This is a genomic window from Nocardia sp. NPDC050630 (assembly GCF_044457245.1).
Classification (GTDB): domain Bacteria; phylum Actinomycetota; class Actinomycetes; order Mycobacteriales; family Mycobacteriaceae; genus Nocardia.
Genome location: NZ_JBITGN010000001.1, coordinates 882,315 through 1,113,000, shown reverse-complemented (window position 1 = coordinate 1,113,000; position 230,686 = coordinate 882,315). Strand labels below are relative to the sequence as shown.

General features: G+C 65.2%; 169 protein-coding genes (2 of these 169 only partly in view). 76 read left to right on the top strand and 93 right to left on the bottom strand.

The window, feature by feature from the left end; all coding sequences use genetic code 11:
• The 8 genes from ACIBG0_RS04795 to ACIBG0_RS04760 all read left to right on the top strand — a co-directional run.
• On the top strand, positions 1-617 hold the 3' portion of the coding sequence (locus ACIBG0_RS04795) for an SDR family oxidoreductase (protein WP_397029253.1). It extends 322 nt beyond the left edge of the window; only the last 617 of its 939 coding nucleotides appear in the window; its start codon lies off the left edge, out of view; it ends in the stop codon at positions 615-617.
• A gap of 53 nt (positions 618-670) precedes the next feature.
• Entirely contained in the window at positions 671-1,054 is a 384-nt protein-coding gene (locus tag ACIBG0_RS04790) for a 2Fe-2S iron-sulfur cluster-binding protein (RefSeq protein WP_397029251.1), read from the top strand.
• A complete protein-coding gene (locus tag ACIBG0_RS04785) occupies positions 1,051-1,173 on the top strand; it encodes a hypothetical protein (RefSeq protein WP_397029249.1) in 123 nt (40 codons plus the stop codon). Before ACIBG0_RS04790 ends, ACIBG0_RS04785 begins: the two co-directional genes overlap by 4 nt.
• Before the next feature lie 19 nt (positions 1,174-1,192).
• Positions 1,193-1,402: a hypothetical protein gene (locus tag ACIBG0_RS04780; RefSeq protein WP_397029247.1), complete on the top strand. Its 210-nt coding sequence runs from the start codon at positions 1,193-1,195 to the stop codon at positions 1,400-1,402.
• 77 nt (positions 1,403-1,479) lie between these two features.
• On the top strand, positions 1,480-3,798 hold the full coding sequence (locus ACIBG0_RS04775) for an ATP-binding protein (protein WP_397029245.1): 2,319 nt from the start codon (positions 1,480-1,482) through the stop codon (positions 3,796-3,798).
• Between the two features lie 223 nt (positions 3,799-4,021).
• Positions 4,022-4,987, top strand: coding sequence for a LysR family transcriptional regulator (locus ACIBG0_RS04770; RefSeq protein ID WP_397029243.1), 966 nt, complete (start codon positions 4,022-4,024; stop codon positions 4,985-4,987).
• Positions 4,988-5,144: 157 nt separating this feature from the next.
• Positions 5,145-6,365, top strand: a complete 1,221-nt coding sequence (locus ACIBG0_RS04765; protein ID WP_397029241.1) for a cytochrome P450 — start codon at positions 5,145-5,147, stop codon at positions 6,363-6,365.
• A 5-nt stretch (positions 6,366-6,370) separates the two neighbouring features.
• Positions 6,371-7,354, top strand: a complete 984-nt coding sequence (locus ACIBG0_RS04760) for a PDR/VanB family oxidoreductase (RefSeq protein ID WP_397029239.1) — start codon at positions 6,371-6,373, stop codon at positions 7,352-7,354.
• Positions 7,355-7,382: 28 nt separating this feature from the next.
• On the opposite strand, the gene ACIBG0_RS04755 is transcribed toward ACIBG0_RS04760, so the two are convergent.
• Genes ACIBG0_RS04755 through ACIBG0_RS04700 form a run of 12 tightly spaced genes read right to left on the bottom strand, consistent with a single transcriptional unit; the run spans position 7,383 to position 19,232 of the window.
• Complete coding sequence (locus tag ACIBG0_RS04755) at positions 7,383-8,438, bottom strand: maleylacetate reductase (protein ID WP_397029237.1); 1,056 nt, start codon at positions 8,436-8,438, stop codon at positions 7,383-7,385.
• Complete coding sequence (locus ACIBG0_RS04750) at positions 8,435-9,301, bottom strand: dioxygenase (RefSeq protein WP_397029235.1); 867 nt, start codon at positions 9,299-9,301, stop codon at positions 8,435-8,437. Before ACIBG0_RS04750 ends, ACIBG0_RS04755 begins: the two co-directional genes overlap by 4 nt.
• 26 nt (positions 9,302-9,327) lie before the next feature.
• Positions 9,328-10,137: an HpcH/HpaI aldolase/citrate lyase family protein gene (locus ACIBG0_RS04745; protein ID WP_397029234.1), complete on the bottom strand. Its 810-nt coding sequence runs from the start codon at positions 10,135-10,137 to the stop codon at positions 9,328-9,330.
• A 35-nt stretch (positions 10,138-10,172) separates the two neighbouring features.
• A complete protein-coding gene (locus tag ACIBG0_RS04740; protein ID WP_397029233.1) occupies positions 10,173-11,336 on the bottom strand; it encodes a CaiB/BaiF CoA transferase family protein in 1,164 nt (387 codons plus the stop codon).
• Between the two features lie 35 nt (positions 11,337-11,371).
• Positions 11,372-12,577: an FAD-dependent oxidoreductase gene (locus tag ACIBG0_RS04735; RefSeq protein WP_397029231.1), complete on the bottom strand. Its 1,206-nt coding sequence runs from the start codon at positions 12,575-12,577 to the stop codon at positions 11,372-11,374.
• Between the two features lie 59 nt (positions 12,578-12,636).
• Positions 12,637-13,860 carry an NAD(P)/FAD-dependent oxidoreductase gene (locus ACIBG0_RS04730; RefSeq protein WP_397029229.1) on the bottom strand — a complete coding sequence of 408 codons (1,224 nt, stop codon included), beginning with the start codon at positions 13,858-13,860 and terminating at the stop codon, positions 12,637-12,639.
• A 4-nt stretch (positions 13,861-13,864) separates the two neighbouring features.
• Positions 13,865-14,683 (bottom strand): mesaconyl-C4 CoA hydratase, encoded by an 819-nt coding sequence (locus tag ACIBG0_RS04725; RefSeq protein WP_397029227.1) that lies wholly within the window; start codon positions 14,681-14,683, stop codon positions 13,865-13,867.
• Between the two features lie 13 nt (positions 14,684-14,696).
• Entirely contained in the window at positions 14,697-16,067 is a 1,371-nt protein-coding gene (locus tag ACIBG0_RS04720) for an MmgE/PrpD family protein (RefSeq protein WP_397029225.1), read from the bottom strand.
• Positions 16,068-16,080: 13 nt separating this feature from the next.
• Positions 16,081-17,265 (bottom strand): cytochrome P450, encoded by a 1,185-nt coding sequence (locus tag ACIBG0_RS04715; protein WP_397029223.1) that lies wholly within the window; start codon positions 17,263-17,265, stop codon positions 16,081-16,083.
• Positions 17,262-17,450: a ferredoxin gene (locus tag ACIBG0_RS04710; protein WP_364357716.1), complete on the bottom strand. Its 189-nt coding sequence runs from the start codon at positions 17,448-17,450 to the stop codon at positions 17,262-17,264. The genes ACIBG0_RS04715 and ACIBG0_RS04710 overlap by 4 nt, the downstream gene beginning before the upstream one ends.
• Before the next feature lie 46 nt (positions 17,451-17,496).
• A complete protein-coding gene (locus ACIBG0_RS04705; protein WP_397029221.1) occupies positions 17,497-18,030 on the bottom strand; it encodes a flavin reductase family protein in 534 nt (177 codons plus the stop codon).
• An 8-nt stretch (positions 18,031-18,038) separates the two neighbouring features.
• Positions 18,039-19,232 carry an acyl-CoA dehydrogenase family protein gene (locus ACIBG0_RS04700; protein ID WP_397029219.1) on the bottom strand — a complete coding sequence of 398 codons (1,194 nt, stop codon included), beginning with the start codon at positions 19,230-19,232 and terminating at the stop codon, positions 18,039-18,041.
• Between the two features lie 205 nt (positions 19,233-19,437).
• Between ACIBG0_RS04700 and ACIBG0_RS04695 the strand changes: the two genes are divergently transcribed.
• Positions 19,438-20,337, top strand: a complete 900-nt coding sequence (locus ACIBG0_RS04695) for a LysR family transcriptional regulator (protein ID WP_397029218.1) — start codon at positions 19,438-19,440, stop codon at positions 20,335-20,337.
• Here the strand turns inward: ACIBG0_RS04695 and ACIBG0_RS04690 are convergent.
• A complete protein-coding gene (locus ACIBG0_RS04690; RefSeq protein WP_397029217.1) occupies positions 20,313-21,206 on the bottom strand; it encodes a hypothetical protein in 894 nt (297 codons plus the stop codon). The genes ACIBG0_RS04695 and ACIBG0_RS04690 overlap by 25 nt on opposite strands.
• Before the next feature lie 305 nt (positions 21,207-21,511).
• Here ACIBG0_RS04690 and ACIBG0_RS04685 point away from each other — a divergent pair, with 305 nt between their 5' ends.
• Complete coding sequence (locus ACIBG0_RS04685; protein ID WP_397029215.1) at positions 21,512-21,664, top strand: hypothetical protein; 153 nt, start codon at positions 21,512-21,514, stop codon at positions 21,662-21,664.
• Between the two features lie 85 nt (positions 21,665-21,749).
• Here ACIBG0_RS04685 and ACIBG0_RS04680 read toward each other — a convergent pair whose 3' ends face one another.
• From ACIBG0_RS04680 to ACIBG0_RS04660, 5 genes are all read right to left on the bottom strand, one after another.
• Positions 21,750-22,652, bottom strand: coding sequence for a helix-turn-helix transcriptional regulator (locus ACIBG0_RS04680; protein WP_397029214.1), 903 nt, complete (start codon positions 22,650-22,652; stop codon positions 21,750-21,752).
• Positions 22,653-22,768: 116 nt separating this feature from the next.
• Positions 22,769-50,587, bottom strand: coding sequence for a helix-turn-helix domain-containing protein (locus ACIBG0_RS04675; protein ID WP_397029213.1), 27,819 nt, complete (start codon positions 50,585-50,587; stop codon positions 22,769-22,771).
• Positions 50,588-50,596: 9 nt separating this feature from the next.
• Positions 50,597-52,150, bottom strand: a complete 1,554-nt coding sequence (locus ACIBG0_RS04670) for a hypothetical protein (protein ID WP_397029211.1) — start codon at positions 52,148-52,150, stop codon at positions 50,597-50,599.
• Positions 52,151-52,168: 18 nt separating this feature from the next.
• Positions 52,169-53,563 (bottom strand): hypothetical protein, encoded by a 1,395-nt coding sequence (locus ACIBG0_RS04665; RefSeq protein ID WP_397029209.1) that lies wholly within the window; start codon positions 53,561-53,563, stop codon positions 52,169-52,171.
• A 711-nt stretch (positions 53,564-54,274) separates the two neighbouring features.
• On the bottom strand, positions 54,275-54,829 hold the full coding sequence (locus tag ACIBG0_RS04660) for a hemerythrin domain-containing protein (RefSeq protein WP_397029207.1): 555 nt from the start codon (positions 54,827-54,829) through the stop codon (positions 54,275-54,277).
• Between the two features lie 120 nt (positions 54,830-54,949).
• Between ACIBG0_RS04660 and ACIBG0_RS04655 the strand changes: the two genes are divergently transcribed.
• Positions 54,950-56,410, top strand: a complete 1,461-nt coding sequence (locus tag ACIBG0_RS04655; RefSeq protein WP_397029205.1) for an aminotransferase class I/II-fold pyridoxal phosphate-dependent enzyme — start codon at positions 54,950-54,952, stop codon at positions 56,408-56,410.
• Positions 56,411-56,419: 9 nt separating this feature from the next.
• Here the strand turns inward: ACIBG0_RS04655 and ACIBG0_RS04650 are convergent, their stop codons facing one another.
• Together ACIBG0_RS04650 and ACIBG0_RS04645 are read right to left on the bottom strand one after the other, a co-directional pair.
• Positions 56,420-57,889 carry a bifunctional phosphatase PAP2/diacylglycerol kinase family protein gene (locus tag ACIBG0_RS04650; RefSeq protein WP_397029203.1) on the bottom strand — a complete coding sequence of 490 codons (1,470 nt, stop codon included), beginning with the start codon at positions 57,887-57,889 and terminating at the stop codon, positions 56,420-56,422.
• Positions 57,890-58,361: 472 nt separating this feature from the next.
• Complete coding sequence (locus ACIBG0_RS04645) at positions 58,362-58,841, bottom strand: nitroreductase family deazaflavin-dependent oxidoreductase (RefSeq protein WP_397029202.1); 480 nt, start codon at positions 58,839-58,841, stop codon at positions 58,362-58,364.
• 281 nt (positions 58,842-59,122) lie between these two features.
• Between ACIBG0_RS04645 and ligD (ACIBG0_RS04640) the strand changes: the two genes are divergently transcribed.
• The 5 genes from ligD (ACIBG0_RS04640) to ACIBG0_RS04620 all read left to right on the top strand — a co-directional run bounded on the left by ligD (ACIBG0_RS04640) (position 59,123) and on the right by ACIBG0_RS04620 (position 63,534).
• Entirely contained in the window at positions 59,123-60,013 is an 891-nt protein-coding gene (gene ligD, locus ACIBG0_RS04640) for a non-homologous end-joining DNA ligase (protein ID WP_397029200.1), read from the top strand.
• A 104-nt stretch (positions 60,014-60,117) separates the two neighbouring features.
• Positions 60,118-60,285 (top strand): hypothetical protein, encoded by a 168-nt coding sequence (locus ACIBG0_RS04635; RefSeq protein ID WP_397029198.1) that lies wholly within the window; start codon positions 60,118-60,120, stop codon positions 60,283-60,285.
• Positions 60,286-60,516: 231 nt separating this feature from the next.
• Positions 60,517-61,995 carry a flavin-containing monooxygenase gene (locus ACIBG0_RS04630; RefSeq protein WP_397029196.1) on the top strand — a complete coding sequence of 493 codons (1,479 nt, stop codon included), beginning with the start codon at positions 60,517-60,519 and terminating at the stop codon, positions 61,993-61,995.
• Entirely contained in the window at positions 61,992-62,897 is a 906-nt protein-coding gene (locus tag ACIBG0_RS04625; protein WP_397029194.1) for an SDR family oxidoreductase, read from the top strand. Before ACIBG0_RS04630 ends, ACIBG0_RS04625 begins: the two co-directional genes overlap by 4 nt.
• 13 nt (positions 62,898-62,910) lie before the next feature.
• On the top strand, positions 62,911-63,534 hold the full coding sequence (locus tag ACIBG0_RS04620; protein ID WP_397029192.1) for a TetR/AcrR family transcriptional regulator: 624 nt from the start codon (positions 62,911-62,913) through the stop codon (positions 63,532-63,534).
• Here ACIBG0_RS04620 and car read toward each other — a convergent pair whose 3' ends face one another.
• Complete coding sequence (car, locus tag ACIBG0_RS04615; RefSeq protein WP_397029190.1) at positions 63,535-67,014, bottom strand: carboxylic acid reductase; 3,480 nt, start codon at positions 67,012-67,014, stop codon at positions 63,535-63,537.
• 137 nt (positions 67,015-67,151) lie between these two features.
• On the opposite strand from car, the gene ACIBG0_RS04610 reads away from it, so the two are divergent.
• The 5 genes from ACIBG0_RS04610 to ACIBG0_RS04590 all read left to right on the top strand — a co-directional run bounded on the left by ACIBG0_RS04610 (position 67,152) and on the right by ACIBG0_RS04590 (position 73,566).
• Positions 67,152-67,775 (top strand): peptide deformylase, encoded by a 624-nt coding sequence (locus tag ACIBG0_RS04610; protein ID WP_397029188.1) that lies wholly within the window; start codon positions 67,152-67,154, stop codon positions 67,773-67,775.
• A gap of 79 nt (positions 67,776-67,854) precedes the next feature.
• Positions 67,855-69,306, top strand: coding sequence for an MFS transporter (locus ACIBG0_RS04605; RefSeq protein ID WP_397029186.1), 1,452 nt, complete (start codon positions 67,855-67,857; stop codon positions 69,304-69,306).
• A 128-nt stretch (positions 69,307-69,434) separates the two neighbouring features.
• Entirely contained in the window at positions 69,435-70,502 is a 1,068-nt protein-coding gene (locus tag ACIBG0_RS04600; protein ID WP_397029185.1) for an LLM class flavin-dependent oxidoreductase, read from the top strand.
• The gene (locus tag ACIBG0_RS04595) at positions 70,502-71,863 is read left to right on the top strand and encodes an NtaA/DmoA family FMN-dependent monooxygenase (protein ID WP_397029183.1); all 1,362 of its coding nucleotides are present in this window, start codon (positions 70,502-70,504) and stop codon (positions 71,861-71,863) included. The genes ACIBG0_RS04600 and ACIBG0_RS04595 overlap by 1 nt, the downstream gene beginning before the upstream one ends.
• Before the next feature lie 104 nt (positions 71,864-71,967).
• On the top strand, positions 71,968-73,566 hold the full coding sequence (locus ACIBG0_RS04590; protein WP_397029182.1) for a GMC family oxidoreductase: 1,599 nt from the start codon (positions 71,968-71,970) through the stop codon (positions 73,564-73,566).
• Between the two features lie 507 nt (positions 73,567-74,073).
• Here the strand turns inward: ACIBG0_RS04590 and ACIBG0_RS04585 are convergent.
• Entirely contained in the window at positions 74,074-74,421 is a 348-nt protein-coding gene (locus ACIBG0_RS04585) for a DoxX family protein (protein WP_397029180.1), read from the bottom strand.
• Between the two features lie 102 nt (positions 74,422-74,523).
• Between ACIBG0_RS04585 and ACIBG0_RS04580 the strand changes: the two genes are divergently transcribed.
• Complete coding sequence (locus tag ACIBG0_RS04580) at positions 74,524-75,408, top strand: sigma-70 family RNA polymerase sigma factor (RefSeq protein WP_397029178.1); 885 nt, start codon at positions 74,524-74,526, stop codon at positions 75,406-75,408.
• A gap of 75 nt (positions 75,409-75,483) precedes the next feature.
• On the opposite strand, the gene ilvD is transcribed toward ACIBG0_RS04580, so the two are convergent.
• The 15 genes from ilvD to ACIBG0_RS04505 all read right to left on the bottom strand — a co-directional run bounded on the left by ilvD (position 75,484) and on the right by ACIBG0_RS04505 (position 96,576).
• Positions 75,484-77,190: a dihydroxy-acid dehydratase gene (ilvD, locus tag ACIBG0_RS04575; protein ID WP_397029176.1), complete on the bottom strand. Its 1,707-nt coding sequence runs from the start codon at positions 77,188-77,190 to the stop codon at positions 75,484-75,486.
• A gap of 136 nt (positions 77,191-77,326) precedes the next feature.
• A complete protein-coding gene (locus ACIBG0_RS04570; protein WP_397029175.1) occupies positions 77,327-77,590 on the bottom strand; it encodes a hypothetical protein in 264 nt (87 codons plus the stop codon).
• Positions 77,591-77,616: 26 nt separating this feature from the next.
• Complete coding sequence (locus ACIBG0_RS04565; RefSeq protein ID WP_397029173.1) at positions 77,617-78,090, bottom strand: HAD-IIIC family phosphatase; 474 nt, start codon at positions 78,088-78,090, stop codon at positions 77,617-77,619.
• Positions 78,091-78,254: 164 nt separating this feature from the next.
• Complete coding sequence (locus ACIBG0_RS04560) at positions 78,255-79,031, bottom strand: SDR family NAD(P)-dependent oxidoreductase (protein WP_397029171.1); 777 nt, start codon at positions 79,029-79,031, stop codon at positions 78,255-78,257.
• The gene (locus ACIBG0_RS04555) at positions 79,028-79,960 is read right to left on the bottom strand and encodes a diacylglycerol/lipid kinase family protein (protein ID WP_397029169.1); all 933 of its coding nucleotides are present in this window, start codon (positions 79,958-79,960) and stop codon (positions 79,028-79,030) included. Before ACIBG0_RS04555 ends, ACIBG0_RS04560 begins: the two co-directional genes overlap by 4 nt.
• Positions 79,945-80,667, bottom strand: coding sequence for an HAD family hydrolase (locus tag ACIBG0_RS04550; protein WP_397029167.1), 723 nt, complete (start codon positions 80,665-80,667; stop codon positions 79,945-79,947). The genes ACIBG0_RS04555 and ACIBG0_RS04550 overlap by 16 nt, the downstream gene beginning before the upstream one ends.
• Positions 80,664-82,067, bottom strand: coding sequence for a nucleotidyltransferase family protein (locus tag ACIBG0_RS04545; RefSeq protein ID WP_397029165.1), 1,404 nt, complete (start codon positions 82,065-82,067; stop codon positions 80,664-80,666). The genes ACIBG0_RS04550 and ACIBG0_RS04545 overlap by 4 nt, the downstream gene beginning before the upstream one ends.
• Before the next feature lies 1 nt (position 82,068).
• On the bottom strand, positions 82,069-83,391 hold the full coding sequence (locus ACIBG0_RS04540; RefSeq protein WP_397029163.1) for an aminotransferase class I/II-fold pyridoxal phosphate-dependent enzyme: 1,323 nt from the start codon (positions 83,389-83,391) through the stop codon (positions 82,069-82,071).
• Positions 83,388-86,111, bottom strand: coding sequence for a PEP/pyruvate-binding domain-containing protein (locus ACIBG0_RS04535; protein WP_397029161.1), 2,724 nt, complete (start codon positions 86,109-86,111; stop codon positions 83,388-83,390). Before ACIBG0_RS04535 ends, ACIBG0_RS04540 begins: the two co-directional genes overlap by 4 nt.
• The gene (locus tag ACIBG0_RS04530) at positions 86,108-87,487 is read right to left on the bottom strand and encodes a cytochrome P450 (RefSeq protein WP_397029159.1); all 1,380 of its coding nucleotides are present in this window, start codon (positions 87,485-87,487) and stop codon (positions 86,108-86,110) included. Before ACIBG0_RS04530 ends, ACIBG0_RS04535 begins: the two co-directional genes overlap by 4 nt.
• A complete protein-coding gene (locus tag ACIBG0_RS04525; protein ID WP_397029157.1) occupies positions 87,484-89,199 on the bottom strand; it encodes a fatty acyl-AMP ligase in 1,716 nt (571 codons plus the stop codon). The genes ACIBG0_RS04530 and ACIBG0_RS04525 overlap by 4 nt, the downstream gene beginning before the upstream one ends.
• Positions 89,196-89,450, bottom strand: coding sequence for an acyl carrier protein (locus ACIBG0_RS04520; protein ID WP_397029155.1), 255 nt, complete (start codon positions 89,448-89,450; stop codon positions 89,196-89,198). Before ACIBG0_RS04520 ends, ACIBG0_RS04525 begins: the two co-directional genes overlap by 4 nt.
• Positions 89,447-90,286, bottom strand: coding sequence for a hypothetical protein (locus tag ACIBG0_RS04515; RefSeq protein ID WP_397029153.1), 840 nt, complete (start codon positions 90,284-90,286; stop codon positions 89,447-89,449). The genes ACIBG0_RS04520 and ACIBG0_RS04515 overlap by 4 nt, the downstream gene beginning before the upstream one ends.
• The gene (locus tag ACIBG0_RS04510) at positions 90,283-96,309 is read right to left on the bottom strand and encodes an aminotransferase class III-fold pyridoxal phosphate-dependent enzyme (RefSeq protein ID WP_397029151.1); all 6,027 of its coding nucleotides are present in this window, start codon (positions 96,307-96,309) and stop codon (positions 90,283-90,285) included. Before ACIBG0_RS04510 ends, ACIBG0_RS04515 begins: the two co-directional genes overlap by 4 nt.
• A gap of 3 nt (positions 96,310-96,312) precedes the next feature.
• Positions 96,313-96,576: an acyl carrier protein gene (locus ACIBG0_RS04505; protein WP_397029149.1), complete on the bottom strand. Its 264-nt coding sequence runs from the start codon at positions 96,574-96,576 to the stop codon at positions 96,313-96,315.
• A gap of 828 nt (positions 96,577-97,404) precedes the next feature.
• Between ACIBG0_RS04505 and ACIBG0_RS04500 the strand changes: the two genes are divergently transcribed.
• On the top strand, positions 97,405-98,622 hold the full coding sequence (locus ACIBG0_RS04500; protein WP_397029147.1) for a PucR family transcriptional regulator: 1,218 nt from the start codon (positions 97,405-97,407) through the stop codon (positions 98,620-98,622).
• 63 nt (positions 98,623-98,685) lie between these two features.
• Here the strand turns inward: ACIBG0_RS04500 and ACIBG0_RS04495 are convergent, their stop codons facing one another.
• From ACIBG0_RS04495 to ACIBG0_RS04470, 6 genes are all read right to left on the bottom strand, one after another.
• The gene (locus ACIBG0_RS04495; RefSeq protein ID WP_397029145.1) at positions 98,686-99,651 is read right to left on the bottom strand and encodes an alpha/beta hydrolase; all 966 of its coding nucleotides are present in this window, start codon (positions 99,649-99,651) and stop codon (positions 98,686-98,688) included.
• 360 nt (positions 99,652-100,011) lie between these two features.
• A complete protein-coding gene (locus ACIBG0_RS04490; RefSeq protein ID WP_397029143.1) occupies positions 100,012-100,524 on the bottom strand; it encodes a hypothetical protein in 513 nt (170 codons plus the stop codon).
• A complete protein-coding gene (locus ACIBG0_RS04485; protein ID WP_397029142.1) occupies positions 100,525-100,977 on the bottom strand; it encodes an ABA4-like family protein in 453 nt (150 codons plus the stop codon).
• Positions 100,974-101,930 carry a hypothetical protein gene (locus ACIBG0_RS04480; protein ID WP_397029140.1) on the bottom strand — a complete coding sequence of 319 codons (957 nt, stop codon included), beginning with the start codon at positions 101,928-101,930 and terminating at the stop codon, positions 100,974-100,976. The genes ACIBG0_RS04485 and ACIBG0_RS04480 overlap by 4 nt, the downstream gene beginning before the upstream one ends.
• A 24-nt stretch (positions 101,931-101,954) precedes the next feature.
• Complete coding sequence (locus ACIBG0_RS04475; RefSeq protein WP_397029139.1) at positions 101,955-102,224, bottom strand: hypothetical protein; 270 nt, start codon at positions 102,222-102,224, stop codon at positions 101,955-101,957.
• On the bottom strand, positions 102,187-102,855 hold the full coding sequence (locus ACIBG0_RS04470) for a VOC family protein (RefSeq protein ID WP_397029137.1): 669 nt from the start codon (positions 102,853-102,855) through the stop codon (positions 102,187-102,189). Before ACIBG0_RS04470 ends, ACIBG0_RS04475 begins: the two co-directional genes overlap by 38 nt.
• An 85-nt stretch (positions 102,856-102,940) precedes the next feature.
• Here ACIBG0_RS04470 and ACIBG0_RS04465 point away from each other — a divergent pair, with 85 nt between their 5' ends.
• The gene (locus ACIBG0_RS04465; protein ID WP_397029135.1) at positions 102,941-103,894 is read left to right on the top strand and encodes an AsnC family transcriptional regulator; all 954 of its coding nucleotides are present in this window, start codon (positions 102,941-102,943) and stop codon (positions 103,892-103,894) included.
• Between the two features lie 18 nt (positions 103,895-103,912).
• Here the strand turns inward: ACIBG0_RS04465 and ACIBG0_RS04460 are convergent, their stop codons facing one another.
• Together ACIBG0_RS04460 and ACIBG0_RS04455 are read right to left on the bottom strand one after the other, a co-directional pair.
• Positions 103,913-104,713, bottom strand: a complete 801-nt coding sequence (locus ACIBG0_RS04460; RefSeq protein ID WP_397029133.1) for a VOC family protein — start codon at positions 104,711-104,713, stop codon at positions 103,913-103,915.
• A 363-nt stretch (positions 104,714-105,076) separates the two neighbouring features.
• Positions 105,077-106,285 carry an esterase/lipase family protein gene (locus ACIBG0_RS04455; protein ID WP_397029131.1) on the bottom strand — a complete coding sequence of 403 codons (1,209 nt, stop codon included), beginning with the start codon at positions 106,283-106,285 and terminating at the stop codon, positions 105,077-105,079.
• A gap of 325 nt (positions 106,286-106,610) precedes the next feature.
• Here ACIBG0_RS04455 and ACIBG0_RS04450 point away from each other — a divergent pair, with 325 nt between their 5' ends.
• Complete coding sequence (locus ACIBG0_RS04450; protein ID WP_397029129.1) at positions 106,611-106,847, top strand: YdcF family protein; 237 nt, start codon at positions 106,611-106,613, stop codon at positions 106,845-106,847.
• 23 nt (positions 106,848-106,870) lie between these two features.
• Positions 106,871-107,923: a fused (3R)-hydroxyacyl-ACP dehydratase subunits HadA/HadB gene (locus tag ACIBG0_RS04445; RefSeq protein ID WP_397029127.1), complete on the top strand. Its 1,053-nt coding sequence runs from the start codon at positions 106,871-106,873 to the stop codon at positions 107,921-107,923.
• On the opposite strand, the gene ACIBG0_RS04440 is transcribed toward ACIBG0_RS04445, so the two are convergent.
• Positions 107,884-108,915: an LLM class flavin-dependent oxidoreductase gene (locus ACIBG0_RS04440; protein WP_397029125.1), complete on the bottom strand. Its 1,032-nt coding sequence runs from the start codon at positions 108,913-108,915 to the stop codon at positions 107,884-107,886. The two genes, ACIBG0_RS04445 and ACIBG0_RS04440, sit on opposite strands and share 40 nt — an antisense overlap.
• Before the next feature lie 157 nt (positions 108,916-109,072).
• Here ACIBG0_RS04440 and ACIBG0_RS04435 point away from each other — a divergent pair, with 157 nt between their 5' ends.
• Complete coding sequence (locus ACIBG0_RS04435; protein ID WP_397029123.1) at positions 109,073-111,799, top strand: discoidin domain-containing protein; 2,727 nt, start codon at positions 109,073-109,075, stop codon at positions 111,797-111,799.
• Positions 111,800-111,887: 88 nt separating this feature from the next.
• Here the strand turns inward: ACIBG0_RS04435 and ACIBG0_RS04430 are convergent, their stop codons facing one another.
• The 5 genes from ACIBG0_RS04430 to ACIBG0_RS04410 all read right to left on the bottom strand — a co-directional run bounded on the left by ACIBG0_RS04430 (position 111,888) and on the right by ACIBG0_RS04410 (position 117,077).
• Complete coding sequence (locus ACIBG0_RS04430; RefSeq protein ID WP_397029121.1) at positions 111,888-113,075, bottom strand: ABC transporter permease; 1,188 nt, start codon at positions 113,073-113,075, stop codon at positions 111,888-111,890.
• 67 nt (positions 113,076-113,142) lie between these two features.
• Positions 113,143-114,021 carry an ABC transporter ATP-binding protein gene (locus ACIBG0_RS04425; RefSeq protein WP_397029119.1) on the bottom strand — a complete coding sequence of 293 codons (879 nt, stop codon included), beginning with the start codon at positions 114,019-114,021 and terminating at the stop codon, positions 113,143-113,145.
• A gap of 81 nt (positions 114,022-114,102) precedes the next feature.
• On the bottom strand, positions 114,103-115,113 hold the full coding sequence (locus ACIBG0_RS04420) for an alpha/beta hydrolase (RefSeq protein WP_397029117.1): 1,011 nt from the start codon (positions 115,111-115,113) through the stop codon (positions 114,103-114,105).
• Positions 115,110-116,060 carry an acyl-ACP desaturase gene (locus ACIBG0_RS04415; protein WP_397029115.1) on the bottom strand — a complete coding sequence of 317 codons (951 nt, stop codon included), beginning with the start codon at positions 116,058-116,060 and terminating at the stop codon, positions 115,110-115,112. Before ACIBG0_RS04415 ends, ACIBG0_RS04420 begins: the two co-directional genes overlap by 4 nt.
• A 45-nt stretch (positions 116,061-116,105) precedes the next feature.
• Positions 116,106-117,077, bottom strand: a complete 972-nt coding sequence (locus ACIBG0_RS04410) for a transcriptional regulator (protein WP_397029113.1) — start codon at positions 117,075-117,077, stop codon at positions 116,106-116,108.
• Between the two features lie 401 nt (positions 117,078-117,478).
• Between ACIBG0_RS04410 and ACIBG0_RS04405 the strand changes: the two genes are divergently transcribed.
• Positions 117,479-119,029, top strand: a complete 1,551-nt coding sequence (locus ACIBG0_RS04405) for an acyl-CoA carboxylase subunit beta (RefSeq protein WP_397029111.1) — start codon at positions 117,479-117,481, stop codon at positions 119,027-119,029.
• A gap of 197 nt (positions 119,030-119,226) precedes the next feature.
• Here the strand turns inward: ACIBG0_RS04405 and ACIBG0_RS04400 are convergent, their stop codons facing one another.
• From ACIBG0_RS04400 to ACIBG0_RS04370, 7 genes are all read right to left on the bottom strand, one after another.
• On the bottom strand, positions 119,227-119,835 hold the full coding sequence (locus ACIBG0_RS04400) for a hypothetical protein (protein WP_397029109.1): 609 nt from the start codon (positions 119,833-119,835) through the stop codon (positions 119,227-119,229).
• Positions 119,832-120,479 (bottom strand): TetR/AcrR family transcriptional regulator, encoded by a 648-nt coding sequence (locus ACIBG0_RS04395; RefSeq protein ID WP_397029108.1) that lies wholly within the window; start codon positions 120,477-120,479, stop codon positions 119,832-119,834. The genes ACIBG0_RS04400 and ACIBG0_RS04395 overlap by 4 nt, the downstream gene beginning before the upstream one ends.
• Before the next feature lie 56 nt (positions 120,480-120,535).
• Entirely contained in the window at positions 120,536-121,378 is an 843-nt protein-coding gene (locus tag ACIBG0_RS04390) for an SAM-dependent methyltransferase (RefSeq protein ID WP_397029105.1), read from the bottom strand.
• A 136-nt stretch (positions 121,379-121,514) separates the two neighbouring features.
• Positions 121,515-122,456 carry a helix-turn-helix domain-containing protein gene (locus ACIBG0_RS04385; protein WP_397029103.1) on the bottom strand — a complete coding sequence of 314 codons (942 nt, stop codon included), beginning with the start codon at positions 122,454-122,456 and terminating at the stop codon, positions 121,515-121,517.
• 102 nt (positions 122,457-122,558) lie between these two features.
• Positions 122,559-123,587: a fused (3R)-hydroxyacyl-ACP dehydratase subunits HadA/HadB gene (locus ACIBG0_RS04380; RefSeq protein ID WP_397030200.1), complete on the bottom strand. Its 1,029-nt coding sequence runs from the start codon at positions 123,585-123,587 to the stop codon at positions 122,559-122,561.
• Between the two features lie 97 nt (positions 123,588-123,684).
• On the bottom strand, positions 123,685-125,100 hold the full coding sequence (locus ACIBG0_RS04375) for a lipase family protein (protein ID WP_397030198.1): 1,416 nt from the start codon (positions 125,098-125,100) through the stop codon (positions 123,685-123,687).
• A 263-nt stretch (positions 125,101-125,363) separates the two neighbouring features.
• Positions 125,364-126,542 (bottom strand): lipase family protein, encoded by a 1,179-nt coding sequence (locus tag ACIBG0_RS04370; protein ID WP_397030196.1) that lies wholly within the window; start codon positions 126,540-126,542, stop codon positions 125,364-125,366.
• 355 nt (positions 126,543-126,897) lie between these two features.
• On the opposite strand from ACIBG0_RS04370, the gene ACIBG0_RS04365 reads away from it, so the two are divergent.
• The 5 genes from ACIBG0_RS04365 to ACIBG0_RS04345 all read left to right on the top strand — a co-directional run bounded on the left by ACIBG0_RS04365 (position 126,898) and on the right by ACIBG0_RS04345 (position 129,428).
• A complete protein-coding gene (locus ACIBG0_RS04365) occupies positions 126,898-127,164 on the top strand; it encodes a hypothetical protein (RefSeq protein WP_397029101.1) in 267 nt (88 codons plus the stop codon).
• A 113-nt stretch (positions 127,165-127,277) separates the two neighbouring features.
• A complete protein-coding gene (locus tag ACIBG0_RS04360) occupies positions 127,278-127,775 on the top strand; it encodes a DUF2599 domain-containing protein (protein ID WP_397029099.1) in 498 nt (165 codons plus the stop codon).
• A gap of 83 nt (positions 127,776-127,858) precedes the next feature.
• A complete protein-coding gene (locus ACIBG0_RS04355) occupies positions 127,859-128,554 on the top strand; it encodes an SDR family oxidoreductase (protein ID WP_397029097.1) in 696 nt (231 codons plus the stop codon).
• 32 nt (positions 128,555-128,586) lie between these two features.
• Complete coding sequence (locus ACIBG0_RS04350) at positions 128,587-128,889, top strand: putative quinol monooxygenase (protein WP_397029096.1); 303 nt, start codon at positions 128,587-128,589, stop codon at positions 128,887-128,889.
• A 230-nt stretch (positions 128,890-129,119) separates the two neighbouring features.
• Positions 129,120-129,428, top strand: coding sequence for a hypothetical protein (locus ACIBG0_RS04345; protein ID WP_397029094.1), 309 nt, complete (start codon positions 129,120-129,122; stop codon positions 129,426-129,428).
• 53 nt (positions 129,429-129,481) lie between these two features.
• Here the strand turns inward: ACIBG0_RS04345 and ACIBG0_RS04340 are convergent, their stop codons facing one another.
• Entirely contained in the window at positions 129,482-130,120 is a 639-nt protein-coding gene (locus ACIBG0_RS04340; protein ID WP_397029092.1) for a TetR family transcriptional regulator, read from the bottom strand.
• 57 nt (positions 130,121-130,177) lie between these two features.
• Between ACIBG0_RS04340 and ACIBG0_RS04335 the strand changes: the two genes are divergently transcribed.
• Both ACIBG0_RS04335 and ACIBG0_RS04330 read left to right on the top strand, forming a co-directional pair.
• On the top strand, positions 130,178-130,846 hold the full coding sequence (locus ACIBG0_RS04335; RefSeq protein WP_397029091.1) for a class II aldolase/adducin family protein: 669 nt from the start codon (positions 130,178-130,180) through the stop codon (positions 130,844-130,846).
• Positions 130,843-131,790 carry a carbohydrate kinase family protein gene (locus tag ACIBG0_RS04330; protein ID WP_397029089.1) on the top strand — a complete coding sequence of 316 codons (948 nt, stop codon included), beginning with the start codon at positions 130,843-130,845 and terminating at the stop codon, positions 131,788-131,790. Before ACIBG0_RS04335 ends, ACIBG0_RS04330 begins: the two co-directional genes overlap by 4 nt.
• 5 nt (positions 131,791-131,795) lie before the next feature.
• On the opposite strand, the gene ACIBG0_RS04325 is transcribed toward ACIBG0_RS04330, so the two are convergent.
• Together ACIBG0_RS04325 and ACIBG0_RS04320 are read right to left on the bottom strand one after the other, a co-directional pair.
• Positions 131,796-132,683: a helix-turn-helix domain-containing protein gene (locus ACIBG0_RS04325; RefSeq protein WP_397029087.1), complete on the bottom strand. Its 888-nt coding sequence runs from the start codon at positions 132,681-132,683 to the stop codon at positions 131,796-131,798.
• A gap of 86 nt (positions 132,684-132,769) precedes the next feature.
• Complete coding sequence (locus ACIBG0_RS04320) at positions 132,770-132,994, bottom strand: DUF397 domain-containing protein (protein WP_397029086.1); 225 nt, start codon at positions 132,992-132,994, stop codon at positions 132,770-132,772.
• 360 nt (positions 132,995-133,354) lie between these two features.
• On the opposite strand from ACIBG0_RS04320, the gene ACIBG0_RS04315 reads away from it, so the two are divergent.
• From ACIBG0_RS04315 to ACIBG0_RS04270, 10 genes are all read left to right on the top strand, one after another.
• Positions 133,355-134,152 carry an SAM-dependent methyltransferase gene (locus tag ACIBG0_RS04315; RefSeq protein ID WP_397029084.1) on the top strand — a complete coding sequence of 266 codons (798 nt, stop codon included), beginning with the start codon at positions 133,355-133,357 and terminating at the stop codon, positions 134,150-134,152.
• Between the two features lie 203 nt (positions 134,153-134,355).
• The gene (locus ACIBG0_RS04310) at positions 134,356-134,592 is read left to right on the top strand and encodes a hypothetical protein (protein WP_397029082.1); all 237 of its coding nucleotides are present in this window, start codon (positions 134,356-134,358) and stop codon (positions 134,590-134,592) included.
• Positions 134,593-134,781: 189 nt separating this feature from the next.
• Entirely contained in the window at positions 134,782-134,979 is a 198-nt protein-coding gene (locus ACIBG0_RS04305) for a hypothetical protein (RefSeq protein ID WP_397029080.1), read from the top strand.
• A 503-nt stretch (positions 134,980-135,482) separates the two neighbouring features.
• Complete coding sequence (locus ACIBG0_RS04300; protein ID WP_397029078.1) at positions 135,483-136,742, top strand: PucR family transcriptional regulator; 1,260 nt, start codon at positions 135,483-135,485, stop codon at positions 136,740-136,742.
• 84 nt (positions 136,743-136,826) lie between these two features.
• Positions 136,827-137,261 carry a CBS domain-containing protein gene (locus ACIBG0_RS04295; RefSeq protein WP_397029076.1) on the top strand — a complete coding sequence of 145 codons (435 nt, stop codon included), beginning with the start codon at positions 136,827-136,829 and terminating at the stop codon, positions 137,259-137,261.
• A 217-nt stretch (positions 137,262-137,478) separates the two neighbouring features.
• Entirely contained in the window at positions 137,479-138,687 is a 1,209-nt protein-coding gene (locus ACIBG0_RS04290) for an aminotransferase class V-fold PLP-dependent enzyme (protein ID WP_397029074.1), read from the top strand.
• The gene (locus ACIBG0_RS04285; RefSeq protein ID WP_397029072.1) at positions 138,684-139,976 is read left to right on the top strand and encodes a heavy-metal-associated domain-containing protein; all 1,293 of its coding nucleotides are present in this window, start codon (positions 138,684-138,686) and stop codon (positions 139,974-139,976) included. Before ACIBG0_RS04290 ends, ACIBG0_RS04285 begins: the two co-directional genes overlap by 4 nt.
• Positions 139,973-141,559, top strand: coding sequence for a decarboxylase (locus ACIBG0_RS04280; protein WP_397029070.1), 1,587 nt, complete (start codon positions 139,973-139,975; stop codon positions 141,557-141,559). The genes ACIBG0_RS04285 and ACIBG0_RS04280 overlap by 4 nt, the downstream gene beginning before the upstream one ends.
• Positions 141,559-142,878: a pyridoxal-phosphate dependent enzyme gene (locus ACIBG0_RS04275; RefSeq protein ID WP_397029068.1), complete on the top strand. Its 1,320-nt coding sequence runs from the start codon at positions 141,559-141,561 to the stop codon at positions 142,876-142,878. Before ACIBG0_RS04280 ends, ACIBG0_RS04275 begins: the two co-directional genes overlap by 1 nt.
• An 82-nt stretch (positions 142,879-142,960) precedes the next feature.
• Positions 142,961-143,587 (top strand): TetR/AcrR family transcriptional regulator, encoded by a 627-nt coding sequence (locus ACIBG0_RS04270; protein WP_397029066.1) that lies wholly within the window; start codon positions 142,961-142,963, stop codon positions 143,585-143,587.
• A gap of 29 nt (positions 143,588-143,616) precedes the next feature.
• Here ACIBG0_RS04270 and ACIBG0_RS04265 read toward each other — a convergent pair whose 3' ends face one another.
• Positions 143,617-146,553, bottom strand: coding sequence for a tetratricopeptide repeat protein (locus tag ACIBG0_RS04265; RefSeq protein WP_397029064.1), 2,937 nt, complete (start codon positions 146,551-146,553; stop codon positions 143,617-143,619).
• A gap of 147 nt (positions 146,554-146,700) precedes the next feature.
• On the opposite strand from ACIBG0_RS04265, the gene ACIBG0_RS04260 reads away from it, so the two are divergent.
• The 6 genes from ACIBG0_RS04260 (at position 146,701) to ligD (ACIBG0_RS04235) (ending at position 151,747) form a co-directional block, all read left to right on the top strand.
• Positions 146,701-147,618, top strand: coding sequence for a hypothetical protein (locus ACIBG0_RS04260; RefSeq protein ID WP_397029062.1), 918 nt, complete (start codon positions 146,701-146,703; stop codon positions 147,616-147,618).
• Positions 147,619-147,684: 66 nt separating this feature from the next.
• Positions 147,685-147,918, top strand: a complete 234-nt coding sequence (locus ACIBG0_RS04255; RefSeq protein ID WP_397029061.1) for a hypothetical protein — start codon at positions 147,685-147,687, stop codon at positions 147,916-147,918.
• A 37-nt stretch (positions 147,919-147,955) separates the two neighbouring features.
• On the top strand, positions 147,956-149,056 hold the full coding sequence (locus ACIBG0_RS04250) for an SPFH domain-containing protein (protein ID WP_364340530.1): 1,101 nt from the start codon (positions 147,956-147,958) through the stop codon (positions 149,054-149,056).
• Positions 149,057-149,087: 31 nt separating this feature from the next.
• A complete protein-coding gene (locus ACIBG0_RS04245) occupies positions 149,088-149,486 on the top strand; it encodes a cold-shock protein (RefSeq protein ID WP_397029060.1) in 399 nt (132 codons plus the stop codon).
• A 165-nt stretch (positions 149,487-149,651) separates the two neighbouring features.
• A complete protein-coding gene (locus ACIBG0_RS04240) occupies positions 149,652-150,737 on the top strand; it encodes an ATP-dependent DNA ligase (RefSeq protein WP_397029058.1) in 1,086 nt (361 codons plus the stop codon).
• Positions 150,737-151,747 carry a non-homologous end-joining DNA ligase gene (ligD, locus tag ACIBG0_RS04235; RefSeq protein WP_397029056.1) on the top strand — a complete coding sequence of 337 codons (1,011 nt, stop codon included), beginning with the start codon at positions 150,737-150,739 and terminating at the stop codon, positions 151,745-151,747. Before ACIBG0_RS04240 ends, ligD (ACIBG0_RS04235) begins: the two co-directional genes overlap by 1 nt.
• 29 nt (positions 151,748-151,776) lie before the next feature.
• Here ligD (ACIBG0_RS04235) and ACIBG0_RS04230 read toward each other — a convergent pair whose 3' ends face one another.
• Positions 151,777-152,532: a DUF4190 domain-containing protein gene (locus ACIBG0_RS04230; RefSeq protein ID WP_397029054.1), complete on the bottom strand. Its 756-nt coding sequence runs from the start codon at positions 152,530-152,532 to the stop codon at positions 151,777-151,779.
• A 300-nt stretch (positions 152,533-152,832) separates the two neighbouring features.
• Here ACIBG0_RS04230 and ACIBG0_RS04225 point away from each other — a divergent pair, with 300 nt between their 5' ends.
• On the top strand, positions 152,833-153,201 hold the full coding sequence (locus ACIBG0_RS04225) for a hypothetical protein (RefSeq protein WP_397029052.1): 369 nt from the start codon (positions 152,833-152,835) through the stop codon (positions 153,199-153,201).
• A gap of 14 nt (positions 153,202-153,215) precedes the next feature.
• On the opposite strand, the gene ACIBG0_RS04220 is transcribed toward ACIBG0_RS04225, so the two are convergent.
• The 5 genes from ACIBG0_RS04220 to ACIBG0_RS04200 all read right to left on the bottom strand — a co-directional run bounded on the left by ACIBG0_RS04220 (position 153,216) and on the right by ACIBG0_RS04200 (position 176,726).
• Positions 153,216-153,887, bottom strand: a complete 672-nt coding sequence (locus ACIBG0_RS04220) for a TetR/AcrR family transcriptional regulator (protein ID WP_397029050.1) — start codon at positions 153,885-153,887, stop codon at positions 153,216-153,218.
• Positions 153,871-155,016, bottom strand: a complete 1,146-nt coding sequence (locus ACIBG0_RS04215) for an acyl-CoA dehydrogenase family protein (protein ID WP_397029048.1) — start codon at positions 155,014-155,016, stop codon at positions 153,871-153,873. Before ACIBG0_RS04215 ends, ACIBG0_RS04220 begins: the two co-directional genes overlap by 17 nt.
• A 532-nt stretch (positions 155,017-155,548) precedes the next feature.
• A complete protein-coding gene (locus ACIBG0_RS04210) occupies positions 155,549-173,707 on the bottom strand; it encodes a helix-turn-helix domain-containing protein (protein WP_397029046.1) in 18,159 nt (6,052 codons plus the stop codon).
• A 9-nt stretch (positions 173,708-173,716) separates the two neighbouring features.
• Entirely contained in the window at positions 173,717-175,312 is a 1,596-nt protein-coding gene (locus tag ACIBG0_RS04205) for a hypothetical protein (protein ID WP_397029044.1), read from the bottom strand.
• A 16-nt stretch (positions 175,313-175,328) separates the two neighbouring features.
• The gene (locus ACIBG0_RS04200; protein WP_397029042.1) at positions 175,329-176,726 is read right to left on the bottom strand and encodes a hypothetical protein; all 1,398 of its coding nucleotides are present in this window, start codon (positions 176,724-176,726) and stop codon (positions 175,329-175,331) included.
• A gap of 327 nt (positions 176,727-177,053) precedes the next feature.
• Here ACIBG0_RS04200 and ACIBG0_RS04195 point away from each other — a divergent pair, with 327 nt between their 5' ends.
• The gene (locus ACIBG0_RS04195) at positions 177,054-177,482 is read left to right on the top strand and encodes a helix-turn-helix domain-containing protein (RefSeq protein ID WP_397029040.1); all 429 of its coding nucleotides are present in this window, start codon (positions 177,054-177,056) and stop codon (positions 177,480-177,482) included.
• 30 nt (positions 177,483-177,512) lie between these two features.
• Here ACIBG0_RS04195 and ACIBG0_RS04190 read toward each other — a convergent pair whose 3' ends face one another.
• The 3 genes from ACIBG0_RS04190 to ACIBG0_RS04180 form a co-directional block, all read right to left on the bottom strand.
• Positions 177,513-178,769 (bottom strand): tryptophan 2,3-dioxygenase, encoded by a 1,257-nt coding sequence (locus tag ACIBG0_RS04190; protein ID WP_397029038.1) that lies wholly within the window; start codon positions 178,767-178,769, stop codon positions 177,513-177,515.
• 10 nt (positions 178,770-178,779) lie between these two features.
• A complete protein-coding gene (locus ACIBG0_RS04185) occupies positions 178,780-179,823 on the bottom strand; it encodes an aminotransferase class V-fold PLP-dependent enzyme (RefSeq protein ID WP_397029037.1) in 1,044 nt (347 codons plus the stop codon).
• Between the two features lie 91 nt (positions 179,824-179,914).
• Entirely contained in the window at positions 179,915-180,649 is a 735-nt protein-coding gene (locus ACIBG0_RS04180; RefSeq protein WP_397029035.1) for a tryptophan 2,3-dioxygenase family protein, read from the bottom strand.
• A gap of 511 nt (positions 180,650-181,160) precedes the next feature.
• Here ACIBG0_RS04180 and ACIBG0_RS04175 point away from each other — a divergent pair.
• Genes ACIBG0_RS04175 through ACIBG0_RS04165 form a run of 3 tightly spaced genes read left to right on the top strand, consistent with a single transcriptional unit; the run spans position 181,161 to position 183,057 of the window.
• The gene (locus ACIBG0_RS04175; RefSeq protein ID WP_397029033.1) at positions 181,161-181,379 is read left to right on the top strand and encodes a hypothetical protein; all 219 of its coding nucleotides are present in this window, start codon (positions 181,161-181,163) and stop codon (positions 181,377-181,379) included.
• A gap of 14 nt (positions 181,380-181,393) precedes the next feature.
• Complete coding sequence (locus ACIBG0_RS04170; RefSeq protein WP_397029031.1) at positions 181,394-181,897, top strand: hypothetical protein; 504 nt, start codon at positions 181,394-181,396, stop codon at positions 181,895-181,897.
• The gene (locus tag ACIBG0_RS04165) at positions 181,894-183,057 is read left to right on the top strand and encodes an MAB_1171c family putative transporter (protein WP_397029029.1); all 1,164 of its coding nucleotides are present in this window, start codon (positions 181,894-181,896) and stop codon (positions 183,055-183,057) included. Before ACIBG0_RS04170 ends, ACIBG0_RS04165 begins: the two co-directional genes overlap by 4 nt.
• Before the next feature lie 518 nt (positions 183,058-183,575).
• Here ACIBG0_RS04165 and ACIBG0_RS04160 read toward each other — a convergent pair.
• Positions 183,576-183,953: a hypothetical protein gene (locus tag ACIBG0_RS04160; RefSeq protein ID WP_397029027.1), complete on the bottom strand. Its 378-nt coding sequence runs from the start codon at positions 183,951-183,953 to the stop codon at positions 183,576-183,578.
• Positions 183,954-184,005: 52 nt separating this feature from the next.
• On the opposite strand from ACIBG0_RS04160, the gene ACIBG0_RS04155 reads away from it, so the two are divergent.
• Together ACIBG0_RS04155 and ACIBG0_RS04150 are read left to right on the top strand one after the other, a co-directional pair.
• The gene (locus tag ACIBG0_RS04155) at positions 184,006-185,448 is read left to right on the top strand and encodes an FAD-binding oxidoreductase (RefSeq protein ID WP_397029025.1); all 1,443 of its coding nucleotides are present in this window, start codon (positions 184,006-184,008) and stop codon (positions 185,446-185,448) included.
• Complete coding sequence (locus tag ACIBG0_RS04150) at positions 185,445-186,584, top strand: FAD-dependent monooxygenase (RefSeq protein WP_397029024.1); 1,140 nt, start codon at positions 185,445-185,447, stop codon at positions 186,582-186,584. Before ACIBG0_RS04155 ends, ACIBG0_RS04150 begins: the two co-directional genes overlap by 4 nt.
• Before the next feature lie 92 nt (positions 186,585-186,676).
• Here ACIBG0_RS04150 and ACIBG0_RS04145 read toward each other — a convergent pair whose 3' ends face one another.
• Entirely contained in the window at positions 186,677-189,601 is a 2,925-nt protein-coding gene (locus ACIBG0_RS04145; protein ID WP_397029022.1) for a BREX system ATP-binding domain-containing protein, read from the bottom strand.
• A 198-nt stretch (positions 189,602-189,799) separates the two neighbouring features.
• Between ACIBG0_RS04145 and ACIBG0_RS04140 the strand changes: the two genes are divergently transcribed.
• Positions 189,800-192,358 carry a LuxR C-terminal-related transcriptional regulator gene (locus ACIBG0_RS04140; protein ID WP_397029020.1) on the top strand — a complete coding sequence of 853 codons (2,559 nt, stop codon included), beginning with the start codon at positions 189,800-189,802 and terminating at the stop codon, positions 192,356-192,358.
• Positions 192,359-193,448: 1,090 nt separating this feature from the next.
• Here the strand turns inward: ACIBG0_RS04140 and ACIBG0_RS04135 are convergent.
• Positions 193,449-194,153: a TetR/AcrR family transcriptional regulator gene (locus ACIBG0_RS04135; RefSeq protein ID WP_397029018.1), complete on the bottom strand. Its 705-nt coding sequence runs from the start codon at positions 194,151-194,153 to the stop codon at positions 193,449-193,451.
• A gap of 177 nt (positions 194,154-194,330) precedes the next feature.
• On the opposite strand from ACIBG0_RS04135, the gene ACIBG0_RS04130 reads away from it, so the two are divergent.
• The 4 genes from ACIBG0_RS04130 to ACIBG0_RS04115 all read left to right on the top strand — a co-directional run bounded on the left by ACIBG0_RS04130 (position 194,331) and on the right by ACIBG0_RS04115 (position 198,631).
• On the top strand, positions 194,331-195,266 hold the full coding sequence (locus tag ACIBG0_RS04130) for an alpha/beta fold hydrolase (protein WP_397029016.1): 936 nt from the start codon (positions 194,331-194,333) through the stop codon (positions 195,264-195,266).
• 61 nt (positions 195,267-195,327) lie between these two features.
• Positions 195,328-196,635: a hypothetical protein gene (locus tag ACIBG0_RS04125; RefSeq protein WP_397029015.1), complete on the top strand. Its 1,308-nt coding sequence runs from the start codon at positions 195,328-195,330 to the stop codon at positions 196,633-196,635.
• A 105-nt stretch (positions 196,636-196,740) separates the two neighbouring features.
• The gene (locus ACIBG0_RS04120) at positions 196,741-198,210 is read left to right on the top strand and encodes an SDR family NAD(P)-dependent oxidoreductase (protein ID WP_397029013.1); all 1,470 of its coding nucleotides are present in this window, start codon (positions 196,741-196,743) and stop codon (positions 198,208-198,210) included.
• 31 nt (positions 198,211-198,241) lie between these two features.
• Positions 198,242-198,631 carry a DUF2784 domain-containing protein gene (locus ACIBG0_RS04115; protein ID WP_397029011.1) on the top strand — a complete coding sequence of 130 codons (390 nt, stop codon included), beginning with the start codon at positions 198,242-198,244 and terminating at the stop codon, positions 198,629-198,631.
• Here ACIBG0_RS04115 and ACIBG0_RS04110 read toward each other — a convergent pair.
• Both ACIBG0_RS04110 and ACIBG0_RS04105 read right to left on the bottom strand, forming a co-directional pair.
• The gene (locus ACIBG0_RS04110) at positions 198,571-199,344 is read right to left on the bottom strand and encodes a thioesterase II family protein (protein ID WP_397029009.1); all 774 of its coding nucleotides are present in this window, start codon (positions 199,342-199,344) and stop codon (positions 198,571-198,573) included. The two genes, ACIBG0_RS04115 and ACIBG0_RS04110, sit on opposite strands and share 61 nt — an antisense overlap.
• A gap of 10 nt (positions 199,345-199,354) precedes the next feature.
• Positions 199,355-200,260, bottom strand: coding sequence for a dienelactone hydrolase family protein (locus ACIBG0_RS04105; RefSeq protein WP_397029007.1), 906 nt, complete (start codon positions 200,258-200,260; stop codon positions 199,355-199,357).
• A 44-nt stretch (positions 200,261-200,304) separates the two neighbouring features.
• Between ACIBG0_RS04105 and ACIBG0_RS04100 the strand changes: the two genes are divergently transcribed.
• Positions 200,305-201,651 carry a CoA transferase gene (locus tag ACIBG0_RS04100; RefSeq protein WP_397029005.1) on the top strand — a complete coding sequence of 449 codons (1,347 nt, stop codon included), beginning with the start codon at positions 200,305-200,307 and terminating at the stop codon, positions 201,649-201,651.
• Positions 201,652-201,672: 21 nt separating this feature from the next.
• On the opposite strand, the gene ACIBG0_RS04095 is transcribed toward ACIBG0_RS04100, so the two are convergent.
• The gene (locus tag ACIBG0_RS04095) at positions 201,673-202,245 is read right to left on the bottom strand and encodes a TetR family transcriptional regulator (RefSeq protein ID WP_397029003.1); all 573 of its coding nucleotides are present in this window, start codon (positions 202,243-202,245) and stop codon (positions 201,673-201,675) included.
• Positions 202,246-202,346: 101 nt separating this feature from the next.
• Between ACIBG0_RS04095 and ACIBG0_RS04090 the strand changes: the two genes are divergently transcribed.
• From ACIBG0_RS04090 to ACIBG0_RS04080, 3 genes are read left to right on the top strand one after another with little or no spacing between them, the layout of a single operon-like run.
• Complete coding sequence (locus tag ACIBG0_RS04090) at positions 202,347-203,552, top strand: FAD-dependent monooxygenase (protein WP_397029001.1); 1,206 nt, start codon at positions 202,347-202,349, stop codon at positions 203,550-203,552.
• 49 nt (positions 203,553-203,601) lie between these two features.
• Positions 203,602-204,630 carry a nucleoside hydrolase gene (locus ACIBG0_RS04085; RefSeq protein ID WP_397030194.1) on the top strand — a complete coding sequence of 343 codons (1,029 nt, stop codon included), beginning with the start codon at positions 203,602-203,604 and terminating at the stop codon, positions 204,628-204,630.
• Positions 204,627-205,514: an amidohydrolase family protein gene (locus ACIBG0_RS04080; RefSeq protein WP_397028999.1), complete on the top strand. Its 888-nt coding sequence runs from the start codon at positions 204,627-204,629 to the stop codon at positions 205,512-205,514. The genes ACIBG0_RS04085 and ACIBG0_RS04080 overlap by 4 nt, the downstream gene beginning before the upstream one ends.
• Positions 205,515-205,765: 251 nt before the next feature.
• On the opposite strand, the gene meaB is transcribed toward ACIBG0_RS04080, so the two are convergent.
• From meaB to ACIBG0_RS04065, 3 genes are read right to left on the bottom strand one after another with little or no spacing between them, the layout of a single operon-like run.
• Positions 205,766-206,812 carry a methylmalonyl Co-A mutase-associated GTPase MeaB gene (gene meaB / locus ACIBG0_RS04075; protein WP_397028997.1) on the bottom strand — a complete coding sequence of 349 codons (1,047 nt, stop codon included), beginning with the start codon at positions 206,810-206,812 and terminating at the stop codon, positions 205,766-205,768.
• On the bottom strand, positions 206,809-209,091 hold the full coding sequence (gene scpA, locus ACIBG0_RS04070) for a methylmalonyl-CoA mutase (RefSeq protein ID WP_397028995.1): 2,283 nt from the start codon (positions 209,089-209,091) through the stop codon (positions 206,809-206,811). Before scpA ends, meaB begins: the two co-directional genes overlap by 4 nt.
• Complete coding sequence (locus ACIBG0_RS04065; protein WP_397028994.1) at positions 209,091-210,938, bottom strand: methylmalonyl-CoA mutase family protein; 1,848 nt, start codon at positions 210,936-210,938, stop codon at positions 209,091-209,093. The genes scpA and ACIBG0_RS04065 overlap by 1 nt, the downstream gene beginning before the upstream one ends.
• Before the next feature lie 174 nt (positions 210,939-211,112).
• Between ACIBG0_RS04065 and ACIBG0_RS04060 the strand changes: the two genes are divergently transcribed.
• Positions 211,113-211,796 (top strand): TVP38/TMEM64 family protein, encoded by a 684-nt coding sequence (locus tag ACIBG0_RS04060; protein ID WP_397028992.1) that lies wholly within the window; start codon positions 211,113-211,115, stop codon positions 211,794-211,796.
• Positions 211,797-212,024: 228 nt separating this feature from the next.
• Here the strand turns inward: ACIBG0_RS04060 and ACIBG0_RS04055 are convergent, their stop codons facing one another.
• The 3 genes from ACIBG0_RS04055 to ACIBG0_RS04045 all read right to left on the bottom strand — a co-directional run bounded on the left by ACIBG0_RS04055 (position 212,025) and on the right by ACIBG0_RS04045 (position 214,249).
• Positions 212,025-212,927, bottom strand: coding sequence for a S1C family serine protease (locus ACIBG0_RS04055; RefSeq protein ID WP_397030192.1), 903 nt, complete (start codon positions 212,925-212,927; stop codon positions 212,025-212,027).
• Between the two features lie 452 nt (positions 212,928-213,379).
• Positions 213,380-213,745: a nuclear transport factor 2 family protein gene (locus ACIBG0_RS04050; protein WP_397028990.1), complete on the bottom strand. Its 366-nt coding sequence runs from the start codon at positions 213,743-213,745 to the stop codon at positions 213,380-213,382.
• Between the two features lie 111 nt (positions 213,746-213,856).
• Positions 213,857-214,249, bottom strand: a complete 393-nt coding sequence (locus tag ACIBG0_RS04045; RefSeq protein WP_397028989.1) for a hypothetical protein — start codon at positions 214,247-214,249, stop codon at positions 213,857-213,859.
• A 135-nt stretch (positions 214,250-214,384) separates the two neighbouring features.
• Between ACIBG0_RS04045 and ACIBG0_RS04040 the strand changes: the two genes are divergently transcribed.
• From ACIBG0_RS04040 to ACIBG0_RS04030, 3 genes are read left to right on the top strand one after another with little or no spacing between them, the layout of a single operon-like run.
• Positions 214,385-214,729 (top strand): hypothetical protein, encoded by a 345-nt coding sequence (locus ACIBG0_RS04040; RefSeq protein WP_397028987.1) that lies wholly within the window; start codon positions 214,385-214,387, stop codon positions 214,727-214,729.
• A gap of 4 nt (positions 214,730-214,733) precedes the next feature.
• Complete coding sequence (locus tag ACIBG0_RS04035) at positions 214,734-215,279, top strand: DUF6879 family protein (protein WP_397028985.1); 546 nt, start codon at positions 214,734-214,736, stop codon at positions 215,277-215,279.
• Positions 215,276-216,115: a helix-turn-helix domain-containing protein gene (locus ACIBG0_RS04030; RefSeq protein ID WP_397028983.1), complete on the top strand. Its 840-nt coding sequence runs from the start codon at positions 215,276-215,278 to the stop codon at positions 216,113-216,115. Before ACIBG0_RS04035 ends, ACIBG0_RS04030 begins: the two co-directional genes overlap by 4 nt.
• On the opposite strand, the gene ACIBG0_RS04025 is transcribed toward ACIBG0_RS04030, so the two are convergent.
• The 5 genes from ACIBG0_RS04025 to ACIBG0_RS04005 all read right to left on the bottom strand — a co-directional run bounded on the left by ACIBG0_RS04025 (position 216,116) and on the right by ACIBG0_RS04005 (position 220,409).
• Complete coding sequence (locus tag ACIBG0_RS04025) at positions 216,116-216,919, bottom strand: LLM class flavin-dependent oxidoreductase (protein ID WP_397028981.1); 804 nt, start codon at positions 216,917-216,919, stop codon at positions 216,116-216,118.
• A gap of 69 nt (positions 216,920-216,988) precedes the next feature.
• On the bottom strand, positions 216,989-218,296 hold the full coding sequence (locus ACIBG0_RS04020; protein ID WP_397028980.1) for a YhgE/Pip domain-containing protein: 1,308 nt from the start codon (positions 218,294-218,296) through the stop codon (positions 216,989-216,991).
• Positions 218,297-218,368: 72 nt separating this feature from the next.
• The gene (locus tag ACIBG0_RS04015; protein WP_397028979.1) at positions 218,369-218,608 is read right to left on the bottom strand and encodes a hypothetical protein; all 240 of its coding nucleotides are present in this window, start codon (positions 218,606-218,608) and stop codon (positions 218,369-218,371) included.
• Between the two features lie 38 nt (positions 218,609-218,646).
• Positions 218,647-220,137: an arginine--tRNA ligase gene (gene argS, locus ACIBG0_RS04010; protein ID WP_397028977.1), complete on the bottom strand. Its 1,491-nt coding sequence runs from the start codon at positions 220,135-220,137 to the stop codon at positions 218,647-218,649.
• An 8-nt stretch (positions 220,138-220,145) separates the two neighbouring features.
• Positions 220,146-220,409 carry a hypothetical protein gene (locus ACIBG0_RS04005; RefSeq protein ID WP_397028976.1) on the bottom strand — a complete coding sequence of 88 codons (264 nt, stop codon included), beginning with the start codon at positions 220,407-220,409 and terminating at the stop codon, positions 220,146-220,148.
• Positions 220,410-220,578: 169 nt separating this feature from the next.
• Between ACIBG0_RS04005 and ACIBG0_RS04000 the strand changes: the two genes are divergently transcribed.
• Positions 220,579-221,115: a DUF3558 family protein gene (locus tag ACIBG0_RS04000; RefSeq protein WP_397028975.1), complete on the top strand. Its 537-nt coding sequence runs from the start codon at positions 220,579-220,581 to the stop codon at positions 221,113-221,115.
• A gap of 40 nt (positions 221,116-221,155) precedes the next feature.
• On the opposite strand, the gene ACIBG0_RS03995 is transcribed toward ACIBG0_RS04000, so the two are convergent.
• Positions 221,156-222,403 carry an SPFH domain-containing protein gene (locus ACIBG0_RS03995; protein WP_397028974.1) on the bottom strand — a complete coding sequence of 416 codons (1,248 nt, stop codon included), beginning with the start codon at positions 222,401-222,403 and terminating at the stop codon, positions 221,156-221,158.
• Positions 222,404-222,835: an NfeD family protein gene (locus tag ACIBG0_RS03990; protein WP_397028972.1), complete on the bottom strand. Its 432-nt coding sequence runs from the start codon at positions 222,833-222,835 to the stop codon at positions 222,404-222,406.
• A gap of 424 nt (positions 222,836-223,259) precedes the next feature.
• Here ACIBG0_RS03990 and ACIBG0_RS03985 point away from each other — a divergent pair, with 424 nt between their 5' ends.
• The 4 genes from ACIBG0_RS03985 (at position 223,260) to ACIBG0_RS03970 (ending at position 228,461) form a co-directional block, all read left to right on the top strand.
• A complete protein-coding gene (locus tag ACIBG0_RS03985; RefSeq protein WP_397028970.1) occupies positions 223,260-224,087 on the top strand; it encodes a DUF3097 domain-containing protein in 828 nt (275 codons plus the stop codon).
• Positions 224,088-224,274: 187 nt separating this feature from the next.
• Positions 224,275-225,093 (top strand): hypothetical protein, encoded by an 819-nt coding sequence (locus tag ACIBG0_RS03980; protein WP_397028968.1) that lies wholly within the window; start codon positions 224,275-224,277, stop codon positions 225,091-225,093.
• Positions 225,094-225,193: 100 nt separating this feature from the next.
• Positions 225,194-225,964 (top strand): S1 family peptidase, encoded by a 771-nt coding sequence (locus ACIBG0_RS03975; protein WP_397028966.1) that lies wholly within the window; start codon positions 225,194-225,196, stop codon positions 225,962-225,964.
• Positions 225,965-225,998: 34 nt separating this feature from the next.
• On the top strand, positions 225,999-228,461 hold the full coding sequence (locus ACIBG0_RS03970) for an FHA domain-containing protein (protein WP_397028964.1): 2,463 nt from the start codon (positions 225,999-226,001) through the stop codon (positions 228,459-228,461).
• 28 nt (positions 228,462-228,489) lie between these two features.
• Here the strand turns inward: ACIBG0_RS03970 and ACIBG0_RS03965 are convergent, their stop codons facing one another.
• The 3 genes from ACIBG0_RS03965 to fabG1 form a co-directional block, all read right to left on the bottom strand.
• A complete protein-coding gene (locus ACIBG0_RS03965; protein ID WP_397028963.1) occupies positions 228,490-229,566 on the bottom strand; it encodes a ferrochelatase in 1,077 nt (358 codons plus the stop codon).
• 16 nt (positions 229,567-229,582) lie between these two features.
• Positions 229,583-230,422 (bottom strand): NADH-dependent enoyl-ACP reductase InhA, encoded by an 840-nt coding sequence (inhA, locus tag ACIBG0_RS03960; protein WP_397028961.1) that lies wholly within the window; start codon positions 230,420-230,422, stop codon positions 229,583-229,585.
• A 72-nt stretch (positions 230,423-230,494) separates the two neighbouring features.
• On the bottom strand, positions 230,495-230,686 hold the end of the coding sequence (gene fabG1 / locus ACIBG0_RS03955; RefSeq protein ID WP_397028960.1) for a 3-oxoacyl-ACP reductase FabG1. 525 nt of this gene lie beyond the right edge of the window; only the last 192 of its 717 coding nucleotides appear in the window; its start codon lies off the right edge, out of view — the gene reads right to left on this strand; its stop codon occupies positions 230,495-230,497.

Sequence of the window (230,686 nt, the reverse complement as noted above, 5' to 3'; positions counted from 1 at the left end):
GCGTGCACCCCACCAATCCGGCGCTGTCGGCGAAGGACCACTGTCAAACCGAGATCGACCTCCGCGACTCGGGCATCGCGCACACCATTCTGCGCAGTTCCCTCTACTCCGAAATCGTCAGCCAAATACTGGTCGCGCCCGCCGCGCAAGCCGGAGTGATGGCCCAGGCCACCGGAGATGGATACCTGGCGCCGGTGGCGAAAAGCGATGTGGCCAACTGCGCCGCCGCATGCCTGGTGGAACCCGGCCGGCATGCGGGTGCCGTGTATGAAATCACCGGCCCGGAGCTGTTCAATTTCGAGAACATCGCGCGACTCGGCTCGGAGGTCTTCGGCGTTCCGATCAAATACGAGCGAGTGACGGCTGACGAGCGGCTGGCCTTCTTCGACTCCGTCGGCATTCCCCGCACCTACGACCCGAGCATGCCGCCCAGCCCCGACGGGCACATGTGGGCCAGCGATGAACTGGTTTCCGCCGAAGTCGCGGTGGCCGAGGGATACCAGGCCTTGCTGTCGCACCACGTGAAGCTGATCACCGGGCGTGAGCCCGAATCGCTGCGCACCGTGATGGAGCGCGTGAAGACCCGGCGCTACGACGAGATCGGCGCGCTCTCGTAGCGAGCACGCGCATTCACGCAAACCGAGCTTGTCGGCCGACCAGGAGAGCTCCATTGCACAAGATCATCTTTCACCACGTCGGAGGCGATACCGACATCGTCGAGACCCAGGCCGGCGTCAGCGTGATGCACGCGGCCGTACACAACGGCGTCACCGGCATAGTCGGTGAGTGTGGCGGGCAGGCGATGTGCGCGACCTGCCATGTCCTCGTGCGCGAGCCCTACGTGGACAGACTGCCGCCCATCGGCGAGGACGAGGAGGAGATGCTCCAGTGCACCGCCAGCCCGCGTGACGGTCAGCGCAGCCGCCTGGGGTGCCAACTGCTGATCGGCACCGATCCGCCAACTGAGCGATCCGGCGTTCAGTCTCGAGGCCTTCGCGCAGGCCTCCGTGGCACCCCATCGAGAATCCGCCCTTCCTCGAGGAGCTCTTCATGACAACGAAGTCGACTTCCGCAGTCCCCACCGCCGACTGGGTCGATCCCGCCGCGATGCTGACCGCCCCCTACCCCACCTACCGGCGTCTGCTCGACGAATCGCCCGGGTCCCCGCGCTGAACCAGTACCTGGATCGTCCTTGTTCACCATCGGCTGCGAGCCCACTGCCCTGGCCATCGGCGCGGTGGCTCCGGTGGTGACATTCGCGCTGAACGTCTCTTGGTTCGCTTCGACGGCGCGGCACGCCACGTGGGAGGTCACCAGGCTGCACGTGGATTCGCGTCGTGACGAGGCATGGTTCGGCTGGGTGTTCCGCGGGCTCACCGCGCTGCCGGTGGCCTGGAACTGACATTGCCGCGGCCCGCTGGTTCGCCCGCCCGGAGAAATCCATGACGACCAGTTTGGCGCTGGAGCACAATGGCCGGGATGAGCAAGCAAGTATCTCGTGCTCGCGCACTGGCGCCACCACCAGCCGAATTGTTCGGGCGCCAGCGCGAGCTGGCGAGCGCACGTGAATTGTTTTCCGCTACCCGCCTCGTGACACTCACCGGACCCGGTGGCGTGGGCAAGACCACGTTGTCCGCGGCGTTGTCCGCCACACTCGAGCGGGCATTCCGGGATGGCACCTGGTTCGTCGAGCTTGGTGCGCAACGCAGTTCGGACACCGTCGCCGAGGCCGTGGTGACCCAGCTCGGGCTGAGCGCCCTGGCCACCGTGGATGCCGAAGAACAGCTCTGCCGGCACGTAGCCGAACGCTCGATGCTGTTGATACTGGACAATTGCGAGCATGTCCTGCCCGGATGCCGGCGACTGCTGTCCGCGCTCCTCGCCGCGTCCGCCGCGCTACGGGTTTTGACAACCAGCAGAGAGCCATTGGGAATCAGGGGCGAACGTGTGATCGTCGTCCGCCCGCTGGCGATCCCTCCGAGCCATCGCGACGTTACCGCGGACGAACTGCGCGAATATCCGGCCGCGGCCATGCTGGAAGCCCGAGCGAGGGCCGTCAACGATCAATTCGAGATCACCGCGCGCACCACGGCGGCGGTCGCGAGGCTGTGCGCCACTCTGGACGGAATGCCGCTGGCCATCGAACTCGCCGCCGTGCGGCTGCGGTCGCTGTCGGTGCAGGAGCTGCTTGCCCACATCGACGACCGATTCGCGCTGCTGACCTCCGGCGATCCCACCGCCGCACCGCACCACCGGTCCCTGGACGCGCTGGTGCGGTGGAGCTATGACCTGTGCTCCCCGACCGAACAGCTGCTGTGGGAGAGAATGGCCGTGTTCAGCGGCAGCGCCGATCTCCCCGCGATCCAGGCGGTATGTGGCCTCCCGCCACTGGAAGGAACCAAACTTCTCGACGCGCTCGACGGCTTAGTGTCCAAGTCCATCGTCCTCACCGAGACGACACAGGATGGTATGCGCTACCGGTTCCTGGAAACGCTGCGCGAGTTCGCTCGAGAGCAAGCCCGGGACAGCGAAGACTGCGGCCGCGCCCGCCGTGCCCACACGGAGTACTACCGAACCTGGGCGGCCCGAGCCGCCGAAAACTTCTTCGGCCCGGGCCAACCCGAAATCGTCCGGCGGTGGGAGTCCGATATCACCAACCTCGAGCTGGCTTTCGATGATCTCCTCCACATGGCCCCGGATTCGCATGACGCCCTCGAGTTCGCGGCGAATCTCCGCTTCTCGTGGATGAGCGGCCATCTCCGCGAAGGTCGACGCTGGCTGGAGCAAGCCCTCACCAGTGACACGACCGCCTGTGTCGAGCGTGGCAACGCGCTGTGGGCAGCGGGGTGGTTCGAGGCACTGCACGGCGAAACGCGCACTGCCCGAGACTTTCTCGACGAAGCCGACGGGATAGCCCAGAGATTCGGCGATTCGCGCATGGCCGCGCGCGCCGCCACGTGGACGGGCCTGACCGCCATGGTCGCCGGGGATTTCGAGGGCTGCCGCTCATCTCTCGAAGCGGCCTACTCCGGGCACCGCGAGCACGCGGATGCCGAGGGTCTGCTGATGACCCTGTTCCTACTCGGATTGATCAGGAGCTTGTCCGGAGATCATCAGGGAGCCGCGGCAGCCGGCCGGGAAGCTGTCGAGCGAAGCGAGCGGCTGGGCGATACGTGGGGCCGCTCCTACTCGCTGTGGATGCTGGGATTCGACGCGTGGACGCGCCAAGACCTCGCTGTCGCCGAGGAGTACGCCGAACAGAGTCTCACACTGCGATGGGACTACCACGACGATTTCGGCAGTGCGGTCGTCCTCAATCTGATGGCCGGAATCGCGCTGGACACCGGCGATCCCAAGAAGGCGGCAAAGCTGTTGGGTGTCGTCGCGGAACTGCTGTCCATTGTCGATACCGAGGTCCCGGGCCTGCTGGGCTCGCGCTATCGAGAGATCAAATCCGCCACCCAGGAACGTCTCGGGCAGGACCTGTTCACCCGCCATCACGAGATCGGGCGCCGACTCGACCGCGGGCAACGGATGCGCCTGGCGTTGGGGTCGGCCGCCACCGTCGCAGCGGATCAGGCGGAAGGGGTGGCCTTGGCCGGGCTGCTGACGCCCCGAGAAAGGGAGGTGGCGTCGTTGCTGGCGGAGGGTCTCAGCAACCGCGCTATCGCCGGCAAGCTGGTGCTCTCCCCGCGCACGGTGGAGGCTCACGTCGAGCACATTCTGACCAAGCTCAGCGTCGGCTCCCGCACCGAAGCCGGTGTGTGGGCGGCCACCGCCTTCGGCAAGAAGCCGTGACGCACATCCCCGATACGGTGTCCCACGTCACAGGCTACGTAGATCCCCAATTGCGTAGCGCTTAGGTGTTCGCCCGCATGTCACGGACATGCTCCCGGGGGAAGGTGGAGTTCCCATCCCGAGGCTCAGGTCGAGAGATGGTCCCACAATGATCGGGTCTCCAGCGCTGGACAACCGGTAGGTATCCGCCAGTGACGGCGTCCCTTCCCGAGGTAGGTTGACCATGCAATTGCGCGAGCTCCAGTGGTTCACAACGCTGGCCGAGACCGAGCACATCACGGAGGCGTCGATCCGGCTGAACATCAGCCAGCCGACACTGTCCCGGGCGTTGGCACGGCTCGAGCGCAAGCTCGGAGTGCAGCTTTTCGATCGCCACCAGAACCGGCTGCGGCTGAACAAATACGGCGAGCTCTTCCAGGCCCACGCGTTACGAGCACTGAACGAGATCGACCGTGGGGAACAGCGGATCGCCGCTTTGGTCGATCCGGATCGAGGCTCGGTGTCGCTCGGGTTCGCGCATTCCTTCGGCGGCTGGCTGATACCAGACCTGCTCAATCGGTACCGCGGGATCGCGTCCAGCACTTCCTTCGAATTGCACGGCGGCGCTTGCGATTCCGTAGTCGACAGCGTGCGGCAGGGGCGAATCGACATCGGCTTCGTGGCTCCCGAGCCGGCCGCGGACGATCTCGAGTGGGTACCGCTCGGACGTGAGGCGCTGTGTCTGAGGGTTCCCGCGGGCCATGTGTTCGAAGGCCGCGATCACGTCGCGATGGCGGACGTGGCGGACGAGCCGATGATCGCACTGAAGGCCGGGTACGGCCTGCGTCAGGTCACCGACCGGCTGTGCCGGGAGGCGGGGTTCAGCCCCCGGATCGAAATCGAGGTCACCGAACTCTCCACACTGCACGCCCTGGTCGCGGCCGGAATGGGCGTCGCCGTCGTGCCTGCCGCCCACTCGGGACACGCGTCCACGGTCGGTAACATCCCACTCAGCGACCCGACCGCCTTCCGGTGTTACGGAGCGGTTGTCCGCCGCCATGGTCCGAGGGGCCAGGCCGCACGGCGGTTCCTGAAATTCGTCGCCGGTGTCTCGCCGTTGTCGACACGATCCAATCGCTCGCCGTCCGAAGGCGATCCGAAACGTGTGCTCCGGACCGCGGTACCTGCCGCCTGGCCGGTGTCGGCGTAGTACCGACGAACAGCACGATCACACCGTACGGGCCGCAATCCGATGCGCTACGCGCATCGCTTACCCGAAATTCCTGTTCTTTACACAAAAGCGGATACCTCACATTCTTGATTCAGCGGCCGACCTATGACTTGATTCACGCGCTATGGAGGAATCAATGATTGATTCGCAAGACATTCCGGAGACTCAGCTCGACGAGGAAATCGGCCGACTGAGTTCGCACACCACGACCCCGAAGCGCTCCCTCGAACTCTTCGACGCGGCTCGCAGCCGGTGCCCGGTCGCGCACAGCGAAGAACACGGCGGATTTCACATTCTGCTGGAATACGATGTCGTCAAACGCGGTACCAGCGATCACAAGCTCTTCTCGTCCGAACCGCAGGTGCTGCGGCCGATATTGCCGCGCAACTCGTTTGCGGCACTCGAAATGGATGAACCGCAGCACAAGGAGTGGCGCAGGCTTTTCGACCAGGCGGTGACACCGCATATCGTCAGTGTGCTGGAGCCTTTGGTCAGGGCCGATATCAACAAGCGCATCGATGGCTTCATCGAGCGCGGCACGGCGGATCTGGTCGAGGAGTTGGCCGAGCCGATTCCCGCCGAAGCGATCTGCCGGCTCGTCGGCATCGAGGACGAACTCGTCGCGGAAGTGCGAAATCGAGCCGCGGCTATGTTCGGCGCGCAGGGCGACCCCGCCGAATTCCGCCGTCGCCAGACCGAATTCGCCGAGATCACCCTTGCCCAGGTACACGACAGGAAGACCACACCACGCGACGACTACCTCACATATCTCTCCAATATCGAGGTGGAGGGCAGGTCGCTGGAAGACGACGACTACGTGGCGCTGTTCACCGGATTCCTCGGTGCCGGACACCACACCACCACCTCGGCGATGAGTAGTCTCATCCATGATGTATTCAGCGACAACGATATTTCCGCGCGAATCGCGGCGGATCCGAAGCGATTGATTCCGATCGCCGTCGAGGAGTCGCTCCGGCTGCGGCCCCCGTTCTTCGGCTTCTTCCGCCGGGCGACCGCGGATACGCAGCTCGCCGGCATCGATATTCCCGAGGGCAGTGATGTCTATCTGGGCTGGGCCTCCGCCAACCGGGATCCGGCGGTGTTCGCCGATCCCTGTGAATTCCGTCTGGATCGAGGTCGCAACCGTCACTTGACCTTCGGCTCCGGCGTGCACACCTGTCCGGGCGCAGCACTGGCGCGCATGGAACTTCGCGTCGCGTTGGAGGAGCTGCTGCGGCGGCTGCCCGACCTGACGGTGGAGATCGCGGAGCCCGAGTACGAGTTCAGCGGCGGTGACTATGTGCACATGGGTCGGCTACCCGTTCGATTCACGCCCGGTGTGGTGGAGGGAAATTGACTGCGATGAATGTGGGATTGCCCAGCTGGATGATGGCGCCGACACCGCCCTCGGCGGCTGGGGAGTCGTTCCCATTTCGGTTGGCGAAGAAACGCCCGCTGGCACAGGGTGTGGTCGAATTGGTTTTCGAGCCCGACAGCGGCCGTGCACCGGAATGGGAACCCGGCGCACATGTGGATATTCACCTTCCGAACGGCCTCGTGCGTCAGTATTCGCTGTGTGGTGATCCGGAAGATCGAGGGTCCATCCGCATCGCCGTTTTGCGCGAGGAGGGCGGTCGCGGTGGTTCACAATACATTCACGATTCCGCGGAACTCGGCGATATTGTTGAGGTATCGGTGCCCCGCAATCACTTTCGGCTCGTCGACGCCGAACGCTATCTCTTCATCGCCGGAGGAATCGGTATCACACCACTGCTTCCGATGCTGAATCGGGTCCGCGCGGGTGGGGCCGACTGGAGATTCGTCTATTGTGGGCGTTCACGGTCGGCGATGGCGTACGTCGACGCACTTCCCGACGACCCACGCGTCTCGGTAGTGTCGGGCGACCGCGACCAGCGGTTGAATCTCGATGACCTCCTCCACGAGCCGCGTACCGACACCGCGATCTTCTGCTGCGGCCCGGAGCGACTGCTCGAAGCGGTCGAAGAAGCCGGCCGGCACTGGCCGCCCGGAGCGCTGCACACGGAACGATTCAAGGCACCTGTCATGGATGAGCCCGCCCGCGAATTCGACGTGGTCCTGCAACGGTCGGGTATGGAATTACACGTGCCGGCCGAGGCAAGCCTGCTCGACATCGTCGAAATGGCCGGTATCCCAGTACCGTCCTCGTGCCGGACCGGCACCTGCGGCACGTGTGAAACACCAGTCCTGGACGGACAGCCGGAACATCGCGACGTGGTGCTGTCCCCCGAAGAGCAGGCTGTCGGAGACTGCATGATGGTGTGCGTTTCGCGCGCCCGCACCGATCGGCTCGTGCTGGACCTGTAAAGGGCCCGCAAGCGACCAGGGCGAAAACTCAGTGGATGCCCTTCCAGGCATTGTGGAGGAGTTCGATCAATTCCTCCCGCGTGAACGATCGGGGGTTCGAGTACGGATTACTCACGACCTCGTCAGCGACGCGAGTCAGGTCACTCTCGTTCACACCCAGCTCGAGGAGAGTTCGCGGTGCTCCGAGGTCTGCGGTCAATGCCAGGAGGCCGGTAACCGCATTGTCGGTGCGTAGTGCGCGGGCGAGGGCGGCGGCGGCCGTGCGAGCCGACGGTAGGTTGAATGCCGTGACGTACGGGAGCATTACCGCATGGGTTTCGGCGTGCGGAAGATCCAGCAATCCGCCGAGGACATGGCACAGCTTGTGGTGCAGGCCCATGGTCGTCGCCCCGAGGCAGGCTCCGGACAGCCACGCGCCCTGCAATGCTGTCGCCCGTGCCCGCGCGTCGTTCGGGGCAGCCGATAACGCCGGTAGCGCGTCGGCGAGGTCGCGGATGCCCTGTTCGGCCATGGCGGCGATCACCGGCGAGCCGTCGGGGGCGTAGAGCGCCTCGACCGCGTGCGCCATCGCGTTGATTCCGCTCGTGCAGGACACCGGAACGGGTAGTGTCATCGTCAGATCGGGGTCGTAGATGACGCTGCTCGGAAGGACTTTGCGGTCGCGGCCGGTTGTCTTCTTGTCACCCTTCGTGATCCCCCAGATGGGGGTCATCTCCGAGCCCGCGTAGGTCGTGGGTACCGCCACGATGCCGAGGTCGCTGCCGAGCGCGAGCGCCTTGGCCAAACCGATCGTCGATCCGCCTCCGACCGCGACACAGCCGTCGATCGCGAGTTCGGAGGCCACCGACTCCGCCGCCTCGACCGTCTCGACCGGGACGTGCATCCGTGCCGAATCGAACACTCCCACAGCGGATTTCCCGATCAGGCCGGCGGCTCTGTCGCCGAGGTCGCGCTGCTGCGGGGTCGACAAGACGAGCACGCGCCGCAACCCCAATCGGTCCGTTTCGGCCGCGAGCTGCTCGATGCTCTCGGACCCGAATACCACCCGCATGGGCAGCGCGTCATACGTGAAGGTGCCTGTCATTGCGGTCCGCCCTCTCGGCCAAGTCGAATATCGAAGTGCGCATGGCGGAAAGGTCCGGTCATGCCGTAGTGCTCGAACCCCTCGGTATCGCCGATTTCGGTGAAATCGACAATGAGGCTCTTCTTCACCGCGAACACCGCATCACTGTCGATATACGCGCTGTCCGCGACGAACAGGTGTGTCGTCACCGGCCGGTACCCCGCCGCTTCGGCGATTACGTGAATGTGCGCGGGACGGAATGGATGGCGTCCGGACGCACCGAGCAGATCGCCCACCGGGCCGTCCGTGGGAATCGGATAGTGACTGGGCACTACGGTTCGGAACCAGAAGCGCCCCTGCTCATCGGTCGTGAACAGACCGCGCCCGTTGCCCGGCGGCTGCTTCTCGGGCTCTTGCACGTCGTAGAAGCCGTCCACGCTGCATTGCCAGATGTCGATGGTGGCGCCCGCCAATGGCCGGCCGGCGTCGTCCACTACCGCCCCGGTAACCAAGCAGGGCGTCGAACCGCCCATCAAGTCGATCGAGTCGCCGAGCTCCCGACGTGGCGACTCGGTCATGTGAAAAGGACCGAGAACGGTGCCCTCGGTGCCGTGCTCGTCACCATTGATCGTCTCGACCAACATCGATACGCCGAACACATCGGAGAGGAGAACGAATTCCTGCCTGGTGTCATCGCAGGTGTGACCGACAGCCGTGAGAAAGTCGATGGCCTGCTGCCACTCGGTCTGCGTCGGCCGTAACTCACGAACCAGGGCATGGAGGTGACGCGTCGTCACCTGCAATATCTCTTTCAGTCTCGGGTCGGACGTACCCTCGAAGCTTGCGACGACGGCATCCGACGCGGTCGTCTCATTGAAATCCACAGCGGTTTCCTTTCGCGGTCGCCTCTTCAACGCACATCTCGCAAGATCGCCCGCGCCCGCGCGACGACAGGCGCGTCGACCATCTGCCCCTCAATTCGGACCGCCTTGCCTCCGGCCTCGGACTCGACCACCCGCCGAGCCCAGCGGACTGCCGCCGCGTCGGGCCGAAACGCCGCATGGGTGCCCACCACCTGACGGGGATGCACCAGCAGCTTTCCCGTCATGCCGAGCTCCTTCGCACACCTGAGATCCTCGTCCAGGGCCGTGGCATCGTCCAGAGCGGCGGTCACACCGTCGATCGGTCCCGGAAGCCGCGCGGCCCGCGATGCGAGCACGAGCGCGGACCGAGCATGGAGCATGGCCGGCCGGCCGGTGTCGCACCCCAGGTCGAGCGCATAGTCCAAGTGCCCGAACGCAATTCGCGAAACACCAGGGGCGATGGCTAGAGACTGTGCTCGGACCATCCCCAACGCCGACTCGACCAACGCGATCACGGGTACCCCGACCCGCTCGGCGACGGCCGACAGTTCATCGGGACTTTCGGCTTTGGGGACCATCACGGCGATCAGCCCGGGCAGGCCCTTCAGTGCCGCCACATCGTCCCAAAAGTGTTGACCCGCTGGGGAAGCCACTCGCACACATGCCGGTCCACCGCGGGACAGCCAGTCGACTACCTCCCTTCGGGCGCTGCCCTTGTCCTCGTCCGCGACAGCGTCCTCCAGATCGAGCACGACGACGTCGGTCCCGGACCGAATCGCCTTGTCAAAACGCTCCGGACGATCACCGGGTACGAAGAGAAACGATCTGGCGACCCGAATGGCTTCCTCCCGATTCATGGGTTCTCCGCCTTTCTCGGTTCGCTGGCCGGTGCTCAGTTCGGTAATTCGGCTGCCGCTGAGGCAATTCCGAACTCAGTGAGTACGGCTTCAGTGTGCTCACCGACCCCGGGCACGGGGCCCATCACCGGCTTCATTCCGACAAATGTCGCCGGTGGAACGAGTGCCCGCAACGAACCGACGGGTGACTCGTAGTCGAACCACCGTCCCCTCGCCTCGAGTTGCGGGTGCTCCGCCAGGTCGTGCATGTCCCGCAGAATCGCGTTCGCGATGCCTGCCGCCTCGAGCCGCTTCGCGACCGTTTCGGCGCTCCATGCCGAGAATGCGCGCTCGATCTCCGCTTGCAACTCTCGACTGTGGCTCACCCGCAACGAGTTTCGAAGGAATCGGGGATCCGCCGCTATGGCGGGGTCGTCCAGGATCTCCGCGCAGAACGTCGCCCATTCGCGTTCGTTCTGCAGTCCGAGGAACACCTGATTTCCGTCTCCGCACCGGAACGGGCCGTACGGCGCGATCGACGCGTGCCGCGCACCCGTCCGCTGCGGCGCCGTGCCGCCATACATCGCGTAGTTCAGCGGATAGCCCATCCACTCCGAGAGCGCCTCGAGCATCGAGATCTCGATGGTGGCGCCCTCGCCCGTGCGATCACGCTGGATCAGCGCCGTGAGAACGCCGGAGTAGGCGAACATTCCGGAGGCGATGTCGGCGATGGATATCCCTACCTTCGACGGCTCGTCCGGGGTGCCGGTGATGGAGACCAGGCCCGCCTCGCACTGCACGAGGAGGTCGTATGCCTTCTTCGTCGAGTACGGTCCACCGGGACCATAGCCGGAGATGGAGACATGAATGAGTTCCGGCTTGACTCTTCGCAATTCGTCGCTGCCCAGCCCGAGTCGTTCCGCCGCGCCGGGAGCGAGGTTCTGGACGAACACGTCCGCGTTGCGGACCAGGGTCTGGATGCTGTCCTTGCCGTGCTCGGACTTCAGATCGAGGCAGACCGATTCCTTCGAGCGGTTGAGCCAGACGAAATGGCTGGCCATTCCGCGCACCGTCTCGTCGTATCCGCGGGCGAAGTCGCCGACGTCGGGACGCTCGACCTTGATCACCCGCGCGCCGAGATCCGCCAGCTGGCGGGTGGCGAACGGGGCGGCCACGGCCTGCTCGAGCGATACGACCGTGAGTCCGTCCAGGGGGTTCATAAGAATTCCTTCGTTCGATACGAAACCGGCCACACTCAGTGCGCGATCAGGGAGGGTGTTTCCAGGGTTTTCGTGAAGTAAAGGCGTTCCGCGGCGAACTCGCGGTCGCGGGACATCTTCCGGAACACGTCCAGGTCACGATCGAGTTGGGCCGGATCGGTGGAATGGAACAGCAGCCGCTTGTTGGCGCTGGCTCGTGGACTCGCGACATCGACGAACGCGTGGCGGCGTTCGTCGGAGTAGACGTTGAGGATGCCGTCGTCGGCGCGGCCGGAGACGACCGCGCCCAAGGCTTCGTTCAACAGGTACGCATCGAACAGGCCCATGGTCAACCCGAGCCCGCCGGTGGGATTCGTCGCGTGTGCCGCGTCACCGGCGAGCAGCACCCTGCCCGCGCGGTAGGACCTCGCGCTGCGCTGATGCATCCGGTAGGGCGAGATGGCCTCGAGTTCGGCTGCGGCAGCGATCTTTTCACCGAACACGGTGGTGAGGAACTCGGGCAGGCGCTCGGCCGCCGATTCGGCGGGCAGGGCGTCGTCTTCCATATACGTGTACCGCCACATGCCGTGCGCACCGGACTCGTCGATCTTGGCGATGATCGCGCCGAAGACGTCGTCGACATAGAATGTCGACTGCGCCCAGCCCGAAAGTTCCTCGGCGAAGCGGACATTCGTGGCGACGAACCGCTCAGGCCAGGTCATCCCCTCGAAGCCGAGATCCAGCTCGCTCCGAACCCTGGAGCTCGCGCCGTCGGCGCCGATGAGCCAAGACGCGCGAAGTTCGCTTTCGCCGGTCCCGGATCGGACGCCGACTCGGACTCCGTCGTCATCCTGGGTGATCGCGGTGACCTCGTGGTTCCAGAGCACGCGCGCGTTGTCGTAGGTTTCCAGGCGGTGCAGGATCAGGCGCGCCAGGGTACCCTGCCCCAGGTGCAGGTTGTAGGGACGTTCCACCTTTCCCTCGAGCGCCTGCAATCCGTACTCGATGATTTCGCCGGTCTTGTGCACTCGATAGGCGTAGTCCTGCTTCAGAAATCCGGCCCCAACGGCGTCGTCGAGGAGATCCAACCGGGCCAGACCATCCAGCGCTGCCCAGTGATAGACGATTGCCCGCGGCGCGTCCGAGAGAGTCGGCGCTCGCTCGAGCACAGTGACGACGACACCCTGCTGCGCCAAACCCAGCGCATTCAAGAGTCCCACGGGACCTGCGCCTACGACTATCACTTGCTGTTCTTCTCGCATTAATCCTCCACGGTGAAGATCCCGAATGCCCGTCCGTTACCGGCCGGAGTCTGGGAAGCTCAGACGACGCGCACTTCTTCGTGATCCGGAACATCGGGAACGACTTGGCGCAGTGAGGGATTCTCTCGCCTCAGTGCCGCACGAATTTTGACGAACTCGGACCGCCGCTCGAATGCCAGCACGCCGGTCACCGCCAGGCCGCGCCGGTACAGGAAGAGCGAGCCGTCGGAATTGCGGTTCTCCAGTAATTCCTCGTCGCCCGTCAGATATCCGGCGAATTGAATGCGAATGCCATGCTGGTCGGACCAGAAATACGGCACGTTCGCGCAGACCGCGCCATCGAGGTCCCGAATATGGTTCACGGCGTTCATGGCGGCGATACGCCCTTGTTCCGCCGCATTGGTCCAGTGCTCGACCCGCATGATCGCGTCGAATCGTGGATTAGGCCACCGAACGGCATCGCCGGCGGCGAAAACACCCTCCGATGCCCGCAGCTGGGAATCGCACAGAATCCCGTTGTCGAGGGTCAGACCCGAGCCCTCCAGCCATCGCGTGGAGGGACGCACCCCGGCCCCGACGAGAATGACGTCCGCGCGAACTCGGGTGCCGTCGTCGAGAACCAATTCCCGGCCCTCCGCGATGTGGCCGACATCGGTGACCGCCCTGCCGAGAAACAGCTCGACACCGACGTCTCGATGCAACGCCGCGTAGGTGTCGGCTACCGGAGCTCCGAACCTGCCGAGGGGCTTCGGGGCCATGTCGACGAGCGAGACCGCACGACCCTCCTTGACGAGCGTCGACGCGAATTCACCACCGATGAACCCGGCGCCCACGATCGCCACCGACTTCGAGGTATCGGCGACCGCTGCACGCAGGGCGCGGGCATCCTCGAAACTACGCAGCGGATAAACCTCCGGAAGCCCGGTGAACACAGGCGGTATCACCGGCTCGCAGCCGGTCGCGATGACGAGCGCTAGATACCCCAGTTCGCCCTCGGCGAGGCGGACCCGTCGCGCGGCGAGATCGAGACCCAGGGCCGGGGTTTCGAGCAGGAAGTCGACTCCGTGCCGACCGAGTTCGCCGACCGACTGGTAGACCAGGTCGTCCAGTTCGAGCGGATCGCGCAACGCGACTTTGGACAGGGGCGGGCGCTCGTAGGGCAGGTGAGCCTCATCGCTTACGACCGTCACGCTCAGCTCGGGCGCAAGTCGGACGACGGTTTCCGCCGCCCGCAACCCGGCGATGGAACCACCCACGATGACCACATCGGAGACCGCTGTCATGCTCTCAGAGCTCCGCCAGCGTGCTCACAGCGCAGACGGCGCCGGCGGCACTGCGAGCCTCGGCCCCGTGGATCAACCCTTCGGGGGCGGGTACGACGGTGAAGGTCTGCGGTTTCGTCATGGGTGAGACGAACCGGTATCCGAATGTCTTGCCGCGCAGGTCGATTCCCTCGCGCCGCATATGTTCACCCATCATGAGCGCGAGCAAGGGCCCGTGGATGAGCAGCCCGTCGTAACCCTCTTGCGCTGTCCACCCGAGGTCGTAGTGGATCCGGTGCGCGTTGTATGTCAATGCGGAGAACCGGAACAGCGTTCGCTCGTCCACGGCCAGCTCCAGCGTCGGCCCGCTCGGCGGCGCGGGAGCGGCCGGCGCGGGCGGCAGCGTGCCGGATCCGGGCGCGCGGTAGACGATGTCCTGCTCCTCGCGAATCACCAGCTCGCCGCCCTGGAAGATCTCCTGGAGGACCGTGACCAAGGTCAACGGGCCGCTTCGGCCGTCCTTGTCGAGCGAGCTCTTGACCGAGGTCACTTTGGTAGCGGGCTCGCCGATCATCAAGGAGCCGAGGGTCGTCACGCGTCCACCCCCGAACATCCGTCGGCGGTCGGGCCCGGGAGGGGCCGGTATCCCGGTGACCGGATGACCGTCCGGACCGAGCTCACGTTGTGGACCGCGCTCCAGCAGATACGCCCAATGCCATAGCGGCGGCACCGGATCACCGGCGGCACAGGGCATCTCGATGTCGAGCATGGCGGCGAGCGACTCGGTCGGCTCGGCCGCGATCATTTCCGTTCGCTCGATCGTCTCTGACTTCTGATCAGTCACCAAGGCAGTTGTCTCATCTTTCTGCTCGGAGGGCACTCAGCAGTTCTGAAAGATCGGGAGCGTCTTCCAGGTTCTCGACCGCGTGCACGAGTCGGCGGGGAATCTCGGGGTCGATCGGCGCCAGCAGTGCTTCTGCCTTCGCGACGACCTCCTCGTGGGACATCGGGTTCAGCGCCGAGCCCTTGGCGGTAGTCGGGTTTCCGGCGAACAGGGTGATCGTTTCGCCACTGGTGAACTCCACGTCCAGACGTGGTCCGTCCTCCAGTTCGATGCCGGAGTCGACGTGCATCGAGATCTTCGCGAAGGTCTCCGCCACCAGCGGGTCGTTCATGCGGGGTGGCTCGAACTGGTCCAGTCCCACGCTGCCGTTGCACAGTGCGACACTCATCGCGTAGGCGAGGCTGAACTGGGCATCGAAGACGGTCCCTATCGGGTCGACCGACAGCATGTTCACCGCGGTCTCCGAGGCTTTGATCGAAATGTGGTGTATATCAGCGGGTTTCACGTCGCGTGTGCGAATCATCGCCAGAACCGTGTCGATCGTGGAGTGGCACCCCCGGCAGCAGGCGTAGGGCTTGATGTACGCGGTGGCCACGTTGTAATCCACGCCCAGGTCGGCGAGCGCCTGCTCGGGGAACCCGTGTCCATTGTTGTAGGTGGCATACAGGCCACCCCATTCGGCTTCGAAAACCCTACGCGGACCGGTAATTCCGGCCTGAGCGAGGAGCGCCGCGTCGACGCCGGTCTCCCCCGCTTTGCCGGGATGGATGCGTTTGGTCATGGCGCCGTCGTCTTTGAACGCCCACACACCACCGGTGAACGAGCCGGCGATTCCGAGCGCGTCGGCGAAGCGTTCCGCGTCCAGGTCAAGGGTTTTCGCCGCGGCCGCGGCCGCGGCGAAACTGCCCATGGTGCCGCTCGAGTGCCAGCCTCGGCCGGTATGCGCGGCGAAACCTCCGATCGCCTGCAACGCTCGGTAGCCGATGTCGTATCCGGCGATCGTCGCCGCGATGAGCATTCGCCCGTCTCCGCCCGTCACCTCCGCCACGGCCAGCGCCGCGGGCAGCACCGTCGCCCCGGCGTGGCCCGGCCCACCCCCGTCGTCGAAGTCGCGGGCGTGGGCCGCAGTGCCGTTCGCGAGCGCGGCATGAGCCGGCGAAACCCGAAAGGGGGTGCCCCACACCAGGCTTCCGGACTCGGCGCGCACGCCGGTGAGTGCGGTCCGCACCCGCCGGGCCTCATCGGTGTGGGCACCGGCCATCGCCACGGCCAGGGTGTCCAGAATATTCTTCTTGACACCAGCGACGACTTCACCCGGAATATCGTCGAATTGAATTTTCGCCCAATTGGATGCCAGGCGCTCCGTCAAAGACTCGGCATTCATCACCATATTCCCCTTACACCGGATTCAAGTTCACGGTGAGCGCCTTGACGAGCCAGCGGCCGCCACTCTGTCCGATTTCGGTGCCGTCGTCGACCACCAGCGCATCGGGGTGCTGATCGGCCAGATACCTGACCACTTCTTCCATTTCCACCCTGGCCAAGCTTTGACCGAGGCAGCCGTGACTGCCGGTGCTGAATGTCAGCGGGGAATTGGATTCCCGATCGAGGCGGAATTCGGTGGGGCGTTCGAAGCGCGCCTGATCGCGGTTCGCGGACCAAACCGCCACATGCACATCAGAGCCTTCCGGAATGATGGTTCCGTTCAGCTCGATATCTTCGGTCGCCACCTTGCTCACGATTCCGGGCCGCGGATACAACCTGATGGCCTCTACTACGGCGGCAGGAATCAGTTCGGGATCCTCGACGAGTCGCCGCCAGGTGTCTCGATCACGCAGCAGTGTCCACACGACGAGGCCGGTTTGATGCGAGGTATTGACCGAGCTCGCCTCGAGCATGGCGGCGGCCTCGTTGAGCAGTTCATCCTCCGACAGCTTGCCCGCTTCCTGCTGGCCGATGAGGAAGGACAGCATGTCGTCGCCGAGGGCCTGTTCTCGCTTTCGCGCGATGAGAGCACGCAGATAGGCGAAGAGTTCGGCGTAGGCGTTCACGATCACCGGAGTAAGGGACCGGTCCCGTTGCAGCAGTGAGAGCGTCCGCTCCGACAGGCTGGCGACCAAGGGCTCGTCCGCCGCGGGTGCGCCGGCGAGATAGCAATAGATCCGCGCGGGAATGCGCTGGTCGATCCCGGTGTGGAAATCGACGGGAGCGCTCGTGTCGAGATCCGCGACAATGCCCTCGACGATCTCGCGAACAATTCCGCGAATTTCCTGCACAGTGTGCGGACCCATGAACCGCGCCATCGGCGCGCGCAGTCGGAAGTGACGCGCACCCTCCGCCATGATGACGCTATTGGCACGGAATTCGTGAGCCAGTCCGTCGGTGATTCCGAACTGTTCCATCAGTTCGAGCGCGGCGTTCTTGAAGCGCGTATTGCGCAGGACCGTGGTCGCGAGATCGTAGGTCAGCACCGTGTAACCGGATGGACCGAGCGCCAGTGGGCCGTCCGGCAGGGCTCCGCCCTCGTGCGCCTGGGCCTGCGGAGCGAACGGATCGAAGCGGGGCAGTAGTGTCTCCGTCATCGAGATATCGCTCCCATCGGGCAGCACAGCACGACCTCGTCGAACTCCTCCTGCCGATCGTCCTCGATCCGCGTCTTCAATTGTGCGAGCGAGCCGTCCGCGCCGATCTCGAATACATCGGGCATCAGTGCGGCGCAGGTGCCGTTGGCATCGCAACGGCCGAAATCTACTTTGACATTGATCATCTCGGGGTCCTTCATCTGAGATGCGGCGTAATGCCGAATAATTCGGCTAGCTCCGCTGGGATTTGTCCGAGCCGTCGCTCAAGTCGACGAACCCACCGCGCAGGAAGATCAGCGGTGGTTCGCTGGCACGCAGTTCCAGCGTCTCGACCCGGCCGACTACTTGGTAATGGTCACCGATCAGGTCCACCTTGAATCGCGTGCACTCCAGGGCGACGATCGCCTCGTCGAGCAATGGCACGCCGTTGACCGACTCACTCCAGCCCACGTCGTGGAAGCGGTCGTCACTCGGTCGCGAGAACGTCCGGCACACCTCGCTCTGGTTGTGCCCGAGGATATTGACGCCGAAGCGACTCGCACCGTACAGGCGAGGCCAGCTCCTGGAGGAACGGTCGATGAAGAAGGCGATCAGCGGCGGATCCAGCGAGACCGAGGTGAACGAGCCGATCGTCATACCGACCGGCCCGGACCTGGTGGCCGCGGTGACCACGGCCACACTCGTCGGGACATGGCCGAGAGCGCGCCGGTAGTCGACGGGAGCTGCGGCCGGTTCGGTGTCGAGGGCTTTCACGGTGGTATCCATGGCCGTCCCTACAGAACCGTCGTGGGCTCGTCGTTGCCCAGCAGCACCCGACCGTAGGCTTCCCTGCCGATGTCGGCGCTGACGTAGGCGTGCCGGGCCGCGATCGAGGAGTCCCGCCAAATTCGGCTCAGCACATTGACTTCGGCGAACGAACCCGAGCCATTGGCGTTCATCAGCTCGTCGATCGCTCGCGTGGCCAGCTCGGCGACCACGCCGGTGTCATTCCGGATGCGCGCCCGGGTTTCCAGGTCGAGTCGCCGGCGTTCGGCGGCCGCCTGGTCGATGTCGAGGCAAATCCGATTCAAGGTCATTTCCGCGAGGTGCAAATTCGTGGCTGCCTTAGCGACGGCGATCTGATGAGTGGCCGACAGCTTCGCATGCGGGAAATTCGTGTAGGCTACGGGCTTTTCCGGCAATTTGGCTCGGGTGATTTCCAGCGCGTGCCGAACCATACCGATCTGTGCCGCTACGAGAATGGCCGAGGCGACAGCGGTGAAGCCGATCGATGCCATGTGCTCGTCTTTGTGCGGAGTGAGGTATCGGCCTTCGGCCATTTCTTGGAAGCGCTGTACCCGATGCTCCGGCACGAAATGGTCCTCCACCACAATGGTGTCGCTACCCGAGCCCCGCATTCCGGTGACGAACCAGGTCGGTTCGATGGTGAAGGCCTCGGCGGGAATCAACGCCAGGCCCACCTCCTTGCCACCGTCGAGGGGAATACCCACGGTGGCCCAGTCGGCCGCGAAGGAACCGGATGCGTACGGCCAGCGGCCATTGATGTGATAACCGCCCTCGACCGGCTCCGCCTTACCCGGTGAGAAAATGCCACACGATGTCGCCTTCGGATTCGACCCGAACATGTCTTCCCGTGCCTTTTCGGAGAAGGTCGAGGCGAATCCGGTGGCGGAGGCGAGCAATGCGGCAATCCACGCGGTGGAACCGTCGCCCCGTGCGACCTCGGCGACCGCCTCAACAGTCGTCCGCATGGTGGCCCCGTGCCCGCCGAGTCGCCGATCCACGAGCAGATGGAACAGGCCGGCCTCGGTCATCGCCTTGACCACTTCCGGGGCGATTCGGCGAGCCTCGGAGCCCTGCGCGGCGTATTCGCGGATCAATGGGACCAGATTGGTTGCGCGGCCAACCAACTCCGCGTCCGGAGCGCCGATGTCGGACCTGACAGCGGTCAGCGACGTCTGTGTCATGGTGCCTCTTTCCTGGTGATCATGCGAGAAACTGTCGTGATCGACATCACGGGCCAGCTATTTCAGAATGCGGAATCGGCCGGATGGAGTACAAGACCAGGAACTTCGCACACACTATGCGTCCGGCGCATAGTCACATTCGGGCAGCAACTTACCCAAAAAATCGACTCTCGGCCGCAACGTTTTTCGACGTATCATCCCCGGCATGCAATTGCGTGAGCTCGAATGGTTCATCACTTTGACAGAAACCGGAAATATGACAACTACGGCCGAACAACTGAACATCAGTCAGCCGACGCTCTCACGGGCTTTGGCCCGGCTCGAACGCAAGCTCGGCGTGAAACTCTTCGACCGTAACCAGAATCGGCTGCGGCTCAATAAGTATGGCGAGATTTTTCGCGCGCACGCGGTCCGCGCTATCGATGAGATCAACCAGGGAGAAGAGAGAATCGCCACCCTCGTCGACCCGGACCGCGGAGTGGTCTCACTCGGGTTCCTGCATTCATTCGGCGGATGGTTGATACCGCGGCTTCTGGATCGCTATCGCGCCCTCGCGCCACGCACATCCTTCGAGCTCTGCGGCGGTGCATCCGACGCCGTGGTCGATGATGTCCGCCATGGGCGAATCGATATCGGCTTCGTCGCTCCCCAACCCACCGCGGACGATCTGCATTGGCTGCCGCTGGGCCACGAGGAACTTGGCCTCGGCGTCCCGCCGGGCCACGCGTTCGAGGGCCGCGGCGATATCGCGGTCGCCGACCTGATGGACGAGCCCATGGTAGCGCTCAAAGTCGGGTACGGCCTGCGTCAGGTGACCGACCGCCTCTGCCGCGAGGCGGGATTCAGCCCCAGAATCGAAACCGAGGTGACCGAGCTGTCCACCCTCCGGGCACTCGTGGCGGCGGGAATGGGCGTAGCGATCATCCCGGCCGCACAGCCGGGGCACCCGCCCACGACTCCTACCATCCCGTTTCGCGACCACGCTGTCTTCCGGCAGTACGGTGCGGTGACTCGCACACATGGTCCGAGTGGGCGCGCCGCTCGGCGGTTCCTGGAGTTCGTCGCGGAGCAAACCGAACGTCAGCAGCCCCCCACGAGTCGATGAATCACCGCAACCGCTCGGACGAGGTGGGGCTCCTCGCGGTCGGCGCGATGGGCGACCGCGCTCCCACCTGGAATGGGATGCGGTCGCCGGCGAGCCGTACTAGACGCATTCTTCCGAGCGCTTCGCCGTGAATGACTTCGCCGCTCCGCGCGGTGTGCTGTCGGATAGGTCGGTGGGATGTCTCCCGTTACCGTGACCTTCCTTCCACGCAGTGCTCCTGCCACCCTGCTGGCCATGACAAACCGAGCCCGGTGCGGGTTTACCGCGAGTTCAGCGAGCAAGCTCGGAACGTCGAGCAGGTCGGTCACTATTGTGTCGTCGCACGTCTTGGACAGCGGCAGACCATCGCCGACCACACCAGTCAGGATTGCGACCAGGTCGCGAAGGGCCAGCAGGATGAATTTGCGCCCCGGATCGGTGATTCCGCGCCGTTTAGCGACGACGAATGCCGCAAGCGCATCGTCGTTGCCGCGCTCGATCTCAGCCTCGACCAGCCACGGACCGGGCTCGATCCGGCCGCTGTAGTCCTTGCAGTCGCCGACCAGACGTCCGCCATGGATACGCATCCCGGCGAAGTCGCCGCGGTCCTCGGCGCCGTTCTTCGCGCGTTCGATGCGGTCGTCGACGTGCTCGGTGAGGTAGGCAGCGGTCGCCGATTCGTGGCGGTGCCAGTGGTTTTCGCGCTGCGGCGGGATCGGGTCATTCGGGGGCTCCGTCCGGGTAGTGGACGCGTCCGCCGTCGATGAGGAGCGACGCGGCGGCGAACTCGCGGTCGTTGCCCTGCAGCAGCGGCAGAACGTCGGCAGCACGGAAGATCGGGGGTTTAAGGAGCGGCCAATTGCGTTGGAACGCTTCGACGACTTCGACAATCGTCTTGCCTTTGCACGCGGGCGGGCTGACCGATTCGTTGGGATCAGGCATTGCGGTCCGCTCTCTCGGTGGCGGCGCGGGCGCGCTCGCTGAGTTTGTTGTAACTGGTGGCTGGAACCGTTGCTGCCAGGTTTCATGGATTAGGGAGAATCAGCAGACGGGTTGCACAGTCAGGCAACCGCATGCGCACAGTAGGCCCACTCCCATCCTCCCCACCACTGAGCCGACACCGAAACGCACTACGCCAGTGCGATCTTCGCCGCCGCGATCGGCAACACGCGGATGCTTCACCAGCGAGCAACCGTTGACCGACAACGCCGGGGACCGCCGCGAATGGACCGCCGAAGAACTGGCCTACCTCGACAAGATCCAAGAACAACTCGCCGGCCCCCTCACAGAACGACAACTCGCCATACTGCGCCGCTGGTGGCATGGCGGCTACGCGTCAGACGAATGAGCCCACCTTGCCGCCGACTGTATCCCCACAGACCACGATCTCGACACGATCCACACCCACGGCAGCGAACTCAACGAACCGCCCACTACCCCGCGGCAGCATGATATTGCTCGCGATGCTCGATCCAAGGCCGTTGACGCTCTTCCTCACTCATCGCCAACAACTCACGCAACTTCGCCCACGCCGCCTCATCGACCGGGGTATAGATCTGCATCCACGCATGCGGAACCGAGGGCAGCGACATGCTCGTCAAGAACATCTCCAACTCCCCCACCGCCAAATTACGGATCTGCTTGGTCCGACTCGCCGGAACCGCAACATCATTACGAGCCCACAACGACGCGAAAGTCTCACTCTCAGCACACAACTCAGAGATGAAACCCTCCCAACCCGGATCACCGAGATTCTTCGCATACGAACCACGCAGATAACCGACCATGCGCCGCAAGTCATCCCAATTATGGTGATAGGTATTGCAGCACTCCGGAGTCAGAAACACTCGACGGGCCACATTACGCTCGCCCTTGACGAAACCCGGACACAGCGCCTCATAGGACTTATTGTGCGCCAGCACGTCATAACGCGGGCTGAGCACAACACCCGGCAACGGCTCCAGATGATCCAAAATCACCTGAAGCTCCTCCGGCAGAGCGGTTCCCGCATGCGCAGTCGGCACCGTCGGCACATCCGCCAACCGATACAAATGCGCCTTCTCCGCAGCATCCAACGACAACGTCCGCGCAACCGAATTCAACACCTGAACACTGACATTGATCTCGCGACCTTGTTCTAGCCAGGTGTACCAGGTGATCCCGATTCCGGCGAGCTGTGCCACCTCTTCACGGCGCAGGCCAGGGGTTCGGCGGCGCGGGCCAGGGGGCAGACCGACGTCGGCCGGGGTGATCCGGGCGCGGCGCGACTTCAGGAACGCGCCCAATTCGGCGCGGCGTGCCTTGCGTACCGCACGAACGTCCACAACATCGGTCATGTCGCGATCATCCCGCATCCTGCTAACGGTATCCAGGTGCTACCAGTAATAGCTTCGGCGGCAACGCATACCGCGTACGACGTCGCGCGCCCGGGCCGCACCAGCCGCTGGCCCCATCATCGGCCCGGGAACCCGGACCACGGCGTGGCTCCTGGTGGGCCATCCGGCGGTGGCGTCGAGCGCGAGAACGCTTCGGGTATCCGGAACCCGCTTTCGGCGACCTCCGCGCGCAGGAGTGCGAGATGCTCGCTGCTCCTCGCCCATATCTCGCCGACGCCAAGCGCGATCACCGCACGCATCCTGCCGGAACCGGCCACGCCCGATACGGCCAGACGCATGTCTGCCGCGTCGGCCTGCCGCATGAAGCTCTCGGACAGCAGCGGATACGGGACCGCGATACCGCTGGCCCCGGCACCGCGCACCTCCTCGATGATGGCGTCGATGTCAGTGGCACCCGGCAGCACCGCCCGAGCCATCCAACCGGCGGCGCCGCGCATCCCTCTGGCGGCCACCGTCAGCGAGTTGATCATCGCCACGCGCCGACAATCCGGTGCCACCTCCGCGGCCGCGGCCAATACCCGCAGGTCGACCGCGTGCAGCTCACCTCGCACACCGTGCCGCTCCAGCGCGGCCGCGATCTCTCGCACCCGCGTGCGGACCTCCGCATCGGACCAGGCGGGCCCCGCGGACACCTCCACCGCCAGCGCCGCATCCGCGAAGGCCGCCGACCGGCATACGGCGTCGAGGGCGGCCATGTCGGCGGCGGCCCGGCCCACCTGCGCGACGACCACATGCACGCCCAGTGCGAGCGCGTCGATCAACGCCCGCCCGTCATCTGCCAACCCCCCTGCGCCGAGCTGGATTGCGATCCTGGGTCCCACCCTGGCCGTATCGGAAGCGTCCGCTGCCGCCATACCAGCCTCGACCGGATCCGTCCGTCGTGCACCGAACGGATCGGTCGCCGCGCGCCCGGCGGGCCGGTCGAGTGCGGCGTCCAATTGCGGCGCACGGCGATCACGGGCGGCGTCGACCACAGCCGCGCGAATGCGATGCATCGCGGTCGGGTTGTCGACGGTGGGCCGATGCTGCTCGGTAGGCACCTCGGCACCACGCCCGGCAAGACACCACGCGGCGTAGCGCAACGACTCCGTGGGCTGCGCGGCGCCTACCAATGAATACTGCAGGTACTCGCCATGCCCGTCGAAGGGAGCCAGCGAGTACGGGAAACCGCGTTCGGCACGCACTCGGATCGCGTTGGTGTCGGTCGCTGGATCGGTCCCGAGCCCCAGCGGCCCGTCACCGAGCAACCGGCCACGCGCGTCCGGTGAAACGCCACCCAAACCGGTCACCGTATCGTCGGATTGCGCCAGCACCCAGGTGTGGCGGCAACTGGCATCGGTCGCGCTGTCGTAGCGACGGCCACGCCCGGGCGACCCCACGATCGCGCGGTTGCCGAACACGCCATCCAGTCGCCCGCCCACGGTCGCGTCGGATACGACCGGGGTGCCGTAGCTGTAACCGAGCACGGAAAATCTCGCATTGCTCACCGCGCGCAAGGCCAGCACGTCGCGCGCGAACAGTCGGCCACCGGCCTCGGCGAGTTCGGGTCTGGCAGCCCACGCTTCCTTGTAGTTGGCAGGGGCTTCGTAGCCGATCCAGCACACCACCGCGACCTTGCTCGCACGATCCGCCCGCACCAACTCTTCGTACAGATTCCGCGCACTCCCCAGCCGGGCCGTCGCCGACTGCAGCCGCGTGTTGACGCCATCCACGTACCAGACCACGTGTTCGGCGTCCTCGAGTCGGCAGTTGCCGATGACGAATGTGCCGGATCCGTTGCCGCCGAATGCCTCCGGGTCCAATGCCATCGTTGACACGATCGGCGTGGGGATGTCGCGGTGCACCGTTACCGAGCGGATGAGTGCCTCGTCGACGGCGTAGAGATTCCTGAATACCTGGCGCCCCGTCCGCCCGGCTTTCCTGACACCTTTCGCAAGGATAGCGGCGGCAGTGGCATACCGCCGATAATCGTTCGCGTAGTTCGCTACCTCCGACGGAATGCCCGGAGCAGCGCCGATTTCCGGGTACCGCGCCACGACCGCGCGCTGCTCGTCGCGACGCAGTGCGTCCCACCACCGTTTGTTGTCGACCGCAAGCCGACCGGCTCTGCTGAAATCGTCCGGCAGACCTCGATGCAGTAGGACATCGGGCCCCGCTTCCCGGCCGCCGCGCTTGTCGATCGCACTTCGGGCCAGCGCACCGTCTCCGGCGGTCTCGACCAAGGTGGGCACGCCGGTGTCGGGATCGCGCGGAAGGATAGCACCGTAGACCGAGTCGACCTGCGCGTCGACGTTGCGTTCGATGCAGTCGGTGAAGCGCACCCACGCCTCCTGCGCGTCATCATGGCGCGCGACCAGATCCGGGCGACCGGCCAGAATGCGGCTCATATTGTTCAGCGACTCGGTGGCCGCCTTGGTGCGATCGTCGATATAGAGGAGGAATTCGTCATCGATCGGCTTGCCCGCCTCGAACGGCTCCTTCTCGTATCGCTGCGCCTTATCGCGCATATCCTTCAGCACGGAATTGGTAGTGCCCGCATCACCGGTCGGAAACCGACACGCGAACTGCACGCCTGGCAAATCCAGGGCTTTCGCGGGGCTACTCGCCCGCGATGCGATCCCGTAGTACACGTTGGTGGATGATGCGATATCCGCCAGTGCGTCACGCATCGTCGCGAGATTCGGCTCGCCACAGACCACCACTGTGTCGACCGAATGCGCGGCCGACTCGTGTGACAGTGCCTTCTTCGCAGACCGACCGCCGTTACCGTGCACGACCAGCTGCCGTTGCGGCCGAACCGCCGGATGCGACGCTGCGCCGGTGTGCATGTCGGCGGACAGCGCCGTCATATCCCCGGCCAACCGGTGGCCATCAGTACCGGACCACACCACGACCCGGACCGGGCGATCCGGGTTTTCCCGTACGGCCGCCTCATAGTGATTGCACGCCAACTGCATTCGCTGATCCAGGCGGCGCAGATCGCCAGCGGTGCCGTCCACATGCCACGCCTCCGACAGGGGATCGGCGCTGCCGATCGAGATGATGATCGAGCCAGCGGTCGGTCGGTCCGCATCGAACTGCTCGAGCAGCACGGTCGGTATCGGTACTCCGGGAGTCGCGACCGTCGCGGCCCGCTGGCGGGCCCGGATCAACAAGTCCTCGACATTCAGCAGATACTCCCGCAGCGCCCGCTCCCGTGCGGTCGGCCGCGCCGCGTCCTCGACCGCGGCCCTCGCTTTCGCGAACGCCCACCGATTGGCCTGGTCGCGCACGTCTCGCGGGAATCCCCCCGCTTTGCCGACGAATTCCGGCCACACCAGCACCAGCGCCCGCAGCTCGTCCACGCTCAGACCTCGCGCGAGCCGCGCGTTCTCGGCGGCGTGCGCCGCACGTTCCTCGACGGCGACCGCGCGGTTCCCGGCCGGTCGCCGCCGCCGCCATCGATACACCAGGTCCTTCGGGCTCGCCCCGGACCCCCACTGCTCACGCAGAACCCGCTCGGCCCGCATACGCAGGTCCGCATCGGGCGGGGTGTAATCGGGCAGCCCAGCACGGGCATCGACCGGGCCGATCAGCTGAAGGTGAGCACCGGTTCCGGCACCTTCCAGCCCCTGCGCCCGCACCGGATCGGCTGGCTCGTCACCGCCACCGGGCCGACTGCCGATGAATCCATCAGGCCTGGTGTTTCCTCGCCCGTCGGACGGGAACGGCTCGATCATTTCGCCGCCGGGCCGGAGGAGGGCTTGGGCTAATGCCGTGATCGCCGGGGCGAGGTTCGGGAGGTTCGCGATCGCCCGTCGTTCGGCACCTGCGGCCCGGATCCGATCGGTGACGATGCCGGTTACCGCGGAGGCAAGCACGCGGGCGGTATGTGTGTCGATGGAACCGAGCGCCCTGGCGAAGTGCTCGGCGAGCATGGACCGGTGCCGGTCGTGCAGCGGGCGTGCGCCGGGACCGGGAGCGAGCAGGTCTCGGTGCAGAACACAGGCCTCGTCCGGATGCTCGGCCAGGGCGGTGAGGTAGGCGCGCGTGGCGGTCTCCAGCCGCGACCGTACCCTGCCGTGCGGCTCCGGCATCGCCGCGGCACAGGCCGTCCGCACGCGGTCGATCGCCGCCGCACAGGCGGCCTCGAAGCCGCTCTGCTTACCGGGATACATCTGGAAGTACATCCGGCGCGTCAGCCGGGCGCGCTCCAGGACGAGATCCAGCGACATCGCACCGTATCCCCGGTCGGCCGCGACGGCGATGATCTGCGTCAGAAGGTGTTCCCGCCGGTTGTCTCCCGGCTGTCCGGGCGAGTGGCCGGTCGGCCGCGACACCGCTCGGTCCAGATCGCCGGAGCGGCCGGACATGCGGTCGGTGAGGGTCGGTCCGGTGAGTCGAAGTTGCGAGTAATCGCGTCCGAGCAGCGGTAGCAGGAACCCACCGACCATCACGGCTATCTTCGAGCCCGACGTCTGGCGGTACGCCTCGATGTCGAATTCCGCCAATGACTGCCGGAGCTGATCAATCGACGCCTCGGCTGCTCCGGCCGGATCGAACGTGACGAACCCTGGGCACACGCCCCCGCGGTCGGCCGCGCGAGCCTGTTTCGCCGTTCCGGTGATCGCGACGGACGTGATCGTCTTGTTAGCGGTGTCGAATGCGAAGGCGAACCGCGGCGGGTCGCGCGGCTCGGTGAAGTCGCCCAGTGTGGCGAAGGTGACACCGGCCATCACACTCAGGCGGCTGGCGAATTCCAGGATGCTGTGCTGAATGCTCGCCCACGGCCAGCCCTCGATCACGTCCGCGTGCGCGACGAGGCTCTCGAGATAACCGCGCAACACGATCTGGATGCTGCCCATATTGGTCGCGGCGCTGAGCACCGTCTTGTCGCCGGGTACGGCGAATTCGTCGACCGAATGGGCGGGGAGGCCGAACTCGGCTCGCCGGTGCGGCGGGATCGCGTCCAGGATCGGAGCCCGGTCGCGGGAGCATTCGTCCTTGATGTCCGCGAGTTCCTGCCATACCGGCCCGTCCACCAGATCCCAGACCGCGGTGAGATGCTCGACCGCTGCTTGCATGAATGCGTGCCGACCGCTGTCGCGTGGATAGCCGTCGCGGCCGTGCATGACGTAGTCATCGTCGAGCCACGATGCGAAATATCCCGGCTCGACCTCCGAATATCCCGACTGCAATGCTGTCATCACCCGTTCCGGATGACTCATCATCTGCTGTAGCGCCGTTTCGGTCAGCTTGTACTGCAGGCATCCCGACGCGATCGACCGCTCGAGCGAATACCGCAGGTACGCAAGCTGATCCGGTGGGAACAACTCCGCAAGCCGACGCGTGGCACCACCGACGCGCACCGGGAGATTCGCCTCCGCGAACCGACTGCCGACCTCGGCGATGATTGCCCGTGCCCGCGTCGGCTCCGCGAGCACTTGGGTCATGCCCTTCTTCGACAGCTCGCGAATCAGCGACACGACGGTGCGCGGCACCTGCGCCGATGGCAGCCAATCGATCGGCGCATCGGCAGATTGGTCGGGCTCCGGGGTCGAGTCGCCCGGCACGCGGTGCTCCGGCCCGGCGGGACCGGGCTCGGCCGGTTCGGCATCGGATCGGGGAATCGATTGCCCACCAACGGGTTCGGCACCAGCGGGAGGATGGTCGCCCGAAGCGGCCGTTTGCGCTCCGTGCCGCATGAGATCGGCGATGTGTCGGCGCAGGGCACTGGCGTCGTCGGACAGGGCCCGGTCGGCGAGTATGCCGTGAATGGCCGCCACCAGGTTGCGGCGGGCGAGTCTCGGCTGTTCACCGAATGCGGTCGCCACCATGTCGGCGATGGCTTCCGTTACGGCCTCGTAGCTGCCCGGCCGTAGCGGGTCGGCACCGAATTCCTCGGTCAGCAGCCGCTCCAGTACCGTGCCCGGTCCCCCGCGCATCGGCACCGGCTGCCCCTCGTCCCGATGCAGCGGTAGCAGTGCGGCGAGCTCGGCTCGCAGCGCCGATCTCTCCTGTGATGTCAGCGCCTGCGGCGCGGAATCGGAGGGGTCTGTCGGGCGGCTGCCGATGTAGCCGCGGGGTCCGACAGTGCTGGTCGCGGGTTCGGCGACCACTCGGCCGTTCAGCTGCCTCTGGATGAGGTTCAGCAACCGGCGGCGATGACCGGCATGCAATTGCCGACACCAGTGTGCGAGCACGTCACCCGGGTAGAAGCCGGAGTAGGACGGCACCAGCACACGCCACGTGCCCGATGAGTCTTTCCCCACCGTCACACGCGCCGACATGACACCGAGGTCGAGTACTTCGCTGGAACGTTCCGTCAACGGTGCGGGCTGTTCCAGTATCGGCGCGGGGTGGTCGACATCGTCGGGAGCTTGCAGGACGACCCGACGCAGGGCCGCCAACGCACTGTGCGGCTCGTCGGATTCACTCGTCCGCGGCGGCCTGCACGCCTCCTCGACAGCACGGTCGGTCAGGATGTGGCCGTGGGTCGTCATCGTGTAGAAGGAGTCGCCGGAGCCCTTGAACGCGCTCGGCGGGAGCCCCCGGATCCACTGCTCGAAGGTCGGCCGCTTCGGTGTTCTCCCGGGCTTGGTCCCCGGCTTGTCGAGCGCTCCCGCACTGCACAGACGCAAGTACTCGTCGAGCAGTCGGCCCGGGATGTTCTTGCGGCTCGGGTCGGCATCGTCGGGTTGCAGATGCGCGACGCGCACCTCCCCGTCGATCCGCACCTCTACGTCGTCGTAGACGATCCGCAGGCGGCCGCCGTGGCGCGGAATCGTGTCCAGTAGGTCCGGGCGTTCGGAGAACAGTTTGCGCACGACACGGCCGTGCCCGCCCATGCTCGCGACGCTCAGGCCGGTCGGATTGCCGCCCGGGTCCACCTGTACCGCCACCTGTGGGTGTCCGTCGATCGGCAGCGCACCGCGCGATCGCAGCGCCTCCTCGATCCGCGCACTCGACACGGCCGCATCGACCATCTCGACCAGTCGCGTCGGCGCACCCGCACTACCCTCGGCCCGCTCCCACTCGTCGAACGCGGCTATCAATCGCTGCGTGTCGGGTCGCCGCTGCACCCATTCAGCCACGCCCGGGAACTCACGACGCCAATTCTTCTTGTTGAACGGCCGCAAGATTTGCGATTTCCGGCTGGTTGGCACTCGGAGCTCGCCGCCGATCGCCGATGGCTGCGTCCACGGCCCGGGTCCGAACTCGACGCGTACCGTGTGCGACCAGTTCGCCATTGTTTTGTTGATTTCCGCGATTGTCGTGAGTTCGACCCCGCTCAATTTGGTCCCGCCGCGGCGCGGCTGGGACAGCAGCCAAGAGCAATTGGCGGCGAATGAAAGCACGGCGGGGGAATCAGTCCCGCGATCGGCCTTACCGTCCGCCACCGCAACATGCATCAGCTGCTCTTGTCCACCCGGCTCGGTCGTGCCGAACCACATCACCACGTCACCGTGCTGTGGACGTGCCCCCGTGTCACCGTCGGAGAGGAGTTGCCGTCCAGCCGGAACGAGGAGGTCAGGCAGTTCGTGCCGCCAGCGCCGGTGGAAATCGTCGGGGTCGTTCCAGTTGTAGATCGGGCGGAGCTGCTCGCGGCCGAGCGCACCGGCGGCGACGGCGGCGTACCCCACCATGTCGATGCAGCTGATCGCCATGCCCGGCACCAGGGCGGGAAGCTGTTCATCACTCGACCAGACCCAGTCGGCGAAGAGGCTGTCCGGCTCCAGCTGACACCAGTAGATCGTGTCTCTGCGGGTGAAATACCCGAGCAATGACTCCACGACGCGGCGCGATGCGGGTACCGCAGGTGACTCCACCGTGCTGGCCGGGACCACCTCGTGCTCGGTTCGGAGACCTGGGGATTCGTCGGACGGTGGCCGACGGCCTATGAAACCAGACGGTCGTGCGGGGCCCGGATCATCGGCGCCGGGCTCCGCTGCCGCGTCTGGATAGAACCGTTGCAGGAACGCGGTAGCGATATCTGCCGGTACGGCCAGCGCCTCGAGCGCACGCTGTGCTTGCTCCAGGGTGACCTGGAACTCCTTGGTGCGTGGGTTCATTGCGCGTTCTTTCACCGCCCATTGGGTCAGGCTCAGACCGACATGGACGGCCAAGTCCTTCTGAGAAATCTTCCTGCGCTTGCGCGCGGCCGCGATCCACATGTTGGGGTGCGGGAATTTGGGATCGGCCGGATCGGGTAAGCCAGGAAAGGGCATTTTTACGCCGCGCTCGACCGAGGCGAGATTTGTGGCCGAAGCGGTGCTGTCGGTCGGCCGGGACCACGGAGTGGCACCCGACGGCTCGGGGCGATGGGTGGAATCAGCCGGGTCGGACGCTCTGGCGCGATTGCGCGAGCGTGACCACGGCGTCGACTGACGATCTTTCTGCGCAGGTTCGTGCTGTTCGGGCCCTTCTGACGGCCTGGTGCCGATGAAGCCACGCGGCCCTTGTTCATCTGCCGGTCTGGTGAAAGTCAGCTGATCCGGCGGGCGGTTCCCGATGGACCCAGATGGGCGATCTTCCTCCGGGGCCGAATCCCCTGACTGATCCGGTGTCTCGAATCGGCCGAAGTTCTTGGTGATGTATCCATCGAGTTCCATCCAAGTGGTGGCCAGTTGGATCAGCCGGGCGAACCGCAGATGATCGAGCAGCGCGTTCAGGAGGCGACCAGTGGGGGTTTGCGCCGTCGAGGCGGCGAGGCGTTCGAGTGCCTGCGGTAGATCCAGATCCGCGCCCGCCGCTATGTCGCCGCTGATGGCAGAGCGACCGAGCATGTCGTCGAGATCTCGTGATCGCTGTGTGCGCCTTTCGGCATTCGAGTTGTTGAGTGCGTTGTCCGGTGTTCCTTCGAGTGCCAGTGTCGTGGCACGTTGGAGATCGTCTTCCAGCTGGAGACTGCGACCGATCCAGGGACCGAGTGCTGTCAACAGCTGCTGTCCGGCAGTGCTGAGCAGTCGGTCCCATTCGGGCTGGGTGAGCGCGGTCAACCGCCTGTGCAGCAGGTTGAGCACTTCGCTTATCTGTGTCGTCACCAAGCTGGGATTGGTCCCGGTCAGCGCGGCAATCGTCGCGGCCGAGGCTTTCTGGCCGTGCCGCCATGCTTCGATGGCCGCGGCCTCCGCACCGCGGGCGGGTGGCTGTTCGCCGAATTGCCGTGCCGCCGCGCGTAACTCCGCTGCGGCGTCCGCTCGGTTGCGCGCCAATTCAGCGAAACGGCCGTCCTCCTCGGCAGACTCGGGCGGCCGACTGCCGATGAACCCGAGGGGCCGGTCCGGGCCGGGCGGCGTGATGGTCTCGTCGAACAACGTGGGGACGTCGTAAGCGACACCGTCAGGCAGTTCGACCCCCAGCATTCGCACCCGAAGCTGCCCATCGTGCACCTCGACTGCCAGCGTGCCGGTCCTTTTCAGGCCACCCCAGCGGCGTGTTGCCCGCCCGACCGCAGTGGACACCGCCGAACTCACTTGATCTGCATCGAAACCCATTGCCAGCCCGGCCAACTGCGCAGCGTCGACGTGGCCGATGGTGTTTCGATCTACCCACAGTCGAACTGACCAAGAATCCGTTTCACCTGTCCGCCCCCGCCACTCGAACGTGCCGAACCCCTTGCCCAACAGCTCCGACTCCAGAGCTCTACGGGCACCGACGATGGTTGTTCCGGACAGCATTCCGCCGACCGTGAAACCGTCGTCGTTGTCTCTGCTCGACATAGAAACTTCGACGCTGTCGCCACCCGCGGCTGCTAGACCGTAGTTCACCAGCGACGCAGCGACATCGAGCAGTTCGGTGGGCAGCCCGACCGAAGTGGTGACCACTCCGAGAGAAGTCAGCGACTCCGCTAGTGAAGTACGTACCTGCGGCGCGGGTGTATCCGGCGCGAACACCGCGGATGAATACCGAGTCGGATCGTTCGAACCAGGCGCGGAATCCGTTGGACGGCTGCCGATGTAGCCGTCGGGCTGGTCTCGCTCGGGAGCTGATCGTTCGAGGTGTTGTTCGAAGGTGTGAACTGCCTGGGCGGTGTCGGGGTGCCATTCGGCACCGTCGGATTCAGCCACCCATCGGTTCATGCGCTGATGGAACTCGGCGAATACGGGGGCGACCCGATCGGGTTCGAGACCGGGGTCGGGGTCACGATATTGGACGATCGTGCGGTTGCCCTGCCGGTATACGGCAACCTCGATCTTGCCTGGTTCGTGACGAAGGGGACCGAGGATCAGCGGTACCCGAACCTCATCGGCGCTGCGTGTTGTTCCGCCGCGAACAGGCTTTAGCCAGAAACCATCGTCGTAGACAGCGAACATCGACTCGATGCTTCCTAGGACGCCGAGCGGCTTCATGGTGAACAGCGCCGACACCGGTGTCGAATCGAGGTGCCACAGTTTGCCTTGGCTCGCGTTGTCGAAGGTGGTGTCATCAGGACGGAGCCCGCCACGTGTCAGCGCGTCACGCAGTTGCGCGGTCCCCATGGGGTCGAAAATTTCGTCCACTCGATAGGGACGTAGCGGATCGGCCAGCCGTCCGTCATCGTCGGTGAACAAAACGCCCCAGCCGGACAGTTTGTCTCCCATAACCAACATCAGGTGAAGCAGGGAATCGTGGGTGACCGCGGCTAGCAAACGCCCCCACTGATCCATCACAAAGGAAATACCATCTGATCCAGTCCGCAGCGGCTCTGACGACCGGCCAGTCGATATGATGAAATTTCCGTCTTGCACAGCAAAAGCCTGGGCTCCGAGATTGGGCAAAGTTTCTTCGTCGTAGGCCCCGATCAATTCCTGGGCAGCAATCGGGCGAGCGGTGTAGGTCGGTCGGATCGATCTCGGAGTTTCGGAGCCGTGCTGGGCGAGGGTGCCGAGGTCGAGTGCTATTTGTTCGATTGCCCGCGGTAGCAGCGGATTGTGATCGAGACCCTGCAGGGCGCTGGATCGCATAGCGGGAGCGATCGCCCCGTCAGCGGACGCGATTGCCGCGTGGATGTCCAGGCGCAGCTGAAGCAGTGACAGCCCTGTCTGGGTGGCTGCCCGAGTCGACCCCACCCGATCTACCGCCGCCGCGACCGCGTGGTCCAGTTCGCGAAGCCGGTCGATCGCCTGGTCGGTATCGTGGCTGCGGGTCAGGTAGTACATCGCCGCCCGGTAGGCGTTCGGAATATATCGGCTGGCAACGTCGCCGAAGGCCCGGTCCGAGCTGCTAAGTGCCGCAGCGAATTCCGCTGCATGTACCGGTAGCGAGCGCAGCGACTGGATCACCTCTTGATCCCAGTCGTTGTCGCGCCCCTCGACGAGGTATGCGTCGGCCAGTCTTACCCAATTGGACCCATCGAGGAAACGCGCCGCGCCGAGTTCGGCGACTGCGCGCAGTCGCTCCGGGAATCGGCTCAGGATATCGAGACTGTCTCTGTAGGAAGCCGACGGCGTGTCGCCTACGCGAAGCGCTCCGATTATCTCGAATACATTGCTGGCGGCATCGGCCGCGGCGAGCAAAGATCCAGAACCGCCTGCGGCGCTGCGGTTCAACTGTTCGATCACCAATGCGGTCTGCACTCGTGCCGCTGCAATGGCTGCTTCGAGCGCGGGTGGTTGTCCGCGGTGCAGGTCCGCGATATGTGCCGAAGTCTCGGTCTGGGCCCGAGTGAGGAAGGTTCGCAGGCCGTCGTCGGACAGCTGAGTTGCCCAGTGGGCGAGTTCTTCTCGCGTGGCGTGAACTGCATTGGGCCTGGCGGGCTCGTAGTGCGTAGTGGAATCTTCGCCGGGCTGCCGGTCACTGGGCTCGGATGTGGAATCCGTTGGGCGGCTGCCGATATGGCCTTCCGGACGGTCGTACCCGCCGTGCTCAGCAAGCACCGCACCGAGCTCGCCGGCATCGAACGGCCCGACCTCCGTCGTTCTCAGTTCGGCCCCACCCCCTGGCTCCGATGAGGGCCGACTGCCGATGAGACCGCCCGGTCCGCGCGGTCGAGTGCGCTGTTCCCGCTGGTCGGCCGCGCCCTCGCCGTGCGCGGAATCGCCGCGAGACACCGGCGGAATCGGCGGCTGATCCGGTTCCTCGCTCGCCGTGCTCCACGGCGTCGACTGGTTCTGCTCGCTTGCGATGCCGTCGGACGGTTCACGATCGTCGAACGCACGGCGCAATCGGGCGACCGCCTCGGCGCGAACGTCCGCCGCGGCAGCGGTGGGAAGCCCCAGCCGCTCGGCGGTGCGAGTCAAGGACAAGCCCTCGAACAGATGAAGCATGACCAGCCGCTCCGCGGTGGCGGCATCGTCCATGTCCTCCAGTGCAGCGTGGACCGTCCGCTCGAAGTCGGTGGAGAAGGGCCTTACAGGCACCGGATCGGCGACGACCGAGTGCCGCGACCCGTCGTTGCCGCTGATCGGAGCCTCCAGCGGCAGAGGGGGCAGAATCTCCCGAGCCAGCGCGACATCGTGCACCGTCAATCCCGTTTCCCGCGCGATCTCGGTGTTTTCGAGCGGCGCACCCGCGGCTTTCATCCTGCCGATCTGCGCATTTACCGTGCTCACGAGCCTCCGTGTGCGGTCATCGAGATCGGGGAATCGGAGCGCGAGACGGTACCGTCTCACCGCTTCGCGGCAGCTGGCCCACGCGTGAGCAGCGAACGACGCAGATGGAACGTGATTGCCGATCGCGAGCAGCATCCCGATCCAAGCAGCCTGTTCCGCCTCTTCACGAATATCCGGATGCATGCGACGCGCTACCGCCCTCGGAACCCACGCAAACCTTTTGCTGATCTCGTCTTTGACTGCTTGTTCTTCGGGTGAACCCACCCGAGTCAGGACATACCGCTTGAACAGCTCTTCTTCGTCTCGATAGCCGGACCGCTCGTATCGATCTGCATAGAATCGCTCGACGATCTCCAGCAATAACTCGCCACCGATGCCCTGCGCTCGACACAGTTGCCGCAATTTGCCCAGCCGCGGAAGATAGTCATTGTTTTCGATACTGGAAAGACTGCGGCGAGGAATCCGTATTTGCCGGGCGAGTTCGGTTGTCGACATTTCTTGGTCGTTACGCAGCGCCACAATCCAATTCCCCAGCGCAGTGTGTGAAGCAGGATCGATATCGGCGGTGATATCGCTGTAGAAATCCCGCACCGCCTGGATAAGCAGGCCACCCGAAACTCCCAGCGCCCGGCAGATTCGCCGGAACGTGCTGAACTGCGGCCGCCGGTTCTCGGTCTCGACCTGCGCCAGGTACTTCACGGGCAGACCGGTCACACGGGCGAGTTCGGCGTGGTTGAGGTTCCGGTCGTGGCGCAGCGCGGTGATCCACGTGCCTAGACCCTGTGCGATTGGCTCGAGGTCAAGGATGTGCGGATAGAAATGCCGGGTTGCCACCCGCAGCAGTTCGTCGTCGATCCCGAGTACCTCGCAGATTCGCCGGAAAACCGCGAATCTCGGCATGTATTGTCCGGTCTCGATATCGCCGAGATTACCCCAGCCCGGACCGGTCGCTTTCGCGAGCTCGAGCCTGGTTATATCACTCTCGTGACGCAGAGCCACGATCCAACTGCCGGGTGACGCGGGATCGTGCGCGGTCGGATCGAGATCGAGTTCGAGATCCGGATAGAAATGGTGTGTGGCTGTGCCGAGGAGTTCCGGCGCGACATCCACGGCCCGGCAGAGTCGCCGGAAAATGATCGAATTCGGAGTGTAAACTCCGCTTTCGATTTCGGAGAGGTATGCCGCCGACGTGCCCGACGCGCGCGCCAGCTTGGCCGCCGTGATATCCCGGTCATGGCGTAGTGCCATTATCCAGTTGCCGGGTGACGCGGGATCGTGTGCGGTCGGATCGAGGTCGAGCACGAGATCCCGATAGAGGCTACGCGCAGCCTCCGCCATCGCCTGCCGTTCCATGCCCAACGCTCGAGCAATCCGGAAGAAAATGTTCGGCGGCGGGCGATTGCCGTTCTCGATCTCTTTGAGGAGCGTCACCGACACACCGACCGCGCGTGCGAAGTCCGCTTGGGTCATGCCCCAGATGTTGCGGTGCGCGGCAACCCAGCCACTCACCGAATCATGCGCGGCCGCATCGGTTTCCACCTCGACATCCGGATAGAGCCGCCGGATGGCCTCGGTCAACGCCTCGCCCTCGACTCCCAGCACGCGGCAGATCCGGTGAAAAGTGCGGAGCGTCGTCGACCGTCCGCTCTCGATGTTGTACAGCGCGCGACTGTGCAGGCCTGCGGCTTGCGCAACATCCGTCTGCTTCATCCCCTGTTCGAGCCGCAACGCCTTCAGCCACGCGCCCCGCGAGGCGTCCAACGAATCGGACTGCTCCCCGGGACGGCTACCGATGAGACCGCCCGGTCCGGGTGGTCGAGTGCGCTGTTCCTGCTGGTCGGGTGCGCTGTCCGGGCGGCCGCTCCGGGTCCACGGGGTGCGTTTGATCTGCGATTTCTCCGCGTCACTGACCGGCGCGTGTCGGTCGGTGACAATCAGCCGTTCGATGGCAGGAATGGATGTCGCGTGGTTACCCTGCCGCGTTGTGCCGTGCATATCGAGGGTCTCGAACTGCCGCCCATGCTCGGTGGTCAATGGAACGACGAGTCGATCCGTGTACGTCCCGTCCTCGGCCATCCGCCGCTTGATCTCGTCCTGTGCCTGCCGGATCAGCCTTTGGGTACGGTCGTACTCCCCGTAGAGCATGCGAGTGTCGGGGTCCGCTGCGATGCGTTCCGGCAGCTCGATGACGTGCCGGTCGATCCAGGCCTCGTCGTATCCGGCGCGGCGAAAGGCTTCGCGGATCGGCTCGGCAACCGGACGAACGCTTCGTTCCCCAGTGTCGGGGTCGATGATCAGTCGCTCCTCCCGAGACACCTGCAGGTTGCTGTAACAAGGAATGATGTAGGCGTCGTCGAGGGAGTAGGCGTATCTGGGATTCCCGTCCAATGGACGGAACGTGGCGTCGCTGGCCAGATGAGCCTCGTCCGGTGCTGTCGTCTTGGCCTCGTTGCGTATCGGCGTTGTCTTCATGATCGCGCCGAGCGGCATCACGACGATCGCGCCGAGCGGGTCAGGCAGTACAGCGCTGTTTCCGGGTTCGAGTGTGCGGCGGAGTCCGGCGTATCCGACGTACATATTGAAGTTTTCGGTCCCCTGCCAGTCCCCCGGCTTGATGAAATGCACCCCGACGGAATGGGCGGCCGTTGTGTTGATGACCTCGTCGTGTGCGCCGGATCGGATCATGCCCGCTGTGGCGATGGCGCGAATGTTTGGGGTGAAGTGCAGGTATAACGTGTCGGCCTGATCCACGTAGGTGCCGAAATCGGATCGGTGCTCCGCCGACTTGTCCACTATTCGGGTGTACAGACCGGGGGTTGTCTCAGGAATGCCCAGCATGGTGCGCACGCGGGCTATGGCGTCCGCCAAGGCCCTGACATTCCTTGCGTCGTGATCCCGAAACACGAACCCGCGCAGCGAGGATTCGGCGAATATGCTTACCGCGGACCGTTCGACCATCCGCAGTGCGTCATCAACGATCACCGTGATGTGCCGGGGCCCGGCAATGGCGGCTACTGCTTCGACTACATCTTCTCTGGTACGCAGACCTCGGGCGATCTCTGACAGCAACGGTGCCAGACCGGTATCCGGGATATCGTGCCATCCAACGCTCATATCCCGACGCGCCGCCGATATCTCGGACCGCATCGAATCGATGTCGTCGAGCAAACCCTGGACCGTCCGGCGCGAACCGCGGTCATAGAGCACCTCTGCCGCACGGTCGAGCTGCCCCCGGATTCCACGCCGCAAATGCCTTATCGCGTCCTCGACTCGGAATGACTCCACCCGATGCGCATCCAGCTCCGCAAGCCGAACCCGTGCTGCGGTGTGCAACGCCTGGGCGTAACGCTCTTTCGCCCCGGGAAGCAACCCCGCGAATCTAGTGGGCTCGACCGAGACTATCTCGGCAAGCACTCGAATATCTTTATCGTCGAGACGTGGCTGCGCGGTGAGTTCACGCAGGGTCGCAATCATCTGGTCACGCCGTCCCTCTGGGGTTTCGGCGTATGCGGCCAACCGCTCGTTCAAGAATGTATTCAGCTCATCGCGGACACCGGTCAGAGACACCATGTCTACCGTTCCCGATTCACCGACCAATTGCGCGAGCACGTGCTCCAACTCGCGCACCTGATCGGTGATCCGGTCGACTGCCTGATCGCGTTCGGTCAGCGCATCCGACAGTGCGACAGCATGCTCCTGGGTGAGCAGAAGCTGCTCGGGATCGAGAGCACGCCGCAGCACCTGCTCATCGGTGAGATCCCCCACTTCGACAACCCTGGCGATGTCTTCGTCGGAGCGATCACTCGGATCCGATATCGGCCTGCTGCCGATGTGGCCTGCTATGGAACCGGCGTCCGTACCGCGATTTTCCGGCTCGTCGCGCGACACCGCCGGGCTGGAGTCAACCTCCGGCGGCCGCAGGGTGGTGACGTAGTGGTGGACAACCCATTGCGGGGTGCCGACAACGGGTCCGTTGATCTCCGCGTCGATGAACCCGACCGCGACGGTTTCCGTCGGGGCGAGCGTCTCCTTCGTCGTGCTGGTGAAGGCTGCTTCCGGGAGGTGCCGAAGCCACGCGTCATACGGTTCGGTAATCAGGCGGTGCCGCCGCAGCGCTTCCCAGGCGTCGTGCAGCACGGTTTCGATATTCGCGCTGAGGCGCCTTCCGGTGGCGTAATCGATCGCGTGCGCGAATTCGTGGACGACATCGTCGTGGTAGGGACGTCCACTGGACGGGTGATAACCGGTCGCGCTGTCTTCGCTGTCGGCCTCGATGGCCTGGGCTCGGTTGGCGGCCCTGCGCAGGTTGAACGTCATCCACTGGGTCCGATCGCTGCCGCCGGGAACGGTCTCGGCGTTGATGTCCGGATCGTCGAGGAAGTCGATCCGCAGCCCGCGGATGTTGGTCATGAGCGTGCGGAAGCCGGGCGTGTAGCGGTACTTCGTGAGCAGTTCGTCCAGTGTCTGGAGGATTTCCCGCGCGGTTTCGACGGGCACGAGGGGGTGCTCGAAACCGGCGATCGCAAAGTACGGATGGTTGAGGGTGAACTGTTCCACCAACCGTGCCTTGGCCTGCGCGTCCGCGCTCAACCCGCTGACATGCGAGGTCTCCTCCGGAGTGTGGACAGCGTGCTGCTCGACCCGAGCCAGCGCCGCCAGCGCCCGCTGGTGCGTGTCGTGCAGCATTTTCCGGTGCGTCTGCGGAAGATCGGCGAGCCGCTCCTCCATCAGTTCCCCGACGTAGGACACCTGCTCCCGGATGGCGGTGATGTCTCGCCGGGGGAGGTGGTGGTCTTGCCACACCGTCCTGCCATCGACGCGCTGCACGAACTTCGCGGCGAATGGGCTGGGTCCGCCATCCTCGGCGGTGGTTGCGCCCCGCCCTGCCAGCACAGTGCCGTCCGGGCCGATACTCCAGTGCCGAGTGCTGCGCCTCGTCCCGGTCACGGCGTCGAACAGCCCGAGTAGATCCCCGGGGGCGGCGTCCAGATACCGGCGGTCCAGGGGGCCGAGCGCCGCGGCCAGCTCCCGTTGTTGTTCGTTCAGGTCATCGTGGACAAGTCCCAAGTCGTAGGCTCGGGCCGTGGACTGCGGGAGCACCATATCCGCCGGTCGGCCGGGAATGAGTTCCCGGTACAGGACCGTGTAGTTGCCGGGCTGCAGACATGTGTCGGCAACCGGTGCGCCCATGGCGCCGCCGATCAACGATTTCAGCCATTCCACCGTGGCGTTGGCTGCGGCATCGTAGGTCTCCCTGACGGCCTGGTAGCCGTTGCCGAAGGTCACCAGTTCGCATTTGACTCCCGGCGGACCCGGCAACAAATCGGTGCGTGCCACCCCGGCGTCGAGACCGTCGTCTATCAGCTCTGCGAACCTCGCGCCAGGCGGAGTGCGTCGCTCGGCCGGTCCGTCGTGATGATCCGCGAGCCCGGCGTTCCGGCGGGCGACCGTGCTGTCCGTGCCGGTTTCGTCGGCTCGCCCAGCGCCGTCGATCGGGCCATCCGACGGCCTGCTGCCGATCAAGCCTTCGGGACCGTCCGGCCGGTGCGTTGTGGGTTGTGCCGAAAAGACTTCCGGCGGGAGAAGTTTCGTGACGTACTCGTGGATCACCCATTGCGGGGTGCCGACGACAATGCCGTTGATGTCCGCGTCGGCGAATCCGACGGCGATGGCCTCGCGGTCTTTGAGTGTGGTCTTGGCTGAGTTGGTGAAAGCGTGCCACGGCAGGCGGTTGAGCCATTCCGCGTAACTTTCGATCAGGCCGTGCTCTATCAGCTTCGCGTGAGCGTTGCGCAGCACCGTGGGGAGGTTCCGGCTGAGTTCCCACCCGGTGGCTTGGTCGATCGCGTGGGCGAATTCGTGGCGGACGTCATCAGCATACGGTTGGCCACTGCTCGGATGTGCTCCGTACTGGAGACGACGGTCGCTGTCAGCTCGAGCCTCATCCCGATCGGCCGCGTACTGCAAACTGAATGTCAATTCCGTCCGGACGGTGGAAACCTCGCCATCTTTACCGTGCTTGTCCTGCACGCCGCTGGCCACGGCGCGCGGTCCGAAAAGGAAGTCGATCCGCAGTGTGCGAATGTTGGTCATGAGCTTCTGGAATCCGGGCGCGTACCGGTACCTTCCGAGCAGGTCATCCAGTTTCCCCAGGATTTCCTCGACCGTCGCCACCGGGACGTGCGGACTGTCGAACCCGGCCACCTCGAGATAAGGGTGGTCGAGCACGAAGTCTTCGACCAGCCGAGCCTTGGCCCGTGTTTCGTCGTCGAGCCCGGCCATGCGCAGCGGATCCTCGGCGTGCCGTGCCAGTTCGCGCAGCGCGCGCATCGCCGCCATCTGCGTATCGAGCACTGTCCGCGAGAGCGACCCGGGAAATGCCAGCTGTTCCAGCTCGTCCCCGAGGCGATCCACCTGCAGTCCGATGTCGACGATGTCTTGCCGACCGAGGTGATGGTCCTGCCACACGCTGCGACCGCCGACGTGGCGGACGAAGGCGGCGGCGAACGGGCTCGCCTTGCCGGTGATGGCCGCGAAGATGCCCAGCATATCGGCCGCACGGGGATCGCGAGATGCTCCCTCGTACTGGTAATCCCGATAGAGGACATGATATTCGGGTGGACTCAGACGCACCTCGGCGATCGGCGCTCCCATGACCCGGCCGATCAGCGCCTTCGCCCACTCCCGCATGGCGTGGTCGGCATAGGCGTAGGTCTCACGGAGGACCTGGACACCGTCCTCGAAGGTCATCAGCTCGATCGTGACTCCCGGACGTCCCCGCATCGCCTGGGTTCGCGCCACGTCGGGTGTCTCCTGGGCCGTGTCGCGATCGATTCCGCGGTCGGTGTCCGCCCCGTCGGGCAACGCTGTCCGTGCGTAGTGCACCGGCATCGCGGGCAATTGCGACGGAAATTCCGCCGATGCACCGTCGGCGTCACGATCGCTCAGCGCCTGTGCTACCGCCGCACGAACGTCGGCCACGGACCGGGCGGGCGAAAACACCTTTGATGACCGCCCGGGCGAGCTGTCCGAGGGACGGTTGCCGATGAAACTTGTCGGTCCGTCCGATTGGGTATCAGGACTGCTGCCGATGCGACCGGCGTCGAGGGGCGCGAGCATTTCGATGATCCGGGTCCGCATCGCATCGGCGTTGCGCAGCTCGACTCGCATGCGTTCGGACAGTTCCCGCAGCAAACGCGGGGCATCCGGTCGTTCGGTAGCGTCGAGTTCTCTGCGGATGTCGGCGACCCTGGCCTCGACCATGGCGAGGTCTTCCTCGAGTCGCCGCTTTTCTCTCGCGATCGCTTCGGTGTCACCGCTGCGGGCAATAGCGTGGCTGTCGAGGACGCGCCACGGTACGCCTGCGTTTTCGAGTGCTGCGCGCAACTCCGGATCAGGTGGTTCGGGAAGGTTGATGTGATCGATGTCGGCGAGGGTGATTCCGCCGTGGATATGGCATTCGACGAACTGATGCCGCCGGAAGTGTTGGCCGGAGTAGTCGCGATTCGTTCCGCGTAGGGGTTGATCCTCCACGGTGGCGTTCGCGGACAACGGTGTAACGCCGAAAGATTCCGGCTGCGGGTCGAGCAGCGACGAGGGGACGGTTCGTGTCGGTTTCCCGCCCCACACGGAGCCGGAGTAGACGAGCGAATCACCGACGCAGAACGTCGCCCGTTCGCGGACATCGTCTTTCAACACCAGATCGATTCGGCCGTACATCGCCAGTTTTTCGGTGTGCAGCCTGATATGGCGGTCGGGCAGCCCCGCCGAAACGCTGGCGTCGGACAGCCCAGCCGGGCGCTCGCCGTCGATGAGCACGTGCCCGTAGACCGGCCGCAGCCGCGGATCCACGTCTTCGGGGTTGCCGAACCACCGGTTCTCCATCTGCGCCACATCGGTCTGGCGACCACCGCCGACCGTGCCCTCGAACTGTGTCTTGAACCGGCCGTCGGCGAGCAGGCCGAACAGAGCCTCTTGTCTCATCCGGATCGCCAGCGGCTTGCCCTCGACCAGATCGGTGAGCTCGACGGTCATCTGCGCGCGGAGTTCGGTGACACTCAGGCCGAGGTCGTCTGCCAGATCACTGATCTCGCGTAGCAGGGCGTGGTACTGCACCAGCTGGCCGTGTACGGCTGGCTCACGTGCCTGTGGATATCGGTCGAAGAACTCCTCATTGCGTCGTGCGACCTCGGACGTGCGTGCCGGATCACCCAAAGACGCGCGCCCGAATTCGTACAGCTGTATGTAGTCGTAGAGCATCGCGCGGTCCAGGGCGCGCAAGGCCGGTTGCCGCCGAGCGCGCACCGGTTCGGCGGGCATGACAGACGTCGAATCAGGGACCGGCGGTGCTTCGCCCGGGTCGCCAACCGCATCGACGCCATGCTTGGTCGGCAGCGGGGTTTCGCCGTCCGACGGACGACTGCCGATGAGATCGGGAGGATGGCTGTTCGGCGGCGCGGTCTCCGATATGGCATCCGGATAGAATCGCTGCATGAACACGCTGACGACCTCGTCCGTGGCTGCCAGGGCTTCGAGCGCGCGCTGTGCCTGTTCCCGAGTGATCTGATACGCCCTGGTCCGGGGGTTCGAGGCACGTTCTCTCGGTGCCCATTGGGTCACGCTCAGGCCGACGTGAGCGGCCAATTCCTTTTGCGACATTTTCCGACGCTTACGCGCGGCCACGAGCCAAGCGTTGGGGTGAGGGAATTTCGGATCTGCGGGATCGGGCAGGTTGTCGATTTCCGCTGTGAACGTTTCCCGGAGCACCGCCTCGGCTACGTCGGCCGGTGCATCCAAGGCATCGAGGATGCGCACAATCATTTCGCGGGTCGGCTTGACACCGCGCTCGAATGAACCGATGTATGTGGCCGAACCGGGCACGCCCATGCGGGCGGCCAGTTCCATGCGAGACATGCCCCGGAAATCGCGGGCAGCTGCGAGCCATCGACCGAACGGCTTGACCTCGCCAGGGTCCGGCCACTCGAGCGGTTGCGTCTGTTCCGGGCGCGAGCTCTCCGGCTGTGGCAGCGATCGCAGCGCTCGGATCAGTTCCGAATCCCAGTCGCCGCCACGGTGTTCGGTCAGGAGCGCATCGGCGACTTCTGCCCAATCCGCTGCGTCGACTCCGGCGGCCTGGTCCAGCTCGGCGGCCACTAGCAGTCGCTCCGGGAATCGGATCAGCAGGTCGAGCAGACCGTCGGGATCATCGGCGAAGGCCGATGGCAGCGCCGCTGCCACCGGGAGCGCTCCGATGATATGGAAGACGGCGGTCGCGGCGTCGGCGGCAGTCCGGGCCCCGGTGATCGACAGTTCAGTACTGCCGTCCGTGAGCCGCTGCCATCGCTCGGCCGCCAAGGCGATCTGTGCTCGTGCTGTCCCGATGGCCATGTTGACCGCGGGTGGTCGACCGCGATGCACGGCTGCCACATGAGCTGACGCTTCGGCATGCTTTTCGGCGAGGAAACGCTGTAACTCACGATCCGACAGCTGAGCTGCCCAGACTGTGAGTTCCTGGTGCGTGGCATGCACCGGGTCCGGCATCGAGGGCTCGTCCCGGGCCGCTGGATCTTCTTCGAAGGACTGCCGAGCGACCGGCTCCGGTGTGTAATCCGGTGGGTGACTGCCGATACGATTCCCCGGCTTGTCTTGTCCGGTGGGTGTGGGGCGAGGGGTTGGCGTCTGCTGCGCGGACTGCCTGGACTCTGCCGAGCCGGAGCTTTCCGGTGACGAGCTGTCGCCGCGCGGGCGATGACCGGACAGCGCGTACTGGCCCTGCCGAAGTGGCGGGGCGCGGCTCGACCACCGCGATGGCGAGGTCGAACCGCGGTCCTGGGCGGAGACGACCGGACGCTGCGTCCTGGACAGGCGGACAAGGGGATTGCCCGCACTGTCGAATTCGATCGCCAAGATCTGCCGGTCCGCCTTGTCGAGCTGGTCGATGAATGGCTGCTGTTCGCGATGCCACTGCTGGAACGGGACGGCTTTGTTCAGCAGCGCGCGGGATCCGGCCAGATCGGCGGGGGTGATCGGGGACTCTCCGGGGGCGGCCGCGATGTCCAGGACGACCAGGTTCGGGGCATCTGCCCGGTCACTGTCGTTGACCAGCAGCACCAGGTGGCTTTCGACTTCTCCCTTGTTCATCCACTTGTAGACCAGCGCCTGGCTGCCCCCGGGCGTCGCTTTCAGCGATTCGGCGGCCTCGTCCAACGATTCGAATATGGTGAAGAAACCGCCGAAAGCCCGCTCCGTGGTTTCTTCGTCGTGGCCCCGCAGTGGCATGTCGGCAGGCATTTGGTAGGCCTGCTCGTTGTCGGGATAGAGCACCCGCATCATCGTCACGCCATTGTTGACGCAGCTCTTCGGGCTGCGCTGGTGGATGGCGACGGCGATGTCGAGCAGAGCGGTGACAGCCAGGAAGGCGGAGGCGGCGAAAACGCGGAGTTCGGTGGCCGGGTCGCCGGCGGTTTCGGTGTCGGCGAGCAGGCGGGCGACCGCGTCGGCGAGCACGTCGCGGGCAGTTGCGGCGTTCACCTCGGTGGCGGAAACGTCCAGCAGGGCCGCCAGCTCGGCGCGGGCCGTGTCGACGGCGGCGCCGACCTGGCGCACGCCCTCCGCGCCCGCGAGCTGGGCGGGTTCCCAGCCGAGTTCGGCGGCCAGCCGGTTACGCTGCGGCCTCAGATGATTCAGCGCTTGCTCGTCGGTGAGGGTGTCCGCCTGCATCACTGTCACGGGCGGGGCGTGGTCGAGGTGCTGGTTCAGCGCTTCCACGGCAGCGGAGGAGATGCCTGCTCGTTCCAGCAGTCGGCTCAACGGGTCGTCGTCATCGTCGGTGTCGAATACGGCTGCGGCCGCCTGGACCGATGCGGGTATCCCGAGCCACCCGGCCAGCCGCGCGAACCGGTCCCCCCGCAGGTGCGGTTGGACGGTGTCAGGCCCGGCGTGCACGGCTTCCGTCGCGGCACGGCCCGTGTCTGCCCCCGCGTGGCCGGTGTCCGTCCCAGCCTGACCAGCATCCGCCGCGATTCGGGCAGTGCCCGGCCCGGTGGGGACAGCTCCCGGAGCGACGGTCGGCCGGGGTGCAGTTGCGGAGCTGACAGCGGGATCTCCTGCGGCAGGGGGTGCGTTGGCCTGGCTGACGCGGCGCATCGCACGCTGCAGATAGGCGCGGTCGGCCGCCTCGTTCTGGAGGGGGGACGTCAGGCTGCGCATCTCCCGCTCGGCCGCGGCGACATCGGCCGCGGTGGCCGCGATCTTCGTCCGCGCCGCCTGCACGGCCTCTCCCGGTTGTGCCGCGTTCGTATTGCCCGCCTGCCGGGCCGCTTCGGTGTATTCGGCGGTGGCCTCTGCGTGCTTGGCCACCGCGGCCCGATAGTGGGTGATCGCGACCCGCGCACCGTGATGCTGCGCCTCGCTGTAGAGGCGGTCGGATGCGGCGACGCTGAAACAAAAACTACCGTTGCGGCCGTTGCGGCCCGCTCGCGCCGACCGCTGATGATCCTCGTCCGGATTGGACGGTGAACGCCCCAGCATGTGCGCGTGCGCCCCGCCCAGCCGATTGACCTCGTCGCTGATCGATACGTCGAAACCGCGGCCCAGCATCCCCGTGCCGACGGTCACCGCGCCCCGCAGTCCCGCGGTGTCCTTGACCGACAGCAGGTGCTCCTCGGCGGCATTGTTGTCGCGATGCGCGGCGAACCACTGGCCGTCGATCGCAGTGTGTTCCACGTCCGCCTTGGTCAGCATGAGCGAGAATTTCCGAGCCAGATCGTTGAACGGGCAGATCACCAGCACCGGCCGCCCCTCGGCCTGCAACTGCTGCACCCGGCTTACCGCGTCCCGCAATTTCTCCGGCTCGGTGAGGAATATCCGATCCTGCTCCCCCACCAGTTTCGACCGGCCGAAGTCCTCTACCTTCGCCAGACCACCCTCGACCGGGAAATTCTCCTTGATCTCCGCTGCGGTCCGCTCCAGCGTGCCCGACATCAGATGCAATTTTTCGTACCCGCCGAGGACGTCCTCCACGGTGACCTGTTTCGATCCCGTCCCATCGGAATACACCGGGGCACCGAACATGGCCTCCACCATTTTGTGGCGGCCACCGAACCACCGACTCTCGGTACCGATCTTCGGATCGCTTCGCGGCTTCCCGTACTCGTCGAGAATCTGTACCTTCTTCTCGGAATCTGTTCCGAAGATCTGGAAGTCCCGATTCAGTTTCAACCGGCCCGCCTTGACGTCCAGGAAAGCACGGGCCATCTCGGTTTCCTCGGCGGTGAATTTCCGCCCGGCGTAGCTTTCCCACAACCGGCTCACCGTGTCCAGGCACTGCTCGGGTTGCTCGCGCAGCGACCGCGCCGTCAGCGTCCGTGCCGCCCCGACTTCCTCCGGCGACATCGCCCGTACCGCCCCGGACTCCTCCGCCGTCAACGGTCCGTCGTGGAGTGCCTGTTCGAAATGCACCGCCAGGTCTTTCGCCGCCGTGATTCTGCTGCGCAACACGGCTTTCAAGAAGTCACGCACCCGGCATACCGCGGCAGCCTCCTCCGCCGAGGCGATCTCCCGCTGCCCCTCGGACTGGTAGTGCACCGTCTGGTTGTGCACCAGCACCGCGTCCGCCTCGTCGATGGTCGCGGTCTTCCCGGGCGGCGGCCGGTCGAACAGCTCGGCGGTCGCGCGCTCGTCGTAGGTCATGTAGTACACGGTCGGGCGGTCCACCTCGCCCGGCGGGTTGTGCGGATCCCAGCGCGCGACCTCGTACCCGAGACTGCGCAGCATCGGCGCGAATTCCCGGACCCCCTCGTTGGCCAGCACCTCGGTCGTGGTGATCACATGGTGGACCCGAACCGACTCACCGCTCGCCAGCTCCACCGGCTCCCCGCGCGACAACTGCCACAACGTATCCAGCGCACCGACCATGGACTTGCCCTGGCCCGTGCCCATCTGACGCATGAACCCGTGCTCGCCGAGCAGGAATGCCATGATCTGATTCCACCGCGGTGTCTTCCCGGTCCCCTCCCGCATCGCGTCGATGTATCGCAGCAGCGATTCCACCCGATCGCCATGCTCCATCGCGTGCCTGCGCTGTTCCCACGACTCACCGACCAGTTCCTCCTGCCGCAGCCGATACAACGCCAGCGCCTTCTTCGCCGCGGCCTTGAACTGCGTTTGCTGCTCGGCGGTAAGGTCCTGCTTCGTCGCCGGATCCGCCGACGGCAGCCCCACCAGCTCCTGTGCCAGCGCCTCCGCTGGGCGGTCGGGTCCGTCGTGCGCCGACGGGCGAGCGTCAGTGGGCACCGCATCCTTGGTGTGCTCCACCGCCGACGGCTCATGCGCGGGCGGTACATCCACCTGCTTCGGGGCCGCAACCCGGGCTGGGCCCTCACCACCGGCACCATGGCGGCCGGACGCATTGCCCATCTCCACTGGAGGATCGGCCTTCGCCGCCCCCGGTCCCGGCCGCGGAGCCGCCGACTCGTGCCCAGCCGCACCGTCGCCCGCCGGAGTCACGGCGCTCCGGCCGACACCGACCGAGTGCGCGTCGCCTTCGCCGTGGCTTGCCGATTGCTGCGGTTTCGAACCGGAGTGGTCGTCGCCCGCACCCGCCAGGAGTGCACCAGCAGCCACACCACTCGCAGCCTGCGCACCGCCACCGCCACCGCCACCGCCACCGAGCACACCACCAGTGGCCTGCGCATTGCCGCCACCGGCGGAACCGTGCCCACCGCCACCGGTTTGCGCATCGCCAGCGTGCGCGCCGCCGCCACTACCGGCCTGCCCGCGGTCCCCGGTTCGCGCATCGTTGGCGCCACCGGCCTGCGCACCACCGCCACGCGCATCGGCACCATCCTGCTGCGCATCACCGGTATGGGTACGATCACCGGTCTGCGTAGCGCCACCAGCGCCCTGCACATCCGCACCGGCCTGCGCACCGCCACCGGAACGCTCATCACCACGGTCTGCTGCTGCGTGCTCGCCTTGCCGCGCAGGCGAATCGGGCTCGCCTGGTCGCCCGTCCGCCGCTGCCCTTTTGTTCGCGTCTTCATCCGGGGCAGGAGCCTGCGCACCCGATCCCGCATCGGCGAGGCGCCGCGGAAGGTCTCCCGGCTGGTGCTGTCGGTCGACCGTCGCTCCGGGCGAACCCTCCGATACCAGGTGCCCGCCGAGCAGCGTCGCAGCCTGGCTGGGCGCAGCCGAGTTCGTGAGCTGCGGGATGATGCCCGCATTGCTGTCCACCGGAGCGGGCATCAGCGATGTCGTCTCCTGCGGAGCCCCCGCCAGCCGCATCACGGCATCCTTGCTGAGACTCACCGTGGGAGGATCCGGAGGGACGTAGGCACCGCTGCCGTCGACCACTTCACCGAGGGCGGAACCGGGGTTCGAGTGGGTCCCGCCGTGCACATCAACGACTCCGGCGAATCCGCCGTTGAGCAGCGACGTCAGGACGTCTTCGGAGTTCTCCGGCCAGCCCGTGATCAATGCCGCCGCACCCAGGCCGGACACCGCGCCCGCGACCCCCTGTACCAGCCCGAGTGCCGCGCGGCTGGTCGCCAGGGCGGGAACGACCTTGGGCGCGAACACGCCTGCGGCCATGCCGCCCAACGCACCTCCGGCTCCCGACACTGCTGCGGCCTCGATCGACTTCACATCGATACCCATCGGGTTCTCCCCGTTGGGGCCCTTGACGGTCGAGACCCGGTCGCCGGACCCGACCTGCATGAGCTGTACCCCGAAATCCACACCCGCGGGCAGCGCGGCGGCCGTGCCGACGGCACGAGCGAACCGGTGCGGCCCCAACGCCGACAATCGTGCCGCCGTCTTCGCCGCGCCCACCTTGTAGGCCTTCTCCAGGCCCACGCGCATCAGCGCGACCTTGGCTCGGCCCTCGACCAGCATCGACTCCACCATGGGAGCCGCCGCAACCTCTCCTGCCGGACCGGCTGCGGCGGCTACCGCCACCATCCGGATGATGCGCCAGGCCAGCTCGACACCGAACACCAACATCACGCACAGTGTTTTCTCCGCATCGTTGGCGGCCGCGTGCGCTTGATCGGCCAACGCCAGCGCTTCCTCCCGCAGCCTGACCGCGCCCTCGCGCTGCAGATGCAATACTTCGCGCACTCGGTCACCCAGCGCACCCAGCGAATCCTCTTGCGTCAGTAGCTTTTCCGCGTCTTCCGCATGAGCGTTCATGGCCGCGGCCTTGGCCCGCAGCTCCGCGGCCATCCATCGCATCCCGGACACGTCGGCGCGTGGCAGTTCTCCCCCGAACACCAGCGTTACGATCGGGCGCCGCACTCCCGCGGGCAATTCGTCGAATGCTTTGCGCAGCTCCACGACTGGGTTCAGCGACCACAAACCGTCCACCGGCACCACCTACCGCGACGTCGCGTCGACCAGCACCGCGTGCAGTGCTCGTGCCTGAACGCTCGCCTCGTCGCCGCGCAGCACGACATCGGCGAAGGCGGCGCCGAGGGCCCGGCGCACGTCGAACCCGCGTGCATCCCCGGCGGCCCCGGTCAACTCGTCGCGCCAGCGCCGGTAGCCGCGCACTACCTCAGCGAATGTGCTGTTCCGTACCCCCTCGAGACGCAAATACTCCGCGATCAGAACATGCTGTGCCCGCCTGCTTGCGACACCGCCACCGGCGAAGTCGAGTGCCCGGCCGAATTCGCGCAGCGTCGCCAGGTAGATATCCAGCTCCGCCGATTCGGCGTCGGATTCCGCCGCTCTGGTCGCTCGCGTCGCGGTCCGCTGATCGAGGGTGATCGACCGACCGGCGTCTGTGCCCCGCGTATCGCGTGGTTCGAAACTCCACCGCACCGGCCCCGATTCAGCATCGAGCTCGGCCACCGCGACGACATCGAGCGCGATCACCGGGTAGTCGGTGAGCACCCGGTCCACAGCGGCCGCGAATTCTCGCATGACCGGCACCTGCAAGCCGGGGATATCGAATCCGGTTACCCGTACGTCGTGGTGCTCGGCCAGCGCTCGGGCCAGCCAGCCGATTACGGGATCCGTAGCCGGGCGCGCGTCGGCGCGGCGCTGATCCCGCGATTCGTCGGCGGGCTTCGGCGCCCGCGGCGAAGACGGCAACCGAGGACTCGACGGGCTCGCCTGGGCAGCGGCAGGCGGTCCTGCCGTTCTGGGCGGCTGCCCGGACCACGGGGTATCCCGCCGTCCCACACCGCCCGGTGAGCCTGCCGCCGCCTGCCGCGCGGCGGGGGTACGGGGTGCGTCCCGGGTGGCGGCCGGGGCGAACACCCCGGAGGCCGGAGGACGGTGACCGGAGTCTGCGGTCGGCTTGCCTGGGCTACCGTTGCCCGGTCCGCCTGCTCCCCGCTCCTTCTCTCGGCCTGCTGACCGATTCGAAGGATCCCGCAAGGGACCGCTCTCCGACGTGGTGCGTCCCGCGGACGCTTCCGGTGTCCGGGCCCCGCCGGGGACGGATCGCTCGGTGGGGTCGGCCCGGTCCGTGGGATACGCGGGCGCCCCCTTGGCCGGAAACGTCGTCGCGGGTTCGGACGTAAGTGGCGACTGTGCGCCCGCGGGCGGCGACGTGCCCGGGCTGCCGATCGGCCAAGGCGACGCAGACTCGCCGATCGGGTCCAGGCGGTCGGCGGCAGTGCCGATCCGGCTGGCGCCGAGCATGTCCTGTTCTTCGAATCGGCTTGCGGCGTCCACTATTCCGGCTGCCGTGCTCTTCAAGCTCTGCTCCATCGCCCGCAGATGGGCCAGCAACTGGTCGGCATGCGGCTTGAACTCCTTGGCGAACGCGAGACCGAGATCGTCGTCGCCCCAAGTGCCGTCGGCGTGCGCCAGGGAATCGCGGAGTCCGGCATAGGTTTGCCCCACGCGGTCCCCGAGTTCGGCCAGCCGCGCTCCCCGATTTCGCAGCTGGTCCGGATCCAACCGAACATCATCGTTCACGTCGCGATCGCCCTCCGGTCAGGCTCGGCCGTTGCCGCGCAGCCGGAACCGTCGCTCGAAGCCGGAGACGAACATCGACCACGGCACCGACGTGGTCGAGCGCTCTACAATGCCATCGTCGGCAACATAGAAAACCGCACGGTCCAAAGCGATTTCGCCGTCGGGCACCGGCGAACGCACCATCCAGCCCACGCTGATGCGATCGGCCCGCAGTGACGACAACAGATACCCCGTGGTGTCGTACTGCTGTCTTCGGATGTGATCACGGACGAGGTCGAGCGCATCTGCTTCGCCGATCCCCTCGGCGTGGTTCGCGTCCAGATCCGCGAGCATGAACTGGAACATCGCGCCATCGATGTCGGTGCCGTCACCGTCACCGAAGACCTGCACGATCGCCTGCCGAGTCACCGCGCCGACCTGCGCAGCCGACACCAACAACTCGGCCGCGCCCGACGTACCACCCGACTGGTCGTCCAGCAGGTTGCCGACGACACCCGCCACGGTGCCGACGGTCCACACCGCGGGCAGCGCCGACGCGCATTCCGATATCGGCGCGGACTCACCCCGGTACCACTGGCCTGCCTCCCACCAGTAGCAAAACGACAGCAAACCGGTTGCCGCCCGCGGATTGAGCACCGGATCAGCCACCCAATCCGGCGCTCCCGCAAACAATTCCGGCATTGCCGCACCCGCGTTGTACACGGCGTCCAAGACCGACGCATCCCACACACCACCCGACAGCACGGCCCGGTCACCGGGCAGTAGTGTCAACGTCGAGCCGCTGCGTCCGGCGCCTTCGAAGATGCCAACCGACGGACCGATCCTCGGCCCCTGCCCCGACCCGACCGCCACGAAGGCCGCCGCCAGCACCGCCCACCGGGCCCACAACACAGCCAGCTCCGGCAGCTCGTTATCCACGGCGACCGCCCGCAGACCCGCGCGCTGGTCCGCCCGCGTCGCGGCGGCAGCAGCGCGCGGCGGCCGCGTCCGACGGTCACCGCGCCCGAGGTAGGCCGCCAGCCACACCGGCAGCCGATCCCGCGGATAGCGTTCCAGGTCGGCGAGATAGGCCTCCGGTGCGAACAACTGTTCGCCGGGGAACGGCACCGCACCGTAATCGGCAGCGGTCTCGACACCGTCCGCATCGATGCCGACCAGCCACCGCCACCACGGCCCGCCGTCCGCGTCTGCCGACACCTGCCGATGCCGACGCACCACATCCAACACCGCATCCGGTACGGGGCACCGGATCGACCGGACGCCGTCGTCGACCATCAGGACTGTCGATTCGGCGACCACGGTCATCGCGAAGCGCGCCTCCAGTCGCTGCCATCCGGGCGGGGCTACCTCACGCAGCCCGGCCACGATCCGATCGGCCAACGCCGCGAGGTCCTCATCCCCGGCCTGCGTCAAGGCACTCTCCGTGTTCCGGGAACGACACGCGCGCCGAAACCTCGGAGGCGCCAACGCGCAACATGGATCGCGAACACTTCACGAGCAGTCCCCCCCAATCACCAGGATCGGTACGTCGTCATGATGTGGAAATTCCCAGGCTGAAGATTTCGCATTTCCCGTCCCGGCGCAACGTCGGCATTTACCAGCCATGGCAAGCCCACCGCTCAGTGAACTCCGTCATAACGTGAACGCGACAGCACCCGGCAACGGCTCCGAAGACCCGGGACCATCCGAAGATCTTCCGGCAGAGCCGTTCCCGCATACGCAGGCGGCACCTCGGACCATGATCACTCAGGCATGGGCTGACCAGATCCTGGCATCGGGTACCCCGAGTGGAGTGCCGGTGCGGAATCGAGGTGCGCACTACGGCACGGTGAACTTCTTTGCCTGTCCGGAGACCACGATGCCGTCACGGTCGACGAGCGCCACCCGCACCTGCGCCTCGGAACCCGAAGCCAGCGGTGGTTAGCTGGGGTCCGCCGTCAGGGGAACGGTGGCGGCGAACGCGGGAGCGGCAGCCATCACCGAGGCCGCGGCCATCGCGGCGAAGACAGCCGCGATCGGGGCAGAACGCCGAGAGTTCGGGGTAGTCATCATGGAGCTTCGTTCCTCCTGTGTGGCGGACATAGATGACCGAACACAACGGGAAGAGTTCGAATCCATTCTGTTTCAGCGGGAACGCATGTCGCGCAGGACATCCCGGGCTCGGTCGAATACAGCCAGCGGCGGGCTCGTCACAAGGTTCGCCAGGCCGCTCTCTCCAGCATGCGGGTGCGGCCGGGTCGGGGCGAGGCGCTCGGCGGCGCGCACCATGCCGGCCCAGCGTTCGAGCTGGTTCACCGAGAACTGTTTGAGCAGGAAGGGGAATTCCTCGGTCTCCTCGTGTGCGGCATGTTCGGTGACCTTATCGGCGAATGCGGCGAGCTTGGCATCGAAATCGGGATGGTCGATCCCAATGTCGTACAGTTCGGCCAGTGCGCGCTTCACCGCGTTTTCCTCGGCCAATCTGGGCCCGATAATGTCGTCGGCGCCGAAGGCCGCACGTCGTGCCACCGCATGCACGACCTCCTCCTCGGCGGTCTCGTGCACCGCGAGTAGGCGCACCAGCTCGGTGAACAGTTCCCGCTTATCGTCCTGGCCCGATCTCAGCTTCTCGAGCAGGCGCCGGATCTGCTCGTGCTGGGCGGTCAGCAGATCGATCACGTTCTGATCCAGCTTTCCCATCGTGCACCTCATTTCTGGCGGCGGGGTATTACACATCTTCCTCCGAAGGCCGACCAGCGCGCCACGGGCAAACTCACCACCCAACCGTTTGCCACCTGTGCCCCTGGGTAGGTCGGCAATATGGACCATGCCGTAGCTCCTCTACTCGATGCCCTTGCTCAATACCGTGAGCTGGGACGATACGGTTTCACCCCGCCCGGCCACCGACAGGGCCGCGGCGCGGACGAGCGCGTGCGGCGCATCATCGGCGCCGAGACGTTCGGTTCGGATGTCCTGGGCAACAGCGGGCTCGACGACCGTAAGGCAAGTGGTGGCTATCTGAAGCGGGCCGAGGAATTGATGGCCGACGCGGTCGGCGCCGACTATGCGTTTTTCTCGACCTGCGGTAGTTCACTGTCGGTCAAGGCGGCGATGATGGCAGTCGCGGGCGGCTCACCGGGCCTGCTGGTGGCGCGCGACAGTCACAAGTCGATCGTCGCCGGTCTGATCTTCTCCGGTGTGCAGCCGCGCTGGATCACCCCGCGCTGGGATGCCGAGCAGCACCTGTCGCATCCGCCGTCGCCGGAGCAGATCCGGGAAACCTGGGAGCGCTATCCGGATGCGGCGGGGGCCCTGATCGTCAGCCCGAGTCCGTACGGAACCTGCGCCGATATCCAGGGTATCGCCGAGGTGTGCCATGAGCGCGGCAAACCGCTCATCGTCGATGAAGCATGGGGCGCGCATCTGCCGTTCCACGAGGAATTGCCCACCTGGGCAATGGATGCCGGTGCGGATGTCTGTGTGGTCAGCGTGCACAAGATGGGCAGTGAATTCGAGCAGGGTTCGGTCTTCCATCTGCAGGGCGACCTCGTCGAACGCGAGCGCCTCTCGGCGTGCGCGGATCTGTTGATGACCACCAGCCCGAATGTCATGGTGTACGCGGCGTTGGACGGTTGGCGACGCCAGATGGTCGAGCACGGTCACGAATTGCTCGGCGCCGCGCTGAAATTGGCCGGACAACTGCGTGCCGATATCGAGGCCATTCCGGGATTCCACGTGCTCGAAGACGAGCTGCTCGGCGCCGAGTCCTCGCACGATCTGGACCGTATGCAGGTCCTCATTGATGTCAGCGAACTAGGGCTGTCCGGCTACCAGTGCGCCGATTGGCTGCGCGAGAACGCGCGCATAGATGTCGGTCTCAGCGATCATCGCCGGATCATGGCGACACTGTCGATGGCCGATGACGAGTCGACCACCGGGCGGCTGCTGGATGCGCTGCTGTCGCTCAGCGCGGCGGCATCGGAAATTCCGGCGCCGGAACAGATTCGACTCCCCGATCCCCAAGAACTCGAGCTCGAAACCACCATGCTCCCGCGCGACGCGTTCTTCGGATCGGTCGACACGATCGAAATGAAGTCCGCCGTCGGAAGAATTGTCGCCGAACAGCTCACGCCGTATCCGCCCGGTATTCCGGTCGCGGTACCCGGGGAGCGGCTCAACGAGCCGGTGATCGACTACTTGGTCACCGGTGTGCACGCCGGAATGGTGGTGCCGGACGCGGCCGATAGTTCGATGCGGACGGTTCGCGTGGTCGCCGAGTGACGCACGGTATCAATTCGGCTCCTCCCGGCGCACCAGTGTGAGTGTCGCGGGACGGCTGGTGAAGGTGAAGTCGTCTCCGCGGTAATCGACCTCGCCATCGGTGGCTAGCGCGACCGGGCCGTCGTCGATGTGCACACTGAGCCGGTCGGCATGATGGTTCACGTAGGTCGCGGAGCGATCGAGAGTGCCGGTGAGGGTGGCCCAGATCAGTCGGATTCGGGAAAATGGCAGGTCTGCGCGCAGATAGCGGATATCGAGGGTGCCGTGGCGCAGCGCGGGGCGCGACATCGGGATCTGGTGAGCGGGACGGTAGTGGCCGTTGCCGACGAACAGCATCCAGATGGCGGTGCGGGTGCCATCGATGGTCGTCGGCAGCGGCTGTGCCCGAAACAGCACCCGGAGCATGGCGATTCCCGCGGCGGGCCATTTGCCCAGCCGCGGCTGCCAGTGTTCACGGAAACGGACGAAGTCGGGATAGCCGCCGAGACTGGCGGTATTGACGAAGGTTCGTGGCTCGAGTCCATCGGATCGGACCTCGGCGGTATCGGTTCGCACCGCCTCTCCCGATTCCAACGCGGCGAGGGTGTCGTCGAGGCATTCCACACCGGTATCGCGGGCGAAATGGTTGAGGGTGCCACCGGCGAATACCGCCAAGGGCAGCCGATGCTCGACAGCTGCGGCGGCGACGGCCGAAACCGTTCCGTCACCGCCGAATACGCCGAGTGCGGCGATCTCATCGCGGCCGACTCGCTTGGCGATCTGGGTGGTGAGATCGTCGGCGACTGTCAAAATCTCTGCGGCAGGTAGGCTTTCGTGCAGTAACCGCAGTTGTTCGGAGCCGGTGCCAGCACCCGCGCCCGGATTGATCACCAGCAGAAGCCCGAATCCGTCGCGCATCGGGGTGATTCGTTCATGCGCGCCGAGTTCGGCGGGCTCATCGTCGCGCTGCGCCCACCAGCGCCGGGTGCCCAGTGCGATCGCGCCGCCCAATGCCCCGCCCGCTATCACATCAGAGGGCCAGTGGACGCCGATGTGCACACGCGAGTAGCCCACGGCCAGCGCAATCGGCGCGACGATGGCCGCCGCAGCAGGAGATTCGATGGCGACGCCGGTAGCGAAGGCCGCCGCGGATGCGGAGTGGCCGGAGGGGAACGAGGAGGACACCGGCGGTTTCACCAGCCGGCGCACGAAGGGCACCGATTCATCCGGCGGTCGGCGGCGCGGAAACAACGGCTTCGCGATGCCGTTCGCCACCGAACTGGCCAGCGCGACCGAGACCAGCCCACGCACAGCTGCCCGCCGCGGCGCTCGACCACCCAACGCCATCAGCCCTGCTACCACCAGCCACAACCGACTGTGGTCGGCGCTGATGCTCAGCGTCCGCAGGAACCGATCGGCTGCGCTCGGACGCGCCCGCGCACTGCGCGCCACGAGCCATGCGTCCACGTGACTCGCGAGCTTCCGTGACTGCCTACGCATCCTCACAGGCTATCCACGATTCGTCCTACGAGTATCCGCGAGTCCGGTGAGTCCAGGTCAGGCGCCATTTCGCACCGGCTGGTGTTGCCATGTCCAGCTCGTCCGTGCGCGTCTCGGCACGCTGGAAGAGTCGACATCACCGCTTCTCGGTTCCAGTGGGTCCATGGCCGCACCGATCACCCCAGCGAGCATCCCGTCCCAGACGACCACGTTCGCCGGAGGTAAGTCACCATCCAGCCACAGTTGCGCGTCCTGCCAGACGGGCGCTGCCACGGCATCTCCCAGACTTCCCGCGCTGTCAGCGTTAGTGGACCCGGGCTCCCGATGCGGGTTCAGCTGGAGCTCTTGACTTTTGGTTCGGCCGACGCGAACTGGACGTGCCCGCCCCGGCGAAGCGCGACCAGGTTTGCGGTTCGGGGTGGTGGTTGGGCTATGAGTCGACGAACCGCACGGCTGGTGTTGGGTACTTCCCTCACGTCGGCACGATTTCGAAAACCGGATGGGTGCGGGCGTTTTCGAGGAATTGCTGTGGTGATGAGTCCATATTCACATCCAGGTAGGGCAGCACGAAAAACCGTCGATACAGCGCCACAATGGGTTTGGGAACGTGTGGCGGCCCCGACAGCAGCGACGCGCGGAACACCTGGGCCGCTTGATCGGTGGGCAATTCCACGGCCGTCACCGTCTCGAGGTGCCTGCCCTGGCGCAGTGTCGCCTTGCCTTGTGCCGCGCGCAGGTTGCGTACCCAGTTCACCGTTCCGTAGGACGCCACCAGGTATCGTCGGCCGTCTTGTTCGAACACCGCCAGCGGCGTCTGGATCGCGCGGCGGGTGCGGCGTCCGCGCACGGTGAGGACATGGAAGGTCCACATCGGCAATCCGGCGCGTATCACGGTCCGCATCCACGCGTTGGATGCCCTGACACCCCACCCGGCTCGATATGGCTTGGCCATGAACTCGAGCGTCCCATCTGTCCGTCGGCGCAGACAAGGGGCCCGGGAGCAGCCTCGACGAAGTCGGGTCGCCCAGATGAGCCGGTCGTCGAGCCGACGGCAGCGTTTGTGATCGCGGCCGAGCCAACCGCCGGTTTTCGGTCCCCGTTGGCGGGTACGGCCTGAATGTGACGGTGAAGGAGTATCGGAGCAAGCGGCGGTCCGGGCGCAGCTGCGTCACCCGCGTTACACCGGCTGCGCACCGATAAGGCCGCCGACGGCGTCGTGAGGGAGACACGCTGATGGCTCGCATCGAGATCACCCACGCGGACCGGGTGCTGTTCCCGGCCGACGCAATCACCAAGGGCGAGCTCGTCGACTACTACGGCGAGGTCGCCGCGGTGATGCTGCCGCATCTGAAGGACCGTCCCTTGATGCTGCAGCGCTACCCGCGCGGCATCGAGGCACAGGGTTTCGTGCAGAAGGATTTCGCGGACTCGCTGCCGGACTGGATGGACCGTGCCGAAGTCGCCAAAGCGGATGGCACCGTAGTTCACCCCTGCGCCGGACACCGTCAGGCACTCGAATGGCTGGCCAACCAGGACTGCATCACCCCGCATGCCTGGCTGTCGCGGCGAGACCGGCTCGACGCGCCGGATCGGATCGTGTTCGACCTCGACCCCTCGGACAGTGACTTCGCCGCGGTACGCGCCACGGCCCACACCCTCCGTGACGTACTCAACGAAATCGGCTTGGTCCCCTACCTACAGACGACAGGTTCGCGTGGACTGCACGTCGTCGCGCCGGTGCGAGCCGAGGCCGACTTCGACACGGTCCGGCAATTCGCCCGCGATGTCGCCGAACTGGTCGCCGACGACGATGCCGCGCACCGCACTATCGAGGTTCGCAAGGAAAAGCGCGGCGACCGGATCTACCTCGACATCATGCGCAACGCGTACGCGCAGACCGCGGTCACCCCGTACGCGGTACGGGCACGCCGCGGTGCGCCGGTCGCCACGCCTCTGGAATGGGACGAACTGGACAGCGACGACATCCGGCCGGACCGATTCACACTCCGTGACATACCCAAACGGATCGCCGCGCAGCCCGACCCCTGGGCCCACCTGAACAGGCACGCCCGCTCACTGACCCGCCCGAACCAGCGCTTGTCCAGACTGCAAGGCGACTCTTGACCCGGACAGCGATGACATCAATCGGCGGACCCGATCACGAATAGCACCCGGATCCCACGCGTCGCGACTACGCCGCGACCGTCGTCGACCCTCGAAACCGACCGATGCCCTCACTCAGCGGCATCGCCGCCTGGGTCGCCCGGTTGACGTCGCCCAAGCTGGGCGGCATCACTTACGCTCGCGAAAATTATCAAAGCGGTCGCGCACAGCTCGACATCGATGAACTCCGCCGCGGTGCGCGAATCGACCTCACCGCGCGCTATGGAGCGTGAGACCGACACACGGCCGGGTTCGGACGACGCGGACGAAGGCAGACCGTGGTCCCCGGAGTATGCCCTCGGCGGGATATGCCGCGGCGAGCGAATTCCGGAATCGATTGCTGGCCCGTTGACCTGCGATAACACTGGCGGACCTTGACACAGGAACGGCGGCAGAGGAATCATCTGATTCCAATGGAATCAACCGATTCCCATAAGGGCGCATACTCGTCCGGAGGAGTGCAGATGGATCAGCCGACAACGCGACCCGATCATGTGCCGATCGTTGTCATCGGCGCCGGGTTCGCCGGTATCGGATTGGCGGTGAAACTGCGCGAGGCCGGGTTTCGCGACTTCGTCATCCTCGAACGCGGCTCCGACCTGGGCGGCACATGGAGCGCCAACACCTACCCGGGTTGCGCGTGCGACGTGCCTTCGATGCTGTATTCGTATTCCTTCGCCCCGAACCCGAATTGGTCCCGCCGCTACGGCACCCAGCCGGAGATCCTCGACTACTTGCGCGGCGTCGCGAATAAATACGATGTGCCACAACACATTCGGTACAACACCGAAGTACTCGACGCCGTATGGGACGAGCCTGCTGGACGGTGGCGCATCCGCACGGGGCAGGCAACCCTGACCGCAGATGTGCTGGTCTCGGCGATCGGACCGTTCAGCGAGGCGCAGATCCCCAAGCTACCCGGTATCGCGAATTTCACCGGCACCCAATTCCATTCGCTGCACTGGGATCACGACCACGAGCTGACCGGTGAGCGGGTCGCGGTGATCGGCACCGGCGCGTCCGCGGTGCAGTTCATTCCGGAGATCCAGCCCATCGTGGAACGGCTGACGGTGTTCCAGCGTTCGGCGCCGTGGATCGTGCCGCGCATGGATTGGGCGACCAGCACCGTCGAGCGCACACTCTTGCGCCGGATACCCTTGCTGGGCAAGACGATCCGCGCCGCATACTTCACCGGCATCGAGGGATTCGGCCTGGTCGGGTTCGTGGACAAACGGTTCCGTCATCCGTTCGAGGCACTGGGCCGATTGCAGCTGCGTCGACAGGTTCCCGATCCGCGACTGCGCCACAAGCTGACGCCCGACTACATGATCGGCTGCAAACGCGCGATCTTCTCCGACTCCTACTACCCCGCGCTGTCCAAGCCCAATGTCGAGGTGGAAACCGCCGGGATCGCCGAGATCCGCCCGCGATCGATCGTCACCGTCGACGGCACCGAACACCAGGTCGACACGATCATCTGGGGCACCGGATTCGGTGTGCCGCCACGGATATTCGAGGCCATCCACGACACCGCGGGGCGCACACTGGCACAGCTGTATCGCGAACGCCCACGCAGCTATCTCGGCACCAGTGTTACCGGATTTCCGAACTTCTTCACCACTCTCGGGCCATTCGGCGCGGCCGGGAACCAGTCGGCGATCTTCATGATCGAGGCTCAGATCCGCTATATCGTGGACGCGGTAAAGAATATGCGCGGCAACGGACTTCGCCGTATCGAGGTGCGACCGCAGGCACAGCGGGACTTCGTCGAGGAAATGGAGCAGCGCAGCCGCGATACCGTATGGGTCACCGGCGGCTGCCGTAGCTACTATCAGACCGCCGATGGCCATCACAATGCCGGGCTGTATCCGAACTGGAGTTTCGAATATGCCAGGCGCACCAAGCAATTCGACTCCGACGCCTACCTGATCGAGGCATCATGAACCTGCTACGGCTGCTGCCGACCAATGACACCTTCGATGTGGCCGACAAGGTGGTGGTGATCACCGGTGCCGGACGCGGCATCGGTGCGGAACTGGCGCAGATCCTGCACCGCCGCCGCGCGTGGGTCGTCATGCTCGACGTGGACGAGGCCAAGGTTCGCACTGTCGCGTCGCGACTTGGGTCACGAGCCGTCGCACTGCGCGCCGATGTCGCCGACCGCGACAGCATGGTCGCCGCCATGGCAACGGTCCGCGATCGTTTCGGCCGCATCGACCTGGTGATCGCCAATGCCGGTATCACCCCGATGCCCGCCACGCTGCGCACGATGGATCCGGCCGATTTCGACCGGGTCATCGGTGTCAACCTGACCGGCGTGTTCAATACCGTACGACCGGCGCTCGACGATATCGTCGCCACCCGCGGCCACGTCGTGGTGGTCTCCTCCTGCGCGGCATTCGCGCCCGGTATGGGCGGGTCGCCGTACATGATCAGCAAGGCGGGTGTGGAACAGTTGGGGCGCGCGCTGCGGGTCGAACTCGCCGCTTCCGGCGCCACGGCCGGGGTCGCCTATTTCGGCATCGTCGACACCGCCATGACCCACGACACGCTCGACGACGATGAATTCGGCCGTGCGGCCGATGCCATGCTGCCCTGGCCGCTCAACCAGCGCATCAGCGCCGCTCAGGCCGCTTCAGCCGTGGCCGATGGCATTGCCCACCGGGCCCCGCGCACCATCGCGCCGCGCGTCTGGGAGCCCTATTCGCTGCTGCGTGGTGCGATCAATGTGCTGATGGACCAGTACCTCAGCACCGATGAACAACTGCGTGTTCTGCTTCGCAAGCTGGAGCAACGCCCGCGCAGTGAGTCCAGCCTGGAGCAACGCGAGTCCAGCGGCGCATGACATGATCCAACCCGTGAGTTCGTCAGCCACTACCTGGCGCGGCAGCACCATGGCCAGCCGTGCCGCCGAGCGCCGCGAACAACTGGTGCGCGCGGGCTATGGGCTGCTCGGTGGCGAAGGCGCGGCGGCGACCACCATGCGGGCGGTGTGCCGCGAAGCGGGCCTGAGCCTGCGCTATTTCTACGAGAACTTCGCCGACCGCGAAGCCCTGCTGATCGAGATCTACGACCAGACCGCGCGCGGGCTCGTCGATGCCGTCAGCACCCGGCTCGGCGACGCACCTGCCGACGAAACAGCCCGCGCCCGAGCGGCATTCGATGCGGCGGCACAGTATTTCGCCGATGATCCGCGCCGCGGCCGGATCATGTTCCGCGAGACCCTCGCCGATGACACCCTGCGCGCCCACGGCGCCGACGCACTGCCTGCCTTCGTCACACTCGTCGCCGCCCAGCTCGCTCCGGAGCAGGCCGCACGTTTCACCTCCACTTCGGGCCGGATTCCGATGCCGGTCAGCGCGATATCCGGCGCGCTCGTCGCACTGTTCCTCGATTGGCTCGACGGCGATGTCGAGGCCAATCGCGGCGAGGTCGTCGACTACGCCACCCAGCTCACCATCACCATCCTCGGGCTCACCTGACTACAGCAGTCCACGCAATCGCAGATCGCTGACGTATTTGTCGATGAGCGCCGGGGTCAGATGCGGAATATCGTGTTCGGCACCGACTTTCGCGGCTTGTACGGCAGCGGCGAACCCCTTTGCCGGGATGGCGGCGCCATGGATCGGCCGAGCGGGTCGGCTATAGGCGTGCAGCAGCGGTAGCAGCGAGGCCTGCCGCTGTCTCTCAGGGAGGCCGCGCAGCGCGGTTTCGAATCGGCTCAACCATTCGTAATAGTCATCGATCCGCCGGATGGGATGGCCGGATTCGATGAGCCAGTCGACGAATTCGTCGAGGGAGATGCCGTCATCGTGTGGGTTGAGGACGTCGAAGGTGTGGAAATCCGTGCGCGCCCGGCTGCCGATGGTGGTGATCGCTTCGGCGGTGAAGTCGGCGGGCAGACCGTCGTAGTGTGCGCGTTGGCGTTTGCCGTCGGCGTCGGTTTCGTAGAAGGAGTACGGGGCGATGCCGGTGGACACCAGGCTCAGCAGCAGTCGGGTGAACATGTCCGCAACGTTGAGCTGGCCGTCGAATCGACTGTGCGCCAGGATCATATCGGATCGGAAGACGGCGACCGGAACGCCGCACAGATCGTGCGCTTCCCGCAGCAGGACCTCCCCTGCCCATTTGCTGTTCCCGTAGCCGTTGGCATAGGTGTCGTCGATCGCACGCGTAGGGCTGATTTCGCGGATATCGCCGTCCTCCACGAAGGACGACGGCTGGATCGGGGCGGCGACTGCCACGGTGGACAGATATGTGACGGGCTTGATCCGCGAGGTGATGGCCAGGCGGATGAGTTCGGCGGTGCCGACGACATTGGGGCCGAACAGCTGGTCGTAGGGCAGAACATGGTTGACCAGCGCGGCCGGGTGCACGATCAGGTCGACGGTGTCGGCCAGTCGATGCCATGTCGCATCATCCAGGCCGAGATTTGGTTCGCCGATATCACCCGGCAGCACTGCCAGGCGGCGGGCGGCCAGTTCACAATAGCGCCGCAGCAGCTGCGGATCACCGCTGTCGAAGGCCTCGTCGAGTCGTTTCCGTGCTGCCGCGGCGTCTTTGCCGCGGATGATGCAGATAAGTGTGCCGTCGGTCTTGTCCAGTCGCTCCAGCCATTCCAAGCATAGGAACCGGCCAAGGTAGCCGTTGGCACCTGTGAGCAAGACGGTCTGCGTTTCGGCCGTATGTGGGAGATTGGCTGCGGCGGAGAGTGTTTGCGCATCGATGAACTTGTCCAGCGTCAGTTCATCGGCACGCGCGAGGTTGCCGTGGGTATGGACCGCGGCGAAGGTGGGGCGGATCGCGCCGGTCCCCTGCGCCGATTCGACGTATTCCGCTAACTCGCGCAAACCGTTGGCCGGGCTGACGACAACGCCCACCGGTACCTCGACGGCGAAAATATCGCGGAGCAGATTCGAAAACGACAGCGCGGATAGTGAATCGCCGCCCAGGTCGGTGAAATGCGCATCCGGTCGCAGATCGGTTGTCGCACAACTGAGCAATGCCCGTGCGGCTCGGCTCACGGTTTCCAGAACCGGCCGGTCGGCGGCTTCGCGGCGCAGTGTGAGCAGTTCGCTCGCCTGTCCTTCGGCAAGTTCGACATAGAGTTGCCGCAGCCGCTCGCCGTAGCGCTCGATCAGCTTGGGACGCAATAATTTACCGATGCCGGACAGCAGACCGTTTTCGGTGGTGAAGGGTTCGGTTTCGATCAGGAAATCGCGCGGGATCTCATACGATTCGAGATCGGCTTCCTTGGCGATGCGTTGCAGCGAATCACTCAGTGCCGCTTTGGGATCAGCGCTGCGCAGCGTCTCCTCGGTCGGCACGATCACCGCGAGCAGGTAGGCGCGCTCACTGCTGCCGTAGACGAAGATCTGCTCGAGCAGCGGGCTACTGGCATATACGGATTCCAGGTGTGCGATCGCGACGAATTCGCCCTGGGAAAGCTTCAGCACATTATTGCGACGGTCGAGATAGACGAGTTCATCGGGTCCGAGTTCGGCCACGATATCGCCGGTCCGGTAGAAGCCGTCCGCGTCGAAGATCTCGGCGGTGATCTCGGGACGCTTGTAGTACCCGGGAATCATCGTAGCGGTCTTCAGCAGCAGTTCACCGCGTGGATGTGGCTGGTCGGTGCCGAAATATCCCAGCTCCGGCACGTCCACCAGCTTGTAGTCGAGCACGGGTGGACGGCGGATGACATTGTCGACCATGACGGCACCGCCTGCCTCGGTCGAACCGTAGCCATCGTGCAGATCCATTTCGATGACCGATTCCATGAACGTCTTCATCTCCGTGGCCAGCGGCGCACTACCGACAATGGCAGATATGAATCGTCCGCCCAGGAATTCCTCGCGTAGTTCGGTTTTCACCGCGCGGTCGAGTTCGGCGCGATCGATACCCGGTTCGGCGCGACGTTCCATTTCGCTCTGATAGCGCTGGAAGACCATATCGCACACGCGGGGCACGAAGAACAGCTCGGACGGCCGCACGAGGCCGATATCCTCGAACAGCGTCGAAATATCGTTTTCGGCCGTGAAATACACGGTGCCGCCACGGGCCAGCACGCCGTAGAGCGACATGCGACCGGCCACATGGCTCATCGGCAGATAGCTCAAGCCGATCCCGGCGACCTCGGGCTGCGACAACCACATCGCGGTCACCAACCGGCCGGTGTACATGGCACCCTTGGGAGTTCCAGTGCTGCCGGAGGTGTAGATCAGCAGCTCCAAGGCGTCGTCCTCGGGGACGAACAGCGGCACGGGCGGCAGGGCGCGACCGCGTTCGAGCACCGATTCCAGCGATTCCACCACTATCGGGGTGTGCGCCAGGCGGCTGCGGGCGGATTCGAACGCGTCGCGTTGATCATCGTCCTCAGGGTGGTAATCGAAGACCACGAGGCGTTCCGGCGTCGGCCCGGTAAGGACGCATTCCACTGCGGCGGTGAGGTTTTCGGGAGTCGCGGCGAGAATGCGCGGTTCGGTCTCGGCGATGATCGCCGACAATTGCTTCGGAGCCGCACCGGCCTGCAGCGGTACGGCCACCGCGCCGAGATACAGACACGCCAGATCGAGCGTTGTGTAGTCGCTACTGGTGAAGCCGAGTGTTGCGATGAAATCCCCTGCGTTGATCGGGTTTTCGGGGTCGTAGTGCCAGGCGGCGGCGATCGCACCGACCCGCGCCCACAACTCGCCGTAGGTGATGGTCGCGAATTCGGGCAGCAGTCGCAGCGTGCGCCGCCCCGACTCGTCCGTCGTCGGTTCGCGGACCCGATATCCGAGCGCGGGACGATCGGCGTAGGCCGTCATGACCGTCGCCGCGATCTGCGCGGGCCCTATTCCGGGTTCTCGGATCGCGGCGAAAGTCTCCGGAGTCGGTCGCGCGTCCCGAATGTCCGAATATTTCGCGTACATATCGGCGATGCGATCCATGAGCCGTTCCATCGGAATATTACTCAGCATGGCCAGCCTCCTTCGCACATAAAAGACGCTTATATCCAGTAATACGTTAGCTTGACTAAATATTCCAGCTTCGAGCCGAATCCGGCGACGGACCGGCCAAATCATCGCGCCGCGCGGCGCCTTGCGATCCTGAGACCATGACGATCCCGCTTCCCGATCTTGTCGAAACGCTGCTCGGCGGTCCCCTCTCCATTGTTACCGCAGGCGATCCCGTGCTGCGCACGCCCGCCGCGCGCTACGACGGACAGCTGACGCAGGCGCAATTGGACCGCCTGGTGCGGGCGATGCGGGAGACGATGCATGCCGCGCCGGGTGTCGGACTGGCAGCACCGCAGGTCGGGGTACCGCTGCGGCTGGCCGTACTGGAGGATCCGGCCGAGGTGAGCGAGGAGGTGCGCGCGGTACGCGGCCGGTTCCCGTTACCGTTCCGAGTGCTGATCAACCCGACCTACGAACCCATCGGCGACGCACGCGCCGCGTTCTTCGAGGGCTGCCTGAGCGTTCCGGGCTGGCAGGCCGTCGTCGCGCGCCACACCCACGTACGCCTGCGCGGCCAGGACGAAGGCGGCCACGAACTGGACGAGGAAGTCTCCGGCTGGCCCGCCCGCATCGTCCAGCACGAAACCGACCACCTGGATGGCACCCTCTACCTCGATCGCGCCATCACCCGCTCGCTCACCTCCGCGCAAACCCTGATCGACCGCTGGTCTCAACCAACCCCCACCGCCGCGGCCGAGGCCCTAGGCTTCGACTTACCCTGACAGCCGGTATCCAGGTGTTGCCAGTACCAGTGTTATCGGACTCCTGTTACTGGTGTCGGATCGGTTGCAAGCTCATCGCATGACTCAGACCTTGCAGCCGGGCACCGCTGCGGCCACGTCGGCCGCTGCCGGACCGGCAGATCAACCCGCCGCGTTCGGTGCGCGGCGGACCATCGCGGTGCTCGCGGTGTTGCTCACGGGGCAGTTCATGGCGGTGCTCGATGCCTCGATCGTGAATGTCGCCATTCCTTCTATTCGTACTTCGTTGCATACCAGTGGATCCGCGTTGCAGTTGATCGTCGCGGGGTATGTGATCGCCTACGCAGTATTGCTCGTGACCGGCGCTCGGTTGGGTGATCGGTTCACGCAGCGCCGCACCTTCATTACCGGGCTCGCGGTGTTCACCGTTGCCTCGCTGGCCTGCGGTTCGGCGTGGAACGAGTTCTCGCTCATCGTATTCCGATTCCTGCAGGGTGCCGGGGCGGCGGCGATGATTCCGCAGATCATGACCTTGATCCAGCGCAACTTCACCGGCAACGCCAGGGCCAAGGCACTCAGCGCCTACTCGGCGATCATTTCCGGCGGTATGGTCGTCGGCCAGGTGGCGGGCGGATTGATCGTCAATGCCGACCTGTTCGGGAGCAGCTGGCGCGGTGTATTTCTGGTGAATGTGCCGATCGGTGCGGTGCTGCTGCTGATCGCGCCGCGGGTATTGCCCACGGCGACCACGCAATTCGATCGGAAGCTGGATCTGGCCGGGCTGACCATGCTCACCATCTCGGTACTGCTGCTCGTACTGCCGCTGGTATTAGGACATGAGCAGAACTGGCCGCTGTGGACGTGGCTCGCACTGGGAGCCAGTGTGATCGGTGTCGGGTTGTTCGTGGCGATCGAGCGGGTGGTAGCGGCACGCGACGGTGAACCGCTGTTCGCACAGCGGGTGCTGAAGTCGCCGGGCCTGGCGCTCACCGCGGGCACGCTGTTCACGATCATGGCGACCTTCGGTGGCTGGATGTTCGTCATGGCGATCCACCTGCAGAGCACCCTCGGCTACACCGCACTGCACGCTGGTCTGCTGTTCATTCCGATGGGCGTGACCTTCGCACTGGCCAGTTTGAACTGGGAGCGCATCCCACATCGCCTGCACGCCAGCATGATTCCGTTCGGGCTGGTACTCGGCGCGGCCACCATGGTGGCGCTGGGCACGATGCTGCGCAATGGCGCCGACTTCGGGCCGCTACCGCTGGTCGTCTTCGGGATCCAGGGCATCGGCTTCGGGCTCGCTTTCAGTCCGCTGATGACCCGCACCCTGGCCAGGATTCCGATGGCCCTCGCCGCCGATGCCAGCGGCATTCTGGTGACCAGTGTGCAGCTCGGCATCGTGGTCGGGATCGCCTGCTTCGGGTCGGTTTTCCTCGGCCTCGCGGGCGGTACGATGCTGTCGGCCGCACACGCGTTGGGCGGCACCGCTATTGCGGAGGGCGTCACCGTATTGGTTGCCGCTGCGCTGTCTGCGCGCGCCGCGCGATAAGCGCGACAATCGATCCCGGATTCGCTTCGTCGTGAATCCGGGATCACCGCAATTTCGCGACCGACGGGTTCGGATCATCACGACGCAAATCATGGCGGTGCCGGACAAGTTTGACGATCGTCATACCAATGAGCGGAAAAGTCTTCGCGGTGGGCATCGAATTGGATGGCGAGGGATACCACCCGGCCGCGTGGCGGCGGGCCGCACATGCGCCCGACCAGTTGCTCACCGGCACTACGTTGCGCAAACGAGTGAGCGCGGCCGAGAATGCCGGTTTCACACTAGCCACCTTCGACGATTCGATCCTGCCACCCTCGCCGCATCCGGCCGGGCGAATCGACGGCGTGACGCGGGCTTCGTTCGTCGCGGCGACTACCAGCACCATCGGACTTGTCGCCACGGTCGCGACCACCTACGCGGAGCCGTTCCACACCTCGTCACAACTGGCCACGCTCGATTACGCCTCGCGTGGCCGTGGCGGGTGGATCGCGACGGCCGATCCCGCGGCCGCCACTGCCTGGGGACGACCGCCGCGCACTACCGAAGCGGAACTCGCACGCGAACAACGGGATTCGATCGAGGTCGCGCGGCGGCTGTGGGATTCGTGGGAAGACGATGCCGTGGTGCGCGACTACGCGGCGGGACGGTTCCTGGATCGAGACAAGCTGCACTACATCGACTTCAGCGGCGAAACGTTTTCGGTGAAGGGTCCGGCGATCGTGCCTCGGCCGCCGCAGGGGCAGGTGGTCGTCTTCGCGCACGACACGGGCGATGCCGACGTCATCCTGGTAACCGCAGGTGATCTCGCCCAGACGCTCGCCGCCGCCGATCGCGCGCGGGCCACCGGCGCACTGGTATTCGCCGAACTCGATGTCGCCCTGGACACTCCGGATGCGACGGCCGCCGAACGACTCGCCGAACTGGATAAATACGCAACCCCGAATCGCACCCAGCGCCTGACGTTCACGGGCTCCCCCGCCGAACTCGTACGTCTCATCACCGAACTCGCTCACCACCTCGACGGTGTGCGCCTGCATCCGGCCGTCATCGACGAAGACCTTCCGGCGCTGGCGCGCTACGTCCTGCCCGCACTCATCCGCGCTGGTGTGACCCACCGTCCGGTGCCGGGTTCGACGCTGCGCGCCAATCTCGGCCTGGAGCGGCCGATCAACCGTTATGCGAAGGATCAGCACTGATGTCCGAGGTTCCGTTTCCCGACGCACATGTCCATTTCGGCGTCTTCTTCCAGGGCGTCAACCACAGCACCATCTGGTCGGATCCGAGCAGCGGCTCACAGATCGACTTCGAAACCTTCCGGCATATCGTCACCACCGCCGAGCGCGGACTGTTCGACGCGTTCTTCCTCGGTGAGGGCCTGCGCCTGCGCGAGCAGAACGGACAGCTGCTCGATACCGATATCGCCGGGCGTCCCGATGCCATTGCCCAGCTCGCGGCGCTGGCCGGGATCACCAGCCGGATCGGTCTGGTCGCCACCCAGAACACCACCTACAACGAGCCCGCCGATCTCGCCCGCCGGCTCGCGGGTCTGGATCTGCTGTCCGGTGGACGCGCGGGCTGGAATGCGGTCACCACCGACAATGCCTGGACCGGTGCGAATTTCCGCCGCGGCGGCTTCCTCGACCACGCGCAACGCTACGAGCGCGCGGGCGAATTCATTCGCACGGCCCGCGAGATCTGGGATGCCTGGTCCGATAATGCGATCGCGACCTCGCGCCACGATACCCACTGGGCCGCACCGGATTCGGTTCGGCTGGTGACCCGCGACAACGAGCACTTCCAAGTCTCGATCACACCGACGCTGCCACGAAGCGCCCAGGGGCATCCGGTGATCTTCCAGGCCGGTGATTCACCCGCGGGCCGTGATTTCGCGGCGGCCCATGCCGAGGTCATCTTCTCCAGGCACGGAACATATTTCGAGGCCGCGCTCGCATTCGCGAACGATATTCGGACACGCCTGGAACATGCGGGCCGACCGGCCGATGACATCAAGATCCTGCCCGGCACCCAGATCGTTCTGGCTGAGCGGGAATCCGAGGTCGAGGAGAAGGCGCGCTGGGTGCTGGAGGGCCAATTCACCGGTCAGACCGCGCTGTCCCTGGTCGGGCAGGTGTGGGGTCGTGACCTGTCGGATCTGGATCCGGATGGTCCGCTACCCGCGGATGATCCGCAGCCCCGAGTGATTTCGGGTGCGCGTGGCGCCCAGCGCGACGGTCAGGATCCAGTGGCGATCGCGCGGGAGTGGCGGGCGCTGGCCGAGGCCAAGAATCTCTCGCTGCGCCAAGTCGCCATCGAGACCTCACAGCGGTCCGGATTCGCCGGGACACCGAGCCGAGTCGCCGACGAACTGACCCGCTGGGTCCGCCACGGCGCGACCCACGGGTTCAATATCTCGCCGTATCTGGTGCCCACCGGACTCGACGAGATCGTCGACTGGCTTATTCCGGAATTGCAGGAGCGCGGCTCGTACCGCACCGAGTACACCGGCACCACCCTGCGCGAACATCTCGGCCTGCGACCGCCGTCGACCAGGCGCTGACAACGCGTCCGATCCGCCAAAGATAGCCGGTTTGCCAGGAACCGAACCCGAAACCGCGTCTTACTCGTATGTTTGCCATACGCAGTGCAGATCGGAGTGGGACAGTGCAAGCAGGGGTTAGCGCGGATTATGTGATCGTCGGCTCCGGATCGGCCGGTGCGGTCCTGGCCAACCGGCTCAGCGCCGATCCGAATATTTCGGTGGTGGTGCTCGAGGCCGGACCGCCGGATAAGAACAAGTTCGCCCATATTCCGGCGGCGTTCGCCAAGCTGTTCCGCGCGGAGGTCGACTGGGATTACCTCACCGAACCGCAGCCCGAGCTGAAGAATCGGCAGATCTACTGGCCGCGTGGCAAAATGTTCGGCGGATCATCATCGATGAACGCGATGATGTGGGTGCGTGGCTTCCGGGCCGACTATGACGAGTGGGCGTTGCTGGCCGGGGACGAGTGGGGGTTCTCGGCGGCGGTCGAGCAGTTCCGCAAGATCGAGACCGTCGAGGATGCCCAGTATCCGGATGAGGGCACCACCGGGCCGCTGCATATTTCGCGGCAGCGCAGTCCGCGCGCGCTCACTGCGGCGTATCTGGCCGCGGTCGAGGAATCCGGATTCGCGGTGGAGCCGCCGAACCGGCCGCAGCCGGAGGGGTTCAGCGAGACCATGGTCACCCAGCGCGGTGGCAGGCGGTGGAGTACGGCCGATGCGTATTTGAAGCCAGCGATGCGCCGTCCGAATCTCACCGTATTCGCCGAGGCGCTCGCGTCGCGGATCATCTTCGAAACCTCGCCGGAAGGACGACCGCGCGCTACCGGTGTGGAGTATCGCAAGGACGGCGTCACGCAGACGGTGGCCGCCCGGCGCGAGGTGATCCTCTGCGGCGGTGCGATCAATAGCCCGCAGTTGCTCATGCTCTCGGGTGTCGGCGATGAGGACGAGCTATCGCGTCATCACATTCCGCTTGTGCACCATGCGCCCGAGGTGGGCGCGAATCTGCAGGACCATTTGGTGGCGGCGCTCGGCTACGGCGTCGAATCCGATTCGCTGTTCGACGCGGAGAAGCCGCGTCAGCTGCTCGATTACCTGATCCGGCACCGCGGCATGCTCACCTCCAATGTCGGTGAGGCCTATGGCTTCATTCGCAGCCGGTCCGATCTCGAATTGCCGGATCTCGAGCTGATTTTCGCGCCCGCGCCATTCTTCTACGAGGGTCTCGAGGATCCGACCGAACACGGGGTCGTGTTGGCGACGGTGTTGTTGCGGCCGCACAGTCGTGGACGGATTTCGCTGGGTTCGGCCGATCCCACCGCCAAACCGGTCATCGACCCGCGCTATCTCTCCGATAGCGGCGGTGCGGACCGAACGGCGATCATGTCCGGTCTGCGCGTATGCGCCGAACTGGCCGCCGCTCCGGCGCTGAAGGCGGTACTCGGACCGCTGATCTATCCGCCGCAGGCTCCAGCCGATCTCGAGGGCGCGATGGAGTTGACACTGAACGGCTACTCGCACACGCTGTACCACCCGGTTGGCACCTGCCGAATGGGCACCGACGCGAGCAGTGTCGTCACGCCGCGACTGGAAGTGCGTGGAGTGCACGGACTCCGCGTTGCGGACGCGTCGGTGATGCCGTTGCTGATCCGCGGGCATACACATGCGCCGAGCGTGTTCATCGGTGAGCAGGCGGCTCAGTTCATTCTGCGCGGTTAGTGCGCTGCCGTTGGCGACGGTGCTCGATGGGCGCTGGTTTGTTGCCGGTCGGGTCCGCCGGACTCGCCGCGGCGGCGGAATGTGCCGGGGCGGCAAAGTGGTCAATGGTCCCGCGGGTCCGTGCCGCAAATCGCGCTCGAAATGGCATGCGGTGCAATAGCGCAGTACATGCGTGCGTGCATAACATGCTGCACCGCACCGAGTGTCGAAGCGCCCCGCCCGGCCAATTGTTGCGACGGCGGGGCGGCTCGGGTCGTCGAGGCGAACCAGCTGGGGTCTCCGCCGAAAGGCGGTGCGATACACCTGGCAGGACGATGGCACCAGCCGGAGAGCGGCGCCGCAGCGCTCCCGCGCGACGTCGCCCGGGAGCGCTGCGGTGCCGGACAGCACGCACCCAGCGGCGCAGCGGCACCAGCGACGACGAGCACGCCGTATCCCCGTCAGGCGGCTCACTCGTCGGCGACCGCATCCGACGGCGCAGCGGGGTTGATCTGGGGCACTGCCGAGTCAGGCGTAGGCGAACAGGGCGAGGGAAGCTGCGGACAGGATCAGGTATGGCAAGGGATAAGCGAGGTCGGCGTACCACTTGGCTCGGATGATCGTGATTTCCGCGCCGAGGAAGTACAGGACCAGGCAGAGGGCGGCGGTGAGCCCGAGGGGCGGGAAAGCAAGGCCGATCAGGAGGCCGAGGCCGCCGAGCGCTTTCAGGATGGCCAGCGGGTTGAGAGTCCATTGCGGGAGGCCGTAGCCGCGCATGGTTTCGCGCACCTGATCGGCCTTGACGATATCGAAGCCGGCGGCGCCGCAGGCGGCTACGGCGGCGAGGATGGTGACGACGACATATGCGACAGACATGGGAACTACCCTCCGGGTATCTCGGTTCTGCGGGTCTGCGATCGTAGGATGGGCACCCGATCGCCTATTCACGTGACGGATGCCGACCGCGAAAGGTGACCGATGCACGCACAGGAACTGTTGGCGCGACGATTCGAGACGCACCGCGATCACCTGCACGCGGTGGCCTACCGGATGCTCGGATCGGCGAGTGAAGCCGAGGATGCGGTGCAGGAGGCGTGGCTGCGGCTGGATCGCTCCGACATGAGCGGTGTCGAGAATCTCGCGGGGTGGTTGACCACGGTGGTCTCCCGAATCTGCCTCGATATGCTGCGCTCGCGCACCACCCGACGCGAGGATCCGATCGATCGGCTCGCCGAACTCGGCGATACCGCCTCTGACCGCGATCCGGAAAGCGAAGCGGTACTGATCGATTCGGTCGGGCGCGCGCTACTGGTGGTGCTGGATACACTCGGTCCCGATGAGCGAGTGGCGTTCGTGCTGCACGATATGTTCGCCGTACCCTTCGATCAGATCGCGCCGATCGTCGGACGTACCAGCGCCGCCACCAAGAAGCTCGCCAGTCGAGCCCGCGTGCGGGCGCACGGCGATGCGACCGCATCCACCGCCGAACTCGCGCGGCAGCGGCATGTTGTCGATGCCTTCCTCGCTGCCGCCCGCAGTGGTGATCTCGACGCACTGCTCGCCGTCTTGGCACCCGATGTGGTGCGTACGGCCGAACCGGCCGCACTCCCCTCGGGCATGGCCCCGGTCGTGCGGGGTGCGCAGGCGGTGGCCCGCGAGACCGTCATCCTGGGCCGCCGCTCCCAGGTCGCCGCACTCGCGCTGGTCGATGGCGCGGTCGGCATCATTGTCGCGCCGCGCGGCAAACTGCTTCTCGCGCTCGCGGTTACGGTCCAAGACGATCGAATCGCGGGCTACGAGGTGATCGCCGACCCAGCCCGACTGCGGCAACTCGACCTTGCCGTGCTCCCGCAATTGCCATGAGCCAGAGGAGGTTCAGTTATAACTCGCCTAGGCCGTCGATCGGATCAACCGGCATCGGCAGCTGATGACTCCACTTCAGTCGCAGACTGCACCGTAGGAAGCCGAGCCGACCAACTTCGAGTATTTGGCCAGCACGCCGCGGGTGTAGCGCGGAGGCAATGGTTTCCAACCTTCACGACGGCGGTCGAGTTCTTCCGGGTCGATGAGAAGGTCGAGGGTGCCTGCGGCGACGTCGAGGCGGATCTGGTCGCCATCGTGGACGAAGGCGATCGGCCCGGCATCGACCGCCTCGGGGGCGACGTGGCCCACGCAGAGACCGGTGGTGCCGCCGGAGAAGCGTCCGTCGGTGAGCAGCAGCACGTCTTTACCGAGGCCCGCGCCCTTGATGGCCGCGGTGATCGCGAGCATCTCCCGCATACCGGGACCGCCCTTGGGCCCCTCGTACCGGATGACCACCACATCGCCCGCGGTGATCGTGCCGTCTTCCAGCGCGTCCATCGCGGCCCGTTCACCGTCGAAAACCCTTGCTGTACCGGTGAATACGTCGGAATCGAAGCCCGCTGACTTGACCACCGCGCCGCCGGGCGCGAGCGATCCGGCGAGGATAGTGATGCCGCCGGTCGGGTGGATGGGAGATGCCATGGCCCGCACCACCTTTCCGTCAGGATCGGGCGGGGCGATGGTGGCGAGGTTTTCCGCGACCGTGCCTCCGGTGACGGTCAGGCAGTCACCGTGCAGCAGCCCCGCATCCAGCAGCGCCTTCATCATCACCGGCACGCCGCCGATCCGGTCCACATCGGTCATCACATGACGCCCGAAGGGTTTCACATCGGCGAGGTGCGGTACCCGGCGGCCGATGCGCGCGAAATCCTCGAGTGACAGATCGACTTTCGCGTCGTGGGCGATCGCCAGCAGATGCAGTACGGCATTGGTGGAGCCGCCGAAGGCCATCACCACCGCGATCGCGTTCTCGAAGGCTTCCTTGGTGAGAATGTCGGCCGTCGTGATTCCCCGCCGCAGCAGTTCCACCACCGCCTCACCGCTGCGCCGCGCGTAGCCGTCGCGACGTCGATCGGTCGCGGGCGGTGCCGCACTGCCGGGCAGCGACATACCCAATGCCTCGGCCGCGCTGGCCATGGTGTTGGCGGTGTACATGCCGCCGCAGGCGCCCTCACCCGGACAGATCGCCCGTTCGATGGCATCCACATCCTCGCGACTCATCAGACCGCGCGAGCAGGCGCCGACCGCCTCGAACGCATCGATAATCGTCACTTCGCGCTCGGTACCATCGCTGAGTTTCGCGATACCGGGCAGGATCGAGCCCGCGTACAGGAACACACTCGCCAGGTTCAGCCGCGCCGCCGCCATCAGCATGCCTGGCAAGGATTTATCGCATCCGGCCAACAGCACCGAACCGTCGAGCCGCTCGGCCTGCATCACGGTTTCCACACTGTCGGCGATCACCTCCCGCGATACCAGCGAGAAATGCATGCCCTCATGTCCCATGGAAATGCCGTCGGAGACCGAAATGGTCCCGAATTCCATCGGATACCCGCCGCCCGCGAACACTCCCTCCTTGCAGGCCTTGGCGAGCCGGTCCAGCGACAGATTGCACGGCGTGATCTCATTCCACGAGGAGGCCACACCGATCTGTGACTTGCCCCAGTCGCCGTCGTCCATGCCCACCGCCCGGAGCATGCCGCGCGCGGCCGTCTTCTCCAGACCATCGGTGACATCGCGACTGCGCGGCTTGATATCGGGACCCTTCGGATCATTCGCCATGGTCACATCATTCCCCGCCGGTGTCCCGACCCGCTGCCGACCACGCCGATCGGCATGGAATTCGACCGCGCCCAGCAGGCTCGACGTCCCGATAGACCTCGGCCACTCGCGCCCGGGAGAGCCAGCGTCTCGACGATCAACGATGATCGCCCAAGCGAAGGTATCCGCAGACGAAGACGAGCCGTGCCATCAGTTGTATCGCGGCGGTGACGCTGACCACCGCTGCCAGGGAAGGCGTGTAGAGGAGCGCTAACAGGGCAGATCCTGCGAAGGCGGCCGAGCCCGATCCGGCGGCGAAAACACCGTAGGCGGTGCCGCGTCGATGAGCTGGGACCACCTCGGCGACGGCCACTCGGAGTGTCGATTCCTGGACGCCGACCGATGCCGCGACAGAGTCCACCTGATCTTGATCCCGCTCGCTCGCGGTTACCCCCTGATGCTGGCGAATCCCATGGGTGGGGTGGGGGATGGGCCCGTGCGGAGGACGGGGCGGAAGTCGGGGAGGGCGGGTAGTACGTCGGCGTTGCGGGCGGCGTAGCAGCGCACGCGCGGGAGTGCTCGGGTGACCTCGGCTCGTTCCACCGGTTCGGCATCGATGAAGCCGATGGTGTCCAGTTCCAGGCCCAGAGTGTGTGCGATCCGCAATAGCGACGCGGATTTGCGGCCCCAGCCGATCTCGATGGCCGAGAACATGTCATAGAGCCCGTGTCGATAGAGCTTTTTGAGAGTGAGGTCGCGGTCGCTGCGGCTGGCTACCGCGTGCCAGATGCCGCGCTCGTTGAGCTTCAGTAGCGTGCGCAGGGCGGCGGGGCGTGGTGCGCCGCTGGTGGCGTCGCAGACGACACCATCCCACAGCGTGTTGTCCAATTCCCAGACCAGACATCTCAGAGCCGGTGCCATCGCCTGCCCCTATCGGTTGCTCATTGTTGCCTTTCCTGCCGTGTCGTCGGCAGATGGGCTACTGCCAAAACCATCCAGCGAACGGCACGTGCCGACAAGCCCCCGCTTTCCGGGGAGCCCGTACGGCCGAGGTGATACTACCGACACCCCCGCGAATGCTCCTGTCAAAAGCCGTAGTAGCGGCGAACGAGCCGTTCATAGACCCGAGCGGGCGTGAATCGTCGGGTCCAGAACGAGAGCCGAACGTCGCTGCCGCACAGGTAGATTTGGCGAGGTTCGGGTGCTTCCAGGATTGCCCGCACCTTCCTGGCTACCGTCTCGGCGGATTGCCCGTGCTCCAGATATCCGGTGACGCGCGCCAATACCGAAGTCCGATCGGCCGTGTATGCCTCGATCGGATCGACAACGCGCGCAGCCGAATCGATGATCGGGGTGACCGTCCATCCGGGCGCGAGCACCGAGACGTGAATGCCGAAACCGGCGGTCTCCATCCGCATCGCCTCGCCGAGACGTTCGATGGCTGCCTTGGTCGCCGAGTACCAGCCACCATAGGGTTCGGCGATGGCCCCCGCACCGGAACTCACCACGATCACCCGTCCGTGGCCCTGCGCCCGCATGACCGGCAGCACTTCGCGCAGCACGCGGTGGGTGCCGATCACATTGGTATCGATGAGCGCGGCGGCCTCGTCCGGATCGGTCTCCTCCACCGAACCGACAATGCCGTAGGCGGCGAAGGTGACAACGGCATCGATGCGGCCGTGTCGGGCGTGCGCGGATTTCACCCAGCTCCGCACCGCCTCGGTGTCGCGAACATCGACCGCGCTCACACCATCCCGCGCGATCTTGTCGCTGCCCTCGACCGTATAGCCGACGCGCGCAAGGTATTCGACGGTCGCCGCGCCCATGCCGTTGGCGGCGCCGGTCACCAGGACAACGCTCACCGCGCACACACCCGCAACACGCGCGGCAGCACCTCTAACCGCGCCGATTCGACAATCGTGATCTCACCATCCAATTCGAGCGGCGCGGGTGCGGCAGGTCGCAGTTCCACCGCGGTGTCGCGACGGCAGGTGGCCAGCGCGGAACCCCTGAACTTGCCGCGGTAGAGACCGGCGATGAGGCCTAGAATGCGTGCCCGTCCAGCGGCTTTCCAGATATTCACATCGAACATGCCATCCGCGCCGGTTACCGGCGTGTCGTAGTACATACCACCGGCGAAGTGGACGCTCTTGAGCACACCGACATTTGTGATCGGCGCGGTGTGTACCCAGTCGGATCCGCGCAGGGAGACGGCAAGTGACTTGTGAGTGGCGATATTGCTCAGTGCGGTGGCGATTATGGCCGCCTCGACATTGCGGGATTTCAGCCAGCCGATCAGCCCGTGCGCTTGATTGAACGAATGATTTCCTGCCGCAACGAGTCCCATGCTCGCATTGAGTAGGAAGTAGCGGACCGTTCGGGTGCCGTCCGGGAGGAGCAGGGTAGCCTTGCCGACATCGACGAGTTCGGGTGCGCCGAGCCGGACCGGAACGTCGGCGATGCTGGTTCGCCCTGGTTTATGGAAGTCGTTGGAACTGCCGAGGCCGATCGCGCCCAGCGCGATCGCGTCCGCCCCATGCCGCGGTCGGTCGGTCGCCGGGTCCATGATCGCGTTGACTACCAGGTTGACCATGCCGTCGCCGCCCGCCGCGACGATCACCTCGGGTGGATCCGACTCGAGGCTCGCCTGCACCAGTTTGGTTGCTTGTTCCGCGTCACTGGGCATTTCGACGGTCAGATCGTTATTCCGTTCGCGCAGCACGTCTTCTACCGGACGCCACCTCCGCAGCGCCTTCCCGGCATTGGACTGCGGATTCAGGACGACGAGCATGATTTCTCCTCGATACCCAGCCACTCGCGCAGCCGAGGCCAATCCCCTATATGTACGAGCTTCGAATATTCCTGTGGGACAGACAATTTCGGCACATTCACCAAGAAGACGGGGATCCCGATTCGCGCCGCCGGTGCATCGTTGGCCGGGTCGTTGCCGATCATCACGCACTCCCCCGGCTCCGCGCCGAGCCGGTCGAGGAGTTCTCGATAGAACTCGATGCGCGGTTTCGAGCGGCGCATATTTTCACCGCTGGTCCGGTAGGCGAACGCGGACGGGTCGTAGCCGCCCCAGCCGAGCCGGGTGGCGACCGTGCTGTCCGGCCACAGCGGGTTGGTCGCGACTACTTGTACCGTGCCCGCTACTCGGAGCCGGGTCACGGTATCCAGTGCCGCCGGCTCCGGCGGAAAACAACGACGCAGGCGCGGAAAACCCGTTTCCGCCAGGCTCTTCAATTGCCTCGCCACCTCATCGGGTGCAAGGTCCAACCGCTCGGCGAGCAATCGGACCATGAACTCGGTGTTGGTGTGCTCGGTGTCGTTGGCCCGCACCTGCTTCAGCACGCCCGACAGCACACGCAGGAACCGATGCGGTGGGGCCAACTCGCGAAATGCCTGCGCGGCCGCCAGCGGCATCAGCGCCTTGAGTCGACGTCGATGCAACCGCACCAAGGTGCCGTCCAGGTCCCACAGCACTGTGCGGTTCATTCCTGGCTGTCCAGTACCGCTTGTAGATCGGCTCGGGTCAGGCCCAGCTGTGCCGCGTATTCGTCGATGCCGGGACGCGCGGTCGCGCTCGCGCCGATTCCGGCTCGGCTTGCCAGCTCCGAACCGTATGCGGCACCGAGATCGAAGACGGTCTTGGCCAGAGCCGCCGGAAACAGCCAGCGGCCCAGATCGCGCTGGAACACACGTGTCAGCCGGTAGGGTGCCGAGATTCGCGCGCCGAGATCCGATAGCGGCGCAGGGTCGCGCAGCGAACTCATCTTGCGCGCCTCCACGCCGGGCACCAGCAGCAGATCCGACCACAGGCGACCGAAGCGGTCGCGCTTCTCGCTCGCGACTGCGGTCATGTTGAATTCGGTATAGGCCTTTTCGATGCGTGAGGTGTAGGTGGAGCGGCTGCGCAGCAGGGCATGGATATCGGCGGTCTTGCGCGCGGTGTCGTAGCGGGTGAAGCGGTTGACCTTCGGCGCGATCCAGCCGGTCAATGCCGCGAACTCCGGTACCGGAACGAGTCGATCGGCCAGCGAAAGGGCGTGGTACATCAGGTTTTCGCTGCCCGCCTTGGCGATTTCACCGGCCAGCAGGTCGTAGTCGAGGTCATCGGCATAGCGAGCCAGGTTCCAGATGTCGGCGAGTTCGCGCACACCGGTCTTGTAGTAGGGCAGGTGGATACCGAGGTGGTGCAGATTGTCCTCGTGCGACATCGCCCAAGCGGGCACACCGTAGAAGTCGATGCGCCGCACGCGCTTCCAGATGGCGGTGTAGTCGACGGTGTACGGGGCCAACGGGGTGATCAGGCCCCAGTGCGTGCCGACGACGAGCGATCCGTCGCGGGAGACGAACGACGGCAGGTGGTGTGAGCGTTCGGCGCGGACCTTCGGCGCCTTGCCGAGCAGTTCGGAGGTGGCGAAAAGACCCAGCTCACGGTAGATCTCGATAACCGTGTCGACCTGATCGAGTTCGACGAGGATGTCCAGATCGTTCATGCGCTTGTAGCGCGGGTCGTGGTAGATCTGCGCAGCGAACAACATGCCCTTGAGCACCACGCACCGCACACCGCGTTCGTCGAAGCGGCGCAACAGTTCGCGGGCACCGGCCAGGCGTCGCTCGTTCACGGCGGCAATGTGATCGGTCACGCTGGCGAAATGTGCGCGCACCAGCCCCGGAACGCGTTCGTAGAGCTGCTCGGATGCCAACCGGCGTTGTACCAGCGGGACAGTCGCATTGAGTTCGGCGAGTTCGAAAACTTCGGCCCAGTCCGTGATCTCATGTGCGAGCTTCGCCAATGCGGCGCGCTCATCCTGGCTCGGATCGGCCAGTGCGGCGTGCACCAGCAGGCGTTCGGAAGCCGTGCCGCCCGCGGCGATTTCGGTTCCGTTCATATCAGCGGATTCCTTCTTCGGTGGGACCGATTTGTTCGGGGTGGAAGCAGAAGCGGCGGGCCACGGCGGAGATCTTCTCCAATGCGAAATCGAGCTGATCACGACTGAGGGTGGCCATCATGCTGACCCGAAGCCGCTGCTGTTCGCGCGGGACCGCCGGGAATTCGACCCCGTTGACGAACACGCCCTCGGCGTGCAGTGCCGCGACAACCTCCGCGACGGCGAGGCGCTGCGGCACCAGGATCGGGATGATCGCGGTCTGCGGATCGACCGCGAAACCCATTCGGCGCAGTTCCCGCACGAAATAGTCGACGTTGTCGTGCAATCGGCGAACTCGCTCCGGATGCGCGTCGATGAAATCGATGGCGGCGAGTACCGAGGCGACGACCGCGGGTGCCAGCGACGCCGAGAACATGTACGAGCGCGCGAAGAACCGCAGCGTGTCCACCAGATCCTTCGAACCGGCGACGAAACCGCCGGTGGTGGCGAACACCTTCGAGAATGTGCCCATGTACAGCTCGACCGATCCGGAACCCATGCCGAAATGTTCGGCGGTGCCATGACCGTTCGCGCCGAGCACACCGGTGCCGTGCGCGTCGTCGATGGCCAGCCAGGCCCCGAACGAATCGCACAGCGCCCGAATTTCCGGCAACGGTGCGATATCGCCGTCCATCGAATACACGCCCTCGACGGCGACCACTATGTTGGCGCCCGGATTGCGCCACCGGATCTGCATGAGCCGGTGCCGCAGATGCCGAAGGTCGTTGTGCTCGAAGGCCATCGAGCGGACCCGCCCGAGTTGGATGCCGTCGTAGAGGCTGGCGTGGCTCTGCTCGTCGTAGAGCAGGATGTCACCGTTGCGCAGCAGACCGGTCACCCAGCCGACATTGGCGGCGTAACCGGAGGAGAACACCAGTGCGGATTCGCAGCCTTTGGTCTCAGCGAGGCGCTCCTCCAACCGCCGATGCACCGAGGTGGTGCCGTTGAGCAGTGGCGGCCCGCCGTGGCCGACACCGAATTCGCGCACGGCCCGGACGGCAGCCTCTACGATCTCCGGTTCATTGCCGAGGCCGAGGTAGTTATTCGACCCCAACATGATCAGGTCGCGGACCGCGCCGCCGTCGGGATCGCGGACCTGCACCACCGGACCCGCCGGTCCGGTGATCTCGCGCAGGACGAATCCGGTGCCGCGCGCGTTGGCGACATAGGGCCGGAACTCCTCGAAGCGCTGTTCGAAGGTGTGCGCGGCGGGATCGAGGTAATGTTCGAGGCTGAAATTCTCGCCGTGCGCGGTATCGTGCGGTGCGGCTGCGGTGGATGTCATGAGCTGTGTTCCTCAACGATGGTTGCGGTTCCGGCCTTGCCGTCGAGAATCAGCACATCCCCACTTGCGACCAGCCGGGTGATGCCAGCGACGCCGACGACGGTGGGGATGCCGAGTTCGCGGCCGATAATGGCGGTGTGTGAGAGCGGGCTGCCTTTCTCACTGACCAATCCCGCGGCAGCCACCATCAGGAAGACCCAACCGGGATCGGTGCTGGACGCGACGAGAATCTGCCCGTCGACGACCACATCCGGTTCCGGAGTGGTCAACACCAGTGCCGGGGCTTCGACCCGGCCTGGCGCACAACCGATTCCGTGCAGCACACTGCCGGAATCGCCGGTAGGGGCCGGATGATCGAAGGCCGGATCGTTGATGCCGACGGCCGCGATTCCGGCCGTGACGATTCGGGAGGGCAACTGCTCGGCGCGCCACCGCTCGTGGTCGCTCTTGCGTGTGGCGACCGTACGTGCCGCATCGGTATCGACCGCGGTGCCACGGGTGAGGGCCGCGATCTCCTCGTAGGTGAGCCAGAAGATATCGCGCGGATCCTCGAGCAATCCGGCCGCGTGCATCTGCCTGCCGTATTCCCGGAAAACCCGTTTGACCAAACCGAAGGATCGGCTGCGGCCCAGCCGCATATTCTCGCGCTGTTTCACGTGCTCGCGCGCGCGGCCGAGTGCGAACCGGAATGCCAACCGTTGCGGGAGCTTGCCACGGAAGAGTCTCGCAGCCGTGCGCTCCGCCTCGCGCCGAATCTGCTTCTCTCGGGCCACCATTTCGTCGATGTTCTGACCGCCACGCAGGTAGTTGCGCAGCATGGGAACCAGTCGCTGCGGATGTTCGCTCAGCGGATCGGTTTCCAGCTTCAACTCGTCGACGGTACGGTCACCGAACAGGTTGATATGCCGCAGACATGCACTGTGGAAGTCCGCGAATTCGGGCTGCGCCAAGGCTTTCCATACCTCATGCGGCTCCAGCGGACCCTCGAACAGCTCACGCAGCGCGGTATCCGCGCGGACCGTTGCGGTCAGGGCGAGCGCTGAGCGAACCGGGTCTACGCTGTCGACGCCCTCTTCACCACAGAACAATTCATTGCGCAGGGTGATGGCCGCTGTTTCGGTGAGGCCTTGGCGTTCCAGCAGCAGACCGACGACGTGGAACATCTGCTGGGCCAGAAAGTCATTGAAGATCTGCACCGCGTAGGCGGGTACGAGTTCGTGCAGGCAGCGCTCCATCCACTCCAGCAGTGCTTCCGGATCCCGTTCCCGCTCCGGTGTTTCCGGGTTCAACCGGTGCTCCAGATCCGCGGTGAACAGCTGAAGTTCGGTGAAGAATGCGCGCAGCCGCCGCGGTAGCCGCAACCAGCCAACGGTGATGATGGCGGCGATACGTAACCGCAGCAGATACATCTCAACTCGTGCCCGACCGCGTTTCGGCGCGGACGGCCGCTGGTAGCGGTTCTCGATATTGAGTGCCGCCTCCCAGCCTTCGATGGCGAACTCCATGCCCGGTATCTGCAGGAACAGCCGGTACCAGTTGCTGATGTTGTAGTAGATGCGGCCGTGCGCCGTACCGACCAGATAGGGGTACAGGCTCGCCGTGTTGCGTTCGACGATGGCGTCGGTGGCGCCGAAATCCTTGTGGCAGGCACGGAATACCTGTTCGTAGGCATTGCGCAGGATCGAGAAGGTCAGTGGGCTGGATACACCGGGGTAGGACTCGGCGACATTCACATTGTCGAAAATGGTTTCGCGGGCGCCGGTCGCGGTGATCGGGCGGGCTTGGAGTAGATACAGCACGCCGTTGGCGTCATAGGCCCACTCGATATCCTGCGGAACACCGAGTTCTTCGGCCAATCCCGTTGCGATGTCGACGAGTTCGACCACCTGCGCGTCGGTGAGTGCCGGATCGGTGACGGTGGCGATCTGTTCGACGACGGTTCCGGAACCATTGGCCGCGACCACGACCCGGCTCTGCTTCTCGGCCACCGAACGGGACACGATCGTGCGCCCTGCGGTGTCGACGAAATAGGTATCGCATTCCACGGTTCCGGCGACCACACCTTCGCCGAGACCCAGAGCTGCCGAGACGACCGCCTCTCCCGGATCGCCGGTCTGCGGGTTGCAGCTGAAGGCGACGCCGGAGACCGCGCTGTCGATCAGCACCTGCACCAGGACGGCGCAGTCGATTTCGGTGTTGTCCAGTCCACGATGTACTCGATAGAACAGCGACCGCTCCGAGTAAGCGGAGGCCAGCACCTCCAGCACGGCCGAGGAAACGTCCGCCGGGGCGACATTCAGCAGGGTGTCGAGTTGGCCCGCAAAGGAGTCCGTCGCCGAATCCTCACCGCTGACCGAGGAGCGCACCGCCACCCGAGCATCGGATTGCGATGTGCGATCCACGATTTCCCGCACATTCGCACCCAGCTCGGTACTGATCTCCGCCGGAATTTCCTGAGCCAGGATGATCGTGCGGATCTCCCCCGCCACCGCACGCAACGACGCGGGGTCGGTGTGAACGAGCGAAGCCAGCTCCGCGGTGATGGATTCACGGATCGGTCCGAGAATGCGCGCACACGCGGTGGCGCTCAGCACCACGAACGGTGGCACCCGGTGGCCCGCCGCCACCAGTCTGCCGAGATTCGCGGCCTTGGCGCCCACTTGCGTCGCCGTCGTCGCATCGGCGGCCAGTGCGATATCGCTGACGATTGTTCCGGTCATTGCGCGGCCTCCCGCATGGTCGTGGCCGTCGGCACCGCGGGCGCACGCCGGGTGAGCCGCACGAGTACCGGATCGGGGGTATTGGAGATCTCCGGGTTTTCCCGCACCCGCATCCCGTTGACGAGTTGGATCTCATAGCGGGCCAACAGCATTGCGATGCCGACCCGGACCTCAGTCAGTGCCATATGCTGGCCGACGCACAGATGTGCCCCCCAGCCGAACGGGAAGTAGCGGAACGGTGGACGGAGCTTGGTCTGCTCCTTGGTGAACCGGTCCGGATCGAAGGTCAGTGGTGAATCCCAGAATTCGGGGAAGCGGTGGTTCACGAACGGGCTGATCACCACGATCGCGCCCGGTCGCAGATCGAAGCGGTCGAAGCTATCCGGTTCGATGGCGGTGCGGCTGAATGCCCACGCCGGTGGGTGCAGGCGCATGGCCTCGTCGATCGCGCGTCCGGTCAGCTCCAGCGCGGGCAGCGCCCGGTCGACATCGGCCGATGCGAGGGCGATATCTATCTCGCCGCGCACCCGGGCGAGCACCGTCGGATTGCGAGCCAGTTCGTAGATGGTCCACGCCATCGCACCACCGGTGGTCTCGTGTCCGGCGAGCAGGAAGGTGAGCACCTCGTGACGCAGCTGCGCGTCATCCATCGCATGCCCAGCGTCATCGCGGGCCGCGAGAAGTCGGGCCAGCAGGGACGTCGTTTCGGCGTCGGCGTCCCGATGTCGCTGAATAACGCTGTCCACCACGCGATGTAGTCGTTCACGAACACCATGGAAGCGCCGATTGGCGGGGGTCGGCACCTTCGGTGGCACTTGAATGGGTGCGGCCATATGCCGCATCACCCACGAAACGCCTTCGCGCACATCGTCTTCGATCTGGGGCAGCACACCATCGATATCGGAGCCCATAACCGCGCGGCACACCACATCCGCCGCGAAGCTCATCACCTCGGGGACCAGGTCGAAGATCGCATCCGTCGCCGCGTACGCATCGAGACGATCGAGCATCCGCTGTCCACACTCGACCATGAGCGGGATCTCGGTGTCGACGTGGCGGCGGGAGAACGCGGGTTTGATCAGGGCGCGCTGGCGTTTCCAGAGTTCGCCGCCGCTGGTCAGCAAGCCGGGGCCGAGCAGGTAGTTCAGACTCTGGTAGCTGATGCCCTTCTCGTACTTGGCCGCATTGGTGACCAGCACCTGATTGATATGTTCCGGCTCGACCAGCAGGTGCAGCTGCTGATGCACCAGGCGTAGCCGAACACTGCCGCCGTGCGCGACAGCCTGTTCGTAGAACAGGGCGAGCGGGTCGGCGCGGTAGTCCGGATACGCACCCAGTGGATGGCGCAGTGCCGGACCTCCGAGTCGTTGGCTCATGCCGCGCCCCCGGCACCGACCAGATCGTCCTCGACCAGGAACAGCCGTCGGGCCTCCGCGCGCTGCACCTTGCCGCTCGTCGTCTTCGGAATGCTGCGCGGGGGCACTACCCGAACCCCGGCGGGCAGCACACCGGTGCGCTTGCTCACCGCGACGCGCACCGCTCGGCGCAACGCGTCGTGTTCGGTGGCCTCCGCACCGGATTCGACAATGAGATGCAACTCCTCCGAAAGCCCTTGGGTATCGGCGTGACCAACGGCCGCGACACCACCGAGACGCACACCAGCGACTTCCTGTGCGGCGAGCTCGAAATCGGTGGGCAGGTAGTTCGCGCCGCGGATGATGATCAGGTCCTTGTGCCTACCGGTGATGCGCAGCCGACCGTCGCGGAGGTAGCCGATATCCCCGGTGTCCCACCAGCCGTCCCGAGTCGCGGCCGCGGTCTGTTCGGGCAGCCGGAAGTAGCCGATGGTCATCGACGGCCCACGGAATTGGATGCGACCGACCACGTCCGCACCGCACAGCACGCCGTCCTCGTCGACGATGCGCACCTCGGAACCGGACAGCGGTGCACCGCAGTCGACGATATGCATCGCGTCGAGATCGTTCTCCGGAATCTCCAGGGCCACACCGTTTCCGGTAAGCGCTCGGCGTGACACCGAGTCATAGGCGACCGGCGCATGCGGGCGATTCACGGTGACCGCGAGGGACGCCTCGGCCATGCCGTAGCAGGGCACCAGCGCGTCTTTCGGCAGTCCCCAGGCCGCGAACCGGTCGACGAAGCTCTGCACGGTCGGCGGATGGATCGGTTCGGCGCCGCAGAACAGGAACCGCCAACTCGACAGATCCACACCCTCGAGTTCGGCGTCGGTAACCCGCGCCGCAGCATATCCGTAGGCGAAATTCGGCGCCGCCGTGAATGTTCCGCGATACCGTCCGACCGCACGCAACCAGTCCCCCGGACTGCGCAGGAATCGACTCGGCGGCATCAGCACCGCGTCGATACCACGGAATACCGGTGTAAGGAACCCACCGATGAGCCCCATATCGTGATGCAGCGGCAGCCAGCCGACCCAGGTATCGCCCGCACCCATCGCGGCGGCCTGTGCGATCTGTTCGCAATTGGCCGCCAAATTCGCATGGGTGATCTGCACACCTTTCGGCGTTCCCGTCGAGCCGGAGGTCGCCTGGATGAATGCCAGATCGCCTGGTTCGGGGAGTCTGGGTGCCAGCGTCGGCGCATCGGATGAACAGGCCGAGGCGTGCAGCACATCGCCATCGATGACGGCAACGGCGTCCGGCAGTTCTCCCCCTGCGAGGACCGACCCGGTCGCGACCACCGCCGCTGGTTCCAGATAGCTGAGCAGCCGAGTGAACTTGTCGCGGAAGATATCCGCCGAACCGAATCCGCCCGGCGTCGCCACCGCGGTCGGCACCGCACCGAGCAGCAGCGCACCGAAGAATGCCGTGACGAACTCCGGAGAGGTGGGCAGACACAGCATCACCCGATCGCCCGGCTCGACACCCTCTGCGGCCAACGCGGCCGCGGTCCTGCCCGCCGCCACCACGAGATCATTGTGTCGCCAGGCGATTTCACCGTCGTGGTCGCCGCGCTCCGGTACGAAGATCGTCGATGGCGCCGACGCTCCACGCTCGGCATTGGCCAGCAGCGCGTGCACGATCGTCGGATGCGCAGGAACCAATGTCGTCACTGCCCACCCCGCACGTAACGCACGATCTCGCCGACCGTATTCAACTGTGCCGCGGCATCTTCCGGAATGACGATGCCGAATGCCTGCTCCAGCTGAATCGTCAGCTCGATCGCGGTCGGCGAATCCAGTCCGTAGTCGATCAATTGCGCGGACGCGTCGATCTCATCCGCCGAAACCCACAGCACCTCACCGACAATGGCGCGCACCCGCGCCTCGGTTTCAGTGGCCGGGGTACCTGCCTGTGTACTCACCCGAGTAACTTCCCTTCGGTCACGCAGGCGCGGACCGACTCCTCGAGATCGACGCCGTCGCCGGTGTCGATGCGATGGAATCCCACTTCGGGGAAGGCCACCGCGAGGTTGTCGCGCACCTGTAGATATCCCTCACGCAGGGCTGCGAGCCGCTCTGCTGTCTCATGGGCCTCCTTCGGCCCGTTCCCCGAACGTTGTGCGCAGCGTGCCGCGGCCTGTTCCGGCGGTGCGTCCAGCCAGAGCACAGCGTCGGGCAGTGTGGTGCGAAAACGGTCAGCGAAGCCGGGGACGGATACGGTCACGTCCCGGCGCACCAGATCCGCGATCTCCGACAGCAGGTCCCAGATATCCGGGGAGCTGCCCAGACGCCTGGATTCCGACCGCTGCCAAGCGAGAATGTCATCGAAGGTGCCCGGCCGATGGCGTTCCAATATGGCAGCGATCTCATCGGCGCGATCGTGGCCGTTCCATTCCGGGCGGCCCAACGCGACATACAGCGGCCCGTAGACCAGCAATTCGATCAGTGGATGCCGCTCGAATACCAGCACATCCGGCGACCAGGTGGTCAGGAAGTGGCGTTCCACCGGGCCGAACAGCGTCATCTGCAGATACATCGCGGTGGCCTTCATTTCCAGGCTGCCGATTTCATCGCATCCGACGCTGAAGGCCTTGAATTGCTCGGATAGATCCGTCAGCGGCACATTCCTGGTGTTGTGGAAGTCCGGACAGGTCATCGATGCGAAAGAGTCGGTGCCCGGGGTCATTTCGCGCAGCCGCGCCATGACCGAGGATTTGCCCGAACCATCGATGCCGACGATCGCGACGCGACGGGTCACCGGTCGTCCTCCCGTAGTTGAGCGAGAACGGCCTTGGTGATGTCGGCGGGTGCGTCGGTGCCGTCGAGTCGGAGCCAGCCGAATTCCTCCGACAAGGCCTCCAGCGCGTCGTGACTGCGCCGCTGGAACGCCAGGAATTCCTCCTCGTCCCCGTAGCCACTCTCGTAGTCGCTGCGCAACTGCTTGCGCCCCAACGCATCCTGTGGACTCACCGCGAGATAGAAGGTGCGATCGGGTTCCGGGAATCCAGCCGCCAGCTTGCGCAGCACCGCCGCATCGCCGCCGTGCGCGACCTCGGTGGCGAAGTACTTGTACCAGTAGGCATTTGCCAACAGGATGTCCGGGCCGCGTTCGGCGGCGAGATCGAAGGACAACTGCATGGCGTGGAACAGGAAGTGCGCGCGACTGAGCGGGGACAGCAATTTGAGATAGTCGTAGATCTCGGCGGGACTGCGCCAGGGCAGCTTCGAGGAGACCTTCGGATCCAGGAATGCGTCCCAAATAGTCACGGCGGCAACGCTTTGGCCCTGTGCCTCGAATTCCGCGGCGATGCGGGCAACCTGGGTGGTCTTACCCGATCCGTCGGCACCGGCGATGCAGATCAGGCGTTTGCGTGCGGTCAGTGGTTCGTCCGTTCTAGTGGCTGCCGGGCATGGGTGCTCCGGGGGTTTGGGTTGTTGTTCGGGGTCACTTGGTCGTAGCGGCACCGCACGCGCAGGCGCGGCTGGTGCATTCGATGACAGGATCGGCGGCTCGTCTGGGACCGGCCGCGGACGCTTCTGTTCCGGTTCCGGAATCGGCGCCTTGTTCAACTGCTCCGGTTCCGCGGAGCTGACGTGCAATCCGTGCGCGTGGTCGCCTTGACCGGACGCAGGCGCAACCGGCTCGGATGCGGTCTGCACCACGCTGATCACACCGGCACCGCCGTCGACCCGAATCCGCTGACCCGAGCGCAACGCGGTCGTCGCACCCGCGACATTCAGCACCGCTGGTATTCCGTATTCGCGGCCGATAACCGCCGCGTGCGAGAGCATCCCGCCCACCTCGGTCACCACGGCGGAAACCAGCCCGAGCGCGGGCGTCCACCCGGGATCGGTGAAGCGAGTCACGAGGATGTCCCCCTCGCGCAGCTGGTCGATATCGGCGAGCGAGGTGATCACCCGTGCGGTGCCCTCGGCGATACCGGGACTGCACCCGAGTCCGGTCAGATCGCCGTCGCCGATCTCGCGGACCGCGCCAACGGTGACTCCGCCTCCGAGCTCATGCGGTGGCACCAGGTCCCGGTAGCCCGCGTACACCGCACGGCGATAAGCGATCCGCGGGGCGAGTGTCGAGATATCCACCCGTCCAGCCGCGAGATCGCAGAGCTCGTGGATCGACAGCTGGAACACATCATCGGCCTGCTCGACCGTGCCTGCTGCGGCTAGGCGCACCCCGGCCTCGACGACATACGCCCGCACGACCGCATAGCACTGCGACGAGAACTCCCGCATACGTTCACGCGCAACGAGATACCGCCGCATCCGCTCGACCTGCTTATCCAAAGCCTTGGCGTACTTCACTCGAGTGAGCGGCTTGGCCCGCAACCGCGCGCGCACCGCAGCGAGTTCGTCTTCGTAGCGTTTGCGCTGATCCACCAGCGTCACATCCGGATCCGCTGGCGGCGTGCCGTGTTCGAGCATGACCGCGATCATCGAGCGCACCCGTTCGGGTGCCTCCGACCAGCGCGGGCTGGTGAGATCGAGTTCCGCATCGGCGTGGAAGCCCTGCTCGTCGAGGAAGGCATCGAGCGCCATTACCCATTCGCGACCATCGAGGCCGTGATCACGTGCCACCCGGTGCAATTCGACGATGCCGCGCTGCAGCTGCATGTGGCTGATATCGGCGAGCCCGCCCATCAGGTCGATGGCCGAGGTGGTCGCGCCGGTCGCGGCATCCACCTTGTCGAGCAGTTGCTTGAAGTCGGTCTGGACGCTCGAGTTGTTGTAGATGGTGGTGAAGTAGGTGCGCTCGGTGGCGGCGTGGAAGGTGAGCAGGCAGTCCGCCAGATCCGCGACGAAGGTTGCCTCGTCGGTCCGCGGCAGTTCGCGTACTCGCTCGCGCCACGCCGCGTATTTCGCGGGCCATTCCGCTGCGAACGCGTCTACCGCAGCCAGTTGATCCTGGTAGCTCTTCTGCACCGCCAGCGCCGCGGGCAGCGCCCTGGCGATCGTCTTCGCGTTCGTCGGAGTGCGGTGCGGACCGTCGGGCCCGTAGTCGTTGAGCACACCGAGGTCGTCGTCGAAATGCTGTTCGTCGAAGCCGGGAATGCGGAAGAAGCACTTCTTCACCGCACTGACATTCCAGTAGGCGCGGCCGTAGTACATGGCCATCCAGTCCGGTTCCACGCCCGGCTCGGCAAGCTTCAACCGCTCGAAGAACTGCTGCATCGAATACTGGAAGGCGTTGTCGTACAACGAGAACATCATCGGCGTGCAGACCCGCGCCGAGACGCCGCCATCGCGTAGATCGGCATCGGAGAACTGGTCGATGTCGGTACGCCAGGTGATCGCGGTAATGGCCCGCGCCTGGAGCAGCCATAGTTTCCCGTCGCCGTCGATGGCCCATTCGATGTCCTGCGGGCGGTGCCGGTGCGCCTGCACCGCGAGCATGAGGGCGGCGAGTTCGGCTGTGGTGGTGGCATTCAGCTCGACATCCTCATCGCCCGCGTCGCGCTCGACCACCGTGCCGTCGAACAATCGCAACGTGAATCTGGTCGGCGTGACATGTCCGGAGACGAGTCGTTCGCCGAGTCCCCGGCAGGCTTCGACCACCGCGTGGTCCTCGATACCGGTAAACGCATCGATGCTGAATCCGACACCGGCACACCGCGCGTCGACCATGCGCTGCACCAGAACGGCAACTGAAGCACCGGCTTCTCGATAGCCGCGCCGGGCGAGGTAGGTACGAACTCGCTCGTTGTGCACCGACTCTCGGCACTGCTCGATATGTTTGCGCAAGGTCGCGATATCGGTGATGTCGAGATACGACTCGTACTGACCAGCGAAACTCGCGTCATCGAGGTCTTCGAGCACACCACTCGAACGCGCGGCGACCGGGAAGCCGCCCAGCGCACGGACCCAGCCGTTCAGGTCGTCATCGGATACCTCGGCCAGATCGAGATCGGCCGTAACGACGAAGCCGGGCGGCACCTCGAATCCAGCCATGATCAGTTCGTGCAGAGTCCCTGCCTTGCCGCCGGCGCGGTCCGGTGCGAAATCGGCCGCGCCGAGGAACATCACGGCGGGGACAGCTGCGGTAGGTGTTTCGGACACGGTGGGAGCTCCTGTCGGAAGCAGAACCGGGCGCACATCGTGACGAGCGGCCAGGTCGCGTGCGGCGAGTACGCCTGCCACGGTCAGGCCGCCATAGGACGGACTCGCCGTGCGCGGTTCGAAACCGAGCAGAACGGTTTCGGCCATACACGCGTAGACGACCCCGGCGGGCAGTCCGGTTTCGGGAAACGGGGGTGTCTGGCCCAGCGGTAGCGCCATGCGCCCGCCGGAGACCAGGGTGATATTCGACTGCTGGGACACCGCGGGTTCCACATCGCCGGGGACCGCGAGATCGACCACGAGCACCGGATGGTCATCGGCCAGTACTTCGGTGGCAACCACGGGCACGGCCGAATTCGTGGCGGTGAGGACGATGCGACAGGTACGCAGGGCGGCCAGGTCCTCACTGACCACTGCCACTCCGGGTAGGCCAGCGGCCACCCGCTCCAGCCGGGACGCCGACCCGGCACGACCGACGAGGGTGACCGAATCAGCGACTGGCGCAAGCAGTTCGGCCATTACCGCGCCGATATTGCCGAGCGCACCGAGAATGCCGATCCGGCGCTGCCCCGGTTCGAGGCGGGCGAGTTCGGCACGAACCACTTCGTAGGCACACGCAGCGGTGAGCGAATTGCCGGAGGTCACCTTGACGGCGTCCTCCACCACATCGCGCGAGGCATCGGTGACGATGGAGGTGTACCCACCGAGCCCGATGACGCTGGCGCCCAACGCGACTGCCTGATCTACCGCCTCGAGCACCAGATCGCGCAACCAGGCACGATGTCCGGCGCGCTGGCATTCGATGATCTGCTCGGCCGAAATCGGCACCGCGATCAGGCATACCTCTACCACCGCGCCGGTCGGCGACGTGACGATCTGTCTGGTCAGTTCGAAGGGTTCGGCCACCCCGCGCAACCGTTCGAACAGTGCGGCGAATTGGCCGTCGGACCATCCGGCCAGTTCCGGTGCGAATCTGCGCAGATCCGCGGCGTCGGGCAGATTGGCCAGGAATACCACCCTGGTCGGGGCGTTCCAATCGCGGGCGACCTCGTGGGTGCGTCGCCGCGATGGCGACCTGCGTTCCGGTACCGGCCAATTCGTGGTGACCGGTGCGGCCAAGTGTGCGAGCAGTTCGGCGTAGTCGCCGCGGTGCAGCAGTGCGGCGAGATCATCGAGCGCCGTCGTCAGGCGGTCCAGCTCAGCGTCGGCGAGAAACGCCGAGGGCTGGATGCGCAGTGTGGTCGGCGCGGAAAGTGTTGGCAGCATGCGGATCCGGTGGCTGTGCAGCAGATATCCCGCCACCACGTACCCGAACATGTCCGGATCGCAGATCTCGCGCAGCAGCGCCGATGTCGGTTCCGGTGGTGACAGTTCGATGCCCTGCAGCAGCCCGCGCCCCCGCACGGCGACGATCTCCTTGGGCCAGCGCAGCGCCACCGCATCGAGTCGCGATCGCAGTCGCGCACCGGTATCGATGATGCGGATCTGGTTGTCCCGCAGTAGGTCCAGTGCCGCGTCGGCGATCGCGCAGGACAGATCGTCATCGGCGAAGGTCGAGGTGTGGTATCGACCGAAGTCGGCGATCGAGCGTTGCTGGTCGACCAGCAGCGCCGAGATCTTCGCCAGCCCGCCGCCCAGCGATTTCGAGAGCAGGTAGTAGTCCGCGTTCACCTGCGACGGCGATGAGGCGAGGAAGGTTCCGGTGCGGCCCATGCCTGACTGGATCTCGTCGAATACCAGGGCCGCCGTGTGCCGATCGGCCAACACGCGCAGTGCGCGCAGAGTCGCGTCCGGAACCTCGCGGACACCGCCCTCCCCCTGGATCGGCTCGGCGAATACCGCGGCGATCGGCGAGATGCCGGTCCGCGATCGCACCGGCCGACCCATGCCGTCGAAGGTGATCCGGCTTACCGGCCGCAGCTCCTCAGCGAATGCGTTGGCCACCGCGTCCGGTACCCAACTGTCGAGGCTGCGCCGTTCCGGGCCGGGGACCACCAGGTCTACGGGCGTATCGGCCTGCTCGGTCAGGGCGAAGGCACCGGCTGTCTTACCGTGGAAGGCTCCGGTCAGCGAGACGAAAACCGGGCCGCGCCGTCGCAATTCGTCGACCACCCGCAGCGATTCGGTGAGAATCTCGGCGACCGAGCGGTCGTCGTCGGATCCGTTGTCGGCCAGGGCAATCGGACGAACGTCGTGCATACCGTCGCGCCGAACCCGGCGCAGGGTGCGCCGCAGTTCGGTCTCCAGATCGTCGAGGGCGCGGGCGTGCGCCACCGCCGCGTGCCGGATCGCCGCCTCCACCGCGTCGGCACCAGTGGACCCGAAGGTCACCACATACTCGCGACCACGCTCGGCGGCCACCGCTTCGGAAAGTCTTCGGGCAAGTCGCGCGGCCCCTGGCCGGACACTGCCCTGGGAGACGAACGGCGTCTGCTGATTCAGCAGGGCGGTCGCCACCCGCACCAGTGCCGGATGGTTGTGTCCGAACAGGGCCGCACCGAAACCGCCGACAAGATCGAGTACTCGGGTCCCATCCGGCCGGATCAGGTAGTCACTTTCGGCGCCCGCGTACACCACATCCAGATGGCAGGCACGCAGCAGCCGCGCCAGTCCAGGACGGTTGTGCCGGGCGAAATCATCGAATAATTCGTCTTCGGAAACAATGGCGGAAGAATTTATTTGTCCCGAAAACAGAAGGCCTGCGGACACGACTTATGCTCCGATACCACAGTGTCGTTCGGCTGCACACTTGGCGACCACACAGTCGATTACATCGCGCGCGGTATGCAGTGTCGCAGCCTCGGCGTCGGAGATCTCGATACCGAAGGCGCGCTCGAGTTCGATGACGAGTTCCGCTGAGCGGACCGAGTCCAAGCCATAATCCAGCAACGGCGTATTCACATCGATCGAGGGCACCTGCAATCCACGCGAAAACAGTTCACGCACCCGCGTACCGATATCGTTCAACCCGGTCATCGACCGTCCTCCCATACGCTCGAACCTGTCGCGTACACCGCGCACGCAACGCCGGTAGAAGTTAGCGAGTCCGCCGCATACGCCACTAATATTCGCTGGTAAGCGCGAAATTTATCGTCAGCCGAGACTGCGATCACTTGCCCTCCGATACGGCAATCAGGACTGTCACGTCCAATATCTCGTTCATGCGCACGACTGTCGGCAATCACAGCGGTGCATGTCCCCATCTGTACACCGCAGATTTCCGACTGGCAATGTGAATAGCCGTGCCCCAGCGCGGGATCGAACTTTCAGCAACCATTTCGCTAATTCTTTGCTCAGGCACGTAAAGAACTCGGCCAAGCCCACACGAAAGGGGGCCGAACAAGGCGGCGTCTGAGACAATATATTCCACGATTCACCGACACAGATAATGCGCCAATTCGCCCAACCACCCCAGCACAGAATCATCTTTCAATAAATTCGCTGTTCACACCCGGTTCACTGAGCGGACAGTGGAGTTTCCGAACCGACCCATCGGTACTTTTGTTTTGCATCGGGCGCTAGCACATTTCGCGGCGAATACAAAGTCACGTAACGGCATTTTTACGCCGCAAGGCCGGTGGCGCGCCGCGCCCGAACTTCCGGCTAACTTCTGGTCCCGGCGGCAGATGTGACGGCTCTCATTACCGGCCAGTAGCTCCTCTGACCCACTGTGATCGGTCACAAGCGCTCGACCGCCCGGGTAGCGCACTCTCACAGAACCATGCGAACCAGTCCACGCGCTCCCCAGGGCGGTTACTGTGAATGCTCCACACAGCTACACCCGTGGCCGAAAAGGAGTCGCCAATGTCCGTCGACCACTCGACCAGGCCGACCCTGACCCTATCGGGCAAGCCGATGTCGTCCTCGCTCAAGGACGTCCGCGCGCTGTCCCGACAGATGGTCGGCCACTTCGTGGACAACGTCATCCCCTGCTCGACGATGCCAGGGGATGCGATTACCGGCGATTTCACCGCGAGCACCCGCGTCTGCCTCGAGATCGCGGTCAGCATGCTCGACGGCAAGGACATCCCGGAGAAGGTGCAGCGGCTCGAGGACCATGCCGCGGGCTGGGCCCGCGAGGGCGTGCCGATCGACACCATCCTGCATTCCATCCACGAGGGCTTCCAGATGGGCCTCGAGCTGGTGGTGTCCAGTGCGACGATCAAGGACTACGACAATCTCGTCAATGGCGCCAAGATGGTTGTCGAACTGCTCGACAAACTCACCTCGGCGATCTCGGTCGCCTATATCCGCGAATTGCGCGCCGTCGTCAGCGAGCATCACACCGCCGTGCACACACTTACCTCCGCACTACTCGGCGGACACAGCACCTCGACCATGGCGCGCGAATGCGGTATCGCCATCGCCGAGTCGTACGACGTTCTCGCCGTTGCCATTCCACCGCATCACGAAGAGCACAATCCGATGCTCGACGCCCAGGTGGTTGCCCGGCGCAAGTTGCGTCGGCTGCAGGCCGAACTCGCCACGCAATGCGGTGCCAGCGCGCTGTCGCTGCTGAGCGTGGACGGCGGGACCGTACTGATCCCCTCGACCCAATTCGACAACGACGAGCTCGATGCGGTGGTGACCAGGCTCTCGCACGCCGCGCAGGTCGGCATTACCGCGACCATGGTCGTGGCCACGCCGGAACAGATTCCCAACGCCGCCGACCAGGCGCACGAACTGCTGGACATGGTGCAGCGGCTGCAGGCGGTGGCCGGGCTCTACCGCTTCGACGAACTCGCCCTCGAATACCAGCTCACCCGGCCCGGCCCGGGCCGCGAATACCTCGGTTCGCTGCTGGACCCGCTGGACGAGCATCCCGAACTGCTGGAAACCCTGCAGCGCCACATCGGCAACAACCTCAACCGCCAGCGCACCGCCCGGGTGCTGCACGTGCACACCAATACAGTCGATTACCGGCTCAAGCGCATCGGACAACTCACCGGCTTCGATCCGTCACAACCGTCCGGGCTGTGGTATTTGCGCTCCGCTCTGGTCGCGCGCACGTACCGCACCTGACAACGCACTTCGAAAGGCCCGCCGCATCGTCCGGCGGGCCTTTGCATCAGGAGGGTACGCCGATCACGAAGGTAGGCCGAGCCCCTCGGCCAGCACCGGCCACGAAGCCTTCAGTGCCTCTTGCCAATACCCCCACGAGTGAGTTCCCGTGGGCTGGAAATCGTAGGTGGCCGGGATGCCCAGTCGATCGAGTTCGACTCGCAGGTTCTGCGTGCACCAGTTCACCGCCGATTCGATGACACCGCCGATCACCAGCTGATTGAAGAACCCCCGCGGCCCAGGCTGCATGTGACTGCCGTTGTAGACGTCGTACATGCCGGGCACGCCGGTACCCGTGGAGATGAACAGGTGGATACCACGTAACTGCTCGGCATGCAGGTACGGGTCGTTGGCCGCCCACATCGGGTCATTCGACGACCCATACATATTCACCGTATCGCCACCACCCCAGCCCTCCACCGCGAGCTTCACGAACTGCTGCCCGATCGGATCACTGATCTGCGCACAACCGCTGTAGGCCGCAACCGCCTGGTACAGACCAGGTTTCGCGATCGGTAGCTGCAAAACGGAAGTGCCCGAGGTGGATAACCCAGCAATGGCATTGACACCGGTGGTGCCCAATTCGGCATCGATCAGCGGCGGCAACTCCTCAGTGAGGAACGTCTTCCACTTGTACAGACCAAGTTTCGGATCCGGCGCACGCCAGTCGGTGTAGTAGCTCCACTTACCACCCACCGGCTGCACCACATTCACATCTTTGTCGGCAAGAAACTTCAACACATCGGTGTTCTTCTGCCAGGTCGCACTGTCCTGCCCACCCCCACCACCATTGAGCAGATACAACGTGGGCCGCGGCGTCGACCTATCCGCCGGACGCAGCACCTTCACCATGATCTCCTGCCGCATAGCAGCGGAATACACCCGCAACTGCACCGTGCGATCATCCTCAGCCCACGATCCGGTGATCGACGACGACGCATCGGCATGCGCGGCCGACGGTACCGCAACCACACCCACAGTGAACGTCACTGCCAGCACCGCCAGGGCGTGTAGCGAAGGGCGCCAACGTATTTCACTCCTCGGTCGGCCCGAATGAGCAACCGGCGCAGCCGTCCGTCCGGCGGGACTTTGATACATTATTCACATCCTCCAGAACCTTGGCGTTCGTCGACGCGCACCGTTTGTGCTCGTCAGCGGCACATAAACTGCGCCAACGCTAAAACTGGAGAAGAACGATGTTGCGCAAACATCGGCCGGATGTGGACACCTCACGAATGCGTCCGACACCTCTAGGGATACGACACAACCCGCGATACACGCCACCTTCTCGGCGTCCACTGGCACCCTGGCCAGCACAAAGGCCCAACGTTCGGTGTGACACAACACCGGTCAGCGTTCCGCTGTCACGTCGACGCGTTCGACACGGCTCGGGCTGTGGAGCCCGCCCGCCCACAGCGCCACCGCGATGTAGAGCACCTGTTCAGGTATCCGAATCCACAGCGGGGATGCCGGCGAACCGTTGAACGGGATGTCGGATACGGCGGCGTAGATGTTGGCGGGCAGGAGGGTGACGAACAGTGCGGCCAAGCCGATCCCGGCGGGTCGGCGGGTTCTGGTGAGGAACAGACCGAGCGCGCCGAGCAGTTCCAGCACACCGGTCAGGTACACCATGAAACTCGGAAATGGCACGAATGGCGGCACCATCGGCAGCAGATCACTATGGGTGGGAGCGGGTCCGCTCGCGAGGCCGTCGGGAAGGAAATGTGTTGTGCCGGTGAGCATCACCATCGCCGCGAGCGCATACGCCGCGCACGTCCCCCAGTCGGTGAATCGAGTGGCTCCCAGTACACCCGCCAGGCGCAGCCCGAGCAGCACGATCAGGAGAAAGATCAGGGTTTCCATTTATGTCTCCGCATAGGTGGGTTGGTTCGGTATCGGTCGGTATGCCGGGAGGAATCGGATGATCAGGTAGCCGAGTACGCCGAGCGGTGCGAACAAGATCGTGAACAGCAGCAGTGCGCTGATCGGCACGGGATGGATGCCGCGTTCGCGGCAGTCGAAGTAGATCCAGCGGCCCAGAAAAAGATCGAATCCGACGAAGTGCGCCCACGCCGCGGCCGCGCCCGCACTGCCGGCGAGAATTGTTCGGAGCCCGGGAAGGGTCGGGTTGGCTAGAGCGGACAGGAACGGCCCGAACTCCGGTAGCACCAGCGTCGCGTAGATCAGCAGCGGCGGCGCGCAGATCAGCGGTGACGCGACGATGGTTGGCGTTCGGCGCCACCGCGGCGCCAGGATCATCAGAGCCCAGAAGGGCACGGCCGGCCAGAAGGTGAGATCGAAGAGCACACGGGTCATCGAATCGCTCCGGTCGCGGTCAGCGGATCGGGTGTCGGATGCGTAAATCGCGTTCGCCGCCGAATGATCATCGTGGCCGATCCGGTTGCAGCAGTGGCGATTACAGCGAGTGCCAACAATGTTGGTGCGTCCGGATACACCACGGATTGTCCGCGCAGCGCCTGCCAGGTCAGCACGGCGAGCAGGCAGCCGAAGGTTGCTGCCGCGACAGTCACGAGCGCTGCCCTGGATCGGGCCGATTGAAAAGCACGGATTCGGCGGGCACCGAATTCCAGGGCGATGGCGACCAGTGGAAGGAGTTGCACCGCATGCATTCCGAGAAAATGCGAGATGCGGAGGTCACCACCGGTGGTGCTCCAGCCGAGAATCGGCAGGCCTGGTCCGCCGTCGGGCAGGCCGACGGTGTGCGCGCCTTGGATGGCGCTGCCGGCCTCGCGTTGTGCCGGGGTCGGCACCACCATGAGCACCCCCAGCGCCGCGCCGATCAGTGACAGTGCGGCGCCGTAGCGGATCGCGGCGTTGCGTGCCGGATCCTGCGTCGGGTTGCGGAACAGAACCAGCGATACGACCAGCGTCGCGACCCAGACCACGATTATGGACAGCCCCATAGTGTCCCACAGCGCCGCATTGAGCGGAGTCGTGAAGTTGAAGTGGCTGGTGGTGCCGCGCACGATTTGGGTCACGATGACGGCCAGTTCCACACCGAGACCGACGGCTGCCACCGTGCCCGCCCACCAGGCGATCCGCCGCCAGCGGGTGAGCTGGGCGATGAGCCAGGCCCAGGTGATCGCGTAGATCAGCACCGAGAGCGCGAATTTCACCGCCTTGGCCCAGATCGGCAGTCCAGTGAGGACGCGATCGTCGACGATCAGGCCCCCGATCGAGAAGAGAACAAGCAGTGCCATCGCGATGGCGAGCAGCATCAGTGGGCGATGCCATTGCAGAGCGGTCATGTCGTGTCCTTCGGCAGGAACTCGTCAGGTGTTTATGTGGTGTTCGGTGGCACGGGACCAGCCGGGGTCGCCGTGGCGGATGAAGCCGATCCAGCGCCGGCGCATGTCCTCGACCAGAGCCTGCGGCCGCTCGCCCATGAGCATCGGTGCGTGCGCCCACGCTCCCGCACTACCGAGCAGGAACGGCAGTTCCAAGCAGTGACAGGCGCCGAAGGGGCTGCCCGCGGGATGCCAGTCGAATCGGTAGAGCCATGCGCTATTTCCTTGCGCGGCAAGGGCTTCCGCCAAACGCAAGGTAGGAGCACGGAACAGTTGGTGGGTAGATGCGGCGGTAGCGGTCGACGATCTCGTCGAACTCGGTGTCGGTGGCCACGATCGTCACCGCCGCGATCCCCCGCGCCCCGTTCGGATGGTCGAGATACCGTGGCTGGTGCACATATTCGCGGGTCAGGTGCTGGGAGATGCCGAGCAGACCCTCGGACGTGCAGCGCGGGTCGATGTGCACCGTGCGGGCGCGCATGGTCCGCACGCCGTCCTCGGTGTCGACGTTACGTTCCAGCTCGAGCACACCGGAAGCGGGGAGCCCGGCTTCGATGAGCCGCGCGCTGACCACAGCGGCGTCGTCGGTCTCCAGATTGAGAATCCGGAATCCATCCGGCAGCGGCTTCGCGTGCCACGGGTCCGGCGCCGCGGCATCGACGATGCCGAGCAATTCGATGTACGAGCCGCCGAACACCGCGCATTCGTTGGCGGTGCACCCCAGAATCGCCGGTTCACCCGGCCGCTGGCTCATCAGGTGTCGCGACCGCGGCGTCAAGGTGAATCCGAAGGACCGGTATCGACTCGTCATCGCAGCGAAGTCACTGCCCTTGAGACCGGTGTGGTGGATGGCTCCGATGTACCCCTGGCCCATATCGTCGTTCATGTGAACGAGCCTGCTGGAACACCGCGTCGAGGACCGCTTATCGGGCGGTCGACGCCGTCTTCGGACATCTATCTACCCTGATCGGGTGGATTCGGACACCCTCGACGATCTCGACCTGCAACTGCTGCACGCACTACAGATCGACGGCCGCGCCGCGTACAGCACAATCGCCCAGGTACTGGGGGTTTCCTCGCGCACCGTGGCCCGTCGATACGGCCGCCTGCGCACCAACGGACTCGTCCGAGTCACCGGCGTCGCCGCCGCAGAGCCGATCGCTACCGCCGAGTGGATCGTCCGAATCACGGTACGAGCCAGTGCCGCCACTACGCTGGCTCGCGCCCTCGCCCAGCGACCGGACACCGCCTGGGTGACGGTGGTGGACAGCGGTACCGAAATCGTATGCATCTTCCGCATTCCCGACGACGGCCCGGCACCGCTGGCCGGACTCGCCCGACACGGGGATGTCCTCGATATCTCCGCGCACCGGCTCCTGCACCACTTCATGAACCGCCGCTGGCGCGGCCGCACCTCCGCGCTGACCACCGCCCAAATCGAGGCACTACAACCACCGGATACCGCCGCGACACAGTCTCTATCGCTGACCGAGCTCGACCGCCGGCTGCTCGCTGCCCTATCACTCGACGGCCGTACCGCCTACCCCGATCTCGCCCGCCGCGTCGGCTGGTCCGAAACAGCGATCCGGCGTCGACTCGATGAGCTTCGACGCGCCGGGATCCTGCGGTTCAGCGTCGAAATCGACCCCGCCGCATTCGGTTTCACCGTCTCCTGCGTGATCTGGATGAGCATAGTGCCGCATCAGCTCCACACTGTGGCGACAGCCTTGGCTTCCGACTTCGAGGCAGCATTCATCGGCGCCACCACCGGCGAGCACAATCTGATAGCGATCGCGGTAGTCCGCAACTCCGCAGAGCTGTACACCTACCTCACCGAACGGATCACCACACTGGACGGCATCGAACGCATGCAGACCACACCGATCGCCTCCTACACCAAGCGCGACGCCCAAATATTTCGCTAGTCGTCCGGCGACGGTCGTTTACTGCGGCATCGCGCCGACCGTCACGTTGGTGTCGATAATTCCGAACACCTCGCCCTGCGGCGCCGAGACCATTGCCATCCGACCGGCCGGTGAGTCGGCGGCGGGCATCAGGACCGTCGCGCCGAGTTCGGCAGCCCGCGCCAACCCGGCGTCGACGTCGTCGAACTGGAACCAGGTCAGCCAGTAGCTTGGCATGGGGTCGCCGGGCATCACGGTGTCGTCGTTCATGCCGCCGACGGGCTGTTCGCCGCCGCGCGGGGTGAACATCGCGTAGATCATGTTCTTGCCGTCGCCCACGTCGGCGTAAGTGAAGCCGAAGACATCGGCGTAGAACTTCTTCGCGGTGTCGAGCTGGCGGGTGTGCAGTTCGTTCCAGCAGTAGGCGCCATGCTCGTTGTGGACGGCGGCGCCGTTGTGCGCACGGGCCTGCCAGATGCCGAATGCCGCGCCGACCGTGTCGATTCCGACGAACATGCGGCCGGCGTCGAGCACGTCGAATGGGGGCATGACCACCTGGCCACCGGCCGCGCTCACCTTCTCGGCAATCGCGTCGGCATCGTCGGCGGCGAGGTAGGTCGTCCACACCGAGGGCATCTCGGCCTGCGGCTTGGGGCCGATTCCGGCTACCGCATCCGTGCCCTTCATCCCCATCAGATATCCGCCTGCCTCGTCCCCACCACCCTCGATGGTCCAGCCGAACAGCTCGGCGTAGAACTCGCTCGCTTTGACCGGGTCGTCGACCTGGCAATCGACCCAACATGGGGTGCCCTCGGACCAAGGTGTGCTTCGAACAGGCATCGATATCTCCATTCACTCGTCGGTTGCCGTAGGTCGCGGGCGGGTGTACCAATCCACCCGAGATGGTGCCGATTGCGCTGCTGCCTAGTAGTGAACCAGCACTTCCTGGCTGCTGTCCCGAAGTTCGCTGAACGTTTACCACCACTACCGCGACGGTCAGGACAACCGAATGCCCACCGGGCCGATTGTGCGGAATCGGCCCGGTGGGCAGGCCGCCACGCGCCTGCACCGACCGGGAAACGGAGGCGGGGTAGGAATCCGTTTAACCGGGACGAGGGTCGCGTGGCGGTGGGCGCACCCGCCGCACAGGCTCGGGGAGTCAGGGTTCGTCCTGTCCGGCCGCGGTGCACGCCTACCGCGATGTCACAGCTTGCCGCTACCGCCGATCAACCACGGGTTGAAAGCGCATTCCAGATTCGGATGGCCGACCGGGTCGAGTGCGTTCAGCGCGATCGACAGCGCACGTGGCGAATACATCATCGTCAGGTGGTCGGACAGATCCTGTTCGCAGCCCTCCTGCAGGGTGATGTTGTGGACGGTCGTGCCCGGACCGGCCTTCAAGAAGGTTAGGTCGTAGGGGTTGGTGACCTCGTCGTAGCGAGTTCCGACCACGGTGTAGTCAACGCCGGGGACGGTGTCGCCGTTCGCGTTGAGCAGGTTGACAAAATCCGAGCCGATGGTCTGCTGGATGCCCGCGTGACCGACGAAGATCTCGATGAAGCCGAGAACGTCGATACCGAGGTTATTGATGGCCCGACCCAATGCGCCGATGCCGTCGAGGCTGGTGCCGTGGTGGGTGGCGCCGAAAGTGACGAGGTTCTTCACCTTGGCCGCACCACCCTCGAACTTGGTGTACCAGTTCGACATCGAGCCACCCTGCGAGTGGGCGACGATATCGACCTCGGACGCGCCGGTCGCGGCGAGTACTCGATCGACGAAGACAGCGACCTGTTTGGCCGAGTCCTGGATGTAGCCGGTACCGTTCACGCCGGGCAGTACCGAACCGAGGCCGCCGCCCTCCAACAGGTTCGAGCGACCGTAGTTGAAGGTGAAGACGCAGAAGCCCGCGTCCTTCAGTGGCTGGCTCATGTAGGCGAACCCGTTGTAGGCGTTCGACCACGTGCCGTGCACTGCGATCACGGGGCGCGGATGTTCGGCGGTCGGCTTGCAGTTCCAGTCATTGGTACCTGGCGGTGCGACATCAGGATTCAACAGGCCGTAGCCGAAGGCGGCCAGGAACGATGTCATCGGCGGGCCGTAACCCACTGTGTCACTGGCGTATCCGCCCGATGATCCGGAGCTGCTGCCGGAGCCGCCGTAGCAATCACCGGAGCCGTTGCCCGATCCCGCGCCGCTGCCCGAGGTACAGGCCGAACCCGAACTGCCCGCGCTGCCGGAATCGGCGACCGGGGCCGCCTTGCGGCCCGCGGCGATGTAGTCGGCCAGTGTCTGCTCCGTTGGGGCCGGATCGGGGTTCGCATGTGCTGCGACCCCGGTCACACTCATGGCGAGCACCGAGACGCCCATCATCACCGCGGCGCTGACCGACCGACCGCATCTACTTCGTTTCATGACATGCCTTTCTGAAGAACGTCAGCGTTCGAGTCGCAGCGCCGAGGTATGTCGGTCGACGGCACTGAAACTGCGCCAACGCTAAAGCCGGGTGTAGGCGAAACCCGTACGACGGCAACGTAACTGGATACCTCACCAAACGCCTTTGCCCCTATTAGGGGTGCGGCACAATTGCGGTTTCCGGTGTAGCGGCCACGGCCACAATTCAGACGATGGAATTCGGTGAATTCTCCAGATCACCAAAGGGTTACGAGGAATTCGGAACATTCGAGAAGACCATGGTTCTACGTTTCCCCGCCGTCGGCGGCGACCCGACGGCTAATGAGTGGAGCTGCCATGTTCGATTCATATCGAGCCCGAAGCGGTGTCCACCGCGCAGAATGCCGAACGTTCAGCTCGAATCATGCACGATATCGGCATGCGCGACGCCGTCGTAGTGACCTCGGCCGACCATATCGATCGAGCCGCGGCCCTTTTCGGCGATGCGGGCGTAGCAGTCGTCGCCACGGTCACTCCGGAGAAGGTGCCGCTGCTCGTTTGGGAGTTCGGACCCAGGTCCTGAACAACAGCAACACAGGAGCGAATATGAACAAGAGCGCCATCGATGCCGCTACCGATCCGGCCGACCAGGCCCGCGCGTTACGCGACCATCGATATCGATCCGCTACCACCCACGAGATCGGGCGCGAAAAGATCCGAGAATTCGCCCGCGCGATAAAGAATTTCCACCCCGCGCATTGGAATGAGGAGGCGGCCGCCGAGCTCGGCTTCAATGGGCTGATCGCCCCGCCGACATTCGCCTCGATAATCCTGCTCGGGGTCCATCGCGAAATACTCGATACCCTCGTCAATGGCTATGATTCGCACCGGATTCTGCACGCGGACCATGTGCTCGATCTCGGCAGACCGCTGGTCACCGGCGACCGCATCAGCTGTGATGTCTATTTCGAATCATTCCGGCACTTCGCCGATTACGATGTGCTCGCTGTCAAGAGCGTACTGACCGACCAGCACGGGGTGGTGATTCAGACCGGGTCGACGGCCCTGCTGGCGCGCACTGGCACCGACAGTGCTGGGTTGGCGCACCGGGTCGGCGGGATCGCCATGCGCTGCCCCGATGCGCCACCTACGCCCGGGGTCGTCATTCCGGCCGAAGGCAACGCTACCGTGGCGCCGGTATCGAGTCGGATACCGTGCACCACAGTCGATTTCGAATCGCTTTCAATCGGAACGCAGTTACCGGCCCGGGTAGTTCATCTGTCGCGCAATGATCTGGTCGATTACGCCGGGGTGACCGGTGATGCCGATCCGGTGCTGTTCGGCGAGCAGAGCGCCACCTCCACCGGTCTGCCAACCGTCGTCGCCCCCGACATGCTCAAACTGGGTCTGGCCGCTGGATATCTCGGTGGCTGGCTCGGCGATCCGGCGGCCGCCACCCGATTCCGCGCCCAGTTCGCGCATTACACGCACTATCTGCATATTCCGCCGCCGCAGGCCAGCGCCATCGAATTCCGTGGCCGGATAACTTCACTCGATCCGTATCGCCGCAAGGCCACCGTCGCACTGGACGCAAGGTCACATGGCCGTAGGCTTTTCGGCTACGCCGCCGCGGAAGTCCTATTCCCGAAGGTGGATTGAAGTCCGGTCAGTTGCGCGAGCCTGCGATGTGAGTCCAGTCGCGCTTCGCGATCGTAAGTGCTGGTTTGGACCAGGATTTCGTCCGCGCCGGTGCGAGCGACCAAGGCCGCCAATGCGTCCGCGACCTCGTCCTCGGTGCCGTGGATATGGTGACGTAGCGCCTCGTCGAAGATCCGGCGTTCCCGGTCGGTCATCGTCATGGATTCGATCTCCGCAGATGGAATCAACACCGGAAATTCGCCGTGTGTCCGGGAATACGCGCTCGACCACGCCTCGGGCAGCAACAGCTGATGGGCTTTCTCGGTGGTATCGGCGATCACCACCGCGCCGGATACGACGACATACGGTTCTGCGCCCCATTGCGTCGGGCGGAATTGCGCGCGGTAACGCTCGATCGCCTCGACCATGCGGTCGAGTCCGGCGATCGATGCGATGACCAGCGGCAAACCGAAACGGGCCGCCCGTTCCGCGCCGGATCCGGTCGCCAATAGGAATGCGGGTACCCGCAGCCCCTCCGCGGGCCAAGCGTGCACACCTGACTTGCCGCGCGTGAAGTATTCGAGAACATCGGTGAGTTGCCGATCGAAATCGTCGGCATCGCCCTTGCCGTGTCCCAGTGCCCGCCGCACGCCGTCAGTGAAGCCGACCGAGCGACCGAGCCCCATATCGATCCGTCCCGGATACAGCGATTCCAAGACCCCGAATTGTTCGGCGACGACCAATGGTTGATGGTTCGGCAACATCACCCCGCCGGTGCCGATTCGGATCCGCGAGGTCGCCGCCGCCGCTGCCGCCGCCAGCACGGTCGGAGCCGAGCCCGCGACGCCGGGCACACTGTGGTGCTCCGAGACCCAGAACCGGTGAAATCCCCAGTCCTCGGCCAGGCGGGCGAACTCCACGGTCTCCCGCAGTGCCTGCGGATGGCTCTGCCCCCGTCGGACGCGCGAGCGATCCAGGATCGAAAACCGCACCTGATCGAGTTCCGAAGTCATATCTGTGTCAACACCCCGGGCCCGGCCGCATTCCACCGCGCCGATGGGTGTGGGTGAAAGAATGGAAATCACACCTGCGTAAACCGGTAGCCGGTCCTGCGGTCGTCGACGCGTCTCGCGGCTCGGCACGAACGTCGAGCTCGACGTGGAGGCGCGAATGTCCCGGATCGGCCAGTCATTCCAACGTGTGCGTCCTCGCACCACCATTGTGCTCGGCATCGCGCTCGCGGCGGTGATCGTGTTGGTCGCAACAGTGGTGCTGGTCGTGGCGCGTCACACCGATGGGGTAGCGAGTAGTGCGTGTCCGGATGATCCATTGGCGTCGGCTCCCGGCTGGGCGCCGACGAACGATCGGGTGGACGTACCGATCGATGCGCATCCGTTCGTCGGTAACGGCTACCTGGGCTTACGTGTACCGCCGCGCGGCATGGGATACACCGCGACCGATGAGATGACCGGCTGGCCGCTCTACACGCCCGCATACGATGGCGCTTTCGTCGCGGGCCTCTATGCGCACTCTCCGGGTGTGGCCGATAACCGCGAGGTCGCCGCTGCCATTCCGAACTGGTCCGGATTGTTGGTCAGTGTCGGTGAGCACACCTTTTCGCCCGCCACACCCGCTGCCCAGATCTCGAACTTCGCCCAAACACTGCATCTGCGGTGTGGACTGGTGCGGACCCGACTGACCTGGACCGCGCCCGATGGCAAGGCTACCGATCTGGTCTACGACGTGCTCACCGACCAGTCGGATCAGCATGTCGGCGCGGTGCACGTTTCGGTGGCGCCGCACTGGTCGGGTGAGATGGTCGTCTCCGATCTGGTCGACGGCGCCGGTGCGCGACGGGTCAACCAGTCCGAGGTGGGCGCTCGCGATGACGACACGATTCGAGTCGGATTCCGTGCCGACGGCACCGATGTCGACGGCGATATCGTTTCCATACTGCGCCCGGGGACGGGTATCGCTTCGAACGCCATCGAACCGACGCCACCGGGCCGCGAACTCAGTGCGCGCCAGGATGTTCGGTTTCCGGTGCGCGACGGCGGCACATATCAGGCGACGAAGTTCGTCGGGGTCGACACCGCCCGCACCTCGCCCGATCCGGCGGCGACCGCATTCGAGGCGGCGCAGCGCGCCGTGCGGACGGGATGGGCGAACCTGCTCGCGCAAACATCCGCGGCCTGGCGGATGCGGTGGCGCGGCGATATCGAGGTGCCCGGTCAGCCCGATGTGCAGACCTGGGCGCGCGGTGCGTTGTATTCGCTGTACTCGAGCACGAATCCGCAACAGGACAATAGTATTTCCCCGGTCGGGCTCAGCAGCGACAACTATGGCGGCGCGGTGTTCTGGGATGCGGATATCTGGTCGTTCCCTGGATTGCTGCAGCTCGCACCGGAATTGGCGAAATCCGTGGTGGACTATCGCTTTCGGACATTGCCCGCCGCGCGGGCGAACGCCGCGCGGCTCGGCTACCGCGGTGCTTTCTACCCCTGGACCAGCGCGAGCCGTGGCGATCTCGACGAATGCCACAGCTGGGATCCGCCGCACTGCCTGACCCAGATCCATCTGCAAGGCGATGCGTCCCTGGCGGCCTGGCAGTACTACACCGCCACCGGCGACACGGGCTACCTGCGCGAACGCGGCTGGCCGGTGCTGGGCGCGCTCGCCGAATTCTGGTCCTCGCGGGTAACGCGCAACGACGACGGCAGCTACTCGATTCGCAATGTCGCCGGTCCCGATGAGTACAGCAACGGAGTGAACGACGCGGTCTACACCAATGCCGTCGCCGCCCTCGCTCTGCGCAATGCCGCACGCGCGGCGGAGATTCTGGGCATACCGCGCCCGCCCGAGTGGACCGCGATCGCCGACGGTCTGCGTATGCCGTTCGATGGGAATCAGCGGATATTCGTCCAATTCGACGGCTACACCGGCACTCCCATCAAACAGGCCGACACCGTGCTGCTCATCTACCCGCTGGACTGGCCGATGCCGCCGGATGTCGCGGCCAATGTGCTCGAATACTATTCGGAGCGAACGGATCCCGACGGTCCGGCGATGACCGATTCGGTGCATGCCATCGATGCGGCGAAGATCGGCGTTCCCGGCTGCGCTACCGATACCTTCCTCGAACGCGCCGCCCGCCCCTTCGTCCGTGCCCCCTTCGGTCAATTCGCGGAGGCTCGCGGCGCGAAGGTCGGAGCCAAAGACCCACTGGCCGGTGCACCCGCCTTCACATTCGTCACCGCGGCAGGCGGCTTCCTGCAAACCTTCACCAACGGCCTACTCGGCCTGCGCTTCGACACCGACGAAATCCGCATCGCGCCCACGCTGCCACCCGAACTCCACGAGGGTCTTACCATCCATGGAATCCACTGGCAGGGCCGAACTTTCGACGCGACCATCGGCCCCGACGACACCGAACTGACCTTGACCAGCGGCCAACCCCTACAAGTCCGAACCGACACCGAAACCCACCGCCTCGACAGCGAACTGACCATCCCGACCCGCCGCCCCGACCGCAGCCCCACCGACAACCTCGCCCGCTGCAAACCGGTCACCGCGAGCTCCGACGAGCCGGGCAAATACGCCGAAGCCGCTGTCGACGGCACCCCCGCCACCGGCTGGTCCCCCAAAGCCCCCACCGCCACCCTCACCGTCGACCTCGGCCAGGAAACCCACATCGACCGAATCCTCCCCCACTGGACCACCCCCACCCCAACCACCTTCACCACTTCCCCCGACAACCGAACCTGGACCCCCATCACCCCCGACCCAACCACCGGCTCCCTCCCCACTTCCCTCTCAACCCGCTACATCCGCCTAGAACTCACTGCTCCCACCCACCCCACCCTCCAAGAACTCGAAATCACCGGCCCCCGAACCTGACTCGCGACCTGTTCGTACACCTCACGGTGGGGCTGGTCCTGGCCGAGCTCCTGCGCGACAGCACCTATACCACCGCGACGCTTCCCGGTCAGTCCTCCACCTTCAGCGCCTGTCGAATCGTCAGTCGCCCTTGGGTTTGCATCAGCGAGCGGCGATATATCTTCTCCGCGATCACGACAATGCCGTAGGTCGCGGCCGCCATGAGGGTCAGCGCTACCAGTGGTTCCCACCAGGATGCGGTGCCTTCGGCCAGGCGGGCGGGCATGGCGACAATGGACAGCACCGGCACGTAGGACGCGACAACCCGAGCGGTGCCGGACAGGAAGATACCGGTGAAGAGCACCAGCATGATCAGCAACGACAGCGGTGTCGCGGTGGACTGGATGTCCTCGCTGCGAGTCGCGAGCGAACCGGCGACCGCCCACAGACTCGCAAGAGCCAGAAAACCGACGAGGAAAAAGACGATGAACCAGCCTGCGGCACCAGCGATTTCGCTCACCTGATCACCCTTGCCGGTGAACGTCAAACCGATCAGCCCGGCGCCGACGAAGAGCGCGAGCTGTCCGAATGCCATGATCGTATTGCCGATTACCTTCCCGATCAGCAACTGCCGCAACGGAATCGCGCTGGCGAGAATTTCCACGATGCGATTCTGCTTCTCCTCGACCACGCTCTGCGCAATCGACATGCCGAACAGGAAGGAGGCCATATAGAACAAGAACGCGAAGACGAAGGAAACCACCTTCGCAAGTCCGGGATCGACAGCGGACGGGTCAAGCAGATCGTAGGCGACCGCGCTACCGCGACTCAACGCCTCCATCGACGTTCCCGCGGCGATCGCGTTGCGCTGCAACATAATCTGTCGAACAGCGGCCGTCAGGTACGTCTCGGCATTGTCGTCCTGTCCGGCCTTGCCGACCAGCCGCCACTCCCCTGATCCGGTAGGCACCAACCCGACCTCGACCGCGTCCTCGCGCACCCGCCGCTCCACGGCGGCCACATCGGGCTCGGGATGCCCGGTGAAAATGACGCGCTTATCGGCAGTTTCGGCAAGATTGTTCGCGGTCGCGATGACCTGATCGGCGCCCACACCCGCGATCGCCACCTCGACCTTGTCGGTTCGACTGCTCACGAATCCGCTGATGGCCAGTGACGCGACAATCGCCACGATCGTGATGAGGGTGGAGATCAGGACGTTCCGGTCGCGCAACTTCACCACGACCTCCCGTTCTGTGACGATCCGCCACACCCCGCGCGGCGCTGACTCCCCGCTCATGCCTCCACCTCGCTAGCGCTCGGTTCCGGCACGAGCGAGTACTCGGCTGCGTTCATCGTTCGCTCGCTCATGCCGTCACCTCCCGATAGATCTCCGCTACCGACGGCCGCACCTCGGCCAACTCTCGCACCGAACCGTGCGCCAACGCCTCGGTCAGCAATTCATCGGTGGTCGCACCGGTCAGCTCCAGAAGCACACCCGACCCATTGCGCTCGAGCACACTCACCCCGGCGAACTCATCGAGCCACCCGGATTCCCCGCCGAGTACCAACCGGTAGCGCGTCCCACCCGCCGCACGCAACTGCTCCACCGCGCCCTGCCCGACCACCCGACCGGCCGCCAGGATCACCAACTGATCGCACAACCGCTCGACCAGATCGAGTTGATGCGAGGAGAACAGCACCGGCACCCCCTGCGCCGCATACTCCCGCAGCAGTTCCGCCATCGAATCGACGGCAACCGGATCCAGACCGGAGAAGGGCTCATCGAGTATCAGCACATCCGGTTCCGCGATCACCGCCGCCGCGATCTGCACCCGCTGCTGATTACCGAGCGACAGCGACTCCAGCTTGTCCTTTCCCCGGTCCCCGAGAGCGAACCGATCCAGCAGTTCGCCCGCATGGTTCTTGGCAGCGGCGGTGGATTGTCCGCGCAGCCGCGCGAGGTAGACGAGCTGATCGAGCACCGGCTGTTTCGGATACAGGCCGCGCTCCTCGGGCATATAACCGAACGAACGTCGATCCGCGACGGTCACCGGTCGCCCCTGCCAGCGGACCTCTCCACCGTGAATCGCCAAAACCCCCATGATCATTCGCATCGTGGTGGTCTTGCCCGCGCCATTGGCGCCGACGAATCCGGTCAGTGCCCCCGGCAGCACTGGAAACGACACGTCGTCTACCGCTACCTTGTCCCCGAACCGGCGCACCAGGTGCGCGACCTCGAGCATCGAATCTCCCCTCCGTCGATTTGCCCCAACCCTACCGACGCGACACACCGAGGCAAGCCTCACCGGCCGAGGACGCGCGCATCAGTGCGGGTCGGGCAGGCCGAGCGCCGGTGCGAGCACGCGCCAGGCCCGCGGCAGTTGGGCCTCGAAATCGGGCCAGGTGTGCATGCCTGTCGGGGCGTAATCGACGGTGGCCGGGATATTGAGCTCGGCCAGTCGTGCGGCGAAGCGTTCGGTACACGAGCGCGCACCGGCCTCGAGGGCCAGACCACCGCCCGCCGTCTTCAAGGCTTCGACGAGGTCCGAGGAGTGCGATACCGCGACGAGGTCGGCGTCGGTCGGCAGGCCGCTCGCCGCGGACAGGTAGATCGTGGTGCCGCGCAGCTGTGGAGCGCCGAGCAGGCTGTCATGCGCATTCCACTCCGGCGATCCGGGCGGGCCCCAGAGGTTTTCGACATTGCCACCGCGCGACGCGACGGTAATCGTGGTGACCGCACGACCGAGATCGTCTGCGGTGGAATAACATCCACTCATCCCCGCGACCGCGCGATACCGGCCAGGATACCGCTGGGCCAGCATCATGGCCGCCTGCGCCCCCATCGACACACCCGCAATCGCCCGGCGCCCATCGGTTTTCAGATACGATTCGATAATCGGCGGCAGTTCATCGGTGAGAAAGGTTTCCCACCGATTGAGTCCGAGCGTGGCGTCGCGGCGCATCCAGTCGCTGTACATGCTTCCAGTGCCGCCGCTGGTCAACACCACATCGACCGGCTTGTCCGCGAAGAACTCCGCCGCACGCCCCTTGGTCAGCCATCCGGAGACCGCCTCGCCGTCGACGCCATCGAGCAAATACAGCAATGGACGCGGTCCGGAACCGCTCCCGCGCAGCACATCCACCGTAATGACCCGGCGCATGGCGGCCGAGGCGACGGCGAAACGTTCGTGGCGCGGCCCGACCGTCTCGATGCTGATCGTTCCGGTCCGTGTCATGGCCGGATCAATGGGGGGCGGATCCGCGAGTGCGGGCACGGACGCCAGCACGGCGATGAGGGCCATCGCCGTCGCGGTGATCGGTGCTCGAAGACTCATAGTACGACGGCGGCTCGCTCTGCCTGTCTGGCCGCCGCGCGGTCGCGCTGCTCCTCGAAACGTGTTGCCTTGACTTCCAACTCGTCGAGGAAGGCGCCGAGCTCGTCGCGAGCGCGCTCGCCGTCGTCGGAAAGATCGGTGCGTTCGAAGACATTCCAGGCGCGCAACACCGGACGCAGCACGACATCCAGGTGCTGACGTAAGTCGTAGATGCCGTTCTTGGCCAGCACCACCGCATTTCGCCGGAAGTTGGGCTGGGTCAGTCCGGGCATCTGGAACCGCGTGACGATATCGGTGATCGCACGCAGGGCTTCGTCGGGTGCGAGGTCGAGGGCGGCGGCACTGAGGTTGCGGTAGAAGATCATATGCAGGTTCTCGTCGGCGGCAATCCGTTGCAGCATACGCTCGGCGATGGGCTCATTACAGGCCGCACCGGTATTTCTGTGACTTATTCTGGTCGCCAGTTCCTGCAGTGTCACATATGCGACCGAGCGCAGGAACTGCGGCCCCTTCTCCGGTTTCGCGACACCCAATGTCATATGCGCCATTCTGGCCTGCTCGAGGGCCACCGGGTCCACCGCGCGGGTGACCACCAGATAATCGCGCATGACGATCGCATGCCGATTTTCCTCCGCGGTCCAGCGCCCGACCCAAGTGCCCCAGACACCATCCAGTGAGAACGACTCCGAGATCTCTCGGTGATAGGAGGGCAGATTGTCCTCGGTGAGCAGGTTGGTCACCATGGCGGTCCGCGCGACCTCCGACAGTTTCGATTGTTCCGGATCCCAGTCGATACCGCCCATGGCCGCGAAATTCCGGCCGTCGTCCCATGGCACATAATCGTGCGGATTCCATGCCTTGGCCTTGCGCAGATGCTCGTCGAGCTGACGTTCGGCGACGGGCTCCAGTTCGCGCAGAATATCGAGATCGGTCAACGCGGTCGTCACACGTGCTCCTTTTGTTCACCCCGAATCGAAGATAGGTGGACCAGTTCAGGCCGAACGAGTGATTCGTCGATCATTGGGTGAGGTGACGACAGGCCGCCGACCAGGCTGGAAGCCGTCACAACCCGGCAGGTCGGCCAGCCGGTAGAGTCCCGCCGGGCGCCCCTCGGCGAGGACTCGGGCGAGCAGTTCCTGCGCCGACCCGGCCAATTCGGGAATCCGGGCGGTCTCGCCGGAGGCCACCACCGCGGTCAGCGGCACCTCGGCGGCCTCGCTGACCAACTCGAGTACATCCGGAGTGAGCGCGAGCGGTGTCATCGCGGATATCTCGTCGATCGGCACCAGGACCGTGCCGCCGTCATCGGACAGCAGCGACAGCGCTCGGGAGCCGAGCGGCATCGCCAGCGCGGCCTGGACCCGGCGCAGCTTGCGGCGGGCCGCGGACGTAGCACCGAGTCCGGGTCTTCGCTCGTCTGGATGTGCGGGAATCGCGAGGGCGACCACCTGGTACGACGCGGCGACGCTGATACCGGCGCGCCCGGCCAGCCGAGCGACGCCATACCCGCTGAGCAGCGCCGATACCAGCGTCTGCGCGGCGGTCTGCTGTTCCCGAGCGACTTGGCGGTGTTCGTCCAGATAAGCCGTCGACGTCGCCCTGGTCACCATTTCCAGCACGCGCACGATCAATCCCGCCGCGGCCGCCACCTCATCGGCATCCTCGTCCGCCGCCTGTTCGGCGAGAAATTCCAGCCCGACGCGCACGCCGTCGTGATAGGCGTTCAGCACGGTTTCCAGCGCTACCCCCTCGCGCGCCCACCGCGCGGCTGATCCGGTAATCACCGCCGGCTGCTCGGCAACCGCAGCCAACTGCGCTTCGAGTACTTGCGCGGCCTCGGCCAGACATGTGCGCGTGATAGTACCGAGATCTCCGCGCTGCGGGCGCTCGGCTTGAAAAGTCAAATATTCGACCAGTTTCGATTCCAGGCTCTTACTGCCCGAATCAGCCTGTTTGCCAACCATGACTCCGAAAGGCTAGTGGTGATCGGACCGAAAATCGCATACCTGCTCCTTCAATTAGGAAAGTCATCACCCCGGGCCGGCCACCTTGGACGAAATCACAAGCGGCGGAGCGATTCTCGATCGCATATTTCCGGTGGTTCGAATGATCGGATATGGTCGGGTGAGACCGGAGTACACCCGGGGGACACTGACGTCGGTGCGCCACCCCCTACGACGGCTGTAACGCCTGGCAAGGATCCACCGACGGCACTCGAGGACGGCAAACCAAACCGGTGAGCTGTCCCATGACTGAATTGGAATCCCTGTGCTGCGGGTCGTGCGCCCGATAGCATCGAGCGCCTTGTACCGTTCGGTGAACCCGGACGGTACAAGCGACGAGTCGAAGGATGGCATAAGACCATATGAGCGGCACGCGAGAAAAGCTGGAGGAACTCCGGGACATCCTGGAGCTCGCCGAGGAACCCGCTGGCGAGACCGGTATCGCGAAACGCAAGACCAAGGGGATACCGAGTGCGCGCGAGCGCGTGCGCATGCTGCTGGACCAGGGCTCCTTCGTGGAGATGGGCGCACTGGTGCGCCAGCCGGGCAGCACCAACGGCATGTACGGCGACGGTGTGGTCACCGGCCGCGGCTACATCGACGGCCGACCGGTGGTCGTCATCGCCCACGACCAGACCGTGCACGGCGGTTCGGTCGGCGAGATGTTCGGCCGTAAGGTCGCCGCAGCAATGGAATTCGCGCAGGAGAACGCCTGCCCGGTGGTGTCGATCAACGATTCCGGCGGCGCCCGCATCCAGGAGGCGGTGACCTCCCTGGCCTGGTACGCGCTGATGTGCCGACGCCAGGAGGATCTGTCCGGCTTCGTGCCGATGGTCGCGGTCATGCTCGGCAAATGCGCGGCCGGTTCGGTATACGGCCCGATCAATATGGATGTGCTGGTCGCGACCGAGAAGTCGTATATGTTCGTCACCGGCCCGGAGGTGATCAAGGGCGTGACGGGCGAGGTGGTCAGCGCCGACGATCTCGGCGGCGCCGCAGCCCTGCAGGCCAACGGCACGGTGCACCATGTCGCCGCCGACGAGCAGGCCGCCTTCGACTGGGTCCGCAACTATCTGAGCTATCTGCCGTCGAGCTGCCTCGAACAGGCTCCTGTGGTGAATCCGGGCCTGGAGCCGGAGACCACCGCCCATGACATCGAGCTGAACTCGATCATTCCGGATTCCGATCGGTCCGGTTACGACATGCACGAGGTGCTACTGCGCATCTTCGACGACGGCGATTTCCACGAGATCAGCGCTGGTACCGCCCAGAACCTGATCACCGGATTCGCCAGGGTCGACGGTCGCAGTGTGGGCGTGGTGGCCAATCAGCCGCAGATACTGGGCGGCGCGCTGGATGGATTGTGCTCGGATAAGGCGGCCTATTTCATCCGGCTGTGCGATGCCTTCGGCCTGCCGCTGATCTTCGTCGTCGACACTCCCGGTGTATTGCCCGGCCTCGAAGAGGAACGCAACGGCGTCATCAAGCGCGGCGGCCGGTTCTTCCGCGCGGTGATCGAGGCCACCGTGCCGATCGTCTCGATCGTGACGCGCAAGGCCTACGGCGGCGGCTACGCGGTGATGGGCTGCAAACCGCTGGGCGCTGACCTGGCCCTGGCGTGGCCCACCGCACAGATCGCGGTCATGGGCGCCGAGAGCATGGTCGGCATCATCGGCCGCAGGCAGCTGGAGGCGACCCCGCCCGAGCAGCGCGCCACCGTGCGCCAGCAGATGATCGATTTCTACAACGCCACCGTGGCCACCCCCTGGACCGCCGCCGAGCGCGGTTACATCGATGCCGTGGTCGAGCCTTCGCAGACTCGACTGGAGATCCGCAAGGCGCTGCGCCTGCTGCGGGAGAAAGGCGCGGTCAGGAAGCACAACCCGCGCAAGCACAGCCTCTTCCCGGTTTAGGCCCGGTTTGTGTTGTGTCACAGCGCGAACGGCCATCGGTCGTGTGATATCCGAGGCTGATTCGCACGCCGTGCGGCGATAGCGCTGTGCCCTAACGTCATCGGTGCCCGACCTGTTTCGCCGCACGAGCGCCGAACATGCGGCGTGCCCACCGAAGTGTCCCTACCCGCTCCGAGTGGGCACGCCGCACTCGCGCACTAGGCTTGATCCGGACGCGTCCCGTGGTTGCCCCACATGCGTTCCACCGTGGCCCATTCGGACTCCCACAACCGGGCCCTGCGCCGATCGAGCGCGCGGCGCAGCAGCGCATAGCCGCAGCCGAAGCAGACCGCGATCCCGAAGACCATGCCGGTAGTAATCAGCAATGCCTTGCTCAGTGCCCGGGTATCCGACGGCGGCTCGGCGACCTTGCCGGAGCCATCGAGCCAAATCTTCACGGTCGCACCGGCTTTCATTACTCCGGTGGCCTGGTAGTCACTGGTATGCGTGACACCGTCGGCGTCGCGCCATTGCACCCGAGCCGGGGTGATCGGCGCGTAGAGCGGCGCCTTTCCGACCTCGATCACCGTCGCGTCGACCTCGTGCAACCGCGCCGCTTCGGCCCGCGCGATGCGGTCTTCGGTCTGATAGATCCGGCCGCCGACCGCCATCGACAGCAGCGGAGCGATGATCAGGAACAACAGCGTGAGTACCGCGGCGACCGCCAGTTGCAGGCGATCCTCACGGCGACGCATCGGATTTCGATCCAAGCCGACCCTACGACAGGTGCGGCGGACGACGCTCGGTGATCCGGTTGCTGCGGTCATGACGATGACACCTCGCTCTGGAATTCAGCTGTCAGCCCGTGAAGGGTGTCGAAGAATGTGTCGATGAGATCGGGCAATCCGTCGGTGTCGGTGCCCGCGCCCCAGACTTGCAGGGCGGCGATGAGCAGTCCGGTCCCAGCCGCGACGGCTGCCTCTGGCCGCCGGTCAACCGCGGGATCGACACCGAGTCTGGCGGCGATGATCCGGACGGATTCGCGCTGACCGTCGAGTCGGATGCGCTGATAGCCCGCGGCCAGCGTCGGTTCGGCCTCGAAGCGCTGGAACAGCGCCCAGCGGCGGGCCAAGCGCGCCGCCTTCGGACCGGTATGTTCGGCGGCCAGCCAGTCGTGCAGGGCATTGCGGTAGGCGACCAGCGGCGACTCGTCTGCCGGGCGGCGGCACAGCGCTTCGTTGAACAGGTGCACGTCCTGGTCGATTTCGCCGAGTACGGCATCCTCGATGGACGAGAAATGACGACTGAAGGTTCGCCGCGTGACCCCGGCGCGCTCAGCGATGTCCTCGACAGCCACCGATCCCAACCCTCGCTCATTGAGCAGGTCGAATGCGGCGCGCGACATTGCCGCGCGGCTGCGGAGCGTACGCAGCCGACGGCCGTCGAGGTCGACTTCGTCGTCGATACCCATATCGCGCAGTCTACTCCCTATTGTCCCATCGAGACATTAGTTCGGTGTGATTCGCGTCAGGGCTTGCGTGCCAGTCCGGTGACGATGAGCTGCTCCCAGACGGTGAGCTCACGGTGGCCGGTACCGACCGATGCCGCGTCGCCCGCGGGCGCATCTGGTCGCCACTGCGCCGACGGGACGATATCGGGTTCGAGGACTTCCAGGTCACCGAAAAGCCCGCGAATCTCCTCGATATCTCGCCACCGGCCGCGCCCGAAGGTGGACTGGAGTTTCTGTTCGGCGGCCGTGGTCTCGGAATTGTGGCCGGAGCGGAAGTGGGTGATGAATACCTGACTGCCGGATGGAACGTGGTCATTCCAGAAGCGCACCACGGCCGCCGGATCCTCGTCGTCATTGAAGTGGTGCAGGATCGAACTGAAGATGACGCCGACAGGCTGGTCGAAATCGATCAGTCGCGCAATGTCGGGATGATCGCGGATCGACTTGGGATCACGGGCGTCCGCCTGGATCACCGTGGTGTTCTTATCGGTGGCCAGCAGTGCGCGGCCGTGTGCGAGCACGATCGGATCGCTGTCGACGTAGACGACCCGGGCGTCGGCGGCGTGCCGCTTCGCGACCTGATGCACATTGTCGGCGGTCGGCAGGCCGCTGCCGAAGTCGATGAACTGCCGCATACCGGCGCGGGCCATATCGCGCACCCCGCGGATCAGCGCCTGCCTGCTGGTGAAGGCGATCGCCACCGAACCAGGGAGGTTCACCTTGAAGTGATCACCGACCTCCTGGTCGACGAGGTAGTTGTCCTTACCGCCGAGCAAATAGTCATACACCCTGGCGATACTCGGTTTGCTCTGATCGATCTCCCAGTCGAGCCGAGTTGGGGGCGCGGCATCGTCGGTCATTGTCAACACCTTCGTCCACGGGACGTGTGCGGCTTCTATCGTATGAGAACCGACATCAGACGGTAGGCACTTGACCAACCCGGCGTCGCATCGCACCACGCCGAGTCCGATTGTTCCGCTTATTGTTTTCGGCGTATCACCGCGAATCGCCAGGCACGGCCGGATGATCGAGCGTCTCCGGATGCCGTTCGCACAGAGCGCGCAGCAATCCAGGGGTGTACTCCGGTGGCGCGGCATGGACCGATAGTTGGTTGGCCACCGCGCGATAGGCGTCGAGGTCGGCGGTCTTGTCCAGATAGAGCGCACTGGTGAGTTGCTGCAGATAGACGATGTCGGGGAGATCGGCTTCGGCGAAGCGCAACATGGTGAACGCACCATCTGCCAACGCCGGACCACCGACGTGATCGGGCAACACCTGCACGGTGATATGCGGCTCCTCGGCGATGCGCAGCAAATGCTCGAGCTGGGCCCGCCACACCGTCGAGCCACCGATGGGCCGACGCAGCGCCGGTTCCTCGACGATCAGCCACAGCTGCGGCGGATGCGGGCGACGCAAGATCTCTTGACGGCGCAACCGCAGCGCGACCCGCCGCGCGATCGCCTCCGCCGATTCGGCCGGATGGGCCATCGACAGCAATGCCCGCGCGTAGTCCGCGGTCTGCAGCAGTTCCGGCACCGCCCTCGGCTCGTAGCCGCGGATCAGTTTGGCGGCCTGCTCGAGTCCGAGATAGGTGTCGAACCACTTCGGCAACCAGTCGCTGTCGCGATGCCACCAGCCCGAGGCATTGGCCTGATGCGCGAGCTCCGTGAACTCCTCGCGCTCTTCGGGGTCGGTGACCCCGTAGAGCGTAAGCAGATCGAGCAGATCGCGTTCCCGAAACCCGGTGCGGCCCAATTCCAGTCGGCTGATCTTGGAATGCGAACCGCGGATCGCCTCACCCGCATCCTCGCGGGAGATGTCACAGGCCTCGCGCAGCCGTCGCATCCGACTGCCGAGCATCATCCGCAGCACGGTCGGCCCGCCGTCGGCAGCAGGGTCCTTGCCTGAAAATGAATGTCGCACTTGCGAAGCACGCATTCGATGAGTCTGCCATGACATAGCCGCAACCTACTAGAACCAAAATGCCTCATTTCCAGAAGCATTCGTACATCTGCGACGACATTGCGGAACTTATTCGGTTCAGCGCAGCAGCACCTGGGCTGTTGCCCGGCCGAACAGCTTGCGACCCTCCGAGCTCGCGGTGAGTGCGATGGTCGCCGCGCGGCGGTGCGGATCCAACGCCTTGACCCGCCCGCGGAATTCGATCTCGCACTGCCGGATCGCCGAGACGGGGGCGAATCCGGCGAACCGCACACCATATTCGCTGATCGCGGCCGGATCGCCGAGCCAGTCGGTGAGATAGCTCGCACCAAGACCCATGGTCAGCAGGCCATGCGAGACCACACCGGGCAGTCCCGCGGCGACCGCGACATGCTCGCTGAAATGAATCGGATTCGAATCACCCGATACCCCGGCATAATTCACCAGATCACCGCGCGAGAGCGGCACGACGCGGGCAGGCAGTTCGGTACCGATCCGCAGCTCGCCGAACGCCAACCCGCGCGGCACGCGCACCGGGGCCTCGTCCACACCACCATCGGGCAACACCTCGTCGAAGCATTCGATCATGCCGCCGTCGAACGGTGGCCCTGCCGAGCGCCGGGTCGCGTCCCGCCGGTGGGACAACGCCTCACCGCTCATGATGACGCCGTCGACCGCGGTGACCAGATCGGTGGCCACTTCGGCATCGGTGCGGGCAACCACGGTCGTGTGCGCTGTTTGCAGCAGTTCCTTGTACTGGTTGGTCAGCACATTTCGGATGACCATGAAGTCCATATCGCTGACCTGCCGGAACGATTCGACATAGGAGTCACAGCGCAGTTGATCACCGACGACGAGCGGCCGGTGCGCCCGGATGCGCTGCTCGGTCTGCAGCACCTGACTGATGTCATAACCGGTCAGCACCGAATCGAACATCCTGCGCTGGAGCAGCGGCCAGATGATCGAGGAGAAGGTGGGCGGTGCGACGAGCCCGTCGTAGCCGAGTTCCCACGCCGCGTCTTCATGCCAATGTGCGCGATGGCGGCCGCGAACCGCACGGGCGAATTCGCGAATCTTCTCCCGCCCGACCTCATAATGGTCGGACATCCGATAATGGCGCCCCACCATCGCGCTGGCCTGCTTGGATCCACTCGAGAACGTCACATGTCATACATCGCGACCCCCACACGGCATGCAACACTAATAGCAGGTCGCCATAAGTCTCTTAACATTCATCGGGCGCGGGCGCACCCTGCAAGCGCTGATCCAGCCAGGTCATCGCCTCTGGATAGCCGAGTGCCCCGGCGATGATGTGTTCACCGAGGACGCTGCGATACACCGCCGAGACGCCGAGGCCACACTGCTCCTGGTAGAGGTTGCGCGCACCCTCGGCCGGAATCCAGAATTCCTGCTCACCGTTGTAGATGTAGAGGGGTGTCGCGGACTTCATCCCGGTCATCCGCGTCACGTCATAGATCTCGGTGGCGACCTCGGAGTGCAGCGGATCCGGAATCCTGGCAGCGACATCGATCGGCAGCATCAGCAACCCGACCGCACCGAATACGCTGCCGCACAGATCTTTCAGGGGTGACGTCGCCGCCCACTGCGCCAGGTTGTTCATGCTGGCCAGGATCTGCGGGCGCTCCCGGCCGACACCGAAGGTCGCGGCCAGGAAGACCCCCGAGGCGAGGTTGCCGTTCATGCTGCGCCCGAGGATTTCGTAGTCGGCGGGCACACCACCGAGCGCGGCACCGACAATCGATCCGGCCAATTCCGGCGCGTAGCTGTCGATCAGCTGCACCGCGCCCTTGGTGGCGATGGCGCCGCCGGAGTAGCCGGTCATACCGAATCTGCTGTCGCCGAATTCATCGGGACGCAATCCGCGCACCGCGCGAATGGCATCGAGCACGGCATGTCCGGCGACGTAGGGCTCCGCGTAGGCCATCCACGGTCCCTCGTGGTCCGGAATCAGCACCGCGTACCCGCGCAGTGCCGCCAATTGCGTTGTGGGCGGTAGGAAGTCGGTGATGTTCGTATTGCGTGACCAGCCGTGCGAGAAGGTGTAGCTCGGCGTGCAGTCCCGCCCGAGCGCGTCGATCGGCAAGTTGTTCACCACGACTGGTCGGCTCCCCGGACCGGGCCATGCGGTGGCCGGAATGATCAGTGTCGCGGTGGCATACGAGGCAGCACCCTGCGAATCGGTGGTGCGGTATTTCAGCAGCAGCGCCTGCCGCATCGGCACCAGCACCAGCGGCGCGGCCGTCGCGCTGATATCGCGCACCTCGACGAGCTCACCCGGCACGTACTCGTCCAGATCCGCCGGCCATGCGTCGAAGATCGGGTCACCGACGGCGCTCGGCGCCGAGGCTTGACGCAGGGCGGCCAGCGCCGGGGTCAAGGTGGTGGCCTCCTGCATCGGACCCGAAAGATGCGGCCCCGCAGCGATCGGTGGCGGCGGGATGACACCATCGATCCACTGCTGCAGATCCGGCAGTATCGAAGCGGCATCGGTCGGAATCGGCAATGCGGGCAGGCCGGGGATCGCGGGCGGGGCCGGTTCGGGCGGTTCGGCCGCCGCCTTCCCCATCGCGGCCGGACACACCAGCAACAGCGCGAATACGATGACACGCAGACAGCTCATTGACACACGCCCCAGGGTGCAACGTCGGGTTTCCCTGGCGCCCGGGGTTTATGGTGCCTTCGACGCCCGAAATGCCCCTGAGTACCGAGGCCAGGAAGTCAGGCTAGCCGAGACGACTCGTGCGGATACCCAGCCGTGCCCGAGTTGTGTGTGTCACGTCGCCGAATCGCAACAATCCAATCTGAATCCGCTTGTCCAGCACTATGGATCCGGCTCGGTCGCGATCCGGCATCCGCCGGATCGCACCAGTTTATTTGTGCTCGTTAACAGTTGCTCGGCGCGACCTCCCCTCGGAATCGCGCGTCCAACCAGTTCAGCGCCGCCGGAATGCCCAGGACCGCGGCGGTGAGATGATCGGGTACCGGGATCTGCTCGGACTGTATCCGTGCCCCGGCCGCGCACCAGCGCTTATCGGTATTCACCACCGCATCGACGGGAATGAGTCCATCGATCGGCGAATGCCATTCGAAGATCGGCGTTTTCGGCACGCCGTCGTAGAGTTCGAGGCTGTTCTCCTCGACCACCGCGCGTGCGGTGGCGTCGTTGATCATCGAGGTGGACTTCGCGAAGTCCAGTGCCCCGCGCCCCGCGCCCGTGGCCAGGATGTCATTGGTGCAACTGTTGGCGATCGCGGCCCGGGCGGCGAGTCCACGCTCGTTGAGTTGGTCGCTGAGCGGGAAGCGGTCCGGATACTCCCGCTCCAGGCCGAGTCCCGCAGCCAGGGCGAGTCCGAAGACGGGATGGGAGTTGAGACCAAGGGTCTCCAGCATGGTCACCAGGTTCATCGGCACACCTCCCATCGCGGCTCCGGCGATCTCCAGATCCGGTGCGTACTTCGGCGCCAGCGCGGCCGCCCATGCGGTGGCCATGCCGCCACCGGAATACCCGATCATCGATACCGGGCTCTGCTGCACCTGCAATGGGGCGACCTGCTTCACCGCGCGGATACCGTCGAGGGTGATCATGCCGCCCAATTTGGCCGCACCGTAAGCGAAATTCGGACCGAGGTGATCCGGCAGCGCGACACTCCAGCCGCGCGAGAGCAGCACATTCCAGCCCGGCGCCTCCCGGACGATGAGGTTCGGATCGCCGGTGTAGAGCACCCGCGATACCGAGCACTCGGCGCCGAGCCCGTTGATGATGTGCTGGTAGGAGAGCAATGGGCCGTCTGGGGCGTGCGACTTCGGAGTGAGCACCGTGGTGGTCGCCGCGATCGGCTGACCTTCGGAGCTGGTGGAGCGGAAGCGTACGACGGTCACGGTGGTATCCGGGAAGATCGCCAGCGGCGGCATCACCCGCGTCGCGATCACATCACCGGGTTTCTTATCCGCCAGATCGGACGGGGTCGCGTAGAAGGGGTCGGGATCGGGGGTGGGATACAGCGGTGTGGTGTGGGCGGCGCCTGCCGTCGCCGTCAGCACCATCAGCAGACCGACCGCCATGGCCAGCGACTGTTTTGCGGTCACTCGAAGCACGCTGCGGAGTGCGCGAATCGGTCTACGTGGGGCCTGTCTCATCGACGTATTGCCTCCGGGAGAGAGTTTGGTCCAACGTTGCGAACATAGTCGACCGCGATTGTCGCGAAGGCAAAGGGCAAGCGAAATGTTTTGAGAAATCACAACTCTCGGATGCTCGAACCGTGGTCGAGGGTCCGGCGCCTTCGTGACTGTCTCCGATCGCGAGGTGTCGTATCTGTGACATGTCCAGCCGATCGGCCGGACCATGTGCGACACCCTGGTGCGCGACTTAGCGTCACACCTATCGACGCGGCGAGTCGGGTCGGAAGGAGACGGTGGCATGGACGGCACTGTGAAAACTGGAACGGATTCCCCCGAGCGCAACTCGGTGTATCCAATGGATATCCAGGATCCACCGACGCGACGGGTCACCGTCTACTTCGACGGTCCGACTCCCGAGGACGCGCTCGTGCTCGAGTACGCCGCCACCAGAACCGAGGCCTGGGAATTCACCTCCGCCGCGGTCAACGCCGGACTTACCGTGACGGTCGACAGCAGGGTACGACCGGGGCTGCGCCGTCTGCCGTGCCGCTCGCTGTGGCACTGACGGCGGCCGCGGCACCGCTGCGGTAAACCACCGGGCGGCCTTCCCGGTATGACTGTTGCGCCGCCGCATGATGACTACTCTCGGATGGTGGACACCATGCGGGAGGATCGACGTTGACCCAGCGGACTACCGAACGGGCACGGTGGGGCGCCGTGCTGCTGTGCTGCGGCGCGCTGGTCGCGGCCGTCGCGGCATGCGGCTCCGACGAGACACCGTCGGCCGCAGCGACGACTACTACGACGACGGCCGCACCGGCATCCAGCACCCCTCTTGCCGCATTTCCCAGCGTCGATCCCTACGCCGGTATGCCGCTCATCGATCACACCACCTGGACCGACGGCGTCGACGGTCCACGTCTGCTGGTCTACCCCACCGAGGCGGGGCGGCGCGAGGCCTTCCCGAACACCGAGGGACGGGCGTGGCAGGAGGTACTCACGCAGTCCCCCGATGCCGATACACCCGGCATGCGCGACCAGTTCGTCTGTCACTGGGTCTGGGCCCGCATGGTGCAGCCCGATAAGGAGAGCTGGAATCTGGAACCCTGGCGTCCGGTAGTCGGCTATCAGGCCACCGTCCAGGCATCGTGTAACCCCGGAGGACCCGAACGCTGACCATTTCGAGCGACCTGCAACCAATCGCTGCTGACCATTTCGAGCGACCTGCAAGCAATCGCTACGGCCCCGAAAGGACCCATATGCGCGTCGTCATCGCAGGCGGACACGGAAAGATCGCACTACTGCTCGGCGAAATACTGACCGGGCGCGGCGACGAGGTCGACAGCCTCATCCGCAATGCCGACCATGCGGACGAGGTCGCGGCCACCGGCGCACGACCGGTCGTCTTCGATCTCGAGCACAGTACGGCGGCCGAGCTCGCCGCCGTCGTAAAGGGTTGCGACGCTGTGATTTTCGCCGCGGGCGCCGGGGCGGGCAGCGGGGCGGCCCGCAAGTACACCGTGGACAAGGGTGGTTCGGTGCTGTTGGCCGATGCCGCCGAAGCGGCCGGTGTCCGACGGTTCGTGCAGATCTCGACCATGGGCGCGGGTAAGCCGCCCGCACCGGGCACCGATGAGGTCTGGGCCGCCTATATCGACGCCAAGACCCAGGCCGAGGACGATCTGCGCGCCCGCGATCTCGATTGGACGATCCTGCGCCCCGGCCGGCTGCTCGATACCGCCGCGACCGACCGGGTACTGCTGAGCACGCCACCCCTACCCTTCGGCAGCATCGCCCGTGCCGACGTCGCCGCCGTTCTCGCCGAAATTCTGCCCGCGCCGCATACCGCGCGCACCACTCTGGAGCTCGTCGCAGGCGACATTTCCGTAACGCGTGCGGTCTCGGATATCGGTAGCCAGCCGGTCGCCGAAGGCGGTGCCGCACTTACCGATTGATATTTTTCGCCGCTAGATTGGAGAACATAACCGTGTTCAGCCGTATCACTTCCCTGAAGCTGCGACCCGGATCCCGCGGTGAATTCCTCGATGTGGTCAGCCGCAGTGCCGCCGCATCGGTGCGCGAAGAGCCCGGTTGCCTGCGATTCGATGTGTGCGCCGACCGAGTTGATCCGCACCGGTTTTTCCTCTACCAGGTCTATATCGATGAGGAGGCCGCCGAAGCGCACCGATTTACCGAGCATTTCCTGGCCTGGCGCGGCGCGGCCGACCGCTATGTGGAGCCGGGCACTCAGGTTCACTACAGCACCGATGTGGTGGTCAATGCGAAATGATCGCGCCGAATTCGCTACGCATCCGCCCCGGTTCGCGGAAGATCAGCTGGTGCGAAAACCCAACTGCGAACGCACAATCGATCGTGCAGATGTGCTTGCATATGAAAGGCACACCGACCTAAACTCAGTCCCGCAAGGCATTACAGGGGACAACCAGGGGAGGCCGCGTGGGTGAACCGAGGGCCGATGTCGCCAGAGGTTTGCTGTCGCCAGACGTCAGGGGCGTTCGAATGGACCAACCACTTCACGGCGGCCGGCTCGGAATCGCCGATGCCGCACTGGCCGACCAGCCAGCGAACGGTATAACAACTATGAGCACACCGTCGACCCGAAGCGGACAGCGCAGTACCGCGTACTCGCGAGAAACCGCAGTCGCGTTCGTCATCGATGCCGTCGAGTCAACCGGTGCGGCTACTCGACACGATTTCGATATCGACCGGATTGTCACCACCGCGCATGCGATGGCCGACGACTGGGATCTCGAGACCCTGCAGCCGACGACCTTCTGGCGCATCGCCTCCAGCTTCATCAAGCAGTGATCGGTAAGCACCAACCACTGCGTCCAATGATGTAGCAGCACAACCGAAGTGCGTTATGTCCCGGTCGGCGATGCCCACTGTGCCGTATAGGCCCGCAGTGCGACCTTGGCCTCGCGCAACAGATTCGGATCGCCGTCTGGATCGGATCGGAACGCCTCCTGCAGGACGGCGTCGCCCATCAGATGGGCGGCGCGACAGGCGATATCGAGTCCTTCGATATCGGCAACGGCGCCCTGGGCGAGCATGACCTCACGCAGCGTCACCGCCATTCGGCGTTTGTGCTCGCGATCGGCCGCTCGTGCGGCCTCGTTGAAGTCCTTACCGAACCACAGCGCGCGGAAGCCGGGCTCGTCCCGGTAAACCCGGGCGAAAGCGTCCACCAGCACGCCGATCGGATCATCCCAGCGCTGGACGCGTGCAAGCTCGAGCAGCATGGCCGCCTTGGCCTCCAATTGCTCGATATAGGCCGCGGCGAGGGTTTCGATGACGGCGTCGCGATCCGGCAGGTACTGATAGAGCGAGCCGACCGAAATCCGTGCCTCCGCAGCCACTCTGATCATGGTCAGCGCCTCGACGCCCTCCGTGGCGATCAGGCGATCGGCCACCTCGAGCACCCGCGCCAACCGCTCGCGACTGCGCGCCTGAATCGGCACGCGACGCAGGCTCGCCTCGGGTAGTGCACGGATCGGCACGGATTACCTCCTCCGAACGTAATATGAATCATATTCAGGTTTGGGTAGAGTATCCAGATGACCACCATCGCACCAACCGAGCGAGCCCAGGTAGCGGCGGCCTGTCAGCGCCTGGCCGCACACGGGTTGCTGATCGGCACCGCCGGCAATGTAAGCCTGCGCTGTGGTGATCTGGTCGCCGTCACGGCCACCGGTGCGGTGCTCGCGGAGGTCATCGCCGAGGACGTCACCGTGGTCGACTTGGCGGGCCAGGTAGTCGCGGGACGCTACGCACCCACGTCCGAATTGGGTTTGCATCTTGATATCTATCGCAGCTCTGCCACGCAGGCGGTCGTGCACACCCATGCGCCCAAGGCGACGGCCATCGCCTGTGTGCTCGACGAACTGCCGGTCATCCATTACCAGCAGTTGCTGCTCGGCGGTGCGACGAGAGTCGCCCCGTTCCATCCCTTCGGCACCGTCGAACTCGCCGATGCGGTGCGAACGGCGTTGCAGGGCAAGCAGTCCGCGCTGATGGCCAATCACGGCGCGGTCACTATCGGCGCGTCGCTGGGCCGTGCCGTTGAATCCGCACTGCTGCTGGAATGGGCCTGCGCACTGTATCTGGACGCGATGACAATCGGCAGGCCGCGCGAACTCACCGAACAGCAGCAGGCCGCGGTCGTCGAGGTGGCACTGCGGACCGGATACGGCACCCGCAAACCGCTGGAGAAGGGCACCGAATGAACGTAATCGCTTTGGGCGCACATGTTTTGGACATTCTAGTCCGACCTGTCGCGGCCATACCCGAGGGGCAGCAGACCGCCCTGGTCGAGAACATCCGCATCACCCCGGCGGGTACGGCCGCAGGCACGGCACTGACGCTGGCGAAACTCGGCGCCAGCGTTCGAACCGCGGGCGCGATCGGCACGGACACCTCCGGCGATATCCTGCTCGGTCTGCTCGCCAAAGCGGGCATCGATACGAAACTGGTGGTGCGCAAGGAGGATCAGCCCACCTCGTCGTCGGTGCTGCCGGTCCGCCTCAATGGGGACCGCCCCAGCCTGCACCTGTTGGGCGCCAATCCGTTCTACACCCTCGACGATGTCGATTGGGCCGCATTGGCCGCCGCCGACCATCTGCACCTCGGCGGACCGGAGCTTATCGGCCCGGCCAATGCCGCGCGAATCCTGCGTCATGCCAAGGACAATGGCGTCAGCACCTCCGTTGATCTGATCGCGCCCGGCGCGCTCGGCAGCCTCCACGCCATCGCCGAAATTCTCCCGCATACCGACTACTTTCTCCCGAATGACGAACAGGTACTCGGCTTCACCGGAACCACCGATCTGATGGCGGGGTGCAAAGTTCTGCAGGACACGGGCGCAAGCATTCTGGCGGTCACTCGGGGCGCCCACGGCGCCCTACTCGTCGGTCCGGACAACCATCAGCACATTCCCGCGTTCGCCGTCGACGTGGTCGACACCACCGGCTGCGGCGATGCCTTCTCCGCCGGTTTCATCCGCGCGATCGCACTCGGCCGGAATCTGCGTGCTGCCGCGATTCTCGGCAATGCGGTCGCCGCGCTGGTCGCGCGCGGACTCGGCAGCGACCACGGCGATTTCGATCTCGCCGCCGCGGACGCGTTCGCAGCCGAAGCGAGCACTATCGACTCCAGCGAGCCGGGTCGATAGCGATATCAGGCTTTCTTGGCGTAGTCGGCGAGGATCTTCAGCGACTCGCCGGGCGCCTCGGCCTGCACACTCAGCCGGTCCATGACCGAGAGGTACAGTGCCAGATCCTGTTTCCGATCCAGGTACAACGCACTGGTCAGATGTTCGAGATAAACGATGTCGGGCAACTCGGACTCGGCGAAACGCAAGATGCTGAACGAACTACCCGCGGCCGCGTGCTCGCCCGCCGAATACGGCAGGACCTGCACCGTGACGTTCGGTAGTTCCGCCAACTCGATCAGGTGCTCCATTTGCTCGCGATGCACCCGTGAACCACCCACCGGTCGATGCAGCGCGGCCTCATCGATGATCGCCCAGATGACCGGCGGTTCGGCGCGCCGCAGCACCTCCTGCCGACGGATGCGCACCTGCACGCGGCGATCCATATCGGCGTCCTCGTAGCCGAGTGACATTACGGCCCTGGCGTATTCGGGCGTCTGCAGCAGCCCGGGCACCAGGTGCGCCTCGTAGGTACGGATCTTGGTCGCGGCCTGCTCCAAGCCGAGGTAGGTGCCGAACCAGGATGGCAGCAGATCGCTGTAGCGATGCCACCAGCCTGGTTCGTTCGCCTGCCGTGCCAGATCAAGGAAACGCTCCCGCTCCTCAACGTCGTTGACGCCATACAGGGTCAGCAGGTCGCGGATATCGCGTTCCTTGAAACCGGTGCGACCCAACTCGAGACGACTGATCTTGGCGTGTGAACCGCGGATGGCGTCACCTGCGGCCTCACGGGTGATGCCGTTCTTCACCCGGAGGTCACGCAACTGCCCGCCCAGCGCGATCCGCAATACGGTTGGACCACGTTCCACTACAACCGATTGCACACGACCGTCGTCATCGGGTTCTGCGATCATGAAGTCATCTCCGATACTCGGGTTTGACCACAGTGTGTCACAAACACCACGTCGAAACACACCGCACCGATCGCCTATGTTACCGCTCAGCTAGTCAGGTCGTCGAACTCCCCGGCCTTCGCGCCGCGCACGAACGCGTCGATCTCCGGTCGAGTGTAGAACAGGATGCCACCTTCCGGGTCGCGTGAATTGCGAACGGCGATCGAACCATCCGACGCCTCCGCGACCTCGACGCAGTTACCGCCCGACGGACCGCTGAACGAGCTCTTGCGCCACGCGCCGTTGATCTTGGGTGTACCGGTGTCGAACATCTTCCCCACTCCTCGGCTTCCAGTGTGAGATGTACGCTCGAGCGGCTTTGCAGATGTGCGCTCAAACGTTCTTGCATTTGCACCAACATCTGCAAGATAGCACGAAGCTCCGCTATGTGGCACAAAAGAATTCAGACCTGCCGGTCCCCTTCGTGACCCCTGTTCAGCGCGTTATGTAAGTGCTGTCCGGAGCTGCGCGTGACGCGCCCGAAATGCGTGATCGACCCCTCGATCCCACAGGTCGAGTCGGCGCGAATCTTGTACTGTCACATGCACATCGGCCGTGCCAGCCCAATCGCGACACCCGCCGCCTGAGCAGTCCGGTTCACCGTTTATCAGCTCGCCGAGGAGGCCAGCCCCATGTCCGACGACAACACCCCGCTCATCCGGACCGACATCCCCCATTCCGCCCGTATCTGGAACTACTGGATGGGCGGTAAGGACTATTACGAAATCGACCGGATCGCCGGCGATGCCGGCGTCGAGGTGGACCCGGACATCACCACCATGGCGGTACAGTCGCGCCAGTTCCTCATTCGCGCTGTGCGTTACCTTGCGGGCGAGGAGGGCATCCGCCAGTTCCTCGATATCGGCACCGGCCTGCCGACCATGCAGAACACCCATGAGGTCGCCCAGAGCGTCGCGCCCGAGTCGAAGGTCGTCTACGTCGACAACGATCCACTGGTCCTCACCATGGCGCGGGCGCTGCTCACCAGCACGACCCCCGAGGGCGTAACCACCTACGTCGATTGCGATTACCACGATCCGGAGCAAATCATCGCCGACGCCCGCAACGTGCTCAATTTCAATGAGCCGATCGGCGTGATGTTCATGGGCGTACTCGGCCATGCCAAGTCCTACGACGAGTTGCTGCGCATCGTGCACACCGTGGTGGCCGCGGTGCCCTCGGGCAGCTTCCTGGTGATGTGGGACGGCACCGACGACAGTAAAGAGTATGTGACGCTGTGTGAGAACTACACCGGCACTGGTGGCGTACCCTATGTTCCCCGCCCTCAGGACGAAATCCGTGCTGTCTTCGACGGTTTGGAACTGGTCGAGCCCGGATTCGTCTCGATCACCCAGTGGCGCGCCGACGCCGCCGAGGTCGGCGAGATCCGACCGATCTCCGCCTACGGAGCGGTCGCGCGCAAGCCTTAAAGAGCAAGCGGCACAACGGCGGTCATCGGCCACCCAGCTGACGACCGCCGTTGATATTTCTGTTGGTCGTTCGTGCAAATGTACTTGCATCTGTAAGTGCCGACGGCCTAGACTCGACACGAGAATCGGGGAGGTACGCAGGGAGTTCGCGCCGGCGTCACCACAATCACCTCCCCATCCGGTAGACGCGAGGGGCGGTCGAGATGAGTACGCCATTCCGAACTCCGCGCGGGGCCACGATCGCCGGCGGATCCGGGATCGATACCCTGCGGCAATACTCGGCGCCGGAGTACGCGCCACTCGACTGTGGTGCCGAACCGCTCGGTCTCACCTATCGGCAGGCCCGCGAGATCTTGCATCTGCACGAGGTGCACGGCCCGCAGTGCCGTCAGTGGCTCGCCGCCGCGGCCTACCTATCGGCCGGACTAGACGACGAATAACGCTCGACCCCAACGGCTTCACCAGGGCAGCTTCCAAATAGCTTCGCACACAGCGATGTTCGTGCGAATGTACTTGCATCTGCACACACACCACTCTAAACTCGTGCTTGACAAGGGAGTTTCGCATCCGGGAGCCCGTGCCGCTGTCGCCATCGGATCTCTCGGCGCCAGAGCCACAGGGGCATTCGCATGAATCAACCACGCGCTGCCGGTCGACTCGGGATCGCCGACATCGCCGCCGCCTACGGCACCGAGGCATTGCAGCGACGCATCGCCGAACTGCGCGCCAGCGGCAAGCACTACGCCGCCATCGCGATAGAACGCGAAATCCGCAGCGGCGCAGTAGTAATCGATTCCACACTGCGGAAAGAGCAAGGCGCGGCGTAGATTTCGCCGCCCCCGCCGATGAACCAGCGGTTCAAAGCGCACACCGGGTATGTGGCCGCGTCTTGTGCTCGCAGCGCAATGGATACCGTGCGCCGTGAGTGCATCATCGACAGGTGATCGGGCATGTCCTGACCGCAGTCGTCCTGGAGCGTGATGTTGTGGACCGCACCGGCCTCCAGCACGGTCGACTGCCGTAGTTCAGCGCGAAGACACAGAAACCCGGCAGGTGCCTGACCAACCCCGGACGAACGGCCGCAGGGGCGAACCACAGGCAACGGCGGTTCCCGGAGACCGATGTCAAGACGGCTGGTCACGGATTTCGGCAACCCGCACCGGGCACTGGAGCTTCCACCACCGCACATGCCCGTAGGTAGACAATCCGCAACGTTGCCGCGCCGCAATAGATTTCGCGTGGTCTTCCGTGGTTCATAACTATTTCGTATAGTGATGCAACGATTCGGACGCAGATCTATCACGTCCGATGTGGCACTGGAGCGACGTGTATGACCTTCTCCGCGCTGGATCTGTCCGTCGAGCCGACGGAACCTGTCCTCGAGATCGGCGGCCAGCCCGCGTCGATTCCCCTACTCAATACCGACCGCGTCGCCTCGCGCATGGTCGGTTACTTCGCGACCTGTATGGCGCCGTGTCGCACGCTGCCGGGCGAACAGTTGCGCGGCGATGTCACCAAGCTGACCCGCAGCTGCCTGGCGCTGGCCGCCGAAATGTTCGACAAGCGGACGGTTCCCGGTGATGAACAGCTCGGCGAGGTCAGGGAGGCGGCGGCACAATGGGCCCGCGAGGCGGTGCCGCTCGGCACCATCCTGCGCGCCTACCATGAGGGCCTGCGCATCGCGTTCGGACTGGTGACCGCGCGCGCCAAGGCCGACGATATCGATGAACTGCTGGTCGCCACCGACCTCATGCTCGAACTCCTGGAGGCGATCACCGCGGCGGTTTCGGACGCCTACGTCGAGGAACAGCATCTCGTCGCGCGCGAACACCAGACCGCGACGCAGACGCTGGCATCCGCGCTGCTGAGCGGTCGGGGTAGTTCCGCACTCGCCCGCCAGGCCGGCATCCCGATCGCCGACTCGTATCAGGTGGTGGCGCTATCGATCCCCGAACATCCGGACGAGCGTGATCCGCGGGTCGACAGCCATGTCGCCGCCCGCAGGAAGCTGCGCCGACTGCAATCGGAACTGGCCACCGCCTTCGAATCCCGGGTACTTGCTTTGCTGAGTACCAAGGGCGGCACGCTGCTGGTCCCGATCGAGGACGACGCACCGGTCCTGACCGCCGAAACACTGCGACTGCTCGCCGAATCCGCCGAGGTCGCGCTGACCGCCGCGCTGGTCACCAGCGAGACAGATCAGATACCCGATGCCGCCGAACAGGCCCACGAACTACTGAATCTGGTGCGGGTCGGCGGACGCAATCCGGGCCTGTACCAGATGGCCGACCTGGCCGTGGAGTATCAGCTCACCCGCGGCGGCCCCGCCACCCGACGCATCGCGACAATTCTCGATCCGCTCGACGCCCACCCCGAACTGCTCGACACCATGCGGGCCTATCTGGGCAACGATATGAATCGCCAGCTCACCGCGCGTCAGCTCTATGTTCACCCGAATACCGTCGATTACCGACTGCGCCGCATCGCCCAGCTGACCTCGATCGATCTGGCCACCTCGGCCGGGATCTCACAGGCCGCTATCGCACTGCTCGCCCGCGATCTGGACCGCAGCGTGGCCCGACGGCTGTAGATTGCAGCCTGTTGCGGATTTGTGCTGGTCACGAGATCACAAAGGCGTCATCCTGGTAGTGCTGCGACCTCTGGATGGTGGATTATGCAAATAGCGGAGATCTTGCACAGGAAGGGCAGCGACGTGGCGACCGTCGCGCCCGAGACCACGGTACGGAACTTGCTCAGCACGCTCGCCGAGCACAATATCGGGGCGGTGGTGGTATCGCCGGACGGCAACCGGATCGCCGGCATTGTCTCCGAGCGCGATGTGGTGCGCAGTCTGCACGCGCGCGGCGCGGCGCTGCTCGATACGCCGGTCTCGGAGATCATGACCGTGGATGTGCGCACCTGCGCGCCCGACGATCGGGTCGACGGACTGCGTGGCACCATGACCGAGCATCGCATCCGACACCTGCCCGTGGTCCGCGACGGCCGCCTGATCGGCATCGTCAGCATCGGTGATGTGGTCAAGAGCGCGATCTCCGAACTGGCGACCGAACGCCAGCATCTGGTCGAGTACGTACAGGGACAGTACTGACCTGTCGCGGATATCCGCGACGGGCCCGTTGCTGGCTGCGACTTGTCGAAAGCCGTTGGCTACGAGAAAACTTCGAAGTCGCACGGGAAAGTGCGTATCGTTGGTGACGTCCAGCGCGGTTCTCGGAGGGAGCGGCACCTTGCGGTCACCTGCGTCCGGGACGCATCCAGCCCGATCGATCACCGCTCGGATACCGGCACCATCGCCCCTCGCCACCGTGCGCGAACTTTTTCCGGCGCTGGCCGAATCCACGGAGATCTATCTGGACAGCGCGGCCACGACGCAGAAGCCACTGCCGGTCGTCGAGACCATTCACCGCTACCACACCTCGCGCACCGCCAACGCCGGTCGAGGCACCTATCCGTGGGCCACCGAGCTGACCACGCGCTTGGCCGGGGTCCGCGAGCGCACGGCGACCTTCATCGGCGCCGAATCGCCCACCGAGGTGGTCTTCACCAGCGGTGCGACCGCGGCGCTCAATGCCGTCGCACTGTCCTGGGGGCTGGCCGAACTCGATGACGGCGACGAAATCCTCTACAACCCAAGCGATCACGCCTCGAATGTGCATCCGTGGCACCATCTGCGCCAGGTACTCGCCCGCTTCGGCCGACGCGTCGAACTGGTCCCCTACCGGGTGACCGAACTCGGCGAAGCCGATACCGCCGATATTCTGGCCAAGGTCGGCGCGCGCACCCGACTGATCACCACCAGCCATCTGCATCACGTCTTCGGCGGACTCACCACGCTCGAAGAGTTGCGTGGGAAACTCGATCCCCGGATTCTGCTGTGTTTCGACTGCAGTCAGAGCGCGGGGCATCTGCCGCTGGACGTGACCGAACTCGGCGCGGACTTCGCGATCTTCGCCGCGCACAAGATGTTCGGCGCGCCGGGCACCGGAATCCTGTACTGCCACCGCAGAGTTCACGATCGGCTACTGCCGTTCCTGCCCGGCGGGCATACCGGGGTCGAACTCACCGAGGCCGGATTGACCTCGACCGGCATGCCGGAACTGCTCGAGGGGGGTACCCAGAACATTCCGGGCATCCTTGCCCTCGGCAGTGCACTGGCGGTACTGGAATCGCTGGATGTCGGGGCGATCGCCGCGCACAACCGCGCGCTGACGCTGCGGCTCATCGATAATCTGCGTCCGGTACCCGGGCTGGATTTCCTACCCGGCCCAGCGCACGCACCGTGCGCCATCGGCTACGGCATCGTGTCCTTCACCCTCGCAGGCATTTCCGCGACCGACCTCGGATTCGTATTGAGCGAGTTGGGTTTTCTGGTTCGCACCGGCTTACACTGCTCACCCCGAGCTGGCGACGACGTGATGGACTCGGTGCGGGTCAGCACGCACATCTACAACACCGTCGAGGAGATCGACCGGTTCGCGGCCTGCGTCAAGACGATTGCCGAGGAGGTCACATGAGAATGGACGACACCCCGCGCTATGACCGGAGGGCGGCGTCCCGGGTGCTGGCGGGCCTGGCCCACCCCGGGTTGTTCGCCACGCCCATCGCGGTACCGTCGACTCGACATATCGAATACACCGGTGCCGCACTGCGTCCCGAGCCCGGCAGTCACCTCACCTATTCACAGCGGCTGTACCTGCAGCAGTTCATGCGGCCGTGCCAGCCCGCGCAGGTCACCAGCGCGACGCACCGCATCGCCTGGACCGATAGTGACGGTGTCCCCAACACCGGCCACTTCCGCGCCGACGGCCTCGGCCCACTGGTACCCATCGCCGTGCGCGAGACCGTGCTGGTGCTGTGGCATGCGCTGGCCGCGAATTCCGCACTCATGCAACGGGTCGGCGACCTCGGACCGCGCGAGCATGCGGTGCTCGAGGGCACCACCACCGATCACGATCCGATCGAAATCTTCCGCGTCGGTATCGAGGCCACCGGGCGAGCACTGGCCCAGCACGCATTGCTGGCGCGGCAGACGCCTTATCGCAGTGCCGCCGAATTCGCCAGGGGCATCCACGATTCCGGTATTTTCTCCGGTGTCGCCACCCGCTGGTTCTGGGAACTGCAGGCCTCCACGTACCGGCGCGGCATGATCCCGGTGACGCTGGCCGCCCAACCCGACGGCACGGTGCGATACACCGCCGATACGGTGGCGACACTGCGTGCGATGAAGGACGCGACGATCGAAGACGCGCACACGGTGATGCGGCGCGCGACCCGCGTCGAGGGAATGAGCGCCGACGCCGCCATCGCCAAGTATCACGATGACCTCGATCTCATCTCCCGCCAATACGCACTGCTGCCCGCCAATACTCGCCCCGCCTGCCTGGCCGCCATGCCACATCATCTCGGTGGCGGGCATTACACGCTGCTGCCCCTGGTGGTGGACAAGTTCGTCGAGATCTTCGAACAGCTCACCGAGCGGGTCCGGATCACCGAGGTGACTGTCGAGCTCGACGAACTCATCACCGACGGGCCCGCCAGTGCCGAGGATCGGATCTTTTATGTGCCGGATATGAGCTGTCAGCACTGTGTCCGCACGATCACCGGGGTGCTGGAGACGATGGGCATCAAGGTGATCGACATCGATCTGCCCAGCAAACGGGTGGTCGCCGAGTTCCGCAGTCCGCGCAATCGGGCCCGCGCCTTCGAGTCGCTCCGCGACGGCGGCTACAACCCGGTGACCGAGAAACCGGCGCGAACCACAGGGGCGCAGACCCGGTCTCAGCCCACGGAATCCGCCGTATGACGGCACCGCCACCGGCGCTACCCGCGAAGATCCATCCGCTGGTACGCGCCTTTCTCGATACCCGCGACGGGGTCGAGGAAACGCTGATTCGCTTCGGATCCCCGATCCACCTGGTGTTTCCGCAGGTCTACGCGGAGAACCTGAAACGGTTACGCGCCGTTCTCGACAACAAGGGCGCGCGCTACCGAATCTGCTACGCGCACAAGGTGAACCAGTCGCACGCCTTCGTACGCACTGCCGAACATGCCGGCATCGCCATCGATGTGGCATCCCCGCAGGAGTTGGCCAGTGCCATCGGTGCCGGATTCGACCCGATGCGAATCGAGGTGACCGGGCCGAAAGGTGAAGGGTTCCTGCGCGATCTGATCGATTGCGGCGTCACCATCAATGTCGACAATCTGTGGGAGCTGCGGCGGATCATCGAATTGGCCGGTGATCGCGCGAAAGTACCAGTGCTGCTGCGGGTTTCCGGTTTCGACGAGACGGCGGTGAGCCGGTTCGGTGTGCCGCTGGCCCATGTGGACCAGGCCTTGGATCTGCTGTCGGCCAACCGTCGACGAATCGCGTTCCTAGGCTTCGCCTTTCATATCGACTCCGGCGATACCGCCGAACGCATCCGGGCCATCGACGCCTGCCTCGGGCTGGTCGAGCGTGCCTACGCCGGTGGCCTCGGCCCTTCGGTGCTGAATATCGGCGGCGGTTTCCGGCAGGTGTTCACCGAGGACGCGGACCGCTTCGACGGGTATGTGCGGGCATTGCGCGAATCGTTGCTCGGCCGAGGCGAATCGATGAGCTGGTCGAACAACACCTTCGGCTATCACATCGATGACGGTGCGGTGCATGGGATTCCGGTCTTCCACAAGTACGCGAACACCGTGCCGGCGACGCGGATGTTGGACGATCTGCTCGGCGCGCCGCTGCAGCGCCACGGTGGCCGCACCGTGGCCCAGGTGGCCGGGGACAATATGCTCGATATCTGGTTGGAGCCGGGTAAGGCGTTGGTCGATCATGCGGGGGTGACGGTGTCGCGGGTGGAGTTCGTCAAGGAACTCGCCGATGGCACGGTGCTGGTGAATCTGGATCTGAGTCGGGATCAGGTGACTCCGGCGGATCAGGAGGTCATGGTCGATCCGGTGATCCTGCCGAGTGTCGCGCATACGCCGAGTACCGCGCCCGTTCGGGGCGATAATGTGACGCCGCTGTGCAGCGCCGCCGACACCATGCCGGCATTGCGACCGGTGGTCGAATCCGGGCCGGTCGGTGTGTATTTCGCTGGCCGCCTGTGCCTGGAGCGCGATCTGATCACCAATCACAAGGTGTGGCTGCCCGAGTGCCCACGCCAGGGTGATCTGGTGGTTTTCCCGAATACCGGCGCCTATCACATGGATCTGTCCGCAGCCTCGGCGTCGATGCACGCACTGCCCGCGAAACTCGCTGTCGTGCACCGCGCGGGAAGTTTTGAAGTCTATCGGGATACCGATTATGAACCGCTGAAACCCGTCGGTCTGCCGCCACCGCGCCGTACTCCGCCGCGCGGCCCGCATCGACCGCCACTGCCGCGCCGCCCCTCCGAGGCGCCGTAATGCGCTATGACCACATCACCGAGCTGATCGGCAATACGCCGCTGCTGCGGCTGGATCCGGCGGTGCACGGCCTGGCAAATGTCGAGCTGTACGCGAAATTGGAGTCGCACAATCCCTTCGGCTCGGTCAAGGACCGGGTGGCCTGGGGCATGATCCGCGACGATCTGGACGAGATCCGCGCGCGCGGGCAGACACTCATCGAGGCCTCCAGCGGCAATACCGCCAAGGCGCTGCGCATTCTCGGCGCGATACACGGCATCGGTCTGCGCGCGGTGACCAATCGGATCAAGGTCGCGGAGGTGCGGGAGCTGCTGCAGCTATTCGGCACCGAAATCGTGGAGTTGCCCGGGTTGTCCGAATGTCCGGATCCGACCACTCCGAACGACGTGTATTCGGTAATCGACGCGACCATGACCAAGGAACCGGGCGCCTACTACCACGCCTCGCAGTACACCAATGAGAAGAACATCGAGGCACATCACCACGGCACCGGCCGCGAAATCCATGAAGATCTGACTGCCGACGGTATCACCCGCATCGACTATCTGATCGGTGGACTCGGCACCACCGGGTCCACCCGCGGCACCGCCACCTATCTACGCAAACACAATCCCGAATTGCGCTGCATCGCCGTGGTTTCCGATCGGTCGGATTTCATACCCGGTATCCGCTCGGAGAGCGAGATGTGGGATGTGGGGCTGTTCCAACCCGATTTCTACGACCGCATCGTGACCATCGATTCCACCCGCGCAGTGGACGCCACCCTCGCATTGGCCACCGGATACGGCATCCTAGCCGGTCCAACCAGCGGCGCGAGCTATGCTGCGGCGCTGGAAACCCTTGGCGAGCACGCTGTTTCGTCGAATGCACCGGTGGTGGCGGTCGTCATTGTTTGCGATCGACTCGAGCCGTATCTGTCCTATATCAAAAAGCGCAGGCCGGAACTCTTCGACCGCGCCGACCGCCGCCGCGCACCCACCACGGCCGAACTCGCCGCGACACCGGCAGTGTCCCCGGATGAACTGGCCGAACTGGACCGCACCGCCCGGCCGACCATCGTGGACACCCGCGGCGCGATGGCCTACCGCATCGGCCATGTGCCGGGCTCGATCAATATCCGTGACGACCAACTCGACGATATGTTCACCCACGGCATCCCGTTCTCCCGATCGCGCCCCCTGGTCTTCGTCTGCCCGGTTGGCGAGCTATCGCTGCGCTTCGCTGCCATCGCCCGCCAGGACGGTTTCGCCGCCAGCAGCCTCGACGGTGGGATCGTCGCTTGGCGCGATGCCGGATTCGCACTCGAACGCGGCGGCTGAACCATCCCCGCAGGGAACGGAACCCGAAGGCGGTGTGCGCGGTCCTGATCTCGTCCCGACCGGCAGGCATTAGTGTGGGCGGGTGCAGAAAGGCCAGGAATCAGCTGACGATGCGGGTCCGCGGATCTGGGGCGGTACCACGCTCACCGAACGGCGGGAGGCGCGCCGCGCCGCCCTGCTCGAGGCCGCGCTCGACCTGATCGGGGAGTCGGGTGCGGGCGGGGTGACCATGCGCGCGGTATGTCGGCGCGCCAATCTCACCGACCGGTACTTCTATGAGAGCTTCGCCAGCCGCGACGAACTGCTGGATGTGCTCTACCGCCAGGTCGCCGACGAATTCCTGGAACCGATGACGGCCTTCGCCGCCGCCGACCCCTCCCGTGACCGCGTGCTGTCGGAGATCCTGGTCGACAAGGTGCTCGCCGATCCCCGCAAGTCCCGGCTGTTTCTGGTCGAACCGTATTCGAGTACCGGCCTCGGCCAGACCACCATCGCGGTCATGCCGGTCTTCACCAAGGTCCTGCAGGATCACCTGTTCGCCCATATCGATGACCCGGTCCGCCGCAGACTGGCCGCGCTCACCATGGCCAGCGGTAATGCGGGCATGTTCTCGGCCTGGTTGAACGGATCGCTGCGCGCCACCCGCGAGCAGGTGATCGACCACTGTGTGGCGACGCTCGCCGCCTACCGCTCCCTGTACCAGTCTTGATTCCACCCTCTTTCGACCGCCTGCCTCGACTATCCGCCGGAACGGGCACGCCAGTATTCCAGGTTGCTGCGGGTGAGCAGGGTGTGCGGATGGTCGGGCCCGAGGACGCGGATCTGATCGGCGAGCAGTGGCTCGAATGCGGCAATGGCGACGCCGATGTCACCCGCCTCGCCGTGGCAGCCCGCGAGGCAATTGCGGGTGTGCAGCGTGTCCGGATGATCCGGCCCGAGAATGCGCAACTGATCCGCCAGCAGGGCCGCGTATTCGGTAATGGCCTTGGGCGTTTCGCCACTCTCCCGGCGCCAGCGCGCCATGCTGATGCGGGTGCGCAGGGTCTGGGCGTCATCCGGGCCGAGGATGCGGACCTGGTCGAGGAGCAGTAGTTCGAATTCGGCGAAGGCCCGGGTCAATTCGCCCGCCATGGCGCGGGAACGCGCGAGATGCAGCCGAGTACGCAGGGTTTGCGGGTCGACCGGTCCGAGGATGCGCTCCTGATCGGCGATCAACTGTTCGAATTCGATGACCGCGCGCCGTAGGCTGCCACGCTCACTGCGCCAATAGGCCAAGCTGTTTCGCGCGCGCAGCGTCCACGGGTGATCAGTGCCGAGGATTCGGGCGTGATCGATAACGAGTCGTTCGAACTCCGCGACCGTCCGCTCGAGCTGGCCCATATGGCCGCGCCAATCCGCGATGTCGTAGCGAGTGGTGACCGTATCCAGATCATCCGCGCCGAGCACTCGGGTCTGATCACGAGCCAGCTCTTCCAATTCGGTGACGGCGGTGGCGAATTCGCCACTACGGCCACGGCAATTCGCGAGATGATTGCGAACCAGCAGGGTGACGCGATGATCCGGCCCCATCGCGGCGGTAAAGCTCGGCAGCCAGGCGGCCCACAGATCCCGATTGTCCACCACGCGTGTGGTTTCCAGCGATTCGAGATAGCCGAAAGCGGCCGCCGCTGCGCCATAGGCCAGATAGTGGCGCACCGCCGCGCCACGGGCATAGTCGGCCACGCGCTCGGTGGTGCCCGCCTCGATGGCCGCGATCACCGCGCGGTGCGCATCCTCGCTGTGCACGCCGAGGCGGTCGCATTCATCGGTCAGTCCGGGGAGCAGGGCAGCATGGGCGATACCGAGCGATTCGTCGACCGTCCCCGGGCGGCTGCGCGTGACCAGTATGCCCAAACCCACTGTGAGATCGCGGATTCCGGCAATGCTCACGTCGGCTCCGAGTTCTCGCATCGCCGCGTCCAGCAGCTCCAGCGGCAGCACCGGACCGACACCCGCCGCGACGAGCACACCGAGCATCGCGCCGATCCCCCAGACATCGGCGATATCCTTTGCGATATCCGGTCCATCTCCCGCCGCGGCCCGGATAGCCGCACCCACCCGCAGCGCTACCAGACCATCGACGCCGATATCCTCGGCAACCACCCGATCGGTGACCTCGGTGGCAACCTCGGCCAGCAATCCGGCCAGCAACCAACCCGCCGCGGCCGCGGGATAATCGGCTCGCGCTGATGGTGTTTCGGCCAACCGGGCGTCGATCCAGCTGACCCATTCCTGCTCGTCGACGGCGGCGCGCTCATATCCGGCCGATTCCACAATGGCGGCGATATCTTCGGCCACCGGCTCGGCGACCACGATCCGATGCATATGCCGCAGCTCCGGATCGTTCTCGAAGCCGAGCCCCTCTCGTATTCCCACGATCACCCGGACGTGCGCGAGCTCCGGTCTGCGGGTCAACTCCGCGACCGCGGCCACCAGCAGTCGCTGGGTGCCCTGCTCTGGTTCGTTCAGTCCATCCACGACGATGGTGACCCGGCGACCCCCTCCGCCCAAGTCCGCCAGCGGTTGGCGCACCTCGACATCGAAGACGTCGGGTGGTGTGAGGCTGTGCCTGGCCAAGCTCCGCGCCGCCGAGACTGCGGCGCGGAAGCCGGGCAGGCGGGTGCTCAATTGCGCGGAAAGCTCTGCAGCGACCGCCTCGATAGAACTGCTGACGGTCAAAAATACAGCGGCCGTGATGTATTCGGGCGCGACGGGTAGCGTGTCGACCAAGCTCGGCCGGATGAGCATCGCCAGCAAGGTCGATTTGCCGACACCGGGTGGTCCGATCACCCCACGCAACCGGTAACTGCCGGATCCGACGATATCGTCGAGAGTCTCGCGCACGGCCGGGGTCAATAACAGTCTGCGGGTGAGTTGATCGACGAAACCCGCTGCTGGCCGGCCGGTTACGGCATCGCGGCGGCGGGCGATATTCGGCACCAGCCACAGGCCTGGGTCACCCCCTTCTGCCGCGGATACCGTGCCCGAGGTGAACGAGAGATGTTCCGGTTGCTGCCGGGGGCACGCCGCAGCGATCGGGTCGAGCAGATCCGACGGCAGCAGATTCTCCCCGCGCGCGGGCAGTCCGGCCGCGAAGGTGGACAGCAGCGTCCGGGTGAAGCATCCGGCATACGCGGGCCCGTCACCGGCGGCGACCAGCAACTCCATCCGGCCCGCCGCCCGCGACAGCAGGTCGGTCCAGCGGCGGGCCGCGCCGAGCACGCCCTGTTCGGTCTCACATGCGTCGACCAGAACCACCAGCCCGTCCAACACCGATCGGTTCAACCGCTCACGAATCTCCTGTGTCAGATGGAAGGCCGTATGCGAGTTCGGCACCGCGGGCGAATCATGGCCGAGCAGAAAGAAATCCTCCGCGCTGGTCGCGGTACCGTGCCCGACGAATCCGATCAGCAGCGTCGCCTGCTCCCGTGCCGCCGCCTCGAAGGCCGCGTCGACCGCCGTAACCAGCTGTGCCACCGTCGGATTCAGCACCGGACCCGGCACCTCCGTTGCTGCCCGCCAGCCGCCGGATTCGGTCAATGTTCCATAGAGACCTGTGGCCAATTCACCGGTGAACCCCAGTTCCCCCAGTGCCGCACACTCGGACCCGACCACCAGGGCGAGCCTTCCTCCCATATCAGCACCACCATTTCCCACCGTCGACTCCCCGGCGACCTCGACACCTGCCGTAGCGACTGCTCGCAGGTCGCTCGAACGGGTCAGCCATGCGTGGTAGGAAGGTACCCGAATAGACATCGGGGCAAGCGACAACGGGGGCGGCTGATGGCAACGATCGTGTTGGTGCACGGGATCGCGCAGGAACAGTACGGCGCGGATCTGTTGGAAGCGCAATGGCTTCCGGCACTGGCGGCAGGGGTGCGCACCGCCGGATTCGGCGAACTCGCGGATCAACTGTGGCGCGGCCAGCGCCCGGGTGTGCTCGAGGCGCGAATGGCGTTCTACGGCAATGCTTTTCTCGACCCAGGCGCTCAGGGCGGCGGCGGACCGGTCGGTACGGAGGACGAACTCACCGAGCGGATCGCCGAGGCATGGTTGACCACCGCGGCCGATCAGGCGGCCGACCAGCGCGATCGACTGGAAGCGCAACGCTACCTGGACAATTCCGCACTCGGCACCGAGGGGGCGCAGGGCTTGGGCCGCAAGGCCAGACCGGCGGCCAATGCCCTCACCAAGCTGAAGTGGTTCGCGCCTTTCGGTTTCGGGATGGCGGGAAAATTCGTCAACCGGTCACTGGCCCAGGTCAGCAGATATCTGTCCGAGGAAACGGTGCGTGAATTCGCGCAGCAACAGGTGCTCGACCTGATCGGTCCGGACACCCGGCTGGTCATCGGACACTCGCTCGGCTCGGTGGTCGCCTATGAGGCGCTACACCAGACCCAACAGCCTGCGGCACTGGTCACGCTGGGTTCACCGCTGGCGCTGCAGTCCATCATCTATCCGCTACTACGCCCGCAACCGCCGATGGTGCCCGCTGCGCTCACCCGCTGGGAGAATTTGGCGGATCGCGACGATATCGTCGCGGCGCATCTGGATCTGGCACCGTATTTCCCGTCCGCGCCCGGTCGCGATGTGGTGCCCACGACCCACCCCGAACTCGATAATGGTTCCAGTCCACACGATGCGGCGCACTATCTCACCAAGAAATCGGTCGGACGCATCATCGCCGAGTCCCTCTCGTAACCGGAGTCCTTGGTGAATCGCGCGTACTCTGACAATTCTGGCACCGAGTGCGAGGAGTTCATCGCGATGACCGACCCCGTGCAAGGTTTGACGGGTACGCTCACCTCGCCGATCCGGGGTCCCGGAATGCTCGGCGAAGTATTGGTTGCGATTCGCGGGGGCACGGAGATATATATCGCGCGGGCAGCCGAGCCGATCTCGGCCGGTGAAGCCGTCTTGATCATCGCGGTACAACCGGGCCGCATCGTTGATGTGGTGCCGTGGATTCCGCTGGAATCCGTCCCGGTCGACGACATCTGAGACCGCGACCGAAGTAATGAACTGCTAGGGAGACACAGTGCTGGGTTATCACGTTCCCGATCCTGACGAGGCGATGCTGGTCAGCGGCGGTAAGAGCAAGGACAACGCGCCCTTCGGCGTCGTCATCGGACGCGGCAAATGGGTGATGCCCTTCTTCCGCAAGGTGAGCTATCTGTCGCTGGCCATGTTCGAGGCCGAGATCAAAGAACGCTGCGTGACCAAACAGGCCATCCAGCTCGAGGTGCGCGCGGTGATCGCGTTCAAGGTCGCCAATGACACCCAGTCGATCGTCAATGCGGCCCAACGCTTTCTGTCCGAACAGGAGCGGGAGATGTCGGTGCTGACCGGGCGCATCTTCTCCGGACACCTGCGCTCGATCGTCGGCTCGATGACGGTCGAGGAGATCATCCGCGAACGCCAGCGGCTGGCCGACGAAGTGCTGGTGGCCTCCAAGGTGGAGATGAGCAACATCGGTCTGTGGGTGGATTCGTTCCAAATCCAATCCATCGATGACGGCAATCTGGGATACATCACCGCACTGGCCGCACCGCACAACGCGGCGGTACAGCGCGATGCGCAGATCGCCCAATCACAGGCAGCCCAGCATGCCGCCGAGGCCGAACAGGAATCGCTTCGCCGCCGAGCCGAATATCAGCGCGAGACCGCCATTCTCCAGGCGCAGTATCAGCAGGATATCGATAAGGCCAATGCCGAAGCGGCACAGGCCGGCCCGCTGGCCGAGGCCAAGGCGATGCAGGAGGTGCTCACCGCACAGGCCGAACAGGCGCGCAAAGAGGCCGAGTTGCGCGAGCAGCAGTTGCAGGCCGAAGTCGTGAAACCCGCTCAGGCCGAAGCGGAACGGGTGCGCATCCTCGCCGTGGCCGAGGCCGATCGGACCCGGATCCAGGCCGAGGCGGCAGCCTCGAACAACCGGATCGCCTTGGACCAGTTGCTGATCGAGCAGCTGCCGGAAATCGTCAAGCAGGCCTCCAACGGCCTGGCGAACGCCAACCTGACGGTGCTCAACGGACCCGACGGCGTCGGCGAATTGGTCAACGGAATGGTCGGTCAGGGCCTGACTGTATTCAATTCGTTACAAAAAGCGCTTTCATCCAACGACGGGGAAAATGCGGGTTAAAGTGGCCGAGTAGCGACGGCGCGAGGAGCGGGTGTTGGTGTCCATCGGGAAATTGGTGTCGTTCGACAGTTCGCGGGGATTCGGGTTCATTCGGCCCGACGATGGTGGTCCGGATGTGTTCGTTCATGTGAACGACATCGGACTGGACGAGGACGAACTGCGTCAGGGGCGGGTGTTCGAATTCGATGTGACCGAGGGTGATCGTGGTCCGAAGGCGATCAATCTCGCCGTGGTCGGCGGTCAACCGCTACCACCCGCTCCTCGGCACAAAAAAGACAGATCCGGCTCCGGCCAGCTGACCGCCACCGAACACAAACGCCTGATCACCGAGCTACTACTGGACGCAAGCCCCGCCCTCACCGCCGGGGAGATCCTCACCATCCGCGACCGCCTGACCGCCTTCGCCGATCAGCACGGCTGGCTGGAATAGCGCGCCGCCTCCCCACCTTCTCGGCAGTTCGGGCGGTCCAGGCGAGGTTCACGACCTTGTCGGACCGGCGTTCTACGATCAAGCCACAGCCCCGGCCGCACCGATGAATCCGCGTCGACTGCGACGTCGATATGGGTGAGAGAACGGACCCCCGAGGAGGATGGTGTGGACTTACCTGTAATGCCGCCCGTCAGGCCGATGCTGGCGAAGACGGCGCCCTCGGTGCCACATGAGACGGGGCTGAGTTACGAACCGAAATGGGACGGCTTTCGCTGCGTGGTGTTCCGCGACGGTGACGAAGTGGAACTCGGTTCCCGCAACGACCGTCCGCTCACCCGCTATTTTCCCGAGGTCGCCGAACTGCTGAAGGCGGCACTGCCGGATAGATGCGTGGTGGACGGCGAAATCGTGGTGGTGACCGATGCGGGACTCGACTTCGACACCCTGCAGAACCGGTTGCATCCGGCGGCCTCCCGGGTGAACAAGTTGGCCAAGGAAACACCCGCCAGTTTCGTCGCCTTCGATTTGCTCGCCCTCGGCGATAAGGATCTGACCGGTGAACCGTTCGCCGAACGCCGACGACTGCTGGAGACCATTCTCGATACCGAACTCGCCAGGGTGCATCTGACGCCGATCACCCAGGATCCCGCCGTCGCCGAGGACTGGTTCACCCGATTCGAGGGTGCGGGTTTCGACGGCGTCATGGTCAAGTCGAACGAGCTGGCATATTTGCAGGACAAGCGGGTGATGCTCAAGGTCAAACATGAGCGCACCGCCGACTGCGTGGTGGCCGGTTTCCGCTGGCACAAGGATGGCGAGGGCGTCGGTTCCCTGCTGCTCGGACTCTTCGACGACGCGGGCAATATGCATCATGTCGGGGTGGCGAGCAGTTTCACCGCCGCCAAACGCAAGTCGCTGGTGGATGAGCTGAAACCATTGCGGGAGAACGCATTGGCGAATCACCCGTGGCGGGAATGGGCCGATGCGGCGGCGCAGGCGAAGGCCGATGGCAAGATGCCGGGCGGGGTGAGCCGGTGGACCGGCGGTAAGGATCTGTCCTGGGAGGCGCTGCGTCCGGAGTTGGTGGCCGAGGTCCGCTACGAACATGTGCAGTCGGGCCGATTGCGGCACGGCGGCAGGCTGGTTCGCTTCCGATCCGATCGCACACCGGAATCGTGTACTTATGCCCAGCTCGACGAAGTCGCACCGGCCGAATTGAGCGCCATCTTCACCGAAGCGCGGGGACGATGATGAGCGAGTCGGTCGATATCGAAGTCGATGGCAGAACCGTCGCCATCAGCAATCCGAACAAGGTCTACTTCACCAAACGCGGTGAGACGAAACTCGATCTGGTGCGGTACTACCAGGCGGTGGCCGAACCGTTCCTGCAGGTGGTGCGCGATCGGCCGCTGCTGCTGGAGCGGTATCCCGATGGTGCGTCCGGTAAGTCGTGGTTCCAGAAGCGGGTGCCGAAATCCGCGCCGGACTGGCTGCACACCGTCGAGGTCGCCACGCCCAATGGCACCACCAGCGATGCCCTTGTCGCCCACGATCTCGCGCACATTCTGTGGGCGGTGAACCAGGGCTGCCTCGGCTTCCACGTCTGGCCCAATCACGTCGACGATCTGAATATCGCCGATGAGCTGCGTATCGATCTGGATCCCTCCCCCGGCATCACCTTCGACGATCTGAAACACGCCGCGGTACTCACCCGCGAGCTGTTCACCGAACTGGGCATCGACTCCCGGATCAAGACCTCCGGGTCGCGCGGATTGCATATTTACGTTGCGCTGGAACCGAAATGGGACGGTTATCAGGTGCGCGCGGCGGCGGTGGCGCTGGCTCGGGAATTGGAGCGGCGGCATCCGAACGAGATCACCGCGCAGTGGTGGAAGGAAGAACGCGGCAACCGCGTCTTCGTCGACTTCAACCAGAATGCCCCGCACAAAACGGTTTTCGGCGCGTGGTGCGTGCGCCCGAAGGTCGGCGCGCAGGTCTCGACCCCGATCGCCTGGTCCGATCTCGACACCGTTGTCCCCGACGAGTTGACCATTGCCACCGTCCCGGCGCGGCTGGCCGAATCCGGTGACCCGTGGGCGCAGCGACCGGCCCAATCCATCGAGCCGCTGCTGAAAATGTCGGAGCGCGATATGGCCGCCGGGCTTATGGACGCACCGTGGCCACCGCAATATCCCAAGATGCCGAACGAGCCGCCCCGAGTACAACCGAGCCGCGCCAAGAAGCCGGAAATGGAAGGCTAGCTACCGGAAGGCTATTGCATCCCCGGACGCTATTCGGTCCATAGCACCCACACCTTGCTCTCACACGTGACCGCGCGCCCGTCCGCGGTGCGGGCACTCTTGGTCGAACCGTCGCATTTGGTTCCTGGCTCTGCGACGGTGCCACCGACGGTATACGGACCGTTCCACTGGTAAACACCGCCGCTGGCCAAGCACAGCAGAGTCGTGCCGTCGGCCCCCGTACCGATGCGGCCCGGCTCGGTGCACACCGTCCCCTTCTTCGGGGCTACCTGGCTGGTCGACGTAGCGGCCGGAGGAGGTGTGATGACGGGCGGCACCGCCGAGGGCTGCACGACAGCGGTCTGGGAGATCGTGGAGGGCAGCGCGACACTCGATACGACCGGAGTCCGGCTCATCCCCGACAACGCGTCGGAGAAATTGCTGCCGGACAGCACGACATATCCGGCGATACCGACCACTTCGATCACACCGAGCAGCAGCGCGCACACTGCCATGGTCTTACCGCGCGGGTGGCTGAAGGCGATGAATCCGAAGACGATCGCGACCGGGAAGAGTCCGAGCAGCGCGGCCACCAAGGCGACGATCGCATACGGGTTGACGATGGGCGGAACCTCGACCCGTAGTCGACCGGCCCGGGGAGCCCGCCTCGTCGGCGGCTCCATCTCCGGCCAGCGGTCGTTGGGCTCGGCATCGGGCCACCGGCCGATTGCTCCGGTCTCCGCCTCGTACTCCTCCGGCTGCGCCTCCGGCCAGCGCTCGCGCTCACGGTTATCCGTCCGTGCCATCCAGGTCCCTCTTCCACACCACCAAACCGCGCAGGAACCTCGAACTGCCCGGACCCGCCCCGATACCGACAAAGAATAGGGGCCGACGGCCGCAACATCATCCGAAACGGCCGATCAATCGTCATCAAACCGTAATCGCGAAAGTCATCATGTCAACTCGCCTGTCCTGATCGGTTTCGCAACGATGCGGTTCGAGCAGGGGAGTTACAAACCGGCAAATACCACTCGCGCGGTACCTCATCGAGGTAGATGCTGGTCCCGGGACCTATCTATGCGGCGACTTCGGCACAGGAGGGATCCATGCGCGGTGGCTCCCGTTCGACAGGACGACAATCGCGCCCGTGGCATTCCCACGCGGGCGATCTACTCGGTGACGACTACAACGTTCCCGGCATCATTCTGTGCTTGCTCGGCGTCGTCGCCATGGCGTGCACCCTCACCGCCGCCGGTTACGGTTTCATCGGCTGGACCCGGATCGGCGCGATAGTGACTGCCGCACTGTGGATCACCGGAGTCGGCGCACTGCTGATCGAGCATCACCGCGAGGAAGTGATCGAGCAGAAGTACGGTCGCACCGGGCACGCGCCGGGCCGTGTGCGGCCCGTCCGCTACAGCGCCACCGAACGCAGGCTAGGGCCCGGTGAAAGCCCTTCGGAATCGCCGAAATAGCCGACGCCGCAGCGTCAGCGCCCCGGATCGACCTTCGGCATGGTTTCGGTCACCAATGTCATCAGCATGTCGGCCAGCAGCACATGTACCTGCTCGCGAGTGAGGGCGCCGCGGGTGATCCATTCCCGGCCGGCGACTTTCACCAGACCACCGAATGCGCGGACCATGGCACGCAATTGCGCACTGTGCGCCGAATCCGCGCGTCCGACCATCAGCAGCATCCGTTCGGCGGCCGCGTCATCGGCCTGATCCAGGATCTGTTGCACCTCCGGATCGTCGCCGACGCCCTCGTGGCTGGTCACCTTGACCCAGGTGCTGCCATGTTCGGAGATCACATCCAGCAGCCAGTGCACGCTCGCATCGACGCGTTCCCGGTCGGTCCCGGTCGGTGCGACCATATCGTCCAGGCGTGGCAGGGTGACCATCCGGCGCACGACCGCGAGATACAGGTCGCGCTTATTGCCGAAGTAATGGTTGATCAATCCGCGCGCGACCCCGGCGCGCTGCGCGAGTTCCGCGGTGGAGACCGCCGCGTAGGGCCGCTCGCCGAACATGTCGATCGCGCATTCCAGGATCTGTGCGCGTCGCTCGTCCGGTTCCAGCCTGCGCCTGCGCGGCTGCGCCTCGGTGTTGTTTCGAGCGATCAGCAAGCGATCGCTAGCGGGGACCTCAGAGTGACCTGGCAATGAGATCCTTCATAACCTCGTTGCTGCCCGCGAGGATGCGAAGCACGCGGGCACCGGTGTAGAGCTGGGAAATCGGATACTCCGTCATGTAGCCGTAGCCGCCGAACAGTTGCAGGCAGCGATCGACCACAATACCGAGTTGATCGGTCAGCCAGTACTTCGACATCGCAGCGGTGGGAATATCGAGCTCGCCGCCCAGATGTTTGCCGATGCAGTCGTCGAGAAAGATCCGGCTCACCTTGGCGATGGTCGCGCATTCGGCCATCTCGAATTTGGTGTTCTGCATGGCGAACAACGGCTTGCCGAAGGCCTCGCGCCCCTTCGTATATTCAACAGTCAGCTGGACCGCCTTCTCCATCATGGCGACCGCGAGGATGCCGGTGACCAGTCGCTCCTGGGCCAGCATCTGCATCATCTGATAGAAGCCCTGGCCCTCGACCTCGCCGAGCAGATTCGAGGCGGGCACGCGTAGTCCGTCGAAGAACAGCTCCGCGGTGTCCTGGGCCTTGCCGCCGATCTTGTTGAGGATGCGACCGCGCGTGAAACCCGGGGTGTCGTCGCCGACCTCGGCGAAGATCAGCGAGACGCCCGCCGCACCCTTGGCCGGATCGGTCTTGGCGGCGATGAGAATTCCGTCGCAGAGCCAGCCATTGGTGATGAAGATCTTCGAGCCGGTGATGACGTACTCGTCGCCCTCGCGGACCGCACGGGTCTTGATGTTCTGCAGGTCCGATCCGGTGCCCGGTTCGGTCATGCCGATGGATAGCACCATCTCGCCGGTCGCGGCCTTGGGCAGTACCCGCTGCTTGAGGTCTTCGGTGCCGAAGTGGTGGATATAAGGCGCGATGATCGAGGTGTGCACGGCCATGCCCATGGAGCCGTCACCCGCGAAGGACTGTTCTTCGATGATGGCGGCCTCGTGCGCGAAAGTGCCGCCACCGCCGCCGTATTCGGTCGGGATCGCGGTGCACAGCAGGCCGAGTTCACCAGCCCGGTTGTAGAGGGCGCGGTCGGGATGTCCCTGTGCGACGAACTTCTCCTCGTGCGGGACGACCTCCTTTTCGAAAAAATTTCGCGCCAGCTCCCGGACCGCCTCGACCTCGTCATCACTCCATGCCGCGCGTGCCATCGCAGAATCCTTTGCTCGATCGCGCGGGCCTGTGGCACCCGCGTCTTGTCATCAGAGTGGCGCACTATTGGCATGATGTCAACAAAGCGGGCACGGGCAGGTCGACCCGGGGTATGCAGGTGCAATGCGGATCACCGGTCGGCTGCGAGCCTGGTTCATACAACCAGTCTTCGGCTAGTCCGGGCACACGACCTCCACCGCGCACGCAGCCGTCGACGGGCCGCCATAGTCCGCGCAGCGACACCGTAGTAGACGTCCACGGACGCGGCGACATCTCGCAGCACGTCGCCCGTCGTCTCGAGATTCGATTCGCCGCAGATCACTACGGTGCCGACGGTGCGCGTGACCGATTCGTGCGTCAGCACCTTCTTCGCCGCCCGGCCGCCCTCCCCGTGAACGACCAACTGCCGTTCCGGACGAAGCCGGGCGCCCGTGACCACATCGCCGCACATCCCCGGCCAAGCGGTGACCATCGGTTCCGGACCACACCAGCACCCTGACCGGCCGTTCCGGGTTCTCCCGTACGGCCACCTCAGTCGATATCTCGATCGCTGTTGGCGTTGGCGTATCGCCCGCGTTCGGAGTCGATGGGTCGCGCGACCACCCCGCCGCCCGCTCGACGGCGATCCACCGAAGCGACGGTGTCGCCGCGTCCTGCGGTGATTTGCGCGACGTTGGCCAGCGCGTCGGTGGGCAGCCCGGTCGCCGGATCGCGGTGCAGATAGCCCTGATGCGTGGCCTCGACGCCGGCGAAGTTCGGCGAGTCGGGAAACTCGGCGGGAATACGTTTGCCGCCGAATGCCTCGGTGGCGGGATCGATGCCGAGGCCGAGCCACGGGTTGAGGCGGCTCCACGCGCCGGGCTCGTCCGCTCCGAACATGGTCACCAGATCGCGCCACGATGCGGCGACATAGACATTGTCGGCGCCGATGCCCAGCTCTGCGGCATGGCGAACCGAGGCCGCTCCCGGCGAGCCCGCGGCGGTTGCCGAGCGGACCAAGCCGGCGAACCTGCCGTACCTGCCCGCATAGAACATCGTGACCGAACCGTAGCTGTGCCCGTAGATCCGGATGGCAAGCTGGTCGGGGGCGGCGGTTCCGGCGAGACTTCTGGTGGCGTGGAATGCCGCGATGTCGCACAGCAGCCGGTCCCCGCCCACGCGTGCGCGGCGCCGGAAGGCGGCCTTCGCATAACCGGTCTTCACCGGCCCGGCCGGCGCGTCGTATCCGATCCAGATGATCGACGCCAGCTCGAGCGACGGATCTACCCGCAGCGTTTCCTCATACAGGTTACGCAGCGGCTTGAACTGGTAGGCCAACGAGGAAGACGTCGTATTCGTCCCGGGCACATGCCAGTTCACCGTGTGCGCGGTGTCCACATTGCCGAGCGCGACGACGGCCTTCCCTTTGCCGTGGAAGGCGGTCGAGTCGTAGGACAGGACATGCACCGGCGGACTGCCCGGTACCTTCGTGGCCTGTCGGTCCAACTCTCGCAAGTGATTTCGGGTGCGGATCAGGTTGCCGAGCTGCTTCCTCTCAGCGTCGGTGAGGCCGGTCCGCGTCCAGTTGAGCAGCCTCTGGTCCGCTGGCTTGCGGGCTAGGAACTCGCCGAGATCGCGGCTGATCGACAGCCGGTTGGCGTGGTCGCGGATCGTGGCGGGAAGGCCCTCGGCGTTGCCGATCCGGTGTGGGTAGACCTGGATGAGTGCCTGTTGCGCAGCGCTCAACGCACCTGGTTCGGCGGGGTCGCCCAGCGAGTTCCACCACTCGCCGTTCTCGGTCGCGCGGCGTCGTGCGGACCACGCTGGCAGGCGATACCCCCAACGCAGCAACCTATCCGCGTTGTCGAAGCCGCCGGCACGTAGCGCCTCGTCGGCCAGCCGCCGCTGTTCGTCCTCGAAACCGTGATCCGCAGGCAACGAGCGCCAGTAGTCGCTCGCGTCGTCGGGCACGGAGTCCTCCGGATGCCCTGGTTCCTCGGACGAGGCGGTCGCTGGATGGGTGCCGCCGGGGACGATGGGGACTCCTACGCCTGGCTCGTCAGCAGGCAGCCCGTCCTGGTGCAATCGGCCGTCGGATCGATCCGCAGTCGCCGACGAGGAACCTCGACGGACACGCCTGGACCGTTTGCCCGACTCCGGTGGGGCCTGCCGGTCCATCCAATTCAAGACCGCGTCCAGACATTCGTCCGCCGTGTACGTTTCGTATTCCACGAGATGGTGTCCGCGCTGGAATCCGCTCTCGTCGATACCGTTTTCGTCTACAGCCGGAGTTCCCGCACGGGTCGCGATCCACCCCGCGACGTGCCGGACGATGTCGACCGCACGCAAGGCACGCACGGAACCGTCGGGTTCGAAGGTGGTGGGCGACGTCGTCGGTGCGAACCGGTTGACCAGGAGTTGGCGTTCGGCGGCGGTGAGTTGGTCGAGCGCTGCGTGCACGTCAGCGGGACTGGCCTCGGCCAGCGCTGTGGCCCACAGCGCCATGGACCGGTGGTGTGCGGACGCAACGGTGCTCACCCATCGCTGAGCCGCGATGAGCGCCATACTGCGGATCATTGGTGTACCCGCTCCCACTCGCAGGTGGTGTAGCGCCCCTTGATGAGTCGAACTGAGCCCTTGGACAGCGGATTCCATCTGCTCTGGGCTTGCCTCGGCCAGCAGTTGTCGCGGATCCGGCTGGTCGGCACTCATCAAGGCGGCGTACATGGCCGCTCGGAAACGGTCGAACTCCGATGTCGTGGACGGCAGGTCGCCAAGTTGGCGTGCCGCAACCTGCCGTGCCTGCTCATTTCTGATCTTGCGGCGGAGACTGGCCAGGTTCGCCCGCACATCGAGCACGGAAATATCCAGTGCCGCCGCTACCTCCTCGTGCGTCATACCCTGTTGCACCCGAGCGAGAACTTTGGTCTCGCGGAGGGTGAGCTGGAACGTGCTCGGCGAATTGTCGGCGGGCCGCTCGGGGATGGGCGACGGATATGCGCGGTGTTGGTGGGCTGGGTGTGGTTCGTCGGTTCCCTTCCGCGACCAGGGCGTCGTCCGTTCAGGTGTGGGTTGCCGTGGGGTCTCGTCGTGTTGGTGTGGCCTGCTGCCGATCAGTCCACTCGAACCATCCGAATCCGGCTCTACATGTGCGGGCAGATCGACCTCGAGATCCGGCGTGACCTGCGGCGGACGCCCCGTGGTCACGTACTCGTGGATCGCCCACTGCGGCGACCCGACCGCCGCGCCATGAATGTCCGCCTCCGCGAACCCGACAGCGAGCGCTTCCACGTCGTTGAATACGGTCTTGGCTTCGTTACCGAAGGCGTACTCCGGCAGTCGAGCGAACCAGGTCCACCAGTGCTCGTCGATCAGGCCGAGACTCGACAGCTGTGAATGGGTCTGTGAGAGCACTTGTTGCAGATTTTTCGACAGCCCCTCCATGGCATCGATCGCGTGCACGAACTCGTGCACGGCGTCGTGATGAAATGGCCTGTCGCCGACCGGATTCAAGCCGAACTCGAGCAACCGGATCCCGCGTTCGACAGCCTCTGTCGGCCTGGCCGCATCGCGCAGGCTGAACTGCATGCTCCGACCCGCCGTCGCGGGGGCCGCATCGTAGGACGTTCTGGCGCTGGTGCCCTGGGAGTCGGTGTAGTCGATGCGCAGTTCGCGAATGTTGGTCCGGCCCGGGAACCTGGTGAGCATCTCATCCAACCCACCCAGAATCTCCTCCACAACATGAGCAGGCACATCCGGATGATCGAATCCGGCCATGGCCACATGCGGATACATCAGGGTGAATGCCTCGACCAACCGGGCCTTGGCCCGCGCCGCTTTATCGAGCCCCGCGCGATGCATTATCTCGCCCCAGGTAAGCCCGGCATGCCGCTCAACCTGCGCCAACGCCGCCATATACCTACCATGGATATCGAAAAGCACCTCTCGATGTTGCTTGGGCATCGGAAATTTCGAGATCCACTCTTCGAGGTAGGACACCGCCTCCCGAATGGCCGCGACATCCCACGTCGGCATAGCGTGGTCCAGCCACACCTCACGGCCGTCGACCCGACACACGAACGATGACGCGAACACACCGGCGGGCGTCGCGTCGACGTCGGATCGGGCACGTCCGCCCATCACCTGGTTGTCGGCCACACTCCACTCGCGCGCCGTCCGGTGAGTCCTGGTCACCGCATCGAATAGGCCGAGCATTGTGGCCGAGTACGAGCCGAGAACCTCCGGGTCCACACCCTCGACACTGTCCCCCGGCCGCCCTGGGGTGAGCTCCCGATAAATGCGGTCATCTTCCAGGTTCAGCATCGCGTGGGCGACCGGAGCGCCCATGATGGCGGCGACCTCGGTCTGCAACACCTGCACAAGAGCGTCTATCGGATCGGCATAGGTTTCCATGAACACCCGCAGGCCATTGTCGAACGTCACCTCCTCGACCCGGATCCCTGGCGCCCCTTCTGCCACAAAGCGTTCGGCGATACCGGAATTCAGTCCGGCCAGCACCAACTCCTCGAAACCGGGACCAGCGAATGCGCGCTCTCCACGCGAATCCTCGAACGGCCTGCTGCCGATCAGCCCGCGCGGACCGCCCTCGTCCGCCGCCGGTCGGTTGCCGACGCGGCCGCCCGGTTTCGGGCTGCCTTCGCCCGGCTCCGTATCGCCGCTTCGCGCGGGTGGTTGATCCGGCTCGGCTCGCGTGCTCCACGGTGTCCGCGGTGCCGGGCTCTGTTCACTCGCCATCACATCTGCGGATCCACGCTCGAGGTCCGGCCGCGAATCGTCCTCATGTGGCCTGCTGCCGATCAGACCACGCGCACGGTCCGAGACCGGACGATCGACATACGGTGCAAGATCGACCTCGAGGTCCGGCGTGACCTGCGGCGGACGCCCGGTGGTCACGTACTCATGAATCGCCCACTGCGGTGAACCGACCGGCACACCATGAATGTCGGCCTCAGCGAACCCGACAGCAAGCGCCTCGCCGTCGTCGAATACGGTCTTGGCTTCGTTACCGAAGGCGTACCGCGGTAGCCGAGCGAACCAGGTCCACCAGTGCTCGTCGACCAGGCCGAGCCTCGACAACTGTGAATGGGTCCGGCTCAGCACCTGTCGCAGGTTCTCCGAGAGCCCTTCTTTGGCATCGATCGCATGGATGAATTCGTGGACGGCGTCGTGATGGAATGGTTTGTCGCCGACCGGACTGAACCCGAGTTCATGCATCCGGATACCGAGTTCGACAAACGGCGCAGGCCTGGCCGCAAGGTGCAGGCTGAAATGAATCCGCTCGGTTCGACCCGCCGCCGCTTCGCGATCTACATACGAAGTCGTTCTGGCACTGGCATCGGTACGGCCGAGGTAATCGATCCGCAATTCCCGGATATTGGTCCGGCCCGGGAACCTGGTGAACATCTCGTCCAGGCCACCGAGGATCTCCTCGACGACATGGGCGCGCACATGCGGATGGTCGAACCCCACCATCGTGAGATACGGATACTTCAGGTTGAACACCTCGACCAACCGCGCCTTGGCCTCCGCATCGTTATCGCCCCATTCGTCGTTGAGCCCCGCACGATGCAACATGTCCCACGGGGTGGGTACGGCGTGCCGTTCGATCTGTGCCAGCGCTGCCAAGTACCCGCAGTGGATGTCGAGCAGCACATCTCGGTGTTTCTCGGGAGCCGGATAGCTTTCGATCCACGATTCGAGGTAGGTCACCTTCTCGCGAATGTCCTCGACCGCCCACCTCGGTACGGTGTTGTCCAACCACATTTCGTGACCATCGATACGTTGCACGAACTTCGCCGCGAACACACCGGCCGGCGTAGTGTCGACGTCGGATTGGGCGCGCCCGCCCATCACGTCGTCGTCCGGACCCATACTCCACTCTTGCCCGGTCCGATTCGTGCTGGTCACCGCATCGAACAGGCCGAGCAGTACGGCCGAGGACGACTCCAGAACCTCCGGGGGCAAGACATCGAAGCTGTGCCCGGGGCGCCCGTGGGGCGTGAGTTCCCGATAAACGTGGTCGTCTTCCAGGTTCAGCATCGCGTGGGCGACCGGAGCACCCATGACTGCGGCGACCTTGGCCTGCAACACCTGGATGTCCGCTTTTATCGGGTCGGAATAGGTCTCCGCGAACACCCGCAAGCCGTTGCGGAACGTTACTTCCTCGACCCTCAGCCCCGGCGCATCCTCCACCACGAACCGTTCCGCGATACCGGAATCCAGGCCCGCCAGCACCAACTCCTCGAACCCGGGACCGGCAAACGCACGCTCACCAGGCGAATCCTCGAACGGCCTGCTGCCGACGAAACCGCGCTCACCCCCCACCGGTCGGTTGCCGATGAGGCCACCCGGGGTCGGGCTGCCCTCGCCCGACTCGGGATCAGTGCTCCGTACCGGCAGCTGATCCTGCGCCGCCACCACCTCGCCCGTCGGAGTGAGCGTGGCCGGATCCCGCTCGAGCCGCAACGCCTTGATCCGCGCACCCCGCGCAGCATCCGAGTGCGAATCGTCCTCATGTGGCCTGCTACCGATCAGATCACTCGGACCTCCACCTTCACCCCCGGTCCGTCGGCTGTCGGTGCCATCCGGTTCGGCATCGCTGCCGCGTATTGTCAGCTGATCCGGCTCAGCCTTCATCTGGTTCCCCGGTATCGGATCCTGTTCGCTCGCGGTCACCTCGGCGGAACGATGCGGATCGAACACAGAACGCAGCCGCGCGACACACTCGGCGAGAACCTCACCCGCCGACGCGACCGTCAACCCCAACCGCGCGGCCACGTCGGCCAACGGCTCACCCTCCACCAGATGCAGCATCACCAATCGCTCAGCGGTATCAGGTTCAGCCAAATCCGCCAGCGCAGCGCGAACTGTCGTCGCGAAATCGGTATCGGAAAACCCTGTATCAGCAGCCGGATCGGCTACGTCTCGACTCAGCTCGCCATCTTTGCCCTGGATCGGCGCATTCAATCGCGCGGCGGGCCGAGCCAGAATCTCCCGCGCCAATACGACATCGGCCACCGGGTAACTCACCGCGCGCGCGATCGCCGCATCGTCGTGCACCTCGCCCGCGGCAACCATCCGGTCGATCTGCGCTCTTACTGTGCTGACTTTCTTCAGGGTGGGATTGTCGAGATCCGGGAACGCGCGCGCGAGATGGTATCGGAGAATTGCTCTCCTACCGCCGCCCCAGGCATGGGCGGCGAACGACGCGGAGGGGACGTGGCTGTCGATCGCGCTCAGAATCCCCAGCCACGCGGCCTGCACCGCCTCATCGCGGATGTCTGGAGGTTGACGACGCGCCAACGCATTCGGAATCCACGCAACTGTGGCGCAAATCTCGTCCCGGATCGTCTTCTCTTCAGATGAACCTACCCGGCTGACCACATATCGATGGAAAAGAGCTACTTCCTCCCGGTCACCGGAACGCTCATAGCGACCCGCATAGAATTGCTCGACCGCCTCCAGCAACGCATCGCCACCCACACCCAACGCCCCACAGAGCTGCCGCAATCTCCGCACCGGCGGAAAACGGGTTCCGAGTTCGACGGCGGAAATGTAGGGTTGGGACATGCGCGCCCGATGCGCAAGCTCTTTCTGCGTCATCCCACGCTCGAGTCGCAACTCCTTGATCCAACCCCCCAGCAATGTGTGCGGAGGGGGATTGATATCGAGATCTGGATAGAAGTGGCGGGTGGCGGCCCGTAGGAGTTCGTCACCGACCCCCAGCACGTCGCAGATCCGTCGGAACAGCGCGAATTCCGGCCTGTCCCTTCCAGATTCGATATGAGACAAATCCGAGCTGAATCCGATCGCCTTCGCAACCTCGCTTTCGGACATGCCCTGATCGTGTCGCAGCGCCATGAACCAGCTGCCGGGTAACGCGGGATCGTGCGCCGCGGGATCGATATCGGGATTGACACCTCGATAGAAATGGCGAACGGCGGCGGCGAGTACGTCCGGCGCAACTTCCAGCGCCTGGCAGATCTGACGGAAGACCATCCAGTTCGGAGTGCGTCCACGCTCGATTCGACCGACAGATTGTTCCGGTACGCCCGCGGTCCGGGCCAGCTCGGCCTGAGACATGTCGCGGTCATAGCGCAACGCCGCAATCCAACTTCCGGGCAACTGCGGGTTGTGCGCGGCGGGGTCGAGACCGAACTCGATATCCCGATAGAACTCGCGAGCCGCCTCCGCGAGCGCTTGCTGCCCTACCTCCAGAACTCGCGCAATCCGCAAGAACAGACGAGGCAGCGGGTACACGCCATTCTCTATTTCCGTGATGCTCGTCGGCGCTATATCGACTGCGCGTGCAAGATCCGCCCTGGTCATACCCTTGCTGTTACGAAGAGCCGCCACCCAGCCACCCAGCGAATCATGGGCGGCCACAGCGGTTCCCACCTCGACGTCCCGATAGAATCTCCGGATAGCGTCGGTCACAGCCTCGCCATCGAGCCCGAGTGCCCGGCAGATCTGCTGAAAGTTGCCGAGCCGTGGCTTCGATTTCCCGCTCTCGATAGTGGACAGCGCGCTATTCGTCAGGCCCACGGCTTGCGCGAGCTGTTTCTGCGTCATCCCCCGCTCGAGTCGCAACGCCTTGAGCCACGCACCCCGCGCGGCATCCGAGTGCGAATCGTCCGCATATGGCCTGCTGCCGATCAGCCCACCGGGAACGCCGTCGCCAGCCTCGGGATCACTGGTCCGTACCGGCAGTTGATCCTGCTGCGCCACCTCGGCACCTGCAGTGAGCGCACCCCGACCCCGCTCACTCGCGGTCACCTCGCCCGTTCTCCGCGAGTCGAACGCATCGCGCAGCCGCGCAACAGCATCGGCGAACACCTCACCTGCGGTCGCGACCGGTAACGCCACTCGTTGAGCAACCTCGGCCAAGGGGACGCCCTCCACCAGATGCAGCATCACCAACCGCTCCGTGGCATCAGGATCAGCCATATCAGCTAGCGCGGTGCGAATCATCATCGCGAAATCGGTATCGGAAGCCCCTGCGGAGGCAGCACGATCGACCATTTTCTGATGCAATCCGTCCGTCTCCCCGATCGGAGCATCCAGTTGTACGGTGGTCCGAGTCAAAATCTCCCGCGCCAGCATGACATCGGCCATTTTCAATCGTGTCGCGCGGGCAATCTCCGTGTTGTCGAGAGTTTCACCAGCAGCAACCATCCTCGCCATGTGCGCTCTCACCGCGTTGACTTTCCGCGCGGTGCGATTGTTCAGATCTGGGAACTGATGGTTGGAGCGGTATCGCAAAATTGCTCTGCTACCGCTGGCCCAGGCATGAGGGGCGAACGACGCGGAGGGGTAGTGGTTGTCGATCGCGCTCAGAATCCCCAGCCACGCGGCCTGCCCCGCCTCGTCTCGGGTATCCGGAGACTCACGAAGCGCCAACGCATTCCGAACCCACGCGAACCTCTTGCAGATCTCGTCCCGGACTTCCCTCTCCTCCGGCGAACCCACCCTGCTCGCGACATATCGATTGAACAGGTCTACTTCATATCGATCAGCGGACGGCCCGAAACGACCCCGATCGTAGAATCGCTCGACAGCCTCCAGCAACACATCACCACCGACCCCCAACGCCGCACAAAGTTGCCGAAACTTCCTCAACCGCGGACGAAAACGTTGGTTTTCGATCTGGGAAATGGAGTCCCGAGGCATCCGCGCTCGGCGCGCAAGCTCGCCGCCCGACATACCTGCGTCATTGCGCAGCGCCGCAATCCAGCTTCCGGGCAACCCAGGGCTGTGCGCAGCAGGTTCGATATCGAGATTGATATCCGAATAGAAGTGACGCATGGCGGCCCGCAGCAGTTCGTCACCGACCCCCAGCACATCACAGATTCGTCGGAATACCGCGAACCTCGGCCTGCTCCTTCCGGATTCGATCCGGTAGAGATGGCCCGCACCGGAACCGATCGCCTTCGCGACCTCGCTCTGGGAAATGTCCCGGTCATGCCGCAGCGCCACGAACCAACTACCGGGCGACGCGGGATCGTGCGCGGCCGGGTCGGTATCGAAATTGAGATTCCGATAGAAATGGCGCGCGGCGGCGGCGAGTACTTCCGGCGTAACTCCCAGTGCCCGGCAGATCCGCCAGAAGACGAACGAATTCGGAGAGTGTCCGCCCTCGATTCGGCTGGCAGATGTTTCCGATATGCCCGCGATCCGTGCCAACTCGGCGCTGGACATCTCCTGGTCATAGCGCAGCGCCGCAATCCAACTTCCGGGCAACCCAGAGTCGTGCGCGGTGGGGTCGAGGTCGAACTCGATGTCCCGATAGAACTCGCGAACCGAGTCCGCCAGCGCTTGCTGCTCTACCCCCAGAACTCGCGCAATCCGCAAGAAGAGGCCGGGGCGCGGACGCTCCCGGTTGTTCTCGTAGACCCTGATGCGCACAGGGTCCACACCGACCGCGTGTGCAAGGACCGACTGGGTCATACCTTTGCTGATACGAACAGCGCGCATCCAGTCACCAGGCGACTGATGGGCAGCTACACCGGTATCCAGCGGGACATCCGAATAGAACTGTCGGACAGCGGCGTTCAGCGCGTCGTCGTCGAGCCCGAGTGCTCGGCAGATCCGTTGAAAGGAGCCGATCCGCGGCTTCCGCTGCCCGCTCTCGATTGCGGGCAGTGCGCTGTTCGCCAGGCCCGCCGCTTGCGTCAGCTGTTTCCGCGTCAACCCGCGCTCGAGCCGCAACGCCTTGATCCACTCACCCCGCGCAACATCCAACTGAGGAGCAGGCTCCGCACCTGGCCTGCTACCGATAAGCCCACCCGAATCCGGACGATCCACATGCGGCGGAAGATCTACCTCGAGATCCGGTGTGATCCGCGGCGGACGCCCACCGGTGACGTACTCATGGATCGCCCACTGCGGCGTGCCGACCGAAACGCCGTGGATGTCCGCCTCGGCGAACCCGACGGCAAGCGCCTCTTCCACCGCGAGGCCCGTCTTGGCTTTATCAACGAAGGCGTACTCCGGCAGTCGAGTTAGCCAAGTCTGCCAGGACTCGTCGATTAGGCCCGATCTCGACAACTGCGACCAGGCCTGGGACAACACCTGTCGCAGGTCCTTCGAGAGCCACTCCTTGGCATCGATCGCGTGCACGAATTCGTGAACGGCGTCGTGGTGAAACGGTCTGTCGCCGACTGGATTCCACCCGAGTTCATGCGCCTGGATACCGAGTTCGACAGTCTGGTCCGGTCTGGCCGCAAGACCCAGGTTGAAGTGCATCCGCCCTCGACCCGCCAAGTCGAGGTCCCGATAATAGTGTGTTACGGCGCTGGTGTACTTATCGCCGAGGTAATCGATGCGCAGTTCGCGGATATTGGTCCGGTTCGGGAACCTGGTGAACATCTCATCCAGGCCACCGAGGAGTTCCTCGACAACGTGCGCGCGCACATCCGGGTGATCGAACCCCAGCATCGTGACATGTGGATACTTCAGGCCGAACGCCTCGACGAACCGCGCTTTGTCTTTCGCTTCGTCATCCAGTCCCGCGCGATGCCGTATCTCGACCGGGATGCGCACAGCGTGCCGTTCGATCTGCGCAAGCGCTGCCAGGTACACACCGAGGACGCGGTGCAGGGCATCTCGCTCTTCCTCGCGGATCGGGAGTTCGGAGATCCATGATTCGAGGTACGTCGCCTGCTCGCGAATGACAGCGAGTTCGGTTCTCAGCATGGCGTGGTCCTGCCACACTTCACGGCCGTCGATACGCCGCACGAACATCGCCGCGAACATATCGACCGACGAGGAGTCGAAGTCGGGCTGCGAGCGTCCGCCCGCCACCGTGTTGTCCGGGCTCACACTCCACTGTCGCGCCGTCCGGTTCGTCCTGGTTACCGCGCCGAACAAGCCGAGCCGCCGGGCCGAGTCCGAATCCAGAACGTCAGGGGCCACGATGTCGACGCTGTCCCCCGGCTGCCCAGGGGTGAGTTCCCTATAGACGGTGAAGTCGTCCACGTTCAGCATCGCGTGGGCGACCGGAGCATCCATGATGGCGGCGACCCTGGTATCCAGCTCCTGGAGAAGCGCGAAGATCGGCTCGGTATACCTCTCCCTGAACACCCGCAGGCCGGTGCCGAAGGTCACCGACTCGACCGTCACCCCCGGCGCATCCTCCACCACGAACCGTTCCGCGATACCGGATTCCAGGCCCGCCAGCACCAACTCCTCGAACCCGGGACCAGCGAACACACGCTCACCAGGCGAATCCTCGAACGGCCTGCTACCGATCGACCCAGCCGGACCTCCGGTCCGGCCGGTCGCCGGTCGATTATCGAATCGCGCGTCGTCCGCGGCGGCCGACGCCACTTCCTCCGGAAGACCCCGCTCCTGCGTCCACCGATCGAAGCGATCGCCCGGATTCTCCGATGGCCGGCCGCCGACCTGATCACCGGGTCCCCGGTGTTCGATGCCCGGGTCCCGGGTGTCGCCTGTGTCGGCCTTCATGCTTTTCGCGAGTGTCCGCGCGTTGGCTGTGGTCGCTTCTGCCCGGTGAAGGTGGGCGAGGATGTCGAGGAGGGGCGGGCTTGTTTTTGTCCGCTCGGCTCGGATGTTGTGGACGAGCCGGCGGGTGTTGTCGGCGGCGGCGCTGTCGATGTGTGCGCGCACGTCGGCGCTGCCGACATGTTCCCTGGCGGCCTGCTCGGCCTCCTCAGGTGCCATCCCGTGCCGGTTCACCATAGAGGTCTGGCGCCCATTTCGAGCGGTCGCCTCTTGTCGCTGTCGGTATTCCTCGTAGCACGACATAACAAATCGCTTCGCGTCCTGCGCGATAACCGGACTCGATTCGTCACGGCCGATCAAAGCGAAGGCCTGCTGCAGACTCCGCGCGTTCGCAGTATTCGCTTCGGCTCGATACAGGTCGGCGAGACTGCCGGGAAGACTGATCTGTACCCGATCGGCAGTGCGATGCATATCGAGGATGAGTTCGCCCACGCCCTGAGCGGCGGCGTCGTCGATGGCGGGGCGCGCTTCAGCGCTGCCCACGTATTCCCGGGCGGCCTGCTCGGCCTCCTCGGGTGCCATCCCGTCCCGATTCACCAGAGCGGTCCGGAACCGCTTCAGAAGGGCGGCCCTTTGTTGCTGTCGGTATTCCTCGTAGCACCTCATCACGAAACGCTGTGCGTCCCGCGCGATGTCCGGGCCGCATCGGATGCCGGCCACCACGGCTAGGGCCATCTCGAGGGCGACCGGCGTGGCCGAGACCGCCTCTGGTTCCTGCCCGGTATCGAGTGCCGGCTCGGCCGGGTCGGGGGTGTCGTGCGGGCGGCTGCCGATGCGGGCGGGTTCGGCCGACCGGGAAATGTCCGACTTGTTGGGCGTGTGCGCGTTGGTCCACGACGGCAGATCAGGTGTGCCGTGGTCATTTACCGGCCAGCCCGGCTGTATCGAGTTGATTTCCTGCACAAGTTCTGCACTGACCTCGACGTCCTGAGACGGAGGCAGGATTTCGGCGGCGGCGTTGCGGTGCGACCTGGCGACAAGGTGACCGTCGGCGTCGAAGTCGATGGTCTCGAATCTGCGTTGGTCCGGGGACAGTCTGTCGATGAACTTTTGCTGTTCATCTCGCCAGTCATCGAACGGGACGGCCTTATTCAGCAGCGTGCGGCGGCTCCGGAGGTCTTTCGGGTCGTAGTCGGTGTTGTTTCGGCCGTCTCGGGAGGCCGCCAGGTCGACGACGACCAGTTTCGGACGCTCACCCGGCTTGCTGTCGTTGACCAACAGCACCATGTGGTTGTCGGCGGCGGCGCTGCCTTGATCCTGGGTGTCCTTCCATTTGTAGACCAGGACTGCGATGCCTCCCGGCCGGGCTTTCAGCGATTCGGCCACCTTCTCCAGTGATCCGGCATTCTCGAGTGGGGCGCCGAACACCTCCTCGACAACGTCACGGCCGTGGCCGGCCAGTTCGTTGGACAGCGGCTCGAAGCGGCGTGCGGTCAACACCCGCATACCGGTCACGGCATTGTTGACGCAGCTGTTGGGGCTGCGGCGGTGGATCCGCACAACCAGGTCGAGCAGGGCCGCGGTGGCCAGATAGTGCGATGCTGCGGCGATAACCTCCTCCCCCACGGGGTTTTCGGTTACCGGGTCCCCGGTCGCTGGGTCGTCGACGACGGCAGCGGCCTCCGAGTCGCCCGGTGTCGCCGGGCGCTCGGCTACTCGATTCACCGATTCGGACTGCATTGGCGGGGAGGCGGCAGCAGGGGCGACCGGTTGGCGGGTGGCCTCGGTGGACCGGTGGTGCTCGACTGCGTCGCCCAGGACGTCGCGGGCTACGGCGGGGGTGATGTCGGAGACGGGGTAACCCAGCGCTTTCGCCAGGTTGGCGCCGGCTTCCGTCAGCGCGGGGTCGATCATGCGCATGCCTTCGGCGCCGTCGATGTCCGCGGTGTCCCAGCCGAGTTCGGCGGCTAGCCGGTCCCGCTGCGGAATCAGCAGGTCCAGCGCCTGCTCATCGGTGAGCTGCGGGTACCGGGCAGCCGTCGCAGGTTCGGTTGCCTCGACCTGTTGGCGCAATGCCTCCACCGCGGCGGGCGGCAGACCGGCCTGGACCAGCAACCGGCCCAGCGGATCGCCTGCGCCGTCGTGGTCGAACGCAGCAGCAGCGTCGGCAACGGTCGACGCCGGAATCCCCAGCAACCCGGCCAGGCGCGCAGCCTGGTCCGGCTGCTCGAGGTCCGTGCGGTCTGGGAAGTAGCTCGCCTCGGCGGCGGCGAGAACGGCGGCCGGGTTGTCGGTGAGGTACGCGTGGTGGCGGATGAAGTCGGCGGTGGCGTGGCGTAGCGCACGCTCTTGCAGTCCGGGCACCAGCGAGCGGAGATCGTGGCCGGCCTCGACCAGGTTGTTGTGGTTCTCGGGGGTGGGGTCGGCGCGGTGGGCTTCGGCGACTTGTTCGTAGCGGACCGCCACCGCGCGTACCCCGTGCAAATGCATAGCCTTGCGGATCAGCGCATCCTGCGGCGACATCAGCGCCTGCGCGGACCCACGGTCCCCATTGCGGGCGGTGCGGTTCTTAGCCTGCTCATGGATGTAGGACTGCTCGGGGACTTCGGTCATCCACACGAACATGCCGCCCTTGGCCTGCACCGCCTCCGACACCGCGATATCGACACCACGCTGTCCCTGCCGGTTGATCACCAGGATCTTGCCCTGCTCACCGGCGGTATCGAAGATCTTCTGCAACTGGCCTTCCCACCCCGCGCCCCACCCGGCGATCCGCTCGGCGTCGACCGCCTCGATCGCCTCTCTCGGCACACCCTGGCGCACCAGCGCCTGCACCTGCCTGTCGACCAGGTCGTTGCGATGACACAAGATTTCCTGGGACCTGCCCCGGCCCCCCTGCCATACTCTGTGCGCGCCTTCGGCGATAGCGCTCAGCTTGACGCGGGTATTCGCCACCACCTCGGGGGCACCCTCCATCAACCGCTGCTCCCGAGACCGGTCGACCTGGTGCGCTTCCTCCAGTCCGTAGATCTTTTCCAGCACGGGGTTGAGGTCCGCGAGTGTGCCGGAGGCGCCGGTGACCTCATCGAAGAACCGGTCCTCCGGTCGACCGCCCGTGCGATAGATTTCGACGGCGTTGATCTTCTGGGCCGAGTCGGCGTCGGCGCGCACCACGATCTGGTGCTGCTCGGCGCTCATCCTGATGGCTTCGGCTGCACGGATCTCCTTGGCCTCGACGGCCTGAGCCAGGCTCGCCTTGCCCTGCTCGGCACTCCACCGTGATTCGCTCGAGGTCTTCGGGTTGCGTTGCAGACCGTGTTCGCCCTGATCGATGATGACGATCTTGCCCGCATCCATCACGTAGTGGGTGCTCTTGCGGCAGGTGAACTCGGCGGCAGCGGCCATCTCGAGCCGCGACAACCCCAACCCTTCCAACCACGGTTTCCCGCCCGGTAGCGCCTCGACCTTCTCCCGTCCCACCGGCGTCAGTTCCGCCCGGCCGTCGTACCAGAACTCGACCTCAGGAGTTCCGTCGGAATATTGACCGACTTCTTCGGTAATCCGTGTGAGGCCGAAATCCTCATACGACAACGTCCCCTTCGCCAGCGCGTCAGCGAGGAAATCGTGTGCGGCGAACACCTCCCGTGCCGTCGCCTCTGGCGCGGCCTGCTCCACGCCTTCCGACCGGAGGAACAGCCTCTCACCACGGTCGATGATCCCGTCCATCTCATCGATCAACGCATGGCGCGGCGGCCGGTGACCGGCGTTGCACAGATGCCCGACCGTTTCGCCGGTGGCCACCACGACCGCCGGCCGACCGTCGGTGACCGGCCCGAAACCGTTCTGCTGGTCGGCGCGAAACACGTCGATCCCGAAATCGGCCAATAGGTGCTGGTACCTGGTGAATTCCCGGTGGGCGAGCCCGTCGGTCGTCGTCACCAAAAGACACTCACCGTGACGCACTGCCCGCTGCATCGCCGCCGCCATGAACATCAGCGACTTGCCCTCGCCCGGCTTCATCTCCACCGGACGTTTGGCCAGCGCGTACACTCCCTCCGCCTGCTCGGCCCGCAATACCATCCCGCCTGGCACCGCGTCGCTGATCGTGCCGCGCCGAATGATCTCCGCCGTCGCGATCATCGACTTCTGTGCGTCGTTGTCGAACAATCCGGCCTTCAACACTTCGTCCGGAAGGTTGCACAGCCGCAGCTGCTCCGGAACGTGATCACCGGAACCGGCGTGGAAATCGGCCAACAACTCGACCGCCTGATCACGAGCGCTCGGCGCCGGCGAACCGGTACTGTCGACCGAATCCGCAGCTGGGCCGGAAGACACCCCGTCGCCCGTTGCATCCGCCGAGACGCTCCGCTCCGCCACGGGAGCGTGCTCCTCCTTTCCTGCGCGACCGTCCTCCTCCGTCCCCGGCAACCGGTGTTCACCGGCCGCCGCTGTTTCGGGCCCGTCGCGGGTACCAGTGGCCGGGCGGGCATCATCCGAGGTCTCTTGGCGGGTTTCAACTCCCGCGCCACTCACCTTCCCGTCGTTGCCGTAATCGTGATTCCCTGATGATCGGTGTTCACCGGCGGCCGCCGTTTCGGGCCCGTCGCGGGTACCAGTGGCCGGGCGGGCATCAACGGAGGTCTCTTGGCGGGTTTCAGTTCCCGCAGCACTCACTTTCCCGTTGTTGCCGTGCTCGTGACTCTCTGATGATCGGTGCTCACCACCGGCAGGTGTTTCGGCCCCAGTGCCGATCTGACGGGCCGGGGTGCTCGTCGAAACCTTCGGCGCCGCCGACGTTTCCCCACCGGCCTCGACCGGTCGCGGCGCTGTCGCATTCGTACGGGAAACCGCTTCGCCCCGCTGCGGTCCCGCCACCGGCGCACCCGTCTCCGAACGCACCGCCGGCGCCGCGGAGTCGAGTCCGAGCGGAGCACGGCCAGTCGCGTCATTGTGTGGCATCGAGCCCGATGCTGCGGGCGACCGCGATTCGCCGGACTTGACCGGCGCGGTGTTCCCGTGCGCTCCGTCCGCGGACATCTCCGCCCGCGCGTCCCCGGCAGCCACCGTATCCGGAGCTGCCGCCCACGCCGCCTTGGCAGCCGCCCACGCCTGTTTCGATTCCGCGGACACTTCCACCGGCGGGAGAGCAGGTGTCGGCGACGCGGTGCTGCGCGCGGCCGCGGGCAGGTCGGGCCGGGTGAAAGCCCCTCCGCCGTCGGTCACCGCCGGCGCACTCGATCCCGGGTGAGCGGCGGCGTGCGCGTGCACAACCCCAGCGAAACCGCCGTTGAGCAACGGCGCCAGCACATGGTCGAAATGGTCCGGCCAACCGGTCACCAATGCCGCCGCACCCAAACCCGACACCGCGCCCGCAGTGCCATGCACCAACCCGAGCGCCAATCGGCTGCTCTCGATCCGAGGAAACACCTTCGGCGCGACCCGGCCCGCGATCATGCCGCCCAACGCACCACCCGCACCCGACAAGGCCGCGACTTCGATCGATGTCAGATCGATGCCCGTCGGGTTCTCGCCGTCCGGTCCGATCATGGCGAGGGTTCGATCACCTGACCCGACCTGTAGCGCCTGCACGCCCGCCTCGACACCTACCGGCAGCGCCGCGGCCTTACCCAACGTGACAGGCAACCGGAGCGGCCCCAGCGCCGACAGCCGGGCGGCCGTCTTCATCGCACCCGCCCTGAACGCCTGCTCCAGGCCCGCACGCATCACCGCGACACTGCCGCGCCCCTCGACCAGCATCGACTCCACCACCGGCACCGCCGCCACTTCTCCGGCAGGACCAGCCGCGGCCGCACCGGACAGCACACTGAAGATCCGCCACGCCAGCTCGATCCCGAAGACGAACATCACACACAGCGTCTTCTCCGCATCGTTGGCTGCGGCCTGCACCTGATCGGCCAGCGCCAGCGCGTCGTCACTGAGCCTGGCCGCCCCGGCCTGATGCGAACCCAATGTCTCGCGCAGTCGTTCGGCGAGCGCGCCCACCGAATCCTCTTGTGCCAGTAGCTCTTTCGCGTCCTTCGAATGATCGTCCAGCGCAGCTGCCTTCGCCCGGAACTCCGCAGCCATCCGGCGCATCCCGGAAATATCGGCACGCGGCAACTCTCCCCCGAATACCACCATCTCGATCGGACGCCGCACCAGATCGGGCAAATCCTCGAACGAGTTGCGCAGCTCCACGACCGGGTTCAGCGGCAGCGAACCGTCCACCGGCACCGCCTACCCCGGCCGAGAGGCCGCGTCGACCAGCACCGCATGCAGGATTTTCGCTTGAACGCCAGCATCGCTACCGCGCAGCACTACCTCGGCGAACGCGGCGCCGAAGGCTCGACTCACGTCGAATCCGCCTGGGGCCGCGGTATCCCCGGTCAGTTCGGCACGCCAGTGCTGGTAACCGTGCACCACCTCGGCGAGTGTGCGGTGTCGTCCCGGCTCCCGACGCAGATACTCCGCGAGCAGGACGCGCTGCGCCTGCCTGCGCGCGAGACCGCCACCGATGCCATCGAGAGCCCGGCCGAACTCACGTAACGTGGCCTCGTAGATGCCCAGCTCGGCACCGGTTTCCGCGGTTTCGGTAGCCGCCATCGGCTGCTGCGCGGTCCGCTGGTCGAGAGTGAGCGAGCGAGCCGCGCCCTGGGAGTTGTGCGGTTCGGAACTCCACCGCACCATGCCCGATTCGGCGCCGAGTTCTGCCACCGCGACGACATCCAGGGCGATCGCCGGGTAGTCGGTAAGTACCCGGTCCACCGCGGCAACGAACTCCCGCACCGCCGACACCTGCAGGCCGGGCGTATCGAATCCGGCCACACGCACGTCGTGGTGATCGGCCAACGTCCGCGCCAGCCACCCGACCATGGGATCGGAAGCCGGCCGCCCGCCGGAATCGCGCCGGTCACGCCCGCGCCGCTGTTCGTCGGTGGGCTTGTTCGATCGCGGCGGGGAACCGTACCGGGGGCTCGAGGGACTCGGCTGGGCGCTCGCCGGTGGGCCGGGTGTCCGGGGCTGTTGCCCGGTCCACGGAGTGTCTCGCCGCCCCACATCGACCGCAGGCCGCGGTCCGGACGCCGTGCCTGGGAACCGGGCTGCCTTCCGCGTGGCGGCCAGGGACAACACGCGGGAAGACGGGGGCAACACCGGGGAGGACGGAGGCAACACCGGGGAGGACGGAGGCCGCCGACCGGACTCGCCAGCACGGTTGCCGGATTCGCCACTGTCCTCTCGCCCGGCCCGCTCCGACCCCTGGCGTGTCCGATCCGAAGAATCCGGGCTTCGCGGACCACCTTGCGGCGTGGACCTCTCCGTGGAGGCCGCCGGCGACCGCTGGGCGCCGGGCGCGGATCGTTCGATGGGCTGCGCCGTGGGATACGCCTGGCCTCCCGCCGCCGCAGATGTCGCCGCAGGATCGTACGTCATAGGTGAGTGTGTGCCAGCCAGTGCAGGCATGCCGCCGGGGCCGTCCGACCGCTGCGGCGCGGGCTCCATGGTGTTCGGGTCCACATCCCCGGCTGTGGCGCCTACCTGGTTGGCAAGGTATGCGTCCTGCGCCTCGAATTGGCGTGCGGCGTCGATGATTCCGGCGGCGGTGCCGTGCAGGCTCTCCTCCACTGCCCGCACATCGGCCAGCAACTGATCGGCGTGCGGCCTGAACTCCTTGGCGAATGCGAGGCCGATATCGTCGTCGCCCCAGCTGCCTTCGGACTGTGCCACGCAATCGCGCAAGCCCGCATAGGTCTGCCCCACCCGGTCACCGAGTTCGGCCAGTCGCGCTCCACGATCTCGCAGACTGTCCGGATCCAACCGAACTTCATCGTTCATGTCCCCACCCCGTCGGTCAGACTCGGCCGCTGCTGCGCATTCGGAACCGTCGCTCGAAATCGGCGACGAACACCGACAGCGGCACCGAAGAGGTGGAGCGCTCCACGACGCCATCGTCAGCGACATAGAAAACCGCACGGTCCAAAGCCATTTCACCGTCCGGCACCGGCGAACGCACCAACCAGCCCACGCTGATCCGATCGGCCCGCAATGTAGACAGCGAGTAACCCGTGGTGTCGTAACTGCGCTGGCGGACGTGATCCCGCACCAGATCGAGCGCGTCGGCTTCGCGGATCCCAGCAACGTGATCGGCAACCAGATCCGCAAGCATCAACTGGAAGAGCCCACCGGCGATGTCGACTCCCTCGCCATCGCCGACGACCTGCACCAACGCCTCGCGAGTCACCGCGCCCGCCTGCGCCGCCAAAACCAGCGGTTCAGCGGCTTCCGGACTTGCACCCGACCGCTCACCCAGCAGGCTGCCGACAACTCCCGCAACCGTCGAGACCGTCCACACCGCGGGCAGCGCCGGCGCGCACTCCGGTATCGGAGCGGATTCGCCCCGATACCATCGACCGCCCTCCCACCAGTAACAAAACGACAGCAACCCGGTTACCGCACGCGGATTGAGCACCGGATCCGCCACCCAATCCGGTGCTCCCGCAAACAATTTCGGCATCGCGCCACTCCCGTTGTAGGCGGCCTCCAAGACAGGCGCATCCCACACACCGCCCGACAGCACCGCCCGGTCACCGGGCAGCAGAGTCAACGTCGAGCCGCTGCGTCGCGCACTTTCGAAGATGCCCACCGACGGTCCGATCCGCGGACCCCGCCCCGATCCGACTGCCACGAAGGCCGCGGCAAGCACCGCCCACCGAGCCCACAACACCGCCAGCTCCGGCAGCTCGCCAGCCACAGCCACCGCCCGCACGCCCGCACGCCGGTCCGCCCGCATCCCGTCCCCGGCAGCCTGCGGCGGCCTCGACTGGCGTTCACCGCGCCCGATGTAAGCCGCCAACCACACCGGCAACCGACCGCGCGGATAGCGTTCCAGATCAGCCAGATAGGCATCCGGAGTAAACAACTGCTCGCCAGGGAATGGCTCCTGCGCACCTTGATCCGCGACGACATCGACACCGTCCGCGTCGATGCGCACCAGCAACCGCCACCACGGCCCACCTTCCGAACCCGCAGACAGCCGCCGATGCCGACGCACCATCTCCCACACCGCATCCGAAACCTGGTACCGAATCGACCGGCTGCCATCGTCGACCCTCAACAGCGCCGATTCGGCGACCACGGTCATCGCGAACCACGCCTCCAGCCGCTGCCACCCGGGCAGGACAAGCCGGCGCAGCTCATCCGCGATCCGATCAGCCAACACCGCGAGATCCTCACCTCCGGAACTGGTCACCGCACCCTCCACGGGTTCTGCTCGCCCGGGACTCCGCTTCGTGGGCGAGGTCAGCGTTCGACTGCGCCATCTCCTCGGCGAGTTGGTGCAGCTCCGGTATCAACGTGCGCAACTCATCGGGATCGACCGACAACGGTGGACCCATCTGATCTCCCTTCGGAACCTCTGCCCGCGCGTGGTGCCAGTCATGTCAACATGGGTGACGACGAGGCACCCATTATCTTCACATCAGTTGATAATCGTGATTGCAACATGCCCGGCGTTGTCTGTCAACGGTCGTCAAGCGATAATGGCTCGTAACCATTTCAGTTGACGGGAAGGCGATCGGTGGACGAAACAGCCTCAACGTTGGCGTCGAGATTGACCCATCTGTTCGACGTCGTGCGCAGGCCCGACGGGCGCGAGTTCAGCAACGAGGAGGTCGCCACCGCAATCGCGCGCCACCAGGGGGTGAAGTTGTCGGGCTCGTATGTCTGGTACCTGCGTACCGGTCAGCGAGACAATCCGACCTTTCGGCACTTGAGCGCCCTGGCTCGATTCTTCGGTGTTCCCCCTGCGTACTTCTTCGACGACGAGACCAGTCGCGAAGTCGACGCCGAACTGGGTCTGCTGACTGCCATGCGGGACGCAGGTGTGCGTGATGTGGCGCTGCGGGCAGCGGGCCTTTCTGCCGAAAGTCTGGCAGCGGTCACCGACGTGATCAACCGTTTTCGCCGATTGGAGCGACTGCCCGGAGGCTCACCCGGCGACCAATAACACGCGAAGAACTCCGACCCAGCCAGGGTGTCAGACCACAATCGGGTTGTCGGGAGCCGCGTTGCTGACGGGCTCGACGGTAGTGAAAACCGGAGTCGTGCGCGAGGCCGCCAAGTATGGGGTGCCCTCGGTATATCCAGTGCCACTGGCACCGCCGAGCATGCGCACTGCGAGTCGATAATGAGTAGTGCGCCAGCGGAGCAGAGCGGCCGAGAAGCTTGTCATCGCCTCTGCCAGCCGCTCCAGTTCGGATCCGGCGATGTCGCCCGAGCGGCTCGCACCGGTGTAGGCATCGTCGAGCGTGCATTCCTGACCGGCGAGGACCCGGCCGCGCACCTCAGGCACCGAGCGGTACGCGGGTGAGTCGACACGCTCGGCGTCCGGGCGCCGACACAGCGACTCGACGAGCTTGTAGCTTCGCGACTGGATCGCGCTGGCGCCCTCGGTAAACTGACGAAACGTCCTGAAGGACTCGACCTGCATCGTGGCAAGCATCGAGAACAGCGGTGCCGCCTCGCGCAATGCAGTCGTCGAGTTGCTGATGAAGTAGACCGCTCGGCTCACTTCGCCGGCCGCCAGTGCCGCCACGGCACCGCGCAGATGCATGGCCAGCAGGGTGAAGGTTGTTTCGAAGGTCTGCAGCACCCGAATAAACAGGTACTCGTCGTGCATGGTGTAGACGGGAAGGATGCTCAGCTCCACCACACGCCGCTCCGTGAAGGACATATCGGCGTGCACGACTGCGCTGACTTGCTGCGCCCGGTCGACTGCCCCGTCATCGGTCAATCCGCGGTCCAGTGCCAATCGCGCTAACGCTGGCTGGATCGCACGCAATCCATGCCGAATCCGCTTGTCGACCATATCGCGTGGCGGACGCATTGTCGGCAGCACCGTGGTCCGCCCCTGCATCGCGGCTAGTTCGAAGGCTAGAACATCCGCGAGAAGTTGCACTGTGCGCCGATCACACCGAGACTGCGCGAAAAGCGCCAGCTCTATGGGGTCATCGATGACGGGCAGCTCGAGCAGCCGCAGGGCCAGGTAAGTCGGATAATCATATCGGTTGTCCAGTTTATCCAGCGCACTGTCCAGAAATGCGGATAGGATTCGCACCGGCGGCCAAGGACCACCGAGCCGCGGCAGTATCGCGCGGGCCTGGTCGAGCAGTTCCAACGTATCGGTGGGCACGAAGTGCTTGCCGACACTGTGATACCGGCGAAGGACTGCATCGTAGGGAAATTGTTCGGCGGCCGGCGCACGGAGCCACGACATGAGTTCAGCGGTGGACATCAGAGCCTTTCTATCGATGCAAATATTCAGACGTACGTCGGATGTCGCGCAGCGCCGCGCATAGGGCGATGATGTCCTCGACATTGCTGTAGTAGTGAAAAGAAACCCGTACCACGTCGTGACGTGGGCTGACCGCGATGTCATATCCGGCCAGTTGGCGAGCGAGTTCGGCGGGGTCGGTGTCGATAATTCCGATATGCGCGCCACGGTGCTCGAGCGGGACGGGGCGTACATGCTCACCTTGTGCACTCAATTGCGCGCGAGCCAGTTCGCCCAGATGTCGTACGTGATCGCGAACAAGCGCGAGATCCAGCTCACCGATAAGTTGCAGTCCCGCCACGGCCGCATAGCATGCGGGCACGGCCGGTGTACCGGTTTCGAATCGAGTCGCCGATGCCGGGTAATCCAATTGCACGGGGTTGAAAGCATGCGGGTCGACTCGCCCGAACCAGCCTGTCAGAGTCGGCATGTGGTCGCCATATTCGGGCGCACGGGCGTAGAGGAAAGCGAGGCCGGGCAAGCCGAGTAAATACTTCGACGTACCCGCAACGAGGAAATCGCAGCCGAGGCTTCCGACGTCCACGGGATCCACACCAACCGCCTGATAGGCATCAACGAAGACTTCGGCACCGGCCGCATGCGCGGCGTGGACGACTTCGACGACCGGCAGCCGGATCGCGTGCTGATAACTGATCAAAGGCACCGAAACCAAGCGGGTTTTTCGGTCGATGAGTGCTGTGAAGCTATCTTCGGTATGACCGGCGTCGACAACCTCGGCGCCGCACTGCCTCTGGGCGCGCCAGACATGGGCAATAGACGGAAATTCGACTGTTGTGGTGACGATACGAGGGCGAGTTCGCCAGCTCCGCGTAGCGGCGACTTGGAAGGCGCCGATCGATGCGTTGGGAACTACCGCCACTTGTTCGACCCGCGCGCCGATCAGTGTCGCAAACCGATTTCGCGCCACACTGATCTGGTTCTCGAATGCCTCCCAAGCTGCGCCGCCACGAGTCATCTCCGCCAGCATCCGAGCCACGGCGCGGTCGAGTTCCACGGAACGAGCCCCAAGGCTGCACGTAGCCAGATGTACTGTGCGTTGCAACATCGGAAAGTGAGATCGGAATGTCTCAGGAGACATAGGCCGACTACTCATCTCCGACTTCCCGGGTAGGTTCGGCATTCGGCTGCGCCATCGGCCCGGTCTCGGTAAGGAGACTTCTGATTTCCCACAGTTCGGGAAAGAACCTGTGCGAGATCAGTTTGGTCAGCATTGCGACCGGCGTGCCCTGCGTGCCGGTGGCTTGATGTCCGATCAACCGTGCGGTGATCTTGAAGTGCCGGACCCGCCACAAAGATACCCGCTCGTCCCATTCGATCAGCGCCTCGGCCAGGCGGTGTATCTCGGAATGCTGTTCGTTCCGATACACTTCGACAAGGTCGATGCGCCGATTCTGCACGAACGTGGTGAAAGATTTCCCGATAGTCCGACTAGCCCGCCGCACCGAAAGCCAGCCCGGCGAATCCGATCCCGAACCGTGGCCGAGAATGGTACGGATAATTTGGAAGTCCCACGGGGACAGATGGCGCATCATCTCCAACTGGTCGGTGATAAGCCCCATTGCCAGCGATGCTCGGGTCAATAATGCGATTGCGCTGTTCAGATCGGCATTATCGATATCCTCGGCCGCCTTGCATAACTCGGCGCAGGCCAGCTTGAGCCACAACTCGGTCGACTGATGGACGATTTGGAAGAGTAACTCGTCACGGTGCACCCTTTCGTCAGGGCGGCGCTGCAAATCTAGCAGTCGATCGGTACGCATGTAACGGGCATAGTCATTATCGCCCTCGCCACTCAATATCTGCTGGGAGTAATCCTTCATCGCAACACCTCGATGCGAAACACTGTCTCGATGCGTCGCCGACAAGGCTGATTTCCATCTGTTGTTTTCCAGCCGATCGAGCCCAGCTTGTTGTCACCGGAAATCTGGGTAGCCATATCGACCCATAACGGTTGACCCACATGATCTCCTTCGGAACTCCCGTCCGCGCGTGATACCAACCGCACGTATGTCGACCGTCACCGGCGATATCGCACTGCAGTCGGTCCCCACCGGCCGCGGTGCCGGGACTGTGTTGTATTCGGTGGACGGCCAGGGTCGTGGCCTCCTCGCGAGGACCCGCCGACGATCGGCCTCGGTGTGGCTCCTGCCCACTGCCGGTCTTCTCGCCACGGCATAACGGGTCTGCCAACATGTCAACATGTGTGACTATTGGACCTAAATTTGCTTCATACCAGTTGATGAGGCTGATTATTGCCACGGCTGGCACGTCCTGTCAACGGTCGTCAAGGGATAATGGATTGCAACCATTCCAGTTGACGGAAGGCGATCGGTGGACGAGGCAGCCTCAACGTTGGCGTCGAGATCGACCCATCTGTTCGACGTCGTGCGCAGGCCCGACGGTCGCGAGTTCAGCAACGAGGAGATCGCCACCGCAATCGCGCGCCACCAGGGAGTGACGCTGTCGGGCTCGTATGTCTGGTACTCCGACGTGATCAACTGTTTCGAGCGCTGGGAGCGACTGCCCGGCGGTCCGTCCGGCGCCCGGTAGACGTGGAGACTGCCATGTGGACTACAGATTTGCGCAAGCGCTGCGAAAGGCGCATCGATGTACTCGGGCTACCGGTTCGTTTCGGTATCGACGAGGTGCGCGAGGGTCTGGCGAGTCATGTGGGCAGAAGGATCGAACTGATCCCGATGGCCTTGCCGCCCGCCAGTCCACTCGGATTGCTGATCACCGACGAGCACGGGCATTCGGTCATCTACGAGGAGTCCGCCAGTCCAATTCACCGCCAGCAGATCATCTTCCACGAATTCGCGCATCTGCTCTTCGGTCACACCGGTCAGCCGATCGGCGATGATCGACGGCACTGCACGTTCGTTCACATCGCCCAGGAGATCCAAGGACAGGTGCTCGCCAGATCCTGCGGATCGACCGAGCAGGAGACCGAGGCCGAGATGACGGCGACGCTGCTGCTGCGGCGCGCGCACCGGTCGAGCCAACCGGTCACCGTCGCTGCCGATCCGGCGATCGCCGACATAGTCCGCCGCTTGGATAATTCACTGTGACCCCCGACCCGATTCTCCTGATCTTGCTCACGGCATTCGCTTGCGGCGCCGTGCTGGCCATCAAGGCTCGCGACATCATGCGGGACTCGGACAACGGGATGCACCGTGCGAGTGCGCTTTTCGTGGGCGCGATCCTGGCAACCATGATGATCTGGCTCGAATCCGATGCCATCGACCAGCGCACCCATATCCAGACACTGGGCATCCTGCTCAGTGACGTCGCGGCCATGCTCGCGGTGTGCGCGAGCCAGATATGGTTCGTGTACCTCACGACCCCGATCGAGATCGCGCGCCGTAGGTCACCGCTGTGCTACGCGGGCTTCGCTATTGTCGTCGTCGCGATCGTCGCACTGTTCGCCGCGTTCCCGCCGTCGTCCGCGAACGATGCCCGGTATCGGTATCTGTTCATCTGCTACGTCGGTATCAGCGCCGTGGCGGCGGTAGTGTTCGGGTTCCGCTACGCCGCGCTCACCGCGAAGCCGTGGCTACGCATCGGATTCCGGGTCATCGCATTGGGCGGCATCGCCGTGATCGCGCGCCTGGTCTTCCTCGGCTATGTGCTCGTCGCTGCCGATCTCGGCCACCCACCCCGGCCTATGTACGCCACCGTGGACGGGCTACTCACCGTGACCGGCCTACTCACCGTGATCACCGGTTTGGCACTGCCCTCGGGAGGCGAGTTTCTGGAGGCGCTGCTGCACGCTTACCGATGTCACCGAGCTGAACGACAACTCAGTGCGCTGAGCCGGCACCTGACATCCGCAACCGGCACGGCGAGCGCTGTACCCCTGCCCGCCGGTCGCGAATGGAATCCTATGCGGGACGCTGAATTTCGGCTCTGTCGGCGGATCGTCGACATTCGGGACGCGCAACTGGCGTTGCGCGGGTATGCCGATCCACGGGCGCGGCAACGCGCCACCGAGCGGTCCGACGCGCTCGGCTTGCCGGACAATGAGCGTGGCCCGATGATCGAGGCGGCCGTCATCGCCGCCGCGATCCAGGCGAAGCGGGCAGGCATACCGCCTCGGCACAACACGACGATGACCCTGTCCGCTGAACATGGTGGCGCTGACACGCTGCTCGACGAAGCCAGGTGGCTCGGACGTGTCAGCCGGGCCCTGCGATCTTCCGAGATCGTAAGTCAGAACGCTGAGGTCTAACTGCCACGGGCCGATGACGCAGCCGAATCCGAATGGTGCGAACCGAGACGCCCTTGGGTGTCGATGACCACGATCCCGCTCGACTCAACCGAGCAGCCGACCAGCTCCAACACAGCCGCATACCTCGACCTGTCCGCCGCACCCAGCGCACCCAATCGGGTACATCCGATGCTTACTTCGACCGCGTCGCCAGCAAGGCGGACGATCGCTGTCCAGGGCAAATATGTGCCCCTGCCGTACAGCCAGACTCGACGAATTGACCGACGCGGCCTTACAACTCAGCACCACCTGTTCGACCTGACGCCGTCCGTGGCCGTCCGGGGTGCGCATCATCGCGATGTCGGATCGGACTCCCTCGAGCCCGACGAGGCGATCCACCGCGCTGCCCTCGACTGTCGCCTTGCCTTCCAGCTCCAGTCCGAGCGCGACGAAGAATGCCATAGCAGCTGCGAGGTCGTCGACGACGATGGCGATGTTGTCCGGGGCCGGCCGCCGGGTTCGGCGGCGGGTGTGCGTGTTCAGGCGCGCTGGCGCTTCTTTTGTTGTTGCATGAGCTCCTCGATGGCAGTGGGCAGGGTTGTCTCGAAGTCGATCAGCTTGGCCCAGGTCGGCTTCACCACGATCCGGACCATGCCGTCGTAGAGCGACTTCACGCCTTCCTCCCACTCGGCCCGTTGCTCGGGCGTCATCTCGAGGTCGCGGCCCAAGTCCTCGCATTTGGGCAACAACCGGCCGCCCCTCCGATTCTCCTGACCGACGACCGGGGGAGCCTCGAGGCGATTCAGATCGACAACGACCAAGACCAAGGCACGGATCCGAGGATTGCGGCGGCGAACGAGAGTGGGGATTTCCCTACTGCCTATGACGACAACCGGGGGGCCAGACTCGGCTTTCACCGAATCCTGACATTGGTCGGGTATCGGCCCGATTCGAAGACAGGCAGTAGCGATGAGCGTTCACCACGTCGACACAGGCAGCGCTGCTGCTCGACGAAACTCAACCCAGGACATCCGATCACAGGATTTAGGGGACCACCGAGCACGAGAGACCCGAGGCACGTGCTACCCGCTCGATACCGATGAAGTTCAACAGATGGTGCTCCGGGCATCGCGAGAGGCAACGCCGGTCTACCCGTTGAGCACTGGCCGGAACTGGGGGATGGGCTCACGTCATCCGGTGTTCGACGGCTGCACCGTCCTCGATCTGAGCCGGATGACCACCATCCGGACACTCGACTTGGACCGGGGCTACGCCGTGGTCGAACCGGGAGTGACCCAGCGCCAGCTCGCGGAACTGCTCGACGGGACACCGTGGATGCTGAACGTGACCTCGGGATGTGCCGATGCCAGCCTTGTCGGGAATACGATCGAACGCGGCGACGGCACTATCCGGGCGCGGGTCGAGGACCTCTTGGGACTCGAAGTCGTGCTCGGCACCGGTGAGATCATGACCACCGGCGGCCTAGACCGTAACGGCGGCTGGTCCGGCACCGTAGCGGGCCCCGACCTGACTCGGGCTTTCCTGCAGAGCAACCTGGGTGTGGTCACCGCGATGGCGATCGGTTTCGTTCCGCGCCCCGAGGCGGTCACCCTCGTCAACGCGACCTACGCCAATACCGTTCTCGCCGAGGTCGTCGACACCGTGATCCGGGTCGGTCGGACGCGGATCGCCACGCATGGCATGCTGCGGCTCAAGGAACTCTTCGTGGTGCCCGAAGCGGGCCGCGCCGCACTTGCCGATACCGCCGACCCCGACATTTTCACGGTTCAGGTACCCCTGCTCGGGTCTCGCGAGGCCGTCCGGATCGCCGAGAACGACATTCGCGACACGCTCGCCCGGGTGGGCGGGCTCATGTCGTACCGCTCCCTCGACACTGCGACCACGCCGATCGACGATCCGCTGTACCCGCGTACCCTGTTCGCCCGTGGGATCCCGTCCTGCCTGCACCTGCAGCAGTCGCTGGGAGTCGACGAGTGTGCTCGGGCCGACGGGGCGCGGATCGGCTGGCTGACATTCCTGCCGGCGGTTCCGCTCCAGCGGAATGCGTTGAGCAAGGCGGTCGAGCTCTTCGGGTTCGAGGCCGAGCGCCACGGCGTCGCAGGCATGCTCGAGTTCAACGTGATCTCACAGCACACCACCAACATGGTCACGCAGATCCCGTTCGTGCGGGAGCCCGAAGCGATCGAGCGGGCGCACGCACTGCGCCACGCGGTTCGCCGGGTATTCCTGGAAGCGGGTTTCCCGCCCTACCGCTCCAACATCGACCAGATGCCATGGGAACTGGTCGATCGGTCGGCCAGTTACCGAGACGGACCGCTGGACGGGCTCAAACGGCTCTTCGATCCCGCCGACATCATCTCGCCCGGCCGGTACCTGGCGGTGAACCGATGAACGCCACACCAAGGGTGGCACAAGCCACCGTGGATTTCGACTGTGTCATTCTGGGCGCCGGGATCGGCGGTGCCATGCTGGCCTTGTTGCTGGGGCGCCAGGGCCGCCGGGTGCTAGTGATCGATCCCAAGCCCGGTGTGGCCACACGCGGTGCCGAGATCCTCAAGCCCCGCGGCATCCGTGTCCTCGCCGAACAGGGTTTGCTCGACACCCTGGCGAGCCGAGGTGCCTTGAAACGGCACGTCATCGACTACCACCACGACGGAAAGCCGCTCTTCTCCTACGACTTCGCCGAGCACACCCAGCTCGGTCATTTCTTGATCGCCCCCTACAGCGAGATCGTAGGAACGATCGTTGCGGCCTGCGCCGATCTGTCGCACGTGGACATCCGGTTCGGTTGTCGGATGGTCGATTTCGCGGTCGCCGATTCCCTGGTCACCCGCTGCACGCTGGACGACGGCACCGAGTTGCGGACTCGGGTGCTGGTGGACTCCAGTGGATCCGGCGCAGGGCTGCGTGAGTTCGTCGGCTCTGAACGCGACGACAACCGCTATCACCACGTCCTGCGGATGAGCACGATTCCGATGACGGACAGTATCGCCGCGCGCAACCGGCTCTACTTCGATTCCCGCGGCTGGTTCGCCTACTTCTACCCAGTCAGTGCCGAACTGGCCAGGGTGTTCGTCGGAGTTCCCCAGGAACTGGAGAGGCCGGTGTTCGACGAACACGGCATCGATCTGAAAGGGCGGCTCAGTACCTTCGTCACCCGGAGCGACGACGCCATCGCACTGTTGGACGGGGACCGGTTCATGCCCGCACCAGTGACGGTTTTCACCAGCAAGCCCTACCACCGCGACAACGTCATTCTCCTGGGCAGCGTGGTGTTCTCTCCCCATCCGATGACCGGCCAGGGAATGAGCTACACCCTGGAAGACGCGACCGTGTTGGCGCGGATCCTTGCCCGGGCCTACGACGGCCGCGGCAACCTGGAGCCGCTGCTCCAGCAGCAGTACCAGGTCCGCCGCTCGGTACACAACGACTTGGTGGAGTACGGCGACGCTCTCGCTCGCTCCTACCATGACCGCGCCGCCTACCTGTCCGCGTTCCACACCTCCCGGCACGGTGGCGACGGATGACGAGTGATCACTTCGCATCATCGCCGCCGCGTGGCGTCGACGCCGTCGAGTCATTCGACCTGGTGAGATCCGCTGTCTGGCCCACTGGCCGGTCAGGTTTGGCGGTGGTCTTGCTGAGCTGCGACCAGGGCGGCGAGTTCGGCTCGGGAGGAGACGCCCAGCTTGGCGAACAGGCGGGTGAGGTGGGCTTCGATGGTCTTTTCGCTGACGTAGAGGTCTTCGGAGATCTGGCGGTTGGTTCTGCCCAGGACGATGCGGTTGACGATCTCGGTCTGCCGCTCGGTGAGATCGCCGAATCCGACGTTGGTCGCACGGGATCGGCTTCGGCGACCGGACGCGTGTCGCTCGCCCACTCGGCGCAGCGCCAGGCGCGCCTGTTCGGCCAGACGCGCGGCGTTCTGGCTCTCGAAGATCATGAGCGCGCTGTCGAACTCGCGTCTGGCGGCCGGCTTCCCGCCCAGTTCGGCGAGGGCATGACCGAGCAACAGACGCGCCCGGGCGACTTCGAGCGAGCATCCGCTGCGTTGGTACTCGGCGACCGCTTGCTCGGCATGGGCTGCGGCAGCACGGATCTCGCCTCGCGCGAGCAGCACGCGGGCGCGGGTACTGCGGGTGTGGCCGATTCGCATAGGCAGAAACGGCGATGCGTCGGCGATGAGCTCGATCTGACGAGTAGCGTGCTCCGCGGCGTCGATCCGTCCGAGTGCCAGTTCGGCCTCGACGAGATACGGATGGAATTGCGGGATCAATGACGGGTAGATCTCGAATTGGCCGCCGGCGCCCTGGATCAGCCGACGGCCACGTCGATACCGACCGGCCTGGATCAAGACCATGCCGTATATCAGCGGTGGGTAGTAGGAGTAGCGGCCTCTGGGCAGTTCTTCGGTGATACGGACCGCGCCAGCACCGGCGGTGAACGCTTGATCCGTGTGGCCGAGCAGGGACAAGATCCAGCAGCGTGTCGATTCGGCCATCGCCACCATCGGTGGGTTGTCCAGCATCCGCGCTACCTCAACGGCCTCGTCGGCTACCGTGAGCCCGCGCTCGAGCTGCCCCTGCATCAGCAGAGCCAATCCCTGCAAATGCAGGAAGTCGACCAGACGTCTGCCATGGCCGGTTCGGCGGCAGAGCCGGATTCCCCGAGTCGTGTACTCGACGGTCATCGTGAACCGCTCCAGGGAAATCGCGGCAATCACCACATCGGCCAGTCCGTCGATCAACGCGAGTGGTATTTCGGCGTCGGTGAGGGTGTCGAGGGTGCGCACGGCTTCGTCGAGGTCGGAGCCCGCTTCCCGCAGGGTGTCGCCGAGCTGCGTCGTCTTCAGGAACGCGCTTGCCGCGGTACCCAGGAAGTCCAGGTGTCGGTCGCCTCGCTTGCGCGCTGAGTGCCGCACCTTCGCCGAGACGGCCACAGCCTCGGACCAGTCCCGCATCAGCAGGTCGGTTTTGGCGAGTCCCAGTTCGAGCGCGGCGGCCGCCACACTGTCGGGTGGGACGAGAGTGAGCGCTGTCGTCAACAGATGCCGCCCCTCGACGGCGTTGCCGAGCCCCTGTTCGATCACGGCGAGCATGGCCATCATGCGGGCGCGTTCACCGGGGTCGACGGGCGCGGTCAGTTCCAGAGTCCGGCTCAGCACTTCTCGGCTCTCCCGAAGCCGACCGCAGGCATTCAACACCTCGGCCAGCGACATCGACAGGGCGAGTCGGCGATCGACGGATTCCTCGTTCGGCAGCAGACGCAAGGCTGCCCGGAACCACCGGGCCGCAGCGACGGGAGCTCGCTGCGAGGCAGCTTTCCCAGCGTCGACGAGTACCGTGATGGCCTCTTCGTCTCCTGCCTCGCCGCAGTGTTCGAGGTGGTGCGCTCGGATCGACAGCGCGGTGCCGCGGTTCGCGAGCGCCTTCGCTGCCCGCTTGTGCGCATTTCTGCGCCAGCCATATCCGCTTCGTTCGTAGACCGCACGTCGAATCAAGGGGTGGCGGAAGGCCAATCGCCCGGGGGTTTCCGTTTCGTAGATCAACCCACTCGCGACCAGCTCGTCCGTTGTCTGGAACATTTCGGTTTCGACCAGTTCGGCGATATCGCTCGCCAGCTCGAGATCGAATGGCTCGCCCGCTACCGCCGCGGCCTGCAGCAGGTTGCGTGCACGCGGGGACAGGGCCTGTATTTCCTGTTCCAGAACATCGTGAACGATCGTGGGAATACCGTACGAATCACTGATGCCGGTCCGGGGCCCGCCGAGGCGAATTCGCGCACGCGAAACTTCCTGTAAATAGAATGGATTTCCACCACACTCGCGATAAAAGTCGGACAGGTCGGCCGTGTCGACACTGTCCGACAGCAGTTCGGCGGCTTCGGCAATCGACAATGGCCCGAGTTCGAGTGATGACATGGTGTTGTCGTACACGGCTCGAGCCAGCGCTGCCGCGTGGGCAGAGGAAAGCTGTCGAGAACGGTGTGCCAGCATCAACGCACATCGCGGCACGGGGTTTCGCAGCAGGTGTGCGATCACCTCGAGCGAGGCGTGGTCGACCCAGTGGATGTCATCGAGTACCAACAACAGTGGACGCTGAGCCGCGAGCCGTTGCAGCGCCATCCGAACACTGCGGTGACAGCGGTGCCGATCTATTTGGGTGGATCGTGTCGGTGACCCGCTCCATCGGTGCAGGGATGGAAGAATTCGACTCAGTTCAGACAGGCATTCCTCGCCGAGCGCTTTCAGGCTCGTTCGGGACAGTGCGCCGAGCGGTTCGTCGAATGCGTCGATCACGACGGCGTAGGGAAATTCTCGCTCCAGTTCGGTGCCTCGGCCCTCCAGCACCTGGAAACCCTGGGCGAGTGCTTCTTGGCGGATTTCCTGGAGGAGGCGGGTCTTGCCGATACCCGGCTCTCCGGTCACGGCGATCGCGGATGTTCGTCCTTTCCGCGCGGCAGTGAGGACCCGGGCCAGTTCGCGCATCTCCTCGACCCGGCCGACCAGCGGCCGGGCCATTCCACCCGCCGAGACCCCTGACATGTCACCTCCCAGGCACTGACAGCCGGGTTTCGCGGGGTATTCGCGAAAACTCCGGGCTGCATCCTAGCCAGCTTCACCATCGGTGTCTTGTCGACTGCGGAGCACTGACTCGCAGCGATAAGCGGCGGCGATTTCGCGCCGGCAGGTGGCGCTGACGACGGGATTCAGCCCAGGGCGCGGGGCCTATAATTGTGTGATATGGATGTCAGGCGCCGGGAAGGTGTAGGCAGCCTACCCGCTGTTACCTACAGCTTTATCGGTCGAGACCGCGAGCTGGAGAAGATCAGCACCCTACTGCTGGGCCCGGCCCGGTTGATCACCCTCACCGGTCCGGGTGGCATCGGGAAGACTCGTCTGGCCGTCGAAGCGTTGCGCCGTTGCGGTAGCACCGAAGCCAGGAAAACACGAGCGTACTGGGTGCGATTGGCTCGATTGACTCCGGATTCGGATTCCACCGCGGTCGCGGAAGAAGTCGCCCATGCGGTGATCAAGGCGGATTTCTCCGGGCGATCGGCGTGGGACGCCTTGGTCGACACCCTCACCCCGACCGACACCGCCGGACGTGCCCCGCACTCCGTGCTGGTGCTGGACAACTGCGAGCACGTACTCTCCGGTGTCGGGCCCCTGATCGCCGACCTCATCGAGGCGGTACCGGGGCTGAGCATCGTGGCCACCAGCCGAGAACCCATCGGCTGGATCGACGAACACCTGATCACCGTTCCGCCGCTATCGCAGCGCGAGGCCCTTGCCCTATTTCGGCAACGCGCCGAACTCACCGAACATCCCGTCACCGGTAAAGACCAGACCACCACCGCCGCCGAGATCTGCCGCCACGTCCATCACCATCCCCTCTACATCCAGTTGGCGGCCGCACGCCTGCTTCGCCAACCGATGGCCGCCATTCTGCACGGGCTCACCGGCCACGCTGATGACACTCGACTGAGTTGGTCGCATGGCCCCCGCGTGGGCGTCGACCCGCGCCATCGAGGAGTCGTCGACGTCATCTCCTGGTCCTACGAGCTGTGCAGCGACAAGGAACGTTTGCTCTTCGACCGCCTGTCGGTGTTCGCCGCCGGCTATGACACCAATCCCGACGACACCGCAGAGGCTGCACCGGATGTGGGTGCCGAGCTGGACGCCATCGAGACAATCTGCTGCGACGACGAAACCAGCGATACCCGGGTGACTCTGAGTCGGCCGGAAATCGAGGGCCTGCTCGAGCGGCTTGTCGATCAATCGTTGGTCACGACGCACAGGACGGCGACCGCGGTGCGGTATTCACTAGTGGAGAGCCTGCGGGTATTCGCCCAGCAGCGACTGCGCCAGCGCTCCACCGCCGCGGTGGACGAACCCACCCGCTTGGCCCTGCGGCACTGCCGCTACTACCACGACAGGATCGCCTACGCCGCAGCCAACTGGTTCGATCCCAAAGGGCAAGCCCTGGTGGACTGGGCCCGGACGGTCTGGGCCAACACCCTCACCGCGATCGAAACCAGCATCACCACCCCGGGCCGAGCCGGAGACGGTCTGGAGATCTGTCTCGGGCTGATCACCCTGCAGGTGTGCTTCACGAGCGGCTCGGTACGAGAAATACGCCAATGGACTCTGCGCTGCCTCGACGCCACTCGGGCAACGACCCCGCAACCCACCGAACTCCAGATCGGGGCCATGGCCACCATCGCATGGCTCGCCACGCTCCAAGGCACCCTCGAGGATGCCGAACAGATGCTCGAGGACTGCGTCGCCGCCTGCATCCCCGACCCAGACACCAGGCGGAACTGGCGAGACACCGCCGATACCGATATCGGGCTGCCCGCTCCTGTCGAATTCGCATGGGGAGCGGAGCTGATATTCGCGCGCCGTGACGCCCGCGCCATCACCGTCCTGAGCCGAGCCCAGGCTAAATTCGAAGCCTACGGCGACCGCGGCGCTGCCTCAATGAACGAGCTGTTCACTGCCCTGGCCGCGGGCATGCTGGGAACCGCCCAGCAAGCCCACGAGATCACGCAGCGTTACCTCGATCGCGCGACCATCTCCGGAATTCCATGGGAAATTGCTTGCGCTGAACTCACCAGGTCAACAGCCTTGACCCGACACGGCAACCCCACCGAAGCACTGGCCCTCGAACGATCCTCGCTGGCATATCACCTCGCCACCAACGAGAAATGGGCCGCGGTGTGGTTGGTGCAGTACCGGACCTGGTCATTGGCGCAGATCATCACCGACTCGATGGCCGCCGGAAAACCCGACCGCAAGAAACTGATTGCCCTGGCCACCGAAATCGCCCACTTGGCCGGCGGCACCACAACCCTACGAGCCAAGCTCGGCATCGACATCAAGGCGTCGGGCCCTCTCCTCGACGAATCCGAAAAAGCCATCGCTGTCGCCCGTCGGGTACTGGGGCCCGACGCCTACGCCGCGGCCGAAGCCCGAGGCATGCGTCTGCGTCCGGAACGAAATGAAGTGCAGCGGATGGCACTGGGCACACTCACCATCGATACTCCGGCGGACACGGCCGCCACATCGCACTGGTACGAATTGACTCGGACCGAACAACAGGTCGCGATCCTGGCCGCGGCCGGGTGGACCAACAACGATATTGCCTTCCGCCGTGGAAAGTCGTCCCGAACTGTCGACGCCCAAATCGCCGCGATTTTCAATAAACTGGCCATTACTTCACGTGCGGACATATCCGAGCACATCCCCAGTAGATTCACCGACCAGGTCCGAGGCGAAACCGCCCGACGACCGCGCTGATAGCAGCGATTGTCTGAAAGACCGGCGGATCCGATCTCGGTCCGAGATACCCGATCCTTTGGTCAGCGAACTCGCCCCCTCTCAGGCATGAACATATCGGCGAGGACGATGAACCCGTCACGGACGTACGCGATCAGCTCGTCCGGCTAACGGCGTGTGGTGTCGTTCCCGGAGACCATGTCGGTGAAGGTGTGTTCGACGTCGATGCCGTCGAGTTGGTGGGCGGACGGGGTTCCGAATAACCCGGCGCCCCCGACATATCCGCATTCTTCGAGGTCAGCCGCCCGCCCCCACCCATTGGTGCTTGCGTTCGCGAGCCATGCTGATGCCTTTCCATAGGTATAGCCCACGTCCACTACCGATGCGGGGGTCTACACCTACCGCCATGCTGGTTGCCGTGCAGAAGACGAAGGTCTCGGTGACGCCGTCGTAAGGACCTTCAACCACACGATCTTGCGAACGGCCGAGCTCGACTTCATTGCCGAGTCGACGGCGAACAGGCGCGTATATGCCGCCCTGTGATGACAAATCCATCCGGCTGACCGAAGTGTGATCTCTCGTGGCCGACCGACCGGAAACCGAATCATCCCATGACAACTGCGCTACTACCTCTTGCATACGGATACTTGCGCGACGATCTGCTCCGTGACCGCGACCGGAATTCGAGCGAAGCCAGACTGCGCGATACTGCCAGGTCACTCGGCTACGAGCTGGGCGCCGTGTTCTGCGAGCCCCCACCGCAGAACGCGACACTGCCCCCGGCGTTCGTCGATCTCGTCCAGGAATGCCGGCGAGCGGAGGCACACGCAGTGATAACCCTACGCGGACACATGTCGGATATGTCGGTGTGCCGGATGGTTCTGCTGGCTGTCCTCGAAGTGCGAGCCGGCGCCGCAGTGCACGAAGTCGATTTGTGAACGCGTCCGCGGCGAGGTACGCGGAAGTCCACCCATGAGCTGCCTTGCAGGGTCGACAGCAGCCGCCGCGCCCCGCGTCCGGTCATCGACTCTGGTCGATCGCAGCTGGCACCAACGCTGATCGCCACTCATCAGGTCAAGAGCGGTCGAACTACATCCCGGCATAATGCGGATTAGCCGGTCGGCCGCTGGGCCTGGTTGGCGGCCGCGAGCGAGGTGAAGATCGGGATATCCGGATCGGTCGAGATGCCTTGTCGGCGCAGGAACCCATCGATCAGACCCCAGACGAATTCGATTGCCTGCTCGACGAATTCGGCGGTGTGGTCGGGACGGCGCGAATCCGCGTCACCCAGCCACAGGTCGGTGATCGCCACGACGACGCCGACGACCGCGCGGGCCAGATAGTCGATGCCGGTGGTCTCGATCGGGATGGATTCGGCGATCTCACGCGCCTGCCTGGCGACGCGGGTCGCGGCTGCGCGGCCGAGGTCGAATTGCGCTACCGAACCGTCCGCCTGCTGGGTGACGGACGCCTGCCCGAGAAAGCGAAAAACATTGGGGTGCTGGAGAATACTGTCGGCATAACCGGTCAGCACGCGGCGCAGCGCGACCCGGGGCGGTTGCAGCATCAGCGTCAGATCATTGCCCGCACCGGCCGCGACCGATCCGGCCATCCGGTCGCCGATTTCGGTGTAGAGATCCGCCTTGTCGGCGAACTGGCGATATAGGCGCGGTTTGGTGATTCCGGCCTCGCGGGCGATGTCGTCCATGCTCGGGCGCGGACCATCCCGGTCGATCACCCGAATGGCGGCGTCGACGATCTCCTCGCGGGTGAGCGTCCGCGGCGCTGATCTGGCAGATCTGTCCGAACGGGCCATGGTCGGGAGCATACACGTACCGGCGGTACGCCCAGTTGAGCGCCGATAGCACCGAATTGTGGGTGACCTACCTCATAGTGCGTCGCGGTTTCGTCCCATTGATTCGGGCAATACGTAGTGTCAGTATCGGATCATGTACCGGCGGTACAGCCCCAGAGCATCGATCGAGGCAAGCAGATGACCGAACAGCTCGACTCCCCCGACCCGACCGGCGTCCAACGTCCACACCGGCGGTCGACGGTGCCCGGGGCGAATGGTGAGCTGGCCGTCTTCGAATGGGGCGAGCGCGGGGCCGAACCGCTCATCTTGGTGCACGGCCTGTCCGATACCCATCTGGTCTGGTCCGCGGTGGCGACGCTGCTGGCCGACGGCTTCCGAGTCATCGCCTATGACGTGCGCGGACACGGTGCATCGGCGAAACCCGCTGTGCCGCAGGATTATCGCCTCGAGCAATTGGCCGATGATTTCTTCGCGCTGATCGATGCGGTCAGCCCGAAGCGGCCGGTGCATGTCTGCGGACACGGCTGGGGTGCGGTGCAGGTGTGGGAGGCTGTCTGCGATCCTCGTGCCAATACCCGGATCGCCTCGTTCACCGCCGTCGCGGGTCCGAATCTCGATCACATCGGCATGACGCTGCGCGAATTGGCGGGCCAACCGCGCCGAGCGCTGGAACTGATCGCCGACCGGAAATTCTGGCGACACGGGGTCGGAACAGCCCAGACGGCGGCGCGACGGATCGCATATCCGCCGCGGGTACGCACCTGGTTGATAGAACGGCTCGGCGGCGTTGCCCGTGCGTATGCGCCGATCGCCCCGACCTGGCGCGCGGATCTGACCGCGGGTACCCGGATCGCCGTAGCCAATCTCGCACATCATCTGCTGTGGCCGCGTGAGCGCACCACCGCGGTGCCGGTGCAGCTGGTAGTGGACACCACCGATGTGCTGGTACCTCCATTCCTTTACTACGGCAGCGCACGGTGGGTGGATCGGTTGTGGCGCTGCCCGATTCCGGCCGATCACTGGTTGCCGGTGACCGAGCCGCTGCTCGTGGCCGAGGCGATCGCGAACTTCATCGAGGATCTCCGCGCCGCGAACGCCAGCATCCAGCAGTGATCGCGTAGATCCCGCCAACGCTGGGTGGCCGGCAAATCGGACGGGGTGGTACTTTGCGCGCATGACCGGACCGGGGGAACAACAGAATCAGCCCAACGACGCATGGTGGGCGCAGCAACAGCCGCAGCAGGGACCGCAGTATTCACAATCGGACCCGACAATGGTCGGGCAACCGGGTTATCAGCTGCCGTCGCAGCCCGCGGTTCCGGTCGTGGGACCGCAAGGCGATGCCGGACCGCAGAGCCCAGCGGAGCAGCAACCCGCTGATCCGACGATGGTGCGGCAGCCATTCGATCAGCCGGGGACCGCGCCCGCCGGATCGGGGACCGGATATCCGCAACCGGGATACCAACAGTCCTCACCCGGATATCCGCAGCCGGGGACACCGCAGGGCGTGCCCGGATTCCAGCAGAGTGGGGCCCCGCAAGTCACGCCTCCCGGTCACCCGTCGGGGTCCGGATATCAGCAACCGGCTTATCACCAGTCCTCGCCTGGATATCCGCAGCCGGGAACGTCGCAGGCTGCGCCCGGATACCCGCAAACCGGATCACCACAAGCCGCATCCGGATACCCGCAGGCCGGTTTCCAGCAACCCGGATTCGAGCAGCCCGCGTCCGGATTCCCACAGGGTGCACCGGGTTTCCAACAGCCCGGATACCAGCAACCCGCACCCGGATATCAACAGCCGCCCAAATCCGGTGGCAAAGGCTGGCTTTGGGCGCTCGGCGCGGTCGTCGTCACCTCCGCGGTATGGGCGGGCGCGATGTTCGCGATCGGCGCGTTCGACGCGGGCAAGGCCGATATCAACAAGGATGCCGATCTGCGCGGCTACAAGTATGTCGCCAATCTGTGCGACCTCACCGACACCTCGCCCTATACCAGCGCGGGCTTCACGCTGTCCAAGACCGATTCTTCGGGCAAGACTTATCCGAAGCACGAGGGCTCCAAGCACGCCGCGGTCGATTCGATGGGGTGCGATGTTCGCTTCACTCCGTCGGGCTCGACGGAGAAGTACGACTACGCCGCCATCTACACCAGCGCGCAGGTGCACAAGCAGACCAATCCGGGACCGGAATTCACCGCGTCGTATGAGACCTGGACCCAGAGCGAATACGGCAAGGACGCGAAGGTCGACAAGATCACCGGGCTGGGCGACGAGGCGTATGTGATCACCGGCAAGCACAAGTCCGACGATCCGACGGCCGATGTCTCACTGGCCATGCGCGACGGCTGGACCACCTACCACATCAGCTGGTCGCAGTATTCGTCCAGTTCGTCGAAGTCCCCGGGCAAGATCCTCAGCGCGTCCGAGGTCACCGATCTGCTGAAGAAGACGGCCACCTCGACCATGAGCAAGCTGCGCAAATAGGTGGCATCCGGTCGGTGCGGGACCGCCCGCGCCGACCGGTCCGCCTTCGAATGCGACAATGACTGGGTCAACCTCCCAGTTCACGAAGGAAAAACCCGCATTCCGATGGTCGAGAACACCGCGTCGACATCTACCGCACCAGCGCCGAGCGGCACTGCCATCGACTCCGATGAGCTGGCGATCTGCCTGCGGGTGCTGGAGCAGGCCGGACAGTTGGATAAGGACGATCCGGCGTCGGTCGCGGTGCAGCGTGCCGTCGGCCATATGTTCAAGAAGTTGAAGCAGCGCAGGCGAACCGAGGCCAGGGATGCGGTCGCCGAGGCGGACCGGGCGGTGGTCGCGGCGACCGCGACCGGGTCACCGAATCGGATCGATGATGAAACCGCGGGCATCCCGCTGACTTCGAATGCGGCAGGCGCGAGCGCGGGCACGCTTATCCGGCCGCGGCCTTGCTATATCTGCAAACAGCGCTATACCCGGGTCGACGCGTTCTACCACCAGCTGTGTCCGGACTGCGCGGCCAGCAGCCACGCAAAACGGGACGCCCGTACCGATCTCACCGGACGGCGGGCGCTGCTTACCGGCGGTCGCGCCAAGATCGGCATGTATATCGCGCTGCGACTACTGCGCGACGGTGCGCACACCACCATCACCACCCGCTTCCCGAACGATGCGATCCGCCGCTTCGCCGCCATGGACGACAGCGCCGACTGGCTGCACCGACTGCGTATCGTCGGTATCGATCTGCGGGATCCGGCCCAGGTCGTCGCGCTCGCCGATGATGTCGCGGCGCAGGGACCGCTGGATATCCTGATCAACAATGCCGCCCAGACCGTGCGCCGCTCCCCCGGCGCATACAGCGCGCTCGTCGAGGCCGAATCCGATCCGCTGCCCGCGGGTGCGCGACCGGATGTGGTGACCTTCGGCAAGACCATGCAGCCGCATCCCACCGCACTCACCGCATCCCTCACGCCGACGCTGTCCTCGGCCGATGTCGCGGAACTGGCTTTGGTCGCGGGATCGGCCACGCCGGAACGTATTTCGCGCGGCATCGCCATCGATGCCGGTGGTCTGGTGCCGGATCTGGCGCACACCAATAGTTGGGTGCAGACGGTCGCCGAGGTGGACCCGACCGAACTGCTCGAGGTCCAGCTGTGCAATTCGGTGGCGCCGTTCATTCTGGTTTCGCGGCTGCGCCCGGCGATGGCCGCCGCCGGGGCTCGCCGCAAGTACGTCGTGAACGTCTCCGCCATGGAGGGCCAGTTCTCCCGCGCGTACAAGGGTGCGGGCCATCCCCACACGAATATGGCCAAGGCCGCGCTGAATATGTTGACCCGCACCAGCGCCCGCGAAATGTTCGAACAGGACGCCATCCTCATGACCGCCGTCGACACCGGTTGGATTACCGACGAACGCCCGCACTACACCAAGCTCCGCCTCGCCGAAGAGGGCTTCCATGCGCCCCTGGATCTGGTGGACGGCGCCGCCCGCGTCTACGACCCCATCGTCCAAGGCGAAACCGGCACCGACCTCTACGGCTGCTTCCTCAAGGATTACCAACCCGCGTCCTGGTAATCGGCGCAGGGCCCAGGGTTAGGCTGGGCGTATGGTGTATCGGCTGCTCGCTGATGCCACCGCGGCGGTGCATTTCGTATTCGTGGCGTATGTGGTGGTCGGCGGGTTCGTGGCGTGGCGGTGGCCGCGCACCATCTGGCTGCATCTGATCGCGTTCGGGTGGGGATTCAGCACGGTGCTGTTCGGATTCGATTGTCCGCTTACATATTCGGAGAATTGGGCGCGACATCGGGCCGGGGTGGCCGGGCTGCCACCGAGTGGGTTCATCGATCATTATCTGACCGGCGTGATCTACCCGGAAAGTGCGCTCGGGTTGGTGCGCGCGCTGGTCGCGGTGTGCGTGGTGGTGTCGTGGGTGGGCTATGCGTGGAGGGTGCGGGCAATGAGGTCGGCGACCTCGGAGACCTTGTCGTCCAGATAGAAATGACCGCCGGGAAAGACCGTGCAGTCGAAGGAACCGGTGGTGTGCTCTCGCCATTGCTCGGCCTGTTCAGGCGTCATTGTCGGATCCTCGGTGCTGACCAGTGCCGACACCGCGCACGACAGCGGGACGCCCTCCCGGTAGCGGTAGGTCTCGATGGCCTGGTAGTCGCTGCGTACCGCGGGCAGCACCAGTTCGGCCAGACTCGGTTCGTCGCGCAGGATCTGGACGGACGCGGGATCGGTTGCCAGACGCTCCAGGTCACCGATCAGACCGTCATCGGAGCCGAGATGCAGGCGGCCGGACTCGACGAAAGTCGGTGCGGGGCGGCCGGATACGAACAGTACGGTGAGCGGTTGCCCCTTGCGTTCCAGGCGGCGTGCGGTTTCGAAGGCCACAGTCGCGCCCATGCTGTGACCGAATAGCGAAAGTTGTTCCAGCGGGCCCTGATTCAGCACCTCGTCCACGATCTGATCGACAAGGGTGTCCATATCACCGATCGCGGGCTCACCGAGGCGATCCTGCCGACCCGGATACTGGACGGCCGCAACGGCAATGCCATTGTCGAACCGTTCGGCCAGTGCCCGATAGGCCGTGACCGCGCCCCCACCTGGCGGGAAGCACAGCAGCTGATGGCTCGGCGCGGGATGTGCGCGCAACACCCGCAGCCAATCCGTCGCGGCAATGGCCGTGCCCACGTCGATCTCCTTCACCGTCGAACGTTCACCCGAGATATGTGCCGTACCACTCCAGGACTCGCTGCCACGCTTCAGCGGCGGCGGTCGGGTTGTAGCGAGGTCCGGTGTCGTTGAAGAAGGCGTGGTCCGCATTCGGCGCGACGTAGATCTCGTGGACGAGACCTGCCCGATCCAGAGCCGCCTCCGCGGTGGGGCGTGAGGCGATCACCCGCTCGTCCTTGGCCGCGTAGATCCCGAGTACCGCGGCTTTCGAGCCGGACAGCTCTCCGTTCTCCGGGAAGGGACCGTAAAACGGTGTCGCCGCGGCGAGTTTCGGCGTACCCGAGGCCAGCAGCAGCCACACCAGACCGCCGCCGAAGCAGAAGCCGGTGGCGCCGATCTTCTTTTCCGGCACCCGCCGTTCCAGCTCGGCGATTCCGGCCTGCAGATCGCCGATGAACTGCTCCGGCGCGATCTTGCCGAGTTCGGCGGTGGCCGCCGCCGGATCGGTGAAGGCTGCGGTACCGCCGAATTCGGAGAGCAGGTCGACGGCAAGCGCGGAGTATCCGGCACCCGCGAAACGTCCTGTCACCGAACGGATATGCTCGGTGAGTCCCTTGTTCTCGTGGATGACGAGCACGCCGCCACGCGGCTGTGGGTCGGCCGCCCATGCGGCTTGTAGCTGGCGACCGCCCGGTCCGGGAAAGGTGATCGAAATGGCCGGGATCGCGCCGCTGGTACCCGGCGGGGCCGAGGACGCCCCGGGATTCGAACCCGTCGACGCGGAATTCGCCTGGTCGCCGCTACTGGAGCAGGCGGCGAGCAATGCGGCCGCGGCGGTAGCGCCGACGCCGAGCATTCCTAGTCGGCGCAGCGCTTCCCGGCGACCGAGCAATCCGTCGGCATGGTCGGTGGCTATCTCCTCGGCGATATAACGCTGCAGCGGCGTCATGGCCACGACCCTACTACTGCGGCACAACAACTACTCTCGATCTCGTGATTGCGCACGAACAGCTGGTCCGCGACTATGAGGCCGGAATCGGTGTACCGGCATCCGGCACCATCCCCGCCGACGATCCGGGCAGCTGTTTGGCTGCGACGCTGCCGGTTTGGGCACTGGCCGCCGGATCGGTGGCCGCGGTGACGGCGGCCGCGAACCGCATCCGCGACGTACACCATCTCAATCCGGTGCTGCACCGGCTCGATCCGGTCCGGATCACCGCCGCGTTCTCCAGTGAACGCCTGCTGCGCGTCGGCGGTGCGCCGGCCAAGATATTCGCCGATCTATCCGGCTTCTTTCCCACCTTCGACGGCTGGGTCCGCACCCACGCCAACTATCCGCATCATCGCGCGCGATTGCTCGCCTCGCTCGGACTGCCGGACGACGCCCCCGTTGATCTTGCGGTCGCGCAGATGGCGATGAGCCGGGCCAGCGATATCGAGGAGAATGCGGCGGCGCACGGCGCCATCGCGGTGCAGGTGCGGTCCGAGCAGGAGTGGGCGCAGAGTCCGCAGGGCCAGGCAGCCGCATCGGGCCCGCTGGTGGCGATCGATACCCGGATCGACCGGGGCGAGCTCGGCCTGCCGATCGGTGCATCGCCATTGCAGCCGTTGCGCGGGGTCCGGGTACTGGATCTCACGCGCGTGATCGCCGGACCCGTCGCGACCAGAACGTTGGCACTGCTCGGCGCCGAGGTAATGCGGGTCGATCCGCCGCACCTATCCGAGATCCCATGGCAATACCACGACACCTGCCAGGGCAAGCGCTCCACACTGCTCGATCTGTACCGGCACCTGCCGCTGATCAACGAGCTGCTCGCCGCCGCCGATGTGCTGATCACCGGATATCGACCGGGCGCGCTGGAAAACGCCGGACTCACCGCCGTCCGCCGCCCCGGCCTCGTGCACGGTCGGATATCGGCATGGGGCGAATCCGGCCCGTGGGGTCGGCGCCGCGGTTTCGACAGCATCGTGCAGGCCGCCGCCGGAATTTCGATCGTCGAAGGCGCACCAGCGGTACCGGGGACGCTGCCCGCGCAGGCATTGGACCACGCCTCCGGCTATCTGCTCGCGGCCGGTGTGATCGACGCACTGGTCGCCCGCGCACATGACGGCATCGGGCGCGATGTCCGAGTCGCATTGGCGCGCACCGCATCGTGGCTCCTCAGCGCACCCGGTCGCGCCCCGCGCCATCCGCAGGCCGCGGCGCCGAGTCCGATGGCGGCGGTCACCCACGGCAATGTCACCACCGCCGCGCCGGTGCTCGCCGAATATCCGGATTACGCGTGGCCCGCACCGCGGTACGGCGCGGACCGGCCGGTGTGGCCCCTGCACACACGGTAGGACTCGCGCTGGTCGGCGCTCTCAGGACTCACCGGCCAGGGCAGCGATTGCCGTGGCCAGTCGCGCACCGTCGGGCAAGTTCCGGCCGTGGGAGATCGTCCACAGGATCCCGAGGCCCTGGGTCAGCACGAAGTACAGTTCGGCGATCGCCCTAGCGGTGTCCGGATCCAGATCCGGACGGGATTCCTGCAGCGCTCGAGCGATGTCCTCGTAGGCACCGTTGAGACTTTCGTCCATATACGTCCGCGATTCCGGCGTCCGCGCGACGCGGACCAGATTCTCCAGACTGGCCAGCATGCCGTCCCGGTTGTCCTCGAAGACCTGCGGCATCGCGTTCCACATCCGTGTGAATGCCTCGAGCGGTGGCTGCCCGCTGCCCGCGCGGACCAGCGCCTCCATCCGGTCGCCGATATCGTTGCCGAGCGCCTCCGCGAGCGCCTCGGTGATCAGCCGATCCTTCGAACCGAAGTGGTAGCCGATCGCGGCCAAGCTCACACCCGCGGCCGCGGCGATATCGCGCGCGGTCGTCTTCGCCACGCCACGTTCGATGATGGCCTTACGTGCTCCCGCCAATAGGTCTTCTCGGTTTCCCATGACCTCAGCCTACACACGACTAAGACATTTGTACTAGACATTCGTGCCACCACGTGTTAGACATACGTCTGACACATTCGTTCGAGAGATTGGCCCCGGCTATGAGTACCAACTCCCTGCGCATCCTGATCAGCGGCGGCGGCATCGCGGGCAACGCGCTCGCACTGCAATTGCTGCGGGCAGGCATCCGAACCACCGTCGTCGAGCGCGCCCCCGAGCCGCGCCCCGGCGGACAGGCCGTCGACCTGCGCGGCCCGAGTCGCGAAATCGCTGAGCGGATGGGACTCATGCCGGGCATTCGCAAGTACCAGCTCGACGAGCGCGGCATGGCCTACGTCGACGAGAACGGCCGAGAGTTCGCCCGGATGCCCGCGGAGATGTTCGACGGCAAGGGTCCGGTGGCCGAAATCGAAATCACCCGAGGCGATTTGAATCAGGTACTGCTCACCGAACTCGCTAGCACGGTGTCCGAACTCGATTACAGCTACGGCGAATGGGTCACCGCGCTGCGCCAAGACGCCACCGGTGTCGAAGTCGACTTCGCATCCGGGCGCACCGAGCGTTTCGATCTGGTCGTCGGTGCCGATGGTGTGCACTCGGCGACCCGGCAGCTGGCATTCGGACCGGAGGAGCAGTTCGTCACCTATCTCGGTGGCTACATGTCGTTCTTCACCATCCCGACCCCGGCCGGAACCGAGCCGGGCTGGTTCAAGATGCATTCGGTGCCCAGCGCCGCGGTGGCGATTCGACCGGATGCCGATCCGGCCACCTCCAAGGCGATCATCACCCTGCGCACCGAGGCCGATCCGGCGCTGCGCCGCGACGTCGCCGCACAGCAGCGGCTCATCCACGACATGCTGGCCGAGGCGCGATGGGAGACACCGGCGGTACTCGCCGCGATGACCACGACCCCGGACTTCTATTTCGACATGCTGGCCCGTGTCGATATGCCTTCGCTGTCCACCGGCCGGGTCACGCTGCTCGGCGACTCCGGCTTCTGCGGCTCCCCGATGACCGGTATGGGCACCGCAATGGCCATTGTCGGCGCATACGTCCTGGCCGGTGAAATCGCCGCCGCACCAGATGATCTCGCCGCAGCATTGACCCGCTACGAGCAGATCGTCAAACCTTTTCTGGACAAGGCCAAGGAACTGCCCGGTGGCGGCATCAAGATGATGCTGCCCACATCTCGCCTCGGCGCACGGATTGCCCGCACGAGTATGAAGGTCATGACCTCGCGAGTAATGCGTCCGGTAATGCTGCGGATGATGTCGAATACCGACGACTACGTGCTGCCCACCTACTGAGCCGGCGGGGCCCGCTCGCTACGCTCGACTCGTGCGGCAGAAGATCGTCATGGACGTCGATACCGGGATCGATGACTCACTCGCGCTGCTCTACCTGCTCGCCTCCCCGGAAGCCGAGATCGTGGGAATCGCCGCCACCGCGGGCAATGTGCCCGCACCACAGGTGGCGGCGAACAACCACGCCTGGCTGGATGTGTGCCGAGCACCCGATATCGAGGTGGCGCTGGGTGCCGCGGACCCGCTCGCGATCCCGCTGCGCACCACCGAGGACACCCATGGGCCACAGGGTGTCGGTTATGCGGAACTGCCGCAATCCGCCCGGTCGATCTCGGCCCGGTCGGCGGCCGAGATGTGGGTCGATCTGGTGCGCGGGGCTCCCGGCGAGATCATCGGACTCTGCACCGGACCGCTGACGAATCTGGCTCTCGCACTCCGCCTCGAACCCCGGCTGCCGCTACTGCTGCGGCGGCTGGTGATCATGGGCGGAGCCTTCAATCACCCCGGCAACACCACCCCCACCAATGAATGGAATGTGCACGTCGATCCGGAGGCGGCCAAGGAGGTCTTCGACGCCTTCTCCGCCGCCCCCGCCGATCGGCGGCCGATCGTGTGCGCGCTCGATATCACCGAGACCATCGAGATGCGGCCCAAACATCTGGCGCAGCTCGCCGAACGCGCGGGCAGTGTGCCTGTGGAGCTGGTTTCAGAGAGCGATCCGCCGGAAGCCAGGTCGGCGACGAGCAATCCGATCGTGCGGTACTTCACCGATGCGGTCCGGTTCTACTTCGACTTCCACAAACTCTACGACCAGGGCTACCTCGCACATATGCACGATCCGTTCGCGGCGGCGGTGGCGCTGGATCCGACACTCGCCGTCATTCGACCGGCCACCGTCGATGTCGAACTCGTCGGCGCCATCACCCGGGCCACCACGGTGGCGGACTGGGTGGGCATGTGGGGGCGAGAGCCCAACGCCGACATCGTGGTGGGCACCGACCCGGAGGTGTTCTTCGAGCGACTGATCTCCAGGGTCGGCGACTTCGCCCGGTCGGTCTACCCGCAGGAGGCTGCTCGATGATCGGCGACAGCGATGACAATACCTACCTGGCCGATTTCCGCACCCGGCTCGAACTGCCAGGGATCATCGACGTCCATACGCATTTCATGCCCGAACAGGTCATGGCCAAGGTATGGGCGTACTTCGATTCGGCCGGTCCGCTGGTCGGTCGGGAGTGGCCGATCGCCTATCGCGACGATGAGCACGTCCGGCTGAAGACTCTGCGCGACTTCGGTGTTCGCGCATTCACCTCGCTGGTGTATCCGCACAAACCGGATATGGCGGCGTGGCTCAACGAATGGAGCGCCGACTTCGCCGAACGCACCCCGGATTGCCTACACACAGCGACGTTCTATCCCGAACATTACGCCGACAGTTATGTGGAGGCGGCGATCGAGCGCGGTGCCCGGGTGTTCAAGGTGCATGTGCAGGTCGGCGACTTCCATCCCGGTGACCCGCTGCTGAATCCGGTGTGGGGCATGATCGAAGATGCCGGAATACCGGTGCTGATCCACTGCGGCTCCGGACCCGTACCCGGCGAGTACACCGGACCAGAGCCGATTGCTGTTCTGCTGCAACGCTATCCGCGATTGAAGCTGATCATCGCGCATATGGGCACACCCGAGTACTCCGAATTCCTTGACTTGGCACAGCAATACCCGGGCGTGCACCTGGATACGACCATGGTGTGGACCGATTTCACCGAGACCACCGCGCCCTTTCCCACCGCCGAACACGGCAGGCTGCATACTTTGAGCGAGCGCATTCTGTTCGGTAGCGACTTTCCGAACATCCCGTACTCCTACGGACATTCGATCCATGCGCTGGAACGTCTGCAGCTGGGCGATTCCTGGCTGCGGCAGGTCTGCTATCGAAATGCCGCGCGGCTCTTCGGAATCGGATAACACTCACCGACGCGACGGTGAATCTGCTGCGCGATTTCGGGCGCCGCAGCGACCCACCTCGGCACCCGCGGCGCGGCCGCGATCGAACAAGCCTTCGGCGTGCTAACGGTACCGAATCCTGTTCCAACCCAAGGTCATAAACACCGAAGGTGCCGCCGGGTGCACCGAGGCGCTGGCCGCCCAGCTCGCCGCTGTCCAGCCGAAGGCGCGCGACAGGTCCCGAATTTCGCCCACGGAGTTAGCCAGTGACGTCAACTGTCGAAGGCGTCGAGAAGCTGCTCGGCGGCCAGTGCTGCGGTCAAGGTACCGTCGCGTACCTGCTTTTCCACTTGCGCGCGAATAGCTTTGACGTTCGGGTTCTCCGCGAGGCGGCGCAGCAATTGGTCGTGCACCATGGTCCAGGTCCAGTCGACCTGTTGGCGACGACGCTTTTCGGCGAATTCACCGGCCTCGGTGAGCACCCGGCGGTGTTCGAGGACCGTATCCCAGAACTTGTCCAGGCCATGGCCTTCGAGACCGCTCATGGTGAGCACCGGTGGGCGCCAGAGCGCGTCGTGCGGATGGATGAGGCGCAGCGCCCCGGCCAGTTCGCGAGCCGCGGACTTGGCCTCTATCTCGTGCTTGCCGTCGGCTTTGTTCACCGCGACCAGGTCGGCGAGTTCCAGGACACCTTTTTTGATGCCCTGCAGCTGATCTCCGGTGCGGGCGAGGGTCAGGAAGCAGAAGACGTCGACCATATTGGCGACCGTCACTTCGGACTGGCCGACGCCGACGGTCTCCACCAGGATCACGTCGTAGCCCGCGGCCTCCAGCAGCACGATGGTCTCGCGGGTCGCCTTGGCGACACCACCGAGGGTGCCCGCGGTCGGCGAGGGACGGATATAGGCGTTGCGCTCCAATGACAATCGCGCCATGCGGGTCTTGTCACCGAGGATGGAGCCGCCGGTTCGAGTGGAGGACGGGTCGACGGCCAGCACCGCGACCCGATGCCCCTTGCCGATCAGATCCATGCCGAGCGCATCGATGAACGTCGACTTGCCGACGCCGGGAACACCGGTGATGCCGACCCGATTCGAGGTGACCGTATCGGTGGGCGGGGTCAGGTCGAGCAGCAGTTGCTGCGCCAGCTCCCGATGGTCGGCCCTGGTCGACTCGACCAGTGTGATGGCCCGCGCCAAGGCGGCCCGCTCCCGGGAGCGAACCGCCTGCGCGAGTGCGTCCACATCGATGACGCGCTGACGCCCGCCCGTCGCCCGACCACCCCCCACGGTGGGATCGCTGCGCGATGCTGAAGTCATTGGCCGCTGCCGCCACCGATTTCATGACCGAGTTCGCCAGCCAACTTCTTCAGCAGGTCGATCGCGGCATCGGCGATCACGGTGCCGGGCGGGAAGATCGCCGCCGCACCCGCCGCGTACAGCTCTTCGAAGTCACCGGGCGGGATGACGCCGCCGACGATGACCATGATGTCGGGTCGCCCGACATCGGCCAGTGCCTGCCGCAGGGCGGGCACCAGCGTGAGGTGGCCGGCCGCCAGCGACGACACACCGACGACGTGCACGTCGTTATCGGCCGCCTGCTGCGCCACCTCTTCCGGGGTCTGGAACAGCGGGCCCACATCAACGTCGAAGCCGAGGTCGGCGAAGGCCGTGGCGATCACCTTCTGACCGCGGTCGTGCCCGTCCTGACCCATTTTGGCGACCAAAATGCGGGGGCGCCGCCCCTCCGCGTCGGCGAATTCCTCGACGAGTTCAATCGCCTTGCTGATATTGGTCACCTTTCCGGCCTCGTCGCGGTACACACCGGAGAGCGTACGGATCTCGGCCTGGTGGCGCCCGTACACCTTTTCCAGCGCGTCGGAAATCTCCCCGACGGTGGCCTTGGCGCGGGCGGCGTTGATGGCCAATGCGAGCAGGTTGTTCTCCATGCCGCGGTCGGAGGAGGCGGCGGCACGGGTCAATTCGGCGAGTGCTCGCTCGACCTCGACCGAATCACGTTCGGCGCGAAGCCGGTTCAGCTTCTCGATCTGCTCGGCGCGCACTCGCGAGTTCTCGACCTTGAGGACCTCGACCTGCTGATCCTCTTCGACCTGGTACTTGTTCACGCCGATCACCGGCTGCTGACCGGTGTCGATGCGCGCCTGCGTGCGTGCGGCGGCCTCCTCGATGCGCAGCTTCGGGATACCCTCGCCGATCGCCTGAGCCATACCGCCGTGTGCCTCCACCTCGGCGATATGCGCGCGGGCGCGATTGGCCAGCTGGTGGGTGAGCCATTCCACGTAATACGAACCGCCCCATGGGTCGATCGGCCGCGTGGTGTTGGACTCCTGCTGGATCAGCAGCTGGGTATTGCGGGCAATGCGGGCGGAGAAGTCCGTCGGCAAGGCCAGCGCCTCGTCGAGGGCGTTGGTGTGCAGCGACTGGGTGTGTCCCTGGGTCGCCGCCATCGCCTCGATACAGGTGCGTGCCACATTGTTGTAGGCGTCCTGCGCGGTCAGCGACCAGCCCGAGGTCTGCGAATGCGTCCGCAGCGATAACGATTTCGCGCTCTTGGGCTCGAACTTGGCAACCAGCTCACTCCAGAGCAACCGCCCCGCACGGAGTTTGGCGACCTCCATGAAGAAGTTCATGCCGATGGCCCAGAAGAACGACAGGCGCGGTGCGAACTTGTCGACCTCCATACCCGCTGCGATACCCGCGCGGATGTACTCGACACCATCGGCGAGGGTGTAGGCCAATTCCAGATCGGCCGTGGCTCCGGCCTCCTGGATGTGGTAGCCGGAGATGGAGATCGAGTTGAACTTCGGCATCTTCGCGCTGGTGTAGGCGAAGATATCGGAGATGATCCGCATCGAGGGCTTCGGCGGGTAGATGTAGGTGTTGCGGACCATGAACTCTTTCAGAATGTCGTTCTGAATGGTTCCGGCCAGCTGTTCCGGTGCGACGCCCTGTTCCTCGGCCGCGACCACATACAGCGCCAGGATCGGCAGCACCGCGCCGTTCATGGTCATCGACACCGAGACCTGATCCAGCGGAATGTGATCGAAGAGCTGACGCATGTCGAGGATGGAATCGATGGCGACACCGGCCATCCCGACATCACCCTGCACGCGCGGGTGGTCGGAGTCGTAGCCGCGGTGCGTGGCCAGGTCGAAGGCGACCGAAAGACCCTTCTGCCCCGCCTGCAGATTGCGCCGGTAGAAGGCATTCGAATCCGCGGCGGTCGAGAAGCCCGCGTACTGGCGAATCGTCCACGGTTGGTTCACATACATCGTCGGGTACGGACCACGCAGGAACGGCGCGATACCCGGCACGCTGTCGAGTGGATACCCCTCGGCCGCAATGGCATCGCGATCGGCCTTGGTGAATACCGGTGGCACCTCGATACCTTCGGGCGTCACCCACACCAACTGTTCGGGGGTGTAGTTGTTCGCCTCGGCGGCGGCACGCACGAAGGCGTCGACCTGTGCCGAGTCGACGTCGGCGGGTTCGGCCGGACGTTCGGACAGCGGCACCTCGGCGAAACTGCCGATCCGGTGTTCGATGCCGCCGGGCTTGTCGATATGACTCAGTGTCATCAGGCTCCCACCTTCTCCAGCAGGTCCGACAGTGCGGCCACCGCATCGATGCGGGCCGCGAGATAACCGTCGGGGCGCTGCGCGTCGCTCAGATCGGCAACGGCCTTTTCCGCACCGGCCAGCAGCACCGTCTCGATTCCGGCGCCGCGCAACTGCTCGACCGCCGGGCGCGCCTGCTCGGCGTAACGCTTGTCCGAACCACATAATACGGCGATGCCAGCACCGGATTCGGTTGCTGCCGTGCTGATTCCGGCCACTTCGAGTGGACCGGGGTTGATCGACTCGATACCGCCCGAAGCCAACAGGTTCGCGATGAAGGTGACCCGAACATTGTGTTCGGCCACCGTGCCGAGCGGCACGAGCAGGGCACGCGGTCGCACGCCATTGGCCGCGAGGTAGGCATCCGAGCGGTCGCGCAGCGCCTCGAAGGCAGCGCCGTAGCGAACCACCCGTCCGGGCTGACGCGCCGCCTCGGACAGCGGCTGTTCGGCCAGGTTCGGGAATTCGTTGACACCGGTCACCGCCGTCTTGCGGTGTGCCACATCGGCATCCCGTGCCGATCGGGTCGCGGTGATCCGTTCGGCGAGCAGGCCGGAGTCCAACGCGACCGAATAACCGCCCGCGGCCTCGAGTTCCTGCATGAACTCCCACGCCTTTGCGGCGAGCGTGGCGGTGAGGTCCTCGACGTACCAGGAACCGGCACCCGGATCCCGAACATGACCCAGATGCGACTCCTCGAGCAGCAGCAGCTGGGTATTGCGAGCCATGCGGTCCGCGAACGACTTCGACACGCCGAGCTCGCCGGGCGGCAGCGCGGAATCGAAGGGCAGCACCGTAACCGTATCCGCCCCACCGACTCCCGCGCCGAAGGCCGCGAGGGTGGTGCGCAGCATATTCACCCACGGGTCGCGTTGGGTCATCATCGCCGCGGAGGTCACCGCATGCTGCGGCGCGTCACCGAATGCGGGTGCGCCGCACACATGTGCGACGCGGGCCCAGAGCTGGCGGGCCGCACGGAATTTCGCGATGGTGGCGAACTGGTCGTCGGTCGCGGCGAAGCGGAACTCCAACTGCTCGAAGGCATCCGCGATGTCCTGGCCGTCCTCGGTGAGTGCGCGCAGGTAGGCCAGACCTGCCGCCACCGCCGCACCGAGCTCCTGCGCGTCCGAGGCGCCCGCATCGTGAAAGACGGTGCCATCCACGGTGATAGCGCGCACGGTCTCCGGTCGCTGCACCGCCCGACCAGCCAGCGCGATGGCCTCCGCCAGTTCGATATCGGCGGTTCCGGCGAAGCGACTGGTGAGCGGGGCCGCGCCGAGCGCGACTCGAATTTCGGTCCGGTCCGCCACCTGATAATCGTCGAGCTGCGCGAAGACCTGTTGCGCCGCCTCGGAAACCGCATCACCGGCGGCGAGTGTCAGCGGTGCCAGTTCGAACAGCAGGCCCGACAGCGCCGCGGACAGTTCGGCCACCGGCACTCCGCGCTCGCCCACGCCGAGCCACAGTGCACTGATCCCATTCTCCAGCGCGGCCAAGATCTCGCGATTCGCCGCCGCGCCATCGGAGGCGGCGATGAAAGCACTGACATACCAGCCGCGATGCACATCCCTGGTGGCGTCCCGGCCACGGACGAACGGATATTCGCCCGGCAGCGGCAGTTCGGGCCGCTCATCCCCGCGGGTGTACAGCGGGGCGATGGTCAGACCGTCGTAGGTCTGTTCCTCGAGCAGCTTTTCTGGCTCCTCCGGAAGTTCGGCGACATCGACCCTGCGGGCCTTCGCCAGTACCCCCGCCACGCCCTTGCGCCATGCGGCGTAATCGGGCACCGGCTCTGAAGCAATCGGCATAGCTGCTGTTCCTCTTCTCCTCGACGCACATCGCGTGTGCGCCCGAAACCGTTGCATTCGCCCAGCTCAGCGAGCACATCGGTTAACGAGCATTCGTCCCGTTTCCTTCGATGCTAGCGGCACCAACGCAGGCGGTTGACCGTGGCCGCCGCTACCAACGGGTAACCTGGCGCGGTGCTCAGGCTCATCCGGGACCCACGCATCCTCGCCCTGCTCGTCGGTGGCGCGGCGCTGTTCATCGCCGCCATGCTGGTCCCACTACCGACACCACAGCAGATGCAGGACTGGGCCACCTCGGTCGGCCCGATCTTCCCGCTATTGTTCTTTGTGGTGCACGCGCTGGTCACGGTGGCTCCGATCCCACGGACCGTGCTGACGGTCAGCGCGGGCGTCCTGTTCGGACCCGCTCTCGGCATCGCGCTCGCTGCCTCTGCGACCACGGTCAGCGCCGCGCTGGCGATCCTGCTCGTCCGCGCGCTGGACCGAGATCGAGTGGCCGCCCATCTCACCCATCCCGCGGTCCGCTCCATCGATGAACGCCTGGAACGCCGCGGCTGGCTCGCGGTCGGATCGCTGCGCCTGATCGCCTTCGCCCCGTTCTCGGTGATCAATTACTGCTGCGCCCTCTCCTCGATCCGCTTCTGGCCCTATCTGATCGCCACCATCATCGGCATCCTCCCGGGGACCATCGGCACCGTCATCCTGGGCGATGCCCTCACCGGACGTACCCACCCCGGCATGCTCGTAGTCTCCGGAGTGCTCATCGCCATCGGCGTCGTCGGTTTGATCATCGACGCGCGCTGGTCGCGAACCCACGAACCGCACCTGGAGACCGCCCCGGTCACCGTGACCGACTGACGCACCGGCGTGCCAGGGCGGTGTATGCGCGCCTTGCGTCGATTCCGGTTTGCGGTTGCGCGCGGACGGCTACCCCGCAACAGCAATGACCGCTCGAAGGGAGGTGACGAACGATGGTGGTACACGCAGTCGAACCAGGGCCGAATGGCAATAACCACGACAACTGGAATCAAGACCCCCGCGAAGATCTAGCCGACGACGTCATCCGACCGTGGGGTCGCTGACCAGCTAATCCACGGTCAACTCGATCGGGATGGCGAAGACATCGACCATCGCGCCATTGCGCAACACCGTCACCGGCATCGAGACCCCGATAGCGTCGCCGAAGAGTTGGCGCTGGATGCCTTGCGCATCGGCCACTTCCGAGCGGGCGACGCTGAGTACGAGGTCGCCGCGGCGCAGCCTCGCATGATCGGCGGGGCCGCCGCGGACGACTTCGACAATGCGGACACCGGCATGTTGGCCGGTGCGAGCGGCGACGGCTGCGGGTAGTGGCGCCGGAACGCCGACCAGGCCGAGGTAGGCGCGGCGCACGCGGCCGTCTTTCAGCAGGGTGGTGATAATGCGGCGGGTAGTTGCATTGATCGGGATCGCGAGACCGAGTCCGACGCCCGCGACCGCCGTATTGATACCGACTACCCGCCCTGATGAATCCGCGAGTGCTCCACCGGAATTGCCCGGATTCAGGGCGGCATCGGTTTGGATCACATCCTCGATCACCCGACCGGCCCGGCGGGAAGCGACTGGGACAGCTCGACCCAGCGCGCTGACCACGCCCGCGGTCACCGAACCCGCCAACCCCAGTGGGCTCCCGACAGCCACCACCAATTGGCCGACCACGAGCTTGTCGGCATCGCCGAGTACTACCGCACCCGGCGCACCGTCGCGGGCGCGCAGCACCGCGAGATCGGAGAGCGGATCGATGCCGACGACGTCGATGCGCGATTCCACGCCGTCGGCGAACACCACATCACCGCTGCTCACCGAGCCCACCACATGCGCGTTGGTCAGCAGGAAGCCGTCATCGGTGAAGACCACCGCGGATCCGCTCCCCCGCCGGGTTCGCACGCTCGCCACATGCGGGGTGACCGACGCCGCGACCGCGATGACCGAACGCGAATAGGCGTCCATCGCCGATTCGTCGAGATCGTGTTGCCGTGTGGCGTCTTCCGGACCCGAGAACGGGCTCGATTCGTCGTCCACGCTGACCACCATCCTGCCCATCAGGCGCGCATTCGATATCCAGGCCGCCCTTTCCAGCATCCTCCGCCGCACCGCCCGATGTAGCGTGTTCGCCACAGGCGCAACCGGATTCATCCGACGTTCACCAACAGCCGCCGATCCGGCGTAAACGGCGCGTTCTGTTCAATTCGGCGCACGACCTGACCACAACTGTCTGAGACCGCGACGTACTGATACCGCTCAGAGCGTCGACCGCAGCTCACCGCCGTGCTGCACCTGCCCAGCCATCGCCCGGCCGAGCCAATGCGCGCGATCGCTGGCGATTCCAACGGGCACACCCGATCGCGATCTGCCCCCGAGCACATGTCCACGTGCCCGCAGGTCCCCGCTCAGGGATTCGACTATGCCCCCGGCAAGCGATCCAGGAAACCGTGCACACCGATGATCCGGCCGTCCTCGGCGAGAGTGATCACATCCGTCCCGGCGACCGGCGCGCTCCCGTCGGCCGCAACCAGCTCCCAGGAAAACCTGGCGGTGTGGTGATGTCCGTCGACCGCACCGAGCTGGCGGAATTCGAAGCCGGGGAACTGCTGGCGCACACCCCCGATGGCGGCGTTGAGTTGCTCGTGCCCGGCGACATCGGCCAGCGGATCGGTGTAGAAACCGTCCTCGCACCAAGCCGCGGCCACCGCCTTCGCGCGCACCTCGTCATCGGTGGCATTCCATGCCACGAAGTAGCGCCGAACCGCATCCTCGTACTGAGACATAGCGAATCATCCTCTGCTGGAAGGTATTCCGGTCCTCCACCGGAATACTCCGGCGGATACGTCGACCTTGCCCGCTGCCGATCACGCAGTCGATTACGCGCGAGGTAAGGATCAGCGTGCGAACCAGCGCGGCCACTGATAGCCACGCTCCCACACCGTGTCCCCTGCGACTACGACCAGATCGCAGATCTCGGTGACCGCACGTCGCGCCGCCCAGATGTGCTCTCTGCTCGGCACGATGACCGCATGCGCACCACAGCGCGTGATGGCCGCGAGCAGCCGTGCGACCGGATCGCCCTGCGGACCCACCTTCATCGAGACCAGCTCGTATCCCCGTCGTGCCGCGCAGGTGCGGGTGGCCCGCACATCGTGATCCACCATGGACCCCGAAATATCCCACCGCACGAACCCGATCGCCCACGGTTTGATCGCGGCCCCGTTGCCAAGTGACCCCGTTTCGCTTGCCAACCGCCCGACAACCTCCCATGGTTCCGACCCGCTCATGTCACTCACCCTGTCTGCCAGCACCTACCCAGAACGGTAGAAAACCGGCCGGGCGCGCCACCATGGTTTTGCGGGGATTTGCGGAAGTTGTTGACCCATATGGCGTTGACCGGTGACGATTGTGCAGCCAGCGCAATGCCCACGCGAGACGAGGCCACTCTGATGCGTATACAACTGCTCGGCGGACCCACCAACAACACCGGCTCGCCCCGGCTGTGGATCGATGAGGATCAACATCTGTATCTCGTGCAGGGCTACCGGGTGGCCCATGACGCGAACCGAGTAGAAATACCGCATATGCTGCTCGGCTGGCTGCAGCCCGGCACCTATATCGGCGCGCCGCTTGTCGATTCCGGGCATGGTTCCTTCACCCTTTCCGGCCAGCCGATCACCGATCCGGATGCCTTGGCGCGCATGCGGATTCCCGAGCACGAAACCGCGGTCGCGGTCCCGGTCGGACAGAGCCCGTGGGAATGGTAATGCAATGCTCTTCTACACCATCGAGGAAACCAACGATCTCATCCGCGAAACCCGCGGCGACGCTTTCCATCTCGAGGTGTCCGACGATCACTCCCAGGTCTCCGACGAGACCGAACCGATGCGCCGCGTCCTCGCGGGCCTACCGCCGTTCGAGGAGGAGTCCTATCCACCGTCGTGGCGGGCCTGGGAGAAGCTCACCAGCGAGGTCGCGGGGCGCGGCGTGCCGATCCGGCGCGTGCGGGTGGTCTCGGAACCGCTCACCGACTACGTTCGATTCCTGCACGCGCTCACCGATCGCAATCAGCGCTACGGCGAGGATATCCGCTGGCTGCCGAGGCATCTCGCCGATCCGGCGGAATACACCGATGACGAATGGTGGCTGCTCGACGAGACGGTCGCGTTTACGATCTTCACCAAGACCGGCGATCTGGCGGGTGCGGCGGTGACTACCGACCCTGTTCTGGTCGCACGCTGCACGACTGTACGAGATACACTGTGGAACAAAGCAATTCCGCACCACGACTACATGCCCGGCGGGCGGAGTGGATGACCGGTGTCGAGCAGTCCCGGCAAGCCTTCGGGGCACGCTTACGTGAACTGCGCAAGGCCGCACATCTGACCGGTGTGCAGCTCGCCGCCGAAGCGGGCTGGCATTCGGCCAAGGTGTCGCGCATCGAACACGGTAAACAAACGCCGAGCGATAACGATCTGGTCCAGTGGTGCCGACTGTGCGGCGCCGAATTGCTGCTGCCGGACCTGCGTGCGGCACTGGCGAATATCGAGGCGCTCTGGCAGGAGTGGCGGCGTATCGCCGCGACCGGACATGCCCAGCAGCAGCGCCGCCGCATCGAGTTGGAGGCACGCGCCACCACCATCCGCAATTACGAGAACGCGGTCGTTCCCGGCCTGTTGCAGACCGAACCCTATGCCAGGGCGGTACTCCAGTCCTGTATCGACTTCGTCGGCGGTATCGACGATATCGACCGTGCGGTGACGGCACGGATTGCGCGCCAGCGGATTCTGCACCACGGCACCCATCGGATCAGCATCCTGCTTGCCGAGCAAGCGCTCTACACCACTGTCGGTGACAACGAGGTGATGGCCGGTCAGCTCGAACGGCTCATCGATCTGATGCCGCTACCGAGACTCGGGCTCGGCATCATTCCGCGGACAGCCGATTTCCTGTACACCACAACATGTTTCGTTTTGCTCGACAAACGCATCGCGGAGGTCGAGACCATTTCGGCGGGTCTCACGATCACCCAGCCGCGGGAACTCGCGTACTACGAGAAGACCTGGGCGGCGCTGCACCGGCAGGCTCGGTACGGCGAAGCCGCCCGAGCCATCATCACCGATGCGCTGAAGCTGCGGCTGACGCAGCTGTAATCACAGTGCCGCACGGAGTTTCGCGGCCTTCTCGTAATCGCCCTGCCATTCGGGGCCGGTCGGGGCGAGAATGACACGTTCGACACCGGCGTCCCGGTGCGCGGCGAGCAGTTCGACGGCGGCCGAATGATCGGTGGGCAGTACCGGCGCGACCACTGTCACCGCCGGTACGGGTCGATCGAATTCTGCTGCCAATAAGCGCAATTCGTCGAAATCGGCGGCCAGCTGGTCCAGGCCGGGCTGCAGGGTGATCCACCCATCGGCGTATTCGGCCGCGCGCCGTCGTGCCCGAGTCCCATTGCCCGCCACCAGGACCGGTGGCATGGCCGATCCGGGAGCCAGCACCACATCGACGCCGTTGACCGTGGCCGTCGCACCGGTGACGAGATCGGGCAGCACCCGCAGTGCCTCGTCGGTGCGCCGACCGCGGTTGCCGAATGTCGTACCGGCCGCGCGCCACCCGATATCGCCGTGCGCCGGATTGCCGGTGCCGACCCCCAGCAGCAGCCGATTGCCCGATACGTACTGCAGTGTGCTGATCTGCTTGGCTGCCCAAGCCACCGGGCGCAGTGCGAGCAACATGACGTTGTAGCCGACCCGAATCCGGTCGGTGACGGCGGCCGCGGTCGCGAGCGTCACGGTGCTGTCCAGCATGGGCGCGCTCGCCACGAGATGGTCGGTGGACCATACCGATTCGAGGTCGAGTTGTTCGGCGAGGCGGGCAGCAGCCCGCACATCGCCGAGGATCGGGTGGGCCGGATCGGGGGTGGAGGTCGGAAGGATCACACCGATGTCAAAGGTCATGAATACAACGTTAGGAATAAATCGTGAGCGTTCCAATGGCTCGATCGCTCAGCCCCATGCCCGCAACGCTCACCCCGTCGCTGCCGCCTGCTCAGCGGGTTTGCGATGCAAGCCCTTTCGGTCGTAGTACAGAGTTACCACCGCGCCCACGACGAGGCCGATACCTAGACCGAGCACCGCCATCCAACTGCCGCGCGCGAGCCCGGCGGCACCGCTGGCATTGAAGTAGAGGATGGCGCGCACCCCGAGAAAGACCTGGTGCATCGGTTCGAAGGTGGCCAGCCACTCGAAATACGTCGGCGTCGCCTCGATGGGCACGCTACCTCCCGAGGAGGGCAGGCCGAGCACGATGAACAGGATCAAATTGACCAGCAGACCCGCGGTGCCGAGCGCGGCCAGCACCGACAGCGCGGTCACCCCGACCGCGATGATCGCGAGCACGCAATACAGGAACAGTGCGAGCGGATGATCGAGTGGCACATCCAATGCCGTTGCGACACCGAGGAATACCGCGGAGACGATCGGCGCGGTGACGATCAGGATCACCCACTTCAATAGCAGGGTGCGAAAGCGGGAGATCGGCGCGGTCGGATAGTGCACGTACCACGGTCCGTACTCGGTGGGGGCGAATCCAAGGGCGGAATCGGTCATCGAGTGGATGATCATCGCACCGGTGAATCCGGCGAGCAGCACCATGATCGTGTAGAAGAACGCGGATAAACCCTGTCCGGTGCCGTCGGGCAGCGGCCGATACGCAGCGACCACCACCTGGATAGGATGGGCGAGCATCAATTGGCTGGCACCGGCAAGCTGTGGCGCTTGGCCGCCCGCGGCAGGTTGCAGCTGGGTCTGCACAGTATCGGTGAGTTGTTTGCCGACGGTCTCGTCGACGCGAGTCAGCGCCTGATCGGCAACGCGCTGCATGACCCCCGTGGCGAAACTGCCCGCGCGCGGATTCGTATGCACCGTGATGATCGGCTGTTCGACCTTGCCGGGCACCACCCCGGCCGCGCCGAGAATGGCCAACCGCTTGGTGAAGTCACTGGGAATGACGATCGCGCCGTATACCGTGCCCTGGTGCAGTTGCCGTTGCGCCTCGCCGAATCCGACCACTCGCAGGTCGATCTTATCGGCGGGCACGCTCGCGACGAGTGCGTCGGTGATCTGATCGCCGACATTGGTGGGCTTACCGCCGAGGGTGTCCCCGTCGTCCTGATTGACCAGCGCGACCGGGAAATCGTGCAGATTCTTCGTCGGATTGACCACATACGCCAGATACATGGTGGCCAGCAGCGACATGAGCAGGGTAACCACGGCGATCGGGGCGATCCAGGCCCGTGGCCGCAGATGGCGGGCGGCGGTTGCGGCAATCGTCATGGGCGCACCGTAATCCGTTGCGGCGGTGTTTCGGTACCGATCCGGCGCGGGTCGGTGGCTGCTCACACCGCGCTACCGACACCCATCACCGAGACCGCGATCACAATCGCAGTACAGCCAGCCCCGGTGTTCGATGTAGACCGACGGAATCGCCACGGCCACCAGGGGTGGCGAGAAAGCCGTGCGCCCATTCAGCTTGGTCTCCCGCACCCGCGATACGATCTGCTCCGCCACATTCATCCGCGACGTGATGCCGCGCATATCCGCGACGCCGATTTCCCGGCCACAGCGGTCGGTCAACCAGTCGCGCAACAGCCCGCACCCGGCGAACTCGCGCGCCCGAATCCTGGCTACATGCGTTCGGGGGCGGCGATGCCAAGGAGGCCGAGTCCGTGCGCTAGCGTCCGAGCAGTCGAATCGCATAGTGCGAGACGGTTTTTCCGTGTCTGTCCTGGTGCGGTGAGGACCGGGCAGACCTCGTAGAAAGCGGTGAAGTCTCGGGCGAGGTCGTAGAGGTAGCCGCACAGTCGGTGGGGTTCGAGGGTGACCGCGACTTCGGCGACGACCGTGCCGTAGGCGTCGAGTTCCAGCGCAAGGGCCCTTTCGGCGGGTTCGAGCGCGATGGTTGGGTCGATCCGCACGTCGTAATCTTGCGCTTTGCGCAGGATGGACCGGACTCTGGCGTGCGCGTATTGCAGATAGACGCTGGTATTGCCGTTCAATGCGACCATGCGGTCCAGGTCGAAGGTGTAGTCCTTGACCCGGGAAGTGGACAAGTCAGCGTATTTGACCGCGCCGATTCCGGTCGGTTCCGCGATTGCGCCGAGGCTGTCGGTTGACAGTTCCGGATTCCGTTCGGCGACAACGGCTCCAGCCTTCACCACGGCCTCGTCGAGGAGGCGGGTCAGTCTGACGGTGCCGCCCGCACGGGTTTTGAAGGGCCGCCCATCCGGGCCGAGCACGGTGCCGTATGCGATGTGTTCCGCCTCGAGGTCGTCGGTCAACCAACCGGCCCGCCGAGCGGCTTCGAAGATCAGCCGAAAGTGCAGGGCCTGACGGGAATCGGTGACATACAGTAGCCGTTCGGCGCGCAGGGTCCGCACCCGATACCGGATGGTCGCCAAATCCGTTGTGTCGTAGCCGTAACCGCCGTCGTGCTTGCGCACCATCAGCGGCACGGGTTGGCCCTCAGGGCCATCGACTTCTTCGGAAAAGACGACCAAGGCGCCGTCGCTCTCGACGGCGATGCCCTTGTCGACCAGCTCGGCAATGGTGTCGGTCAGCATCGGGTTATAGAACGACTCGCCGACATAATCGTCCGCCGTCAGCAGCACACCGAGCCGATCGTAGATCTCACCGAACGCCCGCTCCGATTCGGCGACGATCTCCCGCCACTGCCGCACGGTAGCCTCATCGCCGGATTGCAGCGCCACCACCCGAGCCCTTGCCCGCTGGGCGAATGCCGGATCACGGTCGAATTCGGTCCGCGCCGCCTTGTACAGACCGTCCAATGCCGAAACCGCCGACGAATCGCCACTCAGCTCATCATGCCGCCAGCGCACCCCGGGATGCTCATCCAGATATTGGATCAACATCCCGAACTGAGTCCCCCAGTCCCCCAGGTGATTCTGCCGAATCACCGTCGCCCCGAGAAATGTCAGCACCCGGGCGATGCAGTCACCGATGATCGTCGTGCGCAGATGCCCGACATGCATCTCCTTGGCGATATTGGGTGCCGAATAGTCGACCACCGTCCGCCGACCGCGCTCGAAATCCGATACGCCCAAGCGTCCGTCGGATAGTCGCGCCGAAACCTGTTCCCACACTGCATGATCCGACACTGTGATGTTCAGGATCCCGGACCCGAAACCATCACCGCGTCGAACAATGCATCATCCGAATCCAATGCCGCGACTAATTCGGCTGCGAACTCAGCGGACCGCACCCGCGCCCGCTTCGCCACCGCAAGCGCGACGTTGGACTGGAAATCCGCCCGCTCGGAGCGTCGCACCATCGGATCGGTCCCCACCAGCTCCGGACGAGCGCGCCCGATCGCCTCTGCCACAGCCCCGGCAACCCGATCGAGCAGCGGCAACACCCCGGAATCAGCCACGTGCAATCCTCCTGTCCTTGTGGACCGTGAGTATTGCAGCGCACCCGGTGTCAGGCCGAGCCATTTTCCGCCGCTGCCCCCTGGGCAGGCCGCAGTGCCGAAACCGACCTGTCGCCGCACCGGCCGGTAGCCTCGGCCGAGGGACTCGGTCTCGACGAAGGGAGCGGATGTGACCGCATTAGGTGTGCGTAGCGGGCTGGCCGTGCTCGCGGCCGCCGGACTGCTGACCGGCTGTTCCGATAAGGCCGCCCCGGATGCCCATCCCACCGCCACCCCGGCGGCCACCTCATTGACGAACTGCACGCCGCTGACCGAGGAGCAGATAAGCCGCGCCGCTCACGCCGACACTCTCACCACCCGGCACCGTCCGCCGGTCTGCGTCTGGCAGGCACAACGCGGCGGCGACGAATCAGATCTCACCTTCACCTACACCGACCGCGAATCCCTCCAGCAGACCTGGCAGCGGGCCGAGAACGACGGCTTCCAGACCGAACATCTGACGATCACCGAACAGATCTTCGGCGCAACCGTCACCGCGACCGGTTTCTACATCCGCAATCCACGCGACCCAGGTGACTGCGCGGTGGCCGCCGCGGACAATGGCACCATCGTCTGGCGCGTCCAAAACCATTCCCACACAACAACCGCGGACTCCTGCGCCATCGCGCTCCAGCTGGCAACGCTCACCATCGATCTCGCGCCGTAAACCACCCTGGACCTCGACAAAAATCCGCCGTGTTCGCGATTTACTGCGACGGCGGCTGCCAAGACTGTCCCTGCGGCCCGTCCGGGTGGTATGGCGGCTGGTGCGGCGGAATCTGCTGCGGCGGGGTCTCCTGCTGCACTGGCATTACCTGCTGGTGCGGGTAGGGCTGGGTTCGGGTGACCGGAGTGGCCACGCCCTCCACCGACGCCCGCGCATCGGCCTCCGCGGCGCGCACCGCCTGTTCGATGGCCGGATCGCGAGCCGTATCGAACCAGCCCTCGACATCGGAATCGTCCTCGGGCTTACTCTCCACATCGTCGGCCGGGGCGGGCTCGTAGCGGAATATGCCGTCCTCGCCCTTGGTCGCGAAGTTCTGAGCGAAACCCTCGAGCGCCTTGCCGAAATCACTCGGCACCAGCCACACCTTATTCGCGTCACCACGCGCGACCAGCGGCAGGGTCTGCATGTACTGGTAGGCAAGCAGTTCCGGCGTCGGCTTACCGGACTTGATTGCGGCGAAAACCTTTTCGATGGCCTTGGCCTGTCCCTGAGCGTTCAGGTAGGCTGCGGCCCGCTCACCCTGCGCGCGCAGAATCCGGCTCTGCCGTTCACCTTCGGCCGCCAGGATCGAGGACTGCTTGGCACCCTCGGCGGACAGGATCTGCGCCTGCTTGGCGCCCTCGGCCGTCTTGATCTGCGATTCGCGGGTACCCTCCGCGGTGAGGATCATGGCCCGCTTCTCGCGGTCGGCCTTCATCTGCTTCTCCATCGACTCCTGGATCGATGGCGGCGGATCGATACTCTTGAGTTCGACCCGCGCGACCCGCAGCCCCCACCGCCCGGTGGCCTCGTCGAGCACCCCGCGTAGCTGACCGTTGATCTGGTCGCGCGAGGTCAGCGTCTGCTCCAGGGTCATGCCACCGACCACATTGCGCAGGGTGGTCACGGTGAGCTGTTCGACGGCCGCGATGTAGTTGCTGATCTCGTATACCGCCGCCTGCGGGCTCGTCACCTGGAAGTACACGACGGTGTCGATATGCAGCGTCAGGTTGTCCTCGGTGATCACCGGCTGCGGCGGGAAGGACACCACGCGCTCGCGCAGGTCGACCTTCGCCCGGATCCGGTCGGCGAAGGGCACCAGGAACGTCAATTGACCCGAGACCGTGCGCGAATATCGGCCGAGTCGCTCGATGACGGCTGCCTCCGCCTGTGGCACCAGGGCGATCGATTTGAAGACGACCACCACGACCAACAGCACCAGCACGGCGGCAACGATGAGCACAGCCATCTACGGCTCCTTCCAGACGACGGCGGTCGCGCCGTCGATCTTCATGACGTACACCGTTGTTCCCTTCGGATATTCGACTGTCGAATCGAACGGCCGCGCGGTCCACTCTTCGCCACCGATCTTGACCAAGCCGCTGTGCGCGCCGACCGATTCCAACACCAGCGCCTGCTTACCCGGCAGCGCGTCGACATTCGTCGGGATCGGCGGCGGAGTTCCGAAGCGGCGCCGCAGAACTGGCCGCACCCCGAGCAGCAGCACCAGCGCCGACACCGCGAAGACCACGGCATCGGCGACCAGCCCGGTATCGGCCACGGCACTGACGCCCGCGGTTCCGAGCGCGGCGACGCCCAGCATCAGCAGCGTGAGGTCTCCGGTGAGCATCTCCGCCGCCGCGAGCAGCAGGCCCGCGACCAGCCAAACGATTGCGGCCACAGACCCACTGTAGTGGCCGGAACCACTTCTGTGGCGCGACAGACCCGAGATCACCTTCGGCAGTTTCGCCGCGCCCATTGTCGTATCAGCCAGCCGTTGAAGCCGAAACGACTGTGCGCCTAATGATTTCGATCTAAACCGCGACGCCGCGGCAATCCGCTGAACCGAACACGATCCGATCGGTGCGCCCAAGGACGTACCCGGCGCGATCTGCCAGCGACTCCATCACCGCGGCGATACCGAGAAGCAGTACAAACAGAGCTGCTGGGTCACCTACAAGCGCTATGTCGCGAACGTCAGCGATAACGAAGCCGACGTTCGACAGAAGGTTGCCCCGCAATACGCGCTTTTCGCCAACAGTCTGTGATCGGCACACCAACTCGCTTGCGTCACGACCCGAACCGGCGGTGCTAATTTCGGGCGGGTGAGCGGGCGTGACATGTATGGCGGCGATATCTTCTCCGGACATACGCGATCGAAGAAACAAACCGTGCCGGTGGTCGAGGCCGAACGCGATCTCGTGGTGGAGGATGCGGCGACCGGATTCTGCGGTGCCGTGGTGGGATTCGACCGCAGCTATGACGGCGAATTCGTCAAGTTGGAGGATGCGCGCGGCGCGGTGCGGTTATTCGCGTTGCGCGAGGCGGCGTTCCTGATCGACGGCGCGCCTGTCACGCTGATCCGACCCAAAGCCGCGACGCCCAAGAGGCCGACCAGGTCGGCATCGGGTTCGACTCGGGTGGAGGGGCTGCGCGCGCAGGTCGCCAAGACCAGCCGGATCTGGGTGGAGGGCGTCCACGATGCCGCGCTCGTCGAGCGGGTCTGGGGACACGATCTGCGGGTCGAGGGCGTGGTCGTCGAACACCTCGAGGGTTTGGACAATCTGGCCGAGCGGCTGACCGACTTCGCGCCCGGACCGGGGCGGCGCGTCGGTGTACTGGTCGACCATCTGGTCACCGGTTCCAAGGAAACCCAGCTGACCACCGGTCTCGGAAAGTATGTGCTGGTCACTGGGCATCCCTATATCGATGTCTGGCAGGCCGTGCGTCCCGCGGCGGTCGGCATCGCGGCATGGCCCGAGGTGCCACGCGGTGAGGATTGGAAGACCGGCATCTGCCGTCGGCTCGGCTGGGGCACACCGCAGCAGGGGTGGCGGCGGGTCTACAACGCCGTCGAATCCTTCCGCGATCTGGAATCCCCCCTGATCGGCGCGGTGGAGCGACTCATCGACTTCGTCACCGAACCGGAGTGATCATCGTTACCGGGTCCAATGGCTGAAATCATGTCCCATTTCGCGGAATTCGGCCCGCACGCCCACGACTGTGGCAGACTTGTTTTTCCGGTACTCGCAGTACCGGGCGGCGGACCGATGCGCGCAGCTCACGGGGTATCCGGCATGGACGCCCCCGAGTCGCGCCCCTCCTTTATGCTCGATAATTATGTGCTCACCTAGTGCCACGCTGACGGTGTGGGCCGGCTCCTGGCTGGCCGGTTGCAGCGCGCCCGACGACATCCTCGAGGCGTTGTACGCCTGGGCGCCGCGGCACACCATCGCCGCGGGCGATCCACTGACCGGCGGTCGCGACGACCTGCCCTGGTCCTCCCGCGACAATGTGTCCGGCACCGGAGTCATGGCGCTGCTCAAGGTGATTCGCGAGGCGATGGCACAACCCGATGCGCAGTTGCGCTTGGTGCTGCCGGTGCCCGGCGATGTGCGCGGACTGCCCACTGGAACCGCCTTCGGTGCGGATGCGATCGAGGCGGGCGAGGGACTGCTGTTCGGTGTGCCGGGCGAAGAGGGCACCGGACTGATTCCGCAGTGGGCCGATGACGATACCTTGCAATGGACCGTCTACAGCACCCCGATTCCGGCCGTGCCCGGCTCGGATATGTCGCTGGGCGAGGCGGAGTACACGATGCGCGAAGCGGTGCGCGATGCCGCCGACGCCCTCATGCGCCTGCACACCACCGGTGCGGGCGCAACCGTCGACTCCGACCCGCGCGAACTCATCGAGGCCGAGCTCGCGGATTACTCGCGCCACGACTATCCGGATTCGATCCCATTGCGCGCCAGGCGAATCCTCGACAGCGCCGACCACGTCGCCGCCATCCTCACTGTCGCCCAACGCGAACCGGCGTCTTCTCCCACCTCCGCCACCGCCATCGGCGCCCAGGAGGACCTGCTACGCCCACTGTGGGACGCGATCCGCGCTGCCCGGTTGGTCGCGGTGCATGCCGCGGCTCGCGGCAATTCGTAAAACACCGGCGTAAGGCGGCCACCGGTACCGTAGGCGCGAGAACACCGGCATTCTCTGGTTGAATAGGTCGAGCGATCGCCTGAAACGTCCGGGAGGCGGCATGTTTCGCATACCTCGTATCGCCGCGGCTGTGACCGCCGCATTCATCGTCGCTCTCGGTGCCCCTACCGTTCCCGCCACGGCCATCGTGGGTGGAAATGCGATCGAGGCGGGCGCCTACCCATGGCTCGCCGCTATCGGCAGCCCGTTGTACTTCTTGCGGCCATCCGGGCAATTCTGCGGCGGTGCGCTCATCGCACCTGATCGGCTTGTGACATCGGCGCATTGCGTCGAGTTGGCACGGCTGCTGCCGCAGGCGATCACCGTCACCTTCGGCCGCACCGACCTGCGCTCGCATGACGGAGTCACGGTGGGGGTCAAGGAGATTCGCATCCACCCGGATTTTCGGGAAACCGATTTCGAGGGCGAGACCGTGCACCACAATGATATCGCGATCCTCGTCCTCGACGAGCCGAGACCGGGGCCGTTCCTGGAAATCGCAGCGCCACAGGGCGATCCGCGCGCATACGGCGACACCGGCACCATCGTCGGCTGGGGCGCGACCTCTGAGAACGACATCTCGAATACGCTCCTGCGATCCGCCGCCGTCCCTATCATCCCCGACGCCACGTGCGCCGCCGCCTATGGCTCCGCCTTCGACCCCGCCGATATGCTCTGCGCCGGATCCTCGGACGCCGATACCGCCGAATACGACAGCGGTGATCCACTGCTGGTCGCGGGCCGGCTGATCGGCCTCACCTCATGGGGCAAGGGCAGCGCCCGCCCAGGCTACCCCGGTGTCTACGCCTACCTCACCACCGTGAGTTTCTGACCAAACGCGGCGGACCAGTCGGTATACTCAGCTCATGGCGGATGACGAGTCATCCATCGAATTCCCCGAAGCACCAGTTCTCGTGGTGCAGACAAGGGAACGCGTCTATCGGCTACGTGCCGGGACGGCATATAACGTCGGTCGCGATCCGGCATCCGACGTTATCGTGACCGATCCGCGCGCATCCTCGTTGCACGCCGTGCTGGAGCGGGGTGCGGACGGCTGGGAAATCGAGGACGCGGGCAGCCTCAACGGAACGTTTTTCGACGGTCACCGCGTCGATCGGATGCTGATCGACCATGACGAGACTTTCCAGCTCGGTCACGCCGTGGACGGTGAGCAATTGGCCGTGTCCATCGAGGGGCAAGAAGGACAAACCGGCCAGAAGTCCGACGACGATTTCGGTGGAGACACGATGATCGTCTCCGATCCGGGCTACAACCTCGCGGACGAAGCAACGGTCACGAAGTTCCATGCTGGTCAGCCCAGGAAAGTTTCGCGATCGGCACCCTCGACGGCCCGACCCAGCGCGGTTGTCCGGATCACCTCGCCCACGCTTCGGATCGGACGCGCGCCAGACAACGACATCGTCGCGCACGACCTCATGCTCTCCCGCCACCACGCCGAGCTGCGCACGATCGGCGACGGCAGATACCGGATCGTCGACCTCGACAGCCACAACGGCACCTACGTCAACGGCCACCGGATCGACGCCGCGGACCTATCCGAATCCGATTTGATCGGTATGGGACACACCACCTTCCGGCTGGTCGGCGACGAGCTGCGCGAGTTCGTCGACACCGGTGACGTGTCGGTCTCGGTGCAGAACCTCACCGTGCGGACGCCTGAGGGCAAGGTGCTCCTCGACGGGGTGGGCTTCCCCATCTCGCAGCGCTCGCTTGTCGGGGTCATCGGGCCCAGCGGGGCGGGCAAGTCGACGCTGCTCGGCGCGGTCACCGGGTTGCGGCCGGCGACGGAGGGGACGGTCCGCTACGACGGACGCGACCTGTACGCCAATTACGACGAACTCCGACACCGGATCGGGCTGGTCCCGCAGGAGGACATCCTGCACAACCAGCTTCCGACGCGGCGCGCGCTGCTTTACGCGGCCGAGTTGCGCTTCCCCGGTGACACGCGCAGCGAAGAGCGCGAGCAGCGGGTCGACGAGGTCCTAGAAGAACTCGGCTTGACGCGGCACGCCGAAACGCGCATCGACAAACTCTCGGGCGGGCAGCGCAAACGTGTCAGTGTCGCAGTGGAGTTGCTGACTAAACCGTCCCTGTTGTTTCTCGACGAACCGACCTCCGGCCTCGACCCTGGCCTGGATAAAACGGTCATGGAAATGCTGTCCGAACTGGCGCACGACGGGCGGACCGTCATCGTCGTTACGCACAGTGTGGCCAATCTCGATTCCTGCGACCGCCTGCTGGTCTTGGTGCCCGGCGGTCGGCTGGCCTATTACGGGCCGCCCGAGGAGGGGCTGCAGCAGTTCGCACAGCGCACTTGGGCCGAGGTGTTCCAGGCATTCGACCGCGAGGAAGACCGCGACTGGGCCGGTGAGTTCCAGAAGTCTTCACGCTTCGAGAACTATGTGGCGGTCGGACTGACCGACGATGTTGGCCCAACGGAAGTGCGCCCACCAGCGCCACCGCCCGCGCAGCAGTCCAAGCTTGCCCAGCTCAGTACGTTGTGCCGACGATATCTAGCGGTGATTGCCTCCGACCGAAGCTATATGGCGCTGCTCGGGGTGATGCCCATACTCCTAGGTGGCTTGATCGCTGCAGTACCGTCGGGCGAGGGCTTCGCCGGTCCGCCGGGATCCAACGTCGACGCCCCGACCAAGCTCATGGTTTTGGCGTTCGCGGCCTGCTTCGTCGGCACCGGCAACTCGATTCGCGAGATCGTCAAGGAGCAGACGATCTACCGCAGAGAACGCGCGGCAGGCCTGTCAGCAGGGGTCTATCTGATGTCGAAACTGCTGGTCCTGGGCGTGATCACCACCCTTCAGGCGGCGGTGTTGGTCCTGATCGGCACCATCGGTGTGGATATGCCGCCCAAGGGGCTTTTCACGATGGTCGAGCTGGAGCTGATCCTGGCGATGGCGCTGCTCGGCATCGCATCGCTGGCATTGGGCTTACTGGTGTCGGTGTCGGTGAACACCTCGGAGAAGACACTGCCACTGCTGATTGTGCTATCGATGGCACAACTGGTGCTCACCGGCGGGCTGGTGCGGCTCCCCGGCACACTCGGCCTGGAACAACTGGCCTACCTATCGCCGTCGCGCTGGGGGTTCGGCGCGGGAGCCGCCACCCTCGATCTGGACACTCTCACGCCGCACGCGGGCGCGGCCGATCCGCTCTGGAAACACACCATGGGCACGTGGCTGCTCGATATGGGAGTCGTCGCCGGGTTGGGGGCCGTCTTCCTCGCGCTGGCCTGGTACCGCCTGTATCAACTGCGCCCACGGCGCCGCGGTGCCCGCAAGGCGACGCTTTGACTAACCGGCGACTGGTTGCCCTCGACGTCTAGGTTGCCGTGGCAGGGCGTCGCGGCGGGGTGCAGCAGTCGATTGCACAGGCTGCACCGTTAACGGTGCAGCCGTAGCCTGGAATGTCGCCGAGTCGGCGTGGCGATTTACCGGCCATGTGCTCGTTTATCAGTTCGACGACCAACTGGGCGAAGCGGGGATCGGTACCTGGAGTGGCAGCCCTGGCGAACGCCATGCCGAGTTCCTCGGCCTTCTCCCTGGCCTCGTTGTCCAGATCCCAGATGACTTCGAGGTGATCGGAGACGAACCCGACCGGGCAGACGACGACCGCATCCACCCCCTTGCCCGACAGATCCTCGAGATGATCGACGATATCCGGATCCAGCCAGGGAATCTGCGGCGGGCCGGAACGGGACTGCCACACCACGTCGTAATCGGTGAATCCCGTCGCGACGGCACATAATCGCGCCGCCTCAGCGACCTGACGACTGTACAGACGGCCACCATCGGCAGGCGGCCCCGCGGACATATCGGCCGACACCGGTATCGAGTGCGCGGTGAAAACCAGCCGGGCACCGTCCCGACGCTCGGCCGGAAGCGAATCCACCGCAGCCCGAATCGCCGCGGCGAATGCCTCGACCAACAGCGGATGATCGAAGTACTGCCGCAATTTCACCAGATCAGGCGCATTCCCCCCGAAAGCCGCGCGCGCCCTCGCGATGTCCTCGTCGTACTGCAGACACCCGGAGTATCCCCCCCACGCCGAGGTCGGGAATACCAAAGCCGACCGCACCCCATCCGCCGCCATTCGCGCGACGGTGTCCTCCACCATCGGATGCCAGTTGCGGTTGCCGAAGTACACCGGCAGATCGATTCCGCGCGAAGCGAATTCGCTCTCGACCGCCTTGATTATGTCGAGATTCAGAGCATTGATCGGTGACACCCCGCCGAAGTGCAGATAGTGTTGCGCGACTTCGGCGAGCCGCTGCGGTGGCACTCCCCTGCCCCGGGTGACATTCTCCAGGAACGGCATAACGTCCTCTGGGCGTTCCGGACCGCCGAAGGACAGCAGTAGCAGCGCATCCACTGTCCCGGCAGCGGCATCCGCGGCCACGGCTCCTCCTCCGGCTTCAGTTGGCGGCGAACCCGTTTTCCGGGAACCACGTGTTGTGGCTCGCGCCGCCGTCGACGTAGATGATCGAACCTGTGGTGCCGGGCAGCCAGTCCGACAGCAGCGTCACGATGGACTTTGCGACCACGGTCGGGTCGTCGACATCCCAGCCGATCGGGGAGGCGCCGTCCCAGTACTCATTGAGCATATTCAGCTGCTTGGCGTCATCGGTCGCGGTGCCCGCGATGGCCTTGGCAGCGAGGGTCTTGATCGGGCCCGCGGCGATCAGGTTCGAGCGAACCTTCTTGGCGTTGCCGACTTCCCGCGCCACGTAGCGGTTCACCGATTCGAGGGCGGCCTTGGCCACACCCATCCAGTTGTAGTACGGCATAGCGGTGCGGGGATCGAAGTCCATGCCCACGATGGAGCCGCCCTCGTTCATGACCGGGAGCACGGCACGGGCCAACGAGGCGTAGGACCAAGCCGAGATCTCGAAGGCCTTGGCGGCGTCGGGGCCGGGGCCGTCCAGGAAGGCCACCGCGTCCGGACCCATCAGGGTCTTCGGCGCGAAGGCGATGGAGTGCAGGACGCCGTCGATGCCCTCGGGAGCCAGCTCGCGCACCTTCTCCGGCAGGGAGGCAAGATTCTCCTCGCTGGTGACGTCCAGACCGATGGCCGGGGCGACCTCCTGCGGCAGGCGCTTGGCGATCCGATCGATCAACCGCAGCCGCTCCGGAATGCCGGTGATGATCACCTTCGCGCCCTGCTCCTGCGCGACCGCCGCCGCATGGAACGCGATCGAGGAATCGGTGATGATGCCGGTGATCAGGATGGTCTTGCCTTCGAGCAATCCGCCCATGGGTTTTCGGTTCTCCTGTAGTCGAAGTTCAACTGGTTACGCGACCGCCGAACACGTCGGCTTTCGGTTGGGTCAGTGGCCCATGCCCATGCCGCCGTCGACCGGGATCACCGCGCCGGATACGTAGGCCGAATCGTCGGAAGCCAGGAAGCTGATCACGGCGGCGACGTCTTCTGGCTGACCGAGGCGCTGCAACGGAATGAACTTCTTCGCGGTGTCGCGCAGATCGTCGGGCAATTCGGCCGTCATATCGGTCTCGATGAA

Bases quoted from the DNA above. Each gene is read 5' to 3' on its own strand.
- ACIBG0_RS04785 (WP_397029249.1), top strand. From the start codon at position 1,051: ATGACAACGAAGTCGACTTCCGCAGTCCCCACCGCCGACTGGGTCGAT.
- ACIBG0_RS04775 (WP_397029245.1), top strand. From the start codon at position 1,480: ATGAGCAAGCAAGTATCTCGTGCTCGCGCACTGGCGCCACCACCAGCC.
- ACIBG0_RS04770 (WP_397029243.1), top strand. From the start codon at position 4,022: ATGCAATTGCGCGAGCTCCAGTGGTTCACAACGCTGGCCGAGACCGAG.
- ACIBG0_RS04765 (WP_397029241.1), top strand. From the start codon at position 5,145: ATGATTGATTCGCAAGACATTCCGGAGACTCAGCTCGACGAGGAAATC.
- ACIBG0_RS04760 (WP_397029239.1), top strand. From the start codon at position 6,371: ATGAATGTGGGATTGCCCAGCTGGATGATGGCGCCGACACCGCCCTCG.
- ACIBG0_RS04755 (WP_397029237.1), bottom strand. From the start codon at position 8,438: ATGACAGGCACCTTCACGTATGACGCGCTGCCCATGCGGGTGGTATTC.
- ACIBG0_RS04745 (WP_397029234.1), bottom strand. From the start codon at position 10,137: ATGAATCGGGAGGAAGCCATTCGGGTCGCCAGATCGTTTCTCTTCGTA.
- ACIBG0_RS04740 (WP_397029233.1), bottom strand. From the start codon at position 11,336: ATGAACCCCCTGGACGGACTCACGGTCGTATCGCTCGAGCAGGCCGTG.
- ACIBG0_RS04735 (WP_397029231.1), bottom strand. From the start codon at position 12,577: ATGCGAGAAGAACAGCAAGTGATAGTCGTAGGCGCAGGTCCCGTGGGA.
- ACIBG0_RS04730 (WP_397029229.1), bottom strand. From the start codon at position 13,860: ATGACAGCGGTCTCCGATGTGGTCATCGTGGGTGGTTCCATCGCCGGG.
- ACIBG0_RS04720 (WP_397029225.1), bottom strand. From the start codon at position 16,067: ATGAATGCCGAGTCTTTGACGGAGCGCCTGGCATCCAATTGGGCGAAA.
- ACIBG0_RS04715 (WP_397029223.1), bottom strand. From the start codon at position 17,265: ATGACGGAGACACTACTGCCCCGCTTCGATCCGTTCGCTCCGCAGGCC.
- ACIBG0_RS04710 (WP_364357716.1), bottom strand. From the start codon at position 17,450: ATGATCAATGTCAAAGTAGATTTCGGCCGTTGCGATGCCAACGGCACC.
- ACIBG0_RS04705 (WP_397029221.1), bottom strand. From the start codon at position 18,030: ATGGATACCACCGTGAAAGCCCTCGACACCGAACCGGCCGCAGCTCCC.
- ACIBG0_RS04700 (WP_397029219.1), bottom strand. From the start codon at position 19,232: ATGACACAGACGTCGCTGACCGCTGTCAGGTCCGACATCGGCGCTCCG.
- ACIBG0_RS04695 (WP_397029218.1), top strand. From the start codon at position 19,438: ATGCAATTGCGTGAGCTCGAATGGTTCATCACTTTGACAGAAACCGGA.
- ACIBG0_RS04680 (WP_397029214.1), bottom strand. From the start codon at position 22,652: ATGACCGATGTTGTGGACGTTCGTGCGGTACGCAAGGCACGCCGCGCC.
- ACIBG0_RS04660 (WP_397029207.1), bottom strand. From the start codon at position 54,829: ATGGGAAAGCTGGATCAGAACGTGATCGATCTGCTGACCGCCCAGCAC.
- ACIBG0_RS04655 (WP_397029205.1), top strand. From the start codon at position 54,950: ATGGACCATGCCGTAGCTCCTCTACTCGATGCCCTTGCTCAATACCGT.
- ACIBG0_RS04650 (WP_397029203.1), bottom strand. From the start codon at position 57,889: ATGCGTAGGCAGTCACGGAAGCTCGCGAGTCACGTGGACGCATGGCTC.
- ACIBG0_RS04645 (WP_397029202.1), bottom strand. From the start codon at position 58,841: ATGGCCAAGCCATATCGAGCCGGGTGGGGTGTCAGGGCATCCAACGCG.
- ligD (WP_397029200.1), top strand. From the start codon at position 59,123: ATGGCTCGCATCGAGATCACCCACGCGGACCGGGTGCTGTTCCCGGCC.
- ACIBG0_RS04635 (WP_397029198.1), top strand. From the start codon at position 60,118: ATGCCCTCACTCAGCGGCATCGCCGCCTGGGTCGCCCGGTTGACGTCG.
- ACIBG0_RS04630 (WP_397029196.1), top strand. From the start codon at position 60,517: ATGGATCAGCCGACAACGCGACCCGATCATGTGCCGATCGTTGTCATC.
- ACIBG0_RS04625 (WP_397029194.1), top strand. From the start codon at position 61,992: ATGAACCTGCTACGGCTGCTGCCGACCAATGACACCTTCGATGTGGCC.
- car (WP_397029190.1), bottom strand. From the start codon at position 67,014: ATGCTGAGTAATATTCCGATGGAACGGCTCATGGATCGCATCGCCGAT.
- ACIBG0_RS04610 (WP_397029188.1), top strand. From the start codon at position 67,152: ATGACGATCCCGCTTCCCGATCTTGTCGAAACGCTGCTCGGCGGTCCC.
- ACIBG0_RS04605 (WP_397029186.1), top strand. From the start codon at position 67,855: ATGACTCAGACCTTGCAGCCGGGCACCGCTGCGGCCACGTCGGCCGCT.
- ACIBG0_RS04600 (WP_397029185.1), top strand. From the start codon at position 69,435: ATGAGCGGAAAAGTCTTCGCGGTGGGCATCGAATTGGATGGCGAGGGA.
- ACIBG0_RS04595 (WP_397029183.1), top strand. From the start codon at position 70,502: ATGTCCGAGGTTCCGTTTCCCGACGCACATGTCCATTTCGGCGTCTTC.
- ACIBG0_RS04585 (WP_397029180.1), bottom strand. From the start codon at position 74,421: ATGTCTGTCGCATATGTCGTCGTCACCATCCTCGCCGCCGTAGCCGCC.
- ACIBG0_RS04580 (WP_397029178.1), top strand. From the start codon at position 74,524: ATGCACGCACAGGAACTGTTGGCGCGACGATTCGAGACGCACCGCGAT.
- ilvD (WP_397029176.1), bottom strand. From the start codon at position 77,190: ATGGCGAATGATCCGAAGGGTCCCGATATCAAGCCGCGCAGTCGCGAT.
- ACIBG0_RS04565 (WP_397029173.1), bottom strand. From the start codon at position 78,090: ATGGCACCGGCTCTGAGATGTCTGGTCTGGGAATTGGACAACACGCTG.
- ACIBG0_RS04555 (WP_397029169.1), bottom strand. From the start codon at position 79,960: ATGCTCGTCGTCCTGAATCCGCAGTCCAATGCCGGGAAGGCGCTGCGG.
- ACIBG0_RS04550 (WP_397029167.1), bottom strand. From the start codon at position 80,667: ATGAACCGCACAGTGCTGTGGGACCTGGACGGCACCTTGGTGCGGTTG.
- ACIBG0_RS04545 (WP_397029165.1), bottom strand. From the start codon at position 82,067: ATGAACGGAACCGAAATCGCCGCGGGCGGCACGGCTTCCGAACGCCTG.
- ACIBG0_RS04540 (WP_397029163.1), bottom strand. From the start codon at position 83,391: ATGACATCCACCGCAGCCGCACCGCACGATACCGCGCACGGCGAGAAT.
- ACIBG0_RS04535 (WP_397029161.1), bottom strand. From the start codon at position 86,111: ATGACCGGAACAATCGTCAGCGATATCGCACTGGCCGCCGATGCGACG.
- ACIBG0_RS04530 (WP_397029159.1), bottom strand. From the start codon at position 87,487: ATGAGCCAACGACTCGGAGGTCCGGCACTGCGCCATCCACTGGGTGCG.
- ACIBG0_RS04505 (WP_397029149.1), bottom strand. From the start codon at position 96,576: ATGACCGGGTTGAACGATATCGGTACGCGGGTGCGTGAACTGTTTTCG.
- ACIBG0_RS04500 (WP_397029147.1), top strand. From the start codon at position 97,405: ATGTCCGTCGACCACTCGACCAGGCCGACCCTGACCCTATCGGGCAAG.
- ACIBG0_RS04490 (WP_397029143.1), bottom strand. From the start codon at position 100,524: ATGGAAACCCTGATCTTTCTCCTGATCGTGCTGCTCGGGCTGCGCCTG.
- ACIBG0_RS04485 (WP_397029142.1), bottom strand. From the start codon at position 100,977: ATGACCCGTGTGCTCTTCGATCTCACCTTCTGGCCGGCCGTGCCCTTC.
- ACIBG0_RS04480 (WP_397029140.1), bottom strand. From the start codon at position 101,930: ATGACCGCTCTGCAATGGCATCGCCCACTGATGCTGCTCGCCATCGCG.
- ACIBG0_RS04470 (WP_397029137.1), bottom strand. From the start codon at position 102,855: ATGAACGACGATATGGGCCAGGGGTACATCGGAGCCATCCACCACACC.
- ACIBG0_RS04460 (WP_397029133.1), bottom strand. From the start codon at position 104,713: ATGCCTGTTCGAAGCACACCTTGGTCCGAGGGCACCCCATGTTGGGTC.
- ACIBG0_RS04455 (WP_397029131.1), bottom strand. From the start codon at position 106,285: ATGAAACGAAGTAGATGCGGTCGGTCGGTCAGCGCCGCGGTGATGATG.
- ACIBG0_RS04445 (WP_397029127.1), top strand. From the start codon at position 106,871: ATGAACAAGAGCGCCATCGATGCCGCTACCGATCCGGCCGACCAGGCC.
- ACIBG0_RS04440 (WP_397029125.1), bottom strand. From the start codon at position 108,915: ATGACTTCGGAACTCGATCAGGTGCGGTTTTCGATCCTGGATCGCTCG.
- ACIBG0_RS04435 (WP_397029123.1), top strand. From the start codon at position 109,073: ATGTCCCGGATCGGCCAGTCATTCCAACGTGTGCGTCCTCGCACCACC.
- ACIBG0_RS04430 (WP_397029121.1), bottom strand. From the start codon at position 113,075: ATGAGCGGGGAGTCAGCGCCGCGCGGGGTGTGGCGGATCGTCACAGAA.
- ACIBG0_RS04425 (WP_397029119.1), bottom strand. From the start codon at position 114,021: ATGCTCGAGGTCGCGCACCTGGTGCGCCGGTTCGGGGACAAGGTAGCG.
- ACIBG0_RS04420 (WP_397029117.1), bottom strand. From the start codon at position 115,113: ATGAGTCTTCGAGCACCGATCACCGCGACGGCGATGGCCCTCATCGCC.
- ACIBG0_RS04410 (WP_397029113.1), bottom strand. From the start codon at position 117,077: ATGGTTGGCAAACAGGCTGATTCGGGCAGTAAGAGCCTGGAATCGAAA.
- ACIBG0_RS04405 (WP_397029111.1), top strand. From the start codon at position 117,479: ATGAGCGGCACGCGAGAAAAGCTGGAGGAACTCCGGGACATCCTGGAG.
- ACIBG0_RS04400 (WP_397029109.1), bottom strand. From the start codon at position 119,835: ATGACCGCAGCAACCGGATCACCGAGCGTCGTCCGCCGCACCTGTCGT.
- ACIBG0_RS04395 (WP_397029108.1), bottom strand. From the start codon at position 120,479: ATGGGTATCGACGACGAAGTCGACCTCGACGGCCGTCGGCTGCGTACG.
- ACIBG0_RS04390 (WP_397029105.1), bottom strand. From the start codon at position 121,378: ATGACCGACGATGCCGCGCCCCCAACTCGGCTCGACTGGGAGATCGAT.
- ACIBG0_RS04385 (WP_397029103.1), bottom strand. From the start codon at position 122,456: ATGCGTGCTTCGCAAGTGCGACATTCATTTTCAGGCAAGGACCCTGCT.
- ACIBG0_RS04380 (WP_397030200.1), bottom strand. From the start codon at position 123,587: ATGGTGGGGCGCCATTATCGGATGTCCGACCATTATGAGGTCGGGCGG.
- ACIBG0_RS04375 (WP_397030198.1), bottom strand. From the start codon at position 125,100: ATGAGCTGTCTGCGTGTCATCGTATTCGCGCTGTTGCTGGTGTGTCCG.
- ACIBG0_RS04370 (WP_397030196.1), bottom strand. From the start codon at position 126,542: ATGGCGGTCGGTCTGCTGATGGTGCTGACGGCGACGGCAGGCGCCGCC.
- ACIBG0_RS04365 (WP_397029101.1), top strand. From the start codon at position 126,898: ATGGACGGCACTGTGAAAACTGGAACGGATTCCCCCGAGCGCAACTCG.
- ACIBG0_RS04355 (WP_397029097.1), top strand. From the start codon at position 127,859: ATGCGCGTCGTCATCGCAGGCGGACACGGAAAGATCGCACTACTGCTC.
- ACIBG0_RS04345 (WP_397029094.1), top strand. From the start codon at position 129,120: ATGGACCAACCACTTCACGGCGGCCGGCTCGGAATCGCCGATGCCGCA.
- ACIBG0_RS04335 (WP_397029091.1), top strand. From the start codon at position 130,178: ATGACCACCATCGCACCAACCGAGCGAGCCCAGGTAGCGGCGGCCTGT.
- ACIBG0_RS04330 (WP_397029089.1), top strand. From the start codon at position 130,843: ATGAACGTAATCGCTTTGGGCGCACATGTTTTGGACATTCTAGTCCGA.
- ACIBG0_RS04325 (WP_397029087.1), bottom strand. From the start codon at position 132,683: ATGATCGCAGAACCCGATGACGACGGTCGTGTGCAATCGGTTGTAGTG.
- ACIBG0_RS04320 (WP_397029086.1), bottom strand. From the start codon at position 132,994: ATGTTCGACACCGGTACACCCAAGATCAACGGCGCGTGGCGCAAGAGC.
- ACIBG0_RS04315 (WP_397029084.1), top strand. From the start codon at position 133,355: ATGTCCGACGACAACACCCCGCTCATCCGGACCGACATCCCCCATTCC.
- ACIBG0_RS04310 (WP_397029082.1), top strand. From the start codon at position 134,356: ATGAGTACGCCATTCCGAACTCCGCGCGGGGCCACGATCGCCGGCGGA.
- ACIBG0_RS04305 (WP_397029080.1), top strand. From the start codon at position 134,782: ATGAATCAACCACGCGCTGCCGGTCGACTCGGGATCGCCGACATCGCC.
- ACIBG0_RS04300 (WP_397029078.1), top strand. From the start codon at position 135,483: ATGACCTTCTCCGCGCTGGATCTGTCCGTCGAGCCGACGGAACCTGTC.
- ACIBG0_RS04295 (WP_397029076.1), top strand. From the start codon at position 136,827: ATGCAAATAGCGGAGATCTTGCACAGGAAGGGCAGCGACGTGGCGACC.
- ACIBG0_RS04285 (WP_397029072.1), top strand. From the start codon at position 138,684: ATGAGAATGGACGACACCCCGCGCTATGACCGGAGGGCGGCGTCCCGG.
- ACIBG0_RS04280 (WP_397029070.1), top strand. From the start codon at position 139,973: ATGACGGCACCGCCACCGGCGCTACCCGCGAAGATCCATCCGCTGGTA.
- ACIBG0_RS04275 (WP_397029068.1), top strand. From the start codon at position 141,559: ATGCGCTATGACCACATCACCGAGCTGATCGGCAATACGCCGCTGCTG.
- ACIBG0_RS04265 (WP_397029064.1), bottom strand. From the start codon at position 146,553: ATGGGAGGAAGGCTCGCCCTGGTGGTCGGGTCCGAGTGTGCGGCACTG.
- ACIBG0_RS04260 (WP_397029062.1), top strand. From the start codon at position 146,701: ATGGCAACGATCGTGTTGGTGCACGGGATCGCGCAGGAACAGTACGGC.
- ACIBG0_RS04255 (WP_397029061.1), top strand. From the start codon at position 147,685: ATGACCGACCCCGTGCAAGGTTTGACGGGTACGCTCACCTCGCCGATC.
- ligD (WP_397029056.1), top strand. From the start codon at position 150,737: ATGAGCGAGTCGGTCGATATCGAAGTCGATGGCAGAACCGTCGCCATC.
- ACIBG0_RS04230 (WP_397029054.1), bottom strand. From the start codon at position 152,532: ATGGCACGGACGGATAACCGTGAGCGCGAGCGCTGGCCGGAGGCGCAG.
- ACIBG0_RS04225 (WP_397029052.1), top strand. From the start codon at position 152,833: ATGCGCGGTGGCTCCCGTTCGACAGGACGACAATCGCGCCCGTGGCAT.
- ACIBG0_RS04215 (WP_397029048.1), bottom strand. From the start codon at position 155,016: ATGGCACGCGCGGCATGGAGTGATGACGAGGTCGAGGCGGTCCGGGAG.
- ACIBG0_RS04205 (WP_397029044.1), bottom strand. From the start codon at position 175,312: ATGAACGATGAAGTTCGGTTGGATCCGGACAGTCTGCGAGATCGTGGA.
- ACIBG0_RS04190 (WP_397029038.1), bottom strand. From the start codon at position 178,769: ATGTCCACCGCTGAACTCATGTCGTGGCTCCGTGCGCCGGCCGCCGAA.
- ACIBG0_RS04180 (WP_397029035.1), bottom strand. From the start codon at position 180,649: ATGAAGGATTACTCCCAGCAGATATTGAGTGGCGAGGGCGATAATGAC.
- ACIBG0_RS04170 (WP_397029031.1), top strand. From the start codon at position 181,394: ATGTGGACTACAGATTTGCGCAAGCGCTGCGAAAGGCGCATCGATGTA.
- ACIBG0_RS04155 (WP_397029025.1), top strand. From the start codon at position 184,006: ATGAGCGTTCACCACGTCGACACAGGCAGCGCTGCTGCTCGACGAAAC.
- ACIBG0_RS04150 (WP_397029024.1), top strand. From the start codon at position 185,445: ATGAACGCCACACCAAGGGTGGCACAAGCCACCGTGGATTTCGACTGT.
- ACIBG0_RS04145 (WP_397029022.1), bottom strand. From the start codon at position 189,601: ATGTCAGGGGTCTCGGCGGGTGGAATGGCCCGGCCGCTGGTCGGCCGG.
- ACIBG0_RS04140 (WP_397029020.1), top strand. From the start codon at position 189,800: ATGGATGTCAGGCGCCGGGAAGGTGTAGGCAGCCTACCCGCTGTTACC.
- ACIBG0_RS04135 (WP_397029018.1), bottom strand. From the start codon at position 194,153: ATGGCCCGTTCGGACAGATCTGCCAGATCAGCGCCGCGGACGCTCACC.
- ACIBG0_RS04130 (WP_397029016.1), top strand. From the start codon at position 194,331: ATGACCGAACAGCTCGACTCCCCCGACCCGACCGGCGTCCAACGTCCA.
- ACIBG0_RS04125 (WP_397029015.1), top strand. From the start codon at position 195,328: ATGACCGGACCGGGGGAACAACAGAATCAGCCCAACGACGCATGGTGG.
- ACIBG0_RS04120 (WP_397029013.1), top strand. From the start codon at position 196,741: ATGGTCGAGAACACCGCGTCGACATCTACCGCACCAGCGCCGAGCGGC.
- ACIBG0_RS04115 (WP_397029011.1), top strand. From the start codon at position 198,242: ATGGTGTATCGGCTGCTCGCTGATGCCACCGCGGCGGTGCATTTCGTA.
- ACIBG0_RS04105 (WP_397029007.1), bottom strand. From the start codon at position 200,260: ATGACGCCGCTGCAGCGTTATATCGCCGAGGAGATAGCCACCGACCAT.
- ACIBG0_RS04095 (WP_397029003.1), bottom strand. From the start codon at position 202,245: ATGGGAAACCGAGAAGACCTATTGGCGGGAGCACGTAAGGCCATCATC.
- ACIBG0_RS04090 (WP_397029001.1), top strand. From the start codon at position 202,347: ATGAGTACCAACTCCCTGCGCATCCTGATCAGCGGCGGCGGCATCGCG.
- ACIBG0_RS04085 (WP_397030194.1), top strand. From the start codon at position 203,602: ATGGACGTCGATACCGGGATCGATGACTCACTCGCGCTGCTCTACCTG.
- ACIBG0_RS04080 (WP_397028999.1), top strand. From the start codon at position 204,627: ATGATCGGCGACAGCGATGACAATACCTACCTGGCCGATTTCCGCACC.
- meaB (WP_397028997.1), bottom strand. From the start codon at position 206,812: ATGACTTCAGCATCGCGCAGCGATCCCACCGTGGGGGGTGGTCGGGCG.
- scpA (WP_397028995.1), bottom strand. From the start codon at position 209,091: ATGACACTGAGTCATATCGACAAGCCCGGCGGCATCGAACACCGGATC.
- ACIBG0_RS04065 (WP_397028994.1), bottom strand. From the start codon at position 210,938: ATGCCGATTGCTTCAGAGCCGGTGCCCGATTACGCCGCATGGCGCAAG.
- ACIBG0_RS04055 (WP_397030192.1), bottom strand. From the start codon at position 212,927: ATGGACGCCTATTCGCGTTCGGTCATCGCGGTCGCGGCGTCGGTCACC.
- ACIBG0_RS04050 (WP_397028990.1), bottom strand. From the start codon at position 213,745: ATGTCTCAGTACGAGGATGCGGTTCGGCGCTACTTCGTGGCATGGAAT.
- ACIBG0_RS04045 (WP_397028989.1), bottom strand. From the start codon at position 214,249: ATGAGCGGGTCGGAACCATGGGAGGTTGTCGGGCGGTTGGCAAGCGAA.
- ACIBG0_RS04040 (WP_397028987.1), top strand. From the start codon at position 214,385: ATGCCCACGCGAGACGAGGCCACTCTGATGCGTATACAACTGCTCGGC.
- ACIBG0_RS04035 (WP_397028985.1), top strand. From the start codon at position 214,734: ATGCTCTTCTACACCATCGAGGAAACCAACGATCTCATCCGCGAAACC.
- ACIBG0_RS04030 (WP_397028983.1), top strand. From the start codon at position 215,276: ATGACCGGTGTCGAGCAGTCCCGGCAAGCCTTCGGGGCACGCTTACGT.
- ACIBG0_RS04025 (WP_397028981.1), bottom strand. From the start codon at position 216,919: ATGACCTTTGACATCGGTGTGATCCTTCCGACCTCCACCCCCGATCCG.
- ACIBG0_RS04020 (WP_397028980.1), bottom strand. From the start codon at position 218,296: ATGACGATTGCCGCAACCGCCGCCCGCCATCTGCGGCCACGGGCCTGG.
- ACIBG0_RS03995 (WP_397028974.1), bottom strand. From the start codon at position 222,403: ATGGCTGTGCTCATCGTTGCCGCCGTGCTGGTGCTGTTGGTCGTGGTG.
- ACIBG0_RS03980 (WP_397028968.1), top strand. From the start codon at position 224,275: ATGTGCTCACCTAGTGCCACGCTGACGGTGTGGGCCGGCTCCTGGCTG.
- ACIBG0_RS03975 (WP_397028966.1), top strand. From the start codon at position 225,194: ATGTTTCGCATACCTCGTATCGCCGCGGCTGTGACCGCCGCATTCATC.
- ACIBG0_RS03970 (WP_397028964.1), top strand. From the start codon at position 225,999: ATGGCGGATGACGAGTCATCCATCGAATTCCCCGAAGCACCAGTTCTC.
- inhA (WP_397028961.1), bottom strand. From the start codon at position 230,422: ATGGGCGGATTGCTCGAAGGCAAGACCATCCTGATCACCGGCATCATC.